General features: G+C 64.9%; 201 protein-coding genes and 4 pseudogenes (2 of these 205 running past the window's edge). 107 read left to right on the top strand and 98 right to left on the bottom strand.

The window, feature by feature from the left end:
• The 8 genes from T8K17_RS07680 to def all read right to left on the bottom strand — a co-directional run.
• Positions 1-124 carry the 5' portion of a YdcH family protein gene (locus tag T8K17_RS07680; protein WP_416153175.1) on the bottom strand. 101 nt of this gene lie to the left of the window's left edge, so 124 of the gene's 225 nt are visible here — the first part of the coding sequence; it begins with the start codon at positions 122-124; the stop codon falls past the left edge of the window.
• A 39-nt stretch (positions 125-163) separates the two neighbouring features.
• Positions 164-679 (bottom strand): GNAT family N-acetyltransferase, encoded by a 516-nt coding sequence (locus T8K17_RS07675; protein WP_322333907.1) that lies wholly within the window; start codon positions 677-679, stop codon positions 164-166.
• Positions 669-1,403: an ABC transporter permease gene (locus tag T8K17_RS07670; RefSeq protein WP_322333906.1), complete on the bottom strand. Its 735-nt coding sequence runs from the start codon at positions 1,401-1,403 to the stop codon at positions 669-671. The genes T8K17_RS07675 and T8K17_RS07670 overlap by 11 nt, the downstream gene beginning before the upstream one ends.
• Before the next feature lie 3 nt (positions 1,404-1,406).
• Positions 1,407-2,120 carry an ABC transporter permease gene (locus T8K17_RS07665; protein WP_322333905.1) on the bottom strand — a complete coding sequence of 238 codons (714 nt, stop codon included), beginning with the start codon at positions 2,118-2,120 and terminating at the stop codon, positions 1,407-1,409.
• 83 nt (positions 2,121-2,203) lie between these two features.
• Entirely contained in the window at positions 2,204-3,061 is an 858-nt protein-coding gene (locus T8K17_RS07660) for a transporter substrate-binding domain-containing protein (protein WP_322333904.1), read from the bottom strand.
• Positions 3,062-3,118: 57 nt separating this feature from the next.
• Positions 3,119-3,892, bottom strand: coding sequence for an ABC transporter ATP-binding protein (locus T8K17_RS07655; RefSeq protein ID WP_322334939.1), 774 nt, complete (start codon positions 3,890-3,892; stop codon positions 3,119-3,121).
• 179 nt (positions 3,893-4,071) lie between these two features.
• Positions 4,072-4,773, bottom strand: coding sequence for a COQ9 family protein (locus T8K17_RS07650; protein WP_322333903.1), 702 nt, complete (start codon positions 4,771-4,773; stop codon positions 4,072-4,074).
• A complete protein-coding gene (def, locus tag T8K17_RS07645; protein ID WP_322333902.1) occupies positions 4,770-5,351 on the bottom strand; it encodes a peptide deformylase in 582 nt (193 codons plus the stop codon). The genes T8K17_RS07650 and def overlap by 4 nt, the downstream gene beginning before the upstream one ends.
• Positions 5,352-5,520: 169 nt before the next feature.
• On the opposite strand from def, the gene rpsU reads away from it, so the two are divergent.
• The 4 genes from rpsU (at position 5,521) to T8K17_RS07625 (ending at position 7,778) form a co-directional block, all read left to right on the top strand.
• Entirely contained in the window at positions 5,521-5,724 is a 204-nt protein-coding gene (gene rpsU, locus T8K17_RS07640) for a 30S ribosomal protein S21 (protein WP_028793271.1), read from the top strand.
• Positions 5,725-6,052: 328 nt separating this feature from the next.
• Positions 6,053-6,739 carry a nitrile hydratase subunit alpha gene (nthA, locus tag T8K17_RS07635; RefSeq protein WP_322333901.1) on the top strand — a complete coding sequence of 229 codons (687 nt, stop codon included), beginning with the start codon at positions 6,053-6,055 and terminating at the stop codon, positions 6,737-6,739.
• Positions 6,736-7,386: a nitrile hydratase subunit beta gene (gene nthB / locus T8K17_RS07630; protein WP_322333900.1), complete on the top strand. Its 651-nt coding sequence runs from the start codon at positions 6,736-6,738 to the stop codon at positions 7,384-7,386. The genes nthA and nthB overlap by 4 nt, the downstream gene beginning before the upstream one ends.
• Positions 7,383-7,778, top strand: coding sequence for a nitrile hydratase accessory protein (locus T8K17_RS07625; RefSeq protein WP_322333899.1), 396 nt, complete (start codon positions 7,383-7,385; stop codon positions 7,776-7,778). Before nthB ends, T8K17_RS07625 begins: the two co-directional genes overlap by 4 nt.
• Here T8K17_RS07625 and T8K17_RS07620 read toward each other — a convergent pair.
• From T8K17_RS07620 to T8K17_RS07610, 3 genes are all read right to left on the bottom strand, one after another.
• On the bottom strand, positions 7,775-8,518 hold the full coding sequence (locus T8K17_RS07620) for a DUF1223 domain-containing protein (protein WP_322333898.1): 744 nt from the start codon (positions 8,516-8,518) through the stop codon (positions 7,775-7,777). The two genes, T8K17_RS07625 and T8K17_RS07620, sit on opposite strands and share 4 nt — an antisense overlap.
• A gap of 17 nt (positions 8,519-8,535) precedes the next feature.
• On the bottom strand, positions 8,536-9,171 hold the full coding sequence (locus T8K17_RS07615; protein WP_322333897.1) for a hypothetical protein: 636 nt from the start codon (positions 9,169-9,171) through the stop codon (positions 8,536-8,538).
• A 67-nt stretch (positions 9,172-9,238) separates the two neighbouring features.
• Positions 9,239-9,877 (bottom strand): TetR/AcrR family transcriptional regulator, encoded by a 639-nt coding sequence (locus tag T8K17_RS07610; protein WP_322333896.1) that lies wholly within the window; start codon positions 9,875-9,877, stop codon positions 9,239-9,241.
• A 101-nt stretch (positions 9,878-9,978) separates the two neighbouring features.
• Here T8K17_RS07610 and T8K17_RS07605 point away from each other — a divergent pair.
• Positions 9,979-10,803, top strand: a pseudogene (locus tag T8K17_RS07605) (MipA/OmpV family protein).
• 90 nt (positions 10,804-10,893) lie between these two features.
• On the opposite strand, the gene acnA reads toward T8K17_RS07605, so the two are convergent.
• Positions 10,894-13,581, bottom strand: coding sequence for an aconitate hydratase AcnA (acnA, locus tag T8K17_RS07600; RefSeq protein ID WP_322333895.1), 2,688 nt, complete (start codon positions 13,579-13,581; stop codon positions 10,894-10,896).
• Between the two features lie 268 nt (positions 13,582-13,849).
• Between acnA and T8K17_RS07595 the strand changes: the two genes are divergently transcribed.
• The 12 genes from T8K17_RS07595 (at position 13,850) to T8K17_RS07540 (ending at position 28,933) form a co-directional block, all read left to right on the top strand.
• Entirely contained in the window at positions 13,850-14,269 is a 420-nt protein-coding gene (locus T8K17_RS07595; protein ID WP_416153174.1) for an HPr kinase/phosphorylase, read from the top strand.
• Positions 14,266-15,147: an RNase adapter RapZ gene (rapZ, locus tag T8K17_RS07590; RefSeq protein WP_322333893.1), complete on the top strand. Its 882-nt coding sequence runs from the start codon at positions 14,266-14,268 to the stop codon at positions 15,145-15,147. Before T8K17_RS07595 ends, rapZ begins: the two co-directional genes overlap by 4 nt.
• A gap of 22 nt (positions 15,148-15,169) precedes the next feature.
• Positions 15,170-15,577, top strand: a complete 408-nt coding sequence (locus T8K17_RS07585) for a PTS sugar transporter subunit IIA (protein WP_322333892.1) — start codon at positions 15,170-15,172, stop codon at positions 15,575-15,577.
• 11 nt (positions 15,578-15,588) lie between these two features.
• Positions 15,589-15,864, top strand: a complete 276-nt coding sequence (locus T8K17_RS07580; RefSeq protein ID WP_322333891.1) for an HPr family phosphocarrier protein — start codon at positions 15,589-15,591, stop codon at positions 15,862-15,864.
• Positions 15,851-17,644 (top strand): phosphoenolpyruvate--protein phosphotransferase, encoded by a 1,794-nt coding sequence (ptsP, locus tag T8K17_RS07575; RefSeq protein ID WP_322333890.1) that lies wholly within the window; start codon positions 15,851-15,853, stop codon positions 17,642-17,644. Before T8K17_RS07580 ends, ptsP begins: the two co-directional genes overlap by 14 nt.
• Before the next feature lie 5 nt (positions 17,645-17,649).
• Positions 17,650-17,871 carry a tetratricopeptide repeat protein gene (locus T8K17_RS07570; RefSeq protein WP_322333889.1) on the top strand — a complete coding sequence of 74 codons (222 nt, stop codon included), beginning with the start codon at positions 17,650-17,652 and terminating at the stop codon, positions 17,869-17,871.
• A 51-nt stretch (positions 17,872-17,922) separates the two neighbouring features.
• The gene (locus T8K17_RS07565) at positions 17,923-19,335 is read left to right on the top strand and encodes a hypothetical protein (protein WP_322333888.1); all 1,413 of its coding nucleotides are present in this window, start codon (positions 17,923-17,925) and stop codon (positions 19,333-19,335) included.
• Between the two features lie 220 nt (positions 19,336-19,555).
• Complete coding sequence (locus T8K17_RS07560) at positions 19,556-20,728, top strand: aminotransferase (RefSeq protein WP_322333887.1); 1,173 nt, start codon at positions 19,556-19,558, stop codon at positions 20,726-20,728.
• Between the two features lie 109 nt (positions 20,729-20,837).
• Positions 20,838-24,119 carry a hypothetical protein gene (locus T8K17_RS07555; RefSeq protein WP_322333886.1) on the top strand — a complete coding sequence of 1,094 codons (3,282 nt, stop codon included), beginning with the start codon at positions 20,838-20,840 and terminating at the stop codon, positions 24,117-24,119.
• 8 nt (positions 24,120-24,127) lie between these two features.
• Positions 24,128-24,610: a GNAT family N-acetyltransferase gene (locus T8K17_RS07550; RefSeq protein ID WP_322333885.1), complete on the top strand. Its 483-nt coding sequence runs from the start codon at positions 24,128-24,130 to the stop codon at positions 24,608-24,610.
• A 140-nt stretch (positions 24,611-24,750) separates the two neighbouring features.
• The gene (gene ahcY, locus T8K17_RS07545; RefSeq protein WP_322333884.1) at positions 24,751-26,046 is read left to right on the top strand and encodes an adenosylhomocysteinase; all 1,296 of its coding nucleotides are present in this window, start codon (positions 24,751-24,753) and stop codon (positions 26,044-26,046) included.
• 355 nt (positions 26,047-26,401) lie between these two features.
• Positions 26,402-28,933, top strand: coding sequence for a PAS domain S-box protein (locus tag T8K17_RS07540; protein ID WP_322333883.1), 2,532 nt, complete (start codon positions 26,402-26,404; stop codon positions 28,931-28,933).
• Positions 28,934-28,952: 19 nt separating this feature from the next.
• Here T8K17_RS07540 and T8K17_RS07535 read toward each other — a convergent pair whose 3' ends face one another.
• A complete protein-coding gene (locus T8K17_RS07535) occupies positions 28,953-29,402 on the bottom strand; it encodes an Lrp/AsnC family transcriptional regulator (protein WP_322333882.1) in 450 nt (149 codons plus the stop codon).
• Positions 29,403-29,654: 252 nt separating this feature from the next.
• Here T8K17_RS07535 and cysG point away from each other — a divergent pair, with 252 nt between their 5' ends.
• From cysG to T8K17_RS07500, 7 genes are all read left to right on the top strand, one after another.
• Entirely contained in the window at positions 29,655-31,076 is a 1,422-nt protein-coding gene (gene cysG, locus T8K17_RS07530; protein ID WP_322333881.1) for a siroheme synthase CysG, read from the top strand.
• Positions 31,077-31,090: 14 nt separating this feature from the next.
• A complete protein-coding gene (locus tag T8K17_RS07525; protein ID WP_322333880.1) occupies positions 31,091-31,405 on the top strand; it encodes a DUF2849 domain-containing protein in 315 nt (104 codons plus the stop codon).
• Between the two features lie 3 nt (positions 31,406-31,408).
• Positions 31,409-33,067, top strand: a complete 1,659-nt coding sequence (locus tag T8K17_RS07520) for a nitrite/sulfite reductase (RefSeq protein WP_322333879.1) — start codon at positions 31,409-31,411, stop codon at positions 33,065-33,067.
• On the top strand, positions 33,048-33,611 hold the full coding sequence (locus tag T8K17_RS07515; protein WP_322333878.1) for a DUF934 domain-containing protein: 564 nt from the start codon (positions 33,048-33,050) through the stop codon (positions 33,609-33,611). Before T8K17_RS07520 ends, T8K17_RS07515 begins: the two co-directional genes overlap by 20 nt.
• 216 nt (positions 33,612-33,827) lie before the next feature.
• A complete protein-coding gene (locus T8K17_RS07510; protein ID WP_322333877.1) occupies positions 33,828-34,835 on the top strand; it encodes a TAXI family TRAP transporter solute-binding subunit in 1,008 nt (335 codons plus the stop codon).
• 22 nt (positions 34,836-34,857) lie between these two features.
• On the top strand, positions 34,858-36,819 hold the full coding sequence (locus tag T8K17_RS07505) for a TRAP transporter fused permease subunit (protein ID WP_322333876.1): 1,962 nt from the start codon (positions 34,858-34,860) through the stop codon (positions 36,817-36,819).
• A 28-nt stretch (positions 36,820-36,847) separates the two neighbouring features.
• Positions 36,848-38,647, top strand: coding sequence for a gamma-glutamyltransferase family protein (locus T8K17_RS07500; RefSeq protein WP_322333875.1), 1,800 nt, complete (start codon positions 36,848-36,850; stop codon positions 38,645-38,647).
• Between the two features lie 9 nt (positions 38,648-38,656).
• On the opposite strand, the gene amt is transcribed toward T8K17_RS07500, so the two are convergent.
• A complete protein-coding gene (amt, locus tag T8K17_RS07495; protein WP_322333874.1) occupies positions 38,657-40,708 on the bottom strand; it encodes an ammonium transporter in 2,052 nt (683 codons plus the stop codon).
• A 339-nt stretch (positions 40,709-41,047) separates the two neighbouring features.
• Between amt and T8K17_RS07490 the strand changes: the two genes are divergently transcribed.
• The 9 genes from T8K17_RS07490 to T8K17_RS07450 all read left to right on the top strand — a co-directional run bounded on the left by T8K17_RS07490 (position 41,048) and on the right by T8K17_RS07450 (position 53,088).
• Entirely contained in the window at positions 41,048-41,503 is a 456-nt protein-coding gene (locus tag T8K17_RS07490; protein ID WP_322333873.1) for a hypothetical protein, read from the top strand.
• Between the two features lie 245 nt (positions 41,504-41,748).
• Entirely contained in the window at positions 41,749-42,837 is a 1,089-nt protein-coding gene (locus T8K17_RS07485; RefSeq protein WP_322333872.1) for an efflux RND transporter periplasmic adaptor subunit, read from the top strand.
• 1 nt (position 42,838) lies between these two features.
• Complete coding sequence (locus T8K17_RS07480; RefSeq protein WP_322333871.1) at positions 42,839-45,922, top strand: efflux RND transporter permease subunit; 3,084 nt, start codon at positions 42,839-42,841, stop codon at positions 45,920-45,922.
• A 112-nt stretch (positions 45,923-46,034) separates the two neighbouring features.
• Positions 46,035-46,691 (top strand): 2Fe-2S iron-sulfur cluster-binding protein, encoded by a 657-nt coding sequence (locus T8K17_RS07475; protein WP_322333870.1) that lies wholly within the window; start codon positions 46,035-46,037, stop codon positions 46,689-46,691.
• A complete protein-coding gene (locus T8K17_RS07470; RefSeq protein WP_322333869.1) occupies positions 46,688-47,653 on the top strand; it encodes a xanthine dehydrogenase family protein subunit M in 966 nt (321 codons plus the stop codon). Before T8K17_RS07475 ends, T8K17_RS07470 begins: the two co-directional genes overlap by 4 nt.
• Positions 47,654-47,657: 4 nt before the next feature.
• Entirely contained in the window at positions 47,658-49,832 is a 2,175-nt protein-coding gene (paoC, locus tag T8K17_RS07465) for an aldehyde oxidoreductase molybdenum-binding subunit PaoC (protein WP_322333868.1), read from the top strand.
• Positions 49,833-50,030: 198 nt separating this feature from the next.
• Positions 50,031-51,023 carry a tripartite tricarboxylate transporter substrate binding protein gene (locus T8K17_RS07460; RefSeq protein ID WP_322333867.1) on the top strand — a complete coding sequence of 331 codons (993 nt, stop codon included), beginning with the start codon at positions 50,031-50,033 and terminating at the stop codon, positions 51,021-51,023.
• Positions 51,024-51,089: 66 nt separating this feature from the next.
• The gene (locus T8K17_RS07455) at positions 51,090-51,581 is read left to right on the top strand and encodes a tripartite tricarboxylate transporter TctB family protein (RefSeq protein ID WP_322333866.1); all 492 of its coding nucleotides are present in this window, start codon (positions 51,090-51,092) and stop codon (positions 51,579-51,581) included.
• A gap of 1 nt (position 51,582) precedes the next feature.
• Positions 51,583-53,088, top strand: coding sequence for a tripartite tricarboxylate transporter permease (locus T8K17_RS07450; protein WP_322333865.1), 1,506 nt, complete (start codon positions 51,583-51,585; stop codon positions 53,086-53,088).
• Positions 53,089-53,096: 8 nt separating this feature from the next.
• Here the strand turns inward: T8K17_RS07450 and T8K17_RS07445 are convergent, their stop codons facing one another.
• The 5 genes from T8K17_RS07445 to T8K17_RS07425 all read right to left on the bottom strand — a co-directional run bounded on the left by T8K17_RS07445 (position 53,097) and on the right by T8K17_RS07425 (position 58,235).
• Complete coding sequence (locus T8K17_RS07445) at positions 53,097-54,194, bottom strand: FAD-binding oxidoreductase (RefSeq protein WP_322333864.1); 1,098 nt, start codon at positions 54,192-54,194, stop codon at positions 53,097-53,099.
• 30 nt (positions 54,195-54,224) lie between these two features.
• Positions 54,225-55,298: an ABC transporter ATP-binding protein gene (locus tag T8K17_RS07440; RefSeq protein WP_322333863.1), complete on the bottom strand. Its 1,074-nt coding sequence runs from the start codon at positions 55,296-55,298 to the stop codon at positions 54,225-54,227.
• A 72-nt stretch (positions 55,299-55,370) separates the two neighbouring features.
• Positions 55,371-56,525 carry an extracellular solute-binding protein gene (locus T8K17_RS07435; RefSeq protein ID WP_322333862.1) on the bottom strand — a complete coding sequence of 385 codons (1,155 nt, stop codon included), beginning with the start codon at positions 56,523-56,525 and terminating at the stop codon, positions 55,371-55,373.
• 40 nt (positions 56,526-56,565) lie between these two features.
• On the bottom strand, positions 56,566-57,369 hold the full coding sequence (locus T8K17_RS07430) for an ABC transporter permease (protein WP_322333861.1): 804 nt from the start codon (positions 57,367-57,369) through the stop codon (positions 56,566-56,568).
• Complete coding sequence (locus tag T8K17_RS07425) at positions 57,369-58,235, bottom strand: ABC transporter permease (protein ID WP_322333860.1); 867 nt, start codon at positions 58,233-58,235, stop codon at positions 57,369-57,371. The genes T8K17_RS07430 and T8K17_RS07425 overlap by 1 nt, the downstream gene beginning before the upstream one ends.
• 94 nt (positions 58,236-58,329) lie before the next feature.
• Between T8K17_RS07425 and T8K17_RS07420 the strand changes: the two genes are divergently transcribed.
• Positions 58,330-59,298, top strand: coding sequence for a LysR family transcriptional regulator (locus T8K17_RS07420; protein ID WP_322333859.1), 969 nt, complete (start codon positions 58,330-58,332; stop codon positions 59,296-59,298).
• 3 nt (positions 59,299-59,301) lie between these two features.
• Here the strand turns inward: T8K17_RS07420 and T8K17_RS07415 are convergent, their stop codons facing one another.
• Complete coding sequence (locus tag T8K17_RS07415; protein WP_322333858.1) at positions 59,302-59,880, bottom strand: TetR/AcrR family transcriptional regulator; 579 nt, start codon at positions 59,878-59,880, stop codon at positions 59,302-59,304.
• Positions 59,881-60,074: 194 nt separating this feature from the next.
• On the opposite strand from T8K17_RS07415, the gene T8K17_RS07410 reads away from it, so the two are divergent.
• The 9 genes from T8K17_RS07410 (at position 60,075) to T8K17_RS07370 (ending at position 68,142) form a co-directional block, all read left to right on the top strand.
• The gene (locus tag T8K17_RS07410) at positions 60,075-60,623 is read left to right on the top strand and encodes a carboxymuconolactone decarboxylase family protein (RefSeq protein WP_322333857.1); all 549 of its coding nucleotides are present in this window, start codon (positions 60,075-60,077) and stop codon (positions 60,621-60,623) included.
• 76 nt (positions 60,624-60,699) lie between these two features.
• Positions 60,700-61,164 (top strand): nuclear transport factor 2 family protein, encoded by a 465-nt coding sequence (locus tag T8K17_RS07405; protein WP_322333856.1) that lies wholly within the window; start codon positions 60,700-60,702, stop codon positions 61,162-61,164.
• Positions 61,165-61,351: 187 nt separating this feature from the next.
• The gene (locus T8K17_RS07400) at positions 61,352-61,681 is read left to right on the top strand and encodes a hypothetical protein (protein ID WP_322333855.1); all 330 of its coding nucleotides are present in this window, start codon (positions 61,352-61,354) and stop codon (positions 61,679-61,681) included.
• Positions 61,682-61,815: 134 nt separating this feature from the next.
• On the top strand, positions 61,816-62,895 hold the full coding sequence (locus T8K17_RS07395; RefSeq protein ID WP_322333854.1) for a phosphotransferase family protein: 1,080 nt from the start codon (positions 61,816-61,818) through the stop codon (positions 62,893-62,895).
• Positions 62,896-62,933: 38 nt separating this feature from the next.
• A complete protein-coding gene (locus tag T8K17_RS07390) occupies positions 62,934-64,115 on the top strand; it encodes an acyl-CoA dehydrogenase family protein (RefSeq protein WP_322333853.1) in 1,182 nt (393 codons plus the stop codon).
• A 69-nt stretch (positions 64,116-64,184) separates the two neighbouring features.
• The gene (locus T8K17_RS07385; RefSeq protein WP_322333852.1) at positions 64,185-65,801 is read left to right on the top strand and encodes an acyl-CoA synthetase; all 1,617 of its coding nucleotides are present in this window, start codon (positions 64,185-64,187) and stop codon (positions 65,799-65,801) included.
• The gene (locus T8K17_RS07380) at positions 65,802-66,542 is read left to right on the top strand and encodes a FadR/GntR family transcriptional regulator (RefSeq protein WP_322333851.1); all 741 of its coding nucleotides are present in this window, start codon (positions 65,802-65,804) and stop codon (positions 66,540-66,542) included.
• 38 nt (positions 66,543-66,580) lie between these two features.
• Complete coding sequence (locus T8K17_RS07375; protein WP_322333850.1) at positions 66,581-67,033, top strand: DUF2946 family protein; 453 nt, start codon at positions 66,581-66,583, stop codon at positions 67,031-67,033.
• 83 nt (positions 67,034-67,116) lie between these two features.
• The gene (locus T8K17_RS07370; protein WP_322333849.1) at positions 67,117-68,142 is read left to right on the top strand and encodes a DUF1775 domain-containing protein; all 1,026 of its coding nucleotides are present in this window, start codon (positions 67,117-67,119) and stop codon (positions 68,140-68,142) included.
• A 146-nt stretch (positions 68,143-68,288) separates the two neighbouring features.
• Here T8K17_RS07370 and metC read toward each other — a convergent pair whose 3' ends face one another.
• Both metC and T8K17_RS07360 read right to left on the bottom strand, forming a co-directional pair.
• Entirely contained in the window at positions 68,289-69,452 is a 1,164-nt protein-coding gene (metC, locus tag T8K17_RS07365; RefSeq protein ID WP_322333848.1) for a cystathionine beta-lyase, read from the bottom strand.
• A 100-nt stretch (positions 69,453-69,552) separates the two neighbouring features.
• Positions 69,553-70,428 carry a LysR substrate-binding domain-containing protein gene (locus T8K17_RS07360; RefSeq protein WP_322333847.1) on the bottom strand — a complete coding sequence of 292 codons (876 nt, stop codon included), beginning with the start codon at positions 70,426-70,428 and terminating at the stop codon, positions 69,553-69,555.
• A 129-nt stretch (positions 70,429-70,557) separates the two neighbouring features.
• Here T8K17_RS07360 and T8K17_RS07355 point away from each other — a divergent pair, with 129 nt between their 5' ends.
• From T8K17_RS07355 to T8K17_RS07345, 3 genes are read left to right on the top strand one after another with little or no spacing between them, the layout of a single operon-like run.
• Positions 70,558-70,731: a CbtB domain-containing protein gene (locus T8K17_RS07355; protein WP_322333846.1), complete on the top strand. Its 174-nt coding sequence runs from the start codon at positions 70,558-70,560 to the stop codon at positions 70,729-70,731.
• Positions 70,732-70,758: 27 nt separating this feature from the next.
• Entirely contained in the window at positions 70,759-71,445 is a 687-nt protein-coding gene (locus T8K17_RS07350) for a CbtA family protein (protein WP_322333845.1), read from the top strand.
• Positions 71,446-71,452: 7 nt separating this feature from the next.
• Complete coding sequence (locus T8K17_RS07345; RefSeq protein WP_322333844.1) at positions 71,453-71,914, top strand: hypothetical protein; 462 nt, start codon at positions 71,453-71,455, stop codon at positions 71,912-71,914.
• A gap of 4 nt (positions 71,915-71,918) precedes the next feature.
• Here the strand turns inward: T8K17_RS07345 and T8K17_RS07340 are convergent, their stop codons facing one another.
• The 7 genes from T8K17_RS07340 to T8K17_RS07310 all read right to left on the bottom strand — a co-directional run bounded on the left by T8K17_RS07340 (position 71,919) and on the right by T8K17_RS07310 (position 78,929).
• Entirely contained in the window at positions 71,919-72,812 is an 894-nt protein-coding gene (locus T8K17_RS07340; RefSeq protein WP_322333843.1) for a LysR family transcriptional regulator, read from the bottom strand.
• 7 nt (positions 72,813-72,819) lie between these two features.
• Positions 72,820-73,740 carry a hydroxymethylglutaryl-CoA lyase gene (locus T8K17_RS07335; RefSeq protein ID WP_322333842.1) on the bottom strand — a complete coding sequence of 307 codons (921 nt, stop codon included), beginning with the start codon at positions 73,738-73,740 and terminating at the stop codon, positions 72,820-72,822.
• Entirely contained in the window at positions 73,737-75,005 is a 1,269-nt protein-coding gene (locus T8K17_RS07330) for a CaiB/BaiF CoA-transferase family protein (RefSeq protein WP_322333841.1), read from the bottom strand. The genes T8K17_RS07335 and T8K17_RS07330 overlap by 4 nt, the downstream gene beginning before the upstream one ends.
• A gap of 19 nt (positions 75,006-75,024) precedes the next feature.
• Entirely contained in the window at positions 75,025-75,420 is a 396-nt protein-coding gene (locus tag T8K17_RS07325; protein WP_322333840.1) for a VOC family protein, read from the bottom strand.
• 97 nt (positions 75,421-75,517) lie between these two features.
• The gene (locus tag T8K17_RS07320; RefSeq protein WP_322333839.1) at positions 75,518-76,486 is read right to left on the bottom strand and encodes a response regulator; all 969 of its coding nucleotides are present in this window, start codon (positions 76,484-76,486) and stop codon (positions 75,518-75,520) included.
• A 13-nt stretch (positions 76,487-76,499) separates the two neighbouring features.
• Positions 76,500-78,407 (bottom strand): ATP-binding protein, encoded by a 1,908-nt coding sequence (locus T8K17_RS07315; protein ID WP_322333838.1) that lies wholly within the window; start codon positions 78,405-78,407, stop codon positions 76,500-76,502.
• The gene (locus tag T8K17_RS07310) at positions 78,408-78,929 is read right to left on the bottom strand and encodes a molybdopterin-dependent oxidoreductase (RefSeq protein WP_322333837.1); all 522 of its coding nucleotides are present in this window, start codon (positions 78,927-78,929) and stop codon (positions 78,408-78,410) included.
• 218 nt (positions 78,930-79,147) lie between these two features.
• On the opposite strand from T8K17_RS07310, the gene T8K17_RS07305 reads away from it, so the two are divergent.
• Positions 79,148-79,837 carry a hypothetical protein gene (locus tag T8K17_RS07305; protein WP_322333836.1) on the top strand — a complete coding sequence of 230 codons (690 nt, stop codon included), beginning with the start codon at positions 79,148-79,150 and terminating at the stop codon, positions 79,835-79,837.
• A gap of 31 nt (positions 79,838-79,868) precedes the next feature.
• Here T8K17_RS07305 and T8K17_RS07300 read toward each other — a convergent pair whose 3' ends face one another.
• The gene (locus T8K17_RS07300; RefSeq protein WP_322333835.1) at positions 79,869-81,026 is read right to left on the bottom strand and encodes an HDOD domain-containing protein; all 1,158 of its coding nucleotides are present in this window, start codon (positions 81,024-81,026) and stop codon (positions 79,869-79,871) included.
• 151 nt (positions 81,027-81,177) lie between these two features.
• Here T8K17_RS07300 and T8K17_RS07295 point away from each other — a divergent pair, with 151 nt between their 5' ends.
• From T8K17_RS07295 to T8K17_RS07270, 6 genes are all read left to right on the top strand, one after another.
• Entirely contained in the window at positions 81,178-81,900 is a 723-nt protein-coding gene (locus T8K17_RS07295; RefSeq protein WP_322333834.1) for a response regulator transcription factor, read from the top strand.
• A gap of 191 nt (positions 81,901-82,091) precedes the next feature.
• Positions 82,092-82,907 carry a flagellin gene (locus T8K17_RS07290; protein ID WP_322333833.1) on the top strand — a complete coding sequence of 272 codons (816 nt, stop codon included), beginning with the start codon at positions 82,092-82,094 and terminating at the stop codon, positions 82,905-82,907.
• Between the two features lie 81 nt (positions 82,908-82,988).
• Positions 82,989-83,387, top strand: a complete 399-nt coding sequence (locus T8K17_RS07285; protein ID WP_322333832.1) for a flagellar biosynthesis regulator FlaF — start codon at positions 82,989-82,991, stop codon at positions 83,385-83,387.
• Between the two features lie 88 nt (positions 83,388-83,475).
• A complete protein-coding gene (locus T8K17_RS07280; RefSeq protein ID WP_322333831.1) occupies positions 83,476-84,486 on the top strand; it encodes a DNA-binding response regulator in 1,011 nt (336 codons plus the stop codon).
• 79 nt (positions 84,487-84,565) lie between these two features.
• A complete protein-coding gene (locus T8K17_RS07275) occupies positions 84,566-85,447 on the top strand; it encodes a phosphate/phosphite/phosphonate ABC transporter substrate-binding protein (protein WP_322333830.1) in 882 nt (293 codons plus the stop codon).
• Entirely contained in the window at positions 85,432-87,279 is a 1,848-nt protein-coding gene (locus tag T8K17_RS07270) for an ATP-binding protein (protein WP_322333829.1), read from the top strand. The genes T8K17_RS07275 and T8K17_RS07270 overlap by 16 nt, the downstream gene beginning before the upstream one ends.
• A 356-nt stretch (positions 87,280-87,635) precedes the next feature.
• On the opposite strand, the gene T8K17_RS07265 is transcribed toward T8K17_RS07270, so the two are convergent.
• Complete coding sequence (locus tag T8K17_RS07265) at positions 87,636-90,092, bottom strand: heavy metal translocating P-type ATPase (protein ID WP_322333828.1); 2,457 nt, start codon at positions 90,090-90,092, stop codon at positions 87,636-87,638.
• A gap of 62 nt (positions 90,093-90,154) precedes the next feature.
• Positions 90,155-90,898 (bottom strand): MauE/DoxX family redox-associated membrane protein, encoded by a 744-nt coding sequence (locus T8K17_RS07260; RefSeq protein ID WP_322333827.1) that lies wholly within the window; start codon positions 90,896-90,898, stop codon positions 90,155-90,157.
• Positions 90,899-91,040: 142 nt separating this feature from the next.
• Between T8K17_RS07260 and cueR the strand changes: the two genes are divergently transcribed.
• Positions 91,041-91,430, top strand: coding sequence for a Cu(I)-responsive transcriptional regulator (gene cueR, locus T8K17_RS07255; protein ID WP_322333826.1), 390 nt, complete (start codon positions 91,041-91,043; stop codon positions 91,428-91,430).
• A 237-nt stretch (positions 91,431-91,667) separates the two neighbouring features.
• Here the strand turns inward: cueR and T8K17_RS07250 are convergent, their stop codons facing one another.
• From T8K17_RS07250 to T8K17_RS07215, 8 genes are all read right to left on the bottom strand, one after another.
• On the bottom strand, positions 91,668-93,113 hold the full coding sequence (locus T8K17_RS07250) for an aldehyde dehydrogenase family protein (protein WP_322333825.1): 1,446 nt from the start codon (positions 93,111-93,113) through the stop codon (positions 91,668-91,670).
• A gap of 137 nt (positions 93,114-93,250) precedes the next feature.
• Positions 93,251-94,246 carry a hypothetical protein gene (locus tag T8K17_RS07245; RefSeq protein WP_322333824.1) on the bottom strand — a complete coding sequence of 332 codons (996 nt, stop codon included), beginning with the start codon at positions 94,244-94,246 and terminating at the stop codon, positions 93,251-93,253.
• Between the two features lie 83 nt (positions 94,247-94,329).
• Positions 94,330-95,244, bottom strand: a complete 915-nt coding sequence (locus T8K17_RS07240) for a polysaccharide deacetylase family protein (RefSeq protein WP_322333823.1) — start codon at positions 95,242-95,244, stop codon at positions 94,330-94,332.
• 22 nt (positions 95,245-95,266) lie between these two features.
• Positions 95,267-96,358, bottom strand: a complete 1,092-nt coding sequence (locus T8K17_RS07235; protein WP_322333822.1) for an ABC transporter ATP-binding protein — start codon at positions 96,356-96,358, stop codon at positions 95,267-95,269.
• A gap of 28 nt (positions 96,359-96,386) precedes the next feature.
• Positions 96,387-97,277 carry an ABC transporter permease gene (locus T8K17_RS07230; RefSeq protein ID WP_322333821.1) on the bottom strand — a complete coding sequence of 297 codons (891 nt, stop codon included), beginning with the start codon at positions 97,275-97,277 and terminating at the stop codon, positions 96,387-96,389.
• Between the two features lie 11 nt (positions 97,278-97,288).
• Positions 97,289-98,203: an ABC transporter permease gene (locus T8K17_RS07225; protein ID WP_322333820.1), complete on the bottom strand. Its 915-nt coding sequence runs from the start codon at positions 98,201-98,203 to the stop codon at positions 97,289-97,291.
• A gap of 6 nt (positions 98,204-98,209) precedes the next feature.
• Positions 98,210-99,376, bottom strand: coding sequence for an extracellular solute-binding protein (locus tag T8K17_RS07220; RefSeq protein ID WP_322333819.1), 1,167 nt, complete (start codon positions 99,374-99,376; stop codon positions 98,210-98,212).
• 203 nt (positions 99,377-99,579) lie between these two features.
• Positions 99,580-100,710 carry a DUF3616 domain-containing protein gene (locus T8K17_RS07215; protein WP_322333818.1) on the bottom strand — a complete coding sequence of 377 codons (1,131 nt, stop codon included), beginning with the start codon at positions 100,708-100,710 and terminating at the stop codon, positions 99,580-99,582.
• Between the two features lie 182 nt (positions 100,711-100,892).
• Between T8K17_RS07215 and T8K17_RS07210 the strand changes: the two genes are divergently transcribed.
• From T8K17_RS07210 to T8K17_RS07200, 3 genes are all read left to right on the top strand, one after another.
• Positions 100,893-101,558: an FAD-binding oxidoreductase gene (locus T8K17_RS07210; RefSeq protein WP_322333817.1), complete on the top strand. Its 666-nt coding sequence runs from the start codon at positions 100,893-100,895 to the stop codon at positions 101,556-101,558.
• Between the two features lie 88 nt (positions 101,559-101,646).
• Positions 101,647-102,462, top strand: coding sequence for an SH3 domain-containing protein (locus tag T8K17_RS07205; RefSeq protein ID WP_322333816.1), 816 nt, complete (start codon positions 101,647-101,649; stop codon positions 102,460-102,462).
• An 8-nt stretch (positions 102,463-102,470) separates the two neighbouring features.
• Positions 102,471-103,487 carry a hypothetical protein gene (locus T8K17_RS07200; RefSeq protein ID WP_322333815.1) on the top strand — a complete coding sequence of 339 codons (1,017 nt, stop codon included), beginning with the start codon at positions 102,471-102,473 and terminating at the stop codon, positions 103,485-103,487.
• Positions 103,488-103,775: 288 nt separating this feature from the next.
• On the opposite strand, the gene T8K17_RS07195 is transcribed toward T8K17_RS07200, so the two are convergent.
• The 4 genes from T8K17_RS07195 to T8K17_RS07180 are packed head-to-tail and all read right to left on the bottom strand — an operon-like array spanning position 103,776 to position 107,216.
• Positions 103,776-104,894 (bottom strand): CaiB/BaiF CoA-transferase family protein, encoded by a 1,119-nt coding sequence (locus tag T8K17_RS07195; protein ID WP_322333814.1) that lies wholly within the window; start codon positions 104,892-104,894, stop codon positions 103,776-103,778.
• Positions 104,894-106,051, bottom strand: coding sequence for an acyl-CoA dehydrogenase family protein (locus tag T8K17_RS07190; protein ID WP_322333813.1), 1,158 nt, complete (start codon positions 106,049-106,051; stop codon positions 104,894-104,896). Before T8K17_RS07190 ends, T8K17_RS07195 begins: the two co-directional genes overlap by 1 nt.
• Positions 106,052-106,090: 39 nt before the next feature.
• Complete coding sequence (locus tag T8K17_RS07185; RefSeq protein WP_322333812.1) at positions 106,091-106,672, bottom strand: thiamine pyrophosphate-dependent enzyme; 582 nt, start codon at positions 106,670-106,672, stop codon at positions 106,091-106,093.
• A gap of 1 nt (position 106,673) precedes the next feature.
• Positions 106,674-107,216 (bottom strand): thiamine pyrophosphate-binding protein, encoded by a 543-nt coding sequence (locus T8K17_RS07180; protein ID WP_322333811.1) that lies wholly within the window; start codon positions 107,214-107,216, stop codon positions 106,674-106,676.
• 101 nt (positions 107,217-107,317) lie between these two features.
• Here T8K17_RS07180 and T8K17_RS07175 point away from each other — a divergent pair, with 101 nt between their 5' ends.
• The 19 genes from T8K17_RS07175 (at position 107,318) to T8K17_RS07085 (ending at position 130,709) form a co-directional block, all read left to right on the top strand.
• Positions 107,318-108,298 carry a LysR substrate-binding domain-containing protein gene (locus T8K17_RS07175; protein ID WP_322333810.1) on the top strand — a complete coding sequence of 327 codons (981 nt, stop codon included), beginning with the start codon at positions 107,318-107,320 and terminating at the stop codon, positions 108,296-108,298.
• Between the two features lie 41 nt (positions 108,299-108,339).
• The gene (locus T8K17_RS07170; protein ID WP_322333809.1) at positions 108,340-109,308 is read left to right on the top strand and encodes a LysR family transcriptional regulator; all 969 of its coding nucleotides are present in this window, start codon (positions 108,340-108,342) and stop codon (positions 109,306-109,308) included.
• A gap of 282 nt (positions 109,309-109,590) precedes the next feature.
• Positions 109,591-111,132: an ABC transporter substrate-binding protein gene (locus tag T8K17_RS07165; RefSeq protein ID WP_322333808.1), complete on the top strand. Its 1,542-nt coding sequence runs from the start codon at positions 109,591-109,593 to the stop codon at positions 111,130-111,132.
• Between the two features lie 98 nt (positions 111,133-111,230).
• The gene (locus T8K17_RS07160) at positions 111,231-112,148 is read left to right on the top strand and encodes an ABC transporter permease (protein ID WP_322333807.1); all 918 of its coding nucleotides are present in this window, start codon (positions 111,231-111,233) and stop codon (positions 112,146-112,148) included.
• 10 nt (positions 112,149-112,158) lie between these two features.
• The gene (locus tag T8K17_RS07155; protein WP_322333806.1) at positions 112,159-113,058 is read left to right on the top strand and encodes an ABC transporter permease; all 900 of its coding nucleotides are present in this window, start codon (positions 112,159-112,161) and stop codon (positions 113,056-113,058) included.
• Positions 113,059-113,068: 10 nt separating this feature from the next.
• Complete coding sequence (locus tag T8K17_RS07150) at positions 113,069-114,097, top strand: ABC transporter ATP-binding protein (RefSeq protein WP_322333805.1); 1,029 nt, start codon at positions 113,069-113,071, stop codon at positions 114,095-114,097.
• Positions 114,094-115,065, top strand: coding sequence for an oligopeptide/dipeptide ABC transporter ATP-binding protein (locus T8K17_RS07145; RefSeq protein ID WP_322333804.1), 972 nt, complete (start codon positions 114,094-114,096; stop codon positions 115,063-115,065). Before T8K17_RS07150 ends, T8K17_RS07145 begins: the two co-directional genes overlap by 4 nt.
• 40 nt (positions 115,066-115,105) lie before the next feature.
• Entirely contained in the window at positions 115,106-116,539 is a 1,434-nt protein-coding gene (locus T8K17_RS07140; RefSeq protein WP_322333803.1) for an amidase, read from the top strand.
• Positions 116,540-116,664: 125 nt separating this feature from the next.
• Positions 116,665-117,747 carry a TauD/TfdA family dioxygenase gene (locus tag T8K17_RS07135; RefSeq protein WP_322333802.1) on the top strand — a complete coding sequence of 361 codons (1,083 nt, stop codon included), beginning with the start codon at positions 116,665-116,667 and terminating at the stop codon, positions 117,745-117,747.
• A gap of 350 nt (positions 117,748-118,097) precedes the next feature.
• Entirely contained in the window at positions 118,098-119,096 is a 999-nt protein-coding gene (locus T8K17_RS07130; protein ID WP_322333801.1) for an ABC transporter ATP-binding protein, read from the top strand.
• 67 nt (positions 119,097-119,163) lie between these two features.
• Positions 119,164-120,129 (top strand): oligopeptide/dipeptide ABC transporter ATP-binding protein, encoded by a 966-nt coding sequence (locus T8K17_RS07125; RefSeq protein ID WP_322333800.1) that lies wholly within the window; start codon positions 119,164-119,166, stop codon positions 120,127-120,129.
• A gap of 80 nt (positions 120,130-120,209) precedes the next feature.
• A complete protein-coding gene (locus T8K17_RS07120; RefSeq protein WP_322333799.1) occupies positions 120,210-121,757 on the top strand; it encodes an ABC transporter substrate-binding protein in 1,548 nt (515 codons plus the stop codon).
• 76 nt (positions 121,758-121,833) lie between these two features.
• Positions 121,834-122,781, top strand: a complete 948-nt coding sequence (locus T8K17_RS07115) for an ABC transporter permease (protein WP_322333798.1) — start codon at positions 121,834-121,836, stop codon at positions 122,779-122,781.
• 61 nt (positions 122,782-122,842) lie between these two features.
• Positions 122,843-123,757 (top strand): ABC transporter permease, encoded by a 915-nt coding sequence (locus T8K17_RS07110; RefSeq protein ID WP_322333797.1) that lies wholly within the window; start codon positions 122,843-122,845, stop codon positions 123,755-123,757.
• Between the two features lie 86 nt (positions 123,758-123,843).
• Positions 123,844-126,039: a N,N-dimethylformamidase beta subunit family domain-containing protein gene (locus T8K17_RS07105; protein ID WP_322333796.1), complete on the top strand. Its 2,196-nt coding sequence runs from the start codon at positions 123,844-123,846 to the stop codon at positions 126,037-126,039.
• 35 nt (positions 126,040-126,074) lie between these two features.
• Positions 126,075-127,679: a gamma-glutamyltransferase family protein gene (locus T8K17_RS07100; RefSeq protein WP_322333795.1), complete on the top strand. Its 1,605-nt coding sequence runs from the start codon at positions 126,075-126,077 to the stop codon at positions 127,677-127,679.
• Positions 127,680-127,808: 129 nt separating this feature from the next.
• Positions 127,809-129,068, top strand: a complete 1,260-nt coding sequence (locus T8K17_RS07095; RefSeq protein ID WP_322333794.1) for a sensor histidine kinase — start codon at positions 127,809-127,811, stop codon at positions 129,066-129,068.
• A gap of 103 nt (positions 129,069-129,171) precedes the next feature.
• Positions 129,172-129,636, top strand: a complete 465-nt coding sequence (locus tag T8K17_RS07090) for a response regulator (protein ID WP_322333793.1) — start codon at positions 129,172-129,174, stop codon at positions 129,634-129,636.
• Positions 129,633-130,709, top strand: coding sequence for a response regulator (locus T8K17_RS07085; protein WP_322333792.1), 1,077 nt, complete (start codon positions 129,633-129,635; stop codon positions 130,707-130,709). The genes T8K17_RS07090 and T8K17_RS07085 overlap by 4 nt, the downstream gene beginning before the upstream one ends.
• A 37-nt stretch (positions 130,710-130,746) precedes the next feature.
• Here T8K17_RS07085 and T8K17_RS07080 read toward each other — a convergent pair whose 3' ends face one another.
• The 12 genes from T8K17_RS07080 to T8K17_RS07025 form a co-directional block, all read right to left on the bottom strand.
• A complete protein-coding gene (locus tag T8K17_RS07080; RefSeq protein WP_322333791.1) occupies positions 130,747-131,949 on the bottom strand; it encodes a response regulator in 1,203 nt (400 codons plus the stop codon).
• Positions 131,942-134,578: an ATP-binding protein gene (locus tag T8K17_RS07075; RefSeq protein WP_322333790.1), complete on the bottom strand. Its 2,637-nt coding sequence runs from the start codon at positions 134,576-134,578 to the stop codon at positions 131,942-131,944. The genes T8K17_RS07080 and T8K17_RS07075 overlap by 8 nt, the downstream gene beginning before the upstream one ends.
• A gap of 102 nt (positions 134,579-134,680) precedes the next feature.
• The gene (locus tag T8K17_RS07070) at positions 134,681-135,481 is read right to left on the bottom strand and encodes a 23S rRNA (adenine(2030)-N(6))-methyltransferase RlmJ (protein ID WP_322333789.1); all 801 of its coding nucleotides are present in this window, start codon (positions 135,479-135,481) and stop codon (positions 134,681-134,683) included.
• A 114-nt stretch (positions 135,482-135,595) separates the two neighbouring features.
• Positions 135,596-136,900, bottom strand: a complete 1,305-nt coding sequence (locus tag T8K17_RS07065; protein ID WP_322333788.1) for a TRAP transporter large permease — start codon at positions 136,898-136,900, stop codon at positions 135,596-135,598.
• Positions 136,887-137,405 carry a TRAP transporter small permease gene (locus tag T8K17_RS07060; protein WP_322333787.1) on the bottom strand — a complete coding sequence of 173 codons (519 nt, stop codon included), beginning with the start codon at positions 137,403-137,405 and terminating at the stop codon, positions 136,887-136,889. Before T8K17_RS07060 ends, T8K17_RS07065 begins: the two co-directional genes overlap by 14 nt.
• Before the next feature lie 100 nt (positions 137,406-137,505).
• The gene (locus T8K17_RS07055; RefSeq protein WP_322333786.1) at positions 137,506-138,501 is read right to left on the bottom strand and encodes a TRAP transporter substrate-binding protein; all 996 of its coding nucleotides are present in this window, start codon (positions 138,499-138,501) and stop codon (positions 137,506-137,508) included.
• Between the two features lie 424 nt (positions 138,502-138,925).
• The gene (locus T8K17_RS07050) at positions 138,926-140,668 is read right to left on the bottom strand and encodes a thiamine pyrophosphate-binding protein (protein ID WP_322333785.1); all 1,743 of its coding nucleotides are present in this window, start codon (positions 140,666-140,668) and stop codon (positions 138,926-138,928) included.
• A 39-nt stretch (positions 140,669-140,707) separates the two neighbouring features.
• Complete coding sequence (locus tag T8K17_RS07045) at positions 140,708-142,267, bottom strand: class I adenylate-forming enzyme family protein (protein WP_322333784.1); 1,560 nt, start codon at positions 142,265-142,267, stop codon at positions 140,708-140,710.
• A gap of 10 nt (positions 142,268-142,277) precedes the next feature.
• On the bottom strand, positions 142,278-142,952 hold the full coding sequence (locus T8K17_RS07040; RefSeq protein WP_322333783.1) for a GntR family transcriptional regulator: 675 nt from the start codon (positions 142,950-142,952) through the stop codon (positions 142,278-142,280).
• Positions 142,953-143,237: 285 nt separating this feature from the next.
• Positions 143,238-144,128, bottom strand: a complete 891-nt coding sequence (locus T8K17_RS07035; RefSeq protein WP_322333782.1) for an OmpA family protein — start codon at positions 144,126-144,128, stop codon at positions 143,238-143,240.
• Positions 144,129-144,401: 273 nt separating this feature from the next.
• Positions 144,402-146,015 carry a chaperonin GroEL gene (gene groL / locus T8K17_RS07030; protein WP_322333781.1) on the bottom strand — a complete coding sequence of 538 codons (1,614 nt, stop codon included), beginning with the start codon at positions 146,013-146,015 and terminating at the stop codon, positions 144,402-144,404.
• A gap of 18 nt (positions 146,016-146,033) precedes the next feature.
• Positions 146,034-146,348 carry a co-chaperone GroES gene (locus T8K17_RS07025; protein ID WP_322333780.1) on the bottom strand — a complete coding sequence of 105 codons (315 nt, stop codon included), beginning with the start codon at positions 146,346-146,348 and terminating at the stop codon, positions 146,034-146,036.
• 363 nt (positions 146,349-146,711) lie between these two features.
• Between T8K17_RS07025 and T8K17_RS07020 the strand changes: the two genes are divergently transcribed.
• From T8K17_RS07020 to T8K17_RS07000, 5 genes are all read left to right on the top strand, one after another.
• A complete protein-coding gene (locus tag T8K17_RS07020) occupies positions 146,712-146,870 on the top strand; it encodes a hypothetical protein (protein WP_322333779.1) in 159 nt (52 codons plus the stop codon).
• Between the two features lie 288 nt (positions 146,871-147,158).
• Positions 147,159-148,064, top strand: coding sequence for a LysR family transcriptional regulator (locus T8K17_RS07015; protein WP_322333778.1), 906 nt, complete (start codon positions 147,159-147,161; stop codon positions 148,062-148,064).
• A gap of 107 nt (positions 148,065-148,171) precedes the next feature.
• Positions 148,172-149,035 (top strand): TauD/TfdA family dioxygenase, encoded by an 864-nt coding sequence (locus tag T8K17_RS07010; RefSeq protein ID WP_322333777.1) that lies wholly within the window; start codon positions 148,172-148,174, stop codon positions 149,033-149,035.
• A complete protein-coding gene (locus T8K17_RS07005) occupies positions 149,032-150,633 on the top strand; it encodes a GMC family oxidoreductase (protein ID WP_322333776.1) in 1,602 nt (533 codons plus the stop codon). The genes T8K17_RS07010 and T8K17_RS07005 overlap by 4 nt, the downstream gene beginning before the upstream one ends.
• A 369-nt stretch (positions 150,634-151,002) precedes the next feature.
• The gene (locus T8K17_RS07000) at positions 151,003-152,373 is read left to right on the top strand and encodes a ferric reductase-like transmembrane domain-containing protein (RefSeq protein WP_322334938.1); all 1,371 of its coding nucleotides are present in this window, start codon (positions 151,003-151,005) and stop codon (positions 152,371-152,373) included.
• Positions 152,374-152,450: 77 nt separating this feature from the next.
• Here T8K17_RS07000 and T8K17_RS06995 read toward each other — a convergent pair whose 3' ends face one another.
• Positions 152,451-154,001, bottom strand: coding sequence for an autotransporter-associated beta strand repeat-containing protein (locus T8K17_RS06995; RefSeq protein WP_322333775.1), 1,551 nt, complete (start codon positions 153,999-154,001; stop codon positions 152,451-152,453).
• A gap of 732 nt (positions 154,002-154,733) precedes the next feature.
• Positions 154,734-155,228: pseudogene (locus T8K17_RS26280) on the bottom strand (DUF4347 domain-containing protein); the annotation flags it as partial.
• 421 nt (positions 155,229-155,649) lie between these two features.
• On the opposite strand from T8K17_RS26280, the gene T8K17_RS06990 reads away from it, so the two are divergent.
• Positions 155,650-156,597 (top strand): hypothetical protein, encoded by a 948-nt coding sequence (locus T8K17_RS06990; protein ID WP_322333774.1) that lies wholly within the window; start codon positions 155,650-155,652, stop codon positions 156,595-156,597.
• 185 nt (positions 156,598-156,782) lie between these two features.
• Here the strand turns inward: T8K17_RS06990 and T8K17_RS06985 are convergent, their stop codons facing one another.
• Positions 156,783-157,679, bottom strand: coding sequence for an MBL fold metallo-hydrolase (locus tag T8K17_RS06985; RefSeq protein ID WP_322333773.1), 897 nt, complete (start codon positions 157,677-157,679; stop codon positions 156,783-156,785).
• Positions 157,680-158,075: 396 nt separating this feature from the next.
• Positions 158,076-158,291 carry a hypothetical protein gene (locus T8K17_RS06980; RefSeq protein ID WP_322333772.1) on the bottom strand — a complete coding sequence of 72 codons (216 nt, stop codon included), beginning with the start codon at positions 158,289-158,291 and terminating at the stop codon, positions 158,076-158,078.
• A gap of 270 nt (positions 158,292-158,561) precedes the next feature.
• On the opposite strand from T8K17_RS06980, the gene T8K17_RS06975 reads away from it, so the two are divergent.
• The 3 genes from T8K17_RS06975 (at position 158,562) to T8K17_RS06965 (ending at position 163,314) form a co-directional block, all read left to right on the top strand.
• Complete coding sequence (locus T8K17_RS06975) at positions 158,562-159,755, top strand: EAL domain-containing response regulator (protein ID WP_322333771.1); 1,194 nt, start codon at positions 158,562-158,564, stop codon at positions 159,753-159,755.
• An 18-nt stretch (positions 159,756-159,773) separates the two neighbouring features.
• A complete protein-coding gene (locus T8K17_RS06970) occupies positions 159,774-160,166 on the top strand; it encodes a response regulator (protein ID WP_322333770.1) in 393 nt (130 codons plus the stop codon).
• Between the two features lie 85 nt (positions 160,167-160,251).
• On the top strand, positions 160,252-163,314 hold the full coding sequence (locus T8K17_RS06965) for a PAS domain S-box protein (RefSeq protein WP_322333769.1): 3,063 nt from the start codon (positions 160,252-160,254) through the stop codon (positions 163,312-163,314).
• 388 nt (positions 163,315-163,702) lie between these two features.
• Here the strand turns inward: T8K17_RS06965 and istB (T8K17_RS06960) are convergent, their stop codons facing one another.
• Together istB (T8K17_RS06960) and istA (T8K17_RS06955) are read right to left on the bottom strand one after the other, a co-directional pair.
• On the bottom strand, positions 163,703-164,575 hold the full coding sequence (gene istB, locus T8K17_RS06960; RefSeq protein WP_028793182.1) for an IS21-like element helper ATPase IstB: 873 nt from the start codon (positions 164,573-164,575) through the stop codon (positions 163,703-163,705).
• Positions 164,572-165,840, bottom strand: coding sequence for an IS21 family transposase (gene istA, locus T8K17_RS06955; RefSeq protein WP_028793183.1), 1,269 nt, complete (start codon positions 165,838-165,840; stop codon positions 164,572-164,574). Before istA (T8K17_RS06955) ends, istB (T8K17_RS06960) begins: the two co-directional genes overlap by 4 nt.
• On the opposite strand from istA (T8K17_RS06955), the gene T8K17_RS06950 reads away from it, so the two are divergent.
• The 4 genes from T8K17_RS06950 (at position 165,799) to T8K17_RS06935 (ending at position 170,195) form a co-directional block, all read left to right on the top strand.
• Complete coding sequence (locus tag T8K17_RS06950; RefSeq protein ID WP_322333768.1) at positions 165,799-166,518, top strand: protoglobin domain-containing protein; 720 nt, start codon at positions 165,799-165,801, stop codon at positions 166,516-166,518. The genes istA (T8K17_RS06955) and T8K17_RS06950 overlap by 42 nt on opposite strands.
• A 706-nt stretch (positions 166,519-167,224) precedes the next feature.
• Positions 167,225-168,391, top strand: a complete 1,167-nt coding sequence (locus T8K17_RS06945) for a tyrosine-type recombinase/integrase (protein WP_322333767.1) — start codon at positions 167,225-167,227, stop codon at positions 168,389-168,391.
• A gap of 131 nt (positions 168,392-168,522) precedes the next feature.
• Positions 168,523-169,275: a type IV toxin-antitoxin system AbiEi family antitoxin domain-containing protein gene (locus T8K17_RS06940; protein WP_322333766.1), complete on the top strand. Its 753-nt coding sequence runs from the start codon at positions 168,523-168,525 to the stop codon at positions 169,273-169,275.
• A 2-nt stretch (positions 169,276-169,277) separates the two neighbouring features.
• On the top strand, positions 169,278-170,195 hold the full coding sequence (locus T8K17_RS06935; protein WP_322333765.1) for a nucleotidyl transferase AbiEii/AbiGii toxin family protein: 918 nt from the start codon (positions 169,278-169,280) through the stop codon (positions 170,193-170,195).
• A gap of 88 nt (positions 170,196-170,283) precedes the next feature.
• Here T8K17_RS06935 and T8K17_RS06930 read toward each other — a convergent pair whose 3' ends face one another.
• The 13 genes from T8K17_RS06930 to T8K17_RS06870 all read right to left on the bottom strand — a co-directional run bounded on the left by T8K17_RS06930 (position 170,284) and on the right by T8K17_RS06870 (position 182,288).
• A complete protein-coding gene (locus tag T8K17_RS06930) occupies positions 170,284-170,451 on the bottom strand; it encodes a DUF736 family protein (protein ID WP_322333764.1) in 168 nt (55 codons plus the stop codon).
• 3 nt (positions 170,452-170,454) lie between these two features.
• Positions 170,455-170,781, bottom strand: a complete 327-nt coding sequence (locus tag T8K17_RS06925) for a DUF2274 domain-containing protein (RefSeq protein ID WP_322333763.1) — start codon at positions 170,779-170,781, stop codon at positions 170,455-170,457.
• The gene (locus T8K17_RS06920) at positions 170,778-171,974 is read right to left on the bottom strand and encodes a TrbI/VirB10 family protein (RefSeq protein WP_322333762.1); all 1,197 of its coding nucleotides are present in this window, start codon (positions 171,972-171,974) and stop codon (positions 170,778-170,780) included. The genes T8K17_RS06925 and T8K17_RS06920 overlap by 4 nt, the downstream gene beginning before the upstream one ends.
• Entirely contained in the window at positions 171,971-172,975 is a 1,005-nt protein-coding gene (gene trbG, locus T8K17_RS06915) for a P-type conjugative transfer protein TrbG (protein WP_322333761.1), read from the bottom strand. Before trbG ends, T8K17_RS06920 begins: the two co-directional genes overlap by 4 nt.
• A complete protein-coding gene (gene trbF / locus T8K17_RS06910) occupies positions 172,972-173,679 on the bottom strand; it encodes a conjugal transfer protein TrbF (RefSeq protein ID WP_322333760.1) in 708 nt (235 codons plus the stop codon). Before trbF ends, trbG begins: the two co-directional genes overlap by 4 nt.
• A 3-nt stretch (positions 173,680-173,682) precedes the next feature.
• The gene (trbL, locus tag T8K17_RS06905) at positions 173,683-175,020 is read right to left on the bottom strand and encodes a P-type conjugative transfer protein TrbL (RefSeq protein WP_322333759.1); all 1,338 of its coding nucleotides are present in this window, start codon (positions 175,018-175,020) and stop codon (positions 173,683-173,685) included.
• An 18-nt stretch (positions 175,021-175,038) separates the two neighbouring features.
• Entirely contained in the window at positions 175,039-175,767 is a 729-nt protein-coding gene (gene trbJ, locus T8K17_RS06900) for a P-type conjugative transfer protein TrbJ (RefSeq protein WP_322333758.1), read from the bottom strand.
• Positions 175,764-178,208: a conjugal transfer protein TrbE gene (gene trbE / locus T8K17_RS06895; protein WP_322333757.1), complete on the bottom strand. Its 2,445-nt coding sequence runs from the start codon at positions 178,206-178,208 to the stop codon at positions 175,764-175,766. The genes trbJ and trbE overlap by 4 nt, the downstream gene beginning before the upstream one ends.
• On the bottom strand, positions 178,202-178,471 hold the full coding sequence (locus T8K17_RS06890) for a VirB3 family type IV secretion system protein (RefSeq protein ID WP_322333756.1): 270 nt from the start codon (positions 178,469-178,471) through the stop codon (positions 178,202-178,204). Before T8K17_RS06890 ends, trbE begins: the two co-directional genes overlap by 7 nt.
• Positions 178,471-178,779 carry a TrbC/VirB2 family protein gene (locus T8K17_RS06885; protein ID WP_322333755.1) on the bottom strand — a complete coding sequence of 103 codons (309 nt, stop codon included), beginning with the start codon at positions 178,777-178,779 and terminating at the stop codon, positions 178,471-178,473. The genes T8K17_RS06890 and T8K17_RS06885 overlap by 1 nt, the downstream gene beginning before the upstream one ends.
• Positions 178,780-178,798: 19 nt before the next feature.
• A complete protein-coding gene (gene trbB / locus T8K17_RS06880) occupies positions 178,799-179,761 on the bottom strand; it encodes a P-type conjugative transfer ATPase TrbB (RefSeq protein WP_322333754.1) in 963 nt (320 codons plus the stop codon).
• The gene (locus tag T8K17_RS06875) at positions 179,758-180,156 is read right to left on the bottom strand and encodes a CopG family transcriptional regulator (protein ID WP_322333753.1); all 399 of its coding nucleotides are present in this window, start codon (positions 180,154-180,156) and stop codon (positions 179,758-179,760) included. Before T8K17_RS06875 ends, trbB begins: the two co-directional genes overlap by 4 nt.
• 107 nt (positions 180,157-180,263) lie before the next feature.
• A complete protein-coding gene (locus tag T8K17_RS06870; protein WP_322333752.1) occupies positions 180,264-182,288 on the bottom strand; it encodes a conjugal transfer protein TraG in 2,025 nt (674 codons plus the stop codon).
• A 135-nt stretch (positions 182,289-182,423) separates the two neighbouring features.
• On the opposite strand from T8K17_RS06870, the gene T8K17_RS06865 reads away from it, so the two are divergent.
• Positions 182,424-184,460: an ATP-dependent nuclease gene (locus T8K17_RS06865; protein WP_322333751.1), complete on the top strand. Its 2,037-nt coding sequence runs from the start codon at positions 182,424-182,426 to the stop codon at positions 184,458-184,460.
• On the top strand, positions 184,453-186,477 hold the full coding sequence (locus T8K17_RS06860; protein ID WP_322333750.1) for a UvrD-helicase domain-containing protein: 2,025 nt from the start codon (positions 184,453-184,455) through the stop codon (positions 186,475-186,477). Before T8K17_RS06865 ends, T8K17_RS06860 begins: the two co-directional genes overlap by 8 nt.
• Before the next feature lie 125 nt (positions 186,478-186,602).
• On the opposite strand, the gene T8K17_RS06855 is transcribed toward T8K17_RS06860, so the two are convergent.
• The 9 genes from T8K17_RS06855 to T8K17_RS06815 form a co-directional block, all read right to left on the bottom strand.
• On the bottom strand, positions 186,603-190,106 hold the full coding sequence (locus T8K17_RS06855; RefSeq protein ID WP_322333749.1) for an AAA family ATPase: 3,504 nt from the start codon (positions 190,104-190,106) through the stop codon (positions 186,603-186,605).
• The gene (locus tag T8K17_RS06850) at positions 190,106-191,365 is read right to left on the bottom strand and encodes a metallophosphoesterase family protein (RefSeq protein WP_416153194.1); all 1,260 of its coding nucleotides are present in this window, start codon (positions 191,363-191,365) and stop codon (positions 190,106-190,108) included. Before T8K17_RS06850 ends, T8K17_RS06855 begins: the two co-directional genes overlap by 1 nt.
• A 120-nt stretch (positions 191,366-191,485) precedes the next feature.
• Positions 191,486-193,453 carry a relaxase/mobilization nuclease RlxS gene (rlxS, locus tag T8K17_RS06845; RefSeq protein ID WP_322333747.1) on the bottom strand — a complete coding sequence of 656 codons (1,968 nt, stop codon included), beginning with the start codon at positions 193,451-193,453 and terminating at the stop codon, positions 191,486-191,488.
• The gene (locus tag T8K17_RS06840; protein ID WP_322333746.1) at positions 193,443-193,778 is read right to left on the bottom strand and encodes a hypothetical protein; all 336 of its coding nucleotides are present in this window, start codon (positions 193,776-193,778) and stop codon (positions 193,443-193,445) included. The genes rlxS and T8K17_RS06840 overlap by 11 nt, the downstream gene beginning before the upstream one ends.
• 1 nt (position 193,779) lies before the next feature.
• Complete coding sequence (locus tag T8K17_RS06835) at positions 193,780-194,415, bottom strand: lytic transglycosylase domain-containing protein (protein WP_322333745.1); 636 nt, start codon at positions 194,413-194,415, stop codon at positions 193,780-193,782.
• The gene (gene traF, locus T8K17_RS06830) at positions 194,403-194,903 is read right to left on the bottom strand and encodes a conjugative transfer signal peptidase TraF (protein WP_322333744.1); all 501 of its coding nucleotides are present in this window, start codon (positions 194,901-194,903) and stop codon (positions 194,403-194,405) included. The genes T8K17_RS06835 and traF overlap by 13 nt, the downstream gene beginning before the upstream one ends.
• Positions 194,903-195,136, bottom strand: a complete 234-nt coding sequence (locus T8K17_RS06825) for a helix-turn-helix domain-containing protein (protein ID WP_322333743.1) — start codon at positions 195,134-195,136, stop codon at positions 194,903-194,905. Before T8K17_RS06825 ends, traF begins: the two co-directional genes overlap by 1 nt.
• A gap of 178 nt (positions 195,137-195,314) precedes the next feature.
• Positions 195,315-195,464, bottom strand: a complete 150-nt coding sequence (locus tag T8K17_RS06820) for a hypothetical protein (protein WP_322333742.1) — start codon at positions 195,462-195,464, stop codon at positions 195,315-195,317.
• A gap of 310 nt (positions 195,465-195,774) precedes the next feature.
• Positions 195,775-196,113, bottom strand: a complete 339-nt coding sequence (locus tag T8K17_RS06815; RefSeq protein ID WP_322333741.1) for a DUF736 domain-containing protein — start codon at positions 196,111-196,113, stop codon at positions 195,775-195,777.
• A 124-nt stretch (positions 196,114-196,237) separates the two neighbouring features.
• Between T8K17_RS06815 and T8K17_RS06810 the strand changes: the two genes are divergently transcribed.
• From T8K17_RS06810 to T8K17_RS06800, 3 genes are all read left to right on the top strand, one after another.
• Positions 196,238-196,417 (top strand): hypothetical protein, encoded by a 180-nt coding sequence (locus tag T8K17_RS06810; protein WP_322333740.1) that lies wholly within the window; start codon positions 196,238-196,240, stop codon positions 196,415-196,417.
• Between the two features lie 371 nt (positions 196,418-196,788).
• Positions 196,789-197,559: a DUF6650 family protein gene (locus tag T8K17_RS06805; RefSeq protein ID WP_322333739.1), complete on the top strand. Its 771-nt coding sequence runs from the start codon at positions 196,789-196,791 to the stop codon at positions 197,557-197,559.
• 55 nt (positions 197,560-197,614) lie between these two features.
• Positions 197,615-198,931, top strand: coding sequence for a hypothetical protein (locus T8K17_RS06800; RefSeq protein ID WP_322333738.1), 1,317 nt, complete (start codon positions 197,615-197,617; stop codon positions 198,929-198,931).
• Between the two features lie 78 nt (positions 198,932-199,009).
• Here the strand turns inward: T8K17_RS06800 and T8K17_RS06795 are convergent, their stop codons facing one another.
• The 6 genes from T8K17_RS06795 to T8K17_RS06770 all read right to left on the bottom strand — a co-directional run bounded on the left by T8K17_RS06795 (position 199,010) and on the right by T8K17_RS06770 (position 207,557).
• Positions 199,010-199,957, bottom strand: coding sequence for a DUF2493 domain-containing protein (locus T8K17_RS06795; protein ID WP_322333737.1), 948 nt, complete (start codon positions 199,955-199,957; stop codon positions 199,010-199,012).
• Between the two features lie 239 nt (positions 199,958-200,196).
• The gene (locus T8K17_RS06790) at positions 200,197-201,198 is read right to left on the bottom strand and encodes a toprim domain-containing protein (protein WP_322333736.1); all 1,002 of its coding nucleotides are present in this window, start codon (positions 201,196-201,198) and stop codon (positions 200,197-200,199) included.
• 3 nt (positions 201,199-201,201) lie between these two features.
• A complete protein-coding gene (locus T8K17_RS06785; protein ID WP_322333735.1) occupies positions 201,202-205,470 on the bottom strand; it encodes a strawberry notch-like NTP hydrolase domain-containing protein in 4,269 nt (1,422 codons plus the stop codon).
• Positions 205,471-205,555: 85 nt separating this feature from the next.
• Positions 205,556-205,771 carry a DUF6117 family protein gene (locus tag T8K17_RS06780; RefSeq protein WP_322333734.1) on the bottom strand — a complete coding sequence of 72 codons (216 nt, stop codon included), beginning with the start codon at positions 205,769-205,771 and terminating at the stop codon, positions 205,556-205,558.
• Positions 205,768-206,385, bottom strand: coding sequence for a DUF7007 domain-containing protein (locus T8K17_RS06775; RefSeq protein ID WP_322333733.1), 618 nt, complete (start codon positions 206,383-206,385; stop codon positions 205,768-205,770). The genes T8K17_RS06780 and T8K17_RS06775 overlap by 4 nt, the downstream gene beginning before the upstream one ends.
• Positions 206,386-206,456: 71 nt before the next feature.
• Positions 206,457-207,557 (bottom strand): hypothetical protein, encoded by a 1,101-nt coding sequence (locus T8K17_RS06770; protein ID WP_322333732.1) that lies wholly within the window; start codon positions 207,555-207,557, stop codon positions 206,457-206,459.
• Between the two features lie 182 nt (positions 207,558-207,739).
• Here T8K17_RS06770 and istA (T8K17_RS06765) point away from each other — a divergent pair, with 182 nt between their 5' ends.
• A complete protein-coding gene (istA, locus tag T8K17_RS06765; RefSeq protein ID WP_028793183.1) occupies positions 207,740-209,008 on the top strand; it encodes an IS21 family transposase in 1,269 nt (422 codons plus the stop codon).
• Positions 209,005-209,877, top strand: a complete 873-nt coding sequence (gene istB / locus T8K17_RS06760; RefSeq protein WP_028793182.1) for an IS21-like element helper ATPase IstB — start codon at positions 209,005-209,007, stop codon at positions 209,875-209,877. The genes istA (T8K17_RS06765) and istB (T8K17_RS06760) overlap by 4 nt, the downstream gene beginning before the upstream one ends.
• A gap of 60 nt (positions 209,878-209,937) precedes the next feature.
• Here the strand turns inward: istB (T8K17_RS06760) and T8K17_RS06755 are convergent.
• Positions 209,938-210,864 (bottom strand): annotated as a pseudogene (locus tag T8K17_RS06755) (ParB/RepB/Spo0J family partition protein); the annotation flags it as partial.
• 287 nt (positions 210,865-211,151) lie between these two features.
• Here T8K17_RS06755 and T8K17_RS26275 point away from each other — a divergent pair.
• Positions 211,152-211,304 (top strand): annotated as a pseudogene (locus T8K17_RS26275) (phage integrase N-terminal SAM-like domain-containing protein); the annotation flags it as partial.
• Positions 211,305-211,335: 31 nt separating this feature from the next.
• Positions 211,336-211,563: a hypothetical protein gene (locus tag T8K17_RS06750; protein ID WP_322333730.1), complete on the top strand. Its 228-nt coding sequence runs from the start codon at positions 211,336-211,338 to the stop codon at positions 211,561-211,563.
• Between the two features lie 60 nt (positions 211,564-211,623).
• On the opposite strand, the gene T8K17_RS06745 is transcribed toward T8K17_RS06750, so the two are convergent.
• The 4 genes from T8K17_RS06745 to T8K17_RS06730 are packed head-to-tail and all read right to left on the bottom strand — an operon-like array spanning position 211,624 to position 213,759.
• Positions 211,624-212,055, bottom strand: a complete 432-nt coding sequence (locus T8K17_RS06745; RefSeq protein WP_322333729.1) for a DUF6527 family protein — start codon at positions 212,053-212,055, stop codon at positions 211,624-211,626.
• Positions 212,052-213,242, bottom strand: a complete 1,191-nt coding sequence (locus T8K17_RS06740; RefSeq protein ID WP_416153173.1) for a ThiF family adenylyltransferase — start codon at positions 213,240-213,242, stop codon at positions 212,052-212,054. The genes T8K17_RS06745 and T8K17_RS06740 overlap by 4 nt, the downstream gene beginning before the upstream one ends.
• Positions 213,217-213,498 carry a multiubiquitin domain-containing protein gene (locus T8K17_RS06735; protein ID WP_322333727.1) on the bottom strand — a complete coding sequence of 94 codons (282 nt, stop codon included), beginning with the start codon at positions 213,496-213,498 and terminating at the stop codon, positions 213,217-213,219. The genes T8K17_RS06740 and T8K17_RS06735 overlap by 26 nt, the downstream gene beginning before the upstream one ends.
• A 27-nt stretch (positions 213,499-213,525) precedes the next feature.
• Positions 213,526-213,759 carry a DUF2188 domain-containing protein gene (locus T8K17_RS06730; RefSeq protein WP_322333726.1) on the bottom strand — a complete coding sequence of 78 codons (234 nt, stop codon included), beginning with the start codon at positions 213,757-213,759 and terminating at the stop codon, positions 213,526-213,528.
• Between the two features lie 134 nt (positions 213,760-213,893).
• Between T8K17_RS06730 and T8K17_RS06725 the strand changes: the two genes are divergently transcribed.
• Positions 213,894-214,217, top strand: coding sequence for a helix-turn-helix transcriptional regulator (locus tag T8K17_RS06725; protein WP_322333725.1), 324 nt, complete (start codon positions 213,894-213,896; stop codon positions 214,215-214,217).
• Entirely contained in the window at positions 214,214-215,128 is a 915-nt protein-coding gene (locus tag T8K17_RS06720; RefSeq protein WP_322333724.1) for an ImmA/IrrE family metallo-endopeptidase, read from the top strand. The genes T8K17_RS06725 and T8K17_RS06720 overlap by 4 nt, the downstream gene beginning before the upstream one ends.
• Before the next feature lie 390 nt (positions 215,129-215,518).
• Here T8K17_RS06720 and T8K17_RS06715 read toward each other — a convergent pair whose 3' ends face one another.
• The 3 genes from T8K17_RS06715 to T8K17_RS06705 are packed head-to-tail and all read right to left on the bottom strand — an operon-like array spanning position 215,519 to position 217,754.
• Positions 215,519-216,364 (bottom strand): hypothetical protein, encoded by an 846-nt coding sequence (locus T8K17_RS06715; RefSeq protein ID WP_322333723.1) that lies wholly within the window; start codon positions 216,362-216,364, stop codon positions 215,519-215,521.
• Entirely contained in the window at positions 216,361-216,882 is a 522-nt protein-coding gene (locus T8K17_RS06710) for a thermonuclease family protein (protein ID WP_322333722.1), read from the bottom strand. Before T8K17_RS06710 ends, T8K17_RS06715 begins: the two co-directional genes overlap by 4 nt.
• A gap of 50 nt (positions 216,883-216,932) precedes the next feature.
• Positions 216,933-217,754, bottom strand: coding sequence for a DUF2285 domain-containing protein (locus T8K17_RS06705; RefSeq protein ID WP_322333721.1), 822 nt, complete (start codon positions 217,752-217,754; stop codon positions 216,933-216,935).
• 335 nt (positions 217,755-218,089) lie between these two features.
• Between T8K17_RS06705 and T8K17_RS06700 the strand changes: the two genes are divergently transcribed.
• The 7 genes from T8K17_RS06700 to T8K17_RS06670 all read left to right on the top strand — a co-directional run.
• On the top strand, positions 218,090-218,959 hold the full coding sequence (locus tag T8K17_RS06700) for an AraC family transcriptional regulator (protein ID WP_322333720.1): 870 nt from the start codon (positions 218,090-218,092) through the stop codon (positions 218,957-218,959).
• 106 nt (positions 218,960-219,065) lie between these two features.
• A complete protein-coding gene (locus tag T8K17_RS06695; RefSeq protein ID WP_322333719.1) occupies positions 219,066-219,953 on the top strand; it encodes a helix-turn-helix transcriptional regulator in 888 nt (295 codons plus the stop codon).
• Positions 219,940-223,212, top strand: a complete 3,273-nt coding sequence (locus T8K17_RS06690; protein WP_322333718.1) for a helicase-related protein — start codon at positions 219,940-219,942, stop codon at positions 223,210-223,212. Before T8K17_RS06695 ends, T8K17_RS06690 begins: the two co-directional genes overlap by 14 nt.
• A complete protein-coding gene (locus T8K17_RS06685; RefSeq protein ID WP_322333717.1) occupies positions 223,209-223,988 on the top strand; it encodes a DUF4391 domain-containing protein in 780 nt (259 codons plus the stop codon). Before T8K17_RS06690 ends, T8K17_RS06685 begins: the two co-directional genes overlap by 4 nt.
• Positions 223,989-224,001: 13 nt before the next feature.
• Entirely contained in the window at positions 224,002-225,879 is a 1,878-nt protein-coding gene (locus T8K17_RS06680) for a site-specific DNA-methyltransferase (RefSeq protein WP_322333716.1), read from the top strand.
• A gap of 23 nt (positions 225,880-225,902) precedes the next feature.
• Complete coding sequence (locus tag T8K17_RS06675) at positions 225,903-229,031, top strand: type III restriction-modification system endonuclease (protein WP_322333715.1); 3,129 nt, start codon at positions 225,903-225,905, stop codon at positions 229,029-229,031.
• Positions 229,028-230,686 carry the 5' portion of an SIR2 family protein gene (locus T8K17_RS06670; protein WP_322333714.1) on the top strand. The gene runs 87 nt beyond the window's last position, so the window shows 1,659 of its 1,746 coding nt (coding positions 1-1,659); the start codon lies at positions 229,028-229,030; its stop codon lies beyond the right edge, outside the window. The genes T8K17_RS06675 and T8K17_RS06670 overlap by 4 nt, the downstream gene beginning before the upstream one ends.

Genomic DNA, 230,686 nt, shown 5'->3' with positions numbered 1-230,686 from the left:
AAGGCGCATGCTCGATCAGACGGGCGATCACGTCGTCCAGATCCCGGTGTTCGGTCTTCAGTTCGGCGAGCCGGCGTTTCAGTTCTTCCAGATCTTCCACAGAGCCCTCGGTCGCGATGCGCACGGCGTCTGTCTGGTAACGTTCCTCAAAAGTCGCCGAGGTTCAAGCTTTCCAAACCGCTTTCGCCGCGGTCACCACCATCACCTGTCCGGACGGGAAGCGGTGGCGGCCGCGCTCGCGGTATCCGGCCTTCTGAAACGCGATGATCGCGCCCCAATGGTCGGGATGCGGATCGGCGACGACCCGGTCGCAGCCGGCTTCGGCGAAGAGCTTTGCGGTCAGGGCGCGGATGGCCGCACGGCCGTGCTTGCGGTTTACGACGTCCTCTTCGCCGATCAGCAGGTCGATCCCCCGCGTCCCCGGCCCGACGCCATTGACCTGCAGCCAGACATCGCCGTCCTGCAGCGCGTCGTAGTCCTGGGCATAGCCGATGGGCCGGCCATCCAGATCGATCCGCCAGGGCCGCAGCCAGTCCGGTACCGGCGTGCCGGCACGGAACGCCTCCACCACCGGCGCGCTCCAGTGCGGCTTCCACCAGCGCTTCACATGCGGCGCGGCGAGCCAGGTCTCCAGCAGGTCCACCTCCGCCGCCGGAAAGGGCAGGAGTTCAATGGACACCGGCGACCTCCTGATCGGGCAGCGTCTTGCCGGTCCGCGCCTCGCGGAGCTCCGGAGAGAGCCGGTACTCCAGCCACATGATCCCCCGCGTCGCCAGGAAGTTGATCGCCAGATAGAACGCCGCAGCGATGAACAACGGCTCCAGGCTGAAGGTGGCCGAGGTCTCCTTGCGGGCGATCAGGGTCATGTCGAGGATGGTGATGGTGCTGGCCAGCGAGGTGGATTTGACCATCAGCACGATCTCGTTGCCGTAGCCCGGCAGGGCCTGGCGGATCGCCTGGGGGAAGATCACCCGGCGGAAGCGCAGCGCCGCGCTCATGCCGCAGGCCTTGGCCGCCTCCACCTGTCCCCAGGGGACCGCCAGCAGGCCGCCGCGGATGATCTCCGACGTATAGGCCGTGGTGTTCAGGGTGAGCGCCAGGATAGCGCACCAATGCGCCTCGCGCAGGAACGGCCACAGGAAGCTCTGCTGCACCGCCTCGAACTGGCCGAGCCCGTAATAGATCAGGAAGATCTGCACCAGCAGCGGGGTGGAACGGAACAGGTAGACATAGGCATAGGCGATCGCCTGCAGCGGCCGGTACGGCGACAGCCGGACCAGCGCCAGCCCGACCGCCAGGAAGAACCCGATCGCCAGGGACGAGCCGGCGAGCGTCAGGGTCCAGGGAAGCCCGTTGGCGATCAGCTCCCAGGTGTTGTCCGGGCGGTCGAACAGGGTGACCATCGCTCAGGCCCTCCGCACGCCGCGATTGGCGACCAGTTCGGCCTCGCGGAACACCTTGTTGGAGAGCGAGGTCAGCGCCAGGTAAAGCACCGCCGCGGAGATGAAGAAGACTATCGGCTGCTTGGTCGAGCCCGAGGCGACGAAGGCCTGGCGCATGATCTCGGTCAGGCCGACGACGGAGATCAGCGAGGTGTCCTTCAGGGTGAGCTGCCAGACATTGCCCAGACCCGGCAGGGCGTAGCGCGCGACCTGGGGCACCAGGATGCGGCGGAACATCACCCAGCGGCTCATGCCGCAGGCCTTGGCCGCCTCGATCTGGCCCTTGGGTACCGCCAGCACGGCGCCGCGGATCACCTCGGTGGCGTAGGCGCCGGAGATGAAGCCCAGCGCCAGGACGCCCGTCGTCAGCGCGTTGAACTCGATATAGCCGTTGTATCCGAACAGCTTAGCGACGGCCATCGCCGCCTGCCCGCCGCCGAAGAAGATGATGTAGATGGTGATCAGGTCCGGCACGCCCCGGACGAGGGTGGTGTAGACGTCGCCGAGCAGCGGGACCAGGGGGACCCGGGACAGCTTCACCGCCGCGCCGCCGATACCGACCGCGATGCCCAGCGCGAAGGCCAGCACCGCCACCAGCAGCGTCCAGCCGGCGCCCCGAACCATCTCGTCGCCCCAGCCCGAGTCTCCCCAGGCCAGCAGGCTCATCCATTCCGGCATGCGCCCGTCATCCCCCGACAGTCGAAAAGCATGCGAGGACGGCCGGTCGGCCGTCCCCGCCCCAAAGGTCTATCCGGCCAGGATCATTCCTTGGCCGAGGCGTCGAAACCGAAATGCTCGATGGAGAGCTTGCTCAGGCTGCCGTCGGCAATGGCCTCGCCGATCGCCTTGGAGAACATGTCGGCCAGGGCCTGGTCCTCCTTGCGGATGCCCGCACCCACGCCGTTGCCGAACGGGCCGCCGGTGAAGCCCGGGCCGACGATCTTCAGGCCCTTGCCCTCGTCCTTCTCCAGCAGCGGCTTCCAGTAGGACAGGGCGGCGAGCGCGGCGTCCACGCGGCCGGCCTGCAGGTCGAGGTCCAGGTTCTCCTGGGTGTCGTAGGTCTTCACCGTCACGTCGCCGGCGATGAACTCGTTCAGGAAGTTCTCGTGCGTGGTGGCGATCTGCACGCCGATGGTCTTGCCGGCGAAGGCTTCCTTCACCTTGGCGATGGCGGCCTTCTCGGCGTCATCCAGATCGGACATCGTGACCGCGTCCACGTCGGTCGTCAGATCGGCGTAGGGGCCGTCGGACTTGACGACGAAGACGCCCGGCGTGGCGGCGTAGGAACGCGAGAAGGTGATGACCTCCATGCGCTTCTCGGTGATCGACATGCCGGCCATGATCGCGTCGTACTTACCCGCCTGCAGCGCCGGGATGATGCCTTCCCAGGCCTGCTGCTGCAGGGTGCACTCGAGCTCCAGGCGCTTGCAGAGATCCTTGTAGAGATCGACCTCGAAGCCCACGAGGTTGCCCGAGGAGTCGGTGTAGTTCCACGGGGCATAGGCGCCCTCGGTGGCGATCCGCACCGTCGAGCCCTTGCCCCAGTCGGCGGCCGAAGCGCCGGTGGCGACGCCGGCGGCCAGTGCGGTGACCGCCAGCAGCGTGGTCAGCTTTTTCATTGTGAAGTCCTCCTGGTTGAACACGTCCCCATCCGGATTTCACCGGTTCTTGGGGGTCTACTGCCCCACGCCCATCCCTTCGGTGGTCGCGAGGAATTGGCGGCAACGCTCCGAGTCGGGATTGCCGAACACCTGGGACGGCGGACCCTGTTCCTCGATCCGGCCCTGGTGCAGGAACACGACCTCGTCCGAGACCTCGCGGGCGAAGCGCATCTCATGGGTCACGATGATCATCGTGCGCCCCTCCTCGGCGAGCTGGCGCATCACCCGCAGCACCTCGCCCACCAGTTCGGGGTCGAGGGCCGAAGTCGGCTCGTCGAACAGCATGACGCGCGGCTCCATCGCCAGCGCGCGGGCGATGGCGCAGCGCTGCTGCTGACCTCCGGACAGATGGGCCGGATACTGGTCGCGCTTGTCGGCGATGCCGACCTTGTCGAGCAGTGCCATCGCCTGGTCGATCGCCTCGCGCTTCGGCACGCCGAGCACATGGACGGGCGCCTCGATCACATTCTCCAGCACGGTCATATGGGTCCAGAGGTTGAAGCTCTGGAACACCATGGCGAGGCGGGAGCGGATGCGGTCGACCTGCTTGGTGTCGGCCGGCTTCAGAACGCCGCCGCGCCCCGGCTCCATCCGGATCAGCTCGCCGTCGACCCGGACTTCCCCGGAATTGGGAATCTCGAGCAGGTTGATGCAGCGCAGAAAGGTCGATTTGCCCGATCCGGAGGCGCCGATCATCGAGATGACGTTGCTGTTGGCTGTCGAGAGCGAGACGCCCTTCAGGACTTCCAGGGACCCGAAGCGCTTGTGGAGGTCGGTGACCTCCAGCATCGGCGGAGAGGCGGTCGAACTGCCCGTGGTCCGGGCCTCGGCGGCGACTTGCAACAAACCCACCTTGCGCTGCAACAAAAAGCTAATGCAGCAGCATAACCGGCTTGAACCGGTCGGCAAGCGCTATCAGTGCATTTCCGTGCACAGACTCTCCCCACGGGGAGAGCGTCGAACCTCTGCTAGACGGACGAGCCCCGGGCCGCCCGCCAGGCGCGGGAGAACCGGCCCGGATTGGGCAGGAAGTTGCCCAGCGATTTCAGCCGGGCCGTGATCTTCGGCACCTTCATCACGTCGCCGATCCGGCGATCGAGAAACGCCCAGGTCTCAGCATGGCCCTCCGACGTGTCGTCGAGCCAGTACAGCAGCGTGGAACTGAACACCGCCGCCAGCAGGCCGCGCTTGGAGTAGAAATTGAAATCGGTCGCGGTGTCGCCGCACTTCCACCAGATCGTGTCGACCGTGCGGTACAGACTGCGCGCCGCCATACCCGTGTTACCCGGCAGCGCCAGGAAGGACAGGGCGCGGCGCACCGCCTCCTTGTGCGGCTCCACCGCCTCCAGGCGCAGGCGCACGCCCAGCGCCACCTTCTCGCGGATCTTCAGCCCCTCGAGGCCATGGGCCTCCATGTCGGCCGCCATCCGGTCGTCCGCCCGCGACAGCCAGTAGCCGACCGCATCGCGCACGCCCCTGGGAAAGGCGATATCCACATCCTCCGGAACGAGGCCGGCGGATCGGGCCCCGTCGGTCAGACTTCGGCGGGTCCAGCCGTCGAACAGCACGTTGGGAAGGGCGGCATCCAGGATCCGGTCCCGCAGCGTGTCCATCGGATTGACGGGCGGCTCTGCCGGGCCGGTCTGCTGCTCCAGGCGGTCAGCGCTCATGTCACCGGTTCCTCTGTGGCGTCAGGCTGGGGCGATGGGGAGGGCCGGTCGCGCATGTCGGCCTCGATCAGTTCCTCGACATAGCCGAAGTGGGTGAAATCGGTCATCCGGTCGAGATACAGGATACCGTTCAGATGATCGACCTCGTGCTGCAGCACGCGGGCGCGCATGCCGGTCATCACCGTGTCGACCGGCTCCCCCTCCGGCGTGGTCGCCGTCAGCCGCACCCGCAGCCAGCGCGGGACCTCGCCGCGCAGTCCCGGAATCGACAGGCAGCCCTCCATGCCCAGCGCCATGTCGTCGCCGACCGGCGTCAGCGCCGGGTTGATCAGGGCGGTCAGCGGCAGCGGACCGTCCTCGGGGTCGTCGGTCTTGCGGGTCGCCGGCACGGAAACCAGGATAACCCGCTCCGATACGCCGATCTGCGGGGCGGCGAGACCGATGCCGCCGGCTTCCGCCAGGCTGGCCTCCATCTCGCGGATCAGCTCGGCGATTTCGGGTGCACGGGGGTCGGCCACCGGGGCCGCCACGCGACGCAGGACCGGATCTCCCGCACGGACTATGGACTTCGCATTCATGATGAGGCATATAGCGCGCCCATCGGGGTCGGTCCAGCGGACGCGGCCCTGGAACGGCACGGCGTTTTGAGGTATACTTACCGTAAGTGCTGGCCGATTGATCCGGTATCGGGTCCATCGTGCTGGCGTTTATTTGTGCCGAGGCAACGAGGAAAGGAGTGCGAAACCCGTGCAAGTATCCGTTCGCGACAACAACGTCGACCAGGCCCTGCGCGCGCTGAAGAAGAAGATGCAGCGCGAAGGTGTCTTCCGCGAGATGAAGCTGCGCCGCAACTACGAGAAGCCGTCTGAGAAGAAGGCTCGTGAGCGCGCTGAGGCGGTCCGTCGCTATCGCAAGCTCATGCGCAAGCGCATGGAGCGCGAGGGCTACTAGTCCCCGGCCGGGCCGTCCGCCAGCGACCGCCCCGACATTGCCGACGCTGAGCCGCCCCGGACCGGGCGGCTTTTTGCGTTGGCCGAATGGGTTCGATTAACGACTTGATCGCTGGACGCTTGCGCCTCAAACCGTCATCCCGAACTTGTTTCGGGACCTCTGCCCGGGCCTGAAGTCAATGAGGTCCCGAAACAAGTTCGGGATGACGGGAGCCTTGAATATCTGGGCGGGCCGGGACCCGGCGCCACGGAGCCGCCAGACGCCACGCACCCCGTTTCCTCTCCCAGCGATCTGCTCTACCCTCCTGCGAAACGCCCGGGAGGATGGCATGAGCGGCCACGATCACGACCACCATCACCACGACCACCACCATGATCATGATCACCACCACGATCATGACCACGACCACGAGCATCCGCGGCTGAGCGAGCTTCAGCTTCGCGTGAAGGCCCTGGAATCGCTGCTGGTTGAAAAGGGGCTGGTCGATCCCGCCGCCCTCGACGTGTTCATCGACACCTACGAGACCAAGGTCGGCCCGCGCAACGGCGCCCTGGTCGTCGCCAAGGCCTGGACCGATCCCGCCTTCAAGAAGAAGCTGCTGGAGGATCCCTCCACCACCATCAAGTCCTTCGGCTTCGAGGGCCGCCAGGGCGAGCACATGGTGGTCGTGGAGAACACCGACAAAACCCACAACATGGTCGTCTGCACCCTGTGCTCCTGCTACCCGTGGCCGGTCCTGGGCCTGCCCCCGGTCTGGTACAAGTCCGCCCCCTACCGCTCGCGCGCGGTCAACGATCCGCGCGGCGTGCTGGCCGATTTCGGCACGACCCTGCCCGACGATGTCGAGATCCGGGTCTGGGATTCAACCGCCGAGATGCGCTACCTGGTCCTGCCCCAGCGCCCCGCCGGCACCGAAGGGCTGAGCGAGGCGGAACTGGCCGATCTCGTCACCCGCAACTCGATGATCGGCGTGGAGACGGTGCAGTACCCCGCCCGTCAGGAGGCGGCCCAATGAACGGCGCGCATGACATGGGCGGGATGCACGGCTTCGGGCCGGTCGAGGACGAGCCCGTCCATCCCCTCTTCCACGGCGACTGGGAGAAGAAGGCCTTCGCCCTGACGCTCGCCTGCGGCGGCCTCGGCCAATGGTCGATCGACGAGGCCCGCTACGCCCGCGAACGCCAGCCCCCGGCCCAGTACCTGGACAACACCTACTACGAGCAGTGGCTGCACGGCGTGGAGACCATGCTGGTCGAGAAGGGCCTGGTCACGCCGGAGGAGCTGGAGAGCGGCAAGGCCTCCGGCCCAGGCAAGATCCCGGCGCTCCCGGCCGAGCGGGTGTTCAAGGCGCTGCAGCAGGGCTCGCCCTATATCCGCGAGGTGCCGAATGCGCCGCTGTTCGCGGTGGGCAGCACGGTGCGGGTGAAGACCTTCCACCCGACCGGCCATACCCGCGCGCCGCGTTACATGCGCGGCCATGTGGGCACGGTAGTGATGCATCACGGCGCCCATGTCTTCGCCGACACCAGCGCCACCGGCGACCACAAGACGGCCCACCACCTCTACAACGTCTCCTTCGCGGCCGACGAGCTGTGGGGACCGCAGAGCCAGGGCGGCAGCGTGCATGCCGATCTCTGGGAACCCTATCTGGAACCGGCATGACCGCGACCGCTTCAGCCCCGTCCCTGGGCACCACCGTCAATCTGGACAGCCTGCCCCGCATCCCCGTCGACCATGACGGGCCGGTGTTCCGCGAGCCGTGGGAGGCGCAGGCCTTCGCCATCGCGGTCAAGCTGCACGAGACCGGGCTCTATACCTGGAACGAATGGGCGACCGCCCTGTCCGACGAGATCAAGGCGGCCCAGGCCGACGGCGATCCGGATCTGGGCGACACCTACTATCAGCACTGGCTGAAGGCGCTGGAGGGTCTGGTCCTGGCCAAGACCGACCTGACCGTCGACCAGCTTCTCAAGCGCAAGAACGCCTGGGACCGGGCCGCCCAGCGAGCACCCCATGGCGAGCCGATCCTGCTGCCGGAAGACGAGGAAGACTAGGCGACGAGGACTTTCGTCGCCCCCCAGATCGGGCCGTGTTCCGCACCCTGTACCAGGATGGCGATGCCGCCCTCGACCTGGGTCCAGGGCTTGGCCGGCACGCTCAGCGTCCGACCCGGACCGTGGAACTCGCCGATCTTGCGGATCGCCCGCACCACGTTGAAATTATCCAAGGTGACGCCGCCGTTCTCGCCCCGTCGGATCTCGGTCCTGTGGTGGGTATCGTAGGCGACCGCCAGCACGTCGGCCGGACCGGGCATGCCGGTGTCGTGGATCTGGGCATGCAATTCGCCCCGCGACAGCGACGCCTCGACCCGGACCACCGGACGCGCATCTCCCGCGGCCTCCAGATGCTCGCGGATCAGGGCATCCACCGCCCGACTGTCGGAGCCGACCGCATCCGCCTCGCCGTCGACGATCATCTGCGGCGTGTAGAGGGTCCGATTGCCCAGCGCATCCCGATAGGCGCGCTGCCGCGTCGTATAGGTCGCGTCGGCGAAGGGATCGGCCCAGCCGATATAGTCCCAGTAGTCGACATGATAGGCGAGCGCGATGACGTCCTCGCGCGCCGCCAGCCGGCCGAGATAGGCATCGGCGGGCGGACAGGAGCTGCAGCCCTGGCTGGTGAACAGCTCGACGACGACCGGCCGCGACGCGGCGGCGGCGCCCGGAATGCCGGGGATCGCGGCCGCGGCGGCACCCGCAACGGCGGCGAGGGTAAAGGATCGACGGGTGATCATGCCGGGAAGACTACCCGTCAGCGGTAGCTCACGGGAATTGAAGACGCCGTGATCGGCGGCTCGGCGGTGCTCCCGACCTCCAGGGGCCGCAAGACGTCCCAGACATACTCGTTGGCGTAGAACACCGCGAGATCGGTGACGAAGACGGTCCCGGCGAGCAGCGCCGCCGCCGGCGCCGACGCCCCCAGCCCGTAGCCGAGCAGGAAGATCCGCCCGCCGTTGACCGACTGGAAGAGCAGCGATTTCTTCAGGATCGTGGTCTCGTCGGTCTCCGCCAGCGTCGGACCTTCGCGCTGCCAAAGATATTCGAAGCCGTAGTACAGCCCGGCCGCGGTCGCGGCATTGGCGACCACGAAACCGCCGAGCAGGACCGCGTGCCCGCCGATCAGGGTGTCGAACAGCAGCAGATCGGTCGCATTCGCCACCGCCTGGAACGTCACGGTCTTGTAGAGGGTGCGCTGCCACGGCGGCAGATCGGCCCGCAGGTCGGGCAGGACGGAGGGCTCGGCCGGCACGGTGTGGACCGGGTTAGGCTGGGCCGGGGCGGGCTGCGCGTCGTGCAGCCACTGGGCCGAGGCAGGAACGGCGGCGAAAAGCATGAGCGCGGCGGCCAGGAAGAACGGCAATCGCAGGAACAGCAGTCCTCGGGTCATGGCGCGCGGCCCTCCAGCATCCGCTCCGATGGCACACCGTACGGTGCGCAGGCATCCCGGGAGGATATCACTTCGCCTCCGCCGCTCCCACCTCTGGCGGGCAGGGCGCACGCAGCCCCTCGCCTTCGATCTCGAAAGCCGGCATCGCCTCGGCGATTCCGGGCATCCGGCCCATGGCGACCTGCTGGCGCCGAAACCGGTTGTTCACCGCGAGCGAGGCATAGCCGTGCACATAGCTCCACACCATGGTTTCGATCACGGCGCGGGGCACCGGAACCCCGTTGATCCGCGATGCCAGCGGAGCGCAGATCTCGCGCAGGATGTCATGGGACTCGTCGCCGGCTTCCCGCAGGTCCGGGTCGTAGGCGGCGGTCCTGGGTTGGGAGAACATCAGCCGGAACAAGTCCGGGTTCTCCAGCGCGAAGGCGAGATACCCCTCCGCCGCCGCCGCGATCCGGGCGCGCGGCTCTGCCGGGGCGCCGCGCAGGCGCTCCCGCATGGTGGCGCTGAGCCGCCGATGCCCCTCGGCACAGATCGCCACCGTCAGCCGTTCCAGATTCTGGAAGTGGTTCTTCGGTGCGGCGTGGGAGACACCGACCCGTGCCGCACAGCCCCGCAGGCTCAGGGCGCCGAGCCCCTCCGTTTCCAGGATGTCGAGCCCGGCCTGGACCAGCGCCTCCCGCAGATTGCCATGGTGATATGCCATTCCGCACCCTATCGGCGGAATGTTTTCGCTGTCAATTTGGCATTGACGCCCGCACGTTAACCGGATATTGACGACGTAAATATCGCCATGGAGAGGTTTCAATGGGTATGACTTCGATTCGGACCGGATATTTCATGGCGGTGGCGCTCGCCGTCGTCTCCCTTCCCTCGGCGGCGCGGGCGGACGACAAGCCCCAGGAGACCGGCCCGGACTCCCCCTGGCAGGTAACGCTCGGGGCTGGCGCGATCTACCACCCCGACTATCTGGGCTCCGACGACTACGAGTTCCAGCCTTTCCCGACGGTAAAGGTCGAGTACGACAATCTGTACGTCGAGACGGACGGGCCGGGCGTGCGCGCCAACCTGATGCCCCACGGCCTGTTCGAATTCGGTCCGATCCTGCGTTACGGCGAAGGCCGCTCCGACGTGGAGGACGACGTGGTCGACCGGCTTCCGGAGATCGACGACGAGCTCTGGGTCGGCCTGTTCGCCGGCTATACCGAGAAGGGCATCTTCGGCGACCGGGACTCCCTCGGCGTCGAGGTCGAGGCGATGTGGGCCGCGACCGACGACAACGGCTCGACGGCGACCCTCGGCCTGACCTAAGGCTATCAGGCCACCCGGCGCCTGCAGCTCTCGATCGGCACCTCGGCGACCTATGCCGACAACGACTACGCCACGACCTACTACACCATCGACGCGGCCGGGGCCTCGGCCAGCGGCCTGTCGCAGTTCTCCGCCGGCGACGGTCTGCGCGACGTCGGCCTGAAGGCCTCCGCCCGCTTTGCCGTCACCCGCGAGATCGGCATCGGCGCCATTGCCGGCGTGTCGCGGCTGATGGGCGATTTCGCCGACAGCCCGATCGTGGACGAGCGCGGCAGCGCCACCCAGATCTTCGGCGGCATGTTCCTGACCTACACGTTCTGAGAGTCACCGCGTCTCGAAACGCGAACGGGCGCTCCGAAGGGAGCGCCCGTTGCTGTTTGGCCCGTTTTAACGTGGCCCAGGCGAAACCGCTTACGCGGCCTGGCTGAGGGTCCGCAGCACGTAGTGCAGGATGCCGCCGTGGCGGTAGTAATCCACCTCGTTGGCGGTATCGATGCGGCACAGCAGCTCGACGGTCTTCTTGGTGCCGTCGGCATAGGTGATCGTCATCGGGACGGCCATCCGCGGCTTGATGCCGTCGGCGATGCCGGTGATGTCGAAGGTCTCGTCACCGGTCAGACCCAGGGTCTTGCGGTCGGTGCCTTCGGGGAACTGCAGCGGCAGCACGCCCATGCCGACCAGGTTCGAGCGGTGGATACGCTCGAAGCTCTCGACCACGACCGCCTTCACGCCCAGCAGACGGGTGCCCTTGGCCGCCCAGTCGCGGGACGAGCCGGTGCCGTACTCCTTGCCGCCGATCACGACGAGCGGGGTGCCGGCTTCGGCGTACTTCATGGCGGCGTCGTAGATCGGCATTTCCTTGCCGGTGGTCACCAGCTTGGTCATGCCGCCGGACACGCCCGGGGTCATCTCGTTCTGCAGACGGATGTTGGCGAAGGTGCCGCGCATCATGACTTCATGGTTGCCGCGACGGGCGCCGTAGGAGTTGAAGTCCGTCGGACGGATCTGACGCTCCAGGAGGTATTCGCCGCCGGGGCTGTCCTTCTTGATCGAACCGGCCGGCGAGATGTGGTCGGTGGTGATCGAGTCGCCCAGCATCGCCAGCGCGCGGGCGCCGGTGATGTCGGTGATCTCGCCCGGCTCCTCCGCCATGCCGACGAAGTACGGCGGGTTCTGCACGTAGGTGGACCCGTCGTCCCAGTCGTAGGTCAGGCCGCCGGAGGTCTTCACCGCCTGCCACTCCTTGCCGCCGTGGAACACGTTGGCGTAGCGCGACCGGTACATCTCCGGGGTGAGCTTCGCCTGGATGGTCGAGGCGATCTCGTGGTTCGACGGCCAGATGTCGCGAAGGTACACCGGGTTGCCGTCCTTGTCCTCGCCGAGCGGGTCGTTGTTGATGTCGACGAACATCGACCCGGCCAGGGCATAGGCGACGACCAGCGGCGGAGAGGCCAGATAGTTGGCCTTCACATGCGGGTTCACGCGGCCTTCGAAGTTACGGTTGCCGGACAGCACCGAGCACACCGCCAGATCGCCGGCCTCCACCGCCGCCGCGATCGGGTCGCTGAGCGGGCCGGAGTTGCCGATGCAGGTGGTGCAGCCGTAGCCGACCAGGTTGAAGCCGAGCTTGTCGAGCGGATCCTGCAGGCCGGCGGCCTCCAGGTAGTCGGTGACGACCTGGGAGCCCGGCGCGAGCGAGGTCTTCACCCACGGCTTCACGGTAAGGCCCTTGGCCACCGCCTTCTGGGCGATCAGGCCGGCGGCGATCAGCACGCTCGGATTGGAGGTGTTGGTGCAGCTCGTGATGGCGGCAATCACCACGTCGCCGTCGCTCAGCTCGTAGTTCGCGTCCTCGACCGGGGCCGAGCGCTTGGTGCCCGTGCCGTCGCCGAGGGTGGACTTCAGGGCCGACTGGAAGTTGCCGGCGGCCTCGGTCAGCAGCACCCGGTCCTGCGGGCGCTTCGGGCCGGCCAGGGACGGCACGACGCTCGACATGTCGAGCTCGAGGGTGTCGGTGAACTCCGGATCCGGCGTGTCCTTCTCGCGCCACATGCCCTGCGCCCTGGCATAGGCCTCCACCAGCTTCACCCGGTCCTCGTCGCGGCCGGTGAAACGCAGGTAGTTGATGGTCTCGGCGTCGATCGGGAAGAAGCCGCAGGTGGCGCCGTATTCCGGTGCCATGTTGGCGATCGTCGCGCGGTCCGCCAGCGGCAGGTCGTCCAGACCCGGGCCGTAGAACTCCACGAACTTTCCGACCACGCCCTTCGCGCGGAGCATCTGGGTGACCGTCAGCACCAGGTCGGTGGCGGTCGCACCTTCCGGCATCTTGCCGGTCAGCTTGAAGCCGATGACTTCCGGCACGAGCATGGAGATCGGCTGGCCGAGCATGGAGGACTCCGCCTCGATGCCGCCCACGCCCCAGCCCAGCACGGCCATGCCGTTGACCATGGTGGTGTGGCTGTCGGTACCGACCAGGGTGTCCGGATAGGCGACGTTCTCGCCGTTCTCGTCCTTGGTCCACACGGTCTGCGCCAGGTATTCCAGGTTCACCTGGTGGCAGATGCCCGTTCCCGGCGGGACGACGCGGAAGTTCGAGAACGCGTCCTGACCCCACTTCAGGAACTCGTAGCGCTCCTTGTTGCGCTCGAATTCCAGTTCGACGTTCTTCTTGAAGCTCTCGGGATTGCCGAAATCGTCGACCATCACGGAGTGGTCGATGACCAGGTCCACCGGAGACAGCGGGTTGATCTTCGTCGGATCGCCGCCGAGCTTCTCCATCGCGTCGCGCATCGCGGCGAGGTCGACCACGGCCGGAACGCCGGTGAAGTCCTGCATCAGCACGCGGGCCGGGCGATAGGCGATCTCGCGCGCCGACTTGCGGGTCTTCGCCCAGTCGGCCATCGCGGTGATGTCTTCCTCGGTGACGGTGACCCCGTCCTCGTAGCGCAGCAGGTTCTCGAGCAGCACCTTCAGCGAGTACGGCAGGCGCGCGACCTCGGGGTGCGCGGCCTCGAGTGAGGTCAGGTCGTAATAGGTGTAGGTCTTGCCGGCGACGTCGAGCGTCGCCTTGGTTTTGAAGCTGTCCAGGCCTGCGGTCATGTAGTGTCTCTCCTCGATGATGATGGCAGCAGCCAGTTGGCGGCGAAGTCTCGCGACTGAAAGTAAGTCTCTCGACCGCGCGGCCGTCCGAGGTGCGCCTCGGCCCGGTCGGCTATATGCGGGCCCATGCCCGTCTTGGTTTGGCGCCGTTATATCTCCGACACCGGCCGACGCAAAGGGATTCAAGTGCGCCGCGACATCCCGCACCCGCGCCGATCGATGCGGATCGGCCATTGCCTAAGCCCCCCGGCGCACCCATTCTCCGCCCATGGAGACGATCTGGGGGAATGTGCTGTCGATCGATGGCCGGGGCGTGCTGCTCCGCGGCCCGTCGGGTATCGGCAAGTCGGATCTGGCGCTTCGGCTGATCGACAGCGGGGCGTCGCTGGTCGCCGATGACCGGGTGGAGCTGGCACGCGAGGGGGACAGCCTGATCGCCCGGGCGCCGGAAGCGCTGTCGGGCCGGATGGAGGTGCGCGGCATCGGCATCGTCTCGGTGCCGGCGGTGCAGCGCGTCTCGCTGGTCCTGGTGATCGATCTCGTCCCCCTGGAGCAGGTTCCGCGAATGCCCGACCCCGGCCGCTGGACCCATCTCGGCGTGTCGGTCCCGGTGATCTCGCTCTTCGCCCTCGAAGCCTCCGCCGCCGCCAAGGTCCGCATGGCCGTCCGTCAGGTGAGTACCCGATGACCGCTCCCCTTTCCGTCGTGCTGGTCACCGGCCTCAGCGGCGCCGGCCGCACGTCGACCCTGAAGGTGCTGGAGGATCTCGGCTACGAGGCGGTCGACAACCTGCCGCTCAGCCTCATGCCGGCCCTGCTGGCGCCACGGGAGGCTCCCGGCCGGATCGCCGTCGGCGTGGACCCGCGCACCCGGGGCTTCGCCACCGATCCGCTCGCTGACGCCATCGCCGAGCTGGAGGCCCGCACGGATGTCGACCTGCGCGTCGTCTTCCTCGACTGCGACGACGACGTTCTGATCCGCCGCTTCACCGAGACCCGGCGGCGCCACCCGCTTGCCACCGACCGGCCGATCGCCGACGGCATCGCCATCGAGCGGCGGATGCTGGACCCGGTGCGCGATCTGGCGACGGCGGTGATCGACACCAGCTCGTCCAATCTCTCGGAGTTTCGGGAAAGCCTGATCTCATCCCTGGCCCTGGATGTCGGCCGGGCGATGACGGTGACCGTCGTGTCCTTCGCCTTCCGCAGCGGCTTGCCGCGCGAGGCGGATCTGGTGTTCGACGTGCGCTTCCTGGCCAATCCGCATTACATGCCGGATCTGCGGCCGCGCGACGGCCGGGACCCGGATGTCGGCGCCTTCGTCGCCGGCGATCCCGGTTTTGCGCCGTTCTTCCAGTCCCTCACCGATCTGATCGGCCCCCTGCTGCCGCGCTACGAACGCGAGGGAAAGAGCTACCTGACGGTCGCCATCGGCTGCACCGGCGGCAAGCACCGTTCGGTTCATGTGGCCGAGCGGCTGGCCGAGTGGTTGAAGAGCGGGGGAACTCCTGTCACGCTCCGCCATCGCGACCTGCCTCGCGAGACGGGCGGCATGCCGTCAACATGAGCAAAACAGCGCGGAAGACATCGTGATCGGCATTGTTCTGGTGACCCACGGTCGCCTCGCGGATGAACTCAAGGCGGTGATGGAACACGTGGTGGGGCCGCAAACCGGTCTGGCAACGGTCTGCATCGGTCCGGAAGACGACATGGAGCAGCGGCGCGGAGAGATCATGGATCGCGCCAAGGAGATGGATGCCGGCGACGGCGTCATCGTGCTGACCGACATGTTCGGCGGCACCCCGTCCAACCTGGCGATCTCGATCATCGACCGCCCGGGGGTCGAGGTCATCGCCGGCGTGAACCTGCCAATGCTGATCAAGCTCGCCAGCGTGCGCGCCAACGCCTCGCTCCACGAGGCCAGCGTGGCGGCGCGCGATGCCGGGCGGAAATACATATCGATCGCCTCCGAAGTGCTGGGGGCGACCGGCTCTTGAGCGGGCAGGCGATGGCGACGGAAGAACGCAAGCTGCTCATCACCAACAAGCGCGGTCTGCACGCCCGCGCGGCGGCTAAATTCGTGAAATGTGCCGGCGCCTACGCCGCCGATATCGAGGTGGAGAAGGACGGACAGTCCGTCTCCGGACGATCCATCATGGGTCTGATGATGCTCGCGGCGGCGCCGGGCTGCTCGATCCTGGTTCGCGCCAAGGGCTCGGATGCGGGGGAGGCGATGAACGCCATCGCCCATCTGGTGGAGTCCAAGTTCGATGAAGACCACTAACAAGGCCAAGCGGGCGCGCCAGGACAAGGGAGGCAAGCGCGGACTGTTGGAGGGAATCGGCGTCTCCGCCGGCATCGCCATCGGTCCGGCCCATGTGCTCGATACGGGGTCGATCCAGGTTCCCGAATACCAGGTGGCCACCAGCCAGCTCGTCACCGAGGTGGAGCGGTTCGAGGCCGCCCGGGCCCGCGCCGACAAGCAGGTCCGCAAGCTGCGCCGCAAGGCCGAGGCCCTGCCGGCCGGCGTGCTGGACGAACTCGGCCCGCTGCTGGAGGCCCATGCCGCGATGCTCGGCTCCACGCGGCTCGCCGGCGGGGTCGCCGCGACGATCCGCGAGCGCCGCATCAATGCCGAGGCCGCCGTTCAGGTCGTGGTCGGCGAAATGGTGCGCGGCCTGTCCGCGGTGAACGACGCCTATCTCGCCGCCCGCGCCCAGGACGTGCGCGAGGTCGGCGACCGCATCCTGCGCCAGCTCACCGAGACCCCCTATCACGCCTTCGCCCATGTCCCCGAGGGCGCCATCATCATCGCCGAGGAGCTGAGCCCGGCCGACACCGCCCTGCTCGACCCGGCGAAGATCGGCGGCTTCGTGACCGCCCTTGGCGGGACCGACAGCCACACCGCCATCATGGCCCGGTCCATGGGCCTGCCGGCGGTGCTGGGCGCCACCGTGGCGCCGAAGGCGATCCGGTCCGGCGAGACCATCATTGTCGACGGGGATACCGGCCGGATCGTGCTCGACCCCGACGAGGACTCCCTGGCCGAGTACCGACGCCGGGCGGCGGCGCGGGAACGGCTGGAACGGGAACTGACCCGCCTGCGCTCGCTGCCGGCGATCACCCAGGACGGCGTGACCATCTCCCTGCTGGCCAATCTGGAGCTGCCGCGCGACCTGGAGATCGCCACGGATCGGGGCGCTGAGGGCGTGGGCCTGTTCCGCACCGAGTTCATGTTCATGAACCGCGACGTGCTGCCCGACGAGGACGAGCAGTACGCCGCCCTGCGCCAGGTGGTGGAGGGCATGGCCGGCAAGCCGGTGACCATCCGCACGCTCGACGTCGGCGGCGAGAAGCTGGCGACGGCGCTGGGCGACCGCATCGCCGACAGCGCGAACCCGGCCCTGGGCCTGCGCGCCATCCGGCTGTCCCTGCGCGAGCCGAAGCTGCTGGAGACCCAGCTTTCCGCCATCCTGCGGGCCGGCGCCCATGGGCCGGTGCGCATCCTGCTGCCGATGATCTCCTCGACCGCCCAGGTGCGCGCGGTGCGCACGATCCTTACCAAGGTCGTGCGCCGTCTGAAACGCCGCAAGGTGACCATCGCCGATCCGGTTCCGCCGCTCGGCGCGATGATCGAGGTGCCGGCCGCCGCCCTCTCCGCCGACGCGCTGGCCATGGAATGCGATTTCCTGGCGCTCGGGACCAACGACCTGACCATGTACACGCTGGCCATCGACCGGGGCGACGAGCAGGTGGCCGACCTCTACAACCCGCTGCACCCGGCCGTGCTCAAGCTGATCCAGTTCTCCGTCGATGCCGCCAACCGCCACGGACTGCCGGTCAGCATCTGCGGCGAGATCGCCGGCGACCCGCGCTACGCCCCGCTGCTGATCGGCATGGGGGTGAAGGAGCTGTCCATGTCCGCCACCGCCCTGCCCCGGGTCAAGCAGCGGATCCGCCGCCTGTCCCTGGCCCCGGCCACCCAGCGCGCCCGCGCGATCATGGACCAGCTCGACGAGGGGCGGATCGCCGTCCTGCTCGACGACTTCAACGACGGTCTCTGAGCGCCATGACCGAGATCGATCCGGCCTATCCGTTCGATCTCGGTACCTGGACGCGCCCGGTCGCCACCGCCCCGCCGGACGCGCAGACCTGGTTCGACCGGGGTCTGAACTGGCTGTTCGCCTATAACCACGAGGAAGCCGTCGCCTGTTTCCACCGTGCGCTGGAGGCCGATCCCGGCTGCGCGATGGCGTGGTGGGGCATCGCCTATGCCAGCGGCCCGTTCTAAAACCGCGCCTGGATCCGCTTCTCCGACGCCGAGATCGCCGCCACCCTGCCGGTGTGCCACGCCGCGGCCCTGAAGGCCGCTGATCTTGCGGCGCCGGGCACCGAGGCGGAACGGGCGCTGATCGCCGCGGTGGCCCTGCGCTACCAGTCGCCGTCGGAACGGGACCGCGCCGTGCTCAACCGCTGGCACCGGGAATTCGCCGATGCGATGCGCTCGGTGCACGCGGCCCATCCGGACGATCTCGACATCGCCGCCCTGTTCGCCGAGGCCGCCGTCACCTGCACCCCGCGGATGCTGTTCGACCTGCGCACCGGCGCGCCCAATCCGGCGAGCCTGACGGTGGAGGCGCTCGACGTACTGGAGACGGCGCTGGCCCGCTGCGCCCGCGACGGCATCGTCCATCCGGGCGTTCTGCACATGCACATCCACGCCCTGGAGATGTCGGCCGAGCCGGAACGCGCCCTGGCCAGTGCCGACAGCCTGCGCGGCTTGGCGCCGGATGCCGGCCATCTGGAGCATATGCCGGCCCATATCTACGTGCTGTGCGGCGGCTACAGCGAGGCGGTGGAGCAGAGCCGGCGGGCAGTGGCCGCCGACGACGCCTATCTGGCCTTCGGCGGCGACACCAACTTCTACACCACGGCCCGCTGCCACGACCTGCATCTCTACATCTACGCCGCCATGCTGCTGGGCCAGTACCGCACCGCCCTGCACGCCGCCGAGAAGATCCGGGCGATCGCCCACCGCGACCTGCTGGCCGCCAGCGCGCCCTTCATGCGCTCGATCCTCGACGGCTATTCCGGGATGCGCAGCCATGTGCAGGTCCGGTTCGGCAAATGGCGGGAGCTGACCCGCGAGGCGCCGCCGCCCGACCCCGACCTGGCGCCGATCCGGACCGCCATGTTCCACTACGCCAAGGGCGTGGCCCATGCCGCCCTGGGCGAGCTCGACGCGGCGGACCGCGAGGCCGACGCCTTTCACGCCGCCCGCGACGGCTTCGCCGAGGACGCGATCTTCCTCAGCAACACGGTGCGCGACACGCTGGGCGTCGGGGCGGCCATGCTGGCCGGCGAGATCGCCTATCGCCGCGGCGCCTTCGAGGAGGCGTTCGACCATCTACGCGCGGCCGTCGAGCGCAACGACGCCCTGAACTACACCGAGCCCTGGGCCTGGATGCATCCGCCACGCCACGCGCTGGGCGCGCTGCTGGCCGAACAGGGTCTCCATGCCGAGGCGGAGGCCGTCTACCGGGCCGATCTGGGGCTCGATCCAACGGTTCCACGCCCCTGCCGCCATCCGGACAATGTCTGGGCGCTGCACGGTCTGCTCGAATGCGTGGAGCGGCGTGGCGGGACCGCGGAGGCGGAGATGCTGCGCCAGCGCCTGACCCTGGCCCAGGCGCGCACCGACTTCCCGGTCACCGCCGCCTGCTGCTGCCGGGGAAAGCCGATCGCCGTGGCGTAGTCGGCGCAGTCCAGTTCCCACCCCTTCCCGACTTCCTGGACGCGCGCAGCGTGATCCAGGACCCTGTTCCGAACCTTGCCATTGGGTCCTGGATCGCCCCGGTGGGGCGTCCGGGAAGTCGGGAAGGGAGGAATGGTCAGATAAAGCCCCGCAGTCGGCCTCTTCGACTGGACCCGCCGCCGTGCTAAAGGGGCGGGATCGCTGTTCCGGACGCCCTGCCATGACCTTCACCGTCAATCCCGACGTCGTCTCCGTCGTCGAGCCGCCGATCGCCGAAGCCCGTGCCTGGGTCGACGGCCGCCCGCCGATCCCCGGCAAGCCGCTGCTCGACTGCTGCCAGGCGGTGCCGAGCTATCCGCCGGACGAGGCCCTGCGCGCCCATCTGGCCGAGCGGGCCCGCACCTTCGAGGCCGCGCAATACGCCCCGATCACCGGCACCCCGGCGCTGAAATCGGCCCTGGCGGAGCATATGAGCGGCTTCTACGGCGGCAGCGTGGCGCCGGCCAACGTGCAGATCACCGCCGGCTGCAACCAGGCCTACTGCCTCGCCATCATGGCCCTGGCCCGGCACGGCGACGAGGTGATCCTGCCCCTGCCCTATTACTTTAACCACCAGATGTGGCTCGACTCCCTCGGTGTCACCGGCGTGCATCTGCCGTTCCGCGCCGATCGCGGCGGCGTGCCGGATCCCGACGAGGCCGCCACCCTGATCACCGAGCGGACCCGCGCCCTGGTGCTGGTGAGCCCGAACAACCCGACCGGCGCCGTGGTGCCGCCGGAGGTCATCGCCCGGTTCCGCGACCTCTGCGCCGAGCGCGGCATCGCCCTGGTGCTGGACGAGACCTACAAGGATTTCCTCGACCCGTCGGAGCCGCGCCACACCCTGTTCAGCGATTCGAAATGGGGCGACACGGTGGTCCAGCTCTACAGTTTCTCCAAGGTGTTCAGCCTGACCGGCTATCGGGTCGGCTCGATCATCGCCGGCCCGCGCTTCATCGAGCAGGTGGCGAAGCTGATGGACACCATGTCGATCTGTGCCGCCCGGATCGGCCAGGACGGCGCCCTCTACGCCCTGCAGCACCTGTGGGGGTGGGCGGCGGAGAAGCGCGAGATGATGGCCGGCCGCCGCCAGGCACTGTTGGACGTGTTCTCGTCTGGCAATCTCGCCTTCGACCTGGTCTCCACCGGCGCCTACTTCGCCTATGTGCGCCACCCCTTCGACGGCGAGACCGCGCATGCGGTCGCCAAGCGGCTGGCGCAGGAACACGGCGTGCTGGCCCTGCCGGGCACGGTGTTCGGCCCCGGCCAGGATCCGTATCTGCGCCTCGCCTTCGCCAATCTGGAAGCCGAGCGCATGGGCGAACTGGGCGACCGCCTGCGGGGGGCGGTCTGAAGCGGCCGAGTAATATTTTATTCTTCCAGTAGAAAGCCTTGACCACCCACAGTTGACAGCACGCGACTGACCTGATGCCATATTTCCCGAAATAAGGGAGGAACGGCGGATGGTTGGCAAATCACGGTTGCTCGGAACGATAACCGGCCTTGTCCTCGGACTGGCGCTCCTGCCGAGCGCCGGCTCGGCCGACCCGCAGCCGCTTCCCGCCCTGCCTAGCACCATGCCGCTGCAGGATTACGAGGTGAACATCCTCTATCCCTGGGTTGTGCAGCGCGCTTACGCGGGCCTCCCCGGCTGGAAGGTCGATACCAAGGTGCGCGACACCGGGCCGTTCATCGCCGGCGACTATTACGGCACCCACCCGGCGGTCCGCATCCACTACTCGCCGGAGGCCGTGACGTGGATCGACGGCGGGCGCGAGGGCCCGGTGCCCCAGGGCGCGATCCTGGTGAAGGAAATGTTCACCCCGCCGGCGGCCCTCTATACCGTCCTCGCCGAGACCCCCTATCTGAAGAGCGATCCGGCCCGCTACGAGGCGCTGCTCGACGATCTGCTGGTCGGCTGGACCCTGATGATCCAGGACACGGGCGGCGACTCCAAGGACGGCTGGTTCTGGTCCGGCCCGTTCAAGGGGTACTCCTTCGACAAGCCGGACGGGGCGTCCAACGTGGACGATGGAAAGGGCGTGCCGGTCTCCGGCTTCGGCGTGGGCACCTGCATCCGCTGCCACGCCTCCGCCGAGAACGCCAACACCTTCGCCTCGCAAAACAATTTCGACCCGGCCGAGATCCCGCTGCAGTTCAAGGTCGACAATTCCTGGCGCTCAAAGGACTACCTGACCCAGGCCAAGGTGGGGGCGGTGACGGATGGCGGTGCCTCCGCACCGGTCTGGGACATCATCGCCAAGCACATGGAGGGCGCGCCGGAGGCCGAACGCACGGCGCTGTTCGCCACCCTCAACCTGCCGCCGCAGCAGCGCCCCTTCTTCACGCCGCGAGCCCCGATCAAGGACGAGCACAAGCCGGACGCCGTCCGCGCCGACGCGCCCCGGCACGACAAGCCCCTGCCGAAGCCGAACCGGGCGTTCATTGCCGCGTTCCAGGATCTGAAGCGGATGAAGGCGGATCCCGACCCGGCGGAGATTCCGCGCTTCTCGCTTCCGTCTGAATATTCGGACAACGTCTATCCGAGCTCCGATCCGCAGCACTATCTGACCTCGTCCAACTGCATGGGCTGCCATGGCGGGCTCGGCGGCGCGCCGTCCGGCGTGTCGATGTTCGTCTCCACCGGGAGCAAGTACGGCGAGGGCTACAACATCTCGCCCTTCGGGGAATGGCGCTGGTCGCCCATGGGGCTGGCCGGCCGCGACCCGATCTTCCACGCCCAGCTCGAGAGCGAGCTGATCATCCTGCTGGAGGAGAACGGCGCCCTGAAGGACGGCAAGCCCGGACCCGCGGCGGTTCAGACGACCCAGCAGGCCCTGACCGACACCTGCCTGCGCTGCCACGGCGCCATGGGCCTGCGCCAGAAGGGGCTCGACCAGAACGCCAAGGCGAAGCACAGCCTGCCCCATGACGGCATCCTGAACCCGCAGTTCAATCCGGAGATCTTCTATCTGACCCGGCCGCTGACCGAGGCGCAGGAGAAGAACCCGCCCTTCACCCCCTTTCCGAACCAGCCGATCCCGCCGACCGCCTATCACCCCATCGGCGACGCCGCCTATGGCGAGCTGGCGCGCGAAGGCATCAGCTGCACGGTCTGCCACCACATCGCGCCGGCCTCGCAGAAGACGGTTCAGGACTGGACGACAAAGACCGAGAAAGACCACCCGGCCTGGCTCGGCAGCCGGACCGACAATCTCTGGTCGGACGCCTTCCTGTACTTCACCGCCAACAACAACACCGGACTTTACGAACGCTCCGAAGCGGACGAGCTGCTGGGCCCGCTGGCCGATATCGTCCCCGAACCGATGCGCAACGCCATGGGGATCACTCCGAAGGTCGCCCCGCCGATGAGGGAGGGCAAACCTCCCTTCACCAAGGATTCGGCGATGTGCGGCACCTGCCACACCATCAACCTGCCGAATATCGGCGCGACAAAGGACGAGTATCCCATCCTGACCGCAATCGAGCCGAACAAACATTTCCAAGGCATCCCGCACAGCATCGAGCAGGCGACCTATCTGGAATGGCTGAACTCGAAATTCGGCCCGGGCAAACACAACAAACCGGGACCGGACTTCGCGAGCTGCCAGGACTGCCATATGCCGAACCGCTTCAGGACGGTGGACGCGGACGGCAACCTGACCGACGAGATCAAGCCGCTGGTCAGCCAGATCGCGACGATCCAGGACGCGGACTATACCGCCGCCGACCACCAGCTCCCGCCGGAGGACATCACGGTGCCGCACCGCGCGGACTACAGCCGGCACGAACTGGTGGGCCTGAACGGGTTCATGATCGAAATGGTGAAACAGTTCCCGAACGTCCTCGGGGTCGACAGCACGGATTACGAGACCGGAGCCGAAACCGGCGCGGATCTGGCGATCAACGCCATGGCGACCTCGATCCGCGAAGGACGGGTCGGCACCGTCGCCGTGCAGTCGGCCGAGATGAACGCGGACGGCGATCTGGTCGTGGACGTGGAGGTTACGAACACCACCGGCCACCGCCTGCCGAGCGGGGTCGCCTTCCGCCGGGCCTGGGTCGCGCTGGAGGTCTGGGCCGAGGACGGCTCGCTGATCTGGGCCTCCGGCCGGCCGAACGAGGGCGGGCTGATCACCGATACCCACGGCATCGTGCTCGACACCGAGCTTCTGAAAGGCACCGACTACCAGCCGCATTACCAGGAGATCACCGAGGACACCCAGGTGCAGATCTACGAGGAGCTGGTGCGCAACGCCCAGGGCGCCTTCACCACCTCCTTCGTCCACCGGGTCGAGCATGTGAAGGACAACCGGCTGATGCCGGCGGGCTGGGTCACGGCGGCAGAGTTCGCCGGCAAGAGCCCCAATGCCGGCATCGCCGACCAGGGCGACCTGCTGTACCAGTTCATGCAGTCGACCGAACCGACCGGCACCGGCGACGATCCGGACTTCAAGGCCAGCCCCAATGCCGGCACGGACCGCCTGCGCTACCGGATCGCCAAGGCGGCGCTGGAGGGCAAGTCGGTGGAATCCGTCACCGCCCGCTTCTACTACCAATCCTTCCAGCCGGCCTGGTTCTACCAGCGCTTCGAGCTGGCCAATACGGCCAAGCAGAACGGCTACAACACGCCGGAGACCGACCGGCTGTTCTATCTGGCTTCCCACCTGAACCTGAAGGGAACGATGATGGAGGGATGGAAGATCGAGGTCGGCGCGGACGCCCGGCCGCTACGGGTGCAATAGGAGACGGCATGGCGGTACGGGTCGCGGCGGCGGCACCGCGGGATCTGTTCGAGGCGGCTGCGGTGATCCACCGCGCCTTCGCCACCCTGACCGGCCGGATCGACCCGCCTTCGGCTGCGATGAACGAGACGCCCGAAACCCTCGCCGCCCGGTTCGACCGGGGCGGGGCGGTGTTCGTGGCGCGCCTGGACGGGGAGATCGTGGGCGCGGTGTGTGCAGATCCCAAGGCGGACGGATCGCTCTATCTCGACCGGCTGGCCGTCGATCCGGCGCTGACCGGCAAGGGCATCGCCCGGGCCCTGATCGAGGCGGTTGAAGCGTTCGGCCTGGCCCAGGATCACGATCGGGTGACCCTCGGGGTGCGCCTGCTGCTGACCGACAACATCGCCCTGTTCCGCCATCTCGGCTACGCGGAGACCGGCCGCAAGGCGCATCCGGGCTTCAGCGAGCCGACTTCGATGGACATGGCGAAATCGATGCGGCCGGCCTGAGGACCGCCCCCTCTCCTTGCCCATCCCGCCGGGCCTTGTTATACGCAGCGGCGAGGCCGACATCGATGCGAGCGAGACGCTCGGGCGCGGGCACCATAGCCGCCTGAGCACGCTCTGTTAGACAGGAGACGAGGACATTCATGGCCGAGTTCACCGACTATAAGGTCGCCGACATTTCCCTGGCCGGCTGGGGCCGCCGCGAGATCGCGATCGCCGAGACCGAAATGCCGGGCCTGATGGCCATCCGCGAGGAGTACGGGCCGTCGAAGCCGCTCAAGGGCGCGCGGATCACGGGCTGCCTGCACATGACCATCCAGACCGCCGTGCTGATCGAGACGCTGATCGCGCTCGGCGCCGAGATCCGCTGGTCGTCGTGCAACATCTTCTCGACCCAGGATCAGGCCGCCGCGGCCATCGCCGCCGCCGGCATCCCGGTCTTTGCCTGGAAGGGCGAGACGGAAGAGGAATACGAGTGGTGCATCCGCCAGACCATCGAGGGTCCGGACGGCTGGCGCCCGAACATGCTGCTGGATGACGGCGGCGACCTCACGATCATGATGCACGAGGAATTTCCCGAGCTCATGAAGGACGTGAAGGGCGTGTCGGAGGAGACCACCACCGGCGTGCACCGTCTCTACGAGATGGCCAAGAAGGGCAAACTGATGGTTCCGGCCATCAACGTGAACGACAGCGTCACCAAGTCGAAGTTCGACAACCTGTACGGCTGCCGCGAGAGCCTGGCCGACGGCATCCGCCGGGCGACCGACGTGATGTTCTCCGGCAAGGTCGCCTGCGTCGCCGGATACGGCGATGTCGGCAAGGGTTCCGCCCAGTCGCTGCGCAACGCCGGCGCCCGCGTCATCGTGACCGAAATCGACCCGATCTGCGCCCTGCAGGCGGCGATGGAAGGCTACGAGGTCGTGACGATGGAAGAGGCCGCGCCGCGCGCCGACATCTTCGTCACCGCCACGGGCAACAAGGACATCATCACCGTCGACCACATGCGGGCGATGAAGGACCGGGCGATCGTCTGCAACATCGGCCACTTCGACAACGAGATCCAGGTCGGCGGTCTCCGCAACATGAAGTGGGAGAACGTGAAGCCGCAGGTCGACGAGATCGTGTTCCCGGACGACAAGCGCATCATCCTGCTGGCCGAGGGCCGGCTGGTGAACCTGGGCTGCGCCACCGGCCATCCCAGCTTCGTGATGAGCGCCTCGTTCTCGAACCAGACCCTGGCGCAGATCGAGCTGTGGAAGAACCACAGCAAGTACGACAAGCAGGTCTACGTTCTGCCGAAGAAGCTGGACGAGCGGGTTGCGGAACTTCACCTGAAGAAGATCAACGCCAACCTGTCCAAGCTGTCGGAAGAGCAGGCGGCCTATATCGGCGTGACCACCAACGGCCCGTTCAAGACGGAGACCTACCGCTACTAAGCGGATCGCCGAACCATCGGGAGAAGACCGGGCCATCGCGGCCCGGTCTTTTTCTTTGGCTGGACGGTTCCCGGCGGGATCCGCGGCTCGCAGCGACCGATCCCATGGTCACGTTCATTTTTGAAGAATATTTTAAGAACTTTTTTACCAATTAAAATGATTCTTGACTGCACTAACTCGCGTTAAGCTTGCCACAAGCAGGAGACGAACGGTGGACCGCCTGCACTCAGAGCAGATGCCATATGCCTGCTCCCAGGGCTTGAGCGCCTGTCCGCTACCGTTCGCCCCACCGCTGCGCGGATTGTCGCCCGTCTTAGGGACCGGCGTCGGCGCCATGCAGGAGGGATAGGCTCGCATGATCCTCGCGCTCTCGGTGATCAAGAATATCGGGCTTCTCAGCCTCGGCGCGCTCATGCTGATCCTTCTGACCCAATACCGCAGCTTTCCGGAGCAGGGTGTCCGACGGCAGCTGCTGATCGGGCTCCTTCTGGGAAGCATCTCGATCCTCGTCGTCGCCGCCCCCCTCCACGGCCCCTTCGGCGCGACCTTCGACACGCGGGCCGGTCCGCTGGTTCTGGCGGGCTACTTCGCCGGCCCCGTCGGCGGCCTCGTCGCCGCCGCCCTGGCCGCGGCGACCCGGATGGTCGTCGGCGGAGGCGCGGCGATCAGCGGCGTGATCAGCATGGTACTCTTCGCCGTGACGGGCGCCGTCTATGCGGAGATCGCCCGCCGGCGCAACCACACGCGGCAAGGGCTGCTCGGATTTCTCGCCCTGTCCCTGATCGCTACCGCCGCTGCGCTGCCGGCCTTCTTCATCGGCCAGCCGGTCGAAACCGGACTGACGGTGTTGCAGACCTACTGGCCGGTCCTGCTGATCGGCAACACGGTCGGCGTGACCATGCTCGGTCTGATCATCGAGTTCCTTCAGCGGATCTGCGCCGACCGCGACCGCTACGCCCTGACCCTGCGGACATCCGCCCTGGCCCGCCAGGCCGGGGGCATCGGCGTCTGGGTCAGCGAGGTGGACACCGGCAAGCTCACCTGGGATCCCGTTCAACACGACCTGATGGGCGTGACGCCGGATCGTTTCGACCGCACCCGGGACGCGTTCCTGGAGCGGGTGGTCCCGGAAGACCGCGACCGGGTGCAAGCGGAACTGGCTGCCGCCGCCGGGTCGCAGGCCCCGTTCAAGAGCCTGTTCCGCATCCGCACGCCGGACGGCGAGGTGCGGTATATCCGCAGCCACGGACTCTGCGTCAGCAGCGACGGCTACGTCGATTCGAGGCGCCTTATCGGGGTGAACATCGATGTCACCCGAGAGCAGGAACTCCAGAGCCAGGTCGAGCTGAACAGCGCCGCCCTGGATTCGGCCGTGTGCGGCGTTCTGATCGCCGAGGCCGCGGACGACTATCCGACCGTCTATATCAACAGCGCCTTCACTGAGATCACCGGCTATCGGCCCCATGAAGTGCTGGGCCGGAACTGCCGCTTTCTCAACGCGGGTCTGGAAGACCAGCCGGAGCTCGACATCGTTCGACGCGCCCTCGCCACGGGCGAGCCGTGCACGGTGACCCTGCGCAACCGGCGTAAGGACGGCACGATCCTGTGGAACACCCTGAACCTCTCGCCGATCCGCGACCGCAACGGCGACATCACCCATTTCATCGGCGTGCAGGACGACGTCACCGAACAGGTCCTCGCCCGGCAGGTGATCGCCGAGGGCCGCGATCAGATCGAGGCAATCCTGGCGGCCGCACCCGATGCCATCCTATCGGTCGATTCCCGGCAGCGGATCACCAGCTTCAACGACGCCGCCGTCCGCCTCTTCGGCTGGAGCAGCGAGGAGATCCTCGGCCGCTCGATCCACGAACTCGTGCCGGTGAACGCCCGCAAGGCGCATGTGGAACTGGTCCGCAACTACATCGCCGACCCCGATTCCGCGCCGGGGCCGATGTCGGCGCTGCGCATCGTGCGCGCCCGCCGCAAGGACGGTGGCAGCTTCCCGGCCCTGATCTCGCTGGCGCGCTACCAGATCGGCGGCGAGCCCATGGTCACCGCCACGGCCCACGACATGTCGGAGATCGTGCAGGCGAACGAGGAACTGGTCCGGCTGTCCGACCGGCTGCGCGACCAGTTGGAGGAGGCCTATCGGGCGAACGAAGCGAAGGATCATTTCCTGGCCCATATGAGCCATGAACTGCGCACGCCGCTCAACGCGATCATCGGCTTCGCCGACATGCTGACGACCCTCGGGCTGGAGCGGCTCGGGCGCGACCGGTCCAACGAATATGTCCATGACATCAAGCGCAGCGGCGAACACCTGCTCAGCCTGATCAACGAGATCCTCGACCTGTCGAAGCTGAAGGCCGGACAGGTGGAGGCGACCCTCAAGCCGACCGACGCCTATGGGCTGATCGAGGAGGCGGTGACTACGATCGGCCCGGCCTTCACCAAGAAATCGATCGGCCTGGAGACCGATTTCCGCGATGTCGGCACGGTGCTGTGCGACCGCCGGCTGGCGCTGCAATGCCTGCTGAACCTGATGTCCAACGCGGCCAAGTTCTCGCCCGAGGAAAGCCGGGTCGCCATCCGCCTGCACCGGGACAACCAGGGCGTCCGCTTCGTCATCGAGGACGAGGGAGAGGGCGTGCCGGCCAAGATCCTCGACCGTGTCGGTGAGCCGTTCCTGCGGCATGACGATCCGCTCACCTCCAACAGCCAGGAGGGATCGGGCCTCGGTCTGGCGATCACCAAGAGCCTGATCGAGAAGCAGAAGGGCTGGCTGCGGATCGCCAACGGCGCCAAGGGCGGCACCGTCGCCTCGATCTGGCTGCCCTCCGGCAACCGGGTCAAGAGCAACCGGGACAACTCGCTGGAAGTCTGCTGAGGCGTCCCCACGCCGGAGATCAGACCGGCAGGGCCGTGGTCTGCTTGATGGTCTCCATGGAGAACCGGGAGGTCACCTCGGTCAGCGGCGTGGTATCGACCAGCCGCTTGTAGAACGCGTCGAACGCCTTCATGTCCGCCACCACAACCTTCAGCATGTAGTCGATCTCGCCGGCCATCCGGTGGAACTCCTGCACCTCGGGCATGGCGCTGACGAATTCGGCGAACTTGCGCAGCCATTCCCCGGAATGCTCGCCGGTGCTGATGGACATGAACACGGTCAGCCCGAACCCCAGCGCCTCCGGCTCCAGCACCGCGACCTGCTCCCGGATCACGCCCGACTCCTGCAGCCGGTTGATCCGCTTCCAGCAGGGCGAGGCCGACAGGCCGACCTGACGGGCGACCTCCGATACCGGCGCACTGCAGTCGGTCTGGAGGATCCGCAGGATCCGACGGTCTGTATCATCCATTCCGCACTCCACCGCATTTGGGAACGGTTCGTTTCATATCAGAACTCATTAGGACCGTCCCGTTCTATTTAGAGTCCCCCATCTATCCAATAGGGAACGATCTTTTTATCTTCGCCAGGAAGGGGCCGACAAGGCTCCAGCCCGTCCAACGGGCCGCGGCGATTTGAAGGGCAGCTTGCGACCGCGTCACCAACCGCTAAAGCGCCACGGGTGATCGCCCGTGGGCCCAGTCGGACCGAATGGAGATCGCCCGTGAGATATTTCCCCCTCTTTGCCGATCTGGACGGCCGGCGCGTCGTCGTTATCGGCGGCGGCGTCGAGGCCACGCGCAAGATCCGTCTGCTGCGCAAGACCGGCGCCCGGATCCTGGTCGTCGCCCCTCGGGCCGAGACCGAGATCGTCGAAGCCGCCGCCTCCGGCGCGCTGGATCTGGTCAACCGGACCTTCGACCCGGAGGATCTGGACGGCGCCGCCCTGCTCGTCGTCTCCGATGACGGCAGCCAGGAGATCGATCCGATCCTCGCCGCCGCCCGCGCCACCGGCATCCCCATCAACGTGATCGACCGCCCGGCCAGTTCTACCGTCATCGTCCCCGGGATTGTCGACCGCGATCCCATCCTGGTCGCCATCGGCAGCGGCGGGTCCGCCCCCGTCCTGGTCCGCCGGCTGCGCGAGAAGATCGAAGCCCTGCTGCCGTCGCGGCTGGGCGCCCTGGCCAAGTTCGCCGGCCGCTTCCGCGGCGCGGTCACCGCCTCCATCACCGAAGGCGAGGGCCGCCGTCTGTTCTGGGAGAGCGTCTTCGACGGCCCGATCGCGGGCAAGGTGCTGGCCGGCGACGAGGCCGGCGCCAGCGAGGCCATGCTGCGGGCGATCAACGACGACCGCCGCGCCGAGCGCGTCGGCTCCGTCGCCCTGATCGGCGCCGGGCCGGGCGATCCGGACCTGTTGACGGTCAAGGCGCTTCGGATGATGCAGGATGCCGATGTGGTGGTGCATGACGCGCTGCTGGGCGACGGTATCCTCGACTGCGTGCGCCGCGACGCCGACCGGATCGACGTGGGCAAGCGCAAGGGCAAGCACAGCGTCCAGCAGGACGAGATCAACGAGATCCTGCTGACCCACGCCCGCGCCGGCAAACGCGTCGTGAGGCTGAAGGGCGGCGATCCCTTCGTGTTCGGCCGGGGCGGCGAGGAGCTGGCCTATCTGCGCCGGCACGGCATCGCCGTGGAGATCGTGCCCGGCGTCACCGCCGCCCTGGGAGCCGCCGCCAGCTGCGCGATCCCGCTGACCGACCGGCGCCACGCCTCCTCCGTCACCTTCATTACCGGCCACGGCAAGGACGGCGCCCTGGATATCGAGCCGGGACTCCTGGCCGAGGGCCGCAACACCATCGTGGTCTACATGGGCGTGTCGGTCGCCGCCGGCATCGCCGAGCGGGCCATCGCCGCAGGCCGTGCCGCCTCCACCCCGGTCGCCGTCATCGAGCGCGCCACCCAGCCGGATCAGCGCGTGCTGCGCGGCACCCTGGCGGGCCTGGGTGACCTGGTCGAGGCGCAGTCAGTGCGCGGCCCGGCCCTGCTGGTGATCGGCGAGGTGACCGCCGCCGCCAACGCCCTGCCCTTTCCCCTTCCCCGCACGGCACCGACCCCGGTGCCCGAGCGGCTCGCCGTCTGAGACCGGAGCGCCCGATGAGCGATACCCGCGTATCGAAAGTGATGACCGCCAACCGCCTGAGCGACGGCGCGGTGGTCTATCTCACCCTGTCCCACACCTGGTCGGACCGCTTCGCCGATGCCCATGCCAGCGACGTTCCGTCGGAACTGGCCGGGTTCGAGGCGACCACCCTGGAAGCCGTGCGCGGCCGGATCGTCGTCGGCGCCTACCTGTTCGCGGTATCCGTCGGGAGCGACGGCAGCCTCGAGCCGCTCGGCCAGCGCGAACGCATCCGGTCGGCCGGCCCGACCGTCGGCACCGATCTTCCCGCTTCCGTCGAGGTGGCCTGAGCCATGTACCAGTACAACAATTTCGACCACGCCTTCGTGCGGGCCCGCTCGGCGGAGTTCCGCGAACAGGTGGCCCGGCGTCTTGCCGGCGAGCTGACGGAGGACGAGTTCAAGCCGCTGCGGCTGATGAACGGCCTGTACCTGCAGCTCCACGCCTACATGCTGCGGGTCGCCATCCCCTACGGCACCCTGTCGTCGCGGCAGATGCGCAAGCTGGCGGAGATCGCCCGGCGCTGGGACCGCGGCTACGGCCATTTCACCACCCGCCAGAACATCCAGTACAACTGGCCGAAGCTGGAGGACGTGCCCGACATCCTCGACTCGCTCGCCGAGGTCGAGATGCACGCCATCCAGACCTCCGGCAACTGCATCCGCAACGTCACCGCCGACCAGTTCGCCGGGGCGGCCGCCGACGAGATCGAGGATTCCCGGATCTGGGCCGAGATCATGCGCCAGTGGTCGACCCTGCACCCGGAATTCTCGTTCCTGCCGCGCAAGTTCAAGATCGCCATCACCGGGGCGGAGACCGACCGGGCGGCGGTGAAGTTCCACGACATCGGGCTGCGCATGCGGCGCAATGCCGAGGGCGCGGTCGGCTTCGAGGTCATCGTCGGTGGCGGCCAGGGGCGCACCCCGATCGTCGGCGAGACGATCCGTTCGTTCCTGCCCAAGGAGCACCTGCTCTCCTATCTGGAAGCCATCCTGCGGACCTATAACCTGCTGGGCCGGCGCGACAATCTCTACAAGGCGCGGATCAAGATCCTGCTGGCGCAGACCGGGGTGGAGGAGTTCACCCGGCTGGTCGAGGAGGAGTGGGAGCGCATCCGCGACGGGGCGCTGACCCTGACCGAGGCGGAGATCCGCCGGATCGAGCGGCACTTCGCGCCGCCGTCCCTGGAACCGCGCCAGCCGGATGCGGGCTATGCGGCGGCCAAGCTGGAGCATCGCGACTTCGCCCGCTGGTGCCGCACCAACCTGTTCCCGCACAAGGTGCCGGGCCATGTGCTGGTCACAGTGTCCCTGAAGCCGGCGGGCGGCATCCCGGGCGACGCCACGGCGGAGCAGATGGACGCCATCGCCGATCTGGCGGAGCGCTATTCGCTGGGGGACATCCGGGTCGCCCACGAGCAGAACCTGGTCCTGCCCCATGTCCGCGAGGCCGACCTGTTCGAGCTGTGGACCCTGCTGAAGGGCGAGGGTCTGGCCGAGGGCAATATCGGGCTGATCACCGACATCATTGCCTGCCCAGGCCTCGACTACTGCAACCTTGCCAACGCTCGGGCGATCCCGGTGGCTCAGGCCCTCAGCCGACGCTTCGCCGACAGCGAGCTGGCCAACGAGATCGGCCCGCTGACCCTGAACATCTCGGGTTGCATCAACGCCTGCGGCCATCACCACGTCGGCAATATCGGCATCCTCGGCGTCGATAAGAAGGGCGAGGAGTTCTACCAGATCACCCTGGGCGGCTCCGCCGGCGACGACGCGGCGGTCGGCTCCATCGTCGGCCCGGCCGTGCCCTTCGACAAGGTGACCGAGACCGTCGAACGCATCATCGAAACCTACCGGCACGTCCGCACGGCGGGCGAGCCCTTCGTCGCGACCGTGAGGCGCACCGGTCTTACCCCGTTCAAGGAGGCTCTCTATGCCGATCGTCAAGCATGACTGCGTGATCGAGGATGTCTGGCGCCCGCTGAACGGACGCGACCTGACCGAGATCTGTTCCAGCGAGAGCGTTCTCCTCAGCCTTGAGGAATGGCACACGATCGGCCGTGCCGCCGCCGCCCGGTTCGAGCGGGTCGGCATCGCCCTGGCCCCGAACGAGGCGGCGGAATCGATCGTCGAGTTCCTGCCCGACCTGGATCTGGTCGCTTTGTCCTTTCCGAAGTTCAACGACGGCCGCGCCTTCTCCCAGGCCCGGCTGCTGCGCGAGCGCTACGGCTTCATCGGGGAGATCCGCGCCACAGGCCACATCGTGCGCGATCTGTTCCTGTTCATGCAGCGCAGCGGTTTCGACGCCGTCGCCGTGGAGGACACGCGGGCATTGACCCCGTGGCTGGCCGCGCGCCAGCGCTTCAGCGGCTACTACCAGCCGGCGCTCGACGAGGAGGAGGAAGACGCGGCCGAGATCGCGTCCCCCGCCCGCAACGAGCCTGTCGTGCAGGTCGCCCGGACCGACGACAGCGTCGCGGCGCTGTGGGCCTATTGATCCCGTCCCCTCCCCGCAGAGACACCGCAGAGACGCCGCGGGGAGGGGACGGCCTGGCGCACGGGAGAGTAATCCCCCGCAGCACTCAACCATTCATTCCGCACCAGGGCGAAACCGCCTTTCTTCGGGTTGCCGCATGGTGCAGTGCCCACTAACCTCCCCCCTCTGCCGCCGCCTGGCGGTCCTTCAAACGTTTCAGTGACCAGGGGGTTTTCCATGTCCATTCTGACCAGAAGAACGCTTCTTCAGGGGCTTGGCGGCGCGGCCGGTGCCGCAGCGATGACACCGCTTCTCGGCGGCGGCGCCCAGGCCGCCGGCAAGATCTACCAGTGGGGCTCCTCGAGCCTCGGGTCGACGGGCTACCAGATCATCACCGTGCTGTCGGCCGCCGCCTCGAAGTTCTCCGACGGCCGCCACGCCTCCCTGTCGACCGCCGGCGGCGCCGAGAACATGGCCCTGATCGGCGAGGGCATCCTCGATTTCGGCCAGTCCACCACCACCGACTGGTACCCGGCGATCAACGGCCTCGGCCGCTACGAGGGCAAGCCGGTCAACGCCGTGCAGATGTTCTCCTACACGGTGTGGCAGTGCACCCCGATGGTGCGCGCCGATTCCGGTATCGAGACCCTGGAGGATCTGGTCGGCAAGCGGGTGATGCCGGCGGCCGCCGGCGGTGCCACGACCGGCCTGTGGGACACCCTGTTCGAAGCCGCGGGCATCAAGGACAAGGTCGAGTGGACCTACGGCTCCTGGGGCGAGACATACGACGCCCTGGCCTCCGGAGCGGTCGACTGCATCCCCTCGCTGCTGACCGCCGGCAACCCGTCGGGCGTCATGCAGCGCCTGGAGACCACCCACGAGCTCAAGATCCTGCCGATCAGCCAGGAGCTGGTCGACAAGGCCGCCGAGATGAACCCGGGCGTGAAGAGCGCCATGGTGTCGCCGGACACCTGGGCAAGCCTCAAGGAGCCGACCCGCATGGTTTCCTTCGGCGGCGTGCTGGCCGCCAGCCCGGAAATCTCCGAGGAAGTCGGCTACAACGTGACCAAGGCGGTCTATGACAACGCCGAGTTCGTGAAGCAGCGCGGCGGCGTCCAGCTCAAGGACATCAACCCGCAGTTCGCCGTCGAGTTCCTGATGCCCGCCTATCCGGTGAACGCCGGTGCCGCGAAGTACTTCAAGGAACAGGGCGTGTGGAACGACAAGCTCAAGATCCACGGCTGACACCGGCTCTGGCGGGGACGCTTTGACACAAACAGACCAGACGCACCGGCGGTTCGAAGACATCGCCGGTGCCGCCGACACGCGGTCGCGCACGGCCACGGGCCTCCTGCTCGTGGCCGCGCTCGTCATGCTCGGCATTCACTTCATGCAGATGGCGACCTACACGTTGCCGTCGGGCCAGTTCCGAAATTTCCACCTCGGCTTCGCGATGCTGCTGGGCTTCCTCGCCCTGATCGAGCAGACCGCGCCGGAACGGAAGCTCCTGCGGGGACTGTTCTGGGCGCTCTCGGCCCTGACCGTCGCGCTGGTCGCGTATATCCATGTCGAATACGAGGCGCTGACCCAGGTCCGCAGCTTCCTGCCGAACGCGCAGGACGTCGCGGTCGGCGTTCTGCTGCTCGTGGCCGCGCTGATCCTGTCCGGCTTCCAGTGGGGCTGGACGATCCCGGCGCTGGCGCTGATCGGCATCGCCTACGGTCTGTGGGGCTACCTGCTCCCCGGCGAGATCTTCTTCCATGGCGGCATCGCGCCCAAGCGGCTGCTCGGCTACACGTCCATTCCGTATTTCCAGGGGCTGCTCGGCGGCCTGACCAGCCTGTCCGCCGGCACGATCTTCATGTTCATGCTGTTCGGCGGCGCGCTGAAGGCGACGGGTGCCGTCGACTTCATCGTCCAGCTCGGCTTCACCGTCGGCCGCAAGTCGCGGGCCGGACCGGCCCTCGTCGCGGTGATCTCCAGCGGCCTGATGGGCACGGTCTCCGGCTCGACCGTCGCCAACGTCGCCTCCACCGGCGCGCTGACCATCCCGCTGATGAAGCGCTACGGCTTCAAGGGCGAGTTCGCCGGCGCGGTGGAAGCGGTCGCCTCCACCGGCGGCCAGCTCATGCCGCCGGTGATGGGTCTCGCCGCCTTCCTGATCGTCGGCATGACCGGCCTGCCCTACAACTCGATCATGGTCGCCGCCATCGCGCCGGCGCTGATCTACTACGCCTATCTGATGTTCTCGGTGCAGCTCCGCGCCATCAACCTGGACCTGGATGCCCGCGAGTCCGACGTGCTGGACGGCGGCCCGACCCTGGCCCAGGCGGCCAAGCGCCAGTGGCACCTGGCGGTGTCCGTGTTCGTGCTGGTCTGGCTGCTGGTCGGCGGCATGCCGGCCGGAACCGCCGCCCTGATCTCGGTGCTGCTGCTGCTCGGCCTCGACGCGCTGATCACCGTCGTGATCGGCCGCTTCGGCTTCGCCGCCTTCCGCGAGGCGCTCGGCCGGGTGGTCAACGGGCTGGTCGAGGGTGCGCGCGCCGGTGCCGCCGTCGCCACCGTCATCGCGGTGATCGGCGTGCTGATCGAGCTGCTGACGGTCACCGGCTTCGCCCAGAAGCTGTCCTTCGCCATGCTCGACCTGTCGGACGGCTCGCTGTTCACCCTGTCGATCATCGTGGCAGTGTCCTGCCTGGTCTTCGGTCTCGGCCTGCCGACCTCGGCGTCGTACTTCATCGTCGCCCTGTTCGGCGCGCCGGCGCTGGTGGAGACGGGCGTCCCGCTGCTCGCCGCCCACATGTTCGTGTTCTACTTCGCCAACCTGTCGGCGGTCACACCGCCGGTCGCGGTCGCGGCGCTGGTGGGGGCGAACATCGCCAAGGCGAAGTTCTGGGGGACGGCCTTCAACGCCGTCCGCCTCGCCCTGCCCGGCTTCCTGATGCCGTTCCTGTTCCTGTTCGAGCCGGAGATTCTCGGCATCGGCGGCGACCTCGGTGCGCAGCTCGTGGCCGTCGGTCAGGCGCTGATCGCCACCGGTGCGCTGAACTGCGCCCTGGAAGGCCGGATCTTCCAGCGGATCTCGATCCTCGAGCGGGTGATCCTCGCCGTCGCGGCTCTTGGCCTGCTCTACTGGAACGTCCAGATCGAGATGGTCTCGCTCGCCGTGGTGATCGCTCTCGCCGCCTGGAACTGGTGGCGTGCCCGTGCCGCACGGGCTGCCGCCTGACCGCCTGAACCGACCCTCGGAGCCCCCCATGGCCAAGCTCGCCTTCACCACCCGCCCGGAACTCCAGGGCAAGTTCGGCATGGTGACCACCACCCACTGGCTCGCCTCGGCCGCCGGGATGGCGGTCCTGGAGAAGGGCGGCAACGCCTTCGACGCGGCCATCGCCGCCGGTTTCACCCTGCAGGTGGCCGAGCCGCACCTGAACGGTCCGGGCGGCGAACTGCCGGCGGTGTTCTTCGCCAACAAGGACGGCCGTCCCCAGGTTCTCTGCGCCCAGGGGTCGGCTCCCGCCGGTGCCACGATCGAGGCGTTCCAGAAGCTCGGCCTCGACCTGATCCCCGGCTCCGGTCTGCTGCCGGCGGTGGTGCCGGGCGCCTTCGACGGCTGGCTGAAGCTGCTGGCCGATTACGGCACCCTGTCGCTCCGCGACGTTCTTTCCTACGCCATCGAGTATGCCGAGAAGGGCGTGCCGGTCCTGCCGAAGATCGCCGAGTTCGCGCGCCGGGTCGCCCCGCTGTTCCGCGACCACTGGCCGACCTCCGCAGCGGTATACCTGAACGACGGCAATCCGCCGGCCGTCGGCGAGTGGATGACCAACCGCACCCTGGCCGCCACCTACCGCCGCATTCTGGACGAGGCCGAGGCGTCGTCCGGCGACCGGCTGCGGCAGATCGAGACCGCCCGGGACATCTGGTACAAGGGCTGGGTCGCCGACGCGATCGACCGGTTCTACCGCACCGAGACCCTGCTCGATTCCTCCGGCCGCGCCCATAGCGGGCTGATGACCGGCGACGATCTCGCCCGGTGGAGTGCCCGCTACGAGGATCCGGTGACCCTCGATTACGGCCGCTACACCGTGTGCAAATGCGGGTTCTGGAGCCAGGGCCCGGTGCTGCTGCAGCAGCTCGCCCTGCTGCGCGGCATGGGCCTGTCCGAGATGGACGCCACCGGCCCCGAATTCGTGCATACGGTGGTCGAAGCCGCCAAGCTCGCCTTCGCCGACCGCGAGGCCTGGTACGGCGACCCGGACTTCACCGACGTGCCGGCCGACATGCTGCTGTCCGATGCCTACGCCAAGGAGCGGCGCGCGCTGATGGGCGACACCGCGTCGCTCGATCTGCGGCCGGGCAGCCCGCTGGGCCGCAACCCGAACATCGCCGCCGCCCTGGCCGCCGACGGCGATCCGGGCGAGATCGGCCACTACTGGAGCCTGGGCGAGCCGACGGTCACCCCGATGGGCGAGGCACGCGGCGACACGGTCCATATCGACGTGATCGACCGCGACGGCAACATGATCTCCTGCACCCCCTCCGGCGGCTGGCTGCAGAGCGCGCCGGTGGTCCCGGAGCTGGGCTTCTGCATGAGCGTGCGCGGCCAGATGTTCTGGCTCGACGGCGATGCGGCGACCTCGCTGGCGCCGGGCAAGCGCCCGCGCACCACCCTGTCCCCATCGCTGGCCATGCGCGACGGCGACCCCTACATGGTCTGGGGCACCCCCGGCGGCGACCAGCAGGACCAGTGGTCCCTGCTGCTGTTCCTGCACCATGTCGAGCACGGCATGAACCTGCAGGAGGCGATCGACACGCCCGCCTTCCATTCCGAGCACTTCCCGGGATCGTTCTGGCCGCGCGCGCGCAATCCCGGAAAGCTCGCCATCGAAGGCCGGTTCGGTGCCCGCACGATCGACACGCTGAAAGCCCAGGGACACAAGCTCCAGGTCGGCGGCGACTGGAGCGAGGGACGGCTGACCGCCGCGGCCAAGGACGGCGATGTGCTCAAGGCCGCCGCCAACGCCCGCGGCATGCAGGGCTACGCGGCCGGACGCTGAAGCCCGCGATCAGACCATGGTTCCCGTCCAGGTGTTGGGGATGGACACCTTGACCTCCGTCCCCTCGCCGAGCGTGCTGGCGATCTCCAGGGTGCCGCCGTGGAGTTCCACCAGCATCTTCACGATGGACAGGCCGAGCCCGACCCCGCCCTCCGCCAGATAGGGGTTGGACGAGGAGGTGGCGAAGGCGTCGGTCAGGCGCGGCAGCCAGTCAGGTGCGATCCCCTCGCCGGTGTCGCGCACATACAGGATGTGGACGTCGGCGACGATGCTGACCTCGATGGTGATCGATCCGCCGCTCTGCGTGTGCTTGATGGCGTTGGACACCAGATTCAACACGATCTGCCGCATCGCCCGCGGATCGGCCTCCAGAGGCGGGGCGTCGTTGTCGCCGATCACCACCAGCTTCAGGCTCTTCTCCCGTGCCGACTGGCTCGCGACCCGCGCGCTTTCCCGGGCGATCGCCTTCAGGTCGACCAGAGACTTGCTGAGAGTGTAACCGCCGGATTCGATGGTGGAGATGTTCAGGATCTCGTTCACCAGGTCGAGCAGGTGCGTGCTGCTGCGATGGATCTCGCCGGCATAGTCGTCGTATTTCGACGAACCCAGCTCGCCGAAATACTTCTTCGTCATCATCTCCGAGAAGCCGATGATCGCATTGAGCGGCGTGCGCAGCTCGTGGCTCATGGAGGCCAGGAAGCGCGACTTGCTGGCATTGGCCGCCTCCGCCTCCGCCTTGGCGGCGGAAAGCCGCTCCAGCACCAGATTGTACTGCCGGGCGATGTCGCCAACCTCGGAATCCGCCTCGACCTCGATGGGCCGCGTGAAATCCCCGGTGCGCCGGTGGCGGTCCATCCGGCGCAGCAGATCGAGCTGGTCGGTGGACTCGCCGTGCTCCGAGACGTTCAGGCCGATGCGCTCCCAGGCCTCCGGCACCCGCAGATGCACCACCTTGTCGGCCAGCCGCAGCAGGACGTAGCCCAGGCCGAAGGCCCAGACGAAGGCGCTGAAGATGCCCAGGCACTGGACGCCGAACTGCTCCAACCGGTCGAGCCCGGTACCGATCAGCGCCAGATCGCCGAAGATCGCCACCCCCAGGGTGCCCCAGATTCCGGAGACGCCGTGCACCGGGAAGGCGTTGACCGCATCGTCGATCCCCATCTTCCGGATCACCTCGCAGGCGAACAGGCAGAAGACCGCCCCGATGGAGCCCAACAGGGCGGCGCTGGCCACACTGACGCAATGGGCCGCCGGGGTGATCGCCACAAGGCCGGCGAGGCAGCCGTTGATCAGGTCCGCCACCTCGACGCGGCCGCCGCGCCAATAGCCCACGATAATGGCGCCGAGCCCGCCCATGGATCCGGCGACCATGGTGTTGAGGACGACCAGCGGCACCCGTTCGTCGGCGGTCAGCAGGCTGCCGCCGTTGAACCCGATCCAGCCGAACCAGATCAGGAACATACCCAGGGTCGCCAGCGGCAGGCTGTGGCTGCGGAAGGCGACCCGGCTGCGTCCCTCGCGGCCGATCCGGGGGCCGATGATGATGACCGCCGCCAGGCTGACCCAGCCGGCCACCGAATGCACCACGGTTCCCCCGGCGAAATCGACGAAGCCGCGTTCGGCGAGCCAGCCCCGGCCGTCGGAAACCGGACCGGCCCAGGCCCAATGGCCGAAGATCGGGTAGATGATCAGCGACACCAGTGCCGCGACCAGCAGATACGCCTTGAACGGCATCCGCTCGGCGACGGCGCCGGAGATGATCGTCGCCGCCGTCCCACAGAACATGAGCTGGAACATGAAGAACGCGACGAGATCGGCGCTCTGGGCGTTGAAGAACAGAAGGCTTCCGCCGAACAGCCCGTAATGGCTGTCGCCGAACATCAGGCCGAAGCCGATCACCAGATAGAAGAACGTGCAGACGATGAAGTCGGCGACGTTCTTGGTGGCGACGTTGATGCTGTTCTTGGACCGGGCCAGACCGCTTTCCAGACAGGCGAAGCCGGGCTGCATGACGAAGACGAGCCCTGCGCAGAACACCAGCCAGATCACGTCTACATTCATCAACCACCCCGCAGAGACTCTGTCTGGCCCGAGCCGCCGCGCGCCCGGTCCGGCCTGCACGCGTGGATTCCGGCGTTTTGCACTGCAACACCCGGCGATGACCTTATTGGTATTCCGGATTAATCGAAATGGTTTTCGGACACCGCGCTTGCGACTCGCCCTCCTGTAGCGGCCGGGATCCGCGCCCGCATCTCGCCCCGCGAGAAGCCGACGAGATTTCAGGTTTTTTTCGGATCGTTATCAGGACCGGTGGCGTCGATACGCGCAGAGTTTCGGCGACCAGAGGCTCGGCGACAGGCAGGGGGCTGGCGACGGACACACAGAGGGGGAAAGCGCGACATGGCTCTGTCAGAATTCTCGGTGACCGGCGGGCTGTCCGCCGCACTTCCCGCCATGATCCAGAACGTCTGCACCGGCCATCACATCGCCCGGAGCGGCGACTGGTCCTATGATAACGGGCTCTGCGCCTATGCCGGCGACGTGATCGGCGGACCGACACGCTGGTTCTTCCTGCAGTACCAGGAGAACTACTTCAAGATCCGGAACCAGAAGTACGACAACTGGGTCATCGCCAATTCCGGCGGCGAGATCCTCGCCCATAACGGCAGCGATTATCCGGACCAGTACTGGAGCATCGAGCGCGCGCCGGGCCGGCCGGGCGCCGTGCGCCTGCTGAACCGGATGTACGGCGTGTACCTCTACGATCCGAATCCTCCCGGCCGGACCGGCGCCCTGGGTGCCGGCCCCGTGAAGGCAGGAGAGGAAGCCAGGTGGGACTGGCGCCTCCTCGGCTAGAGGGCGACTAGACGGCCGGCGGCGCCCGATCCCTAGGCGCCCGCTCCGTCGACCGGGGGAGGGGGCATATCCCCACGCCGTCCCCTCCCCCGTGTTGACCCCGGGATCCGTCGCCCCGACCGAGCCGTTCTGCCGCATTTTCGAGTAGATGAAGATATCGCGACCGAAAGTTTGTCGGCTTGCGGGGGTTTGTGGTTCGGCTGTACCTTTTTTCCGAGTTTTTCCTCGGAAATCGGGTTGCCGCAATGGGTAGACGGTCGTTCTGGATCGCGCTGAGTCTCGCTGTTGCCGCAGTCGGCGCCGGCACCTTCTGGCTGGTGGAGACCGGCCGGATCGATGTCTCACCCGCCCCCGCCGCCAAGGCGCAGACCGTCACCAAGGACCGGGCGACCGCCGTCGAGGCGGCCGAGGTGTCCGTCGACACGGTCGTCGACTCGATCCACGCCGTCGGCACCCTGCGGGCCAACGAAGCGGTCGTCGTCTCGCCCGAGATCGCCGGCCGGATCGCCAGGATCGGCTTCAACGAAGGCGACCGGGTCGAGCAGGGCGACGTCCTGGTCGAGCTGGATTCCGAGATCCTGCGCGCCGAACTGGCCAAGGCGGAGTCCGACATGACCCTGGCGGACGCCAACCGCGAGCGGGCGATGACCCTGGCCAAGCAGGGCACCGGCACCCTGCGGGCCCGCGACGAGGCGGTCGCCGCCTTCCGGGTCGCCCAGGCGGATCGCGAGCTGGCCCGCGCCCGGCTCGGCAAGGCCACGATCGAAGCGCCCTTCTCCGGTATCCTCGGCTTCCGCACGGTCAGCGTCGGCGCCTATGTCACCCCGGGCGACACGCTGGTGGAACTGGCCGATATCGACCCGATCAAGGTCGACTTCCGGGTGCCGGAACTGGTGCTGTCGGAGATCCGCCGGGGCCAGGCGATCCGCGTGCTGGTCGACGCCGTCCCCGGGACCGAGTTCGACGGCACGGTCTACGCCATCGACCCGGTGGTGGACGAGAACGGCCGCGCCATCCGGATGCGCGCGGAGGTCCCCAATCCCGAGGGCATCCTGTTCCCCGGCCTGTTCGCCCGCGTCCAGATCCTGGCCGCCCAGCGCGAAAACGCGGTGCTGGTGCCGGAATCCTCGGTCTTCGCCCGCGGCGGCGGCCAGTATGTCTTTCGCGTGATCGACGGCAAGGCTGCCCTGACCCAGGTCGAGCTCGGCCAGCGCCGGCCCGGAGAGGTGGAGATCACCCAGGGCCTCGCCGCCGGCGACGTGGTGATCACCGCCGGTCACGAGAAGGTCCGCGACAAGGGCGCGGTCGACGTCCTCGGCGGCGGAGCGAGCTGAGATGGGCGCATTCGAGTTCTTCATCCGCCGCCCGGTCTTCGCGACGGTCGTCAGCCTGATCGTCACCCTGGTCGGGCTGGTCTCCTACAATCAGCTCACCGTGCGCGAATATCCCAATATCGACGAACCCGTGGTCTCCGTGCGGACCGACTATCCGGGGGCGAGTGCGCAGATCATCGAGACCCAGGTCTCCCAGGTGCTGGAAGGCTCGATCGCCGGCATCGAGGGCATCGAGATCCTGACCTCGACCAGCAAGCCGGAGCAGAGCCAGATCACCGTGCGCTTCCGCCTCGGCGTCGATCCGGACGTGGCGGCCAGCGACGTGCGCGACCGGGTCTCCCGCGTCCGCGGGCGGCTGCCGGACGAGGTGGAGGAGCCGGTCATCGCCAAGGTCGAGGCCGACGCCCAGGCGATCATCTACCTCGCCTTCACCAGCGACCGGCACTCGCCGATCCAGATCTCCGACTATGCCGACCGCTACGTCCGCGACCGACTGCAGAACCTGCCCGGCGTGGCCGAGGTGCGGATCTTCGGCGAGCGGCGCTATGCCATGCGCATCTGGGTCGACCGCGCCCGTCTGGCGGCCTACCGGCTGACCACCCAGGACATCGAGGACGCCCTGCGCCAGCAGAACGTGGAGGTGCCCGCCGGCCGGATCGAGAGCATCGACCGGGAGTTCACCGTCCTGTCGGAGACCGGCCTGGTCACCCCGGAACAGTTCGAGCGCATCGTCATCAGCGACGTCGAGGGTTTCCCAGTGCGCATGCGCGACGTCGCCCGGGTCGAGCTCGGCCCGCAGGACGAACGGCGGGTGACCCGGTTCAGCGGCGACAACGCGGTCATCCTCGGCATCGTCAAGCAGGCCACGGCCAATCCGCTCGACGTGTCCAATGCCATGTCCGAGGTGATGCCGGAGCTGACGGACAGCCTGCCCCAGGGCATGGCGGTCAAGATCGCCTACGACAAGTCGGTGTTCATCGACCGCTCCATCGAGGCGGTCTACGAGACCATCCTGGAGGCGATCGGCCTCGTGGTGATCGTGATCTTCTTCTTCCTGCGCTCCTTCCGGGCGACGCTGATCCCGCTGGTGACCATCCCGGTCTCGCTGATCGGCGCCTTCACCCTGATGAGCATCCTCGGCTTCTCCATCAACACCCTGACCCTGCTGGCCATGGTGCTGGCCATCGGCCTGGTGGTGGACGACGCCATCGTCGTGCTGGAGAACATCCACCGCCACGTGGAGAACGGGCTGAAGCCGATCCGCGCGGCCATCGTCGGCATCAAGGAGATCGCCGGCGCGGTCGTGGCCATGACCCTAACCCTGGCCGCGGTGTACATTCCGGTGGCCTTCACCCCCGGTCGCACCGGCACGCTGTTCGCCGAATTCGCCCTCACGCTGGCCGGCTCGGTCCTGGTGTCGGGCTTCGTCGCCCTGACGCTGAGCCCGATGATGTGCTCGCGGCTGCTGAAGAACCACGAGAAGCACGGCACGCTCTACAACGTGCTGGAGCGCGGGCTGAACGGCTTGAACAATGGTTACCGCCGCCTGCTGACCCTGAGCCTGAAGGTGCGGCCCCTGGTGATCCTGCTGGCCGTGGGCGTGGCGGGTTGCAGCTACGTGCTGCTGACCGGGCTGAAGTCGGAGCTGGCGCCGATCGAGGATCGCGGCGTGCTGTTCACCGCCGGCAACGCGCCGGAAGGCTCCACCGTCACCTTCACCAGCCGCTACGCCGAGCAGTTCGAGGCGATGCTCAACAAGATTCCGGAGGTCGAGCATTACTTCGTGATCGTCGGCTCCCGCGCCGTCACCGAGCTGATCTCGTTCTCGCAGCTCACCCCCTGGGAGGAGCGCGAGCGCACCCAGATGGAGATCGTGCGCAGCGTGCAGCCGGACCTGCGCCAGATCGCGGGCGTGCGCGCCTTCGCCAACAATCCGGGCTCCTTCGGCCAGAGTGCCCGAAGCAAGCCGATCGAATTCGTGATCCAGACCTCCGACAGCTATGAAAAGCTCGACGAGTATGTCGGCAAGGTCATCGCCGAGGCGGAGAAGTTCCCCGGCCTGATCAACCTGGACAGCGACCTGCGGCTGAACAAGCCGCAGCTCTCGGTCGAGATGGACCGGGAGCGGGTGGCGGATACGGGTGCGGGCGTGCTGACCGTGGGGCGCACCCTGGAGACCCTGCTGGGCGGCCGTCTGGTGACGCGCTTCAACCAGAACGGCGAGCAGTACGACGTCATCGTCCAGATGGCCCCGGACGACCGGCGCACCGTCAGCGACCTGAACGACATCTACGTCCACGGCCGCGGCGGCACCGACATCCAGCTCTCCAACCTGGTGACCGTGCGCGAGACGGTGGCGCCGAAGGAGCTGAACCGCTTCAACCAGTTCCGGTCGGCCACCATCACCGGCAACCTGGCGCCCGGCTACTCGCTCGGCGAAGGCCTCGAGGTGCTGGAGGCGGCGGCGAAGACTGTGCTGCCGACCACCGTGCGCTACGACTTCGCCGGAGAGTCCCGCGAGTTCAAGCAGACCGGCAGCAACCTGGTCTTCGTCTTCATCCTGGCGGTGTGCTTCATCTTCCTGGTGCTGGCCGCCCAGTTCGAGAGCTTCGTCGATCCGATCATCATCATGGTCACCGTGCCGCTGTCGATGACCGGCGCCCTGCTGGCGCTGCAGCTCAGCGGCGGCACCCTGAACATCTACAGCCAGGTCGGGCTGGTCACGCTGATCGGCCTGATCAGCAAGCACGGCATCCTGATCGTGCAGTTCGCCAACCAGCTTCAGGACGAGGGCAAGTCGCTGCAGGAGGCGGTGGTGGAAGCCGCCGTGCTGCGGCTGCGGCCGATCCTGATGACCACCGGCGCCATGGTCTCCGGCGCGGTGCCGCTGGCCCTGGCGCAGGGGGCCGGGGCGGAGAGCCGCCAGGAGATCGGCTGGGTGATCGTCGGCGGCATGAGCCTGGGCACCATCCTGACCCTGTTCGTGGTCCCGGCGGTCTACACCCTGATGTCGCGCCGCCGCGCGGCCCAGCCGGACGAGGCTCCCGCCCAGTCCGACGGCACGGCGCCGGCCCCGGCGGAGTAGCCCCCCAAGGCCGAGGGGCGGGGCGACTTACTACCCAGAATTTCGGAACCTGTCCGCGGGCTCGCGTGTTCCCAGGGGGAGACACCCTGCTTCCCGCACGGAAGGACCGACGATGAGCCCCCCCATCGCCCCCCGCCGACCCGATGTCCCGTTCGCGCCCGACGGCGCCTCCTCCGGCTCCCGGTCGGCCGGCCGAACGGACCGGACCGCCGCCGGTCCCGACCGCACGCGCATCACCCTGACCGTCAACGGGGAGGAGCGCTCCGTCGATCTCGACAACCGCACCACCCTGCTCGACCTGCTGCGCGAAGGTCTGAAACTGACCGGCACCAAGAAGGGCTGCGACCACGGACAGTGCGGCGCCTGCACCGTCTCGGTGAACGGCGAGCGGGTGAATTCCTGCCTCTGCCTCGCGGTGATGCATGACGGCGACACGGTGGAGACCATCGAGGGGATCGGCACCCCCGACCGGCTCGACCCGATGCAGGCCGCCTTCCTGGCCCATGACGCCTTCCAGTGCGGCTACTGCACGCCGGGGCAGATCGCCTCGGCACGCGCGGTGATCGAGGAGGTCCGCGCCGGCATCCCGTCCCATGTCACCGACGACCTGACCGCCACCATCGCGCTGACCGACGCCGAGATCCGCGAGCGGATGTCGGGGAACATCTGCCGCTGCGGCGCCTATTCCAACATCCTCGCCGCCATCACCGAAGCCGCGGAGCAGGCCGCGGACACCGCGCAGAGCACCGCAGAGGAGACGAAGCGATGAGAGTGTTCTCCTACGAGAAGGCGACGGACCCGGCCGCGGCCGCTGCCCGCGCCGCCGAGATCGAGGGTGCGCGGTTCATCGCCGGCGGCACCAACCTGATCGACCTGATGAAGCTGGAGATCGAGCGCCCCGGCCACCTGATCGACGTGACCGGTCTCGGCCTCGACGAGATCACCGAGACCGGGGACGGCGGGCTGCGGATCGGCGCGCTGGTCAGCAACACCGCGCTTGCCGCCGACAGCCGGGTGCGCCGCGACTACGGCGTCCTGACGCGGGCCATCGTCGCCGGCGCCTCGGGCCAGTTGCGCAACAAGGCGACGACCGGCGGCAACCTGCTGCAGCGCACGCGCTGCCCGTATTTCTACGACACCGCCCAGGCCTGCAACAAACGCGCGCCGGGCAGCGGCTGCGCCGCCCTGAGCAAGGGTGCATTCTCGCGCCAGCTCGGCATCGTCGGCATATCCGACTCCTGCATCGCCACCCACCCGTCGGACATGGCGGTCGCCATGCGGATCCTGGACGCGGAGGTGGAGACGGTGAAACCGTCGGGCGCCACCCGGCGGATTCCCATCGCCGATTTCCATCTGCTGCCGGGCGACACCCCGCACCGGGAGACCGCGCTGGAGCCGGGGGAACTGATCACCGCCGTCACCCTGCCGGCCCCGGTCGGCGGCCGCCACGCCTATCACAAGGCCCGCGACCGGGCGTCGTATGCCTTCGCCCTGGTCTCCGTCGCGCTGATCCGCCAGCCGGACGGCAGCGGCCGGGTCGCGCTCGGCGGCGTGGCGCCGAAGCCCTGGCGGTCGGCCGAGGCCGATGCGGAACTGCCGAACGGCGCCCGCGCGGTGATGGCCAAGCTGCTCGAGGGAGCGCGCCCGACCGACGCCAACGCCTTCAAGATCACGCTCGCGGAGCGAACGCTGGCCGCCCTGCTGGCCGACTCGCCTGTGGCCGAGGAGTAATCCCATGGACTTCACACATCCCGCCGAAGACAACCGGTTCGACCATGCCAACGTGGTCGGCCGACCGATGGAGCGCCGGGACGGCCCGCTGAAGGTCACCGGGACGGCCCCCTACGCCTATGAGCGGCACGACGTCGCCGCCGGACAGCTCCACGGCTATCCGCTGGGTGCCGGCATCGCCAAGGGCCGGATCACCGCCATGGACGCCGAGGCCGCCCGCGCGGCGCCGGGCGTGCGCGCCGTGATCACGACCCTCGACATCGACCCGCTGCCGATCTCCGACGACAACACCGCCCGCCTGTTCGGCGGCGACGCGGTCGAGCACTACCACCAGGCCATCGCCGTGGTGGTCGCCGATACGTTCGAGGAGGCGCGCGCCGCCGCCCACCTGATCGAGGTCAGCTACGCCCCGGATGCGGTGGAAGCGGATCTGGATGCCGCGTTCGAGCGGCTGCAGGGCACAGGCGAGCCGTCGACCGAAATCGGCGACGTGGCGGCCGCCTTCGCCGACGCCGAGGTCACCCTGGACGCCACCTACCGCACCCCATCCCAGAGCCATGCGATGATGGAGCCGCACGCCTCCATCGTCGACTGGTCCGATGGCGGCGACATGACGGTATGGACGTCGAACCAGATGATCGACTGGGCCTGCAGCGCACTGGCCGACACGTTCGAGCTGGACAAGGAGCGCATCCGGGTGGACAGCCCATTCATCGGCGGCGGCTTCGGCGGCAAGCTGTTCCTGCGCGCCGACACGGTGCTGGCGGCCCTCGGATCCCGCGCCGTCGGGGCGCCGGTCAAGCTCGCCCTGCCCCGGCCGATGATTATGAACAACACCACCCACCGCTCGGCCACGATCCAGCGGATCCGCTTGGCCGCCGGACGCGACGGCAGACTGACCGCCATCGAGCACGAGGCGGCGTCCCATGCCCTGCCGGACGGCAAGGGCGAGAGTTCCACGGCTCAGACCCCGTTCTTCTATGCGGGGCCGAACCGCCGGGTGACGGAGCATCTGGCGAAGATGCACCTGCCCGAGGCCAACGCCATGCGCGCGCCGGGCGAGGCGTCGGGCCTGATGGCGCTGGAGATCGCCATGGACGAGATGGCGGAGAAGCTGGGCATGGACCCGGTGCGGTTCCGCATCGTGAACGACACCAAGGTCAACCCGAGCGACCCGGACATGCCGTTCTCCGACCGGAACTTCGTGGAATGCCTGGAGCGCGGCGCCGCCGAGTTCGGATGGGACGAGCGGAACACCGCGCCCGGCGCCACCCGCGACGGCGACTGGCTGGTCGGCCACGGCATGGCCGGCGCCTATCGCGGCGCGCCGACCCTGGATTCCGGGGCACGGGTGCGGCTGGAGAAGGGCAAGCTGGTCGTGGAGACCGACATGACCGATATCGGCACCGGCTCCTACACGATCCTCGCCCAGACCGCGGCGGAGGCCATGGGCCTGGAGATCGACGACGTGGAAGTCCGGCTCGGCGACAGCGCCTTCCCGGTCTCTTCCGGCTCCGGCGGCCAGTTCGGCGCGGTCAGCGCCACGTCGGGCGTCTATGCCGCCTGTCTCGCCCTGCAGGACCGCATCGCCCGCAAGCTCGGCGTGAACGCGGCCGAGTTCCGCGAGGGCAAGGTGATCGCCGGCGACACCGAAACCGCCCTGGCCGATCTCGACACCGTGGAAGCCGAGGACAAGATGTCCTTCGGCGACTTCAAGTCCGACTACAAGGTGGCGACCTTCGGCGCCCATTTCGCCGAGGTCGGCGTGCATCGCGGCACCGGCGAGATCCGGGTGCGGCGCATGCTGGCGGTCTGCGACAGCGGCCGGATCCTGAACCCGCTCACCGCGCGCAGCCAGGTGATCGGCGGCATGACCATGGCCGCCGGCGCCGCCCTGTCGGAGGAACTCGCGACCGATACCGGCCGGGCCTTTTTCGCGAACCACGACCTGGCCGGCTACGAGGTGCCGGTCCATGCCGATATCGGCCGCCAGGAGGTGATCTTCCTCGACACTCTGGACGCCGTCGCCAGCCCGCTGAAGGCCAAGGGCGTGGGCGAGCTCGGCATCTGCGGCGCCGCGGCGGCCATCGCCAACGCGGCCTACAACGCCAGCGGCGTGCGGGTGCGGGACTATCCGCTCACCCTGGACAAGATGATCGCCGGCCTGCCGGCTCTCTGAACGGAGAGCGGCCGCCTGCGACCGCCCGAGGCCCGAATACCGAGCCTTTTTCGGGCCATGGCGTTCACTGTCCATTGACCGCGCATTGATGCTCTTTCTACATAAGCGCGCGGGCCGGTTATCGAACCGGGACCCGAGGGTGCCGCCCTAAGGCACCGAAATAAAAGCGCGGCGCCGCCGCCGAGGGAGAGATACATGATGAGAAGTCTGCTTGGGGCGGGCGCCGCCCTGCTTATGCTGGGCACGGCCGCATCGGCCCAGACCTTTCCGGAGCGCGAACTGCTGGGCGTGGTCATGTGGGGCGCCGGCGGGGCGACCGACACGGTCGCGCGGGCGGTCAATCCGGCCGCCGAGGAGGCGCTGGGCAAGCCGATCGTGGTGCTGAACAAGTCCGGCGGCGCCGGTGCGATCTCCACCGCCTATGTGAACGCGGCCCCGGCCGACGGCTATACCTTCCTGTACGGGGCCGAGAATCCGCAGCTCCATCCGGTGATGGACGTCTCGCCGCTGGACTACTCGCACTTCTATCCGATCAACATCCTGGGCCGCGGCGTCGCGGTCATCGTGGTGCCGGCCGAGTCCAAGTACCAGACGATGCAGGACCTGCTGGCCGACATCAAAGCCAATCCGGGTGCGGTGAAGATGGGCTCGACCGGGCCTGGCGGCCTGCCGAGCACGGTCGGGGCGATCGTCAAGAACGCCGCCGATTTCGACGTCACCGCCATCCCGTTCGACGGCGAGGGTCCGGGCCTGACCGCCATGCTGGGCGGTGAAGTCGACTTCATGCCGTCGGGCATTTCCGCCGCCGCCGAGCAGGTGAAGGCCGGCAAGATGCGCGCCCTGGCCGTGGTCAACACCAGCTCGGTGGACGCCATGCCGAATGTGCCGCCGATCACCGACGCCCTGCCGGACATGGCGAAGTTCCTGCCCTGGGGGCCGTTCTATGGCGTCTTCGTCAAGAAGGACACGCCGGACGACGTGAAGGCCAAGCTGGAAGCCGCCTTCCACACCGCCGCCAAGAGCGAGAACTTCAAGACCCTGATGGCGAACAAGGGCAACGTCATCATGGACATCTCCGGCGAGGAGGCGATCGCCTTCCTGAAGAAGTGGCAGCAGGTCACCGCCTGGGTGCTGCAGGACACCGGAGCGGCCAAGGTCAGCCCCGAGAAGCTCGGCATCGCCCGCCCGTAACACGCGCCGCCGCCGGCCCGTGCGATCCGCGGGCCGGCGGCCCTTCGCCGAGACGGGAGATGCCCCTTGGACACCACGCCCGTGCGCAGGCCCGGCGAGCTCGTGTTCGCCGTTACCGTCCTGCTGTTCAGCCTGGCGGCCTTATGGCAGGCCTATGAGATCTCCGGCTTCACCGGGCTGACCACGCCGGGCGTGTTTCCGATGCTGGCCACGGGGACCATGGTCCTGGCCTCGCTCTTCGTCTTGGCCGATACCGCGCGCCGACCCGCCGAGGCGGAGGGTGCGGCCGTCGCGAAACGGTTCGTCGCCGAGATCCTGCCGGTCCGCCACATGGTGCTTATCGGCCTGGTCCTAGCCTACCTGCTGCTGCTGCCGTCCCTCGGCTTCATCGCCAGCTCGGCGCTGTTCCTGCTCGCGGCGTTCCAGTACCTGTGGCGCCGCCACGTGCTGATCACCCTGCTGCTCTCGGCGGGCGCCCTGGCGGCGGTCTATGTGATCTTCCGGATCGTGTTCCAGGTTGTCCTGCCCGAAGGCAGCCTGATGCGGGGGCTGTTCTGACATGGTCGAGGCGTTTGCAAACTTCTCCACCGTCTGGCTCGATCCGTGGCTGCTGTTCCTGACCGCGGCCGGGACCCTTGCCGGGATCTATGTCGGCGCCATCCCCGGCCTGTCGGTCACCATGGCGACCTCGATCCTGATCTCCTTCACCTTTAAATGGCCGGTCAACGACGCGCTCGCCCTGATCGCCGGGATCTTCATCGGCGGCGTCTATGGCGGGTCGCGTACCGCCATCCTGCTGAACATCCCCGGCGCGCCGAGCGCCATCGCCACCGCCCTGGACGGCTATCCCCTGGCGAAGCGCGGCGAGGCGGGAGAGGCGATCGGCCTGACCACCGTCATGTCGGTGTTCGGCGGCTTCGTCGGCATTCTGGCCCTGGCGATCTTCGCACCGGTGATCTCCGATTTCGCGCTGCTGTTCCAGTCCCGCGACTACCTGCTTCTGGGCATGATCGGCATTCTGCTGGTCGGCACCCTGTCGGGCGAGAGCTTCGCCAAGGGCGCCTTCGCCGGGGCGCTGGGCGTGCTGATCGGCATGGTCGGGCTCGATCCGATGACGGCGGAGGGCCGCTTCACCTTCGGCACGATCACCCTGATGGGCGGCATTCCCTATGTGGCGGCGATGATCGGCTTCTTCGGCGTGGCCGAAGCGCTGGTGCAGCTTCATACCCTGGGCATGCCGGCGATCCGCCAGAAGATCGACCGGATCGTCCCGCGCCTCTCCGACGTGCGGCGCTATTTCGGGCTGGCCATGCGGGCGTCCGGCATCGGCACCATCATCGGCGCGCTGCCCGGAACCGGCGGGGACATCGCCGCCCTGCTGGCCTACGACCACGCAAAGCGCTCGACCAAGAACCCGGAGCGCCCGTTCGGCGAGGGTGCGAAGGAGGGACTGGTGGCGCCGGAAGCGGCGAACAACGCGGCCGTCGGTGGCGCCTTCATCCCGATGCTGACGCTCGGCATTCCCGGCGATGCGGTGACCGCGGTGATCATCGGCGCGCTGTTCATCCACGGGCTGAAGCCCGGCCCGCTGCTGCTGGTCGAAACCCCGCACCTGTTCTGGTTCACCGTGGGCAGCCTGACCCTGGCGAACGTCTTCCTGCTGATCTTCGGGCTGACCGGCATCCGGGTCTTCACCAAGATCGTCGAGTGCCCCAAGGCGGTACTGATCCCGCTGATCATCGTGCTGTCGGCGGTCGGCACCTACGCGATCCAGAACAACCCGGTCGATATCTACTGGATGCTGCTGTTCGGCGTGGTCGGCTATTTCATGAAAACCTACGGCTTCCAGGTCGGGCCGGTGATCCTCGGGGTGATCCTGGGGCCGATGATGGACGCGAACTACCGACGGGCGATGATCGGCGCGCGCCAGGATGTGGGCACGTTCCTGTGGGATTTCGTCTCCCACCCGATCTCGCTGATCCTGACCATCGGCTTCCTGACCATGCTGCTGTCGCAGACGCCGCTATGGACCTGGGCGCGGGCCCGGATCGGTCTGCGCCGCTAGCCGGCCCTCTACGCGAAGCGGGACGGCGACAGGGCGGCGACGATCTCCGGCTTCAGGCTTGTCGGCCCGCCCAGGATCATCTCCGCGGTCAGGGTGGAGAGGGCGGGGGCGGTCTGAACGCCGTAGCCGCCCTGGCCGGCCAGCCAGAAGAACCCGTCGGCGCCCGGGTCCATGCCGACCACCGGGGTGCGATCCGGGGCGAAGGTCCGCAGGCCCGCCCAGCTCGTCTCGACCCGCGACACGGTGTAGTCGACCGCCCGCTCGAACCGGTCCAGACCCTCCGCGAGCACCATGTCGTCGGCCCAGGCGTCATGGGGTTCGACCGGATCCTCGTCGGCCGGGCTGACCAGCAGCTTGCCGGCCTCCGGCTTGGCGTACCAGGCCTCGGTCGCCGGCGCGAAGAGCGGCCAGCGAGAGATGTCGTGCGCCTCCGGCGCCGGCAGGATCGCCGCCGTGCGGCGCAGCGGCGACAGGGCGATGTCGGTGGCGCCGGCCATCCGGCCCACGCCACCCGCCCAGGCGCCGGCGGCGTTGATGACGATGGCGGCGGAATAGGTTTCTCGGTCGGAGGTGATCTTCCAATGGCCGGACTCGCGGCGGATGTCGCGCACCGTCACATCGGTCTCCACCACCCCGCCCCGCCGGCGCAGCAGCCTTGCATAGCCCGACAGCATCCGGTCGACGTCGATGTCCTGGGCGTCCCATTCGATCGCCGCCTTCACGATCGCCTCGGCCCGCAGGATCGGGACCAGTTCCCGGGCCTGGGCGCCGGTCAGGATCTCCATGCCGGTCGCGCCGTCGACATAGGCCTCCAGATCCGGCAGTTCGTCCTCGCCCGCCACCAGCATCTCGCCGCGCGGGCTGAGCAGGCTGTCGTCGCTGACCTCCTGCGGAGCTTCCAGGAACGGTGCGGAGGCCAGGTTCAGCGCCCGCAGGGTGGCGTTGCCGTAGTTGCGGATCAGGATCGCGGCAGAGCGGCCGGTGGCGTGGTAACCGATCCGGGACTCCCCCTCCAGAACCAGGACGGAAAGGTCGCGGGCCAGGCAGGCACCGGCGGTGATGCCGGCGATTCCTCCGCCAATGACGATGACATCGGCCTTGGTCATGATGCGGTCCAATTCGGGTCGGGGTTGTGATCAGCCCGGCAGGGCGGCGCAGTCCTTGGGCCGGAAGGCGATCGTGACGGTGCTGCCTTCGGCGAAGGGGCGCTCGTTGATCATGTTGATCGCCTGGAACGACCGGTCGCCGGCGCGCACGAAATAACGCACGGTCTGACCCTGGTAATCGACGGTCTCCACCGTCGCCTGGGTGGCGATCATCCCTGACGTATCTGCGCGGGGATCCATCAGGGTCAGCTTCTCGGCCCGGATCACCAGCTTGGCGGGCCCGTCGGACACGCCGGCCGCCTTGTCCTGCGGCACTGGCACCGTGCCGAACAGCGGCACCTCCAGGCTGGCCGTATCGCCGCCGCGCGACCGGCACACCCCGTCCAGGATGTTGGAGGCGCCCAGGAAGTTGGCGACGAACTCGCTGCGCGGCCGGTTGTAGACCTCCTCCGGCGTGCCGACCTGCTCGATCCGGCCGCCGCTCATCACCACGATGCGGTCGGACATGGCCAAGGCCTCCGACTGGTCGTGAGTGACGAAGACGGTGGTCACGCCGATCTGGTGCTGGATGCGCTTCAACTCGACCCGCATGTCCTCGCGCAGGTTAGCGTCCAGCGCCGAGAGCGGCTCGTCGAGGAGCAGGACGTCCGGCTCGATGACGATGGCGCGGGCCAGCGCAATGCGCTGCTGCTGGCCGCCGGAGAGTTCCTTGGGATAGCGGCCGCCCACATGGGGGAGCTGCACCAGATTGAGGGCCTGTTCCACCCGGCGGGCGATCTCGTCCTTGGAGACCTTGCGGTATTTCAGGCCGAAGGCGACGTTGTCGGCCACCGTCTTGTGCGGGAACAGGGCGTAGTTCTGGAACACGATGCCCAGATTGCGCTTGTGGATCGGGACGTCGTTGACCCGCCTGCCGCCGATCAGGATCTCGCCCTCGCTCGGGTCGAGCAGGCCGGCGATCATCCGCAGGGTCGTCGTCTTGCCGCAGCCGGACGGGCCCAGCAGGGTGACGAAATCCCCTTCCGCGATCTCCAGATCCGACGGATGGACGGCGGTGAAGCTGCCGAACCGCTTGACGATGTTCTTCAGGACTACCGAGCTCACCTGGACACTCCCGTCCGTTCCCTGGCTGCGTGAGGGCCCCCTCCCGGCGGCTGCCGGAAGGGGGCTGACGTCTTAGTAGCCCTTCTGGACCCGGCCGAAGGTCTTCGACCAGTCGGCCTCGTGGCTGTTCCAGTACTGCGGATCGGCGAAGGTCAGGCCGGCCAGCTTGCCGGTCGGATCGAAGGCCGGCAGGGTCGGGATCTTCTTGCCGAGATCGACCTTCTGCGGGTCCAGCGCCGGCGGGTAGTTCTGCCCTTCCGCCACGGCGATGGAGGTCTCCGGCGCCAGCATGAAGTTCAGCAGCTCCTCGCAGGGCTCCATCGGCGAGCCCTTGATGACGAACAGGCATTCCTGCCAGCCGTAGCCGTTCGGCGGATCCATGTAGCCGATGTCGTGGCCCTGCTCCTGCAGCGCATAGATCCGGCCGGACCAGCCCTCGGTGACGTAGATCTCCTCCTCGGCCAGCAGGCTCATCAGCTCGGCCCCCGAACCCCAGTACTTCAGGGACAGATCGCGGTGCTTGCGGATGGCGTCCCACACCGCGTCCATGTCGGTCGCGTTGTTCGGATCCTGGCCGGTCTGCAGGGCGCCGAACCAGATCCGGGTGCGCCAGTCGCCCCAGCCGGAGATCTTGTCCTTCAGCTTCTCGTCGATGAGGATCTTGGCACCCTTCTCCTTCATCTCGTCGTCGGAGATGTGCTTGCGGTCATAGGCGATGCCGGTGGTGCCGTAGTCGTAGGGTACGCAGGACAGCTTGCCGTCTGTGACCGCGCGGAACACGTCTACCAGCTTGGGGATGACGTATTTCAGGTTCGGGATGTTGGCCTCGTTCAGCTCCGAGGACAGGCCGAGATTGTGGTAGCGGGCATAGTCGAACACGCCGGACAGGTGGGCGATGTTGTACTCGCCGGACTGGCTGGCCTTGACCCGCGACAGGTACTCGTCGCCGCCGCCGAAGGTGCCGTCGACCACCTCGATGCCGGTCTGCTTGGTGTACGGATCGAAGGCGTATTTGCGGAACGCCTCGGAGACCACGCCGCCCCAGCCGTCGAACCGGACCTGGCTGACATTGGCGGCCAGGGCATGACGGGCGAAGGGCGTCTGCACGCCGTAGGCCAGGCCGGCGGCACCGATCAGGCCGAGGAAGCCGCGGCGGTCGAGGTCGCCGTTCATATAGCGTTCGCGCAGCCGCTCCAGGCGGGTGGTGGCGTCCATCTTATCGGTCATGAAGCTCTCCTGTGGGTTCTTATGAGATCGGAAATCGGCATCAGCCCCCGCTGCGTTGGGCGAGGCGGCGGGCCACCGCCACTCCCAGCAGCGGCAGGCCGACGGTCATCACGATCATCACCGTGCCGAGCGCGTTGATCTCCGGAGAGATCGAGTTCCGCAGCATGGCGAAGATCTGGGTGGGGATGGTCTCGACCCCACCGGGCTTCCAGAACAGGGTGCCGGTGATGTCGTCGAAGCTGATGGTGAAGGCGAACAAAGCGCCCGCCAGCACCGCCGGCAGCATCAGCGGCAGGGTGATCTGGAAGAAGGTCTGGACCGGGTTGGCTCCCAGGCTCAGGGCGGCTTCCTCCACCTCGCGCTTGATGCCGACCAGGCGGGCCTGCACCACGAGGATGACGAAGGGCAGGGTGAAGATCACATGCCCGAACAGCAGCAGGGCGAAGCTCTTGTGGATGCCCAGGAAATTGAGGAACAGCAGCAGCGCCACCGCCAGCACCACCTCGGGCACCAGGATCGGCGCGATCAGCAGGGTCGAGATCGCGTTCGCCCCGGGCACCCGGTAGCGGACCAGGGCGAGGCTGGCGAGCACGCCCAGCGTGGTGGAGATGATCGAGGTCAGCAGGCCGAGGACGATCGACGTCTCGAAGGCCCGCAGGATCGCCTCGTTCTCCCACAGCTCGACGAACCAGCGGAAAGACAGGCCGGTCATCGGGAAGCTGCCGAACTGGCTGTCGTTGAAGCTGAGCAGCACCACGACCGCCACCGGCAGGAACATGAAGACATAGACCAGCAGCGCCCAGCCGCGGATCAGGTGCCAGCCCAGGCCGCTCGTGCTCCGCATCACCCGAGCCCCTTCATGAGCTGGGCCATGCCCAGGTAGCGGTTGTAGATCGCCACCAGCAGGCCGAGCACGGCCAGCAGCATGAGGCTCAGCGCCGAGCCGAGCGGCCAGTTGAGCTGGGTGATGATCGCCTCGAACACCAGATTGGCGAACATGGCGTCGCTCGGCCCGCCCAGGACCAGCGGCGTGATGTAGGTGCCGGCCCCCAGCACGAAGCACAGCAGCCCGCCGGCGGCGAGACCGGGCAGGGACAGCGGCAGGGTGACCTGCAGGAACGCCTCCCACCGGTTGGCGCCCAGCGAGGTCGCCGCCTCCTCCAGCGTCCGGTCGATGCCGTCGAGGCTGACATAGACGTTGAGGATCATGAACGGCAGCAGGAAGTGGACGAGGCCGAGGATCACCGTCGGCTCGTTGTAGAGCATCTGGATCGGCTCGGAGATCAGCCCGGTCCACATCAGGAAGGTGTTCAGCGCGCCGGACACCCCGAGGATGTTGATCCAGCTCATCGTGCGGATGATGTAGCTGATCCAGAATGGCAGCATGAGCAGCAGCAGCAGGATCGCCTTGTTGCCGCGGGCCCGGGCTATGAAATACGCCGACGGATAGCCCATCAGCGCGCAGACCACCGTGGTGATCGCGGCGATGCGCAGGGTGGAGATCAGGATGTCGCGGTAGAACCGGTCGGTCAGCGCTTCCTGCCAGTTGTCGAGGAAGAAGCCGACCTGATCGGCGCCGGAGGCGGTGCGCAGCCAGAAGCTGTAGACCACGATGAAGAGCAGCGGCACGAACAGCAGCAGCCCGACCGCCGTCAGGGCCGGCGACAGGAGAATCCAGGGCTGGCGGGCTTCGCGCGCTTCAACCGACATTCATCAGCCTTCATTGCTGTGATCGCCGAAAGCTTGCGAAGTCCTTAACCATAGTTCAAATAGATATGATGTATTCTGAATATCGATGAAAGCTATGACCTCATCCGACCCGTATCTCGACCCCGACCGGATCGCCCGCGAGCTGGACTGGAATCTGCTGCGTACTTTCGTGGTTCTGGCCGAGAGCCGGTCGGTGACCGACGCGGCGCAGCGGCTCAGCCTGAAACAGCCCTCGGTCTCCACCGCCTTGAAGAAGCTGGAGGATCGGCTCGGCCGCCGGCTGATCGACCGGTCGCCCGGGCACTACGCCCTGACCGACGCCGGCGAGTTGCTGTATCAGGCGGCGCTCGAGATCAACGGCTCGGTCCTGCGGCTCTCCACTCTGATGCGGGAGGTGACCGACGAGATCCGCGGCCATGTGACGATCGCGGTGGCGAGCCATGTGGTCTGCCCGCTGTTCGACCGGGTGCTGGCACAGTTCCATCGGGCCAACCCGGGGGTCAGCCTCTCCCTGGACGTGCTGTCCAGCGCCGACGCGGTGGCCGAGGTGATGGCCAAGCGCGCCTCCTTCGCGATCTGTCTGGTGCGCGAGCCGAACCCGCAGCTCGAATACGAACAGCTGTACCGCGAGTTCTTCGGCCTGTTCTGCGGGCCGCATCACAGCCTGTTCGGCCGCACCGACCTGACCCTGGCCGACCTGGCCGGGCACAATTCCGTCAGCTTCGAGACCGACCGGCTGCACGACGCCCTGAAGCCGGTGACGCTCATGCGCGCCCAGGCCGAGCTCGGCCAGAGGATCACCGGCATGTCGAGCAACCTGGAGGAGGTCACGCGGATGATCTACACCGGCATCGGCATCGGCCCGCTGCCGGTGCATGTGGCCGCACGCGACGTGGCCGACGGGCGGCTGTGGCAGGTGCCGCCCTACGAGTCCCTGGCGGCGATCGATGTCTATCTGGTCTGGAACCCGAAGACGGCGAAGAACCGGGCGGAGGAAATGCTGCTGGCGGCCCTGCGCGACGCCATCGCCACCACGCCGGTCGAGGATCGCACCTACCGGTAGGGTCTACGCCGCCAGCGCCGCGTCGAGGATGCCCCGGGCCATGGCCTTGGCGGTCTGCGCGGCGTCGGGCATGCCCCGGACCTGGGCGGTGACGATGGCCCCCTCCTTGAGCAGGGCGAGCTGTTCCGCCAGGCCCTGGGGGTCGGAGGCCCCGGCCTCGGCACAGACCTTCGCCAGGTAATCGACGATCAGCCGCTTGTGCTCGCTGCACGACCGGTGGGCCGGGTGGTCGGCATCGCCGAACTCGCCGGCGGCGTTGATGAAGACGCAGCCGGAAAACCCCATCCCCTTGAAGGCGCGCCCCTCGAACCAGTCTTCCAGCGCGTCGAACATGGCGAGCAGCCGTTCGCGCGGATCGGCCGACGCCCGCTCCATCTCGCCCATCAGCCAGTTGCGGAACTGCTCATCGCGCCGGTGCAGCGCCGCCAGGATCAGCTCGTCCTTCGAGCGGAAGTGCTTGTACAGGGTCATCTTCGCCACCCCGGCCTCGGCCAGGACCTTGTCGATCCCGGTGGCGTGGAAGCCCTGGGCATAGAACAGGCGCAGGGCGGTATCGACGAGTTCGTCGCGGCGGGACTTCACGGCACAGGCTCCTTTTCTTAAGCGTCCGCAAGGGGAGCAGACAGGTCTGTATATAATTCACATCGGCGTGAGTGAAAGGGGTTTCCAGAGAATCTGCGAAAATTCTGGAAAAACCGGCCTTGATAATAGACAGACCTGTCTGTATATTATCGATCACCGAAACGGCGCATCGGCGCCCATCAAGGAGATCCGACATGACCCGCGTTCCGCTTCCCGCCTCGATCGAAGACGCCCCGGCCGCCTCCCAGCCGCTGCTGGAAGGGGTGAAGAAAATGCTCGGCAGCGTTCCGAACCTGTTCCGCCTGACCGCCAACAGCCCAGCCGCGCTGGAGGGCTATCTCGGTCTGAACGGCGCCCTGGCCAAGGGGGCCCTGAAGCCGCAGACCCGGGAGCGGATCGCCCTGGCGGTGGCCCAGATCAACGGCTGCGACTACTGCCTGTCGGCCCACACCTATCTGGGCAAGAACCTGGCCAAGCTGGACGACGCGGAGATCGCCGCGAACCGGGCCGGCGGCTCCAACGATCCGAAGGCCGACGCCGCCGTCCGCTTCGCGGTGAAGCTGGTGCAGCAGCGCGGCAAGGTCAGCGAGGCCGACGTCTCGGCGGTCCGGATGGCAGGCTATGGCGATGCCGAGATCGTGGAGATCGTGGCCCATGTCGCGCTGAACACGCTGACCAACTACGTCAACGAGGCGTTCGGCACCCCGATCGATTTCCCCGCGGTGAGCGCCAGCGCCGCCTGACCCTTCGACGTGCCGCGGGCCGCCCCCCTCGCGCCCGCGGCACGCCGCTCAGCATGAAGAGACAAGGAGACAGGCGATGAGCCGTCCACCCCTCCCGCCCTTCGACGCGGAGAGCGCCGCGCTCAAGGTGCGCAAGGCCGAAGATGCCTGGAACGGGCGGTCGCCCGAACAGGTGTCGCTGGCCTATACGCCCGACAGCCAGTGGCGGAACCGCGCGGAGATCTTTTCCGGGCGCGACCGGATCGTCGCGTTTCTGACCCGCAAATGGGCGCGCGAACACGACTACCGGCTGATCAAGGAACTCTGGGCCTTCACCGATAACCGCATCGCCGTCCGCTTCGCCTACGAGTACCGGGACGACGCCGGGTCCTGGTTCCGGGCCTATGGCAACGAGAACTGGGAGTTCGCGCCCGACGGCCTGATGCAGCGTCGGATCGCCTCGATCAACGATCTGGCGATCACGGCGGACCAACGGCTGTTCCACTGGCCCCAGGGCCCGCGCCCGCAGGATCATGCCGGCCTGTCGGACCTCGGCCTGTAGCGGCCCGATCGCGCTGACCGAGCCTGAAAGGGTATTTTCGCATCCCGCGCGGTCGCGGCCTGCGCGGCAAGCATGGCAAGTTCGGTCCTGGATCTATTCTGCCGCCGGCCCGGCATCCCCACATACGGCGGACCACCAGTGGCGGCTCGTCTGGCGGTCCTTGTCCTGAGCCGTTGAAAGCTCTCCCATGTCTTCCGTCTGGGTCGATTTGCTCGTCGGCACCCTCCTGTTGGGCGCCGGGATTGTCCTGCTCGTGCTGACGCACCGGTTCGTTGCCAAGGCGCCGGCCTCTTCCGACGACTATTTCGTGCCGGCGATGGCCGGCACCCTGATCACCAGCCTCCTGGCCTGTGGCGCCGCCTTCGTGATCGAGGCTGCGCTCATCGGGCACATGGGTCGCGAGATCGCCATCGCCGTGCCGGTCGGTCTTGCGCTCCTGGTTCTGGCCCGGCTTGTCCGGCGGATATCGGGAACCAACAGGCGGCCGGTCCCGCCGGCCCAGGCCCTGGGCGCGTAGACCCTACGCCCGGTGTCCGGCACGATACCCGGGTCCCATCCCGCCCACACGCCGAAGAGCCGTGGAATCGGGTCGATCCGCGACGGGCGCAATTCTCCCTTGCGCCCGCCTCCGGATATGCTCAGATTTTCGGTATGATTGTCGGACAAAAAAATGCCACCGGATCAGGGGCGGAGACGTGGCCGTTCGCGCCCGACCCCCTGGCCGCTTTCCTGGCGCAGGCGGGCCGGAGGCTGGACCTGGATGTCCCGGCCGAGCGTTTCTCGGGCGGGCTGGCGAACCTGAACTACCGCATCTCGGTGGACGGGCAACCAGCCGTGCTGCGCCGCGCACCGTCGGGCCCGCTGCCGCCAGGCGCCCATGACATGGCCCGCGAGCATCGGGTGCTGTCGGCCCTGTCCCCGGCGTTCCCGCTGGCGCCGAACAGCCTGGCGCTGTGCGAGGACCCCGAAGTGCTGGGCGCGCCGTTCCAGATCCTGGAATACCGCCACGGCCGCACGGTGCGGGGCGACGACCTGAGCGTCCTTGCCGCCGGCGAGGATCTGCCGGGCGCTCTCTGCGACCTGCTGGCCCGGCCGCTGGCCGATCTGCACGCCGTCGATCCGGATGACTGCGGCCTCGGCGATCTCGGCCGACCGGAGGGGTTCGTGGCCCGCAACGCCGCGCGCTGGTCGGCCAGGGGTGCCGAACTCGCCGAGGGACGGCCGGAAGCCGCCCTCGCCGCCGAGATCGGCGCCTGGCTGGACAAACGGCTCGCCCATTGGGACCGCGCCGAGGTCTCGCTGCTGCATTGCGACTTCAAGCTCGACAACATGATCCTCGCACCCGACCGCCTGGAACCGGTGGGGATCGTCGACTGGGACATGGCGACACGCGGCGAACCGCTGTTCGACCTCGCCACCCTGCTCAGCTACTGGTCGGAGCCGGGCGACCCGGACTGCCTGCGCGACCTCGGCCAGATGCCGACCGCGCTGCCCGGCTTCCCCTCGCGCCGGGACATGGCGGAGGCGTATGCCAAGGCCAGCGGCCGCAGCCTGGACGGGCTGGCCGACCTCTACGTGCTCTGCCTGTTCAAGCTGTCGGCGATCTTCCTGCAGCTTCACGCCCGCTGGAAATCGGGCGCGATCGGGGACGACCGCTATGCCCGGTTCGAGCGGCTGGGCTTCGATCTGATGACGCACACGTGGGATGTCGCGCGCGGCGCGGCGGACTGACACGGCCGGCAAGGCCGACGACTGAGGGATGGAAACCGATGGACTTCTCGACACCCGACCACATCCAGGACCTGGTGAAACGCACCCGGACCTTCATCGCCGATGAGATCATCCCCTACGAACAGGACCCGCGCTGGGGCGAGCATGGGCCGAGCGAGGACCTGCGCGCCGAGATGAACGCCAAGGCCAAGGCGGCCGGCATCTTCGCGCCGCATGCGCCGAAGGAGTTCGGCGGCCTCGGCCTGTCGCATCTGGAGCGATCCTGGGTGTTCGAGGAGGCGGGGTATTCCCTGCTCGGCCCGTCGGCCATGCATTGCGGCGCCCCGGACGAGGGCAACATCCACCTGCTCAACGAGGTCGCCAGCCCCGAGCAGCGCGAGAAGTACCTGAAGCCGCTCGCCCAGGGCGCCCGCTCCTGCTTCGCCATGACCGAGCCGGACGGCGCCGGTGCCGATCCGACCATGCTGGCCGCGACCGCCCGGGCCGACGGCAACGGCTATGTGATCAACGGCAGGAAGTGGTTCATCACGGGTGCGAAGGACAGCACCTTCGTCATCATCATGGCGAAGATCGAGGGCGGTCCCCATGACGGCGAGGCCACCATGTTCCTCGCCCCGATGGACGATCCGGCGATCGTGCTGGAGAGCCAGATGGACACGCTCGACACCAGCTTCGCCGGCGGCCACTGGAACATGCGGTTCGACGACCTGCGGGTCGATGCCGACGCCGTGCTCGGCGCGCCGGGGGCCGGCTTCCGCTACGCCCAGGTCCGGCTGGCCCCGGCCCGGCTGACTCACTGCATGCGGTGGCTGGGATCGGCCCGCCGCGCCCATGACACCGCCTGCGACTACGCCAATACCCGCATGGCCTTCGGCCAGATCCTCGGCAAGCACGAGGGCGTGGGCTTTATGCTGGCCGACAACGAGATGGACATGCGCACCGCCCGCCTCTCCCTGCAGCAGGCCTCCTGGCTGCTCGACCAGGGCGACCGGGCGGCGGAGGAAAGCTCCATGGCCAAGGTCCAGTGCTCGGAGGCGATCTGGCGGATCGTCGACAACTCGGTCCAGGTGCTCGGCGGGGCCGGCACCAGCGCCCATCTGCCGGTGGAGCGGATCTTCCGCGAGGTCCGCGGCTTCCGGATCTATGACGGCCCGTCCGAGGTGCACCGCTGGTCCCTGGCCCGCAAGGCGCTGAAGCGGGCGGCGGCGCGTCACGCATGACCTAAGACAACCCGGCCAAGAACCGCCGGCAGGGCGGCACGGCAATCCGGGATAGGCAGGAGGAAACGGATGGCACACGCAGCACCGGCCGATCGGGATGCCCAGGCCTTCGACTGGGCGATCCCGGCGACCTTCAATTTCGCCACCGACGTGGTCGACCGCTGGGCAGCCGACGGGGACCCTTTGGCGCTGATCTGGCAGAACGCCGCCGGGGACGAGCGCCGGTTCCGCTTCTCCGACATTTCCCGCCTGACCAAACGGGTGGCCCAGGCAATGCGCGATGCCGGCATCGGCAAGGGCGACCGGGTCCTGATCGTGATGCCGCGCATTCCCGAATGGCAGATCTCCCTGGTCGCCGCCATGCGCATCGGTGCGGTGCCGATCCCCTGCATCGAGATGCTGACCGCCCGCGAGATCGCCTACCGCGCCGAGCATTCCGGTGCCGTCGCCGTGGTCTGCCGGGCGGCGCATGCGGAGAAGATCGAGCCGGGCCTGAACGATGTCGCCATCCGCTTCAGCGTCGGCCCGCGGGCCGGCTGGCGCGACCTGACCGAGGCCTATGAGCGGCCGGACGAGGCGGAGGCCGCCACCGTCGGCGCCGAGGAACCGGCGATGATGTATTACACCTCGGGCTCCACCGGCTATCCCAAGGGCGTGGTCCATGCCGCCCGCGCCGTCTTCGGCTGGCGTTATGCCGCCCGGTTCTGGCTCGACCTGCGGCCGGGGGAGCGGATCTGGTGCGGGGCCGATACCGGCTGGTCGAAGGCCGGCACCAGCGTCCTGATCGGCCCGTGGTCGGAGGGAGCCACGAGCTTTCACTACGACGGCCCGTTCGATCCGGCGGAGCGCCTGCGGCTGCTCTCGGAGCATCGGATCAGCGTCTACTGCGCGCCTGCGACCGAGCTGTACCGGGTGGTGCAGGAGAATATCGCCGCCCATGACCTGTCGGCCCTGCGCCGCACCGTGTCGGCGGGTGAGGCGATGAACCCGGTGGTCGCCGACAAATGGACCAGGGCGACCGGCGTGCCGGTGGCCGAGGCCTATGGCCAGACAGAAACCCTGATGACCGCGCTGACCACCACCGAGGTGACACCGAAGCTCGGCTCCATGGGCATGGCCGCCCCCGGCCTCACCCTGGCGGTGATCGGCGATGACGGGCACCGGCTGCCGGATGGCGAGGTCGGGCATGTCGCCCTCCTAACCCCCTGTCCGACCATGATGCTCGGCTACTGGAACGACCCCGAACGCACGGAGCAGAGCCATGTGGTGGGGCCCGAGGGACGCTGGTTCCTCACCGGCGACCTCGCCTCGCGGGATGCCGACGGTTATTTCTGGTACGAGGGTCGCTCCGACGACGTCATCAATTCCGCCGGCTACCGTATCGGCCCGATCGAGGTGGAGAACGCGGTGCTGGAGCACGAGGCGGTGCAGGAATGCGCCGTGGTCGGCGCTCCGGACGACGAGCGCGGCGAGGTGGTGAAGGCCTATATCGTGCTGAAGCGCGGGGTGACGGCCGACGACGCCCTGGTCGCCGATATCCAGAACCACGTCAAACGGGTCGCCGCGCCCTACAAGTATCCGCGCCGCATCGAGTTCCGCGACGAGCTGCCGAAGGGCCATACCGGTAAGGTGCTTCGCCGCGCCCTGCGCGACGAGGCCCGCGCCCAAGCAAAGACGGCACCCTGAATGGCGGGCTGCTTCACCCTCGACCCGATCCAGACCGAGCCGGCCTACCGGATCGCCGCCCGCGCCCTGCGCGAGAAGATCGTCAGCGGCGAGATCGCGGTCGGCAGTTCCCTGCCCTCGGAGATGGCCATGGCCGCACTGCTGAGCGTCAACCGTTCCACCGTGCGCGAGGCGATCCGTTCCTTGGAGGAGACCGGCGTGGTCGCCCGCCGGCCGGGCGGCAAGAAACTGTTCGTCACCGCCCCGACCGCCGAGACCCTGAGCGATCGGATGACCACCGCCATGGTGCTGCACAAGGTCACGGTGGAGGAACTGTGGCGCTCGATGCTGGTGCTGGAGCCCGGCACGGCGGCCCTGGCGGCGCAGCACGCCAGCGAGGAGCAGCTCGCAGCGCTGGAGGCCAACCTTGCGGCGACGCGAAGCCATGTGACCGACTCGGCCGCCATTCCCGCCCTCGACCTCGCCTTCCACGACCTGATCGCCGAGGCCAGCGGCAACCGGGCGATCCAGCTCGCCCGCCAGCCCCTGGGTGCGCTGTTCTATCCGGCCTTCGAGCAGATCTTCCAGCACCTGGATGCCGGCTCGCGCATGTTCGACGCTCACCGGGCCATCGTCGACGCGCTGAAGGCCCACGACCCGGCCACGGCGGAGGAATGGATGCGCAAGCATATCGTCGATTTCCGCCGCGGGTGGGAACTGGCCGGGCTCGACCTCTCCGCACCGGTGACTGCGGCCTCCTGACCCTTGGAGCGCTGCGCCCGATGCAGTAGGGTCCCGCCATGATCGGACGGACCCGGAAACCCGGCCGCCGCCTCTGGGCGAAGCGGCGCTACGGCTGGCGAGACATCGCCGCCGTGCTCGGGGTCTATGCGATCGTTCTGCAGCTCGGCCTCGGAATCGTCGCGGGCCTGGCCGGCGAGTCCATCGCCCGGGAGCAGCAGGCCGGCGGCGGAGACGTCTCCGCCCTTGCCCTGCAGATCTGTTCCCCCGCCGGATTGATTCAGCTCGCCGTCGATGACGGTCATTCGGACACCGCCTGGCGCGGCGGCCCGATCTGTCCGGGCTGCCTGTTCGCCCATGCCGGACCGATCCCACCGCAGACCGTCGTCGCCAGCCTGCCGGAGCCGGTTTCCGCGCAGCCGATGCGACCGGTGCCGGGCGGCGACGTGCCGGCGCTGCGCGAGCGCATCACCGACCTCAATCCCCGCGCACCGCCCCTGCTCTCCGCCTGACACCCCGATCGCGCGCGGCGTCCCCGCGCGCAAGGTTTCAGCGGCCCGCGACGACGCGCGCCGAATGACGGAAAGCAAATCCGATGACGAGCAAGACCACAATCCTCTCCCTCGCCCTGCTGGGTGCGGCCTTCACCGCCACCCCGGCCCTGGCCCATTCCTCGCTGGAGACCGGGCAGGCCACCGCCGACAGCATGTACAAGGCGGTGATGCGCGTACCGCACGGCTGCAAGGGCCTGCCGACCATCGCCCTGACCGTCGACCTGCCCGAAGGCGTGATCGCCGCCAAGCCGATGCCGAAGCCCGGCTGGAAGGTGGAGACCGTGTGGGGCGCCTACGGCAAGACCTACGACTATTACGGCACGCCGATGAGCGAGGGCGTGAAGCAGATCCGCTGGTCGGGCGGCGAGCTGCCGGACGATTTCTACGACGAGTTCGTGTTCCGCGTCCGCCTCACCGGCGACCTCGCCGGCACCACCGTGGCCTTCCCGACCACCCAGTTCTGCCCGGAAGGCGCGCAGGTGGCCTGGACGGAAATCGCGGCTCCGGGGCAGAACCCGCACGACCTGGCCCATCCGGCCCCGACCCTGACCGTGGTCGCCGCCGCCGAGACGGGCGGCCACGGGCACGGCCATGGCGGCATGCAGATGGCGATGGCGGACGGTGTCGCCGTGGAGGCGCCCTTCGCCCGCGCGACCGCCGGCCCGGCAAAGAACGGGGCGGCCTTCCTGACCGTGAAGAACGCGGGGACCGAGGCCGATCGGCTGATCGGTGCGAAGACCCCGGTCGCCGACAGGGCCGAGCTGCACACCCACCTGCATGAGAACGGCGTGATGAAGATGCGTCAGGTCGAGGCGATCGAGGTGCCGGCCGGCGGCATGGCGACCCTGGCGCCGGGCGGCGACCACGTCATGATGATGGGCCTGAAGGCGCCGCTGAAGGAAGGCGAGAGCTTCCCGCTGACCCTGATCTTCGAGAAGGCCGGCGAGGTGACCATCGACGTCCCCGTCGGCGGCGTCGGCGCCATGCAGGGCAGCGGCGACAGCAGCCACCACGGCACCCATGGTGGCACCCACGGCAGCGGTCACGGCATGAAGAAGAGCGACTGAGCGCACTGCCAAAATAAAAGCCGACTTCCTGGACTTGATCCAGGACCGTGTCCGAGCGCCGGAACATGGTCCTGGATCGCCCCCGGGATCACCCCGGCGCGAGGCCGGGGCCGGGGTCCGTCCGGGAAGTCGGTTTGACTAGAAATTCAGCCCGAGAACACCGCCAACATCGCCTCCAGATCGGCCCACAGATCGTCCGGGTCCTCCAGGCCGATATTGATGCGGATCAGGCCGCTCTCGTGCGGCCAGGGCACCGCCACCCGGTCGCCCGCCACATTGGCCGGCGCGATCAGGCTTCGGGTGCCGCCCCAGGACGCGCCGATCGCGAAGACCTTGAGCGCCGACAGGGCCGGCTCTATCCGCACCTCCAGCCCCGGCTTCAGCACGATGCTGAACACGCTGGCCGAGCCGGCGAAGTCCCGCTTCCAGAATTCGTGGCCGGGGCAGGACGGCAGCGCCGGATGCAGAACGGTCTCCACCGCCGGGTGTTCGGCCAGGCGGCGGGCGAACGCCTCGGATACCCGTCCCATATGGGCCAGCCGCACCGCCATTGTCTCCAGCCCGCGCAGAGCGAGCGAGGCCTCGTCCGGCGACACGCCGATGCCGAGATCGCGCATCACCAGCTTGATCCGGTCGCGCAGGGCCACGTCCGCCACGGTGATCGAACCCATGAGCAGGTCGGAATGCCCGCCCACATATTTCGTCAGCGCCTCCACCGCGACGTCGACCCCATGGGCCAGCGGCTTGAACAGCAGCGGCGTGGCCCAGGTGTTGTCGCAGCCGACCAGCACGCCCCTGGCCTTCGCCACGGCGGCGATGGCGGGGACGTCCTGGACCTCCATGGTGCCGGAGCCGGGGGATTCGACCCAGACCAACCTGGTCTCCGGCCGGATCAGGTCGGCGATGCCGCCGCCGATCATCGGGTCGTAGATCGTATGGTCGACCCCGCGTGGTGCGAGGTAGTTCCGGCACAGGCTGCGCACCGGGCCATAGGCATGGTCGGGGATCAGCACATGGTCGCCCGGCTCGAGCAGGGTCAGCATCACCATGCTGATCGCCGCCTGGCCCGAGGGCACCAGGATCGTCCGCGCGCCGCCATGCAGCTCGGTGAGCTGCGCCTCCAGCACCCGCGTGGTCGGCGTGCCGTGCATGCCGTAGGTGTAGTCGTCGAAGCCGCGCTCGTGCCGGCTCAGGAAAGACTGGCCGTCCGGATAGACGATGGTGGAGGCCCGATATGTGGGCACGGCCAGGCTGGCGTAGCCGTCGAGCTTGGCGGGCGGATGCTGAACGCAGCGGGTCTGGTCGCGCATGGGGATCTCCTCGAAGGGGTCCCCCGTGCTAGCGCGACCGCCTCGTCAGGTACACTGACGCCGGCGCATGAGTTCATGCGCGAAGCTGATGCTCCAGCCGCTACCGGGCCGCCATCAGCGCGTCGATGAAGTCGCGCACGATCTCCGATTTCGGCCGGTCCGACGGCAGAATGAGGAGACTGCGGATCGACACCGCCGGCGCGAACGGCCGCAGCACGACCCGCGACCCGTCAAGACCCTCGGCCGCCGCCGGGCTGATCAGCCCGATCCCCACTGCCTGCGCCACCAGGGCATGGAGGGTAGAGGCATAGATCGTCTCCACCACGATTTCAGGCACCACCGTCTCCGCCTCCAGGAGGGCATCGAGCCGCTGACGGCCCCTGTCCTCCGGCACATAGGCGATGAAAGGCACGCCGTGCAGGTCGGCCGGCGTGATGACCTGTTTGTCCGCCAGCGGGTGGTCGCAGGGTATGGCGCAGAGCGCATCGCGGGTGAGGAAGGTCTGGGAGGTGACGCCGGTAACGTCGATCTCGTCGGCGGCGAGGCCCAGGTCGAACTGGCCGGAGGCAACCAGATCGCGCACCTCCCGCGAGGACAGGACCAGAAGGGTCACCCGCACCGCCGGATGCCGCTTCCGGAAGGCGGCGATGGCGCGCGGCACCAGCGAGCCGCCCAGGGCCGAGAGCGAGGCCACCCGCAGCTCGCCGGAGCCCTGGTCGCGGATACGGGCGGCGGAGGCGCGGATCGTGTCGATGCCCTGGAACGCCGCCTCCACGTCCTGGTACAGCAGCCGCGCCTCCGGGGTCGGCACCAGCCGGTTGCGGATGCGGGCGAACAGGGCGAAGCCGACCGAGCGCTCCAGCTCCGACAGCGTGCGGCTGACGGCCGGCTGGGTCACCCCCAGGGTCTCCGCCGCCCGCGAGGCGGTGCCGCAGCGCATAACGGCGGCGAAGGTCTCGATCTGGCGCAGGTTCATGGCTTCTATATCCCGCCTCGCCGCCGCGCCGTCGAGAGCGGTTTGCAAGGGCATCGGGATTGCTTACTCTGCCCGCAACGATGACCTGCGCCACGGGCATACCCGGCGCAACGAAGGGAAGAGGCGACGATGAGCATGACGGATGTGGCCGCGCGCGGTCTGACCAAATCCCGGCTGATGCCGGCCCTGCTCGTCGCCTTTCTCGGCCTGTCGGTGCTGTTCGTCGCCGGCCATGCGCAGACCCAGACACTGCACAACGCCGCCCACGACAGCCGCCACGCCACCGGCTTTCCCTGTCACTGATCCTCTGCCACTGATCTTCCTCGGGCCATGTTCCAGCGCCTTCTGACCTGCGCCCTGCTGGCCGGCGCGGGAGCCGGTCTCGTTGCGGCCCTTCTCCAGCTCTGGTTCGTGCAGCCGGTTCTGCTGCATGCCGAGCTGTACGAGCAGGGCACCCTCACCCATTTCGGCGCGGTCCCTGTTTCGGCCCATCCGGAGCTCGGCGGGATCGATCCGGTGCGCGACGGTCTCAGCGTGTTCTTCTCCATGCTGATCTATACCGGGTTCGCCCTGCTGCTGGTCGCCGCCATGGCCCTGGCGGAGGAGCGGGGGGCGGCGATCACCGCCCGCACCGGACTGGTCTGGGGCCTCGCCGGCTTCGCCGTGCTGCACCTGGCCCCGGCCTTCTCGCTGGCCCCCGAAGTGCCGGGAGCAGCCGCGGCGGATGTGACCGCGCGGCAGATCTGGTGGTTCGCGACGGTGGCGGCCAGCGCCGTCGGGGCTGGGCTGATCGCCTTCGGGCGGCACTGGATCGCCTGGGCCGCGGCGGTGATCCTGATCCTCGCCCCGCATGCGATCGGCGCGCCGGAACCGGACAGCTTCGCCGGACCGACCCCGCCGGAACTGTCGGCCCTGTTCGCCGCCCGCAGCCTCGGCGTGGCGCTGGCCGGCTGGCTGGTCCTGGGTCTGCTGGCGGGGCATCTCTGGTCCCGCGACACGGCCGACGAGACGGTGTGAACTGGCCATGACCCGCGGCATCGCCCTGTTTCTCATCGGCCTGGTCTTCGGCGGCGGGAGCGGCTTTCTGCTCGCCGCCTCCCAGGGTGTGACCCTGGACGGTCACGACCATGGCGACCCGGCGCAGCATGTCGCCATGCACCAGCACGGTGCCGCAATGGAGGTCGCTTCGGCAGGTCTGAGCATCGACCTGCGACCGGACCCGATGGGCGGCTGGAACTTGCATATCGAGCCCAGCGGCTTCCGCTTCGCCCCGGAGCACGCCAGCGGCCCGCATGTGCCGGGCGAGGGCCATGCCCATGTCTATGTGAACGGAGAGAAGATCGCCCGCGCCTACGGTCCGTGGCTGCACATCGCCAGCCTGCCGCCGGGCCGGGTGGAGGTCATGGTCTCGCTCAACACCAACGACCACCGGCCGATCTCGGTCGACGGCAAGCCGCTGGAAGCCTCGGTCACCGTCCAGAACTGAGGCCTCAGCCGATCAGATAGGCGAGAAACGCCTCCGCCGAGGCCGACAGGGCGGAGCGTTCGCGCACCCCGACCAGGAACGGCCGGCGCGACCATTCCTCCGACAACGGGACGACGGCGATCCCGTCCACCTCGGCATAGGGGGCGGCCACCGCCTGGGGCAGGATGCCGACGCCGAGCCCGGCCGCCGCCATCCGGCGCACCGCCTCGAAGCTGCGCACACGAAAGGCCACGGTCAGCGGATGTCCGGCCTCCTCGGCCCGCTGGCAGACCTGGGCGAACAGGGAACTGCCGTCCTCCAGCCCGATATGCGGCTCGTCGAACAGCTCGCGCAGGGCGAGCGAGCCGCAAGCGGCCAACCGGTGTCCGGTCGGGACGACCACGCAAAGCGAGTCGGTGCGGAACGGGAAGGCCTGGAGCCCTTCATGCGAGACCGAGGCGGCGAAGATGCCGATATCCACATGTCCTTCCAGCACCTCGCGCACGATGTCGGCCGACACGCCCTCGCGCACTTCGAAGCGGATCTGCGGCGCGGCTTCCCGAAAGCGGAAGAACAGGTCGGGCAGGAACTGGTTCACCGCTGAAGGATTGGCGGCCACCCGCACCAGCCCGCGCGCGCCGTCGGAGAACTGAGCCATGTCCTCGCTGACCCGTTCCGCCAGGCGCAGCAGGTTGCGGGCATGGGCGGCGAGCACCTGGCCCGCCGGGGTCGGCTCCACCCCCCGGATGTCGCGGTAGAGCAGGCGGGTGCCGAACTGGTGCTCCAGATCGGCGATCCGCCGGCTGACGGCGGAGATGGCGATATGGGCCTCCGCCGAGGCGGCCGACAGCGAGCCGAGCCGCACCGCCGCTTCGAACAGGCGTAGCGAGGTCAGACCGAGATCGGCCCGCGCCTTCACGGGCAGGTCACGCGGCGGCCAGGGCCCGGCGCCGCGGCACCTTGCGCAGATGACCGCCCGTCTCCCCGCCCGGCACCTCGGCCACGACTTCGGCCGCATCCAGCAGCCGGTCGAGATCGATGCCGGTGGCGATGCCCATGTTCTCGAAGGTGAAGACCAGATCCTCGGTCGCCGTGTTGCCGGTCGCCCCCGGCGCGAAGGGACAGCCCCCCAGACCGGCCGCCGCACTGTCGAACACCCGGATGCCCGCCTGATAGGCGTAGAGCGCATTGGCGACGCCGAGGCCGAAGGTGTCGTGGCCATGATAGGCCCAGCCGATGCCCTCGCCGGAGAAGCGCTTCAGCACGGTGGAGCAGACCTCCGCCACCTGGTCCGGAATCGCCCGGCCGGTGGTGTCGCACAGGCCGAACTCCACCGGCGCGCCGAAGCCCAGCACCGTCTCGATGGCGGCATAAACCGCGTCGGGGTTGGTCGTGCCTTCGAACGGGCAGTCGAACACGGTGGCGAGATTGGCGCGCAGGCGGAAGCCCGGCACGTCGCGGCCGCGGGCGATCACCTCGCCGAGTTGGCCGATGGAGGCCTCAACCGGACGGCGGACATTGGCATTGTTGTGGCTCTCGGAGATCGAGAAGACGTAGACGATGTCGGCGATCCCGGCGGCGAAGGCGTCCTCAGCGCCGCGCAGGTTCGGCACCAGGGTCGACAGCCGCACGCTGTCCCCGACCTTGGCCAGCCGGTGCACCTCGGCGGTATCGGCCATCTGCGGCACATGGACCGGGCTGACGAAGGCACCGGTCTCGATGCGGGTCAGGCCGGCCCGGGCCAGCAGCTCGACCACCTTGACCTTGGTGTCGGTCGGGATCGGCTCCTTGATCACCTGGAACCCGTCGCGCGGGGCGACATCGCAAATCTCAACAGCCTCGCTCACAGCACACCGTCCTTCTTCAACGCATCGATCTCGTCCGGCGCCATGCCCAGCAGCTCGGACAGCACCTCATCGGTATGGGCGCCCACAGTGGGGCCGGCCCAGCGCACACCGCCGGCGGGGCCGCCGGTCATGGCCGGAACCACGCCCGGATGCAGCATCTCGCCCAGGCGCGGATCGGCGACCCTGCGCACCATGCCCCGGTCCAGGAACTGGGGGTCGGCGGCGATATCGGCAATGTCGTAGATCCGCGAACAGGGCACGTCGGCCGCCTCCACCTTGGCCGAGACCGCGTCCAGGGTCAGGCCGGTGGTCCAGTGGGTGATCGCCGCGTCCAGCTCGGCCGCGTGCTTCACCCGGCTCGGATTGTCGGCATAGCGCGGATCGTCAGCCATCTCCGGCCGCCCCATGGCACCGCAGAGCCGGCGGAACAGGGCGTTGGAATTGGCCGCAATCAGGAAGAACCGGCCATCGGCGGTAGGATAGGCATTGGAGGGCGCATTGGTCGGCAGGGTCGAGCCGGTCGGCTGCCGGATCGCGCCGGTGGCACCGTATTCCGGCAGACACCCCTCCAGCAGGCTCAAGATGCTCTCGGTCAGGGCGACGTCGATCCGGCGCCCGGACTTGCCGCGCCCCCCGCCCTTTTCGAACCGGCCCTTCTCGAACAGGGCGGCGAGCAGGCCGATGGCGCCGTAGAGCCCGGCCACGCTGTCGCCGATGGAGATGCCGGTGCGCACCGGCGGCAGGTCGCTGACCTCCTTGGGATAGCCGGTCAGGTGGCGCAGGCCGCCCACCGCCTCGCCGATCACCCCGAAGGCAGCCCGGTTGTGGCCCGGTCCGGTCTGGCCGTAGCCCGAGATCTGCACGACGATCACGTCGGGATTCACCGCCGTCATGTCGTCGGGACCGAGACCCCAGGAGGCGAGCTGACCCGGCTTGAAATTCTCCACCACCGCGTCGACCCGGGCGATCAACCGCTTCACCAGGGCGATGCCTTCCGGCTTCTTCAGATCCGCGGTGATGGAGCGCTTGTTCCGGCCATGGACCGACCACCAGAGCGAGTCGGTCTCGCCCTCCGGGATGATGCCCCAGGAGCGGACCGGATCGCCCTTGCCCGGCGGCTCCACCTTGATCACGTCGGCCCCGAGATCGGCAAGCACCCTCGTGGAGAAGGGGGCGGCGATGAAATGGCCGAGTTCGAGAATGCGCAGCCCGCTCAGCGGCCCGCCGGGAGCCGAGCCCCCAATGTCGCTCTCCGTGGTGGTCATCGTGTGCTTCTGCCCTGTCTCAGTCCTGTGGGGGAGTCCGGTAGGTGGAAATCTCGACCAGGTTGCCGTCGGGATCGCGCAGGTAGATCGAGGCGATCGGGCCGACGGCGCCGGTGCGGGAACTCGGCATCAGCTCGATCTCAAGGCCTTCGGCCTGCAGATGAGCGACGACCTCGTCGAGAGGGGTCTCGGTGATCAGACAGAAATCGCCGCTGCCCGGCATGGGCGACACCGCCTTCGGGTCGAACTCGCGACCCGCTTCGTGCAGGTTGATCTTCTGGCGACCGAAATGCAGCGCCGTACGCCCGGCGCCGAACGTCTCCACGGTCATCCCGAGCCCGCGGCCGTAGAAGTCGCAGGTGGCGGCGATGTCGCGGACCGTCAGGACAAAATGGTCGATGCGCTCGATCTTCATGGCGTCCTCCCGAGACGGGAGAATAGCGCATCGCTAATTTGCCGAAATCGCTATTTTCAGAACGGATCGTTCTCCAATCGGCAAATTCAGTCGCGCCTCAGGGCGCCCCGTCCCGTTCTTCCCGACGCACCCGGTCGACCGCCAGACGCAGCCGTTCGATCAGCATCCCGGTCTCCGCCGAGGTGTCGGTGATGCCTTCCTCCAGCAGCAGGGCCAGGGCCTCCACATGGGTGCGCACCGCCCGCAAGCGTCGGTTGGCGGCGAGCCGCAGGAGCTCCGGCTTCTTCAGGATCGGTTGCAGAAGCCGCTCCAGGCTGTTTCCCACCGCAGCCGCGGCCGGATGTCGGAAGCTGGGCGCCTGACCGGAAATGTCGTGGGCGATCCGGAAGATCCGCCGCCACGTCTCCACCGGCGGCTCGACCGCCGCCTCCAGCTCGGCCAGAAGGCCGCGCAGCTTCTCCAGGTCCCGGCCGAGGACCTCCGCGTAATCGGGCAGCTCTTCGGTGGCCCGACGGATCGCCGCATCTTCCTCGCCCTCGTCCCAGGGCAGGGCGGCCATCTTGTCCTCCAGCCGGCGCCGCGGCCCGGCATAGGCGGGATCCTGCCGCCGCCGGCGGTCGGGGCCGGAATAGGCGTCCGTCATGATCAGGTTGCGCGGACGGGTCAAGGCGGAGACCAGCCGCTGCTCCAGCTTCTGTGCCGAGATCGGCTTCACCAGATACTCGATAACGCCCTGGTCGCGCATCGCGAGCACCTGGGACTTGTTGGCGACCGAGGTCACCATGATCACCGGCAGGCCGAAGCATGCCGGGTCCTGATGCCGCCGCAGCGCGCGCAGGAACCCGAACCCGTCGGTCGGCTCCATCATCCAGTCGCAGATCGCCACGTCGTAGCGGTGCCGCTCGACCTGGCGCAGGGCGGCCGACCCGTCCGCCGCCTCGTCCACCGTGGAGAAGCCGAACTGGCGCAGCAGCGACCGTATGAGCTGCCGCATCAGCGGGCTGTCGTCGATGACGAGGGCGCTGCGTCCCTGGAACCGGGCGTCGTTGGCGGAGGGTGTGCTCATCGCCGGGGTATCCTCAATCATCGTCCAATTGCGCCACCAGCCCCAGCACCGCCGACCTTTGGCGATCGGTCAGGGGAGCGGCGGCGGGAGCGGGCGTCTGGACAGGCGCCCGGCTCGCGGAGTCGGTATCTAGACCGGCAGCGGGGTCACGCCCAAGGGCGCGGAGGATCTCGCGCACCAGATCCGCCTCCCCGATCGGCTTGGTCACGCAGCCGGCCATGCCGGCGGCGGTGAAGCCCTCCACGTCCTCCGGCATCGCGCTGGCGGTCAGGGCGATGACCGGCGGCCGGGCGTCGCCGAGCAGCCGTCCGATTTCGTTGAACGCCGTGACGCCGTCCATTTCGGGCATGTTGATATCCATCAGGATCAGATCGCAAGGCTCGCTGCGCGCCTTGGCGACCGCATCCAGGCCGTCCAAGGCGAAAACGCAGGTCCCGCCCAGGCGTGCGAGCAGAAGCTGGATGACCTGACGGTTGGTGCCGTTATCCTCCGCCACCAGGAATCGCAGGCCGGCCAGCGGCCGGTGCATCACCGGCGCCGGGGCCTCGGGGGCGGCCGCCTCCACCGCGACCTGGACCGGAACTTCGAACCAGAAGATGCTGCCCTGCCCCGGCGTGCTGGTCATCGCCATGCGGCCGCCCAGACGCTCCACGATGTCGCGGCTGATGGACAGCCCGAGACCGATCCCCTCGGCGCTGCCCTCGCCCGTCTGATAGAAGCGCTGGAAGATCCGCTCCTGCTGGTCATGGGCGATCCCGATGCCGGTGTCGCAGACGCTGACCCGCAGGCGGACCTGGCCGCGACCGACGAAGGCGATACGCGCATGCACGTCGACCGAACCGTCGCGAGTGAACTTCACCGCGTTGCCGATGAGATTGACCAGCACCTGCTTGATCCGCGCGCGGTCCGCGCGCACCGTCGATATCGGGACATCGGTCATGTCCAGGGACAGGATGTTGTTGCGGTCCCGTGCCCGTTCCGCCAGCAGGTCGATGGCCTCGCGCAGCAGCGGGCCGACCTCGAAGCTGGTGGCATTGATCTGGAACTTGCCGGACTCGATGCGGACGACGTCGATGACGTCCTCGACCAGGCCGCACAGCATGCCGGCGGAGGATTGCGCCACCTCGACCAGGCGGGCGATCTCCGGATTGCGGGTCATATGGCCGATCTCGCGCAGCAGGCCCGTCATCGCGTTCAGCGGCGTTCGCATTTCGTGGCTCATGCTGGCGACGAAGCGGCTTTTCGCCTGATTGGATTTCTCGGCAAGGGTCAGCGCCTCGGTCAGGCGCCGCCGGCTGCCCGACAACTCTGCAATCTGCTTGATCGTCACGCCGCCGAGCAGTCCGCTGATCACCAGCATGACCGACAGGCAGATCATCAGGGACAGCATCTCGTCATGGATGCGGTTGCGCTCGGCGGCGCGGATGCCGGCGCTGAAGGCGACCACGTCCAGCGCTGCCGCCTGGAGCGGCTCGGCGAAGCGTTCCAGCGTCTCCTCGAGCCGCTTGCCGAGAACGAAGGCCGGCGGATCGTCCTGGACGATCATCGCATCGAGAAGGTCCACGGCCTGAAGGATCGCCGGCAGCAGATCCTTCAATTCCGGGCTCTCGCGCAGGCCCCGATAGGCTTCCCCCTGGTTGACCGTGAGGATGCGGCTGACGAAGATCTCGTAGCGTTCCTGCAACGCCCCGTAGTCGATTTCTCCGGACTTGGCCTCTTGGGCCGCACTCATCAATTTCAGATGTTCGGCCTGAAGCTGATAGACCGCCCATTGCCAGTTCTCGGTCGGTCGATCGATCTGGCGCTCGATCGAGATATAGATGGACACCGCCAGCACCGCCGCGCCGATGGCCGTAAAGATGGCCAGCAGCGCAAGCAGGCTGAGTTGTGTCGGTCTGAACCTCGGAGCGCGGTGAGGCATTTACTGGATCTCGAGCGACTTAAGCTGCCAGATGGACCAGTTCAGGAAGTCGTCCCCCGTCAGCCGCGAATCCGTGTCGTACGGGAAGATGATCCACAGCGGTCCGCGCTCGCGGATCTTCATCGGCTCGCCATTGTGACGGATCGCCACGAACCCTCCGGCGCCGACCAGATCGTCGATCGGCATCGTCACCGCATAGTCGTTGATGGCGGTGGCGCGCACGCTCGTGCCCGTCGCTCCGACGGCGTCGAGCAGAGCCTTGATCGGAAAGCCTTCGAAACGCTGCACGCCTTCGGTCCAGGGCGTCGAGGTCTCGATCACGCCGGGATCCAGCGCCTCGAGCTGGGCGCGGTCGAATTCCGCCTTGTCACCGGCATTCGTGTTCCCGATCTCGCCGGACACGACGAGGATGACGCGCCCGGTCGGCTTGGAAAGGCCGTCGGCTTCCGCGGAAATCGGCAAGCTGACGAAGATCGCCACCGCCGCGCAGACGGCGATCAGCGCAGGGCTGAGAAGTTTCATATCTTTCTCCAGGAATTTATCGGAAATCCCGAACAACGAGCCGTTCCGCGGCTCAACGCCCGGACAATGCCCTCCCTGCAATTGAAAATTCGTTAATCGCTAACCAGTAGTTTTAAGCACGACCCTCTGCAAATGGGGACGGCGCCCACACGGCTTCCGGCGCATACAGCCTCACATCGAACCTCGTCCCAGGACGGCACTCAGAACGGAGGCTCAGAATGGAAGTCGTAGTGGAGACCCGCGCAATCTGCCTGATCGGCTCATCGGCTACCGCAGACCGCCTTGCCCAGGCCCTGACCGACCGCGGCACCAAGGTAAAACGCTTGGCCACCGCCTGCTTTCCGGGCCGACCGCCCCGCCAAAGCGACCTCGACGCCCTGATCCTGGTCAGCGACGATCTGGACGATGTCGCCGCCCTGCGGCGCCGGTGGAAGGAGACGCCGATCATCGCCGTCAGCGACGACACCGAGACCAAGGCCCGAGCCCTGCGGCTCTGCGCCGACGACGCGGTCGGCGGCGACGTGGCGATCGAAGAACTGGAGATGCGGATCGCCGTCGCCATCCGCCGTGCGCTGCCCTCTGCCCAGCGTTTCGAGGATACCCCGAAGACCGTCGGCGCGTTCCTCCTCGACGAGGACCGCCAGGCCCTGGTGGTCCGCGACCAGCGTATCCGGCTCACCCCCCGGCAGGTCAGCATCATGTCCGTGCTGCGCAGCCATGTGGAGCACAACCCGATCTCGCTGAGCCGGATCTACCAGGCCGTCTGCTCGATGGACTCGCGCCTGCCGAACCACGAGACGATCCGGGTTCATATCAGCATGCTCAACAAGAAGCTGGCGGGCGTCTCCGGAGCGGGCGTGCGGATCCGGTGCAGCCAGGACGGCTACTACGTTCAGGCCGCCGCCTGAAGGTGGAAGCCGCCCCCGACGGGCACCATCCTCAAAGCGGCGCGCTCTCCCGGGCCGCCGCGGCCCAGGCCTCAATCGGCCATCGGCCATGGAACTCGGACAGATCGTCCCCCAGCATCAACCGGCCGGCCAGCGCCACGATCTGACCGGCCGTGGCGAGCTCCCCGAACTCTCCGAGCGCCTGCTCTGCCACTCCGCCGGTCAGCGAATCCGGCAGTCCCCAGGTTCCCAGGAGATAGGCGCCGACCAGGGCGTGATCGACCCCGAATGTCGACCGCTCGAACTCGGCGAGCCCCTCCATCTGCAGCACCCCGTCGACGATCCGGGTCGCGAAGCTGGTCGGAAAATTATCGCTCAGCACCAGCAGCCCGACATCGGATAGCAGCCCCACCGTGGCGACCAGTTCGCGCTCGGCCCGGTCCCACCCCAGGTCCTGCGCGATCCGCGACGACAGGGCGGATTTCAGCAGCATGGTCTCCACGATCTGCTGCGCGACCGGGGCGCCGTCGATGCGGTCGTGCACCACCTGGCTCAGCACCCCATAGGTCAGCACCAGGGATTTCAGCGTCTCCATTCCCAGGAACTGCACCGCCCCGCGGACCGTGGCGATTCGTTTCGCCGCTCCGAAATAGCTCGAATTGGCGACCTGGATCAGCCGGGTCGCGATGCCCGGGTCGCGCGCCATCGTCTCGGCGATCGCCTCGGTGTCGAGGGTGTCGTGACGGAGTTGCTCGGTCAGCTCGCGGTAGGAGCCCGGCAGGGCGGGAATCGCGGTGAGGCTGGCGACCAGCCGCACCACCGCCTCGCCGCCCAACCGTTCGCGCAGGACCAGCGCGTCCTCGATGGCGGAGATCAGCGTCGGTCCGTCGGTCGGCTTCGACAGATACTGGTGGGCGATGCCGGCTGCCCGCAATCCGGCCTCCGCCTGGCTCTGGCCCGACAGCACGAATCGGATCGTCTGCGGAAACCGCTCGCGCAGAATGTCGAGCAAGGCCCCGCCGTCGAGGCCGGGCATTCGCATGTCGGACACCACCACCGTCGCCGGTTCGGCACCGCAGGCCAGCAGCGCCCGGCGCGGATCCTCGAAGAACATCATCTCCCACGTATCGCGGCGGCTGCGGAGCATCCGGCGCAGGCCGTTGAGCACATGCGGCTCGTCATCGACGAAAAAGATCCGAGGTCGGTCCATCTCCACCCCCTGACGCAAGAATACATGGGCGAACGCAGCGGCACCCTCCTAAATGGGGATACGAGCCTCCCGACCGTTCAGGCAGTTTCCGGATGCGCGCCGAAAGACGCGTCTTGAACAACCGGACCCCCAGACAGAAGGATGGACTCCGATGGCGACAACAGCCTGCATTGCCCTCGTCGACGGCGACACTCACGCCCGAAACACCCTCGCCGCCCAGCTCCGCGACAACCATTTCTCGGTCGACGCCGTGGCCTCCATGTCGGACCTCGACACCCTCGACGGCCCCAGCCGGCCGGATTGCGTGATCGTCGCACTTTCCCCCGCCGGCCAGAGCGGCTTCGAGGATATCCGTGCATTCCGCAGCCGCGACGACCGCCCGATGATCGCGCTCAGCGCCGCCAACCAGTCGGTAGACCGCATCATTGCCCTCGAGCTCGGCGCCGACGACGTGGTGGAGCGCGACATCTCTCCCCGCGAAGTTTCCGCCCGGGTCCGCGCCATCATGCGCCGCATGCGCGCCGCCGACGGCGCCAGCGGCACGCCGCAGGCCATGACCGTCATGCGCTTCGGCCGCTGGTCCCTCGATGTGGTGCGCCGCCGCGTCTTCAGCGAGACCGAGGGCGAGGTCGACATGACCAGCGGCGAATTCGACATCCTGCGCTGCTTCGTTCAGAACCCGCTGCGGCCGCTGACCCGGCAGCAGATTCTCGACGAGACCCGAGGCGGTCGGTGCGAGGGATACGAACGCTCGATCGACGTGTTGATCGGTCGTATCCGTCGCAAGATCGAAGAGGATCAGTCCAATCCCCGTCTCATCCAGACGGTACGCGGCATCGGGTACGTTTTCGCCGCCGCCGTTAACAGTAAGTAAAAATTACCTCTTTAACCACGCCGATACTTTAAATCTGCGTGGTTTTATTTTGCTTAATTGTGTAAACGATCGTTGATGTACTGAATTCACATTGTTTTTAGTTTATGTTTGTTTCGTTTTTTATCTTGAAAGACTGAAGTACAACTTCCTCATCGCCAGTGAGAACACTGGTCCAAACGAGGAGAACCACGATGCTTTCGATCAACACCAACTCCAGCGCCATGGCCGCTGTCCAGATGTACAACTCCGCCTCCAACGACCTGTCCCAGGTCCAGAAGCGGATTTCCACGGGCCTCAAGGTCGCCGACGGCTTCGACGATGCGTCGACCTTCGCCGTCGCCCAGCGCCTGCGTTCGGACATCAAGGCCTTCGACAAGATCGACCAGTCGCTGAACGGCGTGAAGGGTTCGGTCGAGGTCGCCATGGCGGGTGCCACCGCGGTCAGCGACCTGACCGGATCGATCCGCGAGAAGGTGACCCAGCTCGCCGACGACAGCATCAGTGCCGAGACCCGCGCCAGCTATACCGAAGACCTGAACTCGATGCTGGCCCAGGTGGACTCGTTCATCTCCAACTCGAACTTCGACGGCTCGAACCTGCTGCAGACCGCCTCGACCGACATCAGCTTCGTCGCGGCCGCCGACGGCACGACCATGACGGTCTCCGCCGCCGACATCGAGACCGCCAAGACGACCCTGGATGGCGCGGTCGACGTCTCCGACGCCACCAACGCCCGGGCCACCCTGGCCGCCCTGGATACCTTCGAGAGCGCGGTGAACAGCGCGATCAGCTCGCTGGGCAGCGACGGCAAGGCGCTGGACATGCACAGCGACTTCATCGGCAAGCTGAGCGATGCCACCGAGAAGGGCCTGGGCAACATGGTCGACGCCGACCTGGCCCAGGAAGCCGCCAACCAGAGCGCGCTGCAGGTCAAGCAGCAGCTCGCGGTGCAGGCCCTGAGCTCCGCGGCCAGCGCCCCGATGAACATCCTGTCGCTCTTCCGCTGACCCCTACCGAGAGGGCTGCGCCGGATCCTCCCGGCGCGGCCCCTCCTTGCCGTGACCACCCAGTGAGGGAGTGCCTGTAAAATGCACGCGCACTACAACGCCTACCGCAAAACGCTGAACCACACCGGCGCCTCGCGCCACCGCGATGCCAGCGAGCTGGCCCGGGTGACCGTCGCCCTTCTGCATGCCGAGACCCTGTCCGAACGCCAGCAGGCGATCGAGGAGACCCGGCAGATCTGGACCCGCTGCGGCGTCAACGCCTGCCACGACGAGACCGCCATGCCGGACGAGATCCGCCGCACCATGCGCGACCTGGCCGCCGACATGATCCTGGCCTGCGCCAAGGCCGCGGCCGGCGATATCGGGTCGCTGCGGGCGCTGATCGACGTCAACCAGAGCGTCGTCTCCGGCCTGAACCCGGCGATGCCCCGCAGCTTCGTCGGCAACGCCTTCCACCCGCGCGTCCGCCAGGTGGCCTGATTCGCGCGCCCCGCGAAGGGGCGTTCGCTTGCCTCATTTCAATTATCCCCGTATTGAGCGCGCTTCGGATCAATGTTTCGATGCGCGGATGTCCTCTTCCACACGCCCCCTCGTCGCCTTCGTTGACGACGAACAGATGGTCCTCGATGCCCTGAAGCGGTCCCTGCGATCCCGGGCGCGGGACTGGGACATGATCTTCTTCCCGTCCGCCGAAGCCTTCTGGGACGTGCGCAGCGACGACTGGCCCGACGTGGCCGTTCTCGACCTGACGATGCCCGGCTGGTCCGGCCTGGACCTCGCCACCCGGATGCGCGAGGCTGGGGCGCAGACCCGCTGCATCATGCTGACCGGTAATGCCAGCCTGAAGGACGCCATGGCCTTCATCAACGAGGCGTCCGTGTTCCGCTACTACATGAAGCCCTGCGAGCCGGAGATCCTCGGCGCGGCGGTGGAAGCCGCCCTGGCCGATGCCCGCGAGCGCGATACCGCCGCGACTCCGAGCGACGGCGCGGTGGCCGATGCGGAATCCCTACTCGCCGACAGGCTGTCGATCGGCACGGTGGTGCTCGACGCCAACCAGGCGGTGTCCTTCGTCAACAAGATCGGCTTGAAGATCCTCGGCGGCGGCGGCGCCCTGTCCCAGGACGGCGCCCGCCGCCTGCGCACCAACAATTCCGAAACCGCCCGGGCGCTGGACGCGGCCATCACCGCCGCGGCACAGACCGGGGAGACCGGTTTCGTCGCGCTGTCCGATGCCGAGGGCGGCCGCACGCTGCACGCGACGATCTGCGGCGACCCGGACAGCCCCGGCACCGCCGGCGTGACCCTGTTCATCAGCGACCCCGACCTGACCCGCTATCCCACCGCTGCGACCCTCGCCCAGCTCTTCGGCCTCACCGGATCGGAAAGCCGTCTCGTGGAACAGCTCGTGCGCGGGCTGAGCCTGGAGGAGGCGGCCGAGATCAACGGCCTCAAGATCAGCTCGGCACGGACCTACCTGAAGGCGATCTTCCAGAAGATGGGCGTGGTGCGCCAGGCGGAGCTGGTCCAGAAGGCGTTGACGACCTCGGCCTCGATCGTGCGCGCGGACGAGGAATAGGCGCCCTCCCCTTATGGGGATGGCCCGGTTCGGCGCGGCGCCCTACGCGAAACCCTCGACCCAGAAGGGAGCCGAGACCATGCAGCCGTACAGCCCCCGTCTCGCCACCGTCCTGGTGTGCCTCTTCGTGCTCGCCTCGATCCCCGGGCTCCGGGCTCAGACCGACGCTCGAGCCCCGGCGACCCAGCCCTACAGCTTCGGCGTCGTGCCCCAGCAGTCGGCGACCCGGCTGGCGCGCGACTGGCTGCCGTTTCTGGAGGTGCTGTCCGCTCGTTCCGGCATCGCCCTGCGCTTCGCCACGGTCACCGACATCCCGACCTTCGAGGGCTGCCTGAGCGAAGGCGCCTTCGACTTCGCCTATATGAACCCGTACCACTACACCGTCTTCGCCGGCACCCAGGGCTACCGCGCCTTCGCCCATCAGCGCGAGCACCGACTGCGGGGGCTGGTCGTGGTGCGGGCAGATTCCGAGATCCAGAACCTGACACAGCTTGAGGGACGGGAGGTGGCCTTCCCCTCGCCGGCGGCCTTCGGCGCCAGCGCGATCCAACGCGCCGAACTGCGCCAGCTCGGCATCGCCATCACGCCGGTCTATGTGAAGTCCCACGATTCGGTCTACCGCACGGTGCAGAGCGGGCTTTATCCAGCGGGCGGCGGGGTCATCCGGACCCTGGAGGCGGCGGCGCCGGAGATCCGCGACGACCTGCGGATCCTGCATCTGACCCGCGCCTATACGCCCCATGCCTTCGCCGTCCATCCGCGGATCCCGGCGGGCGCCGTCGAGGCCGTCGCCAAGGCGATGGTCGCCCTGGCGGCCGACGATCCGGTTCTGGCGCCCCTCGGGATGGAGGGCTTCACAGCCGCCGTCGACGCGGACTGGGACGATGTCCGCGCCATCGCCCTGACGCCGGAAGAAACCGGCATCCGTCTGACCAGCGAGGGCCCGTGTCCTTCCGGCTGAAGACCATCCTGGGCGTCGCGCTGATCGAGGCGGTCCTGCTCACGGCCCTTGTGGTAAGCGGTGTCTATTACCTGCGCGCCTCCAATCAGTCGCAGCTCGACGAGCGCGCCCGGACCACGGCGAAGCTGATCGCCACCATGACCAGCGACAGCGTGGTCGCCAACGATCTGGCCACCCTGGACGCCCTGGTCGAGCAGGTGCTGATCAACCCGGACATCAGTTACCTGCGGGTCCGCGGGATCAGCGGCAAGGTCCTGGCCGAGGGCGGCGATCCCGAACCCCTGTCGCGACCGTTTCGGCCGGACGAGAGCGCCGCGGATTCCGACGATGACGGCATTCGCGACATCGCCCAGCCGATCGAGATCGCGGGCCATCGCTTCGGCATGATCGAGCTCGGACTCTCCACCACCGCGCTCGACGACCTGCTCGACGACGCCCTGCGCTGGATGGGCACGGTCGCCCTGGTCGAACTCGCCCTGGTGGGCCTGCTCGGCCTGATCCTCGGCCAGTATCTCGTACGCCAGCTCAGCTCCCTGCGCGACGGAGCCAAGCGGGTGGCGAGCGGCGATTTCGGGCATCAGATCGCCATCCGCGGCAGCGACGAGCTGGCCGAAACCGGCCGCAGCTTCAACGCCATGTCCCGCGCGCTTGCCGGGTTCGCCGCCGAACAGCGCGCCGCCCGCGACGCCGCCGAACGCAAGACCTACGAGGCCGAGTCGATCCTGACCGACGCGGTCGCCAGCATGGCAGAGGCAATCCTGATCGCCGACGATCGGGGGCGGGTCTTACGGGTCAACGACGCCTTCCGCCGGTTCTATCCGGCGATCAGCGACGACATCCTCGCCGCCGGCTCCCTGCGCCAGATCCTTGCCGTCACCGAGGAACTGCACGGCGCCCCGCTGAACGACCGGATGCAGGAGCTGGACACCCGGTCCCCCACGGCCCGCCAAGTCGCCCTGTCGGACGGGCGGCGCCTGCTGGTCGATCATCGGCCGACCGGACTCGGCGGCGTCGTCATCGTCGCCAAGGACGTCACCGAGCTCGCGGTCGCCCAGGAGCGGGCCCGCAGCCTGCAGCTCGAACTGCTGCAGAGCCAGAAGATGGAGAGCCTGGGCACGCTCGCCGCCGGGATCGCCCACGAGATCAACACGCCGATGCAGTTCATCGGCGACAATCTGCGGTTCCTGGAGGAGGTGGTCGACGAGGTCCTGGCCCTGAAGACCCCGATAGACACCCTGCCCGGCGACTTCATGGAGGAAGTTCCGCCGGCGATCCGCGACAGTCTGGCGGGGGTGGCGCGGGTCGGCCAGATCGTCGGCTCCATGCGCAGCTTCGCCCATCCCGACCCGCTGGCGCCGGAGCCCAACGACCTGAACGAGTCGGTGCGGGTGACCACCAACGTGTCGCGCAACCTGTGGAAACAGGTGGCGAAGGTGGAGCTGGAACTCGACGAAGAACTACCGCGGGTACCGTGCAAGCCGGGCGAGATCAATCAGGTGCTGCTGAACCTGATCTCGAACGCGGTCGACGCCATCGACGAGGCGCGGGCGCCGGGCGCGGTGGGGACCATCACGATCCGCACCCTGGTGGACGGCGACATGGCCGAGATCCAGGTCGAGGACGACGGCCCCGGGATGGCGCCGGAGGTGCGGGCGCGGATCTTCGACATGTTCTTCACGACGAAGCCGACCGGCAAGGGCACCGGCCAAGGGCTCGCCATCGTCGCCGCGATCGTGGCGGGCCATAAGGGCCGCATCCTGGTCGACAGCACGCCCGGGGAGGGGACGACCTTCCGCGTGCGGTTGCCGCTGAAGGGGAACCGGGAGGGATGACCTCGTACCCCTTTCCCACTCCCCGGATTTATTCCGGGGTGAGGCCTGACGCATCTCGAACGCCGACGCATTGCCTCTTACGCCCGTCCCGGCGGAAGCGTCGCCCCGGAATAAATCCGGGGAGTGTTCTTAAGTGGGAAGGGGTGAAGCCAACGAAAGGCATGCTGGGTTGTTCCCAGTTTCCCGTTTTTCCGCTCTCCCCCTCCCAACCTTACGCTCACTCCCCGGACCTGTTCCGGGGCGATCCGTGCCGCATCTCGAACGCCGACGCATAGCCTCTTACGCCCGTCCCGGCTGCAGCGCTGCCCCGGAATGAATCCGGGGAGTCTAGAAGAGGGAGTTGAGGGGAGCCCCCCTCACCCGTCCAGCTTCACCGACCGCAGCCGGAGCGCATTGCCGATCACCGACACCGAGGACAGGCTCATCGCCGCCGCCGCGAAGATCGGCGACAGCAGCAGCCCCAGCACCGGATACAGCACCCCCGCCGCGATCGGCACGCCGGCCGCGTTGTAGACGAAGGCGAAGAACAGGTTCTGGCGGATGTTCGCCATGGTCGCCTGGGCCAGAGTCCGGGCGCGAACGATGCCGGTCAGGTCGCCCTTCACCAGGGTGATGCCGGCGCTCTCCACCGCCACGTCGGCGCCGGTGCCCATGGCGATGCCGACATCGGCGGCGGCGAGCGCCGGAGCGTCGTTCACCCCGTCCCCCGCCATCGCCACCTTCAGCCCCTGGCCGCGCAGTTCTTCCACCAGCGCGCCCTTGTCCTCGGGGCTCACATCGGCGCGGACCTCGTCGATGCCGAGATCGCGGGCCACCGCCTCGGCCGTGCGGCGGCTGTCGCCGGTCGCCATGACGATGCGCAGCCCGGCGTCGTGTAGCGCGCGGATCGCCGCCGGCGTGGTCTCCTTCACCCGGTCGGCCACCGCGACCAGCCCAGCCGCCTTGCCGTCGAGCGCCACGAACATGGCCGTGCGGCCCTCGCCCTGCAGCCTCTCGGCGGTCTCGGACAGGGTGCCCGGCTCAACGCCGAGATCCGCCATCATCGCCCGGTTGCCGAGCGCCACGCGGCGGCCCTGCACGGTGCCGGACACCCCCTTGCCGGTAACCGCCTCGAAGTCCGAGGCATCCGACAGGGACGCGCCCCGGTCCTGCGCCCCGGCGACGATCGCCTCGGCCAGCGCATGTTCCGAGCCGCGCTCCAGGGAGGCGACCAGGGACAGCAGCTCGGCCTCCTCCATCCCGTCCGACGCGACCACGTCGGTCAGGGACGGCCTGCCCTCGGTCAGGGTGCCGGTCTTGTCGACGATCAGTACATCGACCTTGGCGAAGCGTTCCAGCGCCTCGGCATCGCGGATCAGCACGCCCGCCTGGGCGCCGCGCCCGGTCGCGACCATGATCGACATCGGCGTGGCGAGGCCCAACGCGCAGGGGCAGGCGATGATCAGAACGCTGACGGCGGCCACGACGGCATAGGACAGCGCCGGGCTCGGCCCGAAGACCAACCAGGCGACGAAGGCGAGCAGTGCCGCACCCACCACCGTCGGCACGAAATACCCCGCCACCCGGTCGGCCAGCGCCTGGATCGGCGCGCGGCTGCGCTGGGCCTTGGCGACCATGTCGACGATGCGCGACAGCACCGTGTCGGACCCGACCTTGTCGGCGGTCATGACGAAGCTGCCGGTCTTGTTCAGGGTCCCGCCGGTGACCGTGTCGCCGACCGTCTTCTCCACCGGCACCGGCTCGCCGGTGATCATGCTCTCATCCACCGAGGAGCGGCCCTCGGCGACGGTGCCGTCCACCGGCACGCTTTCGCCCGGCCGCACCCGCAGCCGGTCCCCGGCGCGGACCTCTTCAAGCGGCACGTCCGCCTCGCCCTGGTCGGTGATCCGCCGGGCGGTCTTGGGTGCCAGGTTGAGCAGGGCACGGATGGCGTCGCCCGTGCGCTCGCGGGCCGACAGCTCCATCACCTGGCCGACCAGGACCAGAATCAGGATCACCGCCGCCGCCTCGAAATAGACCGGCGCCTGGCCGTGCTGATCCAGCATGGCCGGCGGGAACACGCCCGGCGCCAGCAATCCGACCAGGCTGAACAGATACGCCGCGCCCGTGCCCAGCGCGATCAGCGTCCACATGTTCGGACTGCGGTTCACGATGGAGGACCAGCCGCGCTTGAAGAACGGCTGCGCCAGCCAGACCACCACCGGGGTGGCCAGAACGAACTGCAGCCAGACATGAAGCTGCGGGCCGAGCCAGTCGTGGAACGGGATGCCCATATGGCTGCCCATCTCCAGGACGAAGACCCCGGCGGCCAGCGGCGCGCCGATCCACAGGCGGCGGCGGAAATCGACCAGCTCCGGGTTCGGCCCGGCATCGGCACTCGGCGTCATCGGCTCCAGCGCCATGCCGCAGATCGGGCAGTCGCCGGGCGCGTCGCGCACGATCTCCGGATCCATCGGGCAGGTGTACTGGGTGCCCGCGGGCATCGGCTCGGGGGCCGGGCGGTCGCCGAGATAGTCGTCGGGGGCGGCCTCGAATTTCTCCTGACAGCGCGCGGAGCAGAAATAGAATCTCGCGCCCGCGTGCTTGGCCATATGGGCGGCGGTGCTGCGGTTGACGCTCATCCCGCAGACCGGGTCCTTCGCCTCCAGATAGCCCTCAGGCGCATCGGCGAACTTGTCCCGGCAGCCGGCGCAGCAGAAGTGATAGGTGTGGCCCGCGTGCGCGTGGGTCGGCTTGCCGGCGGACGGATCGACCGTCATGCCGCAGACGGGGTCGCGGGTGATCTCGGCGCTCGCGTGGGTATGCGCGTTCATCTCTGCCTCGCTGTGCTGGAGGCCGAGAGATGGGCCTTCCGGTCACTGGAAGGTCAAGGGGCTTACAGAAAGAGCGCCTTCGCCCCCATCCACAGGCCCATGGCGATCATCATCAGGTTCTCGGTCAGCGACACGAAGCCGAGCGGCACCGAGCTGTCGCCGCCGACGCAGGCGCATTTCAGCTCCCGTTTGTCGACATAGACCGCCTTGAACACGCTGACCGCGCCGACGGTACCGATGAACAGCGCCACCGGGGCGGAGATCCAGGTCAGCACGCCCGCCAGCATGAGCACGCCGGCGCCGGCTTCCGCATAGGGGTAGATATAGCCGTAAGGCACCCATTTCTGGGCCAGCAGATCGTAGTTCAGGAACATGGTGGAGAAGCCCTCCACATCCTTCAGCTTCTGCAGGCCGAGCAGGATCATCGAGATCGCCACGAACCACTCCACCGTGCGCGGGAGCAGCACCTCCCCCCGCATCAGCCAGGTCAGCGCCACCGCCATGAGCGCGGCGACGGCGAACAGGGCGACGATCGGCCGGTAGGTCGTGTCGCTCTCCGGGTCGTCCAGGCCGAAATGGACGCGCAGGTCGTCATAGCCGCCGATCCGCTCGTCGCCGATGAAGGTCTGGGGCGTGGTCTCCACCCCGTGCTTCTCCATGAAGGCATCGACCTCGTCGCGCGTCATCAGATGGTGGTCCTCGACTGCGTAGCCCTTGCGCTCCAGCAGGAATTTCGACTTCCGGCCAAAGGGGCAGAGGTGATCGGGCATCACCATCCGGTACAGGCGGGCGGATTGCGCAGCCATGGGGCTCTCCATCGGTTGAGGGTGCCTCCCCCGAGCAACGGGCCGGCGGCGGGTCGGGTTCCAAGATCGGCCGCACCGCTTGACCTTCCAGTGACGGGAAGGCCTACCTATCTGTTCCGACACCTGCTGAAGGATGACGGCCATGAACATCGGAGAGGTTGCCGAGCAGAGCGGCCTGCCGGCCAAGACGATCCGCTATTACGAAGATATCGGGCTGGTGCGGCCCGCGCGGGGCGAAAACGGCTACCGCGCGTTCGGGCCGGCGGACGTGCACAAGCTGGTGTTTCTTGCCCGCGCCCGTTCGCTCGGCTTCACCATCGAGGATTGCCGGGCCCTTCTGGGACTCTACGGGGACCGCGGCCGCGCGAGTGCGGACGTGAAGCAGGTGGCGCAGGGCCATCTCGCCAGCATCGAACGCAAGATCGCCGAATTGCAGGCGATGCACGCGACCCTGTCGGACCTGGTGACGCGGTGCCACGGCGATACAAGGCCAGACTGCCCGATCCTGGAGGACCTTGCCGGGCGGGGGTGAGGGAGAGGCTCCCTCATTTCCTCCACTCACTCCCCGGATTTATTCCGGGGCCACACCTCCGCTCGCGTAGACGCGTGAAGCTCTTCCCCGACGCCCGCCCCAGCTCCAGGCGTTGCCCCGGAATAAATCCGGGGAGTGACAAAAAGAGACGGCGGAACGCACAACGCCCGCCCCTCGAAGAAGGGCGGGCGCTGCGGTTGTCGCGGTGGCGTGAGGAGACCCCCCCTCACCCCATCCTCAGCTCGTGGTGGTCCAGCCGGAGACCGCCTTCACTTCCAGGAACTCGGTCAGGCCGTACTGGCCGCCTTCGCGGCCGTTGCCGGACTGCTTGTAGCCGCCGAACGGGCTGCCCGGGGCGCGCGGGGCGCCGTTGGCCACCACCATGCCGGCGCGGAGCTGACGGGCGACGCGCTGGGTGCGCGCGCTGTCGCCGCTCTGCACGTAGTCGGTCAGGCCGTAGCTGGTGTCGTTGGAGATCTTCACCGCCTCGTCCTCGCTCTCGAACGGGATCATCGACAGCACCGGGCCGAAGATCTCTTCCCGCGCGATCCGCATGTCGTTGTTCACGTCGGCGAAGACCGTGGGCCGCACGAAATAGCCGCGGTTGAAGCCCTCCGGACGGCCGGTGCCGCCGGCGACCAGACGCGCGCCCTCGTCGATGCCGGCCTGGATCAGGTCCTGCACCTTGGTGAACTGCAGCTCGGAGACGAGCGGGCCGATATGGTTGCCGTCCTCGCTCGGCTGGCCGACCGCGGTGGCCTCGGCCGTTGCGCGGGCGACTTCCACCGCCTCGTCATAGACCGAGCGCTCGACCAGCATACGGGTCGGGGCGTTGCACGACTGGCCGGTGTTGTTGAAGCAGTGGATGGCGCCACGCTTCACCGCCTTGGCGACGTCGGCATCGGCGAAGACGATGTTCGCCCCCTTGCCGCCGAGCTCCAGGGCCACGCGCTTGACCGTCTCGGCCGAGGCCTGGGTGACGGCGATGCCGGCGCGGGTCGAGCCGGTGAAGCTCATCATGTCGATGTCCGGATGGCGGCTCATCGCCTCGCCGACGGTCGGACCGTCGCCGTTCACCAGGTTGAACACGCCCTTGGGGAAGCCGGCCTCGTCCATGAACTCGGCGAAGAGCAGCGAGGACATCGGCGCGATCTCGGACGGCTTCAGCACGACGGTGCAGCCGACGCCGACCGCCGGGACGACCTTCAGGGTCACCTGGTTCATCGGCCAGTTCCACGGGGTGATCAGGCCGCAGACGCCGATCGCCTCGTGGATGATGAACTCGTCCGGGGTATCGTCGCGGAGCTGGTGCTCGAACTTGAACTCCTTCAGGGCGCGGATGAACGCCTTGATGTGACCAAGGCCGGCGGCGGCCTGGGCCGTCGTCGCCAGCTTCATCGGCGCGCCCATCTCCTTGGAGATCGCCTCGGCCATCTCGCCGGAGCGGCGCTCGTAGATTTCGGCCAGCTTCTCGACCTTGGCGATGCGCTCGGCCAGCGGGGTCTTGCTCCAGCCGTCGAAGGCGGCCTTCGCGGCGGCGACCGCCTTGTCCACATCGGCCTTGGAACCCAGGGAGATCACGCCGAAGGCGGTCTCGTCCGCCGGGTTGATCACGTCGAAGTCCTTGGGCGTGGTGGGCGGAACCCAGGCGCCGTTGATGTAGAAATCGGTCTTACGCAGCATTGTTGTTTTCCTTTGGCGAGAAGTCGCAGTCGGGGCGGGCACGGATGCCCGGCTTCACGGTATGTGGGGTGGTCACGGCCGCAGTTAAACGAGGCTGCGGCAAAGCGTCAATGCGAACGGTTCGCAATAAAGACGGGTCAGGTCGCCTCCGCCCGGATCTGCGCCCAGGTCTCGCGCATCCAGCCGACACAGGCGATCGCCTGCTCGAACAGGGAGTACCTGCAGCCGCCGCCGTAATCCGGGTTCGGGATGAACTCGGTGGAGATCTGGCCGAGCTTGGCCTTGGGATCGCTTGCGTGGTGGCGCATGAGGATGCGCAGCCCCTCCTTCCAGGGCTCCAGCCGGGTCTCGTCCCAGTCGGCATGGTATTCGCCGGGCTTGGGTTGCTTGAACGGATACTGGATGCCCCGGCCGACCGAGCCGTCGGGATGATGGGCCAGGGTGTTCTTCGGGTTGTTGGGGATCGCGGCGCGTGCGTGGCAATGCTTCACCCAGCCGGAGGTCACCCATTCCTCGATCACGTTGCCCGGCGTGTACGGGTCGAGCACCAGCTCGCCGGAGACGATCTTGGCGTCGGTGCCGAAGATCTTCTGTTCGTCCGGATTGTCGATCTTGAAGATCACATGGCTGTGGTCGAGGGTCATGTTGAACTCGACGCCTCGGGCCTCGACCATCCGGGCGACCTTGGCGACCCGGGGGAAGTCCTCCGACCACATGTTCACATGCACCTCGAAGCAGGGCACGCAGCCGTACTTCTCGCCCAGCTCGGCGGCGGCGAGATAGGCCGCCATCACCTCGTCGTCGGTGACCACATGGCCGTCGGCATGGCGCAGCTTGATCTGAGTGTTGTGGACCAGGGAGCCGAGCTCGGCGCCGAGCTTCACGTTGCGCTCCAGCAGCCCCTCGTCGCCGCCCAGCTCGTAGAACCAGCCGCCGGCGCGGATCGGCAGACCGGTCTCCGCCGAGCCGGCCTTGAAGTCCTCGACCTGATCCGGGTCCGGGGTCTTGTCGACGTAGTCGAAGACCCCCGCCTCCTTCACCATGCGGAAGCGGGTGCGCACGTCCGCCATGGGGTCGGCATCGGCATGCTTGATGCCGTTGGTCTGGATGCCGAACAGCAGGTCGTTGGCCATGGGTTCCCTCCGCACCCGTCGCTCCCCGCCCGGCACCAGATGGCCGGGCCGTCGGGGCGGCGTTGCGGGTAGCTTACGGAAGCTTACGGCAGCGGTGGAGCCTCATTCGGCAGATCCGCCCCGCCGGTACCGTCGGCTTCCACGAACCAGTCGCCCATGACCGAGGAGGTGACGAAGACCGTGTCGTTGCGCTTGACCAGCAGGTCGAGGGATTTCTCGAAGAAATGCGCCACGTGCGGCACGCCGATCAGGTGCGGATGCAGGGCGAGGGTGATGACCCGCGGGTTCTCTTCCAGCTCCGGCTCCAGGGTGGCGACGGTCGCCTCCACCCGCTTGTAGAACTCGTCGGTGGAGCCGTTCTGCACCGCATAGATCGGCACGTCGTTCAGCTCCATCGTATAGGGCAGGCCGACCATGGGCCCGTGGATCGTGCGCATCCAGACCGGCAGGTCGTCGACCACCCAGTCGTGCAGGAACTCGATCCCCTCCTCCTTCAGGATGTCGACCGTGTCGAAACTCTCGCCGATGCCCGGACCGAGCCAGGCGCGGACCTTCTTGCCGTCCGCCGCCTTCAGCCGGTCGAGGCTCTTGCGGATCACCGCGCGCTCGTCGTCGGCCTGTTTCAGCGACTGCTGGAACCAGCCATGGCCGACAAGCTCCCACCCGGCCTCCACCACCGCGTCCATCAGGGCGGGATAGGCGTCGGCCACCTGGGCGTTGATCAGGGCGGAGGCGGGCAGGCCGCGCTCGGCCAGCATCCGCATGATCCGCGGCATGCCGACCCGCAGTCCGTACTCAACCCAGGAGAAGTTCGGCACGTCCGGCGGCGCGATCTGGGCGCCGTGGGGCGGCGGGATGATGCCGCGCGGCATGGGCCGGTTGATCGGCCAATACTCGATGTTCATCGCCACATGGACGATCAGCGGTTTGCCGTTCAGCGGCGCCAGCTTCCGGCGCTTGTTCGCCAGCTCGAAGGGGATGCGCGGGTTGGGCCACATGGCGGAGTCCTCCAATCGGCGGTCAGGTCACGTGCAGGCGCAGGGCACCGGGCTTCCAGCGAAGATGGACGGCGGTGCCCGGCGCCGGATCCGGCGCGTCGGACTCGCCGACCACCCGCGAGACGATCTCGCTGCCATCGGCCAGCGCCACACGATGCGACAGGGTCAGGCCGAGATAGACGCTTTCGGCATAGGTCCCGGCGATCGCGCACCCATCGGCCGGCACGCCATCGGCAGGCACCATCTCCACCAGTTCGGAGCGGATCGACAGGGCGACCGTGTCGCCGACGCGCACCGGCAGGTCGCGCCGCTCGACCATCAGAGCCTGGCCGCAGACCTCCACGGTCACGCTCTGCCCCTCGACCGCCGTGACGGTGCCCGACAGCAGGTTGTTCTCGCCCACGAAGCTCGCGGTGAAGCGGCGCTCCGGCGTGCGGTAGATGTCGCGCGCCGCCCCCTGCTCCACCAGTTCGCCATTGGCGATCAGCGCGATGCGGTCGGCAACCGTCATCGCCTCTTCCTGGTTGTGGGTGACGTGGATGAAGGTGATGCCGACCTTCTCCTGCAGGTGCTTCAGCTCCAGGCACATGTCCTTGCGGAGCTGGGCGTCGAGGGCGGCCAGCGGCTCGTCCAGCAGCAGGATGTTGCGGCCCAGCACCAGGGCACGGGCGAGCTGCACCCGCTGCTGCTGGCCGCCGGAAAGCTCGTGCGGCCGCCGGTTCTCGTAGCCCTTGAGGCCGACCATCTCCAGCATGGCCATGGACTTGTCGCGCACCTCCGCCTTCGGCAGCTTGGCCAGGCTGAGGCCGTAGCCGACATTGCCCAGCACCGTCATGTGCGGGAACAGCGCATAGGCCTGGAACACCATGGAGGTGGGGCGCTTGTCCGGCGGCAGGTGGGAGACCTCCTGGCCGTTCAGCCAGACCTGGCCGCTGGACGGCTTGTGGAAGCCGCCGATGGTGCGCAGCAGGGTGGTCTTGCCGCCGCCCGAGGGGCCGAGCAGCACGAAATACTCGCCCGCCGCGATGGTCAGATCGACGCCCTTGAGCGCCTGGACGCTGCCGTAGTTCTTGCAGAGCTGCCGGACCTGGACGGCTGGGGTGGTGTCGTTCATCGGCATACTTTCATCAGGCTGGCTCTCATCAGGCGGGCGCGGTGTTCGGCTCGGCAACGGGCTGCGCCTTGCGGGCGGCCGCCTCCGAGCGCAGCAGGGTGAAGACGATGATGCCGCCGATCAGCGCGATGGCGATGACGCTGACGAAGCTCGACATGGCGTAGGACTGCTCCGACATGCCCTCATTCAGCATCTGGCTGACCAGCACCGTGGTGAAGGTGTCGAACCCACCCTTGAGCAGGCTGGTGCGGGTATACTCGTTGAAGCAGAGGATCACCGTGAAGGCCGAAGCGCTGAACACGCCGGCGCGGATCTGCGGAAACTCGATGTCCCAGAACGCCCGCCAGCCGGTCGCCCCACAGGCGCGGGCCGCTTCGGTCTGCTCCTTGTTGTAGCGCCCCATGGTGATCAGGATCACCACGAAGGCGTAGGGGATCGTGTAGATGATCAGCCCGATCACCGTGGTCCCGAAGCCGAGCCGGAACCAGCTGTCCATGAAGGTCACGCCGGCCGCATCGCCGAGCCACTGGAAGCTGAGGTTGACGTTCTTGAAGAACACCAGCAGGGCGGCACTCAGGATGTCCGGCGCCACGAAGAGCGGCGCCAGCAGCAGAAACACCACCGCCACCTTGGCCCGGGTCGCCTTGTAGAACTTGGCCGCCAGCAGGGCCATCGGGATGGTCAGCAGCGTCGTCGTCACCGCCAGACCCAAGGTCCAGCGCAAGGCGGCCATGAGCTGACCATCGGAGAAGATCAGCCCGTACCAGCGGGTGGTGAACTCGTACTCCGCCGCCCCGAACCCGTTCTCGTTGAACGAGATGTACATGACGTAGAAGACCGGGCTCATCAGGGTCGCCACGATCAGCAGCAGATAGGCCCATTTGGCGCGGTGCAGCCAGATATTCGCGTAATCGTCCATGATCCCGCCCCTCAGTTCATCGGTGCCAGGATCTTGGTCAGGTCGAACAGCTTGTGGCCGACATAGAGCAGCCCCATCAGCGTCGCCATCATGATCGCGCTCACCGCCATGGCCAGCGGGAAGTCGAGCGCGGTGATCGCCTGGGTGGCGATCAGGCCGGCATTCACCGCCCCCGGCCCGCCCATGATGTTGGGGATCAGCGCCACGCCGATGCCGTTGACGAAGATGAACACCGCGCCGGCGAAGATGCCGGGGGCGGCCAGCGGCAGGATCACGTCGGTGAACCGGCGCACCGGCCCGGCGCCCAGGTCGTCGCAGACCTCGAAGATGTATTTCGGCACCGCCTCCATGGCGAGGAAGCCGGAGAACACGATGAACGGCATGAAGGACAGCACCTCGCCGATGATCACGCCGGTATGGGTGTAGAGCAGCGCGGTGATCGGCTCGTCGATCAGGCCGAGGCTCAGCAGCGTCTCGTTCACCAGCCCGTTGCGCTGGAGCACCGGGCGCAGGGCGAAGATGCGGATGATCTCCGACACCATGAACGGCAGGATGAACAACAGCACCACCCGGTGCTGCGCCGCCTGGGGCACCGATTTGCGCACGAAGACCGCGATCGGGAAGCCGAGGCAGAAGGACACCACCACCGAGATCAGCGAATAGCCCATGGAGGCGAGGAAATTCTCCAGCCGGGCGGAGAAGAAGAAGTTCTCATACGCCAGCAGGGTGAAGCCCGGCTCCATCCAGAACATGGTCCGCTCGAACACGCTGAACACGACGGTCAGCGCCATCGGCAGAGCGAAGAACAGCACCATGAAGACGATCGGGATGTAGAACGCCCAGCCCGACACCCGCTCGCGCAGAGTCGGCCGGAAAGGCTCGACGGGGGGAAGCCCGTCGAGCCCGGTATCAGTGGATGCGGTCATCGGGGATCAGGCAGCCTGTACCCGGGACCACCAGTCCTGATAGGCGCGCATGTTCGTCGGGAACACGTTCTGCCAGGAGTTGCCGGGAACCGCGATCCGCTCCTTCTTGCGGGCCAGGCGGTCGTTCATCAGCGCCTTGGTCTCGGCATCGAAGGTGTCCGGATTGGCGTCCACGTATTCCAGCACCCCGGTCATCTGCGGCGTGAAGCCGAGACCCGCCAGGGTGCGCGCGCCGAACCACGGAGACAGGTACAGGTTCGCCAGCTTGTAGAACGTCTCGTCCATGCCGCGCTCAAGGCCGCCGCGGGTCATCATGACGATGTTGTTCCAGGTCTGGTGACCCTCCTTCATCGTGCCGTAGCGGATGTCCTTGCCCGCCTTCTTGGCGGCGACGATCTGCACCGGCTCCCAGCACGAGGCGACCAGCACCTCTTCGGAGGCCAGCAGGTCGACGCCGTTCTGGAACCCGTCCCAGAAGGTGCGGAACTGGCCGGCCTTCTTCTTGTCGATCAGGAACTGACACACGCCCTTCACCTCGTCCTCGGACATGTCGGACGGGTTGTCGATGTCCTGCTTGCCCGACTGCTTGAGGTAGATCGCCGTGTTGGTCAGGGTCGGACCGAAGTCGTTCTGCAGGGCGGCGCGGCCCTTGAACTGCTCGTCGAACAGAACCTCCCAGGAGGTCAGCTCCTGGCCGATGACGTCGTAGTTGAAGGCCAGCGCGTCGGCGTTGGAGATGTAGGGGATGGCGTAGACCTTGCCCTCGTAGCGGATGGTGTCCGCCGCGTCGCCGCCGTCCAGGTAGCGCTTCTCGATGATCGACCAGTTCGGGATCTTCGAGGTGTCGATCTCGGCGATGGCGTTCTGGCTCGCCAGCGCATCCTCCATGCCGCCGCCGTTGTCGGTCATGGCGTCGTAGAGGGCGTTGCCATCACCGACCACCATCTTCTGGATCGACTCGTCGGCGCGGGCACTCTTGGCGACATTGGCCAGCTTGATGCCGGCCTCCTTCTCCATCGAGCTCCAATCCTTCTCGCCGACCCGGGCGATGCCCGGCGCCCAGAATTTCAGCGCCTCGTCGGCGGCACCGGCGACACTCGGCAGCATCGCCGCGGTCGCGGCCGTTCCCATCAACGCCATCATATGGCGGCGGGTGAACTCAACCTGATTCATGATTTTCGTAGCCCCCTAAAAGCCGATCTCGTCCTGTTCAGGCCACCGCTGACGTCGGATTCTTGATCGGACAGCGTCAAAGCACTGCCCAGTGTCCCTGCGGCGCCGGATTAAGACGTAGAGTGCGGGTTCCGGGGATCAATTGGCAAGACGTCAAACTGCAAACTGTCGACAGAATTTCGATCTGTCCGCCTGCCCGCCCATCAGTCGTAGGCGAACAGATCGGCCCGGATGGCGGTGCCGTCCACCAGCCGCGCCGCGCCAGGGCTGTCGAACACCACCATCACTTCGCGCCCGCCGTCGCTCCGTTCGGTGAGGGCGATCCCTTCGGCATGGTCGGTCCCGTAGCCGTAGGGCAGGTCGATCACCCGCTGCAGCTTCTCGTACGGGACGATGGATTGTTTCTGGACCCGGGTCGTCCACGCGCCCGGCCAGCGCATCAGGGCGACCGGGCCGTCCAGGTCCATGGTGGGTCCGGCCAGGATCAGCAGATCGTCGCCATCGGCTTGAAGATCGCGGATGCCGAGCCCTTCCAGATCGAGGAAGTATTTCCGATACCGCTCCCCGTCCGGGCCGATCCGGCGCGGTTTTAGATGGCCCGACTTGGTCAGCTTCATGCGCAGCTCCAGGATCACCGCCCAGCCGCGCAGGACGGGGCCGCGCAGGCCGAGCAGCACCCGGTCGCCGCGTGCCGCGATACCCTCGATGTCGAAGCCGTTCTCCTTGCACGGAATGTCCATGAAGCGGCCGAGATGGATGTCCTTGGCGAGGCTCTTGGTCAGGGGTGTCTTGCCCTTCTTCAGCCGCACGCTTGCAGGCCTGCGCCCGTCCTCCGTCCCCACCAGCGACGGCGACCACATGCCGTCGCCGAGATTGACCAGGGGCAATCGGCCGATCACCCGGCGCGCGACATTGCTCTTCACCTCGGTCAATCGGCTCATCGCCACCGAGGGGTCGTTCTCGTGCCATTTCGGCTTCTTGCGGGTCAGACCGTGAGAGCCGGTGATCCACAGCCAGCCGTCGTCGATCGCCAGGCCCTCGATATCGATCTCGTCGCTTTCGTCGCCATGCAGATCGAAGGCGTCGTGCAGATTGATGGTCCGATGGTCGGACCAGCGCGAGCCGCCGGTGCGGGTGAGCTGTTCGATGGTCGTGGTCTCGTCGCAGGCCAGCCACATGCTGCGCCCCAGCACCGCCAGCGCCGACAGATCCTGGCGCACCGGGTCGAACACGGCGTCCACCTCGGAGTGATGCTGGAAGTCCAGCCGCACCCGGCGCCGGGGCTGGGCGACCGTCGGCCAGGGGGCATCGGCGGGGGTGGCGGCGTCGGACATGCATGGCTCCTGCTGACGGTGATGCAGTTGAGCAAAACGTCTGGGGAACAGCATCGGTTCCCTTGATTCACAGACGACTGTGAATCCCCTGAAAGAACCGCCCAGTCGGACGAAAACAGGGTTGCCAATTCCGCAAAGACTCACACCTGAAGTCGCTGGAACGCGAGAAGGAGAAACTTCCCATGGCACACAGCGTGGCCGTCCTGAACACTGAGAACGTCACCCACAATGTGGTCCGCCTGACGGTCGAAAAGCCGGATGGCTACGACTACACTCCGGGCCAGGCGACCGACGTCGCCCTCGACCGCGACGGCTGGCGCGACGAGCAGCGGCCCTTCACCTTCACCTCCCTGACCGATGCCGACCATCTGGAGTTCACCATCAAGGTCTATCCCGACCATGACGGCGTGACCGAGCAGATCGGCAAGCTGCAGAAGGGCGACCGGCTGCTGATCGACGAGCCCTGGGGCGCGATCCAGTACAAGGGTCCGGGCGCCTTCATCGCCGGCGGGGCGGGCGTGACGCCGTTCATCGCCATCCTGCGCGACCTGGAGCGCAAGGGCGAGTTGGAGGGCCAACGCCTGATCTTCTCCAACAGCACCGAGCGCGACATCATCCTTCGCGGCGAGTTCGAGGGGATGAAGGGGCTGGAATGCCTGTTCACCGTGACCGACCAGAACGACAGCCCGCTGGCGCGGGGGATGATCGACCAGGACTTCCTGAAGGCCCATCTGAATGATTTCGGCCAGGAATTCTACGTCTGCGGCCCGCCGAAGATGATCGACAGCGTGACCGACGACCTCAAGGCGCTGGGCGCCGATCCGGACTCCGTCACCCTCGAGGAATGACCATCCGGAAAAGTATCGGCGAATAAACCGACGGGAACCCCGGTCTGACTCGTTCGTTACCCAGGGATACCAAAAAGGAGGCCCCGTCATGCGACCGCGCTACACAGCTCTCGCCCTGGCCGGAGCGCTCGCGCTGCAGCCCATGGCCGCCGCGCCCGTTCTGGCCCAGGACGCCAGCAACAACAGCACTCTCGGCATTTCCAACAAGAATATCGGCCGCGTGCTGGGCGGCATCGGCGGCGCGCTGCTCGGCTCGCAGATCGGTGGCGGCAGTGGAAAGATGGTTGCCGTGGCCGCCGGCGCCATCGGCGGCCTGTTCCTGGGCGGCGAGGTTGCGGACTATCTGACCGAACGCGACCAGCAGGGCATCGCCGACACGTCTCAGCAGGCGCTGAACACCGGCCAGACCCAGACCTGGACCAATCCGGATACCGGCACCACGACCACCGCCGAGGTGCAGCAGGTGACCTACCGTCCCGCCCCGACCGCCACCGCGACGCAGGACAGCAGCAAGCTGGCCTGGCGCGTGCCCACCATGCAGCTCGTCGGCGCCGACTACGCCGCGACCACCAAGACCAACGTGCGCGGCGGTCCGAGCACCAACTACGCCATCATGGATCAGCTCGAGTCCGGCGAGACCGTCCGCGTCGTGGGCAAGGTCGCCAACGAGAACTGGTACATGATCTCGCGCAACGGCATCGGCAAAGGCTTCGTCTTCGGCGACCTGCTGCGCCGGGTCGATAGCGGCACATATACCGCCGAGCGGCCGCAGTCGAGCGCGACGCAGGTGAACGCCCGCGAATGCTCGATCATCACCCAGCGGGTCGAGACCACGAACGGCCGCACCGAGACCCGCGAGGCTCAGGCCTGCCAGCGCGCCGATGGAAGCTGGGAGCTGGTGTGATGAGTATGATGCCCAAATCTCTCCTCCGCGCAGCCGGCCTGTCCCTGCTGCTGGCCCCCGTCGCCCTGAGCACCGCCACCGCTGCCGAGCGCCTGGTCGTGCAGGAGCCCGACCTGCTGGTCGTGGTCGATCGCGAGGTCGGCTGCGGCGAGATCACCGAGCTGACAATCCGCTCCTCCGACCCGGATCTGTTCCGCAAGGACAGTGCGCGGATGCAGCGGGTGGTCGACGGAACCCGCGCGATCCTCGGCTTCGAATGCGCCCGCACACCGGCCTTCAACATCACCGGCGAGGATAACCGCACAGGCGACGTCGTGTTCCGCGGCACCGCCGGCGATCCGACCCGGTGGCTGGTGCAGTCGAGCCAGGCCCTGGCCGCCGCCCCCTCCGGCAGCGGCTCGACGGTCGGCAGCGGCGCATCCGCCGGAACCTCCGGCTCGGGCAATGCCGGATCGGGTACCGTCTCCCTCGGCGGCGATGCCGTGGGCGGGGTGCGCACCGGCATGACCGTGGCCGAGGCGACCAATGCGGCCGGCGGCGACTTCGCCGGCAAGCCGGTCTACCGCCGCGACCTGCAGGCGCTGGTCGCCGGGGACGACGACTGCGTCGGCCGGCTGCAGAGCAACACCCGCCTGTTCGCGGGTCAGCGCTGCCTGGTCGCCCAGACCGTGGAGACCGATCCGCCGCGCATCTATCAGACCATCCTGCACCAGGCTGTCGACCAGGATCAGCGCGAGCAGATCGTCGCCCAGCTCGAGGACCGTTTCGGCCGCCCGGCCAAGCGCGAACGCGGTGAGCTGCCGGGGTCGAGCTGGAACAATGCCGGGAACAAATACACCCTGTTGTCCTGGCGCGCCCCGCTGGACCGCCCGATCGAGGCCTCGGCCCGGCCGAGCGGCATCGATCCGGTGACCTATGAGCTGGAAGCGCTGGTGGTGAGCTACGGCGAGACCACCGAGGTCACCCTCTGGTCCAGCGACACCGCCCTGCTGAGCCGCAATCCGCAGATCAAGGCGAAGTTCTGAGCTGTCACTCAGCTTTGGATCGACCGTCAGCCCCGGCCCCGCGCCGGGGCTGACCTGTTTCGGGGAGTCGCCGGCATCGTGGCTCGTGAAGGTCCCGAAACGAGTTCGGGATGTCGGGAGAGAGGAGCGGCGGGAACGGCCCTTCGACACGCGCCCTGCGGGCGCTGCTCAGGGTGAGGTCATAGGAGGTTTTCTATAGACCCTCGTCCTGAGCAGCCCCGGACCGCGTCCGGGGCGTGTCGAAGGGCCTGGCGTGTCGAAGGGCGGGCGGAGGCCTCGAAGTGCCGCCTACCCCAGGTCCAGCGTCTTGTGCTCGCCCACCGCCGGCACCGGGCCGTAGCTCCGGGTCCGGCCGTCGACGATGGCGGCCGGGGCGGGATAGGCGACGGGGCCGTTCGGGGTGTCCACCGTCACCCGCCGCACATGCGGATGGGCCGCCAGCGCGGTCATGTCATTGACCCGGGCGAAGGCTACGTCCGCCTTGTCGAGCATCGCCTCCAGCGCGTCCGCCGTGTAGCGGGCGAAGACCTCGGCGACGAGACCGTCGGTCTGCGGCCGGTTGCGTACCCGCAGGACGTTGGTCTTGAACAGCTCGTGCACGGTGAGGCCCTCGTCGCCCAGCACGTGGCGGGCGAGGTTGGCCCATTCCCGTTCGCTCTGGATCGAGATCAGGATCTGGATGCCGTCGGACGACGCGAAGGCGCCGTAGGGCGAGATCGAGGGGTGGGCGAGGCCGATCCGCTTGGGCGACTTGCCGCCCTCGTGGTTCAGCAGCGGCACCGTCTCCCAGTCGGCCATGACGTCGAACATGGAGATCCGGATATCGGCGCCGTCGCCGTGAATCCCGCGGCCGATCAGGGCCTCCAGGATGGCGGCATGCGCGGTCGAGCCTGTCGCGATGTCGACCACCGAGATCCCGACCCGCGACGCCCCTTCGGGGCCGCCGGTGATCGAGCAGAGGCCGGACTCCGCCTGGATCAGCAGGTCGTAGGCCTTGCGCTGGGCCAGCGGGCCGCTGTCGCCGTAGCCGCTGATCGAGCACATGATGAGCTTCGGATGGTCCTTGCGGATCTGCTCCAGCGGGAAGCCGAGACGGCCGATGGCGCCCGGCTTCAGGTTCTGCACCAGCACGTCGGCGCCGGCGATCAGCTTGCCCAGGGTCTCCTTGCCCTCGGCACTCGCCAGATCGACCACCAGGGATTCCTTGCCCCGGTTCAGCCAGACGAAATAGCTGCTCTGCCCCTGGGCCACATCGTCGTAGCCGCGGGCGAAATCGCCCTCCGGCCGTTCGATCTTGATCACCCGCGCGCCGGCATCGGCCAGCCGCGAGGTGCAGAACGGGGCCGCCACCGCCTGTTCCAGGGCGAGGACGGTCAGTCCCTCCAGGGGACGCATCTTGTCCGGCATCAGAATGACCGGGGCAGGCCGAGAACGTGCTCGGCCACGTAGCTGAGGATCAGGTTGGTGGAGATCGGCGCCACCTGATAGAGCCGGGTCTCGCGGAACTTGCGCTCCACGTCGTATTCGGTGGCGAAGCCGAAGCCGCCATGGAACTGGATGCAGGCATTCGCCGCCTCCCAGGACGCCTTGGCCGCCAGGTACTTGGCCATGTTGGCCTGGGCACCGCAGGGCTGGTTTGCGTCGAACAGCCGGCAGGCCTCGAACCGCATCAGGCTGGCGGCCTCGATCTCGATATGGCTCTCGGCGATCGGGAACTGCACGCCCTGGTTCTGGCCGATCGGCCGGCCGAACACGACCCGCTCCTTGGCATAGGCGGTGACCTTGTCGATGAACCAGTGGCCGTCGCCGATGCACTCGGCGGCGATCAGGGCGCGTTCGGCGTTCAGGCCGTCGAGGATGTACTTGAAGCCCATCCCCTCCTCGCCGATCAGGTTCTCGGCCGGGATCTCCAGATTGTCGAAGAACAGCTCGTTGGTCTCGTGGTTGACCATGTTCTGGATCGGCTTGACCTCCATGCCGTTGCCGATCGCGTCCTTCAGGTCGACGATGAAGATCGACATGCCGCGCGACTTCTTCTCGACCTCCTCCAGCGGGGTGGTGCGGGCCAGCAGGATCATCAGGTCGGAATGCTGGATGCGCGAGATCCAGACCTTTTGACCGTTGATGACGTAGCGGTCGCCCTTGCGCTCGGCCTTGGTCTTGATCTTGGTGGTGTCGGTGCCGGTGGTCGGCTCGGTGACGCCCATGGACTGCAGCCGCAGCTCGCCGGACGCGATCTTCGGCAGATAGTGCTTCTTCTGTTCGTCGGAGCCGTGCCGCAGCAGCGTGCCCATGTTGTACATCTGGCCGTGACAGGCGCCGGAGTTGCCGCCCGAGCGGTTGATCTCCTCCATGATCACGGAGGCTTCGGTGAGGCCGAGGCCGGACCCGCCGTATTCCTCAGGGATCAGGGCGGCCAGCCACCCGGCCTTGGTGAGCGCGTCGACGAACTCCGCCGGATAGCCGCGCTTCTCGTCCACGCCGCGGTGATATTCCGGCGGGAACTCGGCGCAGAGTGCGCGCACGGCGTCGCGAATGTCGGTGTAGTCGTCAGCAGGCGTCACCTGATTCCTCCGAAGCTGTCTGTTCTTTTACGGCTGCGGTCAGAGTGTCGGATGACCGAGCGCGTTACGGAAGCGGTTCTTTACATAGACCCCGTCGCGCGGAGGCAAGACGCGATCGACCTCGCCGACATCGATCTTCACCGTGGCGAAGCTGGTTCCGGCCCGGGCATGGATGCGGTCGCGCAGCTCGGCGACGCCGGCCATGTCGTCGACCACCTTGGTCCAGGGAAAGTTCGCCGCCGCCGCCATGCGCGACAGCTCGATGCCCCGGCCGGCATGGCTCTGCTGCATCCCGGTCTCGCCGTAATGACCGTTGTCGAGAACGGCGAAAGTGAGGTTCGGCGGCAGCACCTGGCCGATGGTGGCCAGCGCGCCAAGCCCCATCAGCATCTCGCCGTCGCCGGTCAGCACCAGCACCGGACGGGTCCGCTGGCTCATCGCCAGGCCGAAGCCGACGGTGGCGGCGCTGCCCATGGCGGCCCAGAGGTAGAAGTTCTGGTCGTGGTCGCCGGCGGCCATGGCGTCATAGCTGGGCGAGCCCAGGCCGGTGACGACCAGCAGGTCGCCGCGGTCCTTCAGAAGCTCCGCGGTCACGGCGCGGCGGTCGAGCAATCCGGTCATCTCACTTCACCCACTTCTTTGCGCCGATCAGCCGCTGGCCGAGCAGCACCGCGCAGGCCTCGTTGCCGTTGAACGCCATGCTAGCCGCCCCCTGGATCAGCGGGGCGACCTGATCGGGCGTATCGGCCCGCCAGGTGCGCACGCCCATCAGATTGAGCGAGGCTTCGGTGGCCTGGCCCATCGGGTTCTGCCACGGATTGAACTCCGCCCAGTCGCCGCGCATGGTCACCAGCATCAGCAGCGGAAACTTGGTCATCGCCTGCAGGGCCAGGGTGTTCAGGCAGTTGCCCACACCGCTGGACTGCATGAGCAGCGCACCGCGCTCGCCGCCGAGCCAGGCACCGGCGAGATAGCCGATCCCCTCCTCCTCGGTGGTCAGGGCCAGGGACGTGATCTCGTTATCGGCCTCCGCCCCGCGGATGGCGGCGGCATGGCCGGCATCGGGTACGTAGACGATGTGGCGGACGTCGAAGTTGCGCAGGATCGGCAGAACCTGATCCTGCCAGGTCTCGCCCTGTCGGGGTTGGCCTTTCACGGCCGTCATTGCGGTCATCTCGCCTCCAGAATGCGCGTATCAGCGGCGCATAACGGGGTACCGGGCGGCACAGCGGAATACGAGAAGCATATTTCTTAAACAGATATGCCATGATTAGATACCTCATGGATCTGAAGCAGCTTAAGACCTTCCTCGAGGTGGCCGATCTGGGCAGCCTGAGCCGCGCCGCGGACCGCCTCCACGTCGCCCAGCCGGCGCTGGGCCGCCAGATCCGGATGCTGGAGGAGGAACTGGGTGGTCCCCTGTTCTCGCGCCACGGCCGCGGCATGGTGCTGACGGAGACCGGCTCGCTGCTGGTGGCGCGGGCGACCACCATCCTGCGCATGGTGGAGGATACGCGCGACGAACTGACGGCCTCGCTCGGCGCCAATGGCGGGACGGTCAGCGGCGCGGTCAGCCTGGGCGTCTCGCCGACCGCGGGGGAGGTGATTTCGGGCCGGCTGGCGGAGCGGTTCCTGCGCGACTACCCCCAGGTCGCGCTGCGCATCGTGCCGACCTTCAGCGGCTACCTGTCGGAAATGCTGCAGCGGGGCGAGATCGACCTGGCCGTGATGTACGAGACCTCGGCGGTCCGCCACATTCCGGCCGAGCCGCTGATCCAGGAGACGCTGTTTCTCGTCGGCGCGGCCGGTTCCGGCCTGGACCTGGAAACCCCGCACGACTTCGCCTCCCTCGCCGCGTTGCCGATGGTCCTGCCGGGACCGCGCCACGGCCTGCGCATCCTGCTGGAGAACGCCGCCCGACAGGCGGGGATCGCCCTGCGGGTCACCGTGGAGGCCGACGCGCTGCAGACCCTGAAGGACCTCGCCGCCCGCGGCCTGGCGCATACGGTGCTGCCGCTGCCGGCGATCCATCCGGAGCTGCGCGCCGGCGCCCTGCGCGCCGCGCCGATCGTCAACCCGGCTCTGAACCGCAAACTGGTCCTCGCCCGCTCCATCGTGCGGCCGGCGTCCCGCGCCGTCCGGGTCTTTGCCGATACCCTGCGGGCGGAAACCGCGGATATGGTGCGCGACGGCGTCTGGCAGGGCGAGCTGCTGCTCGTCCGCCCCGAGCAATCCGGGCAGCGATGAGGCGCAGGCACACCGGGCAGGCACACCGGGAGGAACCGGCCATGACCAGCGACATACCCTCGGTCTATCGCGACGGCATCGCCAGCCGTCTGTTCCGGGACGTGCTGAAGATCCGTCACCTGCGGATCCTGGCGGCCCTCGACCAGATGCGGCAGATCACCAAGGTGGCCCGTGCGTTCAACGTCACCCAGCCGGCCATCTCCAAGCAGATCGCGGAGCTGGAGCGCGAACTGGGCACGCCGATCATCGTGCGCCAGGGCAATTCGGTCGCCTTCACCCCCGCCGGGACGGTGCTGGTGCGGCACGCCAAGGACATGCTGACCCGCATCCAGCGCACCGAATTCGACATCGAGGCGCTGCGCAAAGGGCTGGGCGGCAACGTGCGGATCGGCGTCGCGTCCAGCCTGATGCCGACCGTCGTGCCCGAGGCGATCCGTCTGATGATCCAGGCCGCCCCGTCCTGCGTGGTCACCGTCTCCGAAGGGCATTTCGGCCAGATGCTGCCCCAGCTCTATGCCGGCGATCTGGACCTGCTGGTCATGCGGATCTGGAAGCCCTTCACGGTGGAAGGGGTGGACCAGCTCTCCCTGGGCCACGAGCCCCTGGTCGTGGTCGCCGGCGCCGACCACCCGCTCGCCCGCAAGAAGGACATCGGCTGGGAAGAGGCCCTGGAATGGCCCTGGCTCAAGGCAGCCTCCGGATCGCTGGCATCGGACGGCATGAAGGAGTTCCTGGCGGAGAAGGGACTGCCGCCGATGGGCGGTCAGATCGAGGCCGCCTCCATCGTCCTCAGCCTCAGCATGATGCGGCTGATGCCGTGCCTCGCCCTGTTCCCCGAGCGGCTCGCGCGCTACCACTCGGCCCGCGGGGAGCTGTCGATCCTGCCGATCAGTACCGGCGGCTATCTGTCTGAATCCAACTGTTTCTGGCTGTCGAGCCAGACCGACGAGACGGTCACCCTGCTGCGCGAATGCCTGGTTCAGGCGGCCCGGGATCTGTTTCAGGATTGACCAATAACCATAACTGAATTGTTATATTGCATGCGCGAAATGTAATTTGTTGCGGTCATGGACGGCTGTTAGCGTTTCACCTGAGGGGAGAAATACGGTCACATCCATGCCGCGCTTAACCGGTCTCAAGAGCCGGGTCGACATTACCGTTTTCGCGGGTGGAGAATTACCGCTTCTCTCAATCGGGGGCGATACCTGCAGGGCATGACCGCCGCAGCGGGCATCGAAGAGCACCCGCCGGAACCAATGGCGGGCAATGAGCAAACACGGAGGTAGACCGATATGACAAAGAGGACGTCGCGACGCGTCGGCTTGAAGGGGCTGGCTGTTCTGGCAGCGCTCGGCTCGGCCGCGTGGCTGCCGACCCCGGCCCTGGCCGGCAAGGCGAACGACACGATGAACATCGCCTGGGACCGCGAGCTCCCGAACGCCGACTACTATTTCAACAACTCGCGCGAAGGCATCGTCGTCAACCGGATGATCTGGGACAACCTGGTCTACCGCGACCCGGATACCGGCGAGTTCAAGGGCCTGCTGGCCGAGAGCTTCGAGATCGTCGACGACACGACCTTCGAGTTCAAGCTGCGCAAGGGCGTGACCTTCCACAACGGCGAAGAGTTCGATGCCGGCGACGTGGTCGCGACCATCGACTTCCTGCTCAAGCCGGACACCGGCAAGCTGGCGCAGCAGGGTGTGGACTGGATCAAGGGCGCCGAGAAGATCGACGACTACACGGTGCGGATCTACGCGATCGAACCGAACCCGCTCGCGCTGCTGTATCTGGCCGGCGACGTTCCGATCTATCCGGAAAAGTACTACGCCGAGGTCGGCCCGAGCGGGATGGGTCAGGCGCCGGTCGGCACCGGTCCCTATCGGGTCGAGAAGCTGGTCCCCGGCAAGGAGATCGTCTTCAAGGCCTATGAGAACTACTACGAGGGGAGCCCGAAGGGTCAGCCGGCAATCGGGACGATCCATCAGCGCACCATTCCCGACGTGAACACCCAGATCGTCGAGCTGACCTCCGGCAAGCTGGACTGGATCTGGAAGGTTCCGCCGGATCAGGCCGAGAAGCTCGCCACCCTGCCGAGCCTGAACGTCGTCTCGGCCGGCACCATGCGTGTCGGCTACCTGACGTTCGACGTCACCGGCAAGTCCGGGGACAACCCGTTCCAGGACGCCCGCGTCCGTAAGGCGGTGTCCCATGCGATCGACCGTAAGGCGATCGTCGACAACATCGTGCGCGGCGCCTCCGAGGTGATTCACTCGGCCTGCTTCCCGGAGCAGTTCGGCTGCACCCAGGACGTGACCCAGTATGAGTACGACCCGGAGAAGGCGAAGGCCCTGCTGGCCGAAGCCGGCTATCCGGATGGCTTCCGCACGGAGTTCTACGCCTATCGCAACCGCGACTATCTCGAGCCGATGCTGGGCTTCCTGCAGCAGGTCGGTATCGAGACGGACCTGCGGTTCGGCAAGTACGCCGCGACCCGCGACGCCATCCGCTCCGGCAACGTGCCGTTCGCGTTCATGACCTGGGGCTCCGGTTCGGTGCCCGATGTCGACGCGATCGCGCCGGTGTTCTTCGGCGGCGGCCCGGACGATCTGGCCCAGGACCCCGAGGTTCACGAGGCTCTCAAGAAGGGCGGCGGAACCGTCGACACAGAAGTCCGCCTGGCGGCCTACGACAAGGCGCTGAAGAAGATCGCCGCCGAGGCCTATTGGCTGCCTCTGTGGACCTTCAACACCAACTACGCGATGACCCAGGACGTGGACTGGACGCCGACGGCGGACGAGATCCCGCGCTTCTTCCTGGCGAAGTGGAAGTAATCTGACCATCCAGCGGCCGTCCCCGCCCCCGTCGCCGACATCCGCGGCACGGCGGGGGCGGCCGCCCCATTTCCCTTTTGACAATTCATGGCGCCGCGATGCTCATCTACACCGCAAAACGCATCCTGCTAGCCATCCTGGTCAGCCTGACGGTCTCGGCCCTCGTGTTCAGCCTGCTGTATCTCAGCGGCGATCCGGCGACGGCCCTGGCCGGCGAGCGGGCCAACGAGGCCGATATTCAGGCGATCAAGGCGGCCTACGGGTTCGACCAGCCGATCTATATCCAGTATTTCAAATGGCTTGCTGGCGCCGTCCAGGGCGAGTTCGGGAACTCGGTCTATTTCCGCCTGCCGGTGATCGACCTGATCCTGGAACGCCTGCCGGTCACCATGACGCTGGGCGTCTGCGCCATGATCTTCGCGCTGGTCCTGTCGATCCCGCTGGGCGTGCTGGCGGCGATGTATCAGAACAGCCTGATCGACCGGAGCGCGCTGCTGCTGGCGGTCGTCGGACAGGCGATGCCGAGCTTCTGGTTCGCCCTGATGCTGATCGTCCTGTTCGCCTACTGGTTTCCCATTCTGCCGGCCAGCGGCTCGGAGTCCTGGCAGCATTTCATCCTGCCGACGATCGTCCTGGGGTATTACGCGACCCCGGCCTTCATGCGCCTGACCCGCACCGGCCTGCTGGACGTGCTGTCCTCGGACTATGTCCGCACCGCCCGCGCCAAGGGTCTGAGCCCGGCCAAGGTGCTGTTCAAGCACGCCCTGCGCAACGCCATCATCCCGGTGGTGAGCCTGGCCGCCGTGCAGTTCGGCTTCATGCTGACCGGGTCGATCATCATCGAGACCGTCTTCGCGCTTCACGGCGCCGGCTTCCTCGCCTGGGAGTCGATCTCGCGGTCCGATTTCCCCACGGTGCAGGCGGTGCTGCTGCTGTTCTCGTGGTTCTACATCATCCTCACGTTCCTGGCGGATCTGCTGAACGCCTGGCTCAACCCCAGAATCCGGGTGGCTTGAGATGTCGGTCATGAACTCCACCGCCACCCCCACCGCCGAGGTCATCCTGGCGCCGACCCCGGGCCAGATCCTGCGGCGCAGGATCTTCGGCCACCGCGGCATCGTCATCGGCGGCGGGATCTTCTTCTTCATCGTGCTGATGGCGGTGTTCGCGCCGCTGCTCGCCCCCTACGACCCGTACCACCAGGACCTGATCGCCCGCATGGCGCCGCCGGTCTGGCAGGACAAGGGCACCTGGAACCACATCCTGGGCACCGACCAGGTCGGCCGCGACTATCTGAGCCGGCTGATCTATGGCGCCCGGATCTCGCTGATGATCGGCATCATGGCGGCGCTGATCTCCGGCATCATCGGCACCGTCATGGGGGTGGCCGCCGGCTATTTCGGCGGCAAGGTCGACCTGGTCGTCACCTTCCTGATCACCTGCCGGCTCTCCCTGCCGGTGATCCTGGTCAGCCTCGCGGTGGTCGCCATCGTCGGCGGGTCGCTGGAGATGGTGATCCTGGTGCTCGGCCTGCTGCTGTGGGACCGATACGCCGTGGTGATGCGGTCCAGCACCCAGCAGATCCGCTCGCTCGACTACGTGGCGGCGGCCCAGGCGGCGGGATGCTCGACCTGGTACATCCTGGCGCGCGAGATCCTGCCGAACGTGATGAACCAGCTCATCGTGGTCGCCACCCTCGAGTTCGCCCACGCGGTCCTGCTCGAGGCGGCCCTCAGCTTCCTCGGCCTCGGCGTCCAGCCGCCGCTGCCGTCCTGGGGGCTGATGATCTCCGAGGGCCGGAACTACATCCTGTTCGATCCCTGGCTGATCGCCATTCCCGGAAGCGCGCTGTTCCTGCTGCTGCTGGCCGTCAACCTGCTGGGCGACGGCGTGCGCGACGTCACCGTTCCCGAGAACCGGGCCTAGGAGACGCACGATGACGACGACCCTCAGTGTGGAGAACCTCCGCGTCTCCATCCCGCTCTCGGCCGGCGTGCTTCACGCGGTCCGGGGCATCAGCTTCGAGGTGGCCAAGGGTGAGACCCTCTGCATCGTCGGCGAGTCCGGCTGCGGCAAGTCGCTGACCTCCCTGGCGCTGATGAACCTGCTGCCGTCGCGCGCCCGGCGCGATGCCGACCGCATCTCGTTCGACGGCACCGACCTGCTGAAACTCGGCGAACGGGGCATGGCCAAGGTGCGCGGCAACACCATGGCGATGATCTTCCAGGAGCCGATGACCTCGCTGAACCCGGCCTACACGATCGGCAACCAGCTCGAGGAAGGCATCCGGCTGCACAAGGGCGTGTCGCAGAAGGAGGCGCGCGAACGGGCGATCTACCTGCTGGAGAAGGTCGGCATCACCGCCGCCGCCAGCCGGCTCGGCCAATATCCGCACCAGCTTTCCGGCGGCCTGCGCCAACGCGTGATGATCGCCATGGCGCTCATGTGCGGCCCCGACCTGCTGATCTGCGACGAGCCGACCACCGCCCTCGACGTCACGATCCAGGCGCAGATCCTGCACCTGCTGAAGGATCTGCAGCGCGAGTTCGACATGGCGGTGATCCTGATCACCCACGATCTGGGCGTCGTCGCCCGCATCGCCGACCGCGTGGCGGTGATGTATGCCGGCGAGATCATCGAGAGCGGCGTCGTCGGCGAGATCTTCAGCCGGCCGACCCATCCCTACACCCAGGGCCTGATGAACTGCATCCCCGTCCCCGGCAAGACCAAGCAGGGCGAGCGGCTGGGCACCATTCCGGGCATCGTGCCGTCGATGATCGGCGAGATGACCGGCTGCGCCTTCGCCAACCGCTGCGCCTACGCCCAGGACATCTGCCTGCAGCCGCTGACGACCCACGACATCGTGCCCGGACATGCCGTGCGCTGCGCCCGCGCCGAGGAGGTGCAGGCGCTGACGGCAGGCACCGTCCGGACAGGGACCATCCAGTCGGGGAGCCCGGCATGACCACCACACCGATCCTCGAGGCCCGCGACCTGTTCTGCACCTTCAAGGTCCGCCAGGGCATGTTCCAGCCGAAGCGGCCGCTGCACGCGGTCAACGGCGTCTCGCTCAGCATCGAGAAGGGCGGCGTGCTCGGCCTGGTCGGCGAGTCCGGCTGCGGCAAGTCCACCGTCGCCCGCATGCTGCTCGGCCTGCAGGAACCCACCTCCGGCACCCTGGCGATCGACGGCCAGCCGCTGGAGGAGATCGGCCGCAAGGAGCTCGCCAAGCGGGTCCAGCCGATCTTCCAGGACCCCTATTCGTCCCTGAACCCGCGCAAGACGATCGGCAACATCATCACCCTGCCGCTCTACATCCACAGCATCGGCGACAAGACCGAGTGGCGGCGCAAGGTCGAGGACATCATGGACCTCTGCGGCCTGCCGAAGCGGGCCTACGACATGTATCCGAGCCAGCTCTCCGGCGGCCAGCGCCAGCGCGTCGCCATCGCCCGAGCCCTGGTCATGCGCCCGGAGATCGTGATCTGCGACGAGCCGACCTCGGCCCTGGACGTCTCGGTCCAGGCGCAGATCCTGAACCTGCTGCTGGATCTGCAGAAGGAACTCGGGCTGACCTATGTGCTGATCAGCCACAACCTCGCCGTGGTCGAGCTGATCGCCACCAAGGTGGCCGTCATGTATCTCGGCCGCATCGTCGAGGAGGCGGAAGGCCAGGCCTTCTTCGCCAAGCAGCGCCACCCCTATTCCGAAGCCCTGCTCGCCTCGGTGCTGACGCCGGAGGCCGGTCTCGGCGTGCCGGACGCCCAGCTCGGCACCACATTCCCGAACCCGATCGACCCGCCGCCGGGCTGCGTCTTCCATCCGCGCTGCGTCCATGCGGGTGCCGTGTGCAAGACCACCGCACCGAAGACCATCCGCGACGGCAACGGCCTGGTGGAATGCCACCTCTACGACGACGCCGTGACCGTCTGACCCGCCCCGCCTGTCCGCATCTGCATCAAGGAGACCGCCTGTGACCGAGCCGTGTGACCTCTCTTCGGTGGAGGCGCGCCGCCTGATCGGCGCAAAGCAACTCTCCCCGGTGGAGCTTCTGGCGTCGTGCCGGGCGCGGATCGAGGCGGTCAACCCGACCCTGAACGCCATCCCGACCACCTGCTGGGAGCGGGCCGAGGGCGAGGCCAAGGCGGCCGAGGACGCGGTCATGCGCGGCGACGACCTGCCGACCCTGCACGGCCTGCCCATGGGCGTGAAGGAGACCATGGTCAGCGGCGGGGTGCGCACGACCTTCGGCTCGCCGATCTTCGCCGACAACGTGCCGGAGAAGGACGAGCGGCTGGTCGCCGCCGCCCGCAAGGCCGGCGCGGTCGCGGTGGGCAAAACCAACGTCCCGGAATTCGGCCTCGGCGCCAATTCGACCAACCCGGTCTTCGGCGCCACCGGCAACCCGTTCGACCCGACGCGAATCTGCGGCGGCTCGTCGGGCGGCTCCGCCGTGGCGCTGGCGACCAACATGGTGCCGGTGGCGCTCGGCTCCGACACCGGCGGCTCCCTGCGCACGCCGGCCGCCTATTGCGGCGTCGTCGGCTACCGGCCGACCCCCGGCCTGGTGCCGATGTCGAACCGGGCGTCGGGCTGGAGCTGCATCTCGGTGCAGGGTCCCATGGGCCGCGACGTGGCCGACACGGCCATGCTGCTGTCGGTGCTGGCCGACCCCGATCCCGTCGATCCGCTGGCCTGGCCCGTCGACCCGAAGAACTTCCTGAACCTGCCGGACGTGGACCTCTCGACCCTGCGCGTGGCGGTATCGGAGGATCTGGGCTTCGCCCCGGTCGACAACCAGATCCGCGAGACCTTCCGCGCGGCGATCAAGGATCTGAAGGGCGCGTTCGGCGAGGTGGTGGAGGTCGATCCGCCGCTGCAGAATTCCGACGAAGTCTTCGCCATCCTGCGCTCGCTGCAGTTCCTCGACCGGTTCCGGCCGCACTACGAGACCAAGCGCGACCTGCTCGGCCCGAACGCCATCGAGAACTACGAGGAAGCGCTCGGCTACAGCTTCGCCGACGCCGCCTGGGCGCAGAACGAGCAGACCGCCATGTACCGCCGCCACCTGGCCTTCATGCAGGATTACGACGTCCTGCTGTCGCCGATGGCCGCGGTGCCGCCGTTCCCGGTGGAGCAGCTCTTTCCCACCCATATCAACGGCGAGAAGCTGCGCAGCTATTTCCACTGGCTGGGCCTGTCCTACGGCATCACCAACGTCTCCCATCCGGCGATCACCCTGCCCTGCGGGCTGGATCCGACCGGCACGCCATTCGGGTTGCAGGTCGCCGGCAAGCGCTACGGCGATGTGGAGCTGTTCGCGATCTCCGCCGCGCTGGAACGTCACATGGCGACGATCCCGGCCCGCGCCCGCCCGCTGCCGGACATCAAGGCGCTCTCCGCCTGAGTCCATGTTTCCAAGCCGCCATTTCTGAACCTGCGAAGGCACCGATCCCCTGCAGTCGGTGCCTTTACCGCCCCTTTGGCGGCCGATAGCATCTGCCCATAACAAGCAGACAATCGGGTAGGAACATGCCGCAGGAATACGACACGTCGGCCGCGTGGCGGGCCGACGACCTGAACCGCGACCGCCGCTGGATCTTCCCTCTCGCCGATGCCGACCGGGCGCCCATGGCCGCGGCGGTCAAGGCCGCCTACGACCCGGAGCGCGACCTTCTGGACTACCGCCGCGAGGAGTTCGATCTCGGTCCCGGGCTGGAGACGGTCCGGGCGGCCGCGCGGGAAGCCCATTTCGGCCTAGGTATCTCTCTGGTGAAGGGCCTGCCGCGCGAGGGCATGAGCCCGGAGGAGTTCCGCCTGCTGAGCTGGGCCATCGGCCTGCATCTCGGCGTGGCCCGGCCCCAGGGCAAGGCGACCCACTACCTGTCCGAGGTCAAGTCCGCCGGCATGGACTACCGCTCGGCCGGCGGCCGTGGATACAATTCCAACGCCAAACTCGACTTCCACGTGGACAGCTGCGACCTGGTCACGCTCGCCTGCTACAACAAGGCCAAGGCCGGCGGGCAGAGCATGGTCACCAGCAGCATCGCCGCGTGGCAGACGCTGGCCGCAGAGCGCCCTGATCTGGCGGAGGTCGCGCGCCAGCCGTTCTACTTCAGCCGCAACCAGGAAGAGGCACCGGACGAGGGGCCGTTCTATCCCCAGCCGCTGTTCGACTTCGAGGACGGCCGGCTGTTCTGCAAGTGGAACCGCAATCGGGTGCGCACCGCCCAGGACCTGGAGGGCGTGCCGCCGATGAGCGACGCCCAGCGCGAGGCCGCCGATTATCTGGACGCAATCCTGCGCCGGCCGGAGCTGATGTTCACCATGTGGCTGGAGCCGGGCGATCTGCAGATCATGAACAACCACGTCGCCCTGCACTCGCGGACCGAGTTCGAGGATTTCGAGGCGCCGGAACAGAAGCGCCTGCTGCACCGCCTCTGGCTCGCGCCGCCGGACTCGGTCCGGCTGCCGGAGAGCTGGCGGGTGTATTTCCGCGATATCGAGCCGGGAACCGTGCGCGGCGGCTTCCGCGGCCATTGCTACGATGCGACCCGGCATGCCTTCGAACAGCGCCAGGCCGCCAGCCACGGCATGCCAACCACGATCGCCTGAGACGGCCACACAGGGGCGCTGCGGAACGCATCCCAGCGCCCCATCCTCCCGCGCGGCGCGCCCCTGCGGCGCCGGCACCGCAAGCGGCAGTCGGACACTTCTCCTATTGTGCACAATTTCACGCCTTCTGCACATCAGGTGCGCCTTATTTGTAATCACCTTCGTCCAGAGCAAGGTTTCATCGCATTTCGAAGCGTCCATAATACATTGAAAAATATTGCTATTTTAATGACGCCCGATTTCCATGCAGATTCTCCCCAAAACCGTATTGGACGTATTTACCTCCGCTAGGGCCGGCCTTACCCTCCCTATGTGCACAATGTGCAGCCGCCATCGGGGGATGGATACACATGGCCGATACGCCGTCTCTGAACGTCGTTAACCTTAAAACCCACTTCTTCATCCGCGAAGGAGTGGTCCGGGCGGTCGACGGCGTCAGCTTCAGCGTCGATCAGGGCCAGGTTCTCGGCATCGTCGGCGAGTCCGGCTGCGGCAAGAGCATCACCGCCCGCTCGATCCTGCGGCTGGTGCCGAACCCGCCGGGGCGCACCGTCGACGGCAAGATCGAGTTCGAGGGCAAGGACCTGCTCGAACTGCCCGAAAGCGAGATGCGCAAGGTCCGGGGCAACCGGATCTCCATGATCTTCCAGGATCCCATGGTGTCGCTGAACCCGACCATGACCGTCGGCCGGCAGATCACCGAGGTGCTGCGCCTCCACCTGAACATGACCGAGACCGAGGCCCGGGCCCGCGCGCTGGAACTGTTCCGCGACGTGAACATCCCGGAGCCGGAAGGCCGGCTCGACAACTATCCGCACGAGTTCAGCGGCGGCATGCGCCAACGCGTCATGATCGCCATGGCGCTGGCCTGCGAGCCGGCGCTGCTAATCGCCGACGAGCCGACCACCGCCCTCGACGTGACGGTGCAGGCCCAGATCCTCGACCTGCTGCGGCGGATCCGCGACGACCTGAACAGCGCCATCATCCTGATCACCCACGACCTCGGCGTGGTCGCCGAGATCTGCGACAAGGTCGTGGTCATGTATGCCGGCAAGGTCGTCGAGCAGGCCAGCGTCTACGACCTGTTCGACGAGCCGAAGCACCCTTACACCCGCGGCCTGCTCGACTCCCTGCCCACGCCGGAGCATCGGGTCGAGCAGCTCAAGCCGATCCGCGGCCAGCCGCCGGATCTGCTGCGCATCCCCAAGGGCTGCAGCTTCGCGCCGCGCTGCGATTTCTGCATGCAGAAGTGCCTGGATGAGGAGCCGCCGTTCCGGGAGGTGGCGCCCGGCCATATGAGCCGGTGCTGGCTGGACAGCGTCACCCAGACGGCCGCGGCCGCCGAGTGACGGAGACGGGCCGGGCCCGGCGACAGCCGGGGCCGGCGGACCGAGCGCATAACGAAGGGGAGCGTTCTTGGAGAAGTTGCTGGAAGTCGCGGGGCTCAAGAAATACTTCCCCATCCGCAAGGGGTCCCTGTTCTCCCGCGAGACCAAGTATGTCCGCGCCGTCGACGACGTGACCTTCGACATCCACAAGGGCGAGGTCCTGGGGCTGGTCGGGGAGAGCGGGTCGGGCAAGACCACCACCGGCCGCCTGCTGGTCCGTCTGCTGAAGGCCACCGAGGGCGACATCGTCTTCGAGGGCAAGGACACTCAGGCGATGACGGACGCGCAATTCCGGCCGCTGCGCCGCGACATGCAGTTCATCTTCCAGGATCCGTATTCCTCCCTGAACCCGCGCCTGACCGTCGCCCACGCCATCGCCGAGCCGATCCGGCTGCACGGGGTGGCTCAGGGCAAGGAGGCCGAGGAGCGGGTCGGCGACCTGATGAACACGGTCGGCCTGAACCCGCGGATGGCCAGCCGCTACCCGCATGAATTCTCCGGCGGCCAACGGCAGCGCATCGGCATCGCCCGGGCGCTGGCGCTGAATCCCAAGCTGATCATCGCCGACGAGCCGGTCTCCGCCCTGGACGTGTCGATCCAGGCCCAGGTGCTGAACCTGCTGCACAAGCTGCGCGACGATTTCGGCCTGTCCTACCTGTTTATCGCCCACGACCTGAACGTGGTGCAGCACCTGTGCGAGCGCATCGCCGTCATGTACCTCGGCAAGCTGGTCGAGGTCGCCGACCGCGAGAGCCTCTATGCCGAGCCGCTGCACCCCTACACCCAGGCATTGACCTCCGCCATTCCGGTCCCGAACCCGCGCGCCAAGCGCGACCGGGTGCTGCTGAAGGGGGAGATCCCCAGCCCGGTCAATCCGCCCTCGGGCTGTCATTTCCACCCCCGCTGCCAGTTCGCCACCGAACAGTGCCGGCAGGTGGTGCCCAAGCTGAAGAAGGTGAACGCGACCAGATCGGTCGCCTGTCACCTGTACTGAGAGCCCGCGCGCACCAACGACGCGGGATTAACGGAGGTTGCCAGGGTCAGATTCACAGTAAAAGAACGGGAGACTTCTCAATGAAGCGTAGGGATTTTCTGAAGATCGCCGGCGCGGGCGCCGGTGCCTTCATCGCGAGCGACCTGCTCACCGCCAAGATCGCGCATGCCGCCGGCGGCCGGCTGACGGTCGCCATCAGCTCCGACGCCTGGAGCCTGGACGTGCGCACGTCCAGCGACGTGACCAGCCTCAACGTCGACAAGCAGATCTACAACGGCCTCATGAACTATGACGCCGAGTCGAAGATGTTCCCCGATCTGGCCGTTGCCGCGCCGGAGCAGCCGGACGACCTGACCTACATCTTCAAGCTCAAGGAAGGCGTGCAGTTCCACAAGGGCTACGGCGAGATGACCGCCGAGGACGTGGTCTACACCTACGACACCATCCGCGGCGCCATCGAGACCGGTCAGAACTTCTTCCTGTCGCTCTGGCTGAAGCCGCTGGCGAAGGTCGAGGCGGTGGACAAGTACACCGTCAAGTTCACCATGTCGGAGCCGTACCCGGACTTCCTCGACACCTCCACCATGTGCAAGATCGTCAGCAAGAAGGCGGCCGAGGAATTCGGCAAGGACTTCGCGCGCAATCCGGTCGGCACCGGCCCGTTCGAGTTCGTGGAGTGGGTCAAGGACGACCATATCCTGGTGAAGAAGAACGAGAAGTACTTCACCGCCGGCGTGCCCAAGCTGGACGAGATCTACTTCCAGATCATCCCGGACGACACGGTGAAGGTGACCAACCTGATCACCGGCCAGGTCGACATGATGAAGGAGATCCCGCCGCGCAACCTGGAGCAGCTCAAGAGCGCGCCGGGCGTGGTCGTCGGCCAGGTCCCGGGCACCCAGACCGAGCAGTTCTACTTCAACACCAAGGCCGGGCCGTTCCAGGACGTGAACCTGCGCCGGGCCGTGGCCTACGGCATCGACCGCAAGGCGATCGCCGAGAAGGTGTTCTACGGCATGGCCGAGATCGCCTATGCCCCGACCCCGGGCTGGCAGCTCCCGGCCGGCGACTATCCGGCCGACATGACCAAGATCGACTACGATCCGGACATGGCGAAGAAGTTCCTCAAGGAGAGCTCCAAGCCGGATAATTTCGAGTTCACCTGCATGACCACCGCCCAAGGCTGGTTCGTCGAGCAGCTCACGGTGATCCAGGCCAACCTGGCCGATATCGGCATCAAGATGAACATCGAGCCGCTCGAGAAGAGCGTCATGTTCGGCAAGATGCGGGTCTGGGACTACGAGGCGTCCTACGAGGATCTGAACGCCGGCTATTTCGGCTACAGCGCCGCCACCGCCCCGCTGTTCTACACCCCGCCGTCGCGCCAGCTCGGCTGGGAGGACGAACACGGCCTGAAGGCGTTCGACCTGCTCAACAAGTTCCTGGTCACGGTGAACAAGGAAGAGCGTCAGCTCGTCTATGCCGACTTCCTGAAGGTCCTGCACGACCAGGTGCCGTACACCCAGGTGGTCTTTGTCGACAGCACCGACGCCTGGTCGGAGAGCGTGACGAACTACAAGGTCGGCACGCCGAACGACAGCATCTTCTGGGAGACCGACCTCTCCTGAGGCGGTCGCTTTCCGACAGACGGACGGGCACCGGCATCGGGACCGGTGCCCGTCTCCCCCGCGCGGAGCACGGTAAATGAATTTCTGGGCCTATCTCGCGAAACGGCTTCTGCACGCGATCCCGGTCTATATCGGGATCTCCATCGTCATCTTCTCGCTGATCCACCTGATCCCGGGCGACCCGGCCCAGGCGGTGCTGGGCGATGCGGCGACGCCGGAGGCGATCCAGTCCCTGCGCGAGCAGTGGAACCTGAACGAACCGCTCTGGGAGCAGTTCCTGATCTGGTTCTTCAACGTGCTGCAGGGCGATCTCGGCCGCTCGCTGCACACCAACCAGCCGGTCTCCGAGATCATCGCCTCGCGTCTGCCGGTGACCCTCACCCTCACGGTCTCGGCCCTGGTCTTCTCGCTGATCATCGCCCTGCCGGTCGGCATCCTCTCGGCGATCAAGCGCAACACGATCATGGACCACGTCTCGCGGGTGATCGCGCTGCTGGGCATCAGCATCCCGAACTTCTGGCTCGGCCTGGTGTTCATCATCGTCTTCGGCGTTTACCTGCGCTGGCTGCCGCCGGGCGGGTTCCACTTCAACAAGGGCTTCATGCCCGGAGTGTTGAGCCTGATCCTGCCGGCGGTGTCGCTGGGCGCGTTCTTCGCCGCGATCTCCATGCGGATGGTGCGCTCCTCCATGCTGGAGGTGATGCGCAAGGAATACATCGAGACCGCCCGCGCCAAGGGCCTGGCCGAGCAGTGGGTGATCCGGCGCCACGCGATCAAGAACGCCTTCATCCCGGTGATCACCGTCATCGGCCTGCAGACCGGCACCCTGCTCGCCGGCGCGGTGCTGACGGAGACCATCTTCTTCATGCCGGGGATCGGACGCGAGCTGATCACCGCCATGGCCAAGCGCGACTTCCCGATCATCCAGGGCCTGATCCTGTTCTTCGCGACCGTCTATGTCGGGATCAACATCCTGGTGGACCTGAGCTACGCCTTCCTCAACCCCAAGATCGAATACAGCTGAGCCGCGGCCGGGCGCCCGGAGCCGACCCAGGAACCGAGACCCGAATGGCGGGAGGATACGAATGACTACCCAGGAGCACGCAATCGCGGTCGTCGCGGCCGACACCCAGGAGCCGCCCCCGCCACGCGGCCAGCTGAGGCTGTTCGTCGACGCCTTCGCCTCCAACAAGCTGGCGGTGGCCGGGCTGGTGGTGTTCGTCCTGGCGATCCTGGTCGCCCTGACCGCCGACTTCATCGCCCCCTACGACCCCAACGCCCAGGACCTGGCGGTCCGGCTGACCGGCCCCTCGGCCGTGCACTGGCTCGGCACCGACCAGTATGGCCGCGACCTGCTCAGTCGGGTGATCCACGGCACGCAGATCTCGCTGATGGTCGGCATCGTCAGCATCACCATCGCCACGGTCTGCGGCGTGACGGGCGGCGCGCTGTCGGGCTATCTCGGCGGCTTCGTCGACGACATCATCATGCGCTGCATGGACGTGCTGCTGGCCTTCCCGGCGCTGATCCTGGCCATCGGCATCCTGGCGGTGCTGGGCCCGAGCATCGTCAACGTGGTTATCGTCATCGCCGTGGTCTCGACCCCGCAGATCGCCCGCATCACCCGCAGCGCGGTGCTGACCCAGAAGGAAGAGGAATACGTCCAGGCCGCCATCGTCATCGGCCTGCCGATGCATGTCCGCCTGTTCAAGCACGTGCTGCTGAACTGTCTGGCGCCGATCACCGTGCAGGCCACCCTGCTGGTCGCCAACGCGATCATCGTGGAGACCTCGCTGAGCTTCCTCGGACTCGGGGTGCGGCCGCCGACCCCGACCTGGGGGACCATCCTGTTCGAGGGTAAGGATTACATCCTGCTCGGCATGTGGTGGATGAGTGTCTTCCCCGGGGTTGCTATCATCCTCGCCATGCTCGGCCTGAACCTCCTCGGCGACGGCCTGCGCGACGCTCTCGACCCGAAGATCCGGGGTGCCGACGCCTGAACCCGGGCGCGCGCTCCGGCCCGCCATGAGCCCCGGCGCGTCCTGCGCCGGGACAGTCTGCCGACCGAGATTGCAGAGGGACTGCCATGCTTCCGCTGACCGGCTATCCGGACCGCATGTCCGCCACCCCCGGGGGCCGCATCGAGTTCAAGGTCTCGTCCACCTTCGAGGACGGCTACACCATGGACGTCGTGCGGATCCGCCACGGCGATCCGAACCCGGCCGGTCCCGGCATGAAGCTGATCGACGTGCCGATGGCGTCGGGCACCTACCCCTCCCGCCTGCAGCCGGTGCATCTCGGCTCCTATGTCAGGGTCGACGCCCATCCGCCGGCGGGGGCCATGGCCGGGTCCCTGACCCTGGGCGCCACCGTATGGCCCACCCTGCCGGCCAAGGGCGTGCAGACCGTCATCTCGACCCTCGATGCGGTCGCCGGCGAAGGCTTTTCGCTGGAGTTGGGGCCGAACGGCGTCACCCTGCGGATCGGCCTGGGCGAAGGCGCGGTTGACACCCTGAGCCTCGGCAAGCGTCCGCGGGCCCGCTGCTGGTACCGCGTCTTCGCCAGCTTCGACGGCACCGCCGGCACCCTCTCGGTGTCCCAGACGCCCCTGACCCCACAGGTGATGTCGGACGACACCGGCACCGCCACCCGGCAGACCTCCGGCGCCCCGGTCCTGTCCAGCGGGAAGCCGCTGCTGATCGCTGCCGAGCCGGGCCGGGTCGTCACCCACCATTTCAACGGCAAGATCGAGCGGCCCTTCGTGGCCGACCGGGTCCTGTCCGAAGACGCGGTGACATCGGTGCTCGCCGGCGGCGATGCCGAGGGGCTGGTGGCCGCCTGGGATTTCGGCCAGGAGATCTCCGGCCAGACCATCCGCGACACCGGCCCGCTCGGGCTGCACGGTACGACGGTCAACATGCCGACGCGGGCCATGAAGGGCTCGACCTGGACCGGCGAGGAGATGAGCTGGCGCCACGCACCGGATCAGTACGCCGCCATCCATTTCCACGAGGACGATCTGTACGATTGCGGCTGGGAGACCGATTTCACGATCGAGATCCCGGCGGACGCCAAGAGCGGCCTCTACGGCGCGCGCCTGCGCTGCGGCGAGGCGGAGGACATTATCCCGTTCTACGTCCGCCCGAAGACCGGCACCAAGCAGGCCGATATCTGCTTCCTGGCCTCGACCTTCACCTATCAGGTCTACGGCAACCACGCCCGCGGCAACCTGGATCACGCGTTCCGCACCCGCATGCAGAACTGGGGCGCCTATCCGCACAATGCCGACGACGTGCCGGACTACGCCCACTCCACCTACAACTACCATCCGGACAGCAGCGGCGTGTGCTTCTCCTCTCGCCTGCGTCCGCTGGTGACGATGCGGCCCGGCTACCTGACCTTCAACGACGCCCGCGGTTCCGGCCTGCGGCACTTCCCGGCAGACACCCATCTGATCGACTGGCTGGAGGAGATGGGCCACGACTTCGACATCGTCACCGACGAGGACCTGGACGACGAGGGCGTGGACATCCTGAAGCCGTACAAGCTGGTGATCACCGGCTCGCATCCGGAATACCACACGCCGGGCACCCTGGACGGGCTGCAGGCCTTCGTCGATGGCGGCGGCCGGTTCATGTACATGGGCGGCAACGGCTTCTACTGGCGGGTCGCGCGCCATCCGGACATCCCCGGCATGATCGAGATCCGCCGGGCTGAGGGCGGCATCCGCGCCTGGGCGGCCGAGCCGGGCGAATACTTCAACCAGCTCGACGGCGGCTATGGCGGACTGTGGCGGCGCAACGACCGGCCGCCGCAGAAGCTCGCCGGCGTCGGCTTCTCCAGCCAGGGCGCCTTCGAAAGCTCCTACTTTAGGCGCAAGCCGGGCAGCGACAATCCCCGCGCCGCCTGGATCTTCGAGGGCGTGGACGACGAAGTGCTGGGAAACTTTGGCCTTTCCGGCGGCGGGGCCGCCGGGTTCGAGCTGGACCGCGCCGATATCCGCCTCGGCACGCCGGAGCACGCGATCGTCGTCGCCTCTTCGGAAAACCACCAGGAATCCTTCATCCCGGTCCTGGAGGACCAGCTCTCCCAGCGCAACACCGCCACCGGCGTCACCCATGCGTCGCTGATCCGGGCCGACATGACCTATTTCGAGGCGCCGAACGGTGGGGCAGTATTCTCCACCGGCTCCATCACCTTCTGCGGCAGCCTGTCCCACAACGGCTATCGCAACAACATCTCCAAGATCATCGACAACGTGGTGAAGCGCTTCTCGGCGTAACCCTCCCGACAGAAGAAGAAGGCGGCAAGACCGACATGGCTAACGTGACCTATATCGCGGGGCGCTCCCCTGTTCGCGGCGTGAGCGGCATGGTGGCCGCGGCCCACCCCTCGGCGGCGGCGGCCGGCGCGCAGGTGCTGCGCGAGGGCGGCAACGCCTTCGACGCGATCGTGGCGACGGCGGCGGCGCTGAACGTCTGCGAGCCGTTCATGTCGGGCCTCGCCGGTAACGGGCTGGCCACCATGTACATCGCCAAGGAGAAGCGGGTCCGCTCCCTCGACTTCACCCCGCCGGTGCCGCTCAAGTTCGATCCATCCTCCACCACCAAAGCGGAGATCGCCGCCGGGCCGAAGGCGCCGGGGGTGCCGGGCAACCTCACCGGCTGGAACACCATCAACAAGACCTACGGCACCCGGTCCCTGGACGTGCTGTTCAAGGAAGCTGTCCGCCTCGCCCGGGTCGGCGTGCCGTCCTCCGCCTTCTACGCCCGGCTGATGGACTTCTGTCTGGACCGCAACTATCCCGACCTCTGGCGCGAGACCTATCTCGATCCGCTCGGCGAGAAGGCCGCCGGCCAGGTGCTGCGCCAGCCGCTGCTGGCCGACACCCTGGAGGCGATCGGCGCCGAGGGCATCGGCCATCTCTACGGCGGCCCGCTCGGCAAGACGATGACCGAGCACCTGCAGTCGATCGGCGGCGTGATCTCCATGGAGGACCTGGAGCGGGTCGATCCGCAGTTCATGGAGCCGATGCAGGTCGATTATCGCGGCATGACGATCCACACCGTGCCGCCGCCCGCGGAATCCTTCCAGATGCTGCTCTCCCTGGCGATGCTGTCGGAGAGCAATATCGGCGCCATGGACCATCTGGGGCCGGACCATCTGGACACCGTGTTCCGCTCGATCCGCATCGCCTCGGAAATGCGCCTGCACTACAACAAGCGGCCGCGCGCCGAGGTGGAGGGGCTGTTCGACCCCAATGTCCTGGACCGGCTGCGCTCGCGGCTGACCGACGGCAAGCCGGTGATCGGCCGCACCGAGCAGTGGGGTGCCGGTCCGATGAGCGAGACCGACTGGACCAAGCAGCACACCACCTCCTTCTCCGCCGCCGACGCGGACGGCAATCTGATCTGCGTGACCCAGACCCTGGGCGGCATCTTCGGCTCCGGCGTGGTGATCCCGGGCACCGGCGTGTGCATGTCCAACTACCTGAACTGGGGCGATCTGGAGCCGGACTCCCCGAACTACCTGGAGCCGGGCAAGGCCTGGGCCTCCGTGGTGGCGCCGTCCATCGGCACGGTCGACGGCACCGGCGTCCTGGCCCTCGGCACGCCGGGCAGCTACGGCATCATGCAGACCCAGACCCAGGCCTATGTGCATTACCTCGACTACGGCCTCGACCTGCAGGCCGCCATCGAGGCGCCGCGGGCGCGGCTGTGGGACGGTGCGCGGGTCGAGCTGGAAAGCCGGGTGCCCGAAGCCACGGTGGAGGAGCTGAAGCGGCGCGGCCACGCGGTCGAAATGGCGCCGCCGCTCACCATGAACTGCGGTGGGATGCAGGCGGTCTCCTTCACGCCCGAGACCGGGGCGATGGTCGGCGCGGCCGATCCAAGGCGCGACGGATCGGCGGTCCCCGCATAGGCGGGGCCGCTTGCCGCTGGAGGTCGTAAAGACGGCGCAGAAATATCGCGGCGTATCCTGAAACAGGGATAGGGCGTCGATTGAAGGTGTGGCTTCTCTTCACTGTCGGATGAGAAGAGGCGCCGTGCCGTGAACCTCAAGCCCGTTGAGAGAAGCCTGGGCGTACAGCCCAGATTTACCACCAAGTCGACCATCGGCGAGTTGGCGGGACCCGCCGTGGTCCTGCCAGACGACGTCACCCTGCGCGAGGTGGCCGGTACCTTCTTCGCCCGTCCCGCCCTGACCGCCCTGGTCATCGACGGGTCCGGGGGCCGGGAACCGGCGCTGATCCCGCGAGGCCGCTTCACCGAATTCCAGAGCCGGCCGTTCTTCGACGAGTTGTTTGCCGGCAAGCCGGTCGATGCCTATCTGCACAAGGCCGGCGGCGAAACCCTGGTGTTCGAGGCCGACGCGCCGATCTACGAGGTCGCCGAGATCGCCCTCGACCGCGATGGTGCCGCCGTCTACGACCCGATCGTCGTCACCCCGGACGATGGGCCCCCGACCCTGGCCGATATGCGCGACCTGGTCCGCGCCCAGGCGGAGATCCTGCGCTCCTCCAGCCGCAACGCCAACGAGACGCTCAGCCGGTTCCTGAAGAGCCAGGAGGAACTGCTCCAGGCGCGCAAGATGGAGGCCGTCGGCACCCTGTCCGCCGGTCTCGCCCACGAGCTGAACACCCCGCTGCAGTTCCTCGGCAGCAACGTGACCTTCCTGGAAAGCCTCTACGAGGACTACCACGAGGCCTTCGCCGCCCTCGGACCGAGCTTCCAGGAGGACTGGTGCGAGGAGTACCCCAGCGCCGTCCACGACATGCAGATGGGTCTCGCCCGCATGGCGGAGATCGTCGCCGCGATGAAGACCTTCAGCGACCGCGAGGGCACCAGCTACGCGCAGATCGACGTGAACGAGACGATTCGCACCGCCGTGACCCTGATCCGGGGGCGGATCCGACAGGGCGCCGACCTGCGGCTGGAGCTGGCCGAGAGCCTGCCGGAGGTCCGCGGCGTCGCCAATTCCCTGGCCCAGGCCTGGGTCAACGTCCTGACCAACGCCATTCAGGCCGTGGAATCGAGCGACCCAGAGCGCCCGCGCATCATTTCGATCCGCAGCACAGCGGCCGACGGAACGGTGACCGTGGAGATCGCCGATACCGGTACCGGCATGGCAGAGGACGTGGCCGCGCGCTGCTTCGAGCCGTTCTTCACCACCCGGCCGCCCGGGCACGGCGCCGGCCAGGGCCTGACCACCGTCCACCGCTCCATCACCCTGGAACACCGCGGCCGCATCGAGATCGAGAGCGCGCCGGGGGTAGGGACGACCGTCCACGTCGCCCTGCCGGCGGAATGACGGCGCGGTGCCCGCCTCCCCATCTGCGGACTGCCGGGTCGCGGCGGTGGGCGCATCCTGTTCGAAGACGTCGATCTAGACGCGAAAGGGACGACCGATGAGCATGGCAATCAGCAGTTCGCGCTCCACCTTGCCCCCCGGTGCCGGCATCGACCGGATCCTCATCGTCGACGACATCCAGGAGATGCGTCAGACCCTGCGGCGGATGCTGCGCTGGGCCGGTGTCCGGGAAGTCGACCTGGCCTCGGACATCGGCGAGGCCCGCACCGCCCTTGAGGCGGCTAAAGTCCGCGGCAAACCCTACGACCTGATCTTCGCCGACCAGATGATGCCCGGCGGCAGCGGCGTCGAACTGGTGCAGGAGATCGTCGCGCGCAACCTGATCGAACGTCGGCATACCGGCCTGTTCCTGCTCACCGGCGTGCCCGATCTCGACCTGGAAAGCGAGGCCAAGAAGAGCGGGGCCCTGGCGGTGCTGGAAAAGCCGATCAGCACCGAAAAGCTGCTGGCCGTGATCCAGCGCTGGAGCACCTACCGGGCGAACAGCAAGGCGGGGGCGGCATCATGAACGCCCAGGCCCCGAAACCGAACCTGGTCTTCCTCGACGACGATCAGAACTTCCTCGACGGCCTGCGCCGGGCGCTGAACAAGTACAAGAACGAGTGGAACATTGCCTTCGTCTCCACCGCCGACGAAGCCTTCGCCAAGTTCGGCGATCGGCGGGTCGACATCCTGATCAGCGACCACGACATGCCCGGCATGATGGGCGACACCGTGATGGAGGTGGTGCGCCAGCGCTGGCCCGGCACCGTGCGGGTGATGCTCTCAGGCAGACCGATCCCGGCCATCGCCCCGCTGCTGATGGGCGTCGCCCACCGGACCTTTTCCAAACCCTGCGACCCGGACCAGCTCTCGCTCTACCTCTCGCGGGTGATCGTCGCGATCCGGCTGATGAAGAACCCGCTGGTGCTGGAACTGGTCGGCGGCCTGTCCTCGCCGCCCATGCCGCGCAGCGTCATCGAAGCCGCGCGCGAGAAGCATCTGAAGGCCGATTTCCAGATCGCCGCCGCCCTGTTCCAGCTCGCCACCAGCCATCTCAGCGGCGAGGGCACGTCCCATGCCGGCGACGACAGCAGCATCCGCCTGGCCATCGCCGAGCTGGAGCGTAGCGCCCGCACCGACACCCATATCGTCGGCAACCCGCTCATCGACATGCTGTGGGACGAAGCCTCCGAGATCACCGCCACGGTGCAGCGGATGGCGAAGGCCGCCAATCTCGACCATGCCAAGCAGCGCGAGCTCGGCATCGCCGGCCCCTACTGCAATGTCGGGTCGATCGCCCTGGCTCAGGTGCTGCCGTGGAACTACGCCTCGACGGTGGGCACCTCGGATACACCGTTGCGCTGGGAGCGCGAGAAGACCGCCTTCGGCGCAACCGGGCTGAATGTCGGCGCCTTTCTGCTGACCATCTGGGGCTTCCCGGAGGACATCATCGACGAGGTGCGCTCCCAGGATGTCACCCTGGCCACCATGGGCAACCATCCGCGCGAAGTCCGGGTCCTGGCCGGGGCGCGCGACCGGTCCTGGCCGGAACTGGTCGAGATCGAGAAGAGCCTGGCGGCGGAAGCCTCCGCCGCGTAGGGACCGTTCGGGCCGCGGCGCCGCGCGGCCGGCCCGCTCACCGCACGCGCAGGGCTTCGCACCACCCGGCCAGCGCCTCGGCGACCGCCGGCGCGCCTCGCAGGGATGGCTCGATCAGCCGGCCCTCGACACGACCCTCAGGCCCCACCGCCTCCCCCTCCTCGGCCAGCAGCGCCGCCACATGGACCGCCAGGGCGGGGCTCAGGGCATCGCCGGTCTGGCGCTCGGGACGATGGTGGCCGCTGACCGCCTCCACGATCGCGCCCGGCAGCCCCCAGGCATCGAGCAGATAGCCGGCGACGGCGGCATGGTCGGCACCGAAATCGGCGCGCTCGGCGGCGGCGAGATCGGCCCCGCGCCCGCCATGCCTGGTGACCAGGGCGTCGTAGTCCTCCCCCAGATTCTCCGCCAGGACCAGGATGCCGATATCGTGCATCAGACCCGCGGTATAGGCCTCGTCCATGGCCGCCTGGCTGAGCCCCGCGTCCCGCAGCATGCGCCGGGCGAAGCAGGCGACCTCCAGGTTGTGGTCGACGAAGCGCGCGACCTCGCGGCCGCCGATCCCGGTGCGCCGCATCTGGCCGACGACCCCGAACTGCAGGGCCAGGGCCTTGACCGTGTCGACGCCGAGAAAGCTGACCGCCTGGTGAATCGAGCGGACCGTGGAGGCGAGCCCGAAATAGGAGGAATTGCAGATCTGCAGCAGCTTCGCCGTGAGACCCGGGTCGCGGCCGACGATCTCGTCGATCCGTTCGGCCGAGACCTGGGGCTTCTGGAGCTCCGCCATCAGGTCGAGATACACCGAGGGCGGGCTCGGGATGCAGCTCAGGCTGGACATCAGCCGGCGCAGCGGATCGCTCGCCAGCGCCGCCCGGCCGGCCAGGGCGCGGCCGATCTTCTGCTCCAACTGCTCGGCGTCGCAGGGCTTGGACAGGTACTGGTGGCTGACCACAACCGCCCGCAGGGCCGTCTCCTCGTCGCATTGGCCGGACAGCACGAAGCGCGCGGTGTCGGGATAGCGGTCCTTCACCGCCTCCAGGAGAGTGGCACCGTCCATCTCCGGCATGCGCATGTCGGAGACCACCACGTCGATGGGAGTCTGTGCCATCAGCGCCAGGGCCTCGCGTCCGCCACCGGCGAAATGCATGCTCCAGTCGTGCCGCTTGTGGCGCAGCATGCGCCGGATGCCCTGCAGAACATTGGGTTCGTCGTCGACGAACAGAACGCTGGTCTCAGCCATAAATCTGCTCTCCCTGGGCGGCCCGCTTTCCCTGCGCGGTCGGGGCAGGGTCGAAGGTCAGGGTGAAGACCGTCCCCTCCCCGATGGTGGAGCGCACGGTCATCCGCCCGCCGTGCTTGCGCACGATCGCGTCGGAGATCGCCAGTCCCTGGCCGGTGCCGCGGCCCGGCTCCTTGGTGGTGAAGAAGGGTTCGAAGATCTTGGAGCGGATCTCCTCCGGGATGCCCGGCCCGTCGTCGCCGATCTCCAGCTCGACTCCGGACCCGTGGCGCCGCGAGGCGATGGTGATCCGGCCGAGGGACGAGCGGCCCTGTTCCTCGATCGACTGGGCGGCATTGACCAGGAGATTGACGACCACCTGGGTCAGTTCGCCCGCATTGCCGAGGATGATCGGGGCCTCGCGGGACAGATCCATCTCGACCTCGGCCTGGTATTTCCACTGGTTGCGGGTCACCGTCACCGCGGTCTCGACGATCGCGTTCAGGTCGACCTCGCTCTCCTGGCGGTCGCTGGGATGGGAGAACTCGCGGATCGCCCGCACGATCTGGGCGATGCGCTCGGCCCCGTCGATCGACTGGGCGGCGGCGGCCGGAATCTCCTCCATCAGGAAATCGTAGTCGACGGCCTCGAACCGCTCGCGCAGGGCGGCGAGGGCCTCGCCACGGGCCGCGTCGGCCTCCGCCTCCAGCACCGCCCGGCAGGCCTCCAGCACCGGCCCCATCTCCTCGAAGGACACTTTCAGGAAGCCCAGATTGTCGCTGAGATACTGGACCGGCGTATTGATCTCGTGGGCAATGCCGCCGGCGAGGGTGCCGAGCGCTTCGAACTTTCCCGATTCCATGAGCTGGCACTGCATGCGCTCGCGCTCGCGGATCTCCTCGCGGCGGCGGGTGACGTCGCGCTGGATGCCGACGAAATGGGTGAGTTCGCCCGCGCCGTTGCGCACCGGCACCACCGCCAGCTCGTTCCAGAACGCTGTGCCGTCCTTGCGCCGGTTCAGGAGCTCCACCCGGGTCTGGCGGCCCGCCTGGATGCCCTCGCGCAGAGCGCGGCGCGCCTCGGGATCGGCGTCCTCCCCGGCCAGCAGCCGGCAGTTACGCCCCCGGATCTCCTCGAATGTGTAGCCGGTGATCTGGGTGAAGGCGGGGTTGCAGTAGATCAGCGGATTGTCCGCCGCCCGCGCGTCGGAGATCGTCACCCCGTTCGGGATGGCGGTGACGACGGCGGCCAGCAGCTTGTTCGACTCCACCTCGGCCCGCAGATCCGCGTTCACCCGGTCGAGCTCGGCCACCCGCTCGCGGACCCGTTCCTCCAGGGTCTCGTTGATCGCCCGCAGCTTGTCCTCCGCCTCCTTCAGGTCGGTGACGTCGGTGCGGATGCCGGCGATGCCGCCGTCGGGCGTGCGCCGCTCGGAGATCTGGACCCAGCGTCCGTTGCCGAGCTTCTGCAGCATCGTTCCCTGGGGATTACGGTGCCGGTCCAGGCGCTCGGCAACCACCTCCTCCAGGCTGCGGCCGGTCAGGTCGTATTGGCCGTGTGCCGCGCCGTAGCGGATCACGTCCTCGAACCGGGCCCCTTCGGCGATGGCCGGCGCGCTCTCCTGGTAGAAGTCGCGGTACTGCCGGTTGAAGGTGACCAGCCGATCCTCCGCGTCGTAATAGGCGAAGGCCTCGGTGATGGTGTCGAGGGCGGTCTGAAGCTGCCGCCTCGTGTCCTTGACCGCGCGGCGCAGCCGGCCCGGCTCGGCCTCCAGCCGGCGCAGCAGCGCCACCAGGGCGGCGATCAGCGCCAGCAGCAGGGCACCCTCCAGGGCGAGGGAGCGCTGCATCTCCGCGTCGGAGCCGAGGCTGGCCCATCCGCCGGCGGGCCGGGCCAGGATCTGCCAGCTTCCGCCGTTGAACTGGATCGGCGCGGTTACCGGAGCGTCCTCGATGATCGTCGGGCTCCCATAGAACACGGCCCCCGCGTCCCCGGTCCCGTCGCGTCCGCGCAGGGCGATGTCCAGGCCGCCCCGTGCCCCGACCATACCGGCCCCGCCGATACCGGCATCGACGATACCGGCCTCGGCCAGCAGCGGCTCCAGGTCGATCAGCACCACCGCCAGACCCCAGAACCGGTCCGCTGCCGGACCGACGAAGACCGGCAGGCGGCCGATCACGGCCGTGCCGCCCTGGCGCAGGGAGACCGGGCCCGCCAGCAGCAGGGAGCGGCTGCGGATCGTCTCCTCCACCGCCGCGCGGCGGGCCGGATCGGCGCGCAGGTCGTGGCCGAGGGCGGCCTCGTTGCCCGCCAGCGGATAGACGTCGGAGACCACGGCATCGCGCGCGAGTTGCACGCTGCGCAGGTTGGCGACCCGCGCGGTGACGGCGCGGGCGAAGGTGGCGAACTGGTCGGGGGAGAGATCCGGCTCGAGCGCCACCAGGGCGGCGAGGGCGTTGACCACCTCGAGCCGGGCGGTGAGTGCGTGTTCGAGCCGGGCGCGGATGACGCCGACCTCACGGCTCACCCCGAGCCGCTCCCGGGCGGTGGCGAGGTCGAGCTTGTCGACCGCGTGCCAGGCGAAGACCGCCGTCGCGGCGATACAGGCGGTGACCACGAGGGTCCGGGGCGTCCACCAGGTCCGTTTCATGCTCACCGCCTTCTCGAAGGGTGAGAGGATCAGGCTCGTAGCTATCGCCCGGCGGGGGCTATCGCGGCATTCCCATATGTGGAGGGCGGAACGACCGGATGCTCAGGCGGGCGAGGCGAGCGCCGGGCCGAGCATCCGTTCGGCCGTGTCGAGGGCCGCGTCCACGCCCCAGGGCGCGTTGACGAGGATGAGCCCGCTGCCGCGCATCCCGGGTGTGTCGGCGGCGGTGTGGAAGCGGACCTCGCGCCGGAGCACGGCCGGCAGGTCGGCGGCGAGAAGCCGGGCGGCCATCGGCTCGTGCAGGCCGGCCGCCAGGATCGGGTACCAGATCATGACCGTCGCCTGCGGCCATTTCCGATGCAGGGCGACCGTCACGTCGGCGACCTGGAGATACTCGGTCTTGACCTCGTAGCTGGGGTCGATCAGCACCAGGCCGCGGCGCGGGGTCGGCGGCGAGAGCGCCAGCAGCCCCTCGTAACCGTCGCGGCGGTGGATATGGACGTTGCGCCCCCTCATCGCCCGTTTCAGGGCGGCGTGCTCCTGGGGATGCAGTTCCATCAGGTGCAGCACATCCTCCGGCCCGAGCAGCTGGGCGGCGATCATCGGCGAGCCGGGATAGAAGCCGGTGCCGTAGGCCTGTTCGGTCAGACGGATCGCTGTCGCCAGCGGGTGGTCAGGGGGGACGGCGCCCTCGGCGATCAGCCGCAGGATTCCGGCCTTGGCTTCTCCGGTCTTCTCCGCCTCCGGCGAGGCGAGATCGTAGACGGCCCGTCCGGCGTGGCTTTCCAGGTAGCTCAGCGGCTTCGGCTTTTCCCGCAGCCGCAGGCAGAGCGCGGCGAGCGCCGCATGCTTGTGGACATCGGCGAGGCAGCCCGCGTGGTATCCGTGCTGATAGGACAGCATCCGTCCCGTCTCGGCAGCTTCGTGGCAGGGGCGCCTGCGTAGCACGCGGACGCGTGTCCGTCGCGCCAAACAACAAAAAAGCCGCCCAACGGAGCTCCGGGCGCACTCCACGGCTTACCCGACGAACTTGGGCATGATCCAACGCGGCAACGCCAGGATCGCGTCCGGGAACAGGATCACGAACAGCAGCACGCCGAGCATCGGCAGCAGGATGATCAGGACGTCCTTGAGGGCGTGCACCAGTTTTATGTTGCCGATCGACGCGGCGATCAGCAGGCACAGGCCGTAGGGGGGCGTCACCAGACCGAAAGCGAGCGACACCACGCCGATGATGGCGAAGTGGATCGGGTGCATGCCCGCCGCCTGGGCGACCGGGAACAGGACGGTGCCGAGGATGATGATCGCCGGGATGGCGTCGATGAACATGCCGACGATCAGAAACGCCGCCGCGATCAGCAGCCCGGTCTCCACCGGGCCGCTGCCCCAGGCCGCCATCACGGTCACCAGCGATTTGGGGATCTGGAAGAAGGCGAGGATCCATCCGAAGGCCGACGCGGTGCCGATGCAGAACAGCGAGATCGCTGCGAACCGGGCACTCTCGTACAGCACCCGGGGCAGGGTCTTTACGGTGAAGGTGCGGTACACGAACAGGCCGATGACGAGCGCGTAGAGCACCGCCACCACCGAGGCCTCGGTCGGCGTGAAGAACCCGCCGACGATCCCGCCGACGATGATCAGCGGCGTCATCAGCGGCAGGGCCGCGTTGAGGATCGCGTGTCCGACCTCGGGCAGGGTGGAACGGGCGTAGACCGGGTAGCCGCGCCGGATCGCGTAGATGTAGACCAGCGTCATCATCGACCCGGCGATCAGGATGCCCGGCAGCACGCCGGCCAGAAACAGGCCGCCGATCGACACCGACATCAGCCCGCCCCAGACCACCATCAGGATGCTGGGCGGGATGATCACGCCCATCACCGAGGAGCAGGCGGTGATCGCCACCGAGAAGCTGGAATCGTAACCCTGCTTCTTCATCTGCGGGATCAGCAGCGACCCGATGCCGGCGGCGTCGGCGGTCGAGGATCCGGAGATCCCGGCGAACAGCATCGAGACCGTGACGTTGATATGGCCAAGGCCGCCCGGCAGATGGCCGACCAGCGCCTTCGACAGATCGATCAGCCGCTGGGTGATGCCGGCCGAGTTCATCAGATTGGCGGCCAGCAGGAAGAACGGCACCGCCAGCAGCACGAACGAGTTGTAGGAGCTGAACATCTGGTCGAACAGCAGACTGGGCGACAGCCGGTCCGACAGGAAGAACACCGGAACGCAGGCGAGGCCCAGGGCGAAGGCCACGGGCACCCGCAGGGCGACCAGGACCCCGAAGGTCCCGAACAGAATGGCGGCAACCTCACCCGGCGACATCGACGTCTCCCCCAGGGGCCATGCCGCGGATCATGGCGATGTCCGCGGCGAGTTTTTCGATCAGGAACAGGGTCCAGACGAGTCCGGCCAGGGGCCAGGCGATGAAGATGGCGATCATCGGCAGTTCGGCGATTTCCGAGGACTGAAGCAGCCCCTGCTCGGCGAATTCCTTGCCGTACCACACGAAGCACAGCGCCAGCGCGGCCATGATCGTGTGGACCAGAAGCCTGGCCCAGCCCCGCCCGGCCCGGGTCCTCGGGGTCGGCAGGATGTCGACGTCGAAATGGCTGTCGTCGCGCACGGCGATCATGGCGCCGAGCATGATGATCCACACGAAGCAGAACCGGGCGGCCTCCTCCGTCCAGATGTAGCGCGGGATGAACGGCACATAGCGCGCGAGGATCTGCAGGGTGACCGGCACGATCAGCAGCGTGATCAGGACGGTGATCGCGACCCGCAGGATCCGGTCGATCGCGTCGAGGAACTTGGTCAGTGTCGGAGTCATCAGGAGCAACCCGCCTCGTGGACGAAGGGCACGCAAACCGGCAGCGAACGATCGGGGAGCCGATCGTTCGCCGGGTGGCCGGTTTTGGTCTGCTGCAGGGCTATTGGATGCTGTTGATCTTCTCGAGCACCGCGGTTGCGCCCAGTTCCTCGGCATAGGCCTTCTTCACCGGCTCGGCCAGTTCCAGGAGCTTGGCGCGGTCGGTGAAGGTGTGGGTCTTCAACTTGCCCTCGCTCTCCATCTTGGCGAGCTTCTCGGAGTCCTGGGACGACTCGATATCGCGGCCGTGCTTACCCGCTTCCTTGCCCGCGCTCATGACGCAGGCCTGCAGGTCGGCCGGCAGTCTCTCGAACGTCTTGCCGCTGAAGCCGATCGGCCGGACCGTGATGGCGTGCTGGGTGAGCGAGATGTCCGGACCGACTTCGTAGAACTTCATCTGCTCGATGCCGGCAGCCTCGTTTTCGGCCGCGTCGATCACACCGGTCTGGATGGCGTTGTAGACTTCCGAATAGGCGATCACGGTCGGGGCGGCGGTGATGGCCTGGAAGATCTGGGTCTGGATCGGCGCGCCCATCACACGGATCGGCAGATCCTTTAGGTCTTCCATGTTCTCCACCGGCCGCTTGACGATCAGGTTGCGGGTGCCCCCGCCGGCATAGCCGATCAGGATCACGTCGGCCTTTTTCTTTACGTCCTCGGCGATGGGGGCCAGCCCGTCCTGATCGAGCACCTTGTTCCAGTGGTCGAGGTCGCGGAACAGGAACGGCATGTCCATCAGCGGCGCCATCTTGGAGTAGGTCGACATGTGCGACGGCGACACGATCGCGTAGTCGACGGATACGCCCTTACTCATGTAGTTGAAGTAGTCCTTCTCCAGGCCCAGTTCGCTGTTTCGGTGAAGCACGAACTTGATCGGCTTGTTGTAGCAGGCCGTCGTCAGTTCCTCGAACTTCAGCAGCGCCTTGTTGAAGGCATGGTTGTCGTCGAACTGCACGGCGCCGTGCAGCTCGATCTCCTGCGCGGCGGCCGGCAGGGCGGCCACGGCCAACAGGCAGGCACCGGCGAGAGCGCCGGCCATGCGGGTGCGGTAGGTCATGTTTCACTCCCCTTATGAGCGATTATCTGACCCGCCGATCGTTTGAGGTGCCGACGGGTTTGCGGTCGGCTGTTACCGACACCGGACAGCGTAGGTCCGCCTTGGGGGAGCTGGCAATACGGCGGACCAGGAAAGGGTGTGAAGCTGGGTCCTGAAACACAATGCGTAGGTATTTGGACGGCAACTTTTCTTGGATAGGGGGAAGGCACTCGTCAGAGAAAGCCCCTCCGCGGCGGTCGGTTCCAGGACGCAATCACATCCCCCAATGACCGTACTCGGCCGATAGGATCGTACGTCTCGAACGACCGCTACGGGTCGCTGTCACACGAACTCATGGCTGACGCCGGTCTCGGCCGGTAACCCGACCCCATGAAGCCGATCTCATGCGCCCGCTTGAACGATCCGCCGTCGATCGGTCCTGGCTCTATCCTTCACCCAGCTTCCGCCGTCGACGCTCCGCGTCGTCCCAGGCCGTGAGCGCCTGGTAGTCCGGCACGAAGCCCAGGCCCTTCTGGGCGTCCGAGGAGACCGCCTGCTGCGAGGTGACCACGTCGATCACGGCCGGCGCGTTGGCCAGGGCGCGCTCCAGAGCCGCCGGGAGGTCGGCCGGATCCTCCACCCTTTCGCCATGGGCGCCGAGGCCCCGGGCCATGGCGGCATAGTCGCAATGCTGCAGGGTGGTGCCGACGACCCGGCCGCCGTAATTGATCTCCTGGTCGAACCGCTCGATGTTCCAGGCGGCGTTGTTGGAGACGATGAAGACGGCCTTCGCGCCGTGACGGACCGCGCTGTCGATCTCCATCGCGTTCTGGCCGAAGGCGCCGTCTCCGTTCACCGAGATCACCTGGCGGTGCGGCTCGGCCAGGGCGGCCGCGACCGCGAAGGGCACGCCGACGCCGAGACAGCCGAAGGCGCCGGCGTCCATATAGGTCCGCGCCGTCAGGCCGACCCGCGCGAAGCTCAGCAGGTCGCCGCCGTCGGCCACGGCGATGTAATCGGGATCGGCCACCGACTGGATCGCCTCGAAGATGGCAGTGGGATGGATCTTGCCGTCGGGGCCCGTTACCGGACCCACCTTCTCCGCGCCCTTGGCGATCCGCTCGCGATGCTTGCCGCGCAGGCCGGACAGCCAGTCGCCGTCGCGGTCGCCCACATCGTTGCCCAGCGCGGCGCAGATGGCGTCCAGCGCGAGGCCGACATCGGCCAGGATCTCCGGCGCGCCGCGCCGGTTGTCCACCAGCTCGCCCGCGGTATCGGCGATCCGTAGGAACCTGGCCTCCGGGAACACCGCCGGCGAGCCGAACGCCACCTGGTAGTCCAATTTACGCCCCAGGGTGATCACCAGGTCGGCCTGCCCCATGGCGGCGGCCCGCACCGCGCCGACGACCGAGGGGTGATCGGCCGGCACAAGACCGCGGCTCTCTTGGGTGTCGAGATAGAGCGCGTCGGCGGTGTCGAGAAAACGGACCAGTTCATCGCCGGCCCAGCGCGCGCCCCGGCCGCTGATGACCAGCGGGCGGCGGGCGGCGCGGATGGCGTCGGCCGCCTCCGCCACGCGGTCGGCGGAGGGGGCGGGACGGCGCGACGGCTTCGGCGCCAGCCAGTCCGCCGGGATCAGGGTCTCCGGCAAATGGGTGCGCAGCACGTCGGTCGGCACTTCGATATAGACCGCCCCGGGCTCGCCCAGGTCGCCCATGGCGCGGGCGATGGCCTCGTCGAGCTCGCGGATCACCTGCTCCGGCACGCGGGCGGTGCGGGCATAGCGGGTCACCGGGCGCAGGATGTCCACATGGGGAATGTCCTGCAGCGGGCCCATATTCGCCTGCGGCCGAGAGGTGCAGCCGCCGATCAGCAGCACCGGGACCCGGGCGAGCGACGCATTGGCCATCGCCGTCACCGTGTTGGTCACGCCCGGTCCCGCGGTCACCATGGCGACGCCGAGACCGCCGGTCAGCTCCGCGTGGGCATGGGCCATGTGCACGGCCGCCGCCTCGTGGCGCACGTCGTAGATCTTCAGGCCGCGCCGGGCGGCATGGTCCCAGATCGGCTGGATGTGACCGCCCTGCAGGCCGAAGATCCGGTCGATCCCGCGCATTTCCAGGGCCTTGGCGATCCAGGCCGCCACGCTGAGCTGATCGGTGTTGAGATCTTGGATGTCGGTGGTCACGGAATCCTCCTTCCCGCCTCCCGGGCAGGTTCTTGTGAGTCAGGGTCTGGCGGCGCGGTCCTTGAGCAGGTCGCGCAGGATGGCGTGCTGGATCTTGCCGGTGGCGGTACGCGGCATCTCGTCGGCGGCGAGGAAGGTGATCGCGCGCGGCCGCTTGTATCCGGCCAGCCGATTGCGCGACCACTCGATCAGGTCGTCGCCCGAGACGGTCTCGCCGTCGCGCAGCACCACCGCCGCCTCCACCCGCTCGCCCCACTTGTCGTCCGGGCGACCGACCACGGCCACGTCGCGCACCGCCGGGTGCTGCGCCAGCACCGCTTCCACTTCGGTCGGGTAGATGTTCTCGCCGCCGGAGATGATCATGTTCTTCTTGCGGTCGATCAGCCGGATGAAACCGTCGGCCTCCCGCACCGCCACGTCGCCGACGCTGAGATAGTCGCCGCGGAACGCCTCGGCGGTCTTCTCGGGACGGTTCCAGTAGCCGTCGAACGCATAGGGGCCGCAGCTGTACAGCTCGCCCGGCGTGCCGTCCGGCACTTCGGCGCCGGCGTCGTCCAGCAGGCGGATCGGCAGGGAGCCGACCACCTCGCGGCCGACCGACCCCAGATGGTCGAACTGCTCGCTTGGGTGCAGCATCGTCACCCAACCGGCCTCGGTCGATCCGTAGAGCTCGAACAGCCCGGAATTCGGAAACATCTCCATGACCCGGCGCTTGGTCTCGACCCGCGCGGGTGCGGAGGAGACCATGAGCTTCTCGACCCGACCGAGATCGCCGGCCTTGCCGCGGACCTCCAGCATCATCTCGTAATGGGTCGGCACCAGGGAGGTGAAGGTCGAGCCGGTTTCCGCGAAGGCGCGCAGGCACAGCTCTGGGTCGAAGCTCCGCCGCGAGAATACCGTGGTCGCGGCACCGCAATACAGGAACGAGGTGAAGAAGTTCAGCGAGTTGGCATGGCACATGGGCATGACCAGCAGCGCTGAATCCCGGCGGCCGAGACCGAGTTCGATTTCGGTCATCATCGCCAGGTTGCTCATGCCTTCGTGGCCGCGGATCGCCCCCTTCGGATTGCCGGTCGTCCCGGAGGTGTACATCAGACACCAGGGGTCGCCCGGAGCGACCCGGATCCCGGGTTCCGTCGCGGCCGCCGCTGCGAGGAGCGGCTCGTAGCTCCCCCATCCCGCCGGCCCGCTGTCCTGGCCCAGGGCGATGAAGCGATCGTCGGCGATGTCCAGATCGGCGCGGATTTCCTCGATCGCCGCGGTCAGCCCATGCTCGGCGATGACGGCCTTGGCACCGCAATCCTGGAGAATGAAGCGGATCTCGGGTCCGACCAGACGGAAGTTCACCGGTACCGCGACCAGGCCCGCCTTGGCGACAGCGGCGTAGATCTCCAGCCACTCGATGCGGTTCCAGGCGAGCACGCCGATCCGGTCGCCCTTCTGCAAGCCGAGGCCGAGCAGCCCGTTCGCCAGGCGACAGGCGCGGTCGTTCCAGGTGCGGAAGGTCATGTCCCGCTCCAGGTCGCGGGCGCCGATACGCTCCGGCTGCAGGCGGGCATGGGCGGACAACATCTGCCCGATCGTCGGCATGGGTGTCATCTGCGTGTCCTCAGGATTGCGCCGCTTCCAGGACCTCGGCGAGCCGGTCGGCGGCGTGGGTCACGTGGTCGATGGCGAGCCGTTCGGCCTGCTCCGGGTCGCCGGACGCCACCGCGTCCAGGATCTCGCCATGCTGGCGCCAGATGACGACGGGCTCCTCGGCCCGGCGCAGCACGTCGCCCATGGCCCGGCGCAGAAACCGCCAATGCGGTTCGGCCGCCACCGCGACCATCGGATTGCCGGACGCGGCGTAGATCAGGCTGTGGAACGCATCGTCGGCATGGACCTGGCCCGCGATGTCGCCGGCGGCGACGGCGGCGTTGCCGTCCGCCAGGATCTCCGCGCCGCGCCGCTTCAGCACTGTCGCCCGGGCGCCATCGTCCCGGATCCGCTGGGCCGCGGTCCGCGTCGCCCATCCGTCCAGGGCGGAACGGATCCCGTAGTGATCGCGCATCCGGGTCGGGTCGAGCGGGGCGACGAACAACCCCCGGCGCCCCAGTTCCTCGACCAGACCGTCGGCCTTGAGGCGGTTCATCGCCTGCTGGATCGGCTGGCGGGAGACGTCGAACCTCTCCGCCAGCTTCTCCTGAATCAGATGCATGCCGGGCGCGAGCCTGCCGTTGCAGATCTCGTCGACGATCTGGTCGTAAATCTGGTCCGAGAGGCTGGGGGCGGTCTTCAACATGGTTCCGCTGCTACCGTCGTATTGAACTCTGAATTCAGAGTTCAATATTCGATAACACGGCGAGGGTCAAGCGGGTCGATGGATCGATCGGCGTCGGAAGCCACACCGCGCGGTGCAGACGGCATCGACGCGCCGGCAGGTTTCAGCAAAAAGCCGGCGATCTGATGATCGCCGGCTTATGGGCGTGGCGGCTCCGAGTGGTTCGAGCCGGCAAGACTTAGAGGAAGGGTCGGATGGCCCCGTCGGGATTAAGCGAGCATCTGGACGCGACCAGCGGAGCGACGGTTAGCGAAGATAGACGGTCACCCGGCGGTTCTCCGGCTCCCTCACGTCGTCGGCCGTGGCGACCCGAGAGTTCGCTTCGCCCATGCCGAGCGTGGTGATGTGACCGACGACCACGCCCCGGCCGCCGAGATACGCGCGCACCGCGTCGCCGCGGCGCTCAGACAGCAGCTGGTTGTACGCGATCGACCCCGCCCGATCCGTATAGGCGGTCAGTTCGACCAGCTGGGCTTTCTGCTCCAATGCGGCGATCGCGACGCGATCCAGGATCGCAGCCGCCTGAGGCGTGATGGCCGACCTGTCGAAGTCGAAGAAGACCATGTAGCCGTCCACCGGGAAGGGCGAGACGGGCAACGGCGCGCTGGGCCCTGCGGCGACCTTCGGCGCCATGGCGGCATCGACCTCGCCCATGGCCGCCATATAGGCGTCACGGCATGCGGCGATGTCCCAGGTCTGCCACCCTTCTTCCTGCTGCTCGGCCCAACAGTCGAACTTCGCCTGGGCGCGGGCGATCTGGACGGGCGCCTTCTGGATCGCACCCCCGTTCAGCGCAGCCAGGAGACGGGTGTGCTGGGTGCGCAGGTCGGTCAGCGCATTCGGGTCGGCGATATTACGGTCTTCCAGATCGTCCGGCATGACCCGGGCACCGGCCGCAGCGGCCTGCGCCTTGTCGGCGTAATCCCTGCCATCGAACCAGTCATACATCTCGTCCACTTCGAAGATGACGAGTTCACGGTAGTTGGCGGCGAGGTGCTGATCAAAGCCTTCGCCCGTGAAGGACGAGCTCTTGACCTCATCCACCTGACCGAAAAACGGATCGGCGGCAGCAGGCTGAGAAAGCAGTAATGCCACGCCTATGAGCGGGAATGCATACTTAGAATATATCATTTTCATCTTATAGACTCCTGTATAAAGCCGCTATCTCACGGGAAAACTCTCGTTATGATTGGCTTTATTATTCTATAATTATACACAGAAAGGGAAATTTGTAAATTTATTTCGTATTACAGTTTAGTATTGATTCAGTGCATTCGGTGAATATTTCGATCGATATGTAGTAAATTTAATATTCGTGGAGAGAATGGCGATTTCAAAGAGATTGCCATCACCGTTTCTTTTTATCCTCCGGCGAGACCGATTCCTGGTCCCGCCGGAAGATGATTTTTCTTAGTAGTCGGCCATAGCCATGGTGCCGGAATTTTCAACCTTCTCCGCGACCATTGCTTCGGTGGTGATCAGCAGACCCGCGATCGAGGCCGCACCTTGCAGCGCGAGTCTCACGACCTTTGTCGGGTCGATGATCCCGGCCTTCGCCATATCGACATACTCTCCGGAGCGCGCGTCGAAGCCGAGGCCGATATCGGCCTTGTCCAGGAGCTTACCGACGATGATCGAGGCATCGGCGCCGGCATTGGCGTAAATCTGACGCGCCGGGGCCTGCAGCGCACGACGGACGATGTCGATGCCGACCTTCTGGTCGTCGTTCTCCGGGTTGAGGCCGCCGAGGTTCTGGCTGGCATAGAGCAGGGTCACGCCGCCACCGGCGACGATCCCTTCCTCGACCGCAGCCCGGGTTGCGTGCACCGCATCGTCCACCCGGTCCTTGCGTTCCTTGGCCTCGACCTCGGTGACGCCGCCCACACGGATGACGGCCACGCCGCCGGCCAGCTTGGCCATCCGCTCCTGCAGCTTCTCCTTGTCATAGTCCGACGTCGCCTCGTCGGCCTGCGCGCGAATCTGGGTGCAACGGGCCTCGATCGCCGTCGTCTCGCCGCCGCCGTCGATGATCGTGGTGCTGTCCTTTTCGATCCGGACCCGACGCGCGGTTCCGAGCATCTCGAGGGTCACGCTCTCGAGCTTGATGCCGATGTCCTCGGTAATGACCTGACCGCCGGTCAGGATCGCGAGGTCTTCGAGCATGGCCTTGCGGCGGTCGCCGAAACCGGGCGCCTTGACCGCGGCGACCTTGAGTCCGCCTCGAAGCTTGTTGACGACAAGCGTCGCCAGGGCTTCGCCGTCGACATCCTCGGCCACGATCAGCAGCGGCCGGCCGCTCTGCGCGATGGCCTCGAGAACCGGCAGGATCGCCTGGATGCCAGGCAGTTTCTTGTCGTGCAGGAGGATATAAGGATCCTCCAACTCGCAGATCATCTTCTCCGCGTTCGTCACGAAGTAGGGGGACAGGTACCCGCGGTCGAACTGCATCCCATCGACGATGTCGAGTTCGGTCTCGGCCGATTTCGACTCCTCGATCGTGATCACGCCCGCATTGCCGACCTTGTCCATGGCCTTGGCAATCATCTCGCCAATCTCGCGGTCGTCATTCGCGGAGATCGTCCCGACCTGCGCGATCTCGGCATTGGTCTCGATCTTCCGGGAGACCCGCTCCAACTCGCCCGCGACCGCCGTGACGGCAAGGTCGATGCCGCGCTTCAGGTCCATCGGGTTCATGCCGGCCGCAACGGCCTTCGCCCCTTCGCGCATGATCGCATGGGCCAGGACCGTGGCGGTCGTGGTGCCGTCGCCGGCAAGGTCGCTGGCCCGGTTGGCCACCTCCTTCACCATCTGGGCTCCCATATTCTCGAACCGATCGGACAGCTCGATTTCCCGGGCGACGGTGACGCCGTCCTTGGTGATCCTGGGCGCGCCATAGGCCTTGGCGAGGAGAACGTTTCGGCCTTTCGGACCCAGCGTCACCCGAACGGCGTGTGCAAGAATATCGATGCCGCGCAGCATGCTGTCGCGGGCATCGGTGTTGAATCTGACTTCCTTGGCGGACATGGTCGATCTCCTGACGCGTTAAGTGGCCTGCTGCTCGGCGTGCGCCTGGTCGACGATGCCCAGGATGTCGGTTTCCCGCATGATGACGAGATCCTCGCCGTCGAGTTTGATCTCGTTGCCGCTCCATTTGCCGTACAGAACCCGGTCGCCGGCGGTGAGCTCGGGCCGATGCAGGGCGCCATCGTCTCCCCGGATCCCGGGGCCGACGGCCAGCACCTCTCCCTCGACGGGTTTTTCCTTCGCGGAGTCCGGGATGATGATGCCGCCGGGGGATTTCGCCTCCTGTTCGACGGGGCGGATCAGGACGCGATCCTGCAAGGGGCGCAATGTCATCGAGGGTCTCCTAGACCGGGGTGCGTTGGCACTCTCATGTCTGGAGTGCCAATCTGCTTTCCGTAGGTGGGGACCCGAAGCCTCGGATACGACGTATATATTTTCGCAGCGCGCCGGCGGCACTCGTTTCCGCGCCCGCTCCCGTCTGCCCCATTCGGGCGACGGTCGATAAGGATACGGCGCCGTGGGCCGGCCCCCGACGATCTCCGCATCAGCCCGGCGCTCACTCTCGCGGCTCGCCATCAAGCTTAAGAACTTAAAAAAAGTCGTTTTATGGATTATAAATAAAAATCATGCCGCCATTGTGAGAATACAAAATCGATCCTATATTACAGGTGTTGGTTTTTAAAAAATACACAAAACATGGAAAATAAAATCATGTCTTTCAAAGATTTCGCAAAGAAAACGTCCGGTATGACGAAACCGGATTTGCCGGAGCTGGAAAGCTCGAAGCCGGCTGCCGCTGCCCCCAAGGACAAAGGCATTGCCGGGCCGCCGAACAAGGCTGCGCCCCAGGCCTGACCGGTTCTGCCGGTCTGGAGGCACCGCAAGGGATGGTCACCGCCGGTGTGCCTCCGCTAAACGCCCTCGACCTTGCGGGCTGTTCGAAACATTTGGCCTGACCGGGCTTGGGGGTTCCCACGCCCGGTCAGGTGTCCGCTCCCTTCAGCCGGGAGCGCTGGACGGGTATGGAAGCTTGCGAGCCGCCCACTCCGGAAACACCATGAATGAGGTGTGGCCAGCCCTGCTCGGGTAAGTAAGGCTTGATGGGGCGTCAGCCGGAAGTCCAGACCAAGGGCCAGATACTCCATGGACCGTCTACAAGCGCTTCAGCTCTTCGCCCGTGTTGTCGAGCGGGGAACGATCTCGGCGGCCGGCCGCTCGCTCGGATTGTCGAAGACGGTGGCCTCCAAACGCCTTCAGGATCTGGAGGCCGACCTGAACATCAGTCTGCTCAACCGGACCACGCGCCACGTTTCCGCGACCGAGGCGGGTCAGGCGCTCTATGACCGGATCGTCCCGATGATCCGGGACATGGATGCGATCATCGAGCAGATAACCGAGAATTCGGAGACGCCGTCGGGCGTGCTGCGCATCCTCGCCCGTCGGTCCTTCGGGATGCTGCATGTCGTGCCCACATTGCCTGCCTTCCGCACGGCGTATCCCGAGGTCTCGGTCGACCTGCATCTGACCGAAACCGTGGAGATTGCGCCGTCGCATGGCGTCGATATCGCCATCCGCCTGGGGCAGCCGTCGGAGAAGTCCCTCAGCTGGCAGCGTCTGACGACCGACCGGCGTATGCTCTGCGCCAGCCCGGACTACTTTCGCCAGAATGGGACGCCCGCCAGCCTCGGCGACGTGGATCGCCACAACTGCCTCGCCTATGGCCAGGAGGCGGAACCGGCGGTCTGGGTGTCCGAGCATCTCGGCCAGCGCCAGGACGTCGTCGTCTCAGGGTCTCTGCGCTCCAACAGCGGTGAAGTTCTGCGCCAGGCGGCCCTGGATGGCCTGGGCCTCACGCTCCTGCCAGAATGGATGGTTGCCTGGGACGTGGCCGCCGGGCGCCTGCAGACGTGTCTCGACCAATTGCGGCTGTATCCCGCCGGCTATGGTGCGGAGATCTATGCCGTCTATCGGCGCGACCCCCGGCTGCCGCGGAAGGTCGAGGCTTTTCTCGGCCATCTCCAGCGGCATCTGGGTACCCACCTGGACTGATTTTCCGGAAAATCGGGAAAGTGTTTCCTGCATTCTCCCGCTTTTGCGTGGGGGCGCGATGCTGCACCGTTGTGTCAGCAAAGAAGTCCAACCAAGTGGGGAACGCCATGATCGCCGCCAAACGGTTGCATCCGCTCTTCGCGGCCGAGATCACCGACCTCGCCGTGTCGGCGCCGATCCCGGACGCTGTCTTCAGCGACATCGAGGCCGCCTTCCGCCGCCATTCGGTGCTGGTCTTCCGCGACCAGCCGATCACCGACGACCAGCAGATCGCTTTCAGCGAGCGCTTCGGGGCCTTGGAAACCACGAAGGTCGGCACCGCGGGAGCGGGCGGCAAGCTGATCGTGCTGTCCAACATGGATGAAGGCGGCGCCGTCGTGCCGGCGAGCGACCGGCAGGTTCTGAATAACCGAGCCAACCGTCTTTGGCACGCCGACAGCTCCTTCAAGGCGGTGCCGGCCAAGGCGTCGATGCTGTCCGCCCGGCTGATCCCGTCCAAGGGCGGGGACACCGAGTACATCAGCATGCGGGCGGTCTATGCGGCGCTGCCCGGCCGGTTGAAGCAGGCGGTGGAGAACAAGGTCGTGATCCATGACTACGCCTATTCCCGCTCCAAGATCGACCCGGCCCTGGTGACCGACGCGGAGCGCGCGGCGGTGCCGCCGGTCCGCCAGGCGATGGTGATCGACCACGGAGCCGATCTCGGCAGGTCGCTGTATCTCGGCGCCCATGCGGCGCGGATCGAGGGCATGGCGGAGGATGAGGGGAGGGCGCTGATCGACGAGCTGATGGCGTTCGCCACGCAGGAACGGTTCGTCTATGCGCACAAGTGGCAGCCCCACGACCTGATCCTTTGGGACAACCGGGCCGTCATCCATCGGGCGACACCGTTCGAGAGCGCGACCGAAAAGCGCCTGATGGTGCGAACGACCATCGCCGGGGACGCACCGACGCTGGTCGCCGCCGCATGATCGAGGCCGCCGACTATGTGATCGTGGGGGCCGGAACGGCCGGCTGCGTTCTGGCCAACCGGCTGAGTGCCGATCCGACCGTCCGCGTGCTTCTGCTGGAGGCGGGCGGCAGCGACCGTCATCCCTATGTCCAGGCGCCGGTCGGGTTTCTGAAGACGTTTCAGGATCCGCGGTTCAACTGGTGCTATTCGACGGCGCCCGGACAGGGCGTGGACGGCCGGTCGATCTTCTTTCCGCGCGGCCGCGTTCTCGGCGGGTCGAGCTCGATCAACGGCCATCTATATGTCCGAGGCCAGGCGCGGGACTTCGACACCTGGGCGCAGCTCGGCAATCGAGGCTGGGCCTATGAGGATATTCTGCCCTATTTCCGCCGGGCGGAGGATCGCTCCACCGGCAGCGACTCCTATCATGGCGCCGGCGGCCCGCAGCACGTCTCCGACATCCACGAGCGGCACCCGATCTGCGAGGCCTTCATCGACGGGGCCGAATCCCTCGGGCTGGCGCGTAACCCCGACTATAACGGCGCGCGTCAGGAGGGTGTGGCGTATTACCAGCGCACGATCCGCGACGGCAGGCGCCATAGCGCGGCGAGCGGCTTCCTGCACCCGGTGCGCAACCGGCCGAACCTCGAGGTCGTCACCCAAGCTCACGTGGAGCGCGTGGTCTTCGACGGGCGGCGGGCGGTCGGCGTGCGCTATCGCCGGTATGGGCAATCGCAGACCGCGACGGCGGCGCGGGAGGTCATCCTGGCGGCCGGCGCCATCGGCAGCCCGGTATTGCTGCAGGTCTCCGGCGTCGGCGACCCGGAGCACCTGCGCGGGATCGGCGTCGACGTCGTCCATCCGCTGCCGGCGGTCGGCCAGGGCCTCCAGGATCACTATGCCGTCCGGGTCGTGCACCGGGTCACGCGGCCGATCACGCTGAACGAGCGCGCCCGCGGCCCGCGTCTGCTTTGGGAGATCGGGCGGTGGCTGGCGGCGGGCAAGGGCCTGCTGGCCTTCAGCCCGGCCCATGTGGGCGCCTTCGTGCGATCGTCCGACGACCTTGAAGAACCCGATCTTCAGTTCGTGTTCACCCCGGCGAGCTACTCGGACGGCGTGATCGGGCAGTTGCAGCGCGAACCGGGCATGACCATCGGGGTGTGGCAGATGCGCCCGCACAGCACCGGGCATGTCCGCGCGCTTTCTTCGGACACCGATGACGCGCCGGAAATCCAGCCGAACTATCTGACGGACCCGGCCGATCAACGGGCCGTCGTCCAGGGGCTGCAGTGGTGCCGAAAGCTGCTGTCGAGTGAGGCTCTCGCCCCGTATCGCGGGCCGGAGACCCTTCCCGGACCGGACAGTCGCACCGACGCCGACCTGCTGGCCTATGCCCGGGCGAAGGGGGCGACCGTCTATCACGCCGTCAGCACCTGCCGGATGGGCACCGACGCCGGGGCGGTGGTCGACCCGACCCTGAAGGTCGGCGGCGTCGATAGGCTTCGTGTGGTGGATGCGTCGGTGATGCCGACGATGGTCTCGGCCAACACGAACGCCGCCACGATGATGATCGCCGAGAAGGCGTCCGATCTGATTCTAGGAAAGGCGGCGCCGTAACGGACAACCAGGCCAGGGCGCTCAACGCGTTCAGGGCCGCGGGCGCAGGGCGGTCCGGTCGTTGGCCGGCTCCTGGTCGTTCTGGCCGGCATGCGAGGTGCGATCCGGAATATTGAGCCTCCACCACCCTCAGGTCGCCGACGCGAACACGGTCGCCGATCTGCAGGCCCGCAGGATATACATAAGATTCCGCGGGGATGCTTCGGGTATCGCCCCATTGCGACAATTCGGACGACGAGATCGACCAGTTAGTCGCCGACTTGGTCCGCACCGACCGAGGCTCGGCTTTGGCCGGCACCGCATATCGCGCGATGTGACGAGAACTGGTCTAATCGAGTCGACCTACCGAGGGGGGCCGATCGTTTGAGCGTGCGCAATCTAGAGAAACCGGAAACACCGGAGGACCCCGACTTTGCCCAGCGCCTGCGGCGGCGCCTCGTCGCGGTCGCACCGGGTTGGTGGCTCGTGATCTCGGCACTGACGATCACCACCTTCCTCTGGGCCATGGGCCGGAGTGCCATGGCCATGCCCGGGCCGTTCCGTTCCTGGTTGGATCCGAGTCTCCTGATTTCCGCTTGGTCGATCACTCTTTTCGCTCTTCTTCTCCTCGCAAACACCCGATCACGGAAGATCGAACCGTTTTTCGGCGGGCTGGACCGGGCCGTCCGTCTGCACCGACAACTCGGACCGATCACCGTCGGTTTGGTGCTGGTTCACGTGGTTCTCTATGTTCCACCGCAGTTGGGCTTCGGCGGGTCGCTCGCGGACTTGTTCATTCCCTTCCACTCGCCGCGCGGCGCCGAAGGATTCAATGCTCTCATCCTCTGGCTGGTCATCGGCTGGACGGCCCTCGCCTACACCAAGCGCCTGCGCTACGAGCGCTGGCTCGCCCTGCATGGCCTTTTCGGACCGATCTTCATCCTGACCTCGGCGCATGCTTTGGCGGCAGGCCCGACGATCAACGCCTACGAACCGTTGCGTTTCTGGATGTGGCTTCTGGTGTTGGTCGGGACCGGCGCCTGGCTCTACAGGGTCGTCCTCTATCGCTGGATCGCGCCCCGGTTCAGGTATTCGGTCCAGCGGGTGGAGCGGACATCGGAGACTTCGGTGGATGTGATGATGCGCCCGAAGTCCCGGCGGATGATCTACGAGCCGGGGACCTTCGTCTTCATCAATCGGCCCGATCGGGACCGACGGGAACTGCATCCCTTCTCGATCTCTTCCTCACCCGCGGAGAGGGACCTGCGGGTATCGGTACAGATGGTCGGCGATTTTACCCGTGACCTGCTCAGTCTGAATCCCGGGGATCCGATCGAGGTATTCGGACCTTTTGGCGGGTTCACGCCCCATCGGTATGCCGGCTACCGCCGTCTCCTCTGTGTCGGCTCCGGAATCGGGATCACACCCTTTCTGAGCATGCTCCGCTTTGAAATCGTCAACAACGACTTCCGCCGGATCTGGCTCTATTACATCGTGAAGGACGAGACAAGCGCGCCCTATGACGCCGAAATCCAGGAAGCGGTGCCGAAAGCCGATTCCTATATCGACTACGACCTCTGGCAGACGGCCGAACGCGGCCGTCCGACGGCCAAGGAACTGTTGGAAGCCACACAATCCCTTGACGGGGTCGCCGTGATGCTCTGCGGCCGTCCAGAATTCATTCGCGACATGACCCGGCAATTTCGAGAGGCAGGCATTCCTGCCGAAAGGATTATCGCCGAGGACTTCTACTTCCATTGAGGGGGCCGTACTCTGGATAACAGGGCCCTGCGAGGCTTTCTGTTACCGCAGGATGCGGTCGGACCGGACCGTCCTTTCTACAGCAATAGGAAATCCCCCGCGGTCAGGCCAGCCGGCGCCACGCCGACCAGGGTGACGCTGTTGCCCGACCCGAGATCGAGCACCGCATTTCCGGCGGAGTCGGTGGCGGTGCGCGCCAGCAGATCGTCCGCGGTCGCGATGCCGCTGCCGTTCATATTGGCCGCGACGGCGATCACGTCGCCCTCCGCACCCGGGCCGCCCACGCCAGAGAAGTCGTAGATCGCATCGGCGCCGCTGTCCGCAGTGAAGACGAACCGGTCCGCCCCCAGGTTCCCGAACAGGGCATCGTCGCCCTGTCCGCCGTAGAGCGTGTCGGCCTCCTGCCCGCCGTACAGGGTGTCGACGCCGAGATTGCCGTAGATCAGGTCCGCGCCGCGATTGCCGTAGACGATGTCCGCATCCTGTCCGCCGAACAGGGTGTCCGCGTTCTGGCCGCCGAACAGGGTGTCGCTGCCCTGATTGCCGTACATCAGGTCGTCCGCCTGGTTGCCGTAGATCAGGTCGGCCCCGGCCCCGCCGGACAGCGTATCGTTGCCGGCCCTTCCGCAGAGCGTGTCGTTTCCGGCCAGGGCGGAGATGGTGCCGGCGCCGTTGCCGCCGGTCAGGCTGTCGTCGCCCGACGTTCCGACGAGGCTGTCGCTTCCGCCGCCGCTACCGCTACCGCTGCCGCTGCCGGAGCTTTCCGGGGCGGGTGTGATATCGGTCAGGGTGACATCGTTGCCGTCCCCGGCCGTATAGCTGATCCGGAAGCTGCGCCCGCCCGAGACGAAGCTGCCGCCCTCGGCCAGACCGCTGAAGGTGCCGGTGACCGCATCGGCCCCGTCATTGTCGATCAGGGTGAAGACGTTGCCGTTCGCCGATGTGAAGCCGAAGCTGGTGGACAGCGTAGCGCCGTTGATCGTCACCGTTCCGGTGACGACAACCTGGTCGTACCCGGTTCCGGCCGTCGTGCCGTTGATCTCCATGCTGGCGGTCGAGCCGCTGGCGAGTATCAGGTTGCCGGTGGAGATCGTGCCGGGGCTGTTGCCGGGGGCGATGGTGCCGCCGCTCGCGACCGTGACCGGCGTGTTGTAGGTACTGGTCCCGCCCAGGGTCACGCCGGAGGCGACGGTGAAGGTGCCGGTGCCGTTGATCGTCCCGGAGAAGGCGCTGAGGCCCGCATTGGACAGGGTGATGGCCCCGGCGCCGACATTGACGGTTCCCGAGCCGCTGAGCGAACCGATGGTCTCGGTCGTGCCGTCGAGATCCAGCGTGGCGCCGGAGGCGACGGTCACCGTGCCGGTATCGGACAGGGCGTTGCCGCCGGACAGTTTCAGGGTTCCGGCGGAAACCACGGTCGCGCCGGAATGGGTGTTGGTGCCGGACAGGGTCACGGTATTCGCCCCGGTCTTGGTCAGAGTCCCCGATCCGGACATGACACCTGAGAAGGTGACGTCCGCCGTTGTCGAGATGGTTCCGCTGGAGGAGCCCAGCACGATATCGCGGCTGATCGTCGTGGCCGAGGTGACTTCCAGCGTGCCGCCGTTCAGGGTGACCGTACTGCCCAAGCCAGTATCGGCAGAAACCGAAAGCGTTCCCTCAGTGATTGTGGGGTCCATTTGAGAGCTGTGCCCAGATAAGGTGAGCTTTCCGCTGCCTGTTTTTGAAAAATTCGCAGATCCAATCGATATAGATAAATTTCCCGACAGAGAAATATTATTCGATCCGGTGTCTATAATTGTAGATATGCCATCCTCAATTATAGTATCAAATGAATATGTTTGAGATCCAGAAAATTTAAGCGTAGAATTGCTGCTATCTATATAAAGTCTATCATTCGTACTGAATCCGGTGCCGAGTTGCAGCGTTCCGGTTCCCTGGATAATGGCTGCCCCGGTGACTGTCCCGTTCAACACCAGGGTTCCGGAGCTTACAGTGGCCGAATTTGGTCCAACGATATTGGAGTCGACCGTCAGTACGTTGCCTGCCCCGATATCGGCCTTAAAGCCTGAATCTGTGGTATCGATCGCAGCGCCATCGATGGTCAGGTTCGTGGTCGACCCGCCATAGGTCCAGGTGATGGTTGAACCGGGATTGGGCGGGGTGATCGCGGAGTCCAGGGTGATGGTGCCGGACAGGTCCACGAAAGTGTACGTCGCGTTGGTAGACTGCGCCGCGAGCCCGAGGGTCCCGGTACCGGTGTCGCCTGCGGTGCTGGTGATATCGACCAGCAGTCCCGGCCAGGTGTCGTGTACGCAACCGAAGGCGCTTGCCGTGATGGACGGGCCCGGCCGCGCCGGACCGGCGGCGACGTCGAAGCGCCAGTCGCCGCCCCGCACTGCTGAGCCCGTCGGGGTCGAGGAGGCCAGCACGCGGGCGCCGGTCGCACGCGCCAGGTCCCGGACCAGCGCTCGTCCGGCCGCACCGCGCCCGGCGGAACAGCCGTAGAGCACGATGGTCGCATCCGGCGCCAGGGAGCGGCGCCAGCGCCGCCCCCGCGCGGCCAGCGCCCGGGCGTCCAGTGTCTCCCCGCCGATTGTCAGGCGCCCCGGCGCGCCATGACTGACGATGTGAAGCGCCTTGACCGGCCGATCCGTGCCGGCCAGGGCCGCTGCGATCGGATCCCCCCGGGTTGATGCCGAAAGCCGGACAATGACGGCCTCCGGATCGGCCCCGGCCACCAGGAGGTCCGGCCGTGGCGTCGCCGCGTCGATGACGGCCAGTACACGCTGTGCGGACGAAAGGGAAACCGCAGGAGCGATGGCGCCACAGCTCCGGGAGACGTTGGGGGACATCGCAGATCCTTGTTTGGCTGGATTTTCTTGAGCGGTTGCTCATGTGCCGGCGCCATCCCCGGCCGCTCTGCCGCATCATTCGCTTCGAGCCGGTCCATGGCTGCGCCTGCCGAGGGGCAAGCTGCGGCAGGTGAGGACGCAACGGGTACTTTAAATCAGGAGGTTGCTGCAGGAGGTTGGAATGGTTGGAAGTTCCAAAAATGATAAATACAGCGACGTCGATTTTATTTATAGTTTTATCAAAATATTGAACAAGTTCTGTATAATGATTAGCGGTTATTTAAAGCCCAGGCGTGATGCAGCCATGCGGAACAAGAATGTGATGATTTAATATTGTTTGTTGGCGCCGAAGCCGCCGTTCACGGTATGGTCGGCCGGACATTACCAATACGATTTCCAAATTTTCCAAAGGAAGTTTCTGTTGAGCGGTTCCGACCGTGGCGAAGGCGCTGCGCACAGATTTGCCGACAAGCTCCGTCTGATCATGCGGCTGACCGGTTGCGAGACCCAAAAAGCGCTGTACACGCGATTGAAGGCCTCGAACCCGGATACGAGCTATGATCCTGTACGGGCCTATAAATGGATTCAGGGACGTGCGAGCCCGCGGAACCATTCTGTCTATGACGACCTCGCCAGGCTGCTCGGACCCACTGTCACCGGCGAGGAGCTGCGGACCTGCAGTTATGAGGCTTTCTGCAGCCTGCTCGCCGAGCTTTATGGCGACCAGATGCCGGATCTTCCCCTATCCCCCTCGAGACAACCCGAGGAGAGACCGGTTTATCCGGCCGGTCAGCTTCCGGACTATCTCGCCGGACGGTATCTGTCGATCTCGCGGGCCTGGTCTCCGCACTGGCCCGGAATGATGATCTGTGGCGTGTCCACCCTGTCTCAGGACGGCGGTGCGGGAGAGTGGGGGCTCGAGTATGCCGAACATCTGCCCTGGGATACGTTGACCCTTTCCGGACAGGTACAGAGAGTCGGCCGGAACATGATCGCCCCTCTGGTCGATATGGATGTCGAGATGGCCATCACGTTCACCTACGTGATCCCGCCCGCTCCCGCGGCCGTGCTTGCCGGTATCATGAGCGGGGTCACCCTGAGCGACACCGAAATGCGGCCCATCGCCTGCCGTGTCCTCAGCCTTCGACTGCCGGAGGGCGTCGCATCTCCGGACGGTATGAGCGGCTATTTCGACGCGTCGTCGGACGAGGTTGAGCGTCGCCTGTCGTGTTGCGGGATGACGGCCGAGCAGGCGGCGGGCCTTGCCCCCGACATTCTGGATTTTCTGCTCGCCTCCGGCGACCGCGGTGTGATCGAGGCGTCGATTGCGAGCCTCAACACCATGATCGGGAAGAGTCTCGCCCGCTAGAAGACAGCCTACGGGCATCCTCGCTGGGCATGGCGACGGAGCTCGGACCGGGAATGTTGGATCCCTCTGGCGGTCCCCTCAATGTTCGCGCTCAGGGGCCCGCCCAGGCTCTGACGCCTTCTGCCGTCCATTCGATTGTGATCTGGCGGACGGCAGCAGGCCGGTTCGGCCGCTTGAGCCGATGGTTACGACGGCAGTTCCTGCATGACCATCGGTGCCGGATAGTACTGGAAGCCCTCGCCCCGTTTGGCGATATGGCCGATGCCGGGCCATGGGAAATGGTAGGCGATCATCGGCAACCGGTCGGTGGCCAGCATGTCGAGCACCTTGTATCGGGTCTGGGCCGACTGCTTCGGGTCGGTGTCATAGGCGAATTCCATCAGAGGCTTCTCCAGCAGGAGCACGTGATGGTGCGTGGTGTCGCCGATCGCCGCCATGGTCTCGCCCTCGGAGGTGATCAGGAAGATCATGTGGCCGATGGTGTGGCCCGGTGCGGTCATGGCCTGGATGCCGGGTAGGAACTCCTCGCCATCCTTGATGAAGATGATGCGGTCCCGGTTCGGCAGCAGGTTCTGGCGCGCGCCCTCGACGAACGCCTTCATGTAGCCGGGTTCGGTCATCGACAGCTTGGCTTCGTCGGTCCAGAACTCGAAATCGGCCTGCGAAATGTAGATCTGCGCATTGGGGAAATTGCGCTCGCCGCGGCTGGTCATGATGCCCCAGACATGGTCGCAATGGGCATGGGTGCAGACCACCGCATCGATCGCCGCCGGGTCGATGCCCGCGGCCTTCAGATTGGCCATCATCTTTCCGGGGGTGGGGCCAAAAATCGGAGACTCGCCCATGCCCGTATCGAAGAGCACCAGCTTGGACCCGGTATTCAGCACCAGGATATTCTGTTCGAGCACGACGCTGGTCGGATCCAGGAAGTTGCTGGTGAGCATCGACCCGACCTCTTCCTTGGTCGTCCCCAGGAAGCTGGCGGACGGCTCGCCCAGCGGCAGCACGCCGTCGGAGACGACGGTGCCCTGCATCGAGCCGTGCTTGAAGCGGTAGAAATACGGGGCCTGGTCGGCGGCCATCGGTGCGGCAGCCCGTGCCGGCCTGCTCTTCGCTGCGATAAGGGTCGATCCTGTCAGAGCGGCGGCTCCGACCAAAGCTTGACGGCGGGTGAGTGTAAGATCGCGCATAACGTCTTCTCCCTAATGTCATTCCCAGGGACGGTGGGATCGGCCCTCCGCGGTTGCGGAGAGTGCAGGCCCTCCGTCTCCGGGTGCTTGTTGCTCCAGCTTTCGTGGAGTGACCGCCATGGTATTACGTTTTTCACGGGATGTGAGTGCCTAGAAAGCGTTGCGAAGCCGGCGGTAAACCGGCCCCACTCAAACAGTCAGACCATGCACAACCGACTGAAATATGAAGATTTAATGAGCCCGCCCATGGCGATTGAGCGGGATATCTCAAATTAAGCCTGCGGGATTTTACGGCATGAGTACTGCGCGCACCTTCACTGCATCAGCAACGCAATGGAGGATGACAAGATGCCGGCCGACTACCATCCCCCCCAAATCCTGAACGAATAGAGTGCGTGCGAACTGCTCGGCTACTCCGTCCGCACGCTCCAGAAATGGCGTGCCGTCGGGGGAGGCCCGGAGTTCGCCAAGGCTGCCGTGCACTCGGCCCGCCAGCGGGGTCATGACCTTCTCCACTGCACCGACGAGCGGACCGTCACAATCAATCGATGCCCGGTCTCAACCAAAAGCCGGAGGAAACTCAGGGCTCAGGTCAAAGGCATTCGCCAGAGGAGAGCCGACTTCGCATGTTCATGGTTTGGTCTGTTTAGCGAGGTTTGACGAACCAACCTTGAGGCCCCCCTGGAAGCCCCACTAGGTTAGTTAAATTTTAATCTATTATATTTAATTTTTGATTGGTTATCGTCCAACCGCCGACAAGGAGACGAAGGCTTGATGGATAAGGCCATGCGTTTTCTGATTATCGACGATGAGCCAGATTTTGCCGAGTTCGTCGGCGACGCCCTCGATGCCCTTGGGTACGAGGCCGATATCTGTACCGACGCGACCGATATCGGAAGCGTATACTCGTCCAAGCATGCGCTCATCCTGCTCGATCTGTTCATGCCAGGCCTGGACGGGATCGAGGTTCTGCGGTTCCTGCACGACAACAATTCGCACGTGTCTCTCATCTTCATGAGCGGCAAAGACGCATCGGTTCTATATTCGGCCAAGGAACTGGCAACCGAGTGGAAGTTTCCTGTCCTCGGAACCCTGCAGAAGCCGTTCAGCATCGGCGAGCTCGACGCGGTCCTCAGCCATTTCAAGCCGCCGCAGACCGATAGTGCGCGGGCCGCGGCCCAGGACTTCACGGCGGAGGACATAGACACTGCGATCAGGGAGGAGCAGTTCACGCTCGCCTATCAGCCGCAGATCAGGCTATCGGACCATTCGGTCTGCGGCGTCGAGGCCCTGATCCGCTGGGTACGCCCCGACAAAGGCTTTACCAGCCCCGGCGACTTCATCCCCTTCGCCGAGCAGCATGGCCTGATTGACGGCATCAACTATCTGGTCGCCAGGACTGCCATCGAGCAGTTGGGAAGATGGAACCGGGACGGCCACCGGTTCACCGTTTCGATCAACCTGTCTCCCGCTTCGATCGCAGACCTCGATCTCCCGGAAAAACTGACGGCGCTGACGCGGCACAATGGCGTCGATACGTCCGATGTGATCGTGGAAGTGACGGAAACGGCCGTCATGTCGGATGCCGGCAGATACATGGACATCCTGACCCGACTGCGCATGAAGGGTTTCGGTTTGGCGATCGATGACTTCGGCACCGGCTATTCGTCGCTGCAGCAACTGGTTCGACTTCCTTTCACGGAACTGAAGATCGACCAGACGTTCATCTCTCACATCTGCGAAGATTCGGAATGTGAGACAATTGCAACGATGGCAACCGAACTTGCCCACCGTCTGGGCCTGACGGTCGTGGCTGAGGGTGTCGAGGATCAGGCGTCCATGGATCTGATCAAGGCGATCGGCTGCGATGAACTCCAGGGCTTCCATTGCGCAAGACCGATGCCGCCGGACCAGCTTCAGACATGGTTGGCCGAGAGCGGCTTTGGAACCCGCCACGGCAGCGCGTGAGGTACGGAGGTCGGTCGATTGTCGGGCTATATCCTGATCATTGACGACGATGTCGACTTCGCGGAGTTCGTCGAAGAGGGGGTGACACTGGCCGGTTACACACCGCTGGTCGCCACGTCGGCTGAGCAGGCCCTGACGTTCATAACCAGCAAGCAGATCCACGGCGTCATAACCGACATCGTCATGCCGGACATGGACGGAATCGAGTTTCTTCAGGAAATTGCCGCGCGCAACGCGAACATACCCGTCGTTCTGATGAGCGGCTTCCAGGCAGACTACCTTCGCATTGCCGAGTCGATCGGGCGAGGACGCGGACTGCATGTCGTGGGCATCCTGGTCAAGCCGGCTTCCCTCGATGCCGTCATTTCCAAGACCCGTGCGCTTGCAGAAGCGCGCCCCGCACAATGCTGAACTCCGATCCAATGGCGGCATCCAGATCCCCGGTCACCCTGAACCCTTCGGAAAGTGACCTTAAAGATAGAAGAAGGATCCAATGATGCTGGATCATGAGATATGTACAAATATTCTGCTTTACTCTGACCTTCAGGTCTTCATTGCGAATACACAGGGGAAAATACTGGATGCCAATCCGGCGGCATGCAGAGCTCTAGGATATTCTAATGAAGAAATAAAAAAGCTTTATGTTTACGAAATCGATGCAAATCATTCGGAAGCTCAGTGGCATCATTCTCTAGAGCAGTTACGTGTGCGAAAGACCGCACACTTCATTTCCAAGCATATCGATAAAGACGGAAACATAATTGATGTTGACGTCAATACTACATTGATTATCTCAAATCAGAAAGAGATAATCTGCGGAATCGTTAGTGACATTTCTGAAAAGATGAGACTTGAAGAAGAACTGAATATATCACGGAGAACCTATCAGACCGCCATCAATACGACCGATCTGGGCTTCTGGGTCGTCAATGGTGAGGCCGATATCATCCAGACGAATTCAGCATACTGTAAGTTATCCGGATATTCTTCCGATGAAATGACTTCTATGAAGGTATCTGATCTGGATGACCTTGAAGAGGAGCGTGAAGTTCGCCGTAAAATCGATCTCATAATGAATACCGGATACGCCCGCTTCCGGACGGTTCATCGTAAGAAGGAAGGCGGAAAACTACCCGTTGAGGTCGTGATCTCATATTCAGATCAGTTTCCGGATCGATTTTTCGTTTTCATTCAAGATATTTCGGAAAAAATCGAGCAAGAACACAGGTTGGAGGAAGCAGTTCGGGCAGGAAATTCCTACCGAAAGCAGCTCGATATGGCATTGAATTCCATTAATGAAGGATTTGCCCTGTTCGACAAAGATGACCGACTGGTTCTATGCAACAACGTCTATAGGGATTTTTACAACTCAAGGGGCGAAGTGATCGTAGTGGGGCGCACACTTACGGAGATCAACAGAAGAGCCGTTGAACTGGGTCTCTTTCCCGAAGCCCGAGGCCGCGAAGAAGAATGGCTGGCCGACCGCACGCGCAAGCATCTCGAATGCCAGGTCGTCGAGCAGGAGATCGCCAACGGTCGATGGCTCAAGATCTCGGAGCAGAGAACACAGGACGGAGGGATTGTCGGGGTTCGGACCGACATCACCGACCTCAAGAACCGTGAGAAATCTCTGCGGGAAAGTGAGCAGCGGTTCAAGGACTTCACAGATACCGCCTCCGATTGGATCTGGGAGACCGACGTCGATCACCGCTTCTCATACACGGAGAACGGCCACCGGGCTCCGGAGAATTTCGCGCAGAGCCTCATCTATATGAAGACCCGCGAAGAGGTGGCGGCCGAAGATACGAACTCGCCCAAATGGGTCGAGCATCGGCGGCTTTTGGCCGATCGCAAGCCGTTTCGGGACTTCCGCTACTGGACGATCGCCCCGAACAACACGCAGAGACTGATCGCGGTTTCGGGTAATCCTGTGTTCAACGAGCTTAATGAGTTTCAGGGTTACCGTGGGACCGGCGCCGATGTGACCGACGAGCATCTGACCCTTGAGAAACTGAACGATGCCGAAGCCATGCTCCGGCGGATGTTCGAGAACGTCACCATCGGCCTCATCCATGCCGACGCCACGGGAAAGATTATCGATTTCAACGCGGCCGCTGAGAAGATCTTCGGGTATTCCGCACAGGAGGCGATCGGTTGCAATGTCTCGATGCTGGTAAACGATCACGACCGCGTCCGGCACGATTCATACATGAAACGCTACCTTGATACCGGCGACGCCAAGATCATTGGCATCGGGCGCGAGACCTTCGGCAAGCGCAAGGACGGGACAAGCGTCAGGATAAACCTGGGTATTGCGGAGATCCCCTCCGGTGATGAGCGTCATTTCATCGCGTCGATGCTCGACGTGACCAACGAGAGAGCGCTAGAGGCCAAGCTCCGCCAATCCCAGAAGATGGACGCGATCGGCCAGATGGTCGGAGGGGTTGCGCATGATTTCAACAACCTACTGGGAATCATCAGCGGCAACCTGGAGCTGGTGCAGCGCAAGCTGGAGCCCGAAAGCAAACTGGAACGCCAGATCGGCAAGGCCCTCACCGCCGCGGGCCGCGGGGCCAACCTCACGCGCCGGCTGCTCAATTTCTCCCGACAGATGCCTTCTGAGGCTGCTGCCATCGACGTCAACGAAACGATCACCGAACTGCACGACCTGATCCAGAAGTCGCTCACGGAGACCGTCAAGGTCCATCTGCGCCTTGAAGAAGACCTCCCCGACGCGAACGCCGAAAGGGGGGACTTTGAGGACGCGATCACAAATCTCTGCATCAACGCGCGGGATGCGATGCCGGAGGGTGGCCAGATCATCATCGAGACCGGACTGATCGAGGTTCCCGCACAGCCGTCGCCCCAGTTCAAAGGCCTAAGGCCGGGTCGATACATCGAGATCGATATTTCCGATACCGGGACCGGGATGTCCGCGGATGTCGCTGCCCATATCTTTGAGCCGTTCTTCTCCACCAAGGAGCAAGGGCGGGGAACGGGCCTCGGTCTGTCGATGGTCTACGGATTTGCCAAACGCTCGAATGGCTCGGTCTCCGTCTATTCCGAGCAGGGGATTGGCACCACGTTCAAGCTGTTCCTCCCGGTCGCTACGGCCGACGGCGTTTCGAGCTCGAACAGTGCAGCGGCGCCGGCGGCGGCCGACGAGGACTATTCAGGAAACGAGTCGATCCTGATTGTCGATGACGAGCAGGAACTCGCGGATATCGCGGTCACGATCCTCTCAGAGCTCGGATATCGAACGGCCGTCGCCCACAATGCCGAAGAGGCGCTTGCTATCCTGCGTAGCGACTGGGACATCGACCTTCTATTTACCGATGTCATCATGCCCGGCGGCATCGACGGATTTGCGCTCGCCAAAAGGGCCAGACAGATGCGGCCGGAACTCGAGATCTGCCTCGCATCCGGCTTCACCGGTGCGTCGATCAACACACGCGTTAATAGCGAAGAGGAATATCTGCTCCTCAAGAAGCCCTACACGAACGCTGACCTGGCAACCACGGTCAGACGTCTGCTGGATGCCCGTACTCTGTCGAAGTGAGGATGAAAGTTCAGGGTAGCTCACAGCGATCACTAGCCGCGATACCCCGTCGACCTAGTGTCCAAGGTTGTGCGACTCGCGGCTATAGAAACCGACGCTACCGTCCATGGGAAATGTCGACTGAAATCAAGAACCGATCTGCTAGACGGTACCCACTCCGTCGGGAACGTGGGCGGTGATGTGCTGCCAGCGATGTCATCTGCCCCGAGCGGGGACCGCGGTTCGGTGAGCTGCTCCGAGGCACCAACCACGAGGTTCTCCGAATGAGTACCAGGCCCCCAGGCCCGCCCGCGAACGCCATGGCCGGCATCGAAGTCGAGGACCTTATTGTCAATGCCGCCCGTAATTTCCCCAGAAGCGCCGAAGTAAATTTCCCCAGTTTCGCCGGTCAGGTTGTCGCGGTGATGTGGTCGTTTTTGGGCGGCCGTCCCCTTGGCCGTCGTAGCGGTGCTGGGGTCGGCGGTGTGATGGTAGCCTTGGAGCGGACGTGCTCGGGCATGAGGTCGGCGTGCTGGCGCAACCGGTAGCTGGAGCCTTCGATCTGGATGACCAGAGCATGATGCAGCAGGCGGTCGAGGAGTGCGGTGGCGACGACCGGGTCTCCGAACACCTCGCCCCATTCGGCAAAGCCGCGGTTGGAGGTCAGGACCATCGCACCACGCTCGTATCGGGCGTTGACCAGCTGGAAGAACAGGTTGCCACCCCCAGGAACGACGGGCAGGTAGCCGATCTCGTCAACGATCAGCAGAGCCGGTCGACAGAAGAAGCGTATGCGTTCCGTCAGCCGTCCCTCGCGCTCGGCGCGGGCGAGTTGCCCGAGCAGGTCGGCGAGTGTGCAAAAGTAGACACTGCGCCCTGCCTTCACCGCCTCGACGCCGAGGGCGATGGCCAGATGGCTCTTGCCGGTGCCGGGCGGGCCGAGGAAGTGGACGACCTCGCAGCGACCGATAAAGCCGAGTTGTGCGAGGGTGAGGATACGATCGCGGTCGAGCGACGGCTGGAAGGAGAAGTCGAACCCTGAGAGCGTCTTGATGGTCGCCAGTCGGCCCATGCGCAGGGCCGTCTTGATGCGGCTGTTCTCGCGCAGGGTCAGTTCCTCGGCGAGCAGCATGTCGATGGCCTCCAGAGCACCGATCTCCCCGTGCTCGAGGCGGCGCACGACCTGATCGAGGGCTTCCAGGGCGCGTGGCATTTTCAGACCGACCAGATCGTGGCGGATCCGCTCCAGGGTCGACGGGGTCAGATCACCTGGAGCGCTCATGACCGGCACTCCCGGGCAAGACGGCGAGCGACAGCGTCGTAGAACTCCAGGGAGCGCTGAGCGACCACGTCGCCGGTTCGGCTGACGACCACATCTCCGTCGGCTCCACGTCTTCGTCCTGTGGAGCCCCCTCCTTTTCGGTGTCCAGGAGCCACCCGGCGCTGGTGGCGGCCTTCCAGGACCGGATGGGTCGCGATCAACGTGCCGTCCTCGAAGATCCTGATCTCCTGGGCGAGCGTGTGCACCTCGACCGTGCGCCGCCGGGTGGCATCCGGAACGCTGTAGAAGTTGCCACCGACGCTTACCATCCCTTCCCGGGAGATCCGTCGCTCCAGACGTAGTACGGAGCGGAACGGCGCCAGAGGCAGAACCAGCAGGTGCGGCTTCTCCTCGGCGAACGCCTCGTTCACGACCCGCCGGGTTGTGGCATGCACCCTGGGATTGGCGACACTGTCCAGCCAGCGCCGCAGCTGCTCGTTCAGATCGTCCAGGTTGCGGAACGAACGGGCCAAGAAGAAGTCCTCGCGGATGTATCGGAACGGCCGCTCGACCTTGCCCTTGGTCTTGGCCCGGTAGGGCTGGCACGCGCGCGGGTGGAAGCCATAGTGGCGGGCCAGATCCACAAGGGCCCTGTTGTAGACGATGCCGCGCGGCTCCCCGTCAGCAGCTTCGCCGATCACCGCCGTCTTCATGCGGTCGTAGAGAAGCTCGCGTGGCACGCCGCCGATCGCGTCGAAGGCGGCGACGTGGCAGCGCAGCACTGTCGCTAGGTCCTGATGGGCGACGAACCGTGCCCAGATCAGGCGGCTATGCCCCAGGACCAGCGAGAACAGCCACACGATCCGCGGCTGTTCCGGCTCATCGGTGAACACCACCTGGAACTGAGCAAAGTCGACCTGTCCTTGCTGACCGGGAGGTGTCTCGAAGCGGATCTCATAACCCGGTGTCGGCGCGGGACGGATATCACGCAGATAATCCGTCACCGCCGTATAGCCGCCGCTATAGCCGAGGTCCCGCAATTCTCGCAGCAGCCGGGCGCCGGTCAGGCCAGGCCACGTCATCACGCGTTCGCGCAGATAGGGGGTGTACGGATCCAGCAGACGTGACCGTGGCCTGCGTGGGCCATAGCTCGGTGGCTCCAGGCCGCGCTCGATGTAGCGACGAACGGTCTTGCGGTCGAACCCGCTCTCCCGTGCGATCGCCGATATAGACAGCCCCTGCCGATGCAGTTCCAAGATCATGAGCATCTCTCCCAGTTTGATCACCGCCGAACTCCTCTCGCCGACCGAGAGGAGCATCGGCAACTCGCCGCCGCCGGTCATCCGGGGCGCGCCCCGGATGACCGGCGACACGCCAACTGGGGAATTTTCAAACGGCGGTTCTGGGGAGATTCACTCCGGTATCAACACCTTATTGTCGGGAAGCTCATAAAGCAGTTCGATTCCCGCCTTCGCCTGGACTCAATCGACGACAACGTCCGCACCACGCTCAAGCTCTTCTGCCCGATCATCGATGAGCATATGCCGTCGATGATCGCCGAGTTCTACCAGCACATGACCAGCTTCCCGCAGACCAGCCGGTTCTTCGTCGACCGCGATGTAAACTACCTGAAGGCTCGGCAGAGCGCTCATTGGCGGATGCTCTTCGCCGCCGACTTCTCCCCGGCCTATATCCGTGGTGCGGTGCGGGTAGGCCTAGTGCACCACTACATCGGCCTGCCGCTGTACCTGTATCTCTCCGGCTATAACCGCATCCTCTGCGAACTCGCCTCCCTGGCAATCACCCACCACGCCGGCGCCATGGCGTCGACCAATGTCGTCTCGTCAATTATCAAGGTCGTCTCGCTCGACATGGACATCGCGATATCGTGCTACTTCCTGGCCGATCATCTCGACCTGAAGACTAAGAACGGGACCCGCGGGGTGTTCGACCTCAGTGACTGACCGGGCCGCACTGGCCGCCGGAGGCATTGCTCGCCCGCTCGATATTGGGTTTCCGCGTAGGCGGTCGGCCGCACGATCGAGAATGTCAGGCCGGATCCGGTCAGCTCCGCCTCGAAGGCAAGCTTGGCCTTCTGGAACGCCAACGGTAGTCGCTGTACACAGATTGCCGTCAGCAGGACCATGTGCGTTATGCCTGACCTGCGCGCGACATCGAGCGCCTGGGACTGTGCCGCGTAGTCAATGGCCCAGGCGTCCCCCGGGGCGTTTTCCGACTAAATTTCAGCCGGTATCCAACCAGCTGCGTCGACCACCATCCCTGTGCAAGCCTGAGTGGCGCAGGATTGGCGCGTCACGGGTTTCGGAGGGTGGTGTCGGAACAACAAAAAGCCGCCAAGCGGATGCTTTGGCGGCGATATGTTTGGTTGCGGGGGCAGGATTTGAACCTGCGACCTTCAGGTTATGAGTCACAATAATCACAATATCCTCACTTGCGCTCCACTACGCTCAATTCGCCTTAATATACTGTAATTACTATTTTTTTCAAGATATCTCTTGCCCATCACCTACTCCCGCATTACCCTGAATTTGCTCTCTTCTGTTACCTATATGTTACCTGCGCAAACCCATCAGGTTGGATTCAGGATCGCATCAGGAAGCACCCAGAGACTGAAAGTTTAAGCCTGTTACCTGCGGGGAGGTGTTGCCTATGCCGAAACTGACGAAACGCTTCGTGGATCAGGTCGAGCCAGAAACCAAAGACGTGACCTATTGGGACGACGAGTTGCGCGGCTTCGGCCTGCGCGTCTGGCCATCCGGTCGCAAAGTCTACATCGCCACCACCCGTGTGAAGGGGCGGCTGCGCAAGGTGACCATCGGCCCGCACGGTCCGACGACACCTGAAAAGGCGCGGGTGAAGGCGCATCAGATCATCTCCGAAGCCAAGGCGGGCAACGATCCGGTCAAGGAGATGGATCTGACCCGCAAATCGCCGACCATGAAGGAGTTGGGCGAACGGTTCCTCAAGGACTATGTGGCGGTGCGCTGCAAACCAACGACGCAGTATGAATACCGGCGTTCGGTCGAGTTGTTCATCAACCCCAAGATCGGCACGCGAAAAGCCAGCGACATCGAGCGCAAGGACATCGCCGAGTTGCATCACAATATGCGGGAAGTCCCCTACCAGGCGAACCGAACGCTGGGCGTGCTGTCCAAGATGTTCAATCTCGCCGAGGTCTGGGGGCTACGGCCCGACCACTCCAACCCCTGTCTGCATGTGAAGAAGTTTCCCGAGCAGAAGCGCGAGCGCTTCCTGTCGCCAGAAGAGTATGCAGCGCTGGGTAAAACCTTGAACGAAATTGAAATCGATGGCTCGGAAACCAGATCGGCGATCAACGCCATCCGCTTGCTGATGCTCACCGGCTGCCGCTTGGGCGAGATCATGACGCTGAAATGGGACCACGTGGACATGCGCGCGCGAGAGTTCCGCCTGCCCGATTCCAAAACTGGCGCGAAGATTGTGCATTTTGGCGACGCAGTCGCGAAGATACTCAAGGAGATCGAGCGGATCGAAGGCAATCCCTGGGTGATCACCGGCAAGCTCGAAGGTGCCCGCCTGACAGACCTGCAACACCCCTGGCGGCGCATTCGCGTGCGGGCCGGACTGCCCGACCTTCGCATCCACGACCTACGCCATTCCTACGCCAGTGGCGCACTGGCGCTGGGCGAAGGCCTGCCAATGATCGGCAAACTGCTTGGCCACACCCAGGTCCAGACCACCGCCCGCTACGCCCACCTCGCCAACGATCCGGTCAAAGCCGCCGCTGGCAAGATCTCCGACGCCATCGGCAAGGTAATCATGAGCGCGGGGGCATAGCCCCCCCTTCTATGCGGGAAATACGTGCGTTCCTCACCGCAAAAAGTCGCGACTGAAAAGGGGCATAGCCCCATGGTTATCTAGGGAACAAATATATAGCCATGCTTTATATTTTATTATAATTGTGAAACATGCTTCTTGACTTCGCTCTGCAAAAAGCGCAAATATACAGCATGACTTTAGATCGATACGGACTTCTGAAACAGGTTCTGACGCGCGCCCAACCGGGTCAGCCGCTGACGGCGGCTTGGCTCACTGAACAGGGCGTGTCGGCGCAGTTGGCGTATCATTATGTTCAAGCCGGTTGGCTCACGCGGCTTGGGCATGGCTGGTTCCTGCGCACCGGGGATGAGCCGGAATTGCGGCTTTCGCTCGCGGCCCTGCCCGGCACCTTCCATGTTGGGGGCAAGACTGCGCTCGCCTGGCACGGCTATCAACATAACCTCGCCCATAGGCCGGATACGGAGCTTTTCACGGAAAGCCCGTTGCGCCTGCCGGACTGGATGCAGGCGCGCTTTTCGCTCACCGTGCGGCGGCGGCATCTCTTTGACGATCCGAACCTCGGTATAGCCCCCTGGCACGACCTGCCCGTCCTGTGCGTTGCGGAGCCAGAGCGCGCCGTTCTGGAAATGCTGTGGGGCGTTCCGCAGCATCAATCCGAGGAAGATGCCGCCCATCTCGTCGAAAGCCTCTTCGGCCTCCGCGCCCCGCTGATGCAGCCGTTGCTAGAATCCTGCCGCAGCGTCAAGGCGGTGCGGCTTTTCCTGGCGCTGGCCGGACGGGCCACCCTGCCCGTTCTGGATGAACTCGATCTCACCCACGTCCACACAGGATCGGCAACGCCATACGTGCGACGCCATGCGTCCGGCACGATAAGGATATGAACATGGACCAACGCTATCGGGAGACCGTGCAGCTACTGCTTGATGTCGCGCCCTTCATCTTTCGAGGCACGGAATTCGCGATGAAGGGCGGCACCGCCATCAATCTCTTTCACCGCGACATGCCCCGGCTCTCGGTCGATATCGACGTGGTCTATGTCCACGCCAATCAGCCGCGTGAGGAGGCGCTGAACGCCATATCCAAAGCGCTGAACAGGGCGGCAACCGATCTGGAACAGCGCGGCTTTTCCGTCCGGCGGCAGGCGGCAACCGGCATGGGCGATATCAAGCTCTTCGTGCGCCGCGGCCTTCCCGAGGTCAAAGTCGAAGTCAACCCGGTCGGGCGTGGCACGCTTCACCCCGTGCGCCCAGCCGAACTCTGCGCGCTGGCAGCAGACGAATTCAAACGCGCTATCAAACTACCGATCCTGGCACCAGCGGAACTCTATGGCGGCAAGCTCGTCGCCGCGATGGACCGCCAGCATCCGCGCGATTGGTTCGACTGCCTGCTGCTGCGGCAGAATGAGGGGCTTACCTCGGAAATGCGGCAGGCTTTCGTCGCCTATGTCGCCGGCCATAATCGTCCCATCAACGAAATCCTGACGCCAAACCCGCAACCGCTTGAGACCACCTATCGCAATGATTTCGTCGGCATGACGCGAGAGGACGTCAGCCTTGAGATGTTGGAAGAAACAAGGGACTGGCTGTTCAGGGAGTTGCCGGTAAGCCTGACGAGGGATGAGCGGGATTTCCTTCTCAGCCTGAAAGCGGGCGAACCCGACTGGCAATTGCTGCCATTTCCCACCCTCAAGGACATGCCAGCGGTGAAATGGAAGCTCCAGAACATTCGCAAACTCAAACAATCCAACCCGCGCAAACATGCCACGCTCTTGGCAACACTGGAGGAGAAGTTGAGACGGTGAGGATAGCGCGTGCCAAACGCCCACACGTCGCCGTAGAAGCGATCAGGAAGACAGGCATGCCGAAAGCAAAACCGATTGCGCATGCGTCTCAGGCCGCACCAATGCGGGTATTGCCGACGAGGAAACGGAAGGTCGGAGCGTTATTGCCGTCGCGGTCATCGTTCAGGACAAGGCGGATCTTTGCGTCAATCGTGAGGATGCGGATGGAACCTGTCCAACCAAAGCTATTGGACAAAGTGAAAGTGCCAATTTGCATGGGTCATCCCTCCTGATCGGGTGAACCAGTGGCAGCGCGGGTCGATGCGGGGGCTACATCGCCCCCTTGGGATATACGGCCCCGGCGCGGCGGCTTTTCGACATCAACCTCCGGCAGCCCCTCCTTCCGAGCCTTGACGAAGGCACGGTCGCTGTCGAGGAAGGCTTCGAGCATGAAGGGGATCAGATCGGCGATTTTTTCCGACGCACCGTAGGTGGCGGCATAAAGCTTCTGATAGTCGCAGAGCGCCTGATTGAGATCTGCGCTCACCGTGATGGTGATTTTCGCCGGTGTGCGGTCGGGGAGTTTGGCGAGTTTCAGATTGGTCATGATCGATCCTTTCTGCCCTTGTAGGGCCGCAATACGATGTCCCTTTGGACGACAATGCGCAGCGGCCAGCCGGGGCGGATGGTGATGGTGGGCTGGATATTGAGGTTCTTTTCGGTGAGGCGCTGGCCGGCTTGGGCGGTGTTCTGCTGGGTCGATTCACGGATGGCGCGGAGAAGATCGCTTTCGCCCTCGCCGAAGGTCAGTTCCGTGCCGACGCCGAGCAATGTCGCCATGGCGATGCCCTTGACGAACTGCCAGGTGTGATAGTCCACTTCATCTTCAAGGCCCGCGTAACCAGCGGCGTCGGTAGCGGGGAGATTGTCGATCTGGATCGATGATCCGTCCGGCAGGATGATCCGCTGCCAGACGAGCAGCGCACGGGATTGGCCGAAGGCGACGACGCTGTCATAGGTGCCGATTAGCCGGGAACCTTGCGGGATGAGCAATGTCTGGCCCGTCACGGTGTCGTAGAGATTTTCGGTGACCTGCGCCACGACAAGGCCCGGCAGGTCGGAATTGATCCCGGTGATCAGGCTGGCGGCAATCACGCTGCCCGCCATGACCTGATGCGGTGAGGCCGGGGTTTGCAGGGCATGCGGATTATAGATGCCGCCGGTGTCCTGCTGGTTCAGGAAATCGAGCTTGCGCTGCTGATTATTCTGGTCGCGCTCGGGATCGAGTGTCAGGCGGTCGGTGTCAGGTGAAACGGTTGCCGCCGCCATTTGCGTCGGTTGCGGCGTGGCCGTGGGTGCACTCCGCTGATGCCGATTTTCGATGCGGAAGAAAACACCAGATTCCTTGGCCTGAATGGCCTGCTGGGCGAGGCGCTGCTCGGCGGCGGATAATTCCGCCCCTCCCGGCGCGATGCCAAGTTGGCGCTGGCGTTCGAGGATGGGACGGCCAAGATCGCCGGGCAGCGGCGGCCCCAGTTCAGGTGTTGATGGCTGGATCTGCGAATAATCCCCCGGCAGCGCGGCAAGACCGTCGGGCGTCGGTTTCTTGTCGGTGTTGTAAAGCTCCTCGGCGGGCTGGCCCGTTCGGAAGGATGGCGCTTGCAGCGCCAGCATGGTGACACCAAGAATCCCGGCGGATGCGATAGCTGCGCCGCCGATCACCACGCCCTTCTTGAAGCGCACCAGTTTGCGTCCCGGCGCAGCGCGGAGATCGAGCTTTTCATCCTGTTTTGTTGTCATTTTTGCCCCTCCGCGCTGCCAAAGAGGCTGGTCCGCCGGGGCGTCCCGTCGGTGCGCGTGATGCGCACGACCTGTTGCGGCGTGGCACCCAGCCGCAACTCGGCGGCGGCGAAGAGGCGATCGACGATGTAGTAATTACCGCGCATACGGTAGTTGACGAGTTCGCTGCCGCCGTCCGTGCCCACCACAAACAGCGGCGGGGCCTCGCCTTGATCAATGCGGCGCGGAAACTCGATATAGACCTTGTGGCCGTCATCGAAGGCGCGCACCGGCTTCCAGGGCGGGTTGTCTCCGGTGATAGCGTAGCGGAAGCGGATGTTTTCCAGCGCCAGGTTGGACGCAACCGGCAACGCCGCCTCGGCCACCGCGTTCTGGCGACGCAATGTGGTCAGTTGATCGGACGCATAGGTCCAGGAGATCGCCGCCATCGCCGTTTTCTCGGTGCTGTCCAGTTGCAAATGATAAGAACGCCGGTCAGTGGTGATGACCAGATTGGTGGTGAGGCCCGGCGCGAAGGGTTTGACCAGCACATGGGTGCGCTGATTGTCGCCAGTGCCGCTCAGCGTATCGCCGATCACCCAGCGCACCGTGTCGCCGGCAGACACCGAGGTCAGCTTTTCGCCCGGCTGAAGCGCGATGTCGCTGACCCGTTCCGGCGCAGCATAGAGACGGTAGAGTGCGCCTTCCGCATAGGGATAGACTTGGATGGCGTTGATATAGCCGTGCTTTGTCGGCTCCTGCGTCGCCGCCTTGTTGGCGTCCTCGACGCGCGTGGTCGGCGGGCGTTTATCTTCCTCGACCTTGCCCGGTTCCGGCATGAGTTGGCCGGGCAGCGGCAGCACTTTCGGCACCTCGACGATCTGCACCGGCTTCAATGGTGCTTTCTCGATTGCCGCCGGTTTGAAGTCATCGGCATCATAGGAAATTGTCGGCGGCAATTGCCGTGTGGCGCAGGCCGATAAGGCCAACGCTGATACGGATATTAAAGCCAAGTGTTTCATTTTGCGGGTTCCTTTGGATTGGGGGTGTCAAGCTCGCGCGACCAGTCGATGGCACTGACGAACAGGCCGAGCGGGTTTTTGCGCAATTGCTCGGCGGAACGCGGCGGCTGGATGATGGTGGTCAGGATCGCGGTCCAGCGCTCGGTCTTGGCGAGGCTGCCGCGCTCGAACACCTGCTCGGTCCATTTGACCTGGAAGGAGGTATCGGAGGCCCGCACCACGCTGGTCACCTGCACCGAGACGCTGCGCGTGCCGATCTGACCGAAGGGATCATTGGCCTTGGCGTACTCGTTCAAAAACAGCGCCGCGCGGTCGGTAGCAAAGTCATATGCCGCCAGCCAGTTTTGCCGCACCAGCACCGGATCGGTGGAAACGCCGCGCACATGGGTGACAAACCGGGCGAGGTGCCAGGCGATCTGGGCATCGGCGGGCTGATAATTCTGAATGGCGGGCGCAACAGCGCGGGCTTCGCCGAATTTATCAACCTCGACGACATAGGGCACAACGCGGCTTTGCATCGATTGCCAGACCAGCGCGCCGGAGAGCGCTGCCGACAAAGCAAAACAGCCGAAGGCCATGAGCCGCCAGTTGCGCGCCTGAACGCGGGATGTGCCGATACGCTCGTCCCAGAGCTGCTCGGCTTTTTGGTAAGGGGTAACAGTTTCGGGTGTTTGCCCGTATCGCTGTATGGGTCGTCTAAACATGGATCATTCGTCCTTTTCGTTGATGGTGGGATTGGCCCCTTGGCCGGGGCGGTCACCGTCCTTAATCGCCTGGCCCACCGCATGACGGCTGGCGCGGGCGCTCTGTTCGGAGCGGATGCGTTTTGCCCAATCAGGAGCGGAGTTGGTGGCAGTGCTAACGGATGCACCCTCACTCATCGCGGCGGTTGGTGCGCCGCCGGTGGCCGTCCAAGCTTTATTGCGGCCAGTATTGGCACTTTGTTTAAGCGAACCTGCCGCACGGCCAGCAGCAGAACGCGCGCCTTGTGTGGCGGCTCCGCCAGTAGCACGAGCAACACCGCCCATGCCCGCCGCGGCCCCTGCCATCCCTGAAGCACCAGATGTAGCGCGGCCCAATTGGAATGCAGTCGACGCCGCCGAACCTAGCGCCGTTCCGGCCCGAATGGCGGCAAGCCCACCACCGGCCACCATTCCTGCACCGGCAATAGCGGCACTTCCGGCAAGAACCGCCGCCCCTGCGGCAGCACCCGCTGTGCCAAGGGCAGCCCCTGCCCCAAGCTGCGGTGCGCCAGACACAAGACCCGAGGCGATGCCGGGGCCGAATATGCCGAGGCCCAGAAGGGCCAGCGCCCCCAGCACCTGCGACATGGCGGCGGCAAGATCGGGTTCCTGGCCCTGAAGGCCGGTCGTAAAGGTGGAAAACAGCGTCGAGCCGATGCCGGCGATAACCGCCAGCACCATCACCTTGATGCCGCTTGAGATGACATTGCCAAGCACGCGCTCGGCCAAGAAGGCGGTCTTGTTCCACAGCGCGAAGGGCACGAGCACGAAGCCCGCGAGCGTCGTTAGCTTGAATTCCAATACGGTGATGAAAAGCTGGATCGCCAGAATGAAGAAGGCGATGAGGACCAGAAACCAAGCCAGCAACAGCACAAAGACGGTGAGCGCGTTGCCGAAGATTTCCGGGAAGCCGACGAGATTGCTCACCTGTTCGAGCAGCGGATAGGCAGCCTCATAGCCGGTTGCCGCGATCTTGCCGGGTTTGAGCAGGTCATCGGCGGTCATGCCGCCGGGTGCGGCCTGAATGCCAAGGCCGGAGAATGAGCGGTAAATAATGTCGGCGAGGTTCTGGAAGTTGTTCAAGATGTAGGCGAAGACGCCGACATAGAGCACCTTCTTCAAAAGCCGCCCGATGATATTGTCTTCGCCGCCCAAAGCCCAGAACAGGCCCGCCAGCGTGATATCGATGCCGATCAGGATAGAAGTCAGGAAGGCGACATCACCCGACAGCAACCCGAAGCCAGAATCGATATACTGGCTGAAGGTCTCCATGAAACGATCGATGATGCCTAAATCATTCATGACGCCGCCTTTCCCGGATCAATAGGCTTTGCCGGAACCGAGGAAGCGCTTGGTCGTCTCGCGCGCAGTTTCTTCTCCTTGAGCCTTACGGGCGGCGTCCTCGGCTTGCGAGCGGTAATGCGCCGCCATCAGTGTCTGGATTTGCATCTGCTGCTTGGCGCTGAGCGCGATGAGCTGGTTGGCGGCCTGCTGGGCCTGCAATGCGCCTGCCGCGCCCTGGCTCTGGTTGACGAGATCGGTGAGCAGCCCCTGATCGGCCTGCACATTCTCGACGATCTGCGATTGCACGCGCATGGTCTGGCGGTAGGCGTTCATGCTGTTCTGCCAACGCTCGCGCGCCGCCGTCGCCATATCGCTGACGGTGATGGAAGCGTCGTAGCTGTCGGGATATTGCTGCCGCCACTGGCCTTCGAGCTGCGTCAGGTCGAAACTGAGGCCCTCGGCCTGCATCATCAGCCCGTCGATGCGATTGAGCGCGCCCTGCATCTGGCCAAGCGAGGAAAAATCCAGCCGCTGGAGATTCTTCGCCATGTTCTGCAACATGGTCGCCTGGTTCTGGAGTTGCTGAATCTGATTGTTGATCTGCTCCAATGTGCGCGCGGCGGTGAGCATATTCTGCGTATAGTTCGTAGCATCGAAGACCGGCCAAGCGGCATGAGCCCTCTGCGGCATGGTGATGGCCAAAGGAACGGCCAAGGAGAAGGAAAGGGAAGCGGCGATGAGCGCCGCAAAGGATGCGCGTTTCATGATGGTTCTCCGTGTTGAGGAAATTGCGTGATGAGGTCGGCGGCCCAATCGAGACCGCGCGCGGAAAGGAACCGGGCGGCGAAATCGTCCGGCCCGTGTTCGGCCAGGATGGCGTCGATGAGAGTTTGTGCTGCGGGATCGGATGCGCCGGACAGCGTCAAGGCGATGGGGCCAAGCCCCAGTTCGAACAACCGGTTGCCACGCCGCGATTGCAGGTAATAATGGCGCTTCGGGGTGGCGCGGGCGATCAGTTCGATCTGGCGTTCATTGATGCCAAAGCGTTCATAGGCGGCGCGCGCCTGCGGCTCGACCGCCCGGTCATTGGGCAAAAAGATGCGTTGCGGGCAGCTTTCGATGATGGCCGGCGCAATCGAGGAATCCGCGATGTCCGCAAGCGACTGGGTGGCAAAAATCACCGAGACATTCTTCTTGCGCAGCACTTTTAGCCATTCGCGAATGCGGGCGGCGAAAAGCGGATTGTCGAGAAACACCCAGGCTTCATCGAGGATCAGCAGCGTCGGCCGCCCGTCAAACCGTTCTTCGAGGCGATGGAACAGATAGGTCAGCACCGGCAGCACGACACCTGCCTGGTGCATCAGTTCCTCGGTCTCGAAGCACTGCACGTCCGACAGCGCCAGCCGGTCATCGGCGGCATCGAGAAGACGCCCGAAGGGACCGTCGAGCGTATAAGGTTGCAACGCCGCCTTGATCGGGTTGGATTGCAGCAGCACCGACAAGCCAGTGAGCGTGCGTTCCGCTTCTGGTGCGCTGGCAAGGTTGGTCAAGGCCGACCAGACGGCTTCCTTCACCTCTGGCGTGACAGTGAGTTTCTCATGCGTCAGCAATGCGACGATCCATTCCGCCGCCCAGCTTCGGGTGGCGGGATTGTCAATATCCTTAAGCGGCTGAAAGGCGAGCGAACCATCCGCCCCCAGCGCATGATGTTCGCCGCCCATGGCGAGGGTGGCGGCACGGGCAGAATTGCCCTTGTCGAAGATGTAAACCTGCGATCCGGCATAGCGCCGGAACTGCATGGCGATCAGCGACAGCAGCACCGACTTGCCGGCGCCGGTCGGACCGACCATGAGCATATGGCCGACATCGCCGACATGGGTGGAGAGGCGGAACGGGGTGGAACCGCTGGTCTCCGCGTAAAACAAAGGCGGCGCATCAAGATGGGCATTACGCATCGGCCCGGCCCAGACCGCCGACAGCGGCATCAGATGGGCTAGGTTCAGCGTGTGAACCAGCGGCTGGCGGACATTGGCGTAGACATGACCGGGTAGACTGCCGAGCCAGGCTTCCACCGCATTGACGCTCTCGCGAATGCAGGTGAAGCCGAGACCATTAATAATGCGCTCGACAGCGCGGGCTTTTTCCTCTGCGCCTTGGGCATCCTCATCGAACACCGTGATGGTGGTGGTGAGATAGCCGAAACCGACATGGTCACCGCCCAGCGCCTGGAGCGCCGCATCGGCATCGAGCGCCTTGTTATCGGCGTCGCTATCGACCAATGGCGCCGCCTCGTTGGTCAGCACCTCACGTAAGACTGCGGTGATCGACTTGCGCTTGGCGAACCATTGCCGGCGCAGGCGGGTCAAGACCTTGGTCGCAGCGGTTTTGTCGAGCGGGATAAACCGCGTCACCCAGCGATAGGCGAAATCCTGATGGTTGAGCGCGTCGAGAATGCCGGGGCGGGTGGTGTTCGGGAAACCAAGGATGGTCAGCGTGCGCAGATGCTTCTCGCCCAGCATCGGTTCCAGCCCGCCGGTGAGCGGCGTGTCCACCAGAACGCCGTCGAGATACATCAGCGTTTCGGGAACATTGACGGGATGGCGCTTTGTTGAAATCGTCCCATGCAGGAAGGTCAGGGTCTCAGTATCATCGAGCGCGCGGATCTCGGGCAGGAAACCGCTGAGCAGGTCCAACACCCGCTCGGTCTCTTCCCCAAACCGGGCCAGTTCCTGCCGCCAGTTCCGAATGCCGCCGGCCCCTTCCCCCTTCCGGTCGCGCTCCAGAAGGGCATTTTCTGTGCGCGCCTGCGCGTCCGGCGGCGGCATATATAAAAGTGTGAGGTGATAGCGGCTCTCGAAATGCTGGCCCTGACGACCCTCTTCGAACGCGGCGCGGCGTTCTTCATCAACCAGCCATGAGGCGGCGTCACGAAATTCCGATGACGGATAATGTTGCGCCTCAAGGCGTTCGGCGTCGAAAAACAGCGCCCAGCCAGAACCGAGACGCTTCAGAGCGTTATTGGCGCGGGCGCAGAGACCGACCAGTTCGGCTTCGGTAGCGCTTTCCAAGTCTGGACCGCGAAAACGGAAGGTGCGCTGGAAGCTGCCGTCTTTGTTGAGGACAACACCCTGAGCGATCAATGCCACCCAGGGCAGCAGATCGGCAAGCCGGTCGGCCTTATTGCGATATTCGCCAATGTTCAGCATCGCCACCACCCCCGTTGACGCAGGTGACGGGCGAGCACGGCCATGAAATCCGGATCGCGCTTGGCGGCGAACACGGCGAGCGTATGCCCGGCGACAAACATCACCAGCCCGGCGATCCATTGCTGGAGGCCGAGGCCGATGGCGGCGGCGAGCGTGCCATTCAAGATGGCGACCGCACGCGGCGCGCCGCCGAGCAAGATCGGCTCGGTCAGCGCGCGATGGACAGGGACTTCAAATCCCTCAATGGAGCGTTGCGCGGCCATCAGAGGAGCGCCCCACCGCCGAAGGAGAAGAACGACAAGAAGAACGAACTGGCCGCAAAGGCGATTGAGAGACCGAAGACGATCTGAATCAGCCGCCGGAACCCGCCCGAACTTTCGCCAAAGGCCAGTGTCAGGCCGGTGAGGATGATGATGATCACCGCGACGATCTTGGCGACCGGGCCTTGCACCGATTCCAATATCCGTTGCAGCGGCTCTTCCCACGGCATGCCTGAACCGGCCGCATAGGCCGGGGCCGTAAACGCAAACGCGATGGCGGAAGAGAGAAGAAATCGAAGCTTCTTGCGCATGAGGTGTCCTTTCGAGAGGTCAGAGGGATTGCAGTTGTGGGAGGGAAAGCGGTGTGACGGCGTAGTCGCCTTGGCTGTCGAGACCCGTCACTTCGGCGATGGTCTCGATGCGGCGATCACTGCCGCGCCCGGCGATAAACACCACCATGTCGATGGCATCAGCGATCAGCCGACGTGGAACGATGGTGACGCTTTCCTGCACGAGCTGTTCGATGCGGTAGAGCGCCGAGCGGGCGGAATTGGCGTGCACCGTGGCGATGCCGCCGGGATGGCCGGTGTTCCAGGCTTTGAGCATGTCGAGCGCCTCCGCGCCGCGCACTTCGCCGACGATAATGCGGTCTGGCCTGAGCCGCAGGGTCGAGCGCACCAGGTCACCCATCGACACCGCGCCCGCGCGGGTTCTGAGCGCCACGCAATCCTTCGCCGCACATTGCAGCTCGCGCGTATCCTCGATCAGGATCACCCGCTCGTCGCAATCAGCGATTTCGGCAAGCAGCGCGTTGGTCAGCGTCGTCTTGCCGCTAGACGTGCCACCGGCAACCAGAATGTTCTTCCGCTCCCGAACGGCCTTGCGCAAAGCCTCGGCCTGGATCGGCACCATGATCCGGTCGCGGACATAATCAGCGATGGTCAAAATCTTGGTCGCTGGTTTGCGGATGGCAAAACATGGCCCCAATGCTACCGGCGGCAACAGCCCCTCGAACCGTTCACCAGACGGCAGTTCCGCACTGACGATGGGATTATCTGCATGCACCTCGGCGCGCACATGGCTTGCAACCAGCCGAATGATCCGTTCGGTCTCGGACGGATGGATGCGCACGCCGATATTGCCGCGGCCTGCGCCGAGCCGGTCGATCCACAGCTTGCCATCGGGATTGACCATCACCTCGATGACGGTGGGATCGCCAAGCGCTTGCGCGATCACCGGCCCCATGGCGGTTTTCAGCATGGCGCGGCGGCGCTCTTCGAATGTGTCGCTCATTCGGAATCCTCCTCGGTGTTTTTGAGAGAGCGCTTGCCGCCCGCGATCTGGCGGCCAACCTGCTCGATGAATTTCTGGAAACGGTCGCGCGCCACCGCCTGCGCCGACGCATCAGGCACGGGGGTATGCGCGTTGAAGGTGAGATAGAGCTTGACGAAAAAAGCGAGGCTCTCGGTCAGCACATCGAGGTCGCGGCGAATGAGACCCATGTCGCGCGTCACCCGATCGAGACGGATTTTCAGCGCCTCGTCGATCTGATGCGCGCCGCGATGGCGGATGTAATGACGGATGGCATCCGAGACGATAGCCGACTTCGATGCGCCAGGCTTTGCCGCCAGCGCCTCCAATTCGGCGCTGGTCTCTTCGTCGATGTAAATATTGTGGCGCGGTTTCATGTATTCTTGTCCTGACAAATAGAAAGTCAGAACAAGGATCGTCTAAGCCGCTGAAATCTCTTATATCCGTTATGTACGACGACGCACGATCACTTGCGGAATCTTCCTCAAAACCCGTCGAGCAGATCCCTGTCCGGCCCCATCGCTTCGTTGACGCCATAGGCGCGCGCGGGTGTGGCGGCGCGCTCCATCATGTTCTTATCGGCAGTGCTGTCGGGATCATCATCCAAGAGGTTCGGCAATTCGCCCTGCTCGGGTTCGGCGGTTTTAACAATTTCCTCGCCCAGCCCCGGATGGCGCTGTTGCTGCATCCCGCCTTCGTCAGTGGAAGTCGATTTTGCATCATCTTGGGCGGCAAGCCGCGTGTCAGCCTTGCGCACTTGCTTGCCCCAATCATCTGGCCGCGTTTCAGGCTTGTCAGCATAATCGCTTGTCGCCAGCGCCGGCGCAGGCAGCACCCGCTCGGTGAAATTCTCATCCTCGTAATATCTGAGTTTATTCGCGCGGATCGGCGCAAGGCCGGAGATCAGCACCAACTCATCCGTCGGCGGAAGCTGCATGACCTCACCAGGGGTCAGCAAGGGCCGCGCTGTTTCCTGGCGGCTGACCATGACATGGCTGAGCCAAGGCGCCAGCCGGTGACCGGCATAATTGCGCATCGCGCGCAGTTCGGTGGCCGTGCCGAGCGCATCGGAAATCCGCTTGGCGGTACGCTCGTCATTGCTGCTGAAAGCAATCCGCACATGGCAGTTATCGAGGATGGCGTTATTCTCGCCATAGGCTTTGGAAATCTGGTTCAGACTCTGCGCGATGAGATAAGCGCGGATGCCGTACCCGGCCATGAAGGCCAAGGCCGTCTCGAAGAAATCCAGCCGTCCCAAAGCGGGGAACTCATCCAGCATCATCAAAAGCTGGTGCTTGCGCGACTTCTTGGGGTCGCCCTCCAGCCGCTCGGTCAGCCGCCGCCCGATCTGATTGAGGATCAACCGCACCAGCGGTTTGGTGCGTGAAATATCCGAAGGCGGCACCACCAGATAGAGCGAGACGGGATGTTTGGCATCCATCAGATCGGCGATGCGCCAGTCACAGGCCGCGGTCGCCGCCGCCACGGTCGGATCGCGATACAGCCCAAGGAACGACATGGCAGTGGACAAGACACCTGAACGCTCATTCTCGGATTTGTTCAGCACCTCGCGCGCGGCGGAGGCCACCACCGGATGCACCTCCGGGTTTTCCGCCGTCCCCAGATGATTGGTTTCCATCATCCGCCTCAGCGTTGCTGGAAAAGACCGTGTCGGGTCAGAAAGAAAAGTCGCCACGCGGGCCAGCGTCTTTTCTTCCTCGGCATAAAGCACATGCAGGATCGCCCCGACCAGCAGCGCATGGCTGGTCTTCTCCCAATGGTTCCGGCGTTCGAGCGCCCCTTCGGGATCGACAAGGATATCGGCGATATTCTGGACGTCGCGGACCTCGTCCGCTCCCTTGCGCACTTCCAAGAGCGGATTGTAACGGGCGGAATGTAGGTCGGTCGGGTTGAACAGCAGGCAATGGGAAAACTTGGTGCGCCAACCGGCGGTCAACTGCCAGTTCTCGCCCTTGATGTCGTGGATCACCGCCGATCCGGTCCACGACAAAAGCGTCGGCACAACGAGCCCCACGCCTTTGCCGGAGCGCGTCGGCGCGAAAGCCATGACATGCTCCGGCCCGTCATGACGCAGGTATTTTTCCTGAAACTGACCAATGAACACGCCTGCGGACCGAAACAGCCCGGCCTTCCTCATCTCCCCCTTCAAGGCCCAGCGCGAAGAACCATATGTCGTCACCAGCCGACTCTGCCGCGCCCGCCACAGCGAACCGACCACCGCCGCCGCGCAACCCATGAAACCACTGCCCGCCGCCAACATACCCGCCTTGTCGAACACCTCGGGCGCATAGGCTTCGTAGAAATACCACCATTGAAACAGCTTCCAGGGCTCATAAACCGGCCAGCCGAACAGCACGAACCACGGGTTGCCCAACTGCGCTTGATAGCCCAGCATGTCCGCGCACCACTGCGTCGCCGCCCACACGCCCAGAATGACGATGGCGAACACAACAGTGATCTGGCCGATCAGGAGTTTGGTGGGGGTCATGGCGATGGCTCCGTTCTTCGATAAGACAAACGGAGCAAGTATCGCGTGCATGGCCGAAATCTGTTATAACCCTTATGTACGACGAAATGAGATCATGTCTCTCATTCACAACGATTAAATGAGGGCATACTCGGAATGTACATTTCAGAAATAGTAATTCGTAATTTTCGCCAGTTCGGAGATAATGATTCGGCGCTCAACATTGCATTTAGTAGCGGCGTGACGGCACTGGTCGGTCGGAATGACAGCGGGAAATCGACTATCATTGATGCGATCAGATATGCGTTGCTCACCCGTGACCAAGAATTTATCCGTGTCCAATCTGAGGACTTTCATCTCGATAAAACCGGCAAGCAAGCCACCGACATCTTCATCCGCTGCAAGCTGAGCGGGCTCGACGACGACGAGAAAGGTGCCTTCGCAGAATATCTTTCCTATGAAGGCGCCCAAGTCTCCCTCTTGGTCAACTGGACTGCCAAGAGGCTGAACGAGACCCCGGGTGCTCGTCGATGGGTCGATGTGTCGGTGCGCAGCGGCATTGACGGTGCAGGGCCTCCTATAGAGGCATCAGTTCGTGAATTGCTATCAAGCGCTTATCTACGGCCGCTTCGCGATGCCGAACGTGAGATGTCGCCGGGGCGCGGGTCCCGTCTTTCGCAAATTCTCGCCAATTTTCCTGAAATCGGGCAAGGAGACCCCTTCGATGCGGAGGCATTGCCTGCGGATGCCACTGCCGTCAGCCGGTTGAGCCTCTTGGGACTGTCCGATTACCTGCGTCACAACGTAAAGAAGCACGAAGGGGTCGGCAGCGCCGAGGAAGCGATTAACAAGCAGTATCTCTCCTCGCTTTCGCTCACAGGAGACAGCCTTCGCGGCAAGATTGACATTACAGAAGGCGGGACGGACAAAACACGTCTTCGTCAAATCCTGGAGCGATTGGAACTCGGCCTCCTCGAAGCAACCACTGGGAACCCACGAGGGCGTTACGGACTCGGTTCAAACAACTTACTTTACATGGCCTGCGAACTGCTGCTCCTCGGACGGGAGCCAGAAGGACTTCCGCTACTTTTGATCGAAGAACCGGAAGCTCACCTGCATCCCCAACGTCAGCTTCGGCTGATGGAGTTCCTGACAAAGGCTGCAGCGGTCAAGGTCAAAGACACGAAACGTCCCGTCCAGGTCATCCTCTCAACCCATAGCCCAAACCTGGCGTCAAAGATTCCGCTACAAAACATTATACTTCTGGATGGCAGGCGCACCTTCCCACTTGCCCGGGGCCATACTAGGCTCGAAGAAGGCGACTATCGATTCCTGGAGCGCTTCCTCGACGTTACCAAGGCCAACCTGTTCTTTGCCCACGCTGTCATCGTCGCTGAAGGCGACGCCGAGACCATTCTACTGCCCGTTCTCGCAAGGTTGTTGGGCACCGATCTGACCGAACACGGTGTTTCCATCGTCAATGTCGGTGGCAGGGGACTCAGGCGGTTCAGCAGCATCTTTCAGCGCCGGACGGACGCACCTCCGAAACTGTCTGTTCCCGTCGCCTGCATAGCGGACATGGACGTGATGCCAGATTGCGCCCCAACCATCCTCGGGTTGGTTGCTGGTGACGATGATGAGAAGTGGTCCAGTTCGAAGCGCCGATGGAAAGCGCTCCGCGACTTCGGTGGGAATGGCAAGACCCAGGAACAAGCGCTGGAAGAGTGGCGCGCTCGCCTGCGGTCCGCTGACGGCCAATCGGTGAAGACCTTTGTCGCCGACCATTGGACATTGGAATACGATCTCGCGTTCTGCGGCTTTGCGGAGGACGTCTACGTCGCTGCTTCCCTCGCAATAAACGACGACCCGCTCAACGAGGAGAAGAAACAACGCGCCGATGTCGAAGCTGCTGCACGAACTGCCTTCAAGCCGATTGAAACCGATGCCAATGGGGACCGTGCGGCGCTGTGCACGCGGATCTACCGGCTCTTCCATTCTGGCGGCGCATCTAAGGCCATCGCGGCGCAGTATCTTGCGGAAGCCTTTGCCAAGGCGGGAGAGGTCGCGGAGTTCGACAAAGCTGCATTTGCCGCCAAGTTACCACGCTATATTGTCGACGCAATCACGCACGTGAAGAGTCCATCGTCGACGCTTGCACCGCCGGGTCCTCAAGAGGAAACCGGCAATGCCTGATGTATCTCCGCTCGTCCCGGAGATCACGGACGAGGACATCGAATGGGTCTGCCACTTGATGGGGCTGGACACCCCCGATGAGCCGCGACGGGCATTTCTAACTGCCCGCAACACGCTCGACGTGTCCGCCTGTCCGGGGAGTGGCAAGACAACGCTCGTCGTAGCAAAGCTCGCCATCCTGGCGCGGAAGTGGCCCCATCGGACCAAAGGCATCTGCGTCCTCTCTCACACCAACGTGGCGCGCGAGGAAATTCAGCGGCGGCTCGGCAGCACCGTTGTCGGCCAGCGCTTGCTCGGCTACCCACACTTCATCGACACCATTCATGGTTTTGTGAACCGTTTTCTAGCGCTGCCGTGGCTCAGCTCAAACGGATATCCGTCACCGACTATCGACAATGACGTGACAACAGCCTATCGGCGCGGTGTGCTCACCACGGCTGACTATTGGACGGTACAGAATTTTCTTTCACAGAAGTACAGCGGCTTCGACCGCTTGCGCATTTGCGCCCGCGACCTGAGCTTCGATCTCGGCGGAAAGGCGTTTCCTGCCAACCCGGATGCGAAAAGCTTCAAGCTGGCGAAGCAGGCCATCGAGACCGCAGCCCAGGCGGGGTATTTCTGCTACGATGAGATGTTCATTTGGGCACGCTCCCTTCTGGAAGACACTCCCGATGTTGCGTCTTGGCTGAGGCGCCGGTTTCCGCTCGTTCTTCTCGACGAGATGCAGGACACGTTCGAACTCCAGGGTGCCATGCTGCATGCGGTTTTTCCACGAGAATCCGCTGACATCGTTGTGCAGCGCGTCGGTGATCCCAATCAGGCCATCTTCGATAATGCTGAAGCTGATCCGGACAAGAGTGACCCATTTCCAGACCCCAATCCTGCACGTAAGCTGAGCATCCCGAACAGCTATCGGTTCGGGTCAAAGGTTGCGGTGCTCGCTTCGCCATTCGCCACGACGCCGGTCGGTGCCATCGGGCTCTGCGGCATCGGTCCAAAAGCAATTCCCGGTGCGCCAATCGCATGCGGGCATGCCATCTTCGTCTTTCCCGACAACAGCACTGCAGGTGTGCTCGATGCCTACGGCAAGCATGTCCTGACGATGTTTACCGACGGCGCGTTGACGGAGGGGGCAGTCACTGCGGTGGGAGCGGTTCATCAGGATGCGTCGGATGTTGCGCCAGGACACGCGCATTTTCCGAAATCCGTGCCACACTACTGGAGCGGTTACACTGCGGAAATCTGCCGGAAGGAGCCCCATCCAAGATCCCTTGTTCAATACGTTCGGGCGGCACAAGCTGTTGTACGCGACAATCGTGACCTTGCGCCAGGTGTCGAGAAGATCGCATCAGGTCTTATCCGCCTCGTCGGTCACGTCGGAGATGCTGGACAGCTCAAGCGTAGGGCGCGGACACACCGTGCGATCATTGACGCGCTGGCAACAGATGCGGCGGCACTTGCTGCCTACCGCCAGTTAGTCAAAGCGCTTCTCATCGACTGGATGCCATTGACCCAACCGAACTGGGGAGTGGTGCGGGACGACATCCTCGCTATTAGCCGCGCCCTCTGCGACGGGGCGATCATCGAGGCCAACGCAGATGGCTTTCTCGCGTGGTCGGCAGATGACCCGTCTTTGCATCTTGGTGCCCCAGCTTCACCGAGTGACGCCGGCCCGAATGTTTATCGGGTTGCCGACGCTACCAGACATGTAGACATCCGGCTCGGGTCAATCCATTCGGTTAAAGGCCAAACCCATTTGGCGACGATGATCCTCAGCACCTATTGGCATGATCATTCGTCACAGCGGATGCTGCCTTGGCTCCTCGGCGCAAAGGTTAACGTAGACGGTGCCGGCATCCGAGACCAAAAACGGCTCTTGCAAACCTATGTCGCGATGACGCGACCAAGTCATTTGGTCTGCTTTGCGATACCGCGTTCGGTTTTCGGCGATGACCAAGCGCGCGCAGATTCTGTCGCAAAATTACAGGGAAGAGGCTGGCAGGTTGTGGAGATGTGACGACGAGATGGCATAGCGCGCTCTGTTCGTGGCGCATGAGGGATTTTTTCCGGCATAACGGCCCCAGCCAACTAGAATAGGATATGCCGCTGAAAAGATGCTGCCTGAGAACGCACATTGACGCTTCAGTTGATCTGCCATTCTGGAACGCCAGATCCTGAGAGATCATGAACTGTCACCTCCGGACAAACCTGGCGCGCAATCTCACAAAGATGCTGGTGGTGCGTGAGATAGATGACCTGTCCCGTCGCCGCCATTTCCGCGAATAGGCGGAAGGCTTCTTCGGCACGGAAATCATCGAAGGTTTCCATAATGTCGTCGGCGATAAAGGGAACGGCGTTTCTGGTTTTGGCGAACTCGAAATAACCTGCGACACGCAGGGCGAGATAGAGCTGAAAGCGCGTTCCCCTGGACATTTCCGTCGCCAGTTTGGAACTCTTGTCTGAGCCGATGGCGACCAGAACCTCGCTGTCCTTATCCGGCTGTGTCGTCAGGCTGATATAGCGGCCCCGGCTAATCGTACGTAGGGCCTCGGAAGCACGCGCCATCATGGAACTGCGGTGCTGCTCCCGGTAGAGGCGCAACGCCTGTTCGGTCGCAATGGTACCGGCACGCAGTCGCATGTAACGCCGCACGCCTTCCTCTATTTCCAGCAGGACCGTGCACCGCTGTTCCTCGATTTCGGCGACTTTGGCGTCACCGCCAATGGCCTCGATCTGCTTTTCAGCATCTCTGTAGGCAGCGTAAGAATCGCGCCACTCCTCCTCTTTGACCCCGGCCTGCGTCGTAATCTCAGCGAGTTCTGTTTCCAGCGCGGCTTGATCCAGACGATCGAGGGCAGATTCCGCTGCCTCAAAACTGGTAAGCCGCAACGCATCGAGGATCTCTTGCATCTCCTCCGCAGCTTGCCCGCTCAAATCCTCTCTAATGGCGATCCGATCGAGTGTTGCAGATACCTCGGCAAGCGTAGACACCCCGAAATACTCGGTCATTTCCTGCTTACGGCGATCAAGGGCTAGCTTGTCAGCCGTCAACTTCCGCGCTGTGGCCTGAGCTGTTTCAAGGCGCGGCGTCTCCTTGGCCTTCTCGGTACGGTCGGCTTCGGCCTTGCGAATGCGCTCATCAATTTCCCGGACCAAGTCCATGACGGCGGTGGCCTCCGGCGCAGCAATAACCAGTTCACTCGCCAAGGCTGTCACCGCATCCCGAAACGCGGCCTGATCTTCCTCCATTTTGGCAATACGATCGGCAAATGTCGTCTTTTCCTTCAGGGCGGATGCCAATTCGGCGATCACCGTGAGAATGCTCCGCACTTCGGCAATTACCGATGCTGCGCCACGCTCGCCCAGCCAACAGCTCGCACAGATTTGCTTCCAGTCGGTATCCCACGCAAGTATTTCAGATTCGGCTCGCTCAAACGCGCGTTCGCGGGTGCTGACATCGCGCCCACGCTCTTCCCACGCTGTGCGCAGACGTTTCAATTCCGCCTCATGATCGAGTGCAGTCTGGGCCATTGCCGCAAGGGCTGCTTCCTCGGCGTCGGGTGCGAAGGACAGTTTCAAGGCACTCAGCGCAGCAGTGAGACGCTCCCTGATGGCATCGGCATCATTCTGCGCTGCCTGTAAATCCCGTGTCGCCGTTCGTAGCTCTCCCCTTGCCTCCAGCGCCTTTTCCCGACAGATCAGCCAAGCCTCAAGATGCTGCAATGTCCAATCGGGCGGCAAGTTAGGCGAAAGGGCACTGATCGCTTCCGCAATTTGGCCCATTAACTCTTGGGCATCTGCCAGCGCCTTGGCATGTAGTTCCTCGGCACGGGCGAGGTCAGACTGTACAAGCTTGAGCGCCTTGGCCGTTTCATGAAGCTGGGCCAGTTCCTTCACATGGCCGAAGCGCCGGGCCACAATCCCATCATCACGATGCAACGCATCCTCAAATCGTTCGGCGGAACTGGCATCGAGGCGGTTTCGATGTTCCGCCCATGCGTGATCACGTTCCGCCCTGATCTGCGCCGCGTCCTGGTCGGTGACAATCCCGGTCACGCTGCTCACGGCGTCCTGCTCCGCTGTCAGGCGCGCTTCTTCAGTCCTCAGCCGCTCAATTTCTCCGGATCGCTGATCAATCCGCTTCTCAATGGCGTGCCCAGTCGTCTTCCAGCGCTGGAGAGCGTCCGCGCCAGGAACGGACATGGCAACCAGTTGGTCAGCTTCCCCTCGCCAGGGTGTCAGGGTGGCCAGACAGTCATCAAGCTTCGCCTGAGCATCTTGGCTCGCACGTTCCGCAAGACGTTGCCTGGCGGCATGATCACTCGCCCGCAACGCAGCAAGCGCCTCTTTGAGCGTCGTGACGTACGTTTCGTTCCCCGTACTCCCTGTTTGAGCGCCATCGCCTAACTTGGCTGTGGCCTCATTTAAGCGCTCCTTCGCCTCGAACAATTCTTCGCGCGCCGTGCTCAACTTCGCATCAATGCCTGAATGGGATTCGATCAGTTCACGCAGGCGTGCCACTGTCGATGCCGGCAGGATAAGGCGCGCCGGATTTGTCTCTCCCCCCTGTTCAACCTGATGCAGGTGAAGGGAAATGGCGGTATCGAGATCCCGCAATTTTTGGCGACGATCAGGCAGATCCTTTTCGGCCGTCATATGCCGCGCCCTGAGCGGCGCGATATCTTCCAACTTATCCGTCAGACGCAATGCTGCGTCATCAACGGTGATGGCCTCCAGAGCAGTTTCCAGACGCTTGACCTCGTCCGCATTCGACTGGGATTGCGTCACAAGCTTAATCTCTTGTTCGTGCAAAGCAGGCAGTTCTTCGGCCCAGCCCATCGGCGCATCGGGAATTGCTTCGAGCGGCGATATCTGCTCTCGAAGGGAACGTAATTTTGCAAGGCGGGGGCGCGCGTTCAGCAGACGCTGAATTTCATCCTTGCGCACCTGAAGTTTGCTGCGGCTCCTACTCGTTTCGTCATACAGGGCTTTTGTGCGCTTGACTGTCTCCGCCAGTTCGGCATGTTTCGATGCCTGCGTATCGAATTGGTCTTTTTCCTGTTTCAACTGGTCCAACTCATTCTTTAAGTCGTGCAGTTGCCCGCTACGCGCGTGGAACTTGTAAAACCCATCGGCTTCCGAATGAAACTCTTCGATCTTGCGGCTGAGGTCAGCGAGACCGCTGCTTCCAGAGAACAGGAGTTGCCCGAGTTCTCCTTTGGCTTTCAGGATGCTTTCGCCACCTTGCTTCAGCGTGTCATCATCGAGCGAGAACATGGTGCGATAGGCTTCGCGGTCGATGCCGCCGAACTCGCCAAGGATTGCGCTTTCGGCGATGGGCTGCTCATGCACATCGAGAAGGCTGTTTTGCTGTTTCTTGATGCGCACGAATTCACGCACACTATCGGAGAACTCCAGCGCGCCACTAATCCGCATCGTCGGGTAGGGATGCTGGAAGCCATACGGACTTCGCATCTCGATCCCATAAAGAAGATCCAGCCAAGCCGCGAACAAGGTGGATTTGCCAGCTTCATTGGGGCCGTAGATGATGTGTAAATCAGGTGTTCCGCCCACGCGCTCGCCGAAATCGACGCTATGGTCCGTGAATATGCCGTAGCGAGTCAGGTCAAGGCGGCTCAATCGCATCAGGTTTGATCACCTTTCTCGCCTGCGTGAAGGCGGGCGATCACATCCTCCATGCCCTCCTGCGCCAGAAGCGCCAAGCTGTCTTTGAACGATTCTTCGTCAGAGCCGAATATGTCGCGGCATTCCCCCGGCAGTTTCCTCCGTAATTCATCGGCCATGGTGACCAGTTCCGCTCGGAACGCATCCGAGCCAATGACACCGTCTGTAATCAGCCCCCGCAGTTCCAGGAGTGGATCAGACGATCCTTCATTGGCGGCGCTTGGCGTCTGGCAGGATGTCTCCAGCTTCTCAACCCAGCAGCCGCCGATGACCGAAGCTCGGTCCTGAGCCTCCGCTGTGAGAAGATCAATGTCCCGTCGGATGCGCCAAGCAAGCGGCGTTTCGCCCGTGAAATGCAGCCGCGCCACCAAATGCTCGGAAGCAATCCCGTGCCGGGCTTGTTCCAAAGAGCGGCCAATGAGAGCGGCAAGTTTTCCCCAATCTTCAACCCCTGTTGCATCGACTTCGGCGCGTTCGAACTGCGCCAAGCTGGTGAACCGTTCTTCGATCTGAAGCGTCCGATCATCCTGAATGGTCACCAGTGTTACGGATTTGCCCCCGGACTCGCCCATATCCCGCCCCTGCGGTATGCCCGGCATGACAACCGTGCATGGACCTTCCTCGACCATCCGCTTGTGTACATGGCCGAGCGCCCAATAGTGAAAGCCCGTTCCTTTCAGATCGGCGAGGCTGCATGGGGCATATGGGTCGTGTCCTGGTGCGCCTGCCAAACTGGTGTGCATGAGGCCGATGTTCACCGCATCACCGACCGCCGGTTTGTATTTACCAACCAGGCTTTCGGGGGCATGCGGTTGGGTAAAGCTCAGGCCATGAATCACAACAGGGAAGGTCCCCGCTTCCCGCTCCACGGATACAGCCTCAGCCCGGCCGCCGAAGACCTTCACGGAATCAGGGAAAACCAGCTCCTTGGTTATGCGGGACGAGGCATCGTGATTGCCACGGATGATGAATGCCTGGATGCCTGCCTCGGAAAGCCGCCGGAGTTGCTCGGCCAGAAAACGTGCCGTCTTCATGGACGTCTGATCGCCGTCATAGAGATCGCCAGCCAGAAGAAGGGCGTCTACCCGCTCTTCAAGGCACAGATCAATGATGCGCACAAAAGCGCGCCGCGTGGCGTTGCCGATCAGCGAGGCCAACTCGGGGTCGCGTAAGGCGAGTGAGCGCAACGGCGAATCGAGATGCACATCCGCCGAATGGATGAAGCGATATGCGGCGATAACCCCCTCCAGTATAAAAAAGATTTTTATAATACGAATACAGGAACCGACACGAAAGTTCCAGAATTCTATTTACCGTCGCGTGCATATTTCGAAACGCACTCATGAAATCCCCAGCCCTTTCTGCCTCCCGATGGTCCAGGAGATGCTGTCGGCGCGCATGATGCCTGAGACGTGTTGACCGATATGGCGATCGAGGACGGGGCGCCAGGGGACGAGGGTAAACTCGCGGGATTTTTCGATGACGGCGTATTTGCCGCTGGCGAGTTCGAGCGAGCGGCGTAACGTGCCTTCGACTTGGTCGCCGGGACGGGTTTCGGCATAGGCGAGGCCGAGTTGTTCGGAGAGTTGTCCGGCAACGCGGGTTAGTTCACGGCGGCGCAGGGTGGTGAGCATGTTGGCGCGGTAGATCGTGCTGCCCTGCTCTTCGCGCGCCAGACCTTCCGCGATCAGCCATTGACGACGGCGGGACTGGGCCTCACGCAGGTCGCGGCCAAAGCCGGAATCGCGGGTGGTTTCCGGCTGGCTGGAGACGAGTTCGCGGTCGAGCCATGTTGCGCCGTCTGAACCGATCTGCTGATCAAGGGTGAGGTGCGATAGCTTTTCCACGATGACCGGCGCGGCCTTGGCCCGCCCGCGTTCGTAATCGGCCACGCGGTCAAGATGGTCGGGCGCGATGATCCACGTGCCGTTCGGCTCGCGTTCGATGCTATCCGTGGCGCGGCGGATCGCTTCCAGTCGCCGGACATGGGTTTCGGCAAAATTCTCGGTGGCGCGGGGATCGTGTTTCAGGTGAATGTCGATATTGTAGCGCCCGCCGTTGGCTGCCGCGATTTCGGCGATGGTGCGATCCACCTTGCGCGGCTCTATGCTTTTGGACGCAACGCGGATGATATTGCCTTCGGGCGTCGGCTCGGTCGCCTCACCTTTGCCGATGTCGATATAATGGGCGCGGCCATCCACACCATCGACGATCAGATAATGCCGGTCGTTGATCTCGTCCGACAGGCCACGCTTCATCACGCGACCGGTGACGGATTTGGTATGCGGATCGGCGGGATCATGGATGACGTAATCGGCGGGGCTGCGGGCGATATCCTTGCCCGCCATCTCGCGATGCAGGGTCTTGATGATGTCGCCGCGTTCGCCCATGCGGCGCAGCGTATCCTCCAGCCCCTCTTCCAATCGCCACCCACCGGGGCGAAGTTCTTCGGCGAGGCCAAGGCGTGCCAGCTTCTTCAATCGACCCGCCCGCAATGTCTGCTGGAAAGCGTTGCGGTCAATAGCGGAAACGATGCCGTTCTCGTCCATTTCGCGCATGAGGCGGCGGTCGATGCTGGTCAACCGCTCCTGTTCGACTTCATGGCGCAGCCGGTTCTCGATCTCGCGATCCGTGCGCGGGCCAAGATCGAGGCTGACGATTTCGGCGGCGCGCTCGCGCATGCCGGTGGTGATATAGTCGCGGGCGATGATCAGATCGTGACCATGATCATCCTTGCCGCGCAGCATGATATGCGTGTGCGGATGGCCGGTGTTGAAGTGATCGACCGCCGCCCAGTCGAGCTTCGTGCCGAGATCTTCTTCCATACGCGCCATCAAGCGGCGGGTGAGCGGCTTCAGGTCTTCATAATCCGCGCCATCCTCAGGTGCGACGATGAAACGGAACTGGTGGCGGTCACCGTCAGCCCGATCGAGGAACGACTTGCCATCGGCTTCATTCTCCAGCGCATTGTAAAGCTGGCCCGGCTCGCCGTCGCGGGTGACGCCGTCGCGCTGGATATAACGCAGATGCGCCCGCGCGCCGTTCATGCCCTTGCCGGCCAGCCTGACGATGCGCGATTTGATGATGACCCGGCGCTGACGGAATGCGGCATGACGGTCACGACTGGCGAGCACGCGGCCAACCCCCGCACCACGCCCGATACGGCTGCCGCTGAAGCCCGACTTGCCTGCACTGCCACCCGCAAGGTTCGAGGCAGCTAAAACCTGGTGCAGAAACTTGCGCCCGCTTTTGGAGCCGCGCGAGCGGATTTTGCCGAGCTTTGGTTTGAAGTCGTCATCATCCGACATGGGCGCATTCTCCCTGGTCTAGGGATTGGTGCCAAAGAACATCAGGAATATCAGGGTGTTGCCGATAGGCAGGCACCATGGCAGCGCGCTTGGCACTATCCGCCATCCTGAAAAAACGATGTGCAGACAAAGGCTTACCACCCACGATGCGCGGGGGTAGTGCCGGAGCTTTATCTTGCCTTACGCAGCATTCTTCATCCTCCCTGCGACCATCCGCGATCACCTGCGACCGATCCTCCATCGAGACGGAAATCCCGGCAGCGGCAAGGCCGCGCCGCCAGGCAAAAATCACGCTGAAAACCGCAATGAAAGTCGACATTTTCATCTCATTTCTCGTTCTGTTTTTGGGTGGAAAGCGGCACGAAAAGTTCATCATTTCGTGCGGGATTTTCGCTGTTTTCGCCCGTTGAAATCGGAAAAAACAGCCGCGTATCGAAGGCGATTTTCGGTGAATTTTGTGCGGGCGATGGGCTGGGTTTTGCATTTGTGACGGTGGTTTCTGGCACGTCCGTGAGCGCCTTTTCGATGCCGGCGACATAGGCGCGGGTCTCGGCAGGAAGCGGCTTTTTGGTGCGCAAATGCTCCGCATAACGCCCCGGCCCGGCATTGTACGCGGCGAAGAGACCGGGGGTGCCGAAGCGCTCATACATGGCTTTGAGATAGGCCGTTCCTGCGAGAATATTGGTGCGCGGATGGTAAGCGTCAGCGCCCAAACCATGCTGCTCGCGCAGCTCCTCCCAGGTGCCGGGCATGAGCTGCATCAGGCCCATCGCGCCCTTGGGCGAGATGGCGCGCGGGTCGCCAGCACTCTCGGCCATGATGACGGCGCGGATCCAGTTTTCGGGAACGCCGAAACGCTGTGACGCTTCTTTTATCTGCGCCTGAAACTGGTCGAGAGATGCGGCATAGGCGGGCGCGATGATGGCGGCGGCGGCGATGATGAGAGGCGTTATTCGGTCCATAGCGGTGCGAGCCTCCCGATGATCTGGGCGCGCGGGACCGGCCCGAAATAGCGGCTGTCGAAGGAATCGGCAGGCTTAAGGAGCAGGAAAATCTCATCCGCTTCGAGTGCGCGGCACTCGTTCCAGCGCGGCATGGGGCGGCCTTTGCGGTCGACTTCAAGCCGGGGCGCGGCGATCTCGCCGTTGATGATGATCGCGCCGTCAAAGACGCAAACATCATCGCCGCCCATGGCCGCAATGCGCTTGATCAGCGGCACGCCAGCGGGCAGATAGCGGCGCTCGGCGGCCAGTTTGGCGATGGATTTCGAGGGCTGGACCAGTACTAGGTCTCCACGCTCCGGCGCACCGGATGTGACTCGATAGAGGCCAATTGGCGCACTGGCCGAGGCGTTCCAGACCAACAGAGGCGCGCGGGTAATGGCGGAAATTCCTATCAGCACGACGCCGGAAAGGGCGGCGGCAAGGGGAAGGATGGCGGCTTTTTTCATCACCGCGCCCCGTCCGACGTGGATGATTGCCGCCGCCCTTCCGACCAGGCGTCGAGGTCAGCAATGTGGTAGCGCACATAGCGGCCATGCTTGCGAAAGCGCGGGCCATTGCCGGTGAGGCGCATCTTCTCAAGGGTGCGATAGGAGAGGCTGAGGTAATGCGCGGCCTCTCTCGTGGTGAGAAACGGGCTGCCCTTTTTTGCCGCGCTCGCCCGTGATTGATCGTCTTGCATCGTTAGCTCCTTTCGGCGTGAATGGGCTAAGGATGGCGAGCAAGGGCGCGTCGCGGGACGCTCGAAAAACGGGGGGTATCGAAATCGAGCCCCCTCTTTCGTCGCCCTTTTCGCTCACGCGAAAGCGGCGGCGCGCGACACGGCTTCCGTAGAAGAAAACGCGCGGAAAGAAGGGGCGCTACGCCCCTTCCGCTTCCTTCATCGCATCGAGTTGGGCCTGTAATTCGGCGATCTTGGCGCGGTTCCATGCGCGCTCATCTGCGGGCAAGCCCCCGCGCAATTCGATGTCCAAAAGTTCGATCCAGATGGCGATATCGATGCGTGACATGGTGAAAATCTCCTGATGATTGAGCCGTTCTCCCGTCGAGAACGCGCCCAGCGGTCATCCGGATAGCGGGGGTCAAGGCCGCGAAGCGCCGCCGAAGGCGGGGCGTGGGGGAGCCGAAATGCGAGAGCATTTTGGGGGTACCGCGCAGGCTTGAGGCTCGCGTTGCGCCGGGTGGCATACTGAAGAAATCGAGACGGAAAGCCCGTTGCCGCAGGCAACTCCGCATCAATTCCGGCGGTTCAATGCGCGCGAAAGCATGAGGAAAAGCCCCGCCGTGCGATACCCGGCGGGGCTCTGATGAGGTGGGATTCTAGCGGTCGCGCGGCTCCCAGAGGGCGATATGGGTGGTGCCGTCTTCACCGGGTTGTTCCAGCTTGACTAGGCGGGCGCGCACCCAGTTGGGGCCAAATTCCGGCGCGCCGATCTTGAGATTGAGGTAGGTCTCGCCGCTGGTTTTGGCGACCTGCGACCAGCCTGCGCCGACTTCGTAGCGGTTGCCGTTGCCGGCATAGACGCGATGATCGGGGGCGTTTTCGCTCATCTTGTCCACCGGGACGATGACGAGGCTGGCGGTGACGTTGAGGGTTTTGAGCGTGCCGGTGAAGCTGCCGTCCGCGGATTTGGTGAAACCGCCAAGGGTGATAGCCATGATAAGTCTCCTATGCTGTTAATCGCGGGACCATCCCTGCGATGTCACCAGCGAAAAGACCGCAAAGGCGGGCGGTTCACCTGTAAGGGCGAAGCAAAGCGGAGCACCCGCCGGGCGGGGAAATTTGGAGCGAAGCGAGCGCGAGGAATGCGGCAAGGCCGCAGGGGAAATTTTTCCGACCGAAGGGTTGAACGGTCCGGCGCGGGATTTAAGCGACAAAGACATGCAGGGATTGGTCCTCGATGAATGGCGGGACAGGGAGACGAATGGCCTCATCGCCCGCAACTTTCACCGCTGCATCTGACGGCTTCACCGGTCACTCGAACACCCGTCACCGCCCGCCGGATCGGCGTTCTTCCGTGCAAGGATGAGCCTCAAAACGCCCCTCCCTCGCCCTAAATGCCAGTGGCGCGATACGGAGAATGAAGCCGGATAGACACAAGCAAAACACGCGGCTAAGACCGCCGCAATCCTCATCCGACGCACCATTTCGGCCCAGATGCGCCGCCCAAGCCCAAGCTGGGCACGCCCGCAAGACGACCGTCATGCTGCCAACGGGACCCACCGCACCACCATTCCCATCCCGGTCACGCCTGATCGCATGAGGAATGGGGCTTTTTATGCGGGAAGCGCCAGCCACCAACCGCCCGCGAATGCGGGTAGAAGCGCCATGGGATGGACGCCCGAAGGGCCGAAACCGCGAAGCGGGTTCGGTTCACGACAGCCCGGCGCGCGGGGCTTGTCCCCGCGCGGGCGCCACATCTTAGGGCACCTTTTTCACCCTGTTATGATTTCCGCGAGAAGCGCTTCTCTGATGTCCTCGGCTGGTTTGATCTGCCGCAAAATCTACAAATGATGGTAGATTCGATTTGGAGCTATTGTAGAACGGTCGAACAATTGGGGGGCCTGGGCGTGAGTAAATCGGATAACATCACAAAGAAGGGGAAGATCGCAGCGAAATCGCTGGCGCATCGACTGACGGGATTCTCGCTGCCATTCTTTGGCGTCCAGTGGACGCCATCCGCTGATGAACGAGAGATCATCCGGCGATTGCTGGCTGCGCTTGAAGATCGGCGCGTTCTCTTCGTCCCGTACCATGTCGAAGTCGTTTCACAGGTGACATCTTCGGTGCTGCGGATACGCGAACTGCTGACAGAAACATTGCAAGCTCTGCCTGAGACCGCTCGGGCCGCCGGGTCCGTCCGTGCCATGCGCGCTGCGTGTCGAAGGTTCCTTGAGGAACCGCATCCGGATTTCCGCAACCTGCCGCCCCACTACGGCAGTGGGCGCTTTGGCGACGAAGAAGGCAGCCCACCATTCTTCGTTGCTCTTGGCGAATTGCGGGCGACATTTGGCACCCACGTCGCAGCGCTCGCGTACCAATATGGCGTCGATGTCGAGGGCGAGCTCGCATCGATCCTTCCTCCCACGGACGATGCATCATGAAGGCGCTGCGGCGAGCAAGAAGCGGACATGGCAAAGCGTCGGCCGGAGGCATTTCATGAGCGATGTATTGACCTCCTCTGCGGTCTGGCGAGCTGAAAAGTCGGTCGGCATCACCGGGCACACGCGCCATCTGCACAATCCGAGTCCGATTTCCGTGGGCTTCAATGCCCCCGGCATGTGCAAGACCCTGACGTTCGGCCCGACCGCTCTTGCGGCATCAATCGCGAGGACGGCAACGCTGCGGGATGCGCCGCCAGAGATGTTGGCGCGATGGGGAGACAGCGCCCTGACCGAAGTGGAATGGCTGATTGAAGATGGCTCCACATTCATGCTCACGCAGCACATCAACTCGCTGGCTGACGCGGAACGGACGGCCTTCGCCGGCCGCGTTGGAGCTGGCGTCACAGACCTGCTCATGAACGCGCTCGGCTATACGTGGCGAGACAATGCTGCCTGCCTCTCAAGTTCTCTCGCCCCGCACGCCGACTTCATTTACGGGGACGGTGCGGTTACGGACTACGGCGTAGTGCTGGCGGAGGCGCGTGGATCGTTCGCCGCCAACGTTTCGGCCGCGACCATAAGCGGACAGGCAAAGCGCAAGTACAGCAAGCAGGTGAATCCCCATCTGGCGGCAGAATCGCCCCACGGCAAGATCATTCACGGCTACTCGATCGCGTTCGGCTCAAGACCGGGATCGGCTGGCGCCTTTCTGCATGCTGCCGAGACGCGCATTTCCAAACCTCGCGGCAAGCCGCCGCCTTCGACGGAACCGACACCGAGCTTGAACCCGGAGTCGACGCCGACCTCGCTCGCTCTCGCGACGCATCGCGCGAATTTTTCTCTTATGGACGCGCCGAGCATCGTGACCTGGATCGATTGGGTTCGCGCTGGAGGGGAACACCCCGATGCCCACTCGCCGGTGAGCTTCCTGGAGATTCCATACGCGGGTCGAATTTTCCTCGCCAGCGTGGATTCCCTCTGGCCATTCCACGGTTATTCCGACTGGCTGGATGACCTTTGGCACGATCCCAGGATGTGGCGGCATTTCCCGCGAAGGCGCCCACTGCGACGAAGCAGTGACGGGTTTGCCGGGTGGTTCGTGATGGAAGAAAAGTCCGCTGGACGATTCCTCAATGCCCTGAGCGCCATTATCCGCGACGGGAGAGAGAGTATGCCCGCAACTATCGAACTGCCACGTATCGAACCTGCCGGTTTCGTCGTGGATCGAGGTGAAGGTGGCGCGGTCCTGCCTGACTCTGAATATGCCTACGCGCTGTATAGAGACGGACTGGCGTTGTTAGGCAGCCCTCCGCCCCGGCGAATAGTCGGACATAGAACCTGGTCTCCGCAAGACGGAATGCTGGACAACTAAGCTGGTTTCGGCCCGCAGGAGCAAATGTGCCCGCGCCGGCATTCAGAAGCAAAACTTGCATCAAAATGGGGTGGCGCATTAGGCGCCGCCCTCACCGAATTTCCACACCTTGATGCCCATCTTGCGCGCCTTATCGGCGAGGTTTTGGCTGATACCAGAACCGGGGAAGGCGATGACGCCGATCGGTAGCGCGTCGAGCATCGCGTCGTTGCGCTTGAACGGCGCGGCGTTCTTAAAGCGCGTCCAGTCGGGCTTGAAGACGATCTGCGGAACTTTGCGATTATCGGCCCAACAGGCAACGATTTTCTCGGCGCCCTTCGGCGATCCGCCATGGATCAGCACCATGTCGGAATGCTTTGTATGCGCCTTGTCGAGCGCGTCCCAGATGCGCGCGTGATCGTTACAGTCCATGCCGCCGGTGAAGGCAATGCGCGGGCCGGTGGGCAAGAGCGGTTCGATCTCGGATTTGCGTTTGGCGGCGATAAAATCGCGGCTGTCGATCATACTGGCTGTCATCGTCTTGCGGTTGGCCATCGAGCCGGAGCGCGGTTTCCAGGCGGAGAAGGTGTATTTCTCGAACCACGCGGCGCCGATCTCGCGGAAGGCTTCGAACGCATTGCGGCGCTCGATGATCGAGATGCCCTGCGCGGTCGTTCGTTCCAATTCGACGGATTTGACCTCCGAGCCGTCCTGTTCACGCTGCATTCGGCGCTGCGCCTGCTCATTGTCGTCGAGCGCGCGGTCGAGATTCGCGATCTTGCGGTGGAAGATGTTGACGAGATTCCAGAGCACATCGTCGAGATCGTCTTCGAGCCGCGTGTCGGCCATCAGGGCAGTGAGGGATTCGAAGGCGTTCTCGATCTCCTGTTCGGCGCGGGCGGCTTCAGGCAGCGGGCGCGGATCGGGCTCGTCGCCATGGGGGCGGTAGCCATACATCTGCAACTCATCGAGAAGATGGGCGGTTGGCGATGATGTGTGATGGGGCTCGTCGTCGAAGGGGTCAATGAAGGGGTTATGAAGCGTCATGGCGGGGTCTCCCGTTTTGCGAGGCCGCGCCACCCGCGGCCTTTCCGGGGATCGCCCGCCAGCGCCGCAAAGCGGGTTCGCACCCTTCAGGGCCGCAACGCAGTGGAGGACGGCGCAGCCGTTGCAAAGCCGATTGGCGCTGGCAGATACCCCTTTTGGAAAGGCCGGGGCGCGGCCCCTTTGCGAACGGTTAGACCTGCCGTGTGCGCACCCCTTTCAGCGACCCGATGGCGGGGCCATCATGCGCATTGCCGCCCATCGCGGACGAGGAAGCGATGGATATCATCCGGGGCGAGTTGTTCCCCGATCCAGTCTCGTAGCCGATCCGGGCCGAGCGTGAGGAGATCGGCGTTGAAATCCTCCGCCCGTGGCACCAGTTCGCGGATGTCGATCTCGCCTGCTCGGGATCGAAGCTTTTCCAACGCCAGACGCCCGGCCTCGTCATTATCGCGCGCGACATAGAGGCGGCGCAGCGTTGACGACAGGTTCAGCGCGGCGAGGTGCGCAGCCGAGAGGGCGGCGATGACTGGCATGTCGGGCATGATCATCTTGAACGCCAGGGCGGTCTCTAACCCTTCCGTCGCCACCATGGTGTCGGTGACGGCACCAAAACGCACCCCGTTCCCGGCGAGATGTCCCAGCGCGCGGCGCGGCTGATCGACCGGCGCTTTGCCGCCCGAAGGATCGAGCCAAGTGCGATGCACACCAGTCACGTTGCCTTTGTCATCGGTGACGGCGGCAATGAGCGCGGGCCATTCCTGACGCCCCGACGGCGCTCGGTAGAAACATCGCGGATGAAACCGTAGGGTGGAAATATCAGCAGGCAGAATAATACCGCGCTGGCGCAGATAAACCTCCGCCAACGTGTCCCGGATCGGACCCGACGCAGCAAACAGCCGCCGCGCGGCGTCTGAAGTGCCGGGCGGTGCCGGTTCTGGTTGTTTCACCGGAATGATTGGCAGGCTGAGGAACGCCCGCGCCTCATCACACGCCGCACGAAAGTCGAGGCCACGGTTGGCGGCCATGAGGTCGAGAAGATCGCCGTGCGTGCCATCGGCTCCGTCCGTCCACTTTCCGGCGCGTTCGCCGAAAAGCTGGACATAGAGACTGCGGCCCGGCGTTCCATGCACATCCCCACAGATCCAATAGCGGCCCTGACGGCGGCCTTTGGGCAGATAGGTTCGGCACACGGCCTCGGCATTTTGCCCGAGACCGCGCGCCAGATCGGAAGCGCTGGACATGGCTCACCCCCTCTCCGCGATTTGGGTCAGCGCCCAGCGGTCGAGCAGGCTTTCGAAAATCGATTGCCCCCGATCACCGACGGGCACGAATAGCCGCAATTTCCAATTGATGATTTCCGACATCAGCCCGCGCGCTTTCAGGGCTTCGACCAGGCCAGAGGTGAAGCCGGTCAACTCAACGCGGTTTTCGTTCATAACGCGAACGCGGCGCAGCGACAGGCCATCGGCGAGATGCGCCGTGACCTTGCCGTCCAAGATCATCCCCCAGGCGTCTTCGTTTGAGATTTTCGGCGCGTCGATGCCGAGATTGCGGCAGACGGCCTCCATCTCGATTTGCGACAGCACGCGCCCGATCACCCGCTCGTCATCGTCGGTTTGCAGCCGATAGACGCGGGCGTTGCTTTCCGGTAGGCGCCGCCAGATCGGCAACAGCAGACCGGTGACGAGGTGGAATGTGCTGGTCGAAAAATCCGGCACATTGGCAACTTCAGCACTCCAGACTTCACTGAATTCTGCCTCTTCTGCCTCTTTCCAGTGACTGGAAGCGAAATCTTCGACGCTTATCGTGTCGCGCTGCATGGGCCGAACGAAACGAAAACGCCGCTGCATGCTGCCATCATCGAGCATCAAGCTGGTCGCCGATGTGCGAACCGCCGCGCGGTGCGAGCGGGTATTGATCAGCAATTTGCCGTCACGAATGGCCAACGCGTCATCGACGGACATCGGCCTGTTGCGGTCCTTGCGCTCAATCGTGAAGAGCCGGGTTTCCGCACCGTTGTCATGTTTCCACACGGTACGACGGTCAGTGACGATCAGGCTCTCGGCACGGATCGTCTCCAGCCCGGCGTCATGCGCGCCCGCCGTGATAGCTGCTTCGATCCGGGCGTTGAGCAACTCCTCGAACGCCGTGAACAAATCGTTCTGCATGGCGATGGGCAGCGCCAACAGGCGGTTAAGGAAGGTGGTGATCGGCGGAAGTTCCTCCTTCAGCGTCCCGCCTTCAAAAGTCAGCGACAGGCCGGTGGCTTCCTCAAAGCGTGTGAGCGAACAGCCCTCAATTCCGCCCTGCGCCAGCAGCATATAGAATTGCCGCAAGGCCGCGCGGGCCTGGTCACCTTCGAGATTATCCTCGGCACGAAACAGCCCCTGACCGCCGGTCTGGCGCTGGCCGCGCGTGATGGCGCCGAGCGTATCCAGGCGGCGGGCGATGGTGGACAGAAACCGCTTTTCGGCCTTCACATCCGTGGCGATCGGCCGGAACAGCGGCGGCTGCGCCTGATTGGTGCGGTTAGAGCGCCCAAGCCCCTGAATGGCGGCATCGGCCTTCCATCCCGCTTCCAGGAGATAGTGCACCCGCAGGCGTTGGTTCTTCGCACCCCGGTCAGCATGATAACTGCGCCCGGTGCCACCGGCGTCGGAGAAGACCAGTATGCGTTTATCGTCATCCATGAAGGCTTGGGTTTCGGAGAGGTTCGCCGAGGGCGGACGGTTTTCAACGCAAAGCCGTTCGTCTTTCCTGACAATACGGCGTGACCGCCCCGTCACTTCCGCCACCTGATCCGTCCCGAAATGCTGGATGATCTGGTCGAGGGCACCCGGCACCGGATCGAGCGTCGCGAGTTGCTCGATCATCCGATCACGGGCCGCCAATGCCGCATTGCATTGAATCGGGTTGCCCTCGGCATCGAACGCGGGGCGCGAGCGTAGATTGCCTTCATCGTCCGTATACGGCTCGAACAATTGTGTCGGAAAGGAATGCTGGAGGTAAGAGCCGACGACCTCGCGCGGGCTGAGATCGATAGTCAGGTCATGCCATTCCTCGGCGGGGATATCGGCGAGTTTGCGTTCCATCACTGCCTCGCCGGTCGAAACAAGTTGGATGATCGGGGCATGACCATCGGTGATGTCGCGCTCGACGCTTTTGATCAGCGTCACCACCTTCATACCGGTGATCAGGCCATTGAAAAACCGCTGCTTCGCCCCCTCGAATGCGGATTTGGCCGCCGACTTCGCCTGACCGTTCAATGTCCGGCTTTCGCCGGTGACGTTTGTGGCTTCCAGCGCCTCATTCAGATTGTTATGGATCACCTGAAACGCGGTGGCATAGGCGTCATAGATCGCCACCTGCTCCGGTGTCAGGGCGTGCTCGACGATCTCGACCTCGACACCTTCGTATGACAGCGACCGCGCGGTATAGAGCCCGAGCGCCTTCACGTCGCGGCTCATCACTTCCATCGCCGCAACACCGCCCGCTTCAACGGCCTGAACAAACTCGCCCCTGTTCGCAAAAGGGAAATCCTCGCCACCCCACAGGCCGAGCCGTTCGGCATAGGCCAGATTGCGCACGTCGGTCGCGCCGGTCGCCGACACATATACAATGCGGGCATCGGGCACGGCGCGCTGCAATCGCAGCCCGGCGCGGCCCTGCTGCGAGGGCGCGACATCGCCACGCTCGCCCTTGCCGCCGGCGGCATTGGCCATGGCATGGGCTTCATCGAAGACGATGACGCCATCAAAGTCATGGCCAAGCCAGTCGATAATCTGCTGAAGGCGTGAGGCTTTCCCTTCGCGCTCGGCGGATCGCAAGGTGGCATAGGTGACGAACAGGATGCCTTCCGACAGGCGGATCGGCGTGCCCTGTTTGAAGCGCGACAAGGGCTGGACCAGCAGCTTTTCCATGCCGAGCGCCAACCAGTCACGCTGCGCGTCTTCGAGGAGCTTATCGGACCGGCTGAGCCAGACTGCCTTGCGGCGGCCCCTGATCCAGTTATCGAGGATGATGCCCGCGACTTGCCTTCCCTTGCCGCAACCGGTGCCATCACCAAGAAACCAGCCGCGCCGGAAGCGTACGGCATTCTCGGCATCGTCAGCGGCGGCATGAATATTGTCGAACGTATCGTCGAGCGTCCACGATCCGGCAAGATGCTTGGTGTGCGCCTCACCCGCATAGATGACGCTTTCAAGCTGAGCGTCGGAAAGAACACCGCTCTTTATAATATGCGTGGGGAGATACGGCCGGTAGCTCGGTTGCGGCGGTGCGACCGAGGCCATGGCGGTGGACTGCACCAACTTGGTCGGGTGCGGGTGCGCGTCAGGGATGCGGATCGATTGCAGCGCGTAACCCTCATAGAGCGTGTCGGCAAGATCGGCACCTTGGGCGGCCGTCCATTCGGTCGGCTCATAGGCAATCTCTGTGGCATCGGGAGCGGAAGAGATCGTCGTCGGCCTGGGTGCAGCCGGAGCGTGGTGGATCGGCATGATCGCCTTCACCGCGCCAAGACCGATCTCGCCCTCCACCTTCATGCGCGGCGGCACATGAAGGGTGACATTGGCCAGCAACTCGGCAGCGCTTTGCACCTTCGGCATGATCGGGGAGACGCCAATATCCGGAACCTTGTCGATCACGGTGAGGCGCGTCTCGAACGTCGTGCCATGCTTGGCATAGGCACTGCCATCGATGACGCAGGAAAAGCGAATTGCGCCGTTCAGTCGCTCATAGGGAAAATTATGGCCGGTGATCGTCACCAGCCTTCCGCCAACGGCCAAGCGGGACAGGGCCGAACGCACATGATGGAAATCGGCGTCGGCTGAACGCCCTTTCACATTCACCGCCGCCGAGAAAGGCGGATTCATGATGACAACCGACGGCGTAACATCGTCCGTCAACCGGTCATCAATGCTGGCCGCGTCATGAGTGGAGGTGACGGCGTCGGGAAATAGCCGCCGCAATAACGCCACGCGCGTTTCGGCGACCTCGTTGAGCGCCAGACGGACGCCCATGATCTCGGCGAAAATGGCCATCAGGCCGGTCCCGGCAGACGGCTCCAGCACCACGTCATCGGGCGTGACTCCGGCAGCGATGGCCGCCACCAGCGCCAGGGGCGCCGGGGTCGAAAACTGTTGCAGAGATTGGGATTCCTCCGAGCGCCGCGTATGGGTAGGGAGCAATCCGGCGATGCGGCCGATCATCGATAGAAGTGCTGCGGGCGATGCCGCCTTCTCCTGCATGGCGCGGCCATATTTGCGCAGAAACAGCACCTGCGCCGCCTCGCAGGCTTCATAGGCGTCTTTCCAGCACCAAAAACCCTCGGCGTCCGAGCCACCGAATGCCTCTTCCATCGCCTGGCGCAGGAAGCGGGTTTCAATGGTGATGCCGCGCTCCAGACCGGCAAGAATGCGGTTGGCGGCGGTGAGGATGCAGGCAGCAGTGTTATCGGGCGTGCGGAATGGCGCGGCGGTACGAACCGCCGCTGCGGATAGAGCATAATTCATGGGATGTCTCCGGGTTGAGGTTTGAAAACCGAACCGGAACAGGCTTTCTCTCACCCATTCCGTTCACCCTTCCCGGAAACTCCTCTCACTCTGGTGGCCTGTAAGCCTCGAACGGGTTTCCCTCCGCCAGATGTCCGAAGGGTGTGGAGTCGCAATCCTTCTTATCGCCACGCTGCACGGCAGCAATGATATAACGCGGCGCTTCGGAATGAATATCGGTGCATTCCATCAAAGCGAGATCACCGTTTTCGGCAGCGCGCAGCAGGGTTTGAAAATTGGCGCTGACGTAATCCGGGATCATGACGACGCCCTCCGCGCAATGAAACTGCTCTGGCCGTCATAGGGCGCATGAAGGGCAGGATTGATGACGAAGCCATGTGATCCGCGTTTGTCATATTCCGCCTTGGGCACCAGATAGCGCCGTTCCTCCGGGTCAGCCTTGCCCCATTCGCCGCCTTTGCCGCCAATCGTAGCGATGCATTCGACTTGTCCCGGATGCTGGTCGGATGAAATCGCCGAAATCACGATCCAATCCTCGGCGTGCTTCTCATGGAAAAGCCGCTGATCCTTGATGTAGGATGCGCCCGGCGCAAGGGTTTCGCCGGTGGCGGCTTCATAGGCGTCGGGGCACCAATCCTTCAGCGTATGGATTGCCGCCTCGCGCTGTTCAGGTGTGAAGCATTCGGGAAAGGCGAAGGCGACTTTGGCCCATTCGGCGTCCTCCTCGAACCAACCGGCAGGCGCGCGCAAGGCGGGGTGCATCGCCGCCAGGCGCTCGGGGCTGAGCTTGAAGCCGCCATGCGACGGCGTGCCGTAGAAGGTGATGCCCTCGGCATATTCTCGGCAATGATCGGCGATGCCCCAGGGGGTGTGGACGCAGAGGGCGTGTCTGGAAATCATGCGTGCGGATTGCATGTCGATGTCTCCTGAAAATCAAAAGGCCCGGCGTGAACCGGGCCATAGTTGATAAATTGGGTTGAGACCGCTTATTCGGCGGCGGTGAGGAATTCCGGAAGCTCGGCGTCGGACGCCACCTCCGGTTCGTCCGTATTCGGCGCGCTCATGGACTCGACACCGGACGTCCTCAGCGGCTCCGGCAGCCAGCCGGTGCCGTCAAGCAGTCGCTCGGCCTGCTCGGCCATGTCGGATTTCTTGAGGTGGTCGATCAGTTCGGCCGCGGCATCGCCCTTGGCCTCGGTCACCGCCTCCAGGATGCGCGCCTTGGGCACCCGGTTCAGGTAATTCTCAGGTGTAGGTTTCCAGCCGGCGGCGGCCATGTCGAGGACAAGCGCGCAGGCGAGCTGGTCGGCATGGTGCCGGCGGCCCTGTGCCCGATTCCACGGCTCATGCAGGGCGTTGACGGTGAGCGAGGCGCAATGGGCGAAGAGCGCCATGCGGCTGTCATGATCGAAGTCGCAGAGGAACTCCCAGAGCAGTTCGGGTTCATCCGGCAACTGCTTTTCCCAATTGGTCTGACGATCCTCAATAGCCTTGGCAGACGGGCATTCCTTCAGATCCGGCCCCTGCACGGAAAAGCCACTGCTCTTCCATGTGACCTCCAGGCAGCTATCGGTGGCGTAGCGATAGAAGGTCTGGAGCGCCAACCCATGCAGCACGGCGATGAAGGCGATGTCCGGGTCGCCCGCCAGCGCATCGCGCAAGGCCAGCGTCCGGTGCGCGGTGAGTTCCATTACCAGCCGGTCCGAAAGTGGCTTGATGCCTTCGTCCTCCTCGTCTGGAGACGCATTACCAGATAGCGCGGCGGGATCGACCTGCCGGGTCTCGCCATCTGCACCGACATGGACGATTTCGACATGATCGCGGACGAAGGCGTCGGCGTCGGCTGCTTCGCCATCGGCCTCATTCTGCGCCTCGTCCTCGGGCCGGACATAGCCGCGTTCGATCTTGAGCCGACCGTCACCGTCGATGCTGACGAACACGCCCGCGCAAGCGATATCGGCGGGATCGTAGATGACGGGCCTATCTTCGAAACCGTCGAGTTCGGTCTCGATCTCGCTAAGCCGCCGGTCGACCTCCTCGGGCAGATCCTCGTCCGTGCCAGAGTAGCGCTCCTCGATCTCTGCCATTTCGTCGCGCAGGGCTTCGCGCTTTGCTTGTTCCTCATCTGTTGATACCGGAGTGAATCTCCCCAGAACCGCCGTTTGAAAATTCCCCAGTTGGCGTGTCGCCGGTCATCCGGGGCGCGCCCCGGATGACCGGCGGCGGCGAGTTGCCGATGCTCCTCTCGGTCGGCGAGAGGAGTTCGGCGGTGATCAAACTGGGAGAGATGCTCATGATCTTGGAACTGCATCGGCAGGGGCTGTCTATATCGGCGATCGCACGGGAGAGCGGGTTCGACCGCAAGACCGTTCGTCGCTACATCGAGCGCGGCCTGGAGCCACCGAGCTATGGCCCACGCAGGCCACGGTCACGTCTGCTGGATCCGTACACCCCCTATCTGCGCGAACGCGTGATGACGTGGCCTGGCCTGACCGGCGCCCGGCTGCTGCGAGAATTGCGGGACCTCGGCTATAGCGGCGGCTATACGGCGGTGACGGATTATCTGCGTGATATCCGTCCCGCGCCGACACCGGGTTATGAGATCCGCTTCGAGACACCTCCCGGTCAGCAAGGACAGGTCGACTTTGCTCAGTTCCAGGTGGTGTTCACCGATGAGCCGGAACAGCCGCGGATCGTGTGGCTGTTCTCGCTGGTCCTGGGGCATAGCCGCCTGATCTGGGCACGGTTCGTCGCCCATCAGGACCTAGCGACAGTGCTGCGCTGCCACGTCGCCGCCTTCGACGCGATCGGCGGCGTGCCACGCGAGCTTCTCTACGACCGCATGAAGACGGCGGTGATCGGCGAAGCTGCTGACGGGGAGCCGCGCGGCATCGTCTACAACAGGGCCCTTGTGGATCTGGCCCGCCACTATGGCTTCCACCCGCGCGCGTGCCAGCCCTACCGGGCCAAGACCAAGGGCAAGGTCGAGCGGCCGTTCCGATACATCCGCGAGGACTTCTTCTTGGCCCGTTCGTTCCGCAACCTGGACGATCTGAACGAGCAGCTGCGGCGCTGGCTGGACAGTGTCGCCAATCCCAGGGTGCATGCCACAACCCGGCGGGTCGTGAACGAGGCGTTCGCCGAGGAGAAGCCGCACCTGCTGGTTCTGCCTCTGGCGCCGTTCCGCTCCGTACTACGTCTGGAGCGACGGATCTCCCGGGAAGGGATGGTAAGCGTCGGTGGCAACTTCTACAGCGTTCCGGATGCCACCCGGCGGCGCACGGTCGAGGTGCACACGCTCGCCCAGGAGATCAGGATCTTCGAGGACGGCACGTTGATCGCGACCCATCCGGTCCTGGAAGGCCGCCACCAGCGCCGGGTGGCTCCTGGACACCGAAAAGGAGGGGGCTCCACAGGACGAAGACGTGGAGCCGACGGAGATGTGGTCGTCAGCCGAACCGGCGACGTGGTCGCTCAGCGCTCCCTGGAGTTCTACGACGCTGTCGCTCGCCGTCTTGCCCGGGAGTGCCGGTCATGAGCGCTCCAGGTGATCTGACCCCGTCGACCCTGGAGCGGATCCGCCACGATCTGGTCGGTCTGAAAATGCCACGCGCCCTGGAAGCCCTCGATCAGGTCGTGCGCCGCCTCGAGCACGGGGAGATCGGTGCTCTGGAGGCCATCGACATGCTGCTCGCCGAGGAACTGACCCTGCGCGAGAACAGCCGCATCAAGACGGCCCTGCGCATGGGCCGACTGGCGACCATCAAGACGCTCTCAGGGTTCGACTTCTCCTTCCAGCCGTCGCTCGACCGCGATCGTATCCTCACCCTCGCACAACTCGGCTTTATCGGTCGCTGCGAGGTCGTCCACTTCCTCGGCCCGCCCGGCACCGGCAAGAGCCATCTGGCCATCGCCCTCGGCGTCGAGGCGGTGAAGGCAGGGCGCAGTGTCTACTTTTGCACACTCGCCGACCTGCTCGGGCAACTCGCCCGCGCCGAGCGCGAGGGACGGCTGACGGAACGCATACGCTTCTTCTGTCGACCGGCTCTGCTGATCGTTGACGAGATCGGCTACCTGCCCGTCGTTCCTGGGGGTGGCAACCTGTTCTTCCAGCTGGTCAACGCCCGATACGAGCGTGGTGCGATGGTCCTGACCTCCAACCGCGGCTTTGCCGAATGGGGCGAGGTGTTCGGAGACCCGGTCGTCGCCACCGCACTCCTCGACCGCCTGCTGCATCATGCTCTGGTCATCCAGATCGAAGGCTCCAGCTACCGGTTGCGCCAGCACGCCGACCTCATGCCCGAGCACGTCCGCTCCAAGGCTACCATCACACCGCCGACCCCAGCACCGCTACGACGGCCAAGGGGACGGCCGCCCAAAAACGACCACATCACCGCGACAACCTGACCGGCGAAACTGGGGAAATTTACTTCGGCGCTTCTGGGGAAATTACGGGCGGCATTGACACTCATCCGACAGAGGCTGCATTTCGCCCATGACACGACGCAAATCGCCAGTATGCCCATAGGGGAAGTCCTGGGCGATCTGGACCCAGCGCCAGCCTTCCGCCTTAATCGTCTCAGCTTCACCGGTCAGCTTCGCGGTGACCAAGCGTTCCAGGAGCGCCACGTCCTGCAACCAGCCATCGTCATTCTGGGAAAACAGATCGCGTAGGACGCTGCCCCCTTCGGCTTCATAGGTATCGAGGCCGACGAAACGAACCCGCTTGTCCGATGCCCGAACAGCGTCTTCCGTCAGCAACTTGCGGATATAGTATGGTTCCTGGTTGTAGCCGCGCTGCACGGCCTCCCACACTTGCTCCTGCCGCTCATGGTTGGCCGCGATGCTGAAGGCCATGAGCTGTTCCAGCGTCATCTCGTCGGCCGCATAGATTTCAAGTAGCTTCGGCGACACTGACGCCAGTTTCAGACGCTGCCTGACGATCTGCGGGGTGACAAAAAACCGCGCCGCGATGTCCTCGTCTCCGAGGCCCTGATCTTTCAGGGACTGGAACGCGCGAAACTGGTCGAGCGGATGGAGCGCTTGCCTCTGGACGTTCTCGGCGAGGCTGTCCTCTTCGAGAATACCGTCCTCGCGAATGACGCAGGGGATCGGCGCGGTCTTATTGAGGCGCTTCTGCTTGACCAGCAGTTCAAGCGCCCGGTAACGCCGCCCGCCGGCTTGCACCTCATATCGGTCCGTGGGCTGGCCATCCTCGCCGAGCACGGGCCGCACGCTCAGGGACTGCAACAGCGTGCGCCGGGCGATATCCTCGGCCAGTTCCTCGATTGACACGCCCGCCTGCACGCGACGGACGTTGCGGTTTGAGAGCACCAGCTTGTTGAACGGAATGTCCCGGGACTGGGACAGGGTGATTTTCTTGGGGGTTGCCATGTCGGTTTCTCCAGAACGGGCGGAGAAAGCCTTCTTTCCCCTTCCAACCCGTTCATGGAAAAACCAAATTCCTCTTACTCTCCAGGCCCTGCGGCCCACCGCTGGTGGTCAAAACCACGCACTTGGCACCAGAGGCGGAATACCGGTTTCGATCCAAGGACGAAGCCGCTCCGCGGCATTGGCGCTTTCGGCTGATGGTGTGAGATGCCTATAACAGTGCGCATTTTACGATCTGGCTAACCTATCTGACTATTGGGGCCTTCTCTATCGACAGACAGGAGGCTTCCATGACAGAGGAGAGAACCACACCGCTGCGCCAGCGGATGATCGAAGACGTGCGCATCCGTGGGATGGGCGACAAGGCGCAAAAGGCCCACATCAGGGCGATCAAGGATTTCGCCGCCTTTCTCGGGCGATCGCCGGATACGGCCACGCCGGAGGACCTGCGGGCGCAAGGAGATGAAACGTTACATGCAGTTCCGCACCCAGCCACGGAAGCTGCCGGTCGTGTTCAGCGTCGAGGAGGTCTCCGACATCCTGATGGCGGCACCCGGGCCCGGCCTGAAGTATCGCGCGGCGCTCAGCATCTCATACGGCGCAGGGCTGCGGGCCGCCGAGGTCTGCAACCTCAACGGCACAGTCCTTCGAAGCAGGCATTCATTTTTGACGCAGCAGCACAGGTCCAATCAAAGTCTGTGATCGGGCGACCTCAGTCCGCTCGCCCATCCGGCCACTCGAAAACCACCAGAATTATGATGTTTACTTTTTCCACAAACGTTTGAGCCAATCCCAGAAGCCGCTTGTCGAATGCGTGCCTTGATTGGGGTTGGGGGCTGCGTTGGGCGTCTCCCCGAACTGGCGTTCTTTCGCGCGGCGATCGCGAGCCCTGCCAGCCTGCACCTGTTCCGGCGTCCAATCATCCGCCCATTTGATCCTGCCGTTTCTGATCCAGTAGTGCGATCGGCAGGGGAAGCTCCAGTTGCCGATAGAAGGATGCATCGAGATGGTCTCGCCGTCATAGGTCAGCTTCCAGTCGATCGGGGTGAGCGGGGTCACGACCTCGCGCGCGCATCCGCAGCAGCAAAGATGGCTGATGGTCGCATATTCGATCGAGACATAAATTTTGCCCGGTTCGAGTTTTTCGGGAATTGCAGTTGTAAATACCGGCTCAAGTCTTGAAATCTTTTTCATTTCTTATCTTCATTAATTATAAGGTTTCCATCCAATGTATAGATGCTGTGATGCTCGCCTTCGAGGTCGAGGAAGAAGGCGCACCATTTCTTCCACCGGATTACGGCAAGCGCCGCATTCATCTGGTTAAGCTCGGCGATCTGAATATTGTGTGAATAGACCCCGTCGGCATCGCCGCCGGTGAGGCCTATCCGCTTCTTCTCGTGGACGTGAGTGCGGCGCGCCGGTGTGCTCATCGTCACGCGTAACTGGCCGTGGAGCTTGCCGTCAGTCAGTTCCAGCCCCATGCCCACGTCGATGAAGGGAATGCCGAGCTCTTCGAGTTTGGCGATGATAGGCCGCTTGGCATCTGCCTTGTCGATGCAGATGAACACAAACCCGAGGTCAAGAGGGTCGAGGCAGCCCGCATTCTGGGCGGTGATGTGAAATCCATGCGCGTGAATGCCTTGGCGCATGGGCGCGTAGCGCGCCGCCCAGTATTCGGCCTTGTTCGGTTTTGCCCTGAGTTCATCGATCGTCGGTGCGCCTGGCGAGCGAAAGGCATTATGCTGAAGAAAGTCATCGCCGTCGAACAGATGGATGTCCGGCACCGGCGTCTTTGCCACCGTGTCCAGAATATAAGAGCCGGTGCCGCCCAGCCCGATGATCCCGACCTTATGTCCCGTGAGCTTGCCGGAAAGGGCGCTTATACCCGCCCGGCTGGATGCCGTGTCGGCATAGTTGAATACTCCGTCATCCTCCGCCTCGACAACGCCGCAGGTACGGGTCGTCGCAGACGGATCGATCGCACGCGCAGGGCCTTCAATGATCGCGATGTAGGTGGTCATCTGGTGATAGTAGTCTTCGTAGCCGTTGCTACCCACCGGCTTGCTCGAAAACGAATGATCGACGTTCAGACCTTCGCTGATCTGCTTTCGCTGGCTTTGGTGCTTGATCTTGTTGAGAGGCTTGCCGGTGGTGTCACAGGGATGCGATCCAGCAAACATCACAACGTGGGTACGCGGGCGCGTCGTCGCGTCACCTGCCAAAGCGAGCTCAGCGACCAGCTTGCCTCGCCTAACCTCAAGGCGTGCGTCCACGTAGGGGACGTTGTGGATGACGAGATGGCCGGCGTCGATTCCGACCTCATACCCGTCATCCACGAGCGCCTGCAGGTCGGCACTACGACTTATCGGTCGCGGTGACATTGAAGATCATCCCTTCCTTGACCTTCACGCTCTCGCCTTCGCTCAGCGTGCCTTCGGGCTTGTTTCCCTGGCCGCGCCGGAAGGTCATTGTGAAGCAGATGTTCTCGCCCGTGGGCGGGGTTTCGAAGGCCAGTTTGACGATCTGATCAAAGCTCAGTTCCTTCTCGCTGACCGTCTTCTCCCTGCCGTTGACGACTATCATCACCTGCTTATCGGCCTTGTCGGGCCGTTCCTTGGCTTCCTTCACTTCACTCATTTTCATCTCCTTGGTTGAGTGGTTTCCTCAGCCCTTCGGCGGATACGGATCGCCGCCGTGGCTGTCGCTCCGGGCGATGCGCCCGTCTTTGTTGTGAATCCGCAGCTCAGTACCCTGATTGCGGCTGACCTCCCGGCCTTGCTGGACAGCATCGGCCTTGGTGTCGTGGTGGCTGCTGGCGCGGTCTGCACCGCCCCGCTTGACGTCCCATCCCCCACCTCGGTTCGGGACAATGTGGTGGCTTTTCGGCCCTTTACTCATCTGTTTTTCCTTTCGTCAACGACGTTACCAAAAGCAGCATAAAAAGTTCTCTACTCCGAACATGATCTCAAATTGCTATTCGGAAATCAAGGTGTTAAAGTAAGTCAATACCGAACAAGCAAGGAGGGAGACACATGCCGAACGCGTTAGGCGAAAAGATTCAAAAGCTTAGGAAGCAGAAGGAGTTGACCCTGGACCAGCTTGCCGCGCTCACCGGCTCCAGCAAGAGTTACATCTGGGAGCTTGAGAACAGGAATCCGCCGCGGCCATCCGCCGAGAAGATCGCGCGCATTGCCGAGTTCTTCGAAGTCGAGATCGACTACCTGCTCGATCAGTCGGGCGAGATCGCGGAAGAGGACGCGGTCGATGCCCGCTTCTATCGCAACTACAGGAAGATGGACCCCGAGACGCGGGAAAAGATTCGAAAGATGGCAAAACTGATCGGGCGAGAGGAATGACGAAGACACCGTCGCCGCGGAGGCAGGCGAACGAAATTTCGATGATGCTGAATGCGGTCTTCGGGCAGGACCGCTTTCCCGTGCGCATCCGGGAACTCGCCATCGAGTATTCCCGCAAGCGGTTCCCCGATGATCCGTTGACCGACGTGCTTGGCGACAAGCTGCCGGGGTTCGAGGGTGCACTTGCGCCCGCGCGGGACGGGAAGAGGGGCTGGGGCATCCTTTATAATTCGGCGATCACATCACCAGGCCGCATCAACTTCACGCTAGCCCATGAGTTCGGCCACTACCTGCTGCATCGGCTTGCACACCCCGAGGGTATCTACTGCACCGAGGAGGATATGCGCTCGTGGGACAGCAAGAACCGAAAGGTCGAAAGCGAAGCCAACGAGTTTGCGGCCAACCTGCTTATGCCGTTCGATGACTTTCGCCGTCAGATCGCTGCACGTGACAAGCCGGACCTTGAAATGTTGAGCGACAGCGCGGCTCGTTATGAAGTTTCAATGCAGGCCGCCGTCCTGCGTTGGTTGCAGTTCACCACCCGCAGATCAGTACTCGTTGTCGCGAGGGAGGGATTCATCCTGTGGGCACGGTCGAGCGAACCGGCGCTCAAGAGCGGCGCGTTCTTCCGGACTGCCAACGTGCCGCCGGTGGAAATTCCCGAACAATCTCTTGCGGCGCGGCGGGCAAGTGTAGATGGCAGTAAGGGCAGCGCAGAGTTCGATGCCGGTGTCTGGTTCCGCGAGCCCTGTGAAGAGATGGTCTTGTTCTCCGACCGTTATGATTTCTCGATGTCCTTGCTCCACCTTGGTCCGGCGTCTTCCCGCTTCGAAGCGCTCGAAGAGGAAGAGCAGGAAGAAACCTTTGATCGCATGATGAATAGGACACCAGGTTCATCTTGGTTGGGCTGACTTTATAAACCCGGCGTGGGTAGACCGCGGAACAGCCGTTGGAAGAGATACTCTGCAGCAAACTTCGGTTACCACCCTTAGTCGATACAGGAGCGGACAACAGCGATGGTCCGATTCCTGACCTGCGCGTTGGACCAAAACGCATAGCGCGAAATTGCCGGTTGAACGTCCGCTTCTGCCGAACCTGCCAGTCCGTTCGCAGCTGCGGAGAATGTCTGGAATCCGCCCTCCCTGTCGGAAAGCGATGTCGTGATGCGCAGATTGCTGCCATTGAGGCCTGCGCAGCGAAAGCATGCTTTGTCCCGCACCTCTGCCATTCATGCCAGGCATATCGAACGGCCACTCCCCAGCAAAGCAACAGTCTAACCGAGGCGAAGAAATGGGACACGGCTACACGCCGCACATGCCGTCGCATTCGTCAGCGAAGAGATCGAGCTGCCCTTTGTCCGCCAGTGTGTCGAGGTCGGCTTCGTCGAGCGGCAGGCAGGAACGGTGCAGGAAGACCTCGCCGCGCAGATTGCGGAAGCCGGTGCGGATCAGCCGGTCGATGGCGACGGCATCGTCCCAGGCATCCGGGTCCTCCTCGTGCATCTGCCGCCATAGACTGTCGCTGTGATAGGGACAACCGATGCAGGAACTCTTCGGCGGTGCGGGATAGCCGTTCCGCTCCAGCCAGCGCAGGCAGTCGCGGCGTGTCATGCCCATCTCAACGAGCGGAAAACGGTTCACCTGCCACGGTTCCATCGACATTTTCATGCGCACGATCTCGTCGAAGGATATGCCGATCCACTGCTCGACGACCGGATGATTTGGTGAACGTTTGCCTGCAATGCCGATAAGTTCGCGCACCTTGCGGCGGATCGGGACGATTTTGAGTTCCTTGGTGCATTGCCGCCGGATCATGCCGACCTTGCCCGACGCGGATCTGGTGAAGGCGGGGATCGAAACCCAGCGGTCGCCCTGCGCGCCCTTCACGAGCCCGTCGCGGATATTGCCGTCCGAGACGATATGCACCGGGAAGGGCAGCACGTTCGGCGACCTGAGCCAGGCGAGATGCTCATAGACCGCCCGCGGCTCCCAACCTGTATCGGCGAAGATGGCGCAATCGGGCATCGGCCCCACCGCGCCATGGGCGGCCATCAGCGCCAGCGTGGTCGACTGCACCCCGGCGCCGAGCGACAGCACGCGCAGCTTGATGGTGGATGTATCGGCCGGCGGCGGGAACAGCGCATTCATGGCCGCTCTCCCGCCTGCTGTCCGCGTCGCCATTCGGCGGGTGGGTCGAATGTGCCATTCCAGATCCCCTTGCGCAGGAACTTCGCCATGCCTTCCTGGCTGGTGTAATTGTAGAGGCGGTTGGCATCGCGGTCGGCAATGGCCCAGCCCTCATTGGCGACCCAGGCCGAAAGATTGTCGATGCCCGCGTAGCAGATCGAGATGAAGCGGCCATAGGCGTCGCGCGTCTTCTTCTGCCAGACATCACAGTTGACCGTGCGACCATCAAGGAACTCGGCGAGCGCGGCGGCGGCTTCTCTGCCGCAGGGCCATACGGCACCGTCGCGGCGATGGCAGATCTGGTCGATCTCCATGGCATCGACGCCGTAAAGCCTGTGGCGCCTGCCGTCCACCTCGATGGTATCCGCATCGATGACGCGGGCCGGGCCTTTATATTCACTATCGAGCGCGGGCCAGAAGGACACCACAGCGAAAAACAGAATGCCGATGACGGCGCTGCCTTTGACAAGTTGAAACATGGGAAGTCTCCTTTTTCGGGTTCCGGGCCGACCGACCCTCTCTCTGGCTGTCAGCCCTTCACCCGCCCGGGACGTCCCTTTTCCTCTGGATCCAGCAGCCGTCGGTAGCCGCCCCGCACCATGGTCCTCGCGCCGGAGAGCAGGCGCTGAACGCGGGTACGCAGGAAACCTGCCTCCCAATCCTCCCGGACCGCCCGATCCCCATACAAAACCGCCGCGATGTCACGCTGGCTGGCCCCGAATTCCGCCCCGTCAAAGGCGCGGAGCATCTCGACCCAGCGGCGGGCGCGGCGTTCGGGTGGGTAAAGGGATTTGAGCAATCGTCCGCTGCGCGCCAGGCGGCACAGGCGCTGTAGGGTCAGCGGCTTGATCTCGAAATCCTTGAGGCCGCAAAGCGTGCAACTCAGCAGTGCCGGGCCGGTGAGCGCATCGCCCTCTGTCACCGCGAGTTGCAGATATCGCGCGCCGTCGCTGAATAAAAAATGCTGGCCGTCATCACCATGCACGACGGCGCGGAACAAAGGGCATTGGCGACAATCGAATGTGTTGCCTGTGTCGACGTGCGGTTTGGCTTCTACCCGCAAGACCAGGGGATTGCATTCCGGTAGCCAGAAGAACACCGCCTCGCCATCGATCTGGCAACAACGCACGCCCCATCGGGCCAATCGGCAATCCTGATCGCAAAGGATGTGTCCGGATTCATCGGGCGGGCTGCATCGGGCTTCCCGCAGGTCGGCAAGGAACACCGGGTTCCTGCGCAGCCACTCGCCCGCCCAGCAATGCCGGTCGCTGTTAAGTAACGGATTATAGTGTTCGGGTTCGCGCCAATCGGCGCTCGGACTTATGCCCGGTTCGGGTTTCTCCTCAGACATGGCAGCATTCCTCCTTGCCGTGATCATCATCAGCAGACGGAAGAATGCTTGTTGGCGATGGGGTGTTTTCCGTCCGCCCTATCGATGATTATCGATAGGAAACGGCGGGCGCGCTTTTGCGAAAGGGTCGCAGCTTTTGAAATTGCGCCACGAATATTCAAAGAATTTTAAGTAAATCCGACAGATTTTGTCAGACATTTCCCCATAATTGCCGTATTCGCGCCATGATTGCATAAATAGACTGCAATCTTGGAAGTCAGGTTGCCTGCCATATTACGGGTGGCCTGCCCCAAGTGGATTTATGCATTCATGGGGGTGGTATGTCAGATGTTATTATGATCGATTTTTCCGCGGACGCGCCATTGCCCTTCGCAGAGCTTCTCGGGCGTTTTGCCAATCCGGCCGCAGTGATCAACCGCTATCTGTTTCATCCCAATCCGCAAGGCGCGCGGCTGGTCTCACCCCAAGTCACCCTGATCATGCATGAGGATGAACCCTTCGAGATCGATTGGCGCGGGCCGTATGAATTGCAACCCGCCCGCCATCGCGTCGAAGCAGGACAGTTTCATATCGTGCCCGCACATACGCCGATGGAAGTGGCGTGGGAAGGGGAGCAGCGGGCGGCGATCATTACGTTCACGCCAGACTTTGTGGATCGCGTCGTTCGCGAGCAGTTCAAAGGCGATGCGCCGCGCCTGCAACCTCAAGCCGCGCTCAGCGATTCGCTCGTGCAAAGTCTCTGCATGGCGCTGTGCGGCAAAATCGGCGCAAAAGGGCATCACCTCCGGGCCTGCGCCGAGGCCATCGCCACTCAGCTTGTCATTCACCTGCTGGCGTGTTTCGGCGCAGGCGGAACGGTGCAGCCTTCGATTTCGGGCGGACTGACCAGTGCCCAGCAGCGCCTCACGCTTGACTATATCGGCACACATGGGCGGCAGGAATTCGATGTCGGCGAACTGGCGGCAGCAGCGGGCCTGTCCAGACGCCACTTCCAGCGCGCTTTCAAAGAGAGCTTTGGCGAGACGCCCTGCCGGTTTGCCCACAATACGGTGATGGCCGCAGCGGTTGAACTGGTGCTGGGCACGCGAAAATCGATCACCGAAATTGCGCTGGATCTCGGCTTCGAGAATTTCGGGAATTTTTCAACGGCGTTCAAAAGACATACCGGCATGAGCCCGGAAGCATTCAGAAGAAGAAATGGATGAAGTTGCACCTTTGACCAAATATTTCCCCGGAAGTTGATAAATCCTTGCACCTCCCGCCCCGCACGTCTAGAAACTAGTCCTGTGCAGTTGATAGGATTTGTGGGGCATGGAGGAGCGGCAGGTGGGCGACGGCCAAAATCCGGGCAAAGAACACGCGTTGCGCTGGGGTGTTGAGCAGCGCTTCGAGTTCATCGAATTTCGCCTCTTTTGGGATGGCCATATCAACCGTGGCGACCTGATCGGCATGTTCGGGGTCTCGGTGCAGCAGTCATCGAATGACCTCAACCGTTATCTTGGTCTGGCCCCCGCCAATATGGTCTACGACAAGAGCGCACGGACATATGCGCGCGGGGTTGATTTCGCACCGCTTTTCCTGAAGCCCGACGCCAGCCGTTACCTCACCCAGCTTCGCTCGGTGGCCGATGGTATCCTTGATAGCAGCGATGCCTGGCTTGACCAGATTCCCGCCTTCGATGCCGCACCGACACCGGTTCGCGGTGTGGATGCAAAGACCTTGCGGGCGGTACTGGCGGCAATCCACCGTGGCGAATCGCTTGAGATCAAATATCAGTCACTGTCCCGACCCGAACCCAAATGGCGCTGGATTGCCCCGCATGCCATCGGCTTCGATGGTTTCCGCTGGCATGCGCGCGCCTTCTGCGAAAATGATCAGACGTTCAAGGATTTCGTGCTGTCGCGGATCATGGATGTTCGGGGAACGCGACAGATAGATTGCGACCCTGCCAATGATGCCGATTGGCATGAACATGTGACACTTGAAATCGGCCCGCACCCGGAGCTATCCGAAACGCAGCAGAAGGTCATCGCCCTCGATTATGGCATGCGTGGCGGCAAGGCGAAGATCAAGGTCAGACATGCTTTCCTTTACTACACGCTGAAACGTCTGGGACTCGATGTCGATCCATCTGCGCGAAAACCGCAGGATCAGCAGATTGTTCTCCTAAATCGTGAGGTCATTGATGAAGATCATTGATAACACCTCGCAGCTATTGGGCGATGACCTCAAAGCCACAATTGGTAGGGGCGCGCGCGTGAAAATCGCGGCATCCTGCTTTTCGATCTATGCGTTCGAAGCCCTAAAGTCTGAACTTTCCAAGGTCGAAAGCCTTCAGTTTATCTTCACAGCCCCGACGTTCGTGCCGACAGAGGTCGCGGATCACCTGCGCAAAGAACGGCGAGAGTTCTTTATCCCGAAAGCGCGGCGGGAGAGCGGCCTTTATGGCACGGAGTTTGAAATCCAGCTCCGCAACAAGCTGACGCAAAGGGCCGTGGCGCGTGAATGCGCCGACTGGATTCGCAAGAAAGCCACGTTCCGGTCGAACACCACGAAAGCCCCAATGCAGCAGTTCCTGCACGTGGCGAGTGGTGACGGCGGAATCGCCTACATGCCGATCAGCGGCTTCACCGCGGTCGATCTCGGCTATCAGAAAGGCGATGCCGTATCGAATTTTGTGACGCGGTTTGACGATCCAAGTCACGCACAGATGTATCTCCAGCTCTTCAACCAGATATGGGCGGACCCGGAAAAAGTCAAAGACGTCACGGAAGCGATCTGCGATCATATTGAGTCCGTTTACCAAGAGAATTCGCCAGAACGCATCTACTTCATGATGCTGTATAATATCTTCCAGGACTTCCTGGAGGATATCGACGAGGACGTTCTTCCGAATGATCTTACTGGCTATCGCGACAGCCTTGTCTGGAACAAGCTGTTCAACTACCAGAAAGACGCCGCAACCGGGATCATCAACAAGCTGGAGACATACAACGGTTGTATTCTGGCTGACAGCGTCGGCCTTGGGAAAACCTTCACCGCACTCGCGGTAGTGAAATACTACGAGCTTCGAAATCGTGCCGTCTTGGTGCTTTGCCCCAAAAAACTGGCCGATAACTGGCAAAACTATAACACCAACCTGACGACCAACATCTTTGCGAAGGACCGGTTCAACTACGATGTCCTCTGCCACACCGACCTCTCGCGGACGTCGGGCGAGTCCTTCGGCATTCCGCTCAACCGTGTGAATTGGGGCAATTACGACCTCGTCGTCATCGACGAGTCCCATAATTTCCGCAACAACGATGTCTTCAAGGACCGGGAGACACGCTACCAGAAGCTGATGAACAAGGTCATCCGCGCAGGCGTGAAGACCAAGGTTCTAATGCTCTCCGCGACGCCGGTGAACAACCGCTTCACCGACCTGCGCAACCAACTTGCGCTCGCCTACGAAGGACAGTCGGAGGCTCTCAGACAGAACCTGAAGACGCAAACCAGCGTCGAGGAAATCTTCCGCCGCGCGCAGAAAGCTTTCAATGCCTGGACGATACTGCCGCCGGACGAGCGAACCGCGGCCTCAATCCTCAAGGCGCTCGAATTCGACTTCTTCGAACTTCTGGACGCCGTGACGATCGCGCGGTCACGCAAGCACATCGAGACCTTCTACGACACCAAGGACATCGGCAAGTTCCCCCAAAGGCGAAAACCCCTGTCGTTCCATTGCCCGATCACACACCGCGACGACGTGATGGGCCTGAACGACATATTTGCGCAGCTCTCGATGCTGAAACTCGCGGTCTATGCACCCATCAGCTACATCCTGTCGAGCCGCCTACGGAAATACGAAGATATCTACGACACCCAGGTCGAGGGCGGCCGGGGCAAGCTGCGCCAGGCAGACCGGGAGCGTAGCCTTCAGGCGCTGATGACGACCAACCTTCTCAAACGCCTGGAGAGCTCGGTCGAGGCATTCCGGCTCACGCTGCGCTCGCTCGCTGGAAATATATCCCGGACGCTGGGCGCGATCAGTGAGTTCGAGCAGTCCGGCGGCACGCAGAGCGTCAGCGACTACCTCGCGGATGCCGAGACGTTGGATGCCGAGGATGAAGATCTTGAGGGTCTCGACGAATTCACAGTTGGCAAGAAGGTCCAGATTAGTCTGGCCGACATGGACCTGCCATCCTGGAAACATGACCTTCAGGCCGATCTCGCCCTGATCGACGACCTGGTCGCGTCCATGGACAAGGTCGAGCCGCAGGACGATGCCAAGCTCCAGCACCTGAAAGACGTCATCAACCGCAAGGTCGGTGAGCCTCTAAATCCCGGCAACAAGAAGGTTCTGATCTTCACGGCGTTCGCCGACACGGCGAACTATCTCTTCGCCAATCTCGCGCCCTTCGCACAACAACTGGGTTTGCACACCGGCAAGGTGACGGGCTCTGATGCGCCAAAAACCACGCTGAAAAAGGGCTACGACTTTCAGGGCGTCCTCACCCTGTTCTCCCCACGCTCGAAGGAGAAGGATGTCGTGATGCCGAACGAGCTTGGCGAAATCGACGTCCTGATCGGCACGGACTGCATTTCCGAAGGCCAGAACCTTCAGGACTGTGACTACCTGATCAACTACGACATCCACTGGAACCCGGTTCGCATCATTCAGCGCTACGGACGCATCGACCGCATTGGCTCGCCGAACTCGCAGATCCAGCTCGTGAATTATTGGCCGGACATTTCGCTCGACGAGTACATCAACCTCAAGGAGCGCGTCGAGAACCGGATGGTGATCGCGGACATGGTCGGAACCGGTGACGACAATGTCCTGACGGCCAAGAGCAGTGACATCGCCTACCGCAAGGAGCAGCTCAAGCGCCTGCAGGAAGAGGTCATCGAGATCGAGGACGTCAAGACAGGCATATCGATCACCGACCTCGGCCTGAACGACTTCCGCATGGACCTGCTCAACTACGTCAAGCAGCACGGCGAACTCGCCAGCCTGCCCAATGGCATGCATGCCGTGGTTCCGTCGCAGCCGGAGCTGGGGCTCCGCCCCGGCGTGATCTTCGCGCTCAAGAACATCCACGACAGCGTGAACATCAACCAGCAGAACCGGCTCCACCCCTACTATCTGGTCTACATCGCCGATGACGGCCAGATCATTGCCGACCATACCGAGGTGAAGCGCCTGCTCGACCTGATCCGAACCAGTTGCAAGGGTCGCGAGGTGCCGGTCCCGGATGTCTGCCGCTCTTTCAACGAGCGCACCGGGGACGGCCGGAAGATGGAGCATTATTCGGAGCTCCTGAGCTCGGCCATCCGCTCCATGATCGAGGTCAAGGAAGAGAAGGACCTCGACAGTCTGTTCAGCGGCGGCCGCACGACGGCACTCACCCACACACTCAAAGGGCTTGATGACTTCGAGCTGATCGGCTTCCTGGTGATCGAGGGAGGTCCCGGATGACGGCGTTCTTCGACTATCCCAAGAGCGCTGCCTTCGGTCGCGTGGTGCCGAAGACCAAGATCTATGAGCACGCCGGCGCGAACACTGCTCTCAAGGACCTGTTCGTGCGCGAGGTCGATCAGATCGTCTGGCGTTTCAAGCTGGCGCCCGAGACGATCAACCTGAGCGCCACCAAATCGGTGACGGAGATTCAGGTCTTCAGCATCTCGCTCAAGACCGGCAAGCTCGACGAGGGTGTCCTGCGCGCGATCGACAAGGCAATCCCGTTCCCCCTGATCTTCGATCTGACCTATGGCGGCAAGCGCAAGGCCATGGCGGCGTTCAAGCGCCCCAGCGAGGCCGACAGCATGAAATGGGTGATCAGTGAGTATTTCGCGACCGATTGGGCGCCAGAGGATACAGCCCGGGCGCCATTGCCGGTCGCGCTTAATCTCGGGGCGTTATACGAAGGGATACTTGGGGCGATTCTGTCCGCACAGGCCGGTCAACAGGACGACGTGGCCGCGACCGGCTTTGGAGAAATGCCGCAAGCGGCGTTCACGCACGCGCCGGACGTCCCGCGCAACTCCTTGGTAGATTGGCCCATCGCGGACCGGATCGCGCGGATAGAGGCGATCCGCGCCAAGACGCGGGAGGTCGAGCGCATCAAGGCGCGGCTGGCGCGAGAGAAGCAATTCAACAAGCGCGTGGCGATCAATGCCGAGCTGCGCGCGGCAAAACTGGAACTGGAACGGCTCACCGGGGCGACCGCCCAACCGGCCGCTACGAGCGAGTGAGAGGACGACGAGCATGGACAAACTGAAACTGCACAGCCCGAACCTGACAGAAGAGAATATCGCGAAGATCTGTGAGCTGTTTCCCGGCTGCGTGACCGAGGCGGCGGACGAGACGGGAAAGCTGCGGCAGGTAGTGGACTTCGATCAGCTTCGGCAGGAGTTGAGCGACCATATCGTCGAGGGGCCGCAGGAGCGATTTCACCTGAATTGGCCAGGGAAGCGCGAATCTCTGGCAATCGCCAACTCACCAATCGCAAAAACACTGCGTCCTTTGGCGGTCGAAAGCGTCGAATTTGAGTCCACAAAGAACATTCTTATCGAAGGTGACAACCTAGACGCCTTGAAGTTGATACAAGAAACATACCTAGGCGAAATAAAGATGATCTACATTGATCCGCCCTACAATACCGGGAACGATTTTGTCTATGATGACAATTTCGTGGAAGGATCAAAGGAATTTCTCGCTCGCTCGAATCAGCATGACGATACTGGCAATCGCCTTGTTGCCAATCCAAGCTCGAACGGTCGCTTCCACTCAGATTGGTTGAGCATGATGTATCCGCGGTTGCGCTTGGCGCGCAACCTTCTTAGTGATGATGGTGCAATTTTCATTAGTATCGACGACGGTGAGCTCCAGAACCTAAAGAAGATTTGTGACGAGATTTTCGGATCAGATAGGTTTATTGCATGTTTTGTATGGAAAAGTCGTCAAAACATCGACAATCGGACAGTCACGGGCGCGTCTGTCGATCACGAGTATATATTGTGCTACGGGAAAGCGATCAGAGGCTCCGAGAGAAACAAAGAACAATATTCCAACCCGGACAATGACCCACGAGGTGATTGGGCAAGTGCAAACATGGTTGGCATTGCCACCGCTGATCGGCGCCCAAACCTTCACTATGATCTCGTCCATCCAGAGACAGGAATTAACTACGGCTGCCCACAAATGGGTTGGCGATATGACCGCAACACGATGGCACGCCTCATTCGAGAGGATCGCATACTGTGGCCTGCCTCTTCTGACGGGCGTCCCCGAAGGAAAGCCTTTCTGAGTGAGTTGGATTCCGACTTCACGGGATTTTCAACCATTATTGGTGATGGAATTTACACCCGTGACGGCACATCCGACATGGTAAGTCTTTTCGGTGATCGAGTTTTCAGCTTTCCTAAGCCTGTATCTCTGATGAAGGTAATTGTTGAACAAGCGACGAAAGAAAATGACATTGTTCTTGATTTCTTTGCTGGTTCCGGTGCCACAGCTCACGCAGTGATGAATCAAAATGTGTTGGACGGCGGCAAGCGGCGGTTCATTCTTGTGCAGATTCCTGAAGCTCTGGATCCCAATAACAGGGAGCAAAAAACTGCAGCGGATTACTGCGATAAGCTAGGAAAGCCGCGGAACATCGCGGAGCTTACGAAGGAAAGGCTTCGACGGGCAGGCAATAAAGCTGGGGAGGGGAGCCGGACTGACCATCTGGTCGATGTCGGCTTCCGCGTCCTGAAGATCGACACCTCGAACATGCAGGACGTGTACTACCGCCCAGACGAAGTCAAGCAGGCCGATCTTCTCTCTGCGGTCGACAACATCAAACCCGACCGCACGCCCGAGGACTTGCTCTTCCAGGTGCTAGTCGATTGGGGTGTGGATCTGACGCTGCCCATCCAACGCGAAACGGTGCAGGGCAAAACGGTGTTCTTCGTGGATGAAAACGCCCTTGTCGCCTGTTTCGACACCGGCATCACCGAGGAATTGGTCAAGGAGCTGGCGGGGCACGAGCCGCTGCGCGTCGTTTTCCGCGACAACGGCTTCGTGTCGGACGCGGTGAAGATCAACGTCGAACAGATCTTCCGCCAGCTTTCCCCCACCACCGACGTCAAGTCGATCTGAGGGGGCGAGGCATGTCAGGCGCAATGAAACTCAAGTTCAAGGTCCAGCCCTATCAGACCAATGCCGTCGATTCCGTCGTGGATTGTTTCGCCGGTCAACCGATGGTGAGCGGCATCACCTACCGGATCGATCCCGGCCGCAAGGCCCAGGCCAGCGCTTTCGAGGAAGGCTTCAAGAACGCCGACATTGCGTTAACCGAGGCGCAGGTTCTCGCGAACATGCAGGACGTGCAACGCCGTCAGAATCTGCCGTTCAGCCAAAGTCTGACCGACTTCACCGTCGTAAACGCCCGCGGAGAGCGGGCACCGGCGCCAGCGACCTACACGCGCGATGCGCTGACTGCGAGCCGATATCACCTCGACATCGAGATGGAGACCGGCACAGGCAAGACCTATTGCTATATCAAGACCATCTTCGAGATGAACAAGCGTTACGGCTGGTCGAAATTCATCATCATGGTGCCCAGCATCGCGATCCGTGAGGGCGTCTATAAATCGCTGCAGATCACCGCAGAGCATTTCACCGAAAGCTACGGCAAGAAGGCGCGTTTCTTCATCTACAACTCCAAACGCCTGCACGAGTTGGAGAGCTTCTCGTCCGACGCCGGCATCAACGTCATGGTCATCAACATTCAGGCGTTTGCCGCCCGCGGTGCCGACAATCGGCGCATCTATGACGAACTGGACGACTTCCAGTCCCGACGCCCCATCGACGTGATCGCCAGCAACCGGCCAATCTTGATCCTGGATGAACCGCAGAAGATGCAGGGCAATGCCACGATGGAGGCATTGCCGAAGTTCAAACCGCTGATGATCCTGCGCTATTCGGCGACCCACAAGACGCAGCACAATCGGGTGCACCGCCTCGACGCACTGGATGCCTATAACCAGAAACTGGTGAAGAAGATCGCCGTGCGCGGTATCCAGACGCGCGGCCTCGCTGGCACGAACGCCTATCTCTACCTTGAAGGGATCGACATCTCGAAGAAAGCGCCCGTCGCCCGCATCGAGATCGAGGTGAAGCTGAAGTCGGGCGAGATCAAGCGCCAGCTTCGGCGGCTGGAGTTCCGCGACGATCTGTTCACGATCTCTGGGGAGCTCGATCAATACCGTGGCTTCACCATTTCGCAGATCGACTACAACCATGACACTGTCGAGTTTACCAACGGTGTGGTCCTGACGGCTGGCGAGGCCACGGGCGACGTGTCCGAGCGCGACATTCGGCGCATCCAGATCCGCGAGACGATCAAGGCGCATCTCGACAAGGAAAAGCAGCTCTTCGCTCAAGGAATCAAGGTGTTGTCCCTGTTCTTCATCGACGAGGTGGTGAAGTACCGCGACTATAGTCAGGCCGACGAGAAAGGCGAATACGCCCGCGTCTTCGAGGAAGAGTACGAGCTTCTGAAGGCCGAGTATCTCTCGGAGTTGGTGATCGACAACGAGGTGTACCGGAAGCATCTGGCCGCAATCGACGTGGGCAACACTCACAACGGCTACTTCTCGATCGACAAGAAAACCAAGCACCTGAAAGATCCCGCCGTCGGGGCGCGGGCTGTCGATTCCGATGACGTGGATGCCTACGACCTAATCCTGAAGGACAAAGAAAGCCTTTTGACCCTTCCGGGGCCATCGGACAGTGCCGAGCAGCGGGCAAAGAGAGAGGTACGGTTCATCTTCTCGCACTCCGCACTTCGCGAAGGCTGGGACAACCCGAACGTCTTCGTCATGTGCATGTTGAAGCACAGCGACAATACGATTTCGCGCCGCCAGGAGGTTGGCCGTGGGCTTCGCTTGTCAGTAGACCAGCATGGGGACCGCATGGATCACCCGGCGGTCGTTCACGACATCAACGTTCTCACCGTGGTCGCCAGCGAAAGCTACAAGGATTTTGTCGGCGGCCTTCAGAAAGAGATCGCTGATACGTTGTCGTCGCGCCCGCGGCAGGCGACCGAGGCGTATTTCACAGGCAAGATCATGACAACCGAGGCGGGGCCGGTCGAGATCACGCCGGCCATGGCGAAGCAAATATACAGATACCTCGTCAAGAACGACTACACGGACGATGCTGACCAGATCTCCGGCGACTACCACACCGCGAAGGAAGCGGGGGCGCTCGCTGCTTTGCCGGACGAACTGAAACCCCATGCGGATCAGATATTCCAGCTTATCGACAGTGTGTTCAGCGACGCGCAGTTGCCCAAAGTCGACGATGGCAGGAAGCCAAAGACGAATCCGCTCAATGCCAATTTCGAGAAGAAGGAATTCCAGGAACTCTGGGCCCGGATCAATCGAAAGGCGGTCTACCGCGTGGAGTTCGACTCCGCCGAACTCATTCGGAAATGTGTGAGCGCGCTCGACAGCCAGCTCAGGGTGACACCGCTGCAATACACCGTGCAGGTCGGTGTTCAGAACGACGGGATCACCGACGATCAACTGAAGACTGGCGACGGCTTCAAGGTTACCAGCACAAGCACGGAGCAAGGGGGCTCTATTCACTCGCTGGTGAAATACGACCTTATTGGGAAGATCGCGGAGAACGCCCAGCTTACCCGACAATCGACGGCATCTATCCTCTCGGGCATCGAGGCCAGTGTATTCGCTCAGTTCCATCAGAACCCGGAACACTTCATCGCAGAGGCTTCCCGGATCATATCGGAGCAGAAGGCGACAATGATCATCGAGCGCCTCACTTACGATGAAGTCGAGGACCGCTACGACGTCGGTATTTTCACGGCCAGCCAGACTGGACAGGATTTTTCCCGGGCAAGCGCCAAGCTGAAAAACCACGTCTACGACTACGTGGTGACCGATTCTGACATTGAGCGGCAGTTTGTTGAGGAGTTAGACACGAGCACAGAGGTGGTCGTCTACGCCAAGCTGCCGCGCGGTTTCCTCATTCCGACGCCAGTCGGTGACTACAACCCTGACTGGGCTATTTCCTTCAAGGAAGGTGGGGTCAAGCACATCTATTTTGTTGCTGAAACCAAGGGCACAATGTCCTCAATGAAGCTCCGCGAAATCGAAAAAACGAAGATCGAGTGCGCCAGAAAGTTTTTCGTTGAGATCGCCCACAAAGTCACCGATGACCAGGTCAAATATGACGTGGTCACCGATTACGCAAAGCTGATGGATATTGTCGGGCGGGCAGCATGAGAATAACGGATGTCCCCTATTCCATTGTTACAGGGGATGATTTTGCACGCCGGTTTTCAATGCGCCCGGGTGGTCTGATGTGGCTGCTCGGGGCTGGAGCCTCTGCCTCAGCCGGCATTCCCACGGCATGGGACATGATCTGGGAATTCAAGCAGCAGCTATATGTGAGTCAACGACATGTCTCGCCAAAGACCGTTGCCGACCTGGCAAATCCGGCGGTTCGCCGATCACTCCAAGGTTTCATCGACGGCCTCGATCAGTTTCCCCCAACAGGCGCCCCCGATGAATATGCCGCGCTGTTCGAAGCAGCTTATCCAAGCGAAAACGACCGCAGGACGTACATCGCCGCCAAGCTAAGCGGCGCTAAACCGTCCTACGGCCACATGGCGCTGGCCACATTCATGAAGGCGAGCCGCACCAAAATCGTGTGGACCACAAACTTCGATCCGCTCGTGGCTGATGCATGTGCCAAGATTTATGATGGGACAGGTCACCTGACCACTGTCGCGCTTGACGCTCCTGATCTCGCCCGAGACGCACTCAATGGCGAGCGCTGGCCTGCAGAGATCAAGCTGCACGGCGATTTCCGGTCTCGTCGTCTCAAGAACACGGGAGATGAACTGAGGCGTCAGGATGCCACCCTGCGGGATCTTTTTGTGGGCACCTGTGGAAGCTCCGGCTTGGTCGTTGCTGGTTATAGCGGACGCGACAATTCGGTCATGAGTGCTTTAGAGGAGGTCCTAGAGAAAACTTCACCTTTCCCCGGCGGCCTGTTTTGGCTCCATCGAGGTGAAGATCCGCCGCTTCAACGGGTATCGGAATTTCTGGGCAATGCGGCTTCGAAGGGTGTCGATGGCGGCCTCGTCACAATTGAGAACTTCGACGAAACATTGCGCGACCTGGTCCGTCTGCTCGACGATCTGGATACCACAATGCTCGACACATTCGCGTCCGAGCGAGCCATCTGCTCACCAGCCACAAAACCTAGTGGTAATCGTGGCTTTCCTGTTGTGAGATTCAACGCTTTAGAACTGAAGTCTATGCCGTCTGTCTGTCGGCGCGTAACCTGCAATATTGGCGGACACGCCGAAGTCAGGTCCGCCATTGAGGCGACAGATGTAGCGGTCTTGGGAACGCGTACACGGGCAGGCGTTCTCGCATTTGGAGCCGACAACGACGTGCGTACAGCCTTTTCTGATAATATGATCGAGGAGTTCGATCTCCATACCATTGAAGTGCGCCGCCTACGCTATGACAGCCAGGAGCGCGGACTCGTTAGACAGGCCCTCTCCCATGCGCTCGCGCGCAAACATGATCTGACACTCATCCGCCGCCGAAATACCGATCTTCTCTTTCCGAGTGATCCTGCTGATCAGCGCTGGGCACCACTGCGAAAGTTGGTCGGAAATCTCTCCGGAAGTGTTCAAAATCAACCAGATCTACTTTGGCACGAAGGCATCGGCACCCGCCTAGATTGGGCAGACGATAGGCTGTGGCTTCTTTTCGAGCCTCGAACGGTAATGGCAGGCGTGACGGAAGATAACCGAGGCGCCTCAACCGATTTCTCCCGCGAACGAACTGTCCGCCGGTACAACAAGCCTTTGAACGAGTTGATCTCGTTTTGGGCGAACTTTCTCGCCGCGGATGGTGTTGAA

This window comes from Thalassobaculum sp. OXR-137 (assembly GCF_034377285.1).
GTDB lineage: Bacteria > Pseudomonadota > Alphaproteobacteria > Thalassobaculales > Thalassobaculaceae > Thalassobaculum.
The sequence above is the reverse complement of the archived record's forward strand: the minus strand, read 5'-3'. Positions and strand labels throughout refer to the sequence as shown.

Coding starts and splice junctions, on each gene's coding strand:
- T8K17_RS07670 (WP_322333906.1), bottom strand. CDS start 1,403: ATGGTCACCCTGTTCGACCGCCCGGACAACACCTGGGAGCTGATCGCC.
- T8K17_RS07665 (WP_322333905.1), bottom strand. CDS start 2,120: ATGCCGGAATGGATGAGCCTGCTGGCCTGGGGAGACTCGGGCTGGGGC.
- T8K17_RS07660 (WP_322333904.1), bottom strand. CDS start 3,061: ATGAAAAAGCTGACCACGCTGCTGGCGGTCACCGCACTGGCCGCCGGC.
- T8K17_RS07655 (WP_322334939.1), bottom strand. CDS start 3,892: ATGCTGGAGGTCACCGACCTCCACAAGCGCTTCGGGTCCCTGGAAGTC.
- T8K17_RS07650 (WP_322333903.1), bottom strand. CDS start 4,773: ATGAGCGCTGACCGCCTGGAGCAGCAGACCGGCCCGGCAGAGCCGCCC.
- def (WP_322333902.1), bottom strand. CDS start 5,351: ATGAATGCGAAGTCCATAGTCCGTGCGGGAGATCCGGTCCTGCGTCGC.
- nthA (WP_322333901.1), top strand. CDS start 6,053: ATGAGCGGCCACGATCACGACCACCATCACCACGACCACCACCATGAT.
- nthB (WP_322333900.1), top strand. CDS start 6,736: ATGAACGGCGCGCATGACATGGGCGGGATGCACGGCTTCGGGCCGGTC.
- T8K17_RS07625 (WP_322333899.1), top strand. CDS start 7,383: ATGACCGCGACCGCTTCAGCCCCGTCCCTGGGCACCACCGTCAATCTG.
- T8K17_RS07620 (WP_322333898.1), bottom strand. CDS start 8,518: ATGATCACCCGTCGATCCTTTACCCTCGCCGCCGTTGCGGGTGCCGCC.
- T8K17_RS07615 (WP_322333897.1), bottom strand. CDS start 9,171: ATGACCCGAGGACTGCTGTTCCTGCGATTGCCGTTCTTCCTGGCCGCC.
- T8K17_RS07610 (WP_322333896.1), bottom strand. CDS start 9,877: ATGGCATATCACCATGGCAATCTGCGGGAGGCGCTGGTCCAGGCCGGG.
- acnA (WP_322333895.1), bottom strand. CDS start 13,581: ATGACCGCAGGCCTGGACAGCTTCAAAACCAAGGCGACGCTCGACGTC.
- T8K17_RS07595 (WP_416153174.1), top strand. CDS start 13,850: ATGGAGACGATCTGGGGGAATGTGCTGTCGATCGATGGCCGGGGCGTG.
- rapZ (WP_322333893.1), top strand. CDS start 14,266: ATGACCGCTCCCCTTTCCGTCGTGCTGGTCACCGGCCTCAGCGGCGCC.
- T8K17_RS07580 (WP_322333891.1), top strand. CDS start 15,589: ATGGCGACGGAAGAACGCAAGCTGCTCATCACCAACAAGCGCGGTCTG.
- ptsP (WP_322333890.1), top strand. CDS start 15,851: ATGAAGACCACTAACAAGGCCAAGCGGGCGCGCCAGGACAAGGGAGGC.
- T8K17_RS07570 (WP_322333889.1), top strand. CDS start 17,650: ATGACCGAGATCGATCCGGCCTATCCGTTCGATCTCGGTACCTGGACG.
- T8K17_RS07560 (WP_322333887.1), top strand. CDS start 19,556: ATGACCTTCACCGTCAATCCCGACGTCGTCTCCGTCGTCGAGCCGCCG.
- T8K17_RS07555 (WP_322333886.1), top strand. CDS start 20,838: ATGGTTGGCAAATCACGGTTGCTCGGAACGATAACCGGCCTTGTCCTC.
- T8K17_RS07550 (WP_322333885.1), top strand. CDS start 24,128: ATGGCGGTACGGGTCGCGGCGGCGGCACCGCGGGATCTGTTCGAGGCG.
- ahcY (WP_322333884.1), top strand. CDS start 24,751: ATGGCCGAGTTCACCGACTATAAGGTCGCCGACATTTCCCTGGCCGGC.
- T8K17_RS07540 (WP_322333883.1), top strand. CDS start 26,402: ATGATCCTCGCGCTCTCGGTGATCAAGAATATCGGGCTTCTCAGCCTC.
- T8K17_RS07535 (WP_322333882.1), bottom strand. CDS start 29,402: ATGGATGATACAGACCGTCGGATCCTGCGGATCCTCCAGACCGACTGC.
- T8K17_RS07525 (WP_322333880.1), top strand. CDS start 31,091: ATGAGCGATACCCGCGTATCGAAAGTGATGACCGCCAACCGCCTGAGC.
- T8K17_RS07520 (WP_322333879.1), top strand. CDS start 31,409: ATGTACCAGTACAACAATTTCGACCACGCCTTCGTGCGGGCCCGCTCG.
- T8K17_RS07515 (WP_322333878.1), top strand. CDS start 33,048: ATGCCGATCGTCAAGCATGACTGCGTGATCGAGGATGTCTGGCGCCCG.
- T8K17_RS07510 (WP_322333877.1), top strand. CDS start 33,828: ATGTCCATTCTGACCAGAAGAACGCTTCTTCAGGGGCTTGGCGGCGCG.
- T8K17_RS07500 (WP_322333875.1), top strand. CDS start 36,848: ATGGCCAAGCTCGCCTTCACCACCCGCCCGGAACTCCAGGGCAAGTTC.
- amt (WP_322333874.1), bottom strand. CDS start 40,708: ATGAATGTAGACGTGATCTGGCTGGTGTTCTGCGCAGGGCTCGTCTTC.
- T8K17_RS07490 (WP_322333873.1), top strand. CDS start 41,048: ATGGCTCTGTCAGAATTCTCGGTGACCGGCGGGCTGTCCGCCGCACTT.
- T8K17_RS07485 (WP_322333872.1), top strand. CDS start 41,749: ATGGGTAGACGGTCGTTCTGGATCGCGCTGAGTCTCGCTGTTGCCGCA.
- T8K17_RS07480 (WP_322333871.1), top strand. CDS start 42,839: ATGGGCGCATTCGAGTTCTTCATCCGCCGCCCGGTCTTCGCGACGGTC.
- T8K17_RS07475 (WP_322333870.1), top strand. CDS start 46,035: ATGAGCCCCCCCATCGCCCCCCGCCGACCCGATGTCCCGTTCGCGCCC.
- T8K17_RS07470 (WP_322333869.1), top strand. CDS start 46,688: ATGAGAGTGTTCTCCTACGAGAAGGCGACGGACCCGGCCGCGGCCGCT.
- paoC (WP_322333868.1), top strand. CDS start 47,658: ATGGACTTCACACATCCCGCCGAAGACAACCGGTTCGACCATGCCAAC.
- T8K17_RS07460 (WP_322333867.1), top strand. CDS start 50,031: ATGAGAAGTCTGCTTGGGGCGGGCGCCGCCCTGCTTATGCTGGGCACG.
- T8K17_RS07450 (WP_322333865.1), top strand. CDS start 51,583: ATGGTCGAGGCGTTTGCAAACTTCTCCACCGTCTGGCTCGATCCGTGG.
- T8K17_RS07445 (WP_322333864.1), bottom strand. CDS start 54,194: ATGACCAAGGCCGATGTCATCGTCATTGGCGGAGGAATCGCCGGCATC.
- T8K17_RS07435 (WP_322333862.1), bottom strand. CDS start 56,525: ATGACCGATAAGATGGACGCCACCACCCGCCTGGAGCGGCTGCGCGAA.
- T8K17_RS07430 (WP_322333861.1), bottom strand. CDS start 57,369: ATGCGGAGCACGAGCGGCCTGGGCTGGCACCTGATCCGCGGCTGGGCG.
- T8K17_RS07425 (WP_322333860.1), bottom strand. CDS start 58,235: ATGTCGGTTGAAGCGCGCGAAGCCCGCCAGCCCTGGATTCTCCTGTCG.
- T8K17_RS07420 (WP_322333859.1), top strand. CDS start 58,330: ATGACCTCATCCGACCCGTATCTCGACCCCGACCGGATCGCCCGCGAG.
- T8K17_RS07410 (WP_322333857.1), top strand. CDS start 60,075: ATGACCCGCGTTCCGCTTCCCGCCTCGATCGAAGACGCCCCGGCCGCC.
- T8K17_RS07405 (WP_322333856.1), top strand. CDS start 60,700: ATGAGCCGTCCACCCCTCCCGCCCTTCGACGCGGAGAGCGCCGCGCTC.
- T8K17_RS07400 (WP_322333855.1), top strand. CDS start 61,352: ATGTCTTCCGTCTGGGTCGATTTGCTCGTCGGCACCCTCCTGTTGGGC.
- T8K17_RS07395 (WP_322333854.1), top strand. CDS start 61,816: ATGATTGTCGGACAAAAAAATGCCACCGGATCAGGGGCGGAGACGTGG.
- T8K17_RS07390 (WP_322333853.1), top strand. CDS start 62,934: ATGGACTTCTCGACACCCGACCACATCCAGGACCTGGTGAAACGCACC.
- T8K17_RS07385 (WP_322333852.1), top strand. CDS start 64,185: ATGGCACACGCAGCACCGGCCGATCGGGATGCCCAGGCCTTCGACTGG.
- T8K17_RS07380 (WP_322333851.1), top strand. CDS start 65,802: ATGGCGGGCTGCTTCACCCTCGACCCGATCCAGACCGAGCCGGCCTAC.
- T8K17_RS07375 (WP_322333850.1), top strand. CDS start 66,581: ATGATCGGACGGACCCGGAAACCCGGCCGCCGCCTCTGGGCGAAGCGG.
- T8K17_RS07370 (WP_322333849.1), top strand. CDS start 67,117: ATGACGAGCAAGACCACAATCCTCTCCCTCGCCCTGCTGGGTGCGGCC.
- metC (WP_322333848.1), bottom strand. CDS start 69,452: ATGCGCGACCAGACCCGCTGCGTTCAGCATCCGCCCGCCAAGCTCGAC.
- T8K17_RS07360 (WP_322333847.1), bottom strand. CDS start 70,428: ATGAACCTGCGCCAGATCGAGACCTTCGCCGCCGTTATGCGCTGCGGC.
- T8K17_RS07355 (WP_322333846.1), top strand. CDS start 70,558: ATGAGCATGACGGATGTGGCCGCGCGCGGTCTGACCAAATCCCGGCTG.
- T8K17_RS07350 (WP_322333845.1), top strand. CDS start 70,759: ATGTTCCAGCGCCTTCTGACCTGCGCCCTGCTGGCCGGCGCGGGAGCC.
- T8K17_RS07345 (WP_322333844.1), top strand. CDS start 71,453: ATGACCCGCGGCATCGCCCTGTTTCTCATCGGCCTGGTCTTCGGCGGC.
- T8K17_RS07330 (WP_322333841.1), bottom strand. CDS start 75,005: ATGACCACCACGGAGAGCGACATTGGGGGCTCGGCTCCCGGCGGGCCG.
- T8K17_RS07325 (WP_322333840.1), bottom strand. CDS start 75,420: ATGAAGATCGAGCGCATCGACCATTTTGTCCTGACGGTCCGCGACATC.
- T8K17_RS07320 (WP_322333839.1), bottom strand. CDS start 76,486: ATGAGCACACCCTCCGCCAACGACGCCCGGTTCCAGGGACGCAGCGCC.
- T8K17_RS07315 (WP_322333838.1), bottom strand. CDS start 78,407: ATGCCTCACCGCGCTCCGAGGTTCAGACCGACACAACTCAGCCTGCTT.
- T8K17_RS07310 (WP_322333837.1), bottom strand. CDS start 78,929: ATGAAACTTCTCAGCCCTGCGCTGATCGCCGTCTGCGCGGCGGTGGCG.
- T8K17_RS07305 (WP_322333836.1), top strand. CDS start 79,148: ATGGAAGTCGTAGTGGAGACCCGCGCAATCTGCCTGATCGGCTCATCG.
- T8K17_RS07300 (WP_322333835.1), bottom strand. CDS start 81,026: ATGGACCGACCTCGGATCTTTTTCGTCGATGACGAGCCGCATGTGCTC.
- T8K17_RS07295 (WP_322333834.1), top strand. CDS start 81,178: ATGGCGACAACAGCCTGCATTGCCCTCGTCGACGGCGACACTCACGCC.
- T8K17_RS07290 (WP_322333833.1), top strand. CDS start 82,092: ATGCTTTCGATCAACACCAACTCCAGCGCCATGGCCGCTGTCCAGATG.
- T8K17_RS07285 (WP_322333832.1), top strand. CDS start 82,989: ATGCACGCGCACTACAACGCCTACCGCAAAACGCTGAACCACACCGGC.
- T8K17_RS07280 (WP_322333831.1), top strand. CDS start 83,476: ATGTCCTCTTCCACACGCCCCCTCGTCGCCTTCGTTGACGACGAACAG.
- T8K17_RS07275 (WP_322333830.1), top strand. CDS start 84,566: ATGCAGCCGTACAGCCCCCGTCTCGCCACCGTCCTGGTGTGCCTCTTC.
- T8K17_RS07265 (WP_322333828.1), bottom strand. CDS start 90,092: ATGAACGCGCATACCCACGCGAGCGCCGAGATCACCCGCGACCCCGTC.
- T8K17_RS07260 (WP_322333827.1), bottom strand. CDS start 90,898: ATGGCTGCGCAATCCGCCCGCCTGTACCGGATGGTGATGCCCGATCAC.
- cueR (WP_322333826.1), top strand. CDS start 91,041: ATGAACATCGGAGAGGTTGCCGAGCAGAGCGGCCTGCCGGCCAAGACG.
- T8K17_RS07250 (WP_322333825.1), bottom strand. CDS start 93,113: ATGCTGCGTAAGACCGATTTCTACATCAACGGCGCCTGGGTTCCGCCC.
- T8K17_RS07245 (WP_322333824.1), bottom strand. CDS start 94,246: ATGGCCAACGACCTGCTGTTCGGCATCCAGACCAACGGCATCAAGCAT.
- T8K17_RS07240 (WP_322333823.1), bottom strand. CDS start 95,244: ATGTGGCCCAACCCGCGCATCCCCTTCGAGCTGGCGAACAAGCGCCGG.
- T8K17_RS07235 (WP_322333822.1), bottom strand. CDS start 96,358: ATGAACGACACCACCCCAGCCGTCCAGGTCCGGCAGCTCTGCAAGAAC.
- T8K17_RS07230 (WP_322333821.1), bottom strand. CDS start 97,277: ATGGACGATTACGCGAATATCTGGCTGCACCGCGCCAAATGGGCCTAT.
- T8K17_RS07225 (WP_322333820.1), bottom strand. CDS start 98,203: ATGACCGCATCCACTGATACCGGGCTCGACGGGCTTCCCCCCGTCGAG.
- T8K17_RS07220 (WP_322333819.1), bottom strand. CDS start 99,376: ATGAATCAGGTTGAGTTCACCCGCCGCCATATGATGGCGTTGATGGGA.
- T8K17_RS07215 (WP_322333818.1), bottom strand. CDS start 100,710: ATGTCCGACGCCGCCACCCCCGCCGATGCCCCCTGGCCGACGGTCGCC.
- T8K17_RS07210 (WP_322333817.1), top strand. CDS start 100,893: ATGGCACACAGCGTGGCCGTCCTGAACACTGAGAACGTCACCCACAAT.
- T8K17_RS07205 (WP_322333816.1), top strand. CDS start 101,647: ATGCGACCGCGCTACACAGCTCTCGCCCTGGCCGGAGCGCTCGCGCTG.
- T8K17_RS07200 (WP_322333815.1), top strand. CDS start 102,471: ATGCCCAAATCTCTCCTCCGCGCAGCCGGCCTGTCCCTGCTGCTGGCC.
- T8K17_RS07195 (WP_322333814.1), bottom strand. CDS start 104,894: ATGCCGGACAAGATGCGTCCCCTGGAGGGACTGACCGTCCTCGCCCTG.
- T8K17_RS07185 (WP_322333812.1), bottom strand. CDS start 106,672: ATGACCGGATTGCTCGACCGCCGCGCCGTGACCGCGGAGCTTCTGAAG.
- T8K17_RS07180 (WP_322333811.1), bottom strand. CDS start 107,216: ATGACGGCCGTGAAAGGCCAACCCCGACAGGGCGAGACCTGGCAGGAT.
- T8K17_RS07175 (WP_322333810.1), top strand. CDS start 107,318: ATGATTAGATACCTCATGGATCTGAAGCAGCTTAAGACCTTCCTCGAG.
- T8K17_RS07170 (WP_322333809.1), top strand. CDS start 108,340: ATGACCAGCGACATACCCTCGGTCTATCGCGACGGCATCGCCAGCCGT.
- T8K17_RS07165 (WP_322333808.1), top strand. CDS start 109,591: ATGACAAAGAGGACGTCGCGACGCGTCGGCTTGAAGGGGCTGGCTGTT.
- T8K17_RS07160 (WP_322333807.1), top strand. CDS start 111,231: ATGCTCATCTACACCGCAAAACGCATCCTGCTAGCCATCCTGGTCAGC.
- T8K17_RS07155 (WP_322333806.1), top strand. CDS start 112,159: ATGAACTCCACCGCCACCCCCACCGCCGAGGTCATCCTGGCGCCGACC.
- T8K17_RS07150 (WP_322333805.1), top strand. CDS start 113,069: ATGACGACGACCCTCAGTGTGGAGAACCTCCGCGTCTCCATCCCGCTC.
- T8K17_RS07145 (WP_322333804.1), top strand. CDS start 114,094: ATGACCACCACACCGATCCTCGAGGCCCGCGACCTGTTCTGCACCTTC.
- T8K17_RS07135 (WP_322333802.1), top strand. CDS start 116,665: ATGCCGCAGGAATACGACACGTCGGCCGCGTGGCGGGCCGACGACCTG.
- T8K17_RS07130 (WP_322333801.1), top strand. CDS start 118,098: ATGGCCGATACGCCGTCTCTGAACGTCGTTAACCTTAAAACCCACTTC.
- T8K17_RS07120 (WP_322333799.1), top strand. CDS start 120,210: ATGAAGCGTAGGGATTTTCTGAAGATCGCCGGCGCGGGCGCCGGTGCC.
- T8K17_RS07115 (WP_322333798.1), top strand. CDS start 121,834: ATGAATTTCTGGGCCTATCTCGCGAAACGGCTTCTGCACGCGATCCCG.
- T8K17_RS07110 (WP_322333797.1), top strand. CDS start 122,843: ATGACTACCCAGGAGCACGCAATCGCGGTCGTCGCGGCCGACACCCAG.
- T8K17_RS07105 (WP_322333796.1), top strand. CDS start 123,844: ATGCTTCCGCTGACCGGCTATCCGGACCGCATGTCCGCCACCCCCGGG.
- T8K17_RS07100 (WP_322333795.1), top strand. CDS start 126,075: ATGGCTAACGTGACCTATATCGCGGGGCGCTCCCCTGTTCGCGGCGTG.
- T8K17_RS07090 (WP_322333793.1), top strand. CDS start 129,172: ATGGCAATCAGCAGTTCGCGCTCCACCTTGCCCCCCGGTGCCGGCATC.
- T8K17_RS07085 (WP_322333792.1), top strand. CDS start 129,633: ATGAACGCCCAGGCCCCGAAACCGAACCTGGTCTTCCTCGACGACGAT.
- T8K17_RS07080 (WP_322333791.1), bottom strand. CDS start 131,949: ATGGCTGAGACCAGCGTTCTGTTCGTCGACGACGAACCCAATGTTCTG.
- T8K17_RS07075 (WP_322333790.1), bottom strand. CDS start 134,578: ATGAAACGGACCTGGTGGACGCCCCGGACCCTCGTGGTCACCGCCTGT.
- T8K17_RS07070 (WP_322333789.1), bottom strand. CDS start 135,481: ATGCTGTCCTATCAGCACGGATACCACGCGGGCTGCCTCGCCGATGTC.
- T8K17_RS07065 (WP_322333788.1), bottom strand. CDS start 136,900: ATGTCGCCGGGTGAGGTTGCCGCCATTCTGTTCGGGACCTTCGGGGTC.
- T8K17_RS07060 (WP_322333787.1), bottom strand. CDS start 137,405: ATGACTCCGACACTGACCAAGTTCCTCGACGCGATCGACCGGATCCTG.
- T8K17_RS07055 (WP_322333786.1), bottom strand. CDS start 138,501: ATGACCTACCGCACCCGCATGGCCGGCGCTCTCGCCGGTGCCTGCCTG.
- T8K17_RS07045 (WP_322333784.1), bottom strand. CDS start 142,267: ATGACACCCATGCCGACGATCGGGCAGATGTTGTCCGCCCATGCCCGC.
- T8K17_RS07040 (WP_322333783.1), bottom strand. CDS start 142,952: ATGTTGAAGACCGCCCCCAGCCTCTCGGACCAGATTTACGACCAGATC.
- T8K17_RS07035 (WP_322333782.1), bottom strand. CDS start 144,128: ATGAAAATGATATATTCTAAGTATGCATTCCCGCTCATAGGCGTGGCA.
- groL (WP_322333781.1), bottom strand. CDS start 146,015: ATGTCCGCCAAGGAAGTCAGATTCAACACCGATGCCCGCGACAGCATG.
- T8K17_RS07025 (WP_322333780.1), bottom strand. CDS start 146,348: ATGACATTGCGCCCCTTGCAGGATCGCGTCCTGATCCGCCCCGTCGAA.
- T8K17_RS07020 (WP_322333779.1), top strand. CDS start 146,712: ATGGAAAATAAAATCATGTCTTTCAAAGATTTCGCAAAGAAAACGTCC.
- T8K17_RS07015 (WP_322333778.1), top strand. CDS start 147,159: ATGGACCGTCTACAAGCGCTTCAGCTCTTCGCCCGTGTTGTCGAGCGG.
- T8K17_RS07010 (WP_322333777.1), top strand. CDS start 148,172: ATGATCGCCGCCAAACGGTTGCATCCGCTCTTCGCGGCCGAGATCACC.
- T8K17_RS07005 (WP_322333776.1), top strand. CDS start 149,032: ATGATCGAGGCCGCCGACTATGTGATCGTGGGGGCCGGAACGGCCGGC.
- T8K17_RS06985 (WP_322333773.1), bottom strand. CDS start 157,679: ATGGCCGCCGACCAGGCCCCGTATTTCTACCGCTTCAAGCACGGCTCG.
- T8K17_RS06980 (WP_322333772.1), bottom strand. CDS start 158,291: ATGACCCCGCTGGCGGGCCGAGTGCACGGCAGCCTTGGCGAACTCCGG.
- T8K17_RS06975 (WP_322333771.1), top strand. CDS start 158,562: ATGGATAAGGCCATGCGTTTTCTGATTATCGACGATGAGCCAGATTTT.
- T8K17_RS06965 (WP_322333769.1), top strand. CDS start 160,252: ATGCTGGATCATGAGATATGTACAAATATTCTGCTTTACTCTGACCTT.
- istB (WP_028793182.1), bottom strand. CDS start 164,575: ATGAGCGCTCCAGGTGATCTGACCCCGTCGACCCTGGAGCGGATCCGC.
- T8K17_RS06950 (WP_322333768.1), top strand. CDS start 165,799: ATGCAGTTCCAAGATCATGAGCATCTCTCCCAGTTTGATCACCGCCGA.
- T8K17_RS06945 (WP_322333767.1), top strand. CDS start 167,225: ATGCCGAAACTGACGAAACGCTTCGTGGATCAGGTCGAGCCAGAAACC.
- T8K17_RS06940 (WP_322333766.1), top strand. CDS start 168,523: ATGCTTCTTGACTTCGCTCTGCAAAAAGCGCAAATATACAGCATGACT.
- T8K17_RS06935 (WP_322333765.1), top strand. CDS start 169,278: ATGGACCAACGCTATCGGGAGACCGTGCAGCTACTGCTTGATGTCGCG.
- T8K17_RS06930 (WP_322333764.1), bottom strand. CDS start 170,451: ATGCAAATTGGCACTTTCACTTTGTCCAATAGCTTTGGTTGGACAGGT.
- T8K17_RS06925 (WP_322333763.1), bottom strand. CDS start 170,781: ATGACCAATCTGAAACTCGCCAAACTCCCCGACCGCACACCGGCGAAA.
- T8K17_RS06920 (WP_322333762.1), bottom strand. CDS start 171,974: ATGACAACAAAACAGGATGAAAAGCTCGATCTCCGCGCTGCGCCGGGA.
- trbG (WP_322333761.1), bottom strand. CDS start 172,975: ATGAAACACTTGGCTTTAATATCCGTATCAGCGTTGGCCTTATCGGCC.
- trbF (WP_322333760.1), bottom strand. CDS start 173,679: ATGTTTAGACGACCCATACAGCGATACGGGCAAACACCCGAAACTGTT.
- trbL (WP_322333759.1), bottom strand. CDS start 175,020: ATGAATGATTTAGGCATCATCGATCGTTTCATGGAGACCTTCAGCCAG.
- trbJ (WP_322333758.1), bottom strand. CDS start 175,767: ATGAAACGCGCATCCTTTGCGGCGCTCATCGCCGCTTCCCTTTCCTTC.
- trbE (WP_322333757.1), bottom strand. CDS start 178,208: ATGCTGAACATTGGCGAATATCGCAATAAGGCCGACCGGCTTGCCGAT.
- T8K17_RS06890 (WP_322333756.1), bottom strand. CDS start 178,471: ATGGCCGCGCAACGCTCCATTGAGGGATTTGAAGTCCCTGTCCATCGC.
- T8K17_RS06885 (WP_322333755.1), bottom strand. CDS start 178,779: ATGCGCAAGAAGCTTCGATTTCTTCTCTCTTCCGCCATCGCGTTTGCG.
- trbB (WP_322333754.1), bottom strand. CDS start 179,761: ATGAGCGACACATTCGAAGAGCGCCGCCGCGCCATGCTGAAAACCGCC.
- T8K17_RS06875 (WP_322333753.1), bottom strand. CDS start 180,156: ATGAAACCGCGCCACAATATTTACATCGACGAAGAGACCAGCGCCGAA.
- T8K17_RS06870 (WP_322333752.1), bottom strand. CDS start 182,288: ATGACCCCCACCAAACTCCTGATCGGCCAGATCACTGTTGTGTTCGCC.
- T8K17_RS06865 (WP_322333751.1), top strand. CDS start 182,424: ATGTACATTTCAGAAATAGTAATTCGTAATTTTCGCCAGTTCGGAGAT.
- T8K17_RS06860 (WP_322333750.1), top strand. CDS start 184,453: ATGCCTGATGTATCTCCGCTCGTCCCGGAGATCACGGACGAGGACATC.
- T8K17_RS06855 (WP_322333749.1), bottom strand. CDS start 190,106: ATGCGATTGAGCCGCCTTGACCTGACTCGCTACGGCATATTCACGGAC.
- rlxS (WP_322333747.1), bottom strand. CDS start 193,453: ATGTCGGATGATGACGACTTCAAACCAAAGCTCGGCAAAATCCGCTCG.
- T8K17_RS06840 (WP_322333746.1), bottom strand. CDS start 193,778: ATGAAAATGTCGACTTTCATTGCGGTTTTCAGCGTGATTTTTGCCTGG.
- T8K17_RS06835 (WP_322333745.1), bottom strand. CDS start 194,415: ATGGACCGAATAACGCCTCTCATCATCGCCGCCGCCGCCATCATCGCG.
- traF (WP_322333744.1), bottom strand. CDS start 194,903: ATGAAAAAAGCCGCCATCCTTCCCCTTGCCGCCGCCCTTTCCGGCGTC.
- T8K17_RS06825 (WP_322333743.1), bottom strand. CDS start 195,136: ATGCAAGACGATCAATCACGGGCGAGCGCGGCAAAAAAGGGCAGCCCG.
- T8K17_RS06820 (WP_322333742.1), bottom strand. CDS start 195,464: ATGTCACGCATCGATATCGCCATCTGGATCGAACTTTTGGACATCGAA.
- T8K17_RS06815 (WP_322333741.1), bottom strand. CDS start 196,113: ATGGCTATCACCCTTGGCGGTTTCACCAAATCCGCGGACGGCAGCTTC.
- T8K17_RS06805 (WP_322333739.1), top strand. CDS start 196,789: ATGGACGCCCGAAGGGCCGAAACCGCGAAGCGGGTTCGGTTCACGACA.
- T8K17_RS06800 (WP_322333738.1), top strand. CDS start 197,615: ATGAGCGATGTATTGACCTCCTCTGCGGTCTGGCGAGCTGAAAAGTCG.
- T8K17_RS06795 (WP_322333737.1), bottom strand. CDS start 199,957: ATGACGCTTCATAACCCCTTCATTGACCCCTTCGACGACGAGCCCCAT.
- T8K17_RS06790 (WP_322333736.1), bottom strand. CDS start 201,198: ATGTCCAGCGCTTCCGATCTGGCGCGCGGTCTCGGGCAAAATGCCGAG.
- T8K17_RS06785 (WP_322333735.1), bottom strand. CDS start 205,470: ATGAATTATGCTCTATCCGCAGCGGCGGTTCGTACCGCCGCGCCATTC.
- T8K17_RS06780 (WP_322333734.1), bottom strand. CDS start 205,771: ATGATCCCGGATTACGTCAGCGCCAATTTTCAAACCCTGCTGCGCGCT.
- T8K17_RS06775 (WP_322333733.1), bottom strand. CDS start 206,385: ATGCAATCCGCACGCATGATTTCCAGACACGCCCTCTGCGTCCACACC.
- T8K17_RS06770 (WP_322333732.1), bottom strand. CDS start 207,557: ATGGCAGAGATCGAGGAGCGCTACTCTGGCACGGACGAGGATCTGCCC.
- istB (WP_028793182.1), top strand. CDS start 209,005: ATGAGCGCTCCAGGTGATCTGACCCCGTCGACCCTGGAGCGGATCCGC.
- T8K17_RS06750 (WP_322333730.1), top strand. CDS start 211,336: ATGCAGTTCCGCACCCAGCCACGGAAGCTGCCGGTCGTGTTCAGCGTC.
- T8K17_RS06745 (WP_322333729.1), bottom strand. CDS start 212,055: ATGAAAAAGATTTCAAGACTTGAGCCGGTATTTACAACTGCAATTCCC.
- T8K17_RS06740 (WP_416153173.1), bottom strand. CDS start 213,242: ATGTCACCGCGACCGATAAGTCGTAGTGCCGACCTGCAGGCGCTCGTG.
- T8K17_RS06735 (WP_322333727.1), bottom strand. CDS start 213,498: ATGAGTGAAGTGAAGGAAGCCAAGGAACGGCCCGACAAGGCCGATAAG.
- T8K17_RS06730 (WP_322333726.1), bottom strand. CDS start 213,759: ATGAGTAAAGGGCCGAAAAGCCACCACATTGTCCCGAACCGAGGTGGG.
- T8K17_RS06725 (WP_322333725.1), top strand. CDS start 213,894: ATGCCGAACGCGTTAGGCGAAAAGATTCAAAAGCTTAGGAAGCAGAAG.
- T8K17_RS06720 (WP_322333724.1), top strand. CDS start 214,214: ATGACGAAGACACCGTCGCCGCGGAGGCAGGCGAACGAAATTTCGATG.
- T8K17_RS06715 (WP_322333723.1), bottom strand. CDS start 216,364: ATGAATGCGCTGTTCCCGCCGCCGGCCGATACATCCACCATCAAGCTG.
- T8K17_RS06710 (WP_322333722.1), bottom strand. CDS start 216,882: ATGTTTCAACTTGTCAAAGGCAGCGCCGTCATCGGCATTCTGTTTTTC.
- T8K17_RS06705 (WP_322333721.1), bottom strand. CDS start 217,754: ATGTCTGAGGAGAAACCCGAACCGGGCATAAGTCCGAGCGCCGATTGG.
- T8K17_RS06700 (WP_322333720.1), top strand. CDS start 218,090: ATGATCGATTTTTCCGCGGACGCGCCATTGCCCTTCGCAGAGCTTCTC.
- T8K17_RS06695 (WP_322333719.1), top strand. CDS start 219,066: ATGGAGGAGCGGCAGGTGGGCGACGGCCAAAATCCGGGCAAAGAACAC.
- T8K17_RS06690 (WP_322333718.1), top strand. CDS start 219,940: ATGAAGATCATTGATAACACCTCGCAGCTATTGGGCGATGACCTCAAA.
- T8K17_RS06685 (WP_322333717.1), top strand. CDS start 223,209: ATGACGGCGTTCTTCGACTATCCCAAGAGCGCTGCCTTCGGTCGCGTG.
- T8K17_RS06680 (WP_322333716.1), top strand. CDS start 224,002: ATGGACAAACTGAAACTGCACAGCCCGAACCTGACAGAAGAGAATATC.
- T8K17_RS06675 (WP_322333715.1), top strand. CDS start 225,903: ATGAAACTCAAGTTCAAGGTCCAGCCCTATCAGACCAATGCCGTCGAT.